A 230,686-nucleotide genomic window follows, 5' to 3' on the forward strand; every position below is an offset into this window, starting at 1 on the left:
GTATCCCTTGTCTGCAATGGCAATATATGACAAAACATCGTAGTGCATCCAGGATTTTATGCATGCTCGTCTCTGGATAAAACAATTCAATGGAGTTAATGTCTGATTGCCTGGAAATAACGACAGGCCCAAAAATGTCAAGACCAGAATAACAAACCGGTTCACAACAAACACCCATATGGCATCCTTCCACGCAACTCTGGTAGGAGCGGTGATTGAAAATCCTTTTCTTTGTAACATTTTTTGTATCCATTCAAAATAAATTTATACATAAGCATATAGTGATGCATAATAAAAATATAGCGCTAATTTTATAAAAAGACGCATACTTGGGAATAAATGACTATTCAAACATTCTTTTGACACCAGGTTTCCAGAGAAATATATTAGAAGATGAAATAGGAATAAGATCTCCACTATCTAGATACAGAGCGGGAATATATACTTGTTCTGAGGAAATTACTACAATAGTAAAGAGGGAGAGTTAAAATGGGTACGATGTTGACCATGCAATCTGAAGATCCAGATAAACATCCGTCGCGTTTAGCCTGGACAATGATGGAGCCCTATCACACTGTGATCTATTTTGCTCCAGAAGCGCGAGCCGCCTACAGTGAAGCAGGCTTAAAGGGATATTGGATGGGCTACTTTGCCTCACGGGCGGCGGCGATGGGGCCGGTCCCTGCTTCAGTGGTGACCGCTACGTTCTATAACTTCCATCCCAATATGGTCGCGCGTGCGATTCCTGACGCCTGGCGCTTCTCCACACCAGAGAAGATCCTATCCGCACGCCAGCATGCGGCGGATGTCATCCTGCGCCGTTTGCTGGGAGACAACATTATCGCTTCAGCAGAGCTCGCGGAAGCGGCTGAACTGGCAAAGATAGCAGCGGGCGCCTGCTCAGTTGCCGGTCGTCCGCTGTTCGCGGGACATGCCTCATTGCCATGGCCTGAACAGTCGCACCTGGCCCTCTGGCATGCTACCACCCTCTTACGGGAATTTCGTGGTGATGGACATATTGCGGCGCTGTTGGCCGAGAACGTCGATGGCTGCGAGGCTCACCTCACTATGGTGGGCAAAGGCACCCTGACACGTGAGGCGATTCAGCCCAATCGAGGCTGGAGCGACGAGGATTGGCGGGCCGCGCAGGAGCGGCTCATACAGCGCGGCTGGCTAGATCAGACGGGAACGCTAACCACTGAAGGGCAGAACAGGCGTCGCCACATTGAACAGGTCACGGACGAACTGGCTCTGCCTCCCTGGCAAGCCCTGGGAGAAAACAAATTTGAGCGGCTGCTGTCACTCATGAAAAAGTTCAGCATACAAATCCTTGAACAAGGTGGCGTGCCAATGCCAAATCCAGTGGGAGTGCCCGATCCGCGTAATTTAGCATAGGAATAGGAGGGAATCCTGCCCTCAACAGTTCAGTGTGCTAAAAGCAGGATTTCCTCCTAATACACTTCTTAGAAGAGCAGAGCTAAGTGTTGGGGCGCATCCAGGAACGAGCGAATTTCGGGATGGCTGACCAGACCGCCCAGGTATCCTACATATATCAGTACAGCTGTATTAATAATCAGGATAGCCATCACTATCACCTGGAGATAACGGGGAAGCGCCGGCTTGCGTGTGTAGAATACGATTCCAAAGAGCGCAATAATACCGGTGAAAAACATGATGATCAGGCTGATACGCGCCATCGATTCGTGATCATGTATCAAAATGGGAGACGCATGGTTAAGGCTCTCTACAATATGAGTTGCACCATCACCAGTTAAGTAGGCGGCCGCGGTAGACAGAGCGGCAAGCGCCAGAAACCAGAGAGAAAGCTTCTGGAGAAAAACATTTCTAAAAATCAAAGCAATTAAAAATGCGAGGGCAACAAACGCAGTACCAAGGATCGGAATATGGTTCAATATAATATGGATATGTGCCATGTTCATATTCATGCAATAGGACTCTTTCTACGGTTGGATTTCAATGCGGATGGATGTGTTGTTCCATCCCGTGCCTGGCTCTAGTATGAAGGTATATGATTAAGTGCAGATGAAAATATAGACGCTTGCTTCAAAGGTCCTGGATACGCCAGAGATATGAACACAGGGTACGACAATGGTCCTCCAGCCTTGCCAGAGCTGGAACAAGTGGAAAGAATAGAAGAGTAGAAGCATTAAAAAATTATCCATGGAAGGATTGTACATATTTCATCATGACATCCCACATCCCTTTCACTACGCTGCTCACTGAGTTAACGGATCCAGATAGCCAGGTACGCCTGCAGGCCATCAAAAGCATTGTACGCCGTCGTAGTGAGCGGGCCCAGGCGTATACCGCATTATTGCCGCTGCTCAATGATTCCGAGTACCAGGTATGCAGAGCCACTATCAAAGCGCTGGGCACACTCAAAGATCCGCGAGCGTTTGCGGCACTCGCTCCACTGGTAACGAACAGCAGCGCACGTCTCCGCTTGCTCACCCTCCAAACACTGGATAAGCTAGATCAGACACGCGCTATCCCCTATTTAATCACTGCCCTACTGGATCCAAGCATACTTGTTCGTCAGGGAGTGGTTGATGTCCTGAGTTTCTCAAGGGATGCGCGGATCGTTGAGCCTCTTATTGCTGCTCTCAGCGATACAAATACCGACGTTCTTATAAGAGTGATCTCGGTTCTAGGTTTTTTGAGAGATGCGCGGGTCATCGCTCCTCTCATCGCCCTATATAACAATGCGGATTCATATGCACATATGGAAATATACATGCGCACGCGTATAATCTCTGCACTGGGTCGTCTGGGTGATCTCCGGTCTTTTGATTTTCTGATTACGGCCCTGCGTGATCCGGATCGTCATATCCGCTCATATGCCATTGATGCCCTGGTCATGCTGAATGATACGCGAGCGGTTGATCCTCTCATTGCTGCGCTGAGCGATCCAGATAATATAAATCGCATGAAGGTAACCTATGCTCTGGCTGATTTTGGTGATGCGCGAGCGATCGATCCTCTCATTGCTCTCCGGAACGATTCAAACGCAGACGTGCGCCGGGGAGTTGTCCGGGCGCTGGATGTGCTCGGTCATGCATGAGCGATAAGCATATTAATCATTTTGTGGTCAAATCAGCTAAAAGAGCATCGATATTTTGCTATATCGATGCTCTTTTAGTTCTATTTTCGTCTCAGGAAACTGAGACGCCCAGGATTGCATTTATTTGCTCTTGCAATTTTTGCGTATTAGCAAAACCGTAATTGACGGCATGCGCATTACCTTCAGTATCAAGTACGACTGTCGTGGGCACGGTCAACACTTTGTAACGCTCCGTCAGATCGTGTTGGGTAACCGCATCCACATGCACCGCCTCTATTCTGTCACCACCACTCTGCTTTAGCAGGCGTTCAAGGGCTGGCTGCTGTAGTGTATGGCATTGGCGACAATCTTCACTACTAAAGGCCAGGATACGCACCAGGGGCTCATCTCCGTCCTTGCCAGATGAATCAATGGACAGAGGCTCAGCCGCCAACGCTTGCTGACGACGCCGGGCAACCAGTATGCGTCCGGAAACTACAATAATAGCAACCAGCACACACACCAACAATAATATTATCAGCCGCAGTGAAAAATCAGCCATGGCTTAGACGCCTCTCCAACGGAAACCACCATCATACCGTACGCGTGGCATTAATCCCCAGCGCCCAAGATAATAGTAGACCAAACAACCAGCACAAAAGCCAACGAATACATTGATCGCGGCCAGTACAAACACGATGATTGTGAGAATCCAACCCGCTAGTGTAGCTGACGTCAGGAAAAAAAGAATGCTGGCTGCCAGTAGAAATGTAGCACCAACTCCCTGGGCGAAACGATGTGGCGCTGGATCATCTTCAACCAGGCGCGGTTTTAGCCAGCCTGCACGTACAATCACCTGACGATAAACAAATTTAAATGGACTGGCTGCGGGAAAGATAGCACTGAGAGCGAGAGCCAGACCAGTGATAAGTACAAGGATAGGTAGATTTAAAAGAAAACTCAGTCCAACCAGTACAAGAACACACGATTGCGAAAACTTAAGCATGTGGGCATCCACACGAGGAATAGATAACATGATACTAACACTCTCCCTTGATATATTCCATCTATGTTTGTTTGCCTATATAGGTGAAAACTACATCAACGATTAAAATATTCCGGGCTAGTTTTTTTGACAAAAAAAGAGATAAGTGAACCTATCAGGCTACTTACCTCTTTTGGTGGTGGAGACAAGGAGATTCGAACTCCTGACCTTCGCCGTGCAAAGGCGACGCTCTACCAACTAAGCTATGTCCCCATAAAACAACTGGAAATGGTATTCCCTCAATTTTGCCGAGCGCGCTGCCATCCAAAGCGTGAAGCAGAGGGCTCGCATTCTTGAGCCACGATGAAGATACAATGGTGAAACAAGCCGTACGATCATTAGGGCGACTTCGCTCCGCCTGTTACCAGGTGTCCACGTGTCGTCTATTTACCAGGTCGTCTTCCTGGGATCTTGATTCTCCGCAGAGAATGGGAGAACTCGTCTTGGGTGCGGCTTCGCGCTTAGATGCTTTCAGCGCTTATCCCTTCTCGACATAGCTATCCAGCTCTGGCCCGGGCAGGCCAACTGGCACACCAGCGGTCGAGCCATCTCGGTCCTCTCGTACTGGAGATGACGCCCCTCAATTCTCCTTCGCCCACGACGGATAGAGACCGAACTGTCTCGCGACGTTCTGAACCCAGCTCGCGTGCCGCTTTCATGGGCGAACAGCCCAACCCTTGGGACCTACTCCAGCCCCAGGATGCGACGAGCCGACATCGAGGTGCCAAACCTTGCCGTCGATGTGAACTCTTGGGCAAGATAAGCCTGTTATCCCCGGGGTAGCTTTTATCCGTTGAGCCACACTCCTTCCACTCGGGAATGTGGGATCACTAAGCCCGACTTTCGTCCCTGCTCGACCTGTCCGTCTTGCAGTCAAGCTCCCTTGTGCCTTTACACTCTCATGGGTGATGTCCATCCACCCTGAGGGAACCTTTGGGCGCCTCCGTTACTCTTTGGGAGGCGACCGCCCCAGTCAAACTACCCGCCTGATCCTGTCCACGTCCCGGCTCACGGTGACGTGTGAGAAACAAAACACACCGAGAGTGGTATTTCACTGCTGTCTCCCCTACCCCCACAAGGATAGGTTCTCCGACTCCCACCTATGCTACGCACGCTCTGCCTCGTTTCCGGGTCAAGGTGTAGTAAAGCTCCACGGGGTCTTTTTGTCCTGTCGTGGGTAACCCGTATCTTCACGGGTACTTCAATTTCGCCGAGTCCTCTGTCGAGACAGTGCTCAACTCGTTACTCCTTTCGTGCGGGTCGGAACTTACCCGACAAGGAATTTCGCTACCTTAGGACCGTTATAGTTACGGCCGCCGTTCACCGGGGCTTAGATTCGCAGCTACGCACACCGCTCCTCGTAACCTTCCGGCACTGGGCAGGAGTCAGCCCCTATACTTCCGCTTGCGCGTTCGCAGAGACCTGTGTTTTTGGTAAACAGTCGGTTGAGCCAATTTCTTGCAACCCCCTCACCCCCAGGCAAACCTGAAAGCTACTAGGGCACCCCTTCTTCCGAAGGTACGGGGTCAATTTGCCGAGTTCCTTAACAGAGGGTCGCTCGATCACCTGGGGAGTGTTCCCCCTGCCTACCTGTGTCGGTGTGCGGTACGGGCGGAGACGACTCTGGCGAGAGGCTTTTCTTGGCGGCCTAGGGGCCGATGACTTCCGCGGACTTGTCGTCCGCTCGCTGCACGTGTCATGCACAGGAAACCGGGATTTGCCTCGGCTTCGCACTTCAGCGCACAGACCCATCCTGTCCAATCGATGGGCTCACCTTCCTTACCGCGTCCCCCCATTGCTCCTAACGAGCATCTCCGGTGCAGGAATCTCTGACCTGCTTTCCATCGCCTACGACTGTGACGTCCTCGGCTTAGGACCCGACTCACCCTGGGACGATTGACGGTGCCCAGGAACCCTCAGGCATTCGGTGTGTCTGGTTATCACAGACATGACGCTACTCATTCCGGCATTCTCACTTCTGTTCGCTCCACCAGTCCTCGCGGTCTGGCTTCTCTGCCCAACAGAACGCTCCCCTACCAATCCACCTTGCGATGGATTCCATGGCTTCGGTACCATACTTGAGCCTCGATACGTTGTCGGTGCCACGACACTCGACCAGTGAGCTATTACGCACTCTTTAAATGGTGGCTGCTTCTAAGCCAACATCCTGGCTGTTTGGGCGTTGTGACCCCCTTTAACACTAAGCATGGATTTGGAGACCTTAGCCGATGGTCTGGGCTGTTTCCCTTTTGACGACGAAGCTTAGCCCCCGCCGTCTCACTTGCATGCATGCTGTCCTGGCATTCGCAGTTTGCTTGGGTTTGGTAACCTGCACGAGGCCCCTAGCCCATTCAGAGCTCTACCTCCAGGATAGTGTAACATACAGCTGTACCTCAATACATTTCGGGGAGAACCAGCTATCTCCGTGTTCGATTGGAATTTCTCCCCTATCCACAAGTCATCCCCCAGTTTTGCAACACTGGTGGGTGCGAGCCTCGACGGACTGTCACATCCGCTTCACTCTGCTCATGGATAGCTCACACGGTTTCGGGTCGCATCGCCACAACATCCGCCCTCTTCAGACTCGGTTGCCCTGGGGCTCCCCAGCTTTAACGCTGGTTAACCAGGCTACGACGATGCACTCGCCGGATCATTCTACAAAAGGCACGCCATCAGCCCTTAGTAGCTCGTGCTACAGTGGCCTCTGACTGCTGGTGAGTACGTGGTTTCAGGGTCTCTTTCATCCCCCTCTCGGGGTGCTTTTCACCTTTCCCTCACGGTACTTGTTCGCTATCGGTCGCTAAAGATGTGTAGCCTTGGAGGGTGGTCCCCCCAGCTTCCCACAAGATTGCACGTGTCTCGTGGTACTCAGGATCCCGACCCAGTCCCCCCGCTCGTCCTCTACGAGACTCTCACTCGCTCTGGTCACGCTTTCCAGCGTGTTCAAGTAAGCCAGGGTCCTTTGTTGTCGGTCCTACAACCCCACTGGTTCCGAAGAACCACTGGTTTGGGCTCTTCCCGGTTCGCTCGCCACTACTACGGGAATCTCGGTTGATTTCTGTTCGTCGAGTTACTGAGATGTTTCAGTTCACCCACTGCCCCCCGTCACTGCCTATGTGTTCAGCAGGCGGTCTCCAGACATCACTCTGGAGGAGTTGCCTCATTCGGATTCTCGGGGTTCATCGCTTGTATGCAGCTCCCCCCGAACGTTTCGCCGGTCTCCGCGTCCTTCTTCGGTCTTTAGCGCCAAGGCATCCACCTCGTACTCTGTGTAGCTTGTTCTCTTCGTTCAGATCTACATCATGTCTCTGAATGCTTTGACTTGTTCTAAATCGAACAAATCGATCCTCTGCTTCAACTCTGGCTGGCATTGATCGCTCAGCAAAATTGAAGGAATACTATCTTCAGTTGTTCAGGTGCACTGTTGGTCATCATACTCCCCTGAGAGCAGACGCTGTACCCCAACAGCTCAAGAGTGGAAACCAGCTTCGCTTCTGGCAACACAGCGACCGTGTCCTGTTCGACCTGGAAGTGGAACAACCTCGTGTGTTTATGGCTTCCATAAACGGTTGTTCAAGCTCCCTAGAAAGGAGGTGATCCAGCCGCACCTTCCGGTACGGCTACCTTGTTACGACTTCACCCCAATCACTGACCCCACCCTCGACGCTTGCCTCCCCGAAGGGTTAGCCCAGCGGCTTCAGGTGTTGCCAACTTTCGTGGTGTGACGGGCGGTGTGTACAAGACCCGGGAACGTATTCACCGTAGTGTGCTGACCTACGGTTACTAGCAACTCCAACTTCATGGAGGCGGGTTGCAGCCTCCAATCTGAACTGAGGCCAGGTTTGACGAGATTAGCTCCCCCTCGCGGGTTGGCAACTCTTTGTCCTGACCATTGTAGCGTGTGTGTCGCCCAAGGCGTAAGGGCCGTGCTGACTTGACGTCATCCCCGCCTTCCTCCATTTTGAAATGGCAGTTTCGTTAGAGAAGTTCAACTAACGACAGGGGTTGCGCTCGTTGCGGGACTTAACCCAACATCTCACGACACGAGCTGACGACAGCCATGCAGCACCTGTGAACCCGCTCCGAAGAGACAGCCCGTTACGGCTGGTGCAGGTCCATGTCAAGCCTTGGTAAGGTTCTTCGCGTTGCATCGAATTAAACCACACGCTCCGCTGCTTGTGCGGGTCCCCGTCAATTCCTTTGAGTTTTAATCTTGCGACCGTACTCCCCAGGCGGACCACTTACTGTGTTAACTGCGACACTGAAGGGGTCGATACCCCCAACGTCTAGTGGTCATCGTTTACGGCTAGGACTACCAGGGTATCTAATCCTGTTCGCTCCCCTAGCTTTCGCACCTGAGCGTCAGGTGCTTCCCAGGACACTGCCTTCGCCATTGGTGTTCCTCCGGATATCTACGCATTTCACCACTCCACCCGGAATTCCGTGTCCCTCTGAAGCCCTCAAGTCAGACAGTTTCCATCGTCCTTCGTCAGTTGAGCCGACGACTGTCACCACAGACTTATCTGACCGCCTGCGTGCGCTTTACGCCCAGTAACTCCGGACAACGCTCGCCTCCTACGTATTACCGCGGCTGCTGGCACGTAGTTAGCCGAGGCTGATTCCTCTGGTACCGTCCGTTCTCGTCCCAGAGAAAAGCAGTTTACAACCCGAAGGCCGTCATCCTGCACGCGGCGTTGCTCGTTCAGGGTTGCCCCCATTGACGAAAATTCCTCACTGCTGCCCCCCGTAGGAGTCTGGGCCGTTCTCAATCCCAGTGTGGCTGATCGTCCTCTCAGACCAGCTATCGATCGTCGCCTTGGTAGGCCATTACCCCACCAACCAACTAATCGAGCGCAGGCTCATCTCCGGGCGCTCTTGCGAGCTTTGCTCGTTGCCGAGCGTATGCGGTATTGTCGGCGATTTCTCGCCGGTATTCCTCACCCGGAGGCAGATAACCCACGTGTTGCTCACCCGTCCGCCACTCCCTTATTGCTAAGGGCGTTCGACTTGCATGTGTTAGGCACGCCGCCAGCGTTTATCCTGAGCCAGGATCAAACTCGCCATCCAGTTGTTTTTATAAACACATATCTCTGCAAGATATGTGAAACAGCATGGTAAGTTGCGATCATGGCCAAGTTACATAACATTGGCATGTTTCGCAGATTCTATGGTCACCATCGCAGGGGAACTGCGCTGGGACCGAATTGACAGGAACTGGTGCATTGTATTGTTGTTCCAGTTGCTGTTCTGCTTTCCACTCTTCAGTTGTCAAGGTACCCGGCTGATAAAACCGTTGTTTCACCAGTGGACAAGCGTTTGTTCTTTTTTCGTTCGCTTGTCTCGTGTGCTGTAGTATCGCATATCCGTTGTAGTTTGTCAAGCGGTTTTCCAGAGGAAATTTGCTTGCTTCTGAAATTCGTGATCCGAGTTGCTTTGAGTATATTCACAGCAACCTGCCCAAAGAGTTTTGTAATTTTCATTAAGATAAAAATCAAGCTACTCAACGGGAGTTATTCACATTCCAGAGGAGCCACTTTAATGTGGCACGGACAGTACGAAGGGACAGGAGCACTTATCTTTTGGAGATCAGGTGATTGTCTCATTTCGACAGCCCAATGATTATGCCATAAGGGACAAAGTTTTGTCAAGCAATTTTTGGCCTGTTTTTCAGGGCAACAAAAATTTGCTTCAGGGCCTTCGAACCTTGAATCTTTGGCGTTACAGAAAAATATAAAAACCAGATATATTCTTGATTTCTAAATTATTTGGAGGTTGACAAAAGCGCAAAGGTATTATATTATTCATTTCGTCAAGAACACCTGTATGTGCAGGTGAGCTGGTGACTGTAGAGAAGAGGGCACACCCGTTCCCATCCCGAACACGGAAGTTAAGCTCTTCATCCCCGATGATACTGCGTGGGCAACTGCGTGGGAAAATAGGAAGTCGCCGTCTCACCTGCCCACACGGGTGTTTTTTATTGCCAGTAACTTTATTGTATAAAAACTTCTATGTTTAGATCTTGAATAAGAACGTGAGACGTGTTATTCTATACTGACAAACGAAACAATGGGAATGCAACCTGATTGGGTTCCCACAAATACTATCCATCTGTTTGGTTATAGTTAACCCAACATCGAACAATCAACGAAGAACAGCCAGCCATTTGTTAATAATGTGCCAGGTAGCACAGTAGTCTTTGATCATACTCTCCGGCATAGGTGCCTCTTCTATCAAGAAGCGAGTGTAATAAAGCCGCCCACAGACGGGAGGCTCCCGCGATTTCTTTCAGCCTTTTTTGTGCATAGAGTGAGGTTTGCAACACTAAGACTTAGCCGAGAGGAATACAGATCTGGTTATGGTAACTACTTTTGCGCCTGAGCGCCTCGCCATAGTGAATCTGAATAGATGGCTAACTGCCTGTTACCCCCTCTGTCTATCTCCTCTCCTTCCATTTATCTATGTCATTTACAAATTGCTGGCGATTAATGCCTTGCCGATTGCTACTCATGGCAAACCTGAGTAGTACCTACTCACTGGTGTCAGACCACTTCACACTATTTGTAGGCATCACAGCCAGCATGTAATCTATTTGGCTGCTAAGCTAGAGGAGAACATATACCCATGACACACTATCAAATGCAGTTGATTGTTCCTATGGATACTTCGAACACACGCAAAGTTCATAAAGAAATAGAATATTTGGAACAGTGTTTCAAAGACATTATTGGTAGCTTCACATCCTACGCGGATCAGCTTTATCGTGTTTATAGCTTAATCTGTACCGAAGAGCAGTCAGATATGCTTTCAACGAAAATGCGAGGGCGCTGCGCACTATTGGAAGTGGTTCCTGTCGCTTCCGTCTCTACTATAGCTCCCGCTACATCCGTCTCTCCAGTGGCGTAAGCGCTTTTTGATCCCCATCGGGTGTCACTAAATTATTTTTATTTAATAGATAGGCGTTCTATACAGCGTGAATATATAGAACGTCTGCTATGACTTATTGACTTCGTTTACCTCAACCTCTATTGCCCCATTTCTCTGCTTAATAGTTTTTCCAGGCTCCAACATTACTTACTTTTTCGGGTACAAATCTGCACTATAGTACGTCTATATATTGTGGCTACTATTATTTTTGTCTGCTAATGGATTGCGTTAATAGCTAGAATTTAGCTTTAGCAAGGATGTGAGGATGGATTCTACACAACTTTATTGTTCGCAGTGCGGAGCAGCCAATGATGCTAGTTCCAGGTATTGTTTTGCGTGCAATTATGAGTTAAATCAGTCAGAACCGCTGGTTGGGGCTGAAAAGTTGCTGCACGCTCGCTATCAGTTGCTCCATAAATCTGGAATTGGTGGCTTTGGAGCGGTCTATAAAGCTCGGGATACGCATACCCACAACCAATATGTTGCTTTCAAACAGATTACGCTCCGGGGCTTGACTGCCCAGGAAATCATTGAGGCTACGGATGGTTTCAATCGCGAGGTGCAAATTCTGTCACGTCTGTCTCATCCGCATTTACCTCGTATTCTAGATTATTTTACTGATCAGGAAAACTGGTATCTGGTAATGGATTTTATTGAGGGCGAAACGCTGGAAATCTATTTACACCATCCAGATAATCCTGAGATGATACGCACACTACCACTTTCTGAGGTACTTGATATTGCTATGCAGCTTTGCTCAGTACTGGATTACCTGCATACACTTCAGCCGCCAGTTATTTTTCGTGATCTTAAACCGGGCAACATTATGCGTACGCCCACAGGTAAGCTCTATGTCATTGATTTTGGTATCGCCCGCCATTTTAAACCTGGTCAATCTAAGGATACGATGCTCTTTGGCTCTCCAGGTTATGCCGCTCCAGAACAATATGGTAAAGCACAGACGACGCCGGCCGCCGATATCTATAGCCTGGGTGCTTTGCTGCATCAGATGCTAACAGGCATTGATCCCTCTGAACATCCTTTCCGTTTTACTCCGTTACAACTCTATGGCGCTGGTGGTTTGGAGCAGCTGAATACTCTGCTCCAGCTCATGGTTGCTATGGATGCGGAAAAAACGACCTGCCAGCATAAAAGCCGTTCAGGCCGAGCTACAAACCATTGTTAATCAACAGCAACCTGCAACACATCTCCAACAACACGCTCAAAAAATCAGTGGCCCTGCCTACTATGATCAAAACTCTGCTGGCATGGGGAGTGTGGGTGGTACTAGTGGTCAACGACAACAACAGAGACAAATATCTGTGCCAGTTTCCAATACTAGCCGCCGTACTGTGTTGAAAGGATTGCTGTTATTAGGGATAGTGGGTGCAACTGCTACAGGTATCGGAAGCTACATAGTAGGCTATCCACCTCCACCTCATGATCAGCATACGGCGAACACATCGGTAGCAACACATCATCAGCAAGATCAGGGAGAGGTCAATGCTGTTCGTTATGCGCCCAACGGTCACTTTTTCGCTTCGGGCAACATCCATGGTGTGGTACGGCTGCTGGATGCCACCAATGCCTCAGTTCTGGCTAGCATACCAGTCTCTTCCGATACTATTATGATGCTGGCCTGGTCTTTTGATGGGAAATATCTGGCTTGTAGCACAAAAAAAGCAATTTACATTGTAGAAATCATGACTGGGACAGGTGCTACTACACCTCAAGTAACCTTGTCCAGTCCAATATTGGTTTATAGTAACAATACATCACCACAGCCAGGCCCAAAAACATTGCTTTATACCCTGGCCTGGTCACCGAAAGAATACCTCCTGGCAGTGAGCAATTATACCGGCACGACTCATGTATTTCAATTTGAGCAAGAGCAGCTACAAGTTTTAGATATAGGTCATTATCCTCCTAAACCTGTAAACACAAATTTAGAATTTACATCTAATCAATTGGCCTGGTCGCCAGATGGTGAGCAGATTATTTCTGTTACCAAATCTGCTGGCTATAGCGTCTGGCAAGCCAGAGATCAGCAGGTCGTCGCAGATGTATCTTTTGCTAGATCTGTTCCGATCCTGTTGGGTTGGCAAGCAGACAGCTCCGATCCAATTATCCTGATTACGCGCAATACAATTCATTTTGGAGATATTAAAGGGCACACGCGCTATGATTATCTGCTCCCAGACAGAGTGGTTGATATTGCTTATGGAAAACAAACATTCGATGTCTTTATCGCTCTGGCTAATGGAGATATTTACCATTGGCTGCCTCAAGCAGGCGAACCTTACCTGATCAAAAATGGCGACGATACCCTGGCATCTTTAAATTCTATTGCTACAACACAGGCAGGCAGCAATAGCTCATTGGTGGCGGCTTTTTCAGATGGCGCGATAATATCTTATAAACTGGTGTAATTGCATTACAACCAGTCTATCATGCTTTGTGTTCTACTATGTCTATATTTATCCGTTTGCTAATAGCTATAAAGAGGGCTCTGTATAGAGAGGTTTCTGTTTGAGGCGGGTGCGAGCCCTGACAATGGCCATAATTAAAAATGGTAGTCCCCACACCCAGAGGCTGGTTAGATAGGCAAGTTGTAGCTTCGGCAACAGATTATAAAGAATCCATAGACAATATAAGCCTACCATGCTGCTCGATAGCGCTCTTCCCAATAAGGCTACGTCCAGCGAGCCAAAGACAAAGTGCACCGGTGTGCGGCCAGCGGGCAGTTCTTGCTGCGTCATTTCTAGCAGGGCAAACAAACCAAAGAGGATAATGGCGTACCATGGCCAGTACCAGGGTGATCCTACTACACAATAGAGTAACCACGCGCCGGCTAACCATGCCACCAATGCTGGCCAGGTGTTGATATATTGGGGTCGCCGAAATGAGCGAATGCATAGTGCTGCATACATTAATGTGAAGAGGACTGCACTCAACATATGCGATAAAACTTCAAGGTGTGAGCCGCGATCAATGCTGTGTGTCAGTTGTATGCCTCTAAACTGGGCATAGCCATTCACAAGCAATTCATAAATACTGTTGATATTGCGTGAGGCCGATGGCGTCATGGTAACGACATCGAGCAGGGCTCCATTGGCCCAGAAAGGCGCGTGAATGGCGATAATCAGCCCCACATATATCAGCGTCGCCAGTCCAACATCTCGTAGACGCCTACGTATACTGCTGATCGCTGTACCTTGCAATAGAAGGAACAATAAAATGCCAGGCATCAATACGATATAAGAGATTTTGAGACAGGCGATCAAGGCGAGCAGGACGATAGCTACCAGAAATGGTGGTCTGCTATTCTCGGTCTGGGGAAAGAGAAACCAGAGTGAGAGTAACAGTAAAAAGAGAATTGTGCCGTCGTTATGCGCATTAACACAGGCCTCTAGCAACAGGAATGGGTTCCAGGCAAAAGCCAGTGTGACGCCCAGTTTCCGTGTTTGCCAGTTAGCCTCATCTTGACCTGATTTTAGCCCCTCAAAACGTTCGCTCAACAGCCAGACAAGCTGGGTAGAGCCCAGATGCATCAGTAAGCCGAATATACGTAGCAGCATTTCCATTGAGAGCACGTATTTAAAGCCAATGGCAGTGGCCAATAACTGTAGACCGGCAGTAATGGCTAACCACGTTGGTCCATAGACGGATGGTTGATGCACCCAGTAAAGAAATCCATAGACAAAGTCAGGCTCTATGGCCGTAGGAGGCACAACCATGGGGTTAAGATGATAAAACACAGCCATGCGCGCGTAGGCGATATACGAGAAAACATCCTGCGAAGTCACCAGCGGCAACAATAAATAGGCAATCCCCATTGCTATAGTAGATCGGATAATAAAGCGATGCGTTATTTTGCCTGGTAAGTGACGTAGTGCGAAGAAGTAAAGGGTAAACAGAATAATAAACAGGCCCATAAATGCTAGCGCGAGCGGTAGAGATTGGATCTGGTTGAGCGGCATTGCTTCACCTACATCACCAGGAATGATTGCACGATGAGTGGGATGCAGATGCGTGTAGAAGACGGTGTATAGCCAGAAATGGCGATCGCTAAATGTAAAATCGGCAATGAATATGACTAGCAGGGTTGTCAGCAACAGGAGAAGTGGTAGATGATCTGCTTGACGCGCTAAAGATCTGTGCTGTATGGATTTGTGCACGGAAATGTCGAGCTTGTTTTGAGCCATGATCAGCATTCCCCATGTTGAGTATATGCTTCCATGCTCTACATCTAGACAAAAATAAGCTCTTGCACTAATTGAGCCTGTTATCGGGACGCATGTAACATTGCTATCACGTCAAGAATTCATAATCAGTAACAGTTTTTTTCCTTCAATTGCGGACGCCGTGTTTCAGCTCAATGCGCTACTTTTTTATTATGTGTTGCAGAAAATAATCAAAATCACATTTTCTGCAACACATAATGTATTAATACTTCATAACATCAACCCATTGCCGGCTCTCGGCAGCTGTTACGACTGCATCGATAACAGCCTGGCAGCGCATGCCGTCATAAAAAGTTGGGATGTCCTCGCTGTTGTTTTTTAATATCGCCTGTATAAACGCAAAATCTTGATCGTAGCGAAAAGTGGTGGTGGGCTCTCCTTCAAAGGGTTGGCGGGACGAGCCAGGATAGGTCAGAAATTCATCAGGTACTCGGACGGTCTCTAGTTTGCCACCTAGACGACCGACTAAGATCTCATGGGGATGATGGAGATGGTAAACCAGGGTTCCGTCGGTGCCATAGACTTCGAACTCGTCCAGTCCCTGGCCTCCAACACCGCGGCCTTTCGCTACTTTGCTTAGATCAAAGGAGGCGATCGTTCCTTGCTCTCCCCCAAATTCTGCGATAAAGACAACACAGTCTTCAACGTCTGCCGCGATGGGTTGACCATCAGCTCCACTACGTTGGGGAACAAAGGTGCGCTTTAAACCAGCTACACGCTCAATGGGACCAATCAGGTCCAGGCAGAAATCAATTCGATGGGCTCCCATGTCTCCGATTTCGCCTGAGCCAGCTAGCTCACGTTTCTGCCGCCAACCCAGACTTGTATCTTTGAACTCTTGTAGACGGGCCACGCGTACGTGCCTTGGTGTGCCAATGTCACCGCGCCGTAGCAGATGCTTGAGGTAACGCATCCCTGGTACAAAACGATAGGTGAAGGCTGTCATTGTCTGTACGCCAGCTTTCCTGGCCTCCTCATACATCTGAATGGCCTCGGCATAATTCATGGCTAACTGCTTTTCAACCAGTACATGCTTACCAGCTGCGATTGCTGCTAACGCAATCGATGCATGCATGAACGTTGGTGTGGCAATTACCACTGCGTCAACATCAGACCGGTCGAGCAATTCCTGGTATCGCGTATAGATGTGCTCAACACCATATTCATTTGCCCGTTGCTTCAATAAAGCTTCATTTATATCACAAAGCGCCACAATTTTAGCCTGCGAACATGCTTTTAGTCCCGGTAGATGCACATAACCACTGACTCCTCCTACTCCGATTACACCAACACCAACGACTGACTTCTGCATAGCATACCGCCTTTCTAAAAAATACGTGCTCGAGCAACATGGTTGCTATCAATCAGCGAAACCATTTGAAACTCTTCTTTTGTATCATACCTTATATGCTGGCTTTGCTTGCATGGTTAAAAAAACCATAGATTTTTTCGCACATGTTACTTTTGTGTTAATAATCAGTGAAATTATTGATTAACTTATTAAAAACAATAAAAAGTGCAGATCAGCTACACTTTAATTGTTTCCTGCTACATGTCTAGCAGGCAATTCATTTATTGTTCGCTTCACTGGCACGAGCCAGGATAAAGCCGCCTATCAGGATGATGGCACCACCCACTATTTGTAGCCAGCTAATGGTGTCGTGTAGCAACAATATAGCAAAGATGGTTGAAAAAATTGGCATGGTCTGCATTATTGCTGCAGATTCCCAGGCTTTCAAAAACCGTAGTCCCTCTTGTAGCGTAATATAGCCAATACAAAAGTTGGTGATGATGTAAACGGGCAGGGCCCATAATAAGGTAGAGGTAAGAGTAAAAGTGAATGTGTGAGGCTGTATGAAGAGAAAGGGCAAAAGTACGATGGCTCCCAACAGGAGTCGCCAGACGTTCAGCGGCAGACTATGGATCCTGATTGAAAGTTTTTTGGCCGGGATCATGCTATAACCGAGTCCTGCCGCCCCCGCGACAATTAGTAGGTCACCCCGGCTAAATGCTTCCCACAACGATGCGTCTAAATTTTTAATTATCACCAGCAGGCTGCCAAACAACAGGCAGGCAATGCCTCCGAAATGTTTCCAGGCCATTCTTTCGCGCAAAAAAATGATGGCGCAGATAACAGTAATTAGCCCCTGCATCTGGAGCAAAAAGCCGCCTTTAATGGCGCTGGTTTGGGCCAGACCTGTCACAATACAAACAAGTGGTAACGCGGTACCAATGACAGCCAGCAACCATAAATTTACCCAGTCTGTCTTCTGCAACTGTGGCCAGAGTGGTATTTTAGCTATTAGTAAAATAATACCTAAAAGTATGCCACCAACAAATAGATCCAAAAACGAAACTAGCATCGGCTGCATATCAGCAGCTACTATTTTCCCCAGTACAGCGCCCAGGCCAAACATACAAGTGGTCAAAAGAGTTAAAATAAATCCTCGGGCTTTCACATTTATTCCTTTCAATGTATCTTGGACTTTCTCTGCGCGTTCATACAATTGGATAGTCTTTTTATCTGTTTCAGGCGAGCATCAGCAATCAGGCAGTCAAAATACTATAACAACAGATCAGATTATAACATGTGCAAGTCTGTGACTGTGCCTTTAAGCTTGAGGTATTAGATAGGATAAAAGGCAATGTCTACTGTCCAAAAGAACAGTCGACATCACCATCTATAATATGCACAGAACCATGTAAGGTAACGCAACAAAAAAAAATAACAAACCTGGAGCATACTAATGTGTAGATTGAATGTTTGCTGTGTCATTTAAAGTGCGAAGTAACAGAAAGGATGATGTGATATGCTACACATGTATCTGGCCATGGAAAAAGAATTGCTGGTGGTGAGAGGGCAGCAGAATAAGTGGCAGACTGAAGCAAAATTAACTGGCATGCAAACTACATGTCTGGCAGCTGATCCATTTCAACCTGAGCGGCTCTATTGCGGTACATTTGGTCGCGGCCTTTGGAGGAGCCTGGATGCCGGGAACTCCTGGCATCCCATTGGAGACCCTGGCAGGGCACTGGATGTTCACCACGATAATGGTATTCCTCACGCGCAAATTACGTCCGTGGCGGTCAGTGCAGCTGAAAAGGCTGGATCCTATGGGGTAGTTTATGCTGGCACCGAACCAACTTCGCTGTATCGTTCTGAGGATGGTGGGGAGAGCTGGCTGGATCTTAAAGCGCTCCGTGATCTTCCTTCCGCCCCAAGCTGGAGTTTTCCACCACGTCCTTATACAAATCATGTACGTTGGATTACTCCTGATCCATTAGTCGCTGGTCGCCTTTTTGTGGCAGTTGAAGCTGGCGCGCTTATCCGTAGTTTTGATGGCGGTCAGACCTGGGATGATCGTCAGCCAGGCGGGCCGTTAGATACGCATACACTGGTGATACATCCTCAGGTCCCCGATCGCCTTTATTCAGCTGCTGGCGATGGCTTTGGCAGGATGCAAGGCAGTAATGGCCATGGCTATAATGAAAGCTTGGATGCTGGTACAACCTGGCGCTATCCCGATACAGGGCTGCAGCATCACTATCTCTGGAGCGTAGCCGTAGATATGGCGGACCCTGATACCATTCTCATTTCGGCCTCACCAGGGCCAGGAGAAGCTCATCATGGATACTCACAGGCGCTCTCGTTTGTGTACCGCAAACAGGGTGAAGCTCCCTGGCAGGCTGTGACTGAGGGATTACCTGATGCACACGGTACGATCATTCCTGTGCTGGTTAGTCATCCCAACCAGGCCGGCCATTTCTATACTTTGACCAACAAGGGGCTTTTCTTTTCAACTGATACCGGATTAAGCTGGCAACCGCTTGATATTCCCTGGCCCCCAATCTATCAGCAACAGCATCAGCAAGCGCTGGTCGTTAGCGAGCTCTCGTAGGTGCGCCCCTTGCTTGCTTCCCGCTCGAAAACGCTCTCGTAGGTGCGCCCCTTGCGGGCGCTTTAATTTGATACATATCATTATTATTGTTCCTTTTTCGAGCATGGAGGGCAAAATCCCGCAAGGGGTGCACCTACCGGCCACCCAGATAGGTATTAAACCATTCCAGGGTTCTTTCCCAGGCTAGATAATACTGGCCTGGCTTTTCAGCTCCTGCATGCCAGCTGGCGGGCAGGCGCATAAATTCGACCGGCGCTTTCCCAATCGTCTTGAGCGCCACATAAAACTGCTCAGACTGCCCGATGGGACAACGCAGGTCGTCTTCACCATGGACAATCAGTGTCGGTGTGGTGACTTTAATGGCCGAGGAAATGGGTGAGCGCTCGCGATAATAATCCTGGTACTCAGTATCCCATGGATAGCCTTTGGATTGCCAGGCCAACCAGAAACCTATATCAGATGATCCAACAAAGCTCTGCAGGTTAGAGACGCTGGCCGTTGGTACGGCTGCTTTGAAGCGATCTGTATGGCCAACAATAAACATGGTCATATAACCACCATAACTGGCCCCCATGACGCCCAGCCGTTCAGGATCGATCCCGCCACGCTTGATACACTCATCAACACCCAGCATGATATCCTGGAAGTCTTTTCCTCCCCAGTCCCCTAAGCTCCCGTTCAAAAATTCTTCGCCATAGCTGGTGCTCCCGTGTGGATTGCAGTAGAAGATGGCGTACCCACGAGCGGCCAGACACTGGTTCAAAGGCTCCATAACGTCGCCGATGCCGAAAGCCCCGTTGGGTCCTCCATGGACGCGTACAATCATAGGATAGCTCTCTCCAGCATGTGCATCCAGGGGTCGTATCAGCCATCCCTCAATCTCATCGCCCTGCGAACCCGCATACGTTACATGCTCAACCAGTGCCCAGCGTCTTTCGGCAAGCCATTGATCGTACAGCCGGGTTAAACGCCTGGCTTCCTCACTCTTCTCGGATGAGAGTGGCAGGCAATAAAGTTCCCACGGCTGCTCGGCCATCTCTTTCGCATACAGCATCTTCTGTTCATCGGGGAGCAGCGCCAGGTAGCGGATAATCTCTGTACCTTGCGTGATCTGTGTCATTGAGCGCCAGACAACATCAAGTTGGTAGATATGCGCGCAGCCAGATGCTGAGGCCAGGAAATAGATGCTCTGTCCATCACTGCTCCATTGAGGACGATAGGGGCCAGGAGTGCCGAAGGTACTCCTCACGGTAATGTCGGCATCATAGGCAAAATCTGGATTGATACATAAGGTGCGATCACCAATATTCCCCTGCCGTGTCACCAGGTAGAGGCGTGATAGCTTCAGACTGCTGAAGGCCCATAATTCCGCCGCTACGACAACCGCGGACTTACCATCGGGCGCCCAGGCGTAGCTTGAGATTTCCAGATTGCTTTCCGTCAGGCGACGACCTTCGGCCGTCTCAACGTTGATCGTCCACAGATCGGTGCCAAAGAATTCCTCCTGTTCACCTAACTGGCGCAGGACGCCGATCTCCTGGCCATCGGGTGTCCACTGCGGTTGGGCATATGTGTGATCGCCTGAAGTCAGGCGGCGTATGCTTGCTGGATCGATGCTAGAGACGCTGGTTTCGGGGGCAGGCATGACAAATAAGTGGCTGACGCGATCAAACAGCCCGACTCCATCCAGCCTATACCAGAGCCTGGTAATCGTACGTGGACGTAAGCGCTGTTGTTCGGCTTGCTTCTTTTTACTTTCTTCGTCCAGCGATTTGCGACCCAGTAATATATCATCCTCGACATCGGGGGCCGTGGGAGCCGTGAATGCAATCTGCTTCCCATCCGGCGACCAGGCGGCTTCACCTACACCATATAGTAGATTGGTCAGCTTGTGGGCCTCACCCCCATCAGTATCAATTAGCCACAGTTGACTACCATTCTCACGGTTAGATTTAAAGAGCAGGCGTTGGCTATCTGGCGACCAGACAGGATGGCTATCGTTCTTGAGGCCGCTGGTCAATTGCCGTGGTGCACCTAGCGCCTCTCCATTCTCGTCCAGTAATAGCAGAAAAATGGTGCTGTTGCTGTCGTTTTTCTCTTTTTGCTGGCTATTCATAACAAAAGCTACGCGCCTGCCATCAGGCGAGAGCGCGATCTCACCCATATTTTTCGCGGACCACACATCGTCCATCGTCCACTTATGTGGCGTCGTCATTAGCATTGCCTTTCATTTAGAGATCAACACATATAACACATGAAAAAAGCTGGTTTTTCCTCGTTTATGACGCTTGCATCCAACATTAAGTGCAGATGAAGCAAAGCATTGTCAAGGGACAGAAAAGTTGATATAAGCGGAACACCACACTGCCTGGTTTTCCGCTTATATCAGCCATTTACCCTATGCACTTTCACTATGCCAGCATTAGCGTACCCGGCTCTCGTTATCGGCTCTGGTTTCTACGCCGACTCTTTCTACCAGGTTTTCAGGTTCAGGGATCTGTTCGATCCGACCGAGAAGGAACAGGAAGGAGAGAATACCCAGGATCAGGATGGCTCCGGCAACCAGGAAATTGGCGGCGAAGGATTTGGTGTATTGCAGGATATAACCGGCCACAATTGGGGCGGCGATGCCCGCCAGGTTTCCCAGCAAGTTCATAATACCACCTACAGAACCAACCGTTCCTTTAGGCGCGATCAGGGAAGGGATACTCCAGGCAACGGGGGCGGCAAAGGCCAGCCCTCCCAGGGCGATACTAATCCAGATGGTGGCGACGATGGCATTCGTGGTAAAAGCTGCCCCAATCACGGCCAAGCCTAGCAACATACCAATCGTGACTACGGTGCGCCTCACTCTGGTATTGTCGTGGCCTTGCGCAATCAACCTATCTACCAGTACTCCGCCGATAAAAATGTCGGTTAAAGTGGCAATGAACCAGGGAATTACAGTATACCAGCCACTGGTCAAAACCGACATGTGTAGCGTTTTCTGTAAATAGCCAGGCAACCAGGTCAGGAATAAATAGAAAGAATAATTATAGGCGGCAAAGCCTAGCGCTAATCCCCACACTTTTTTCTGTGCAAGGAGAAACCAGACAGTGGCCCAGCCACCCGCTGCGGGTACGACCTTCTCTTCTTGCGCTCCGCCCTCCTTAATATAGCTGGCTTCTTCTGCTGATAATTGTCCAGACTCACTGGGATCCCGGTAAAGCAGCCAGAAGGCAATGCCATATACTAAACTGATCAGGGCTGTAACATAAAAAGCTGCTCGCCAGCCATAGACGCTAACCACAAACGCGATCAATGGGGCGCCGATTACTGATGAGAATTTGGCTGCGGCGTCAAAAGCTGAGGTAGCCAGGCCGCGTTCCTTGACTGGAAACCAGTATCCAGTGGCTTTAGATGAGCCTGGAAAGGCAGGCGCTTCACCGATACCGAGCAATAAACGACAGAGTAAAATCAGTCCAAATCCGCTTACCAGTGCGGTTAAAAATGTGGCGATGGTCCAGATGATCGTGCCAATACGGATTAACCATTTGACTCCGAAGCGATCTAGCCATGCTCCAACTGGCAACTGTAACACAGCATAAGAGATCAAAAAGGAAGATAGAATATAACCGATCTGTGGGTCAGTGAGGCGAAACTCTTTTTGCAAACTTACAGTGGTTACTGAAAGGTTGACGCGATCTAAATAATTAACTACGATTCCAATACCGAGCAGAATCGCCACCCACCAGCGTACATTGCCAACGCGCTTCTGCATGATAGACCTCCATTGTACTATCGTATCTACCTTAGATACACAGGCTACACGTTTTTGATAGAACTGTTCGATGTGAGATAAAGGCGTCTTTTAGTATAGTAACATATTTCGTTCCTATATTATTGCTACTATTGCTGCTATATTGGTAGGCTCTGCTATTCCACTTGCACTTTTCGGGTCTGGTATGTGATATACTACACTTACAGAGCTTCAATATCTTGCTTTTTGTCAAGCAAATACAATATATTATTATATATCTCTCTCAAAAATCATACCACCCCTGTACATTCTTCTTGTAGATGTCGCACACGTAACGGTCGTTTTCTGACCAACATGGGAACTCCAAACGTCGGCCTGCTAGCATAACATCGAGAAGGAACGAATTTAATGCATGACTTGCCAATCCTGGTGAATATTACGGTTGCTTTGATTGCGGCTTTTGCTGGTGGTATAGTTGCTCGCGTTTTAAAACTGCCACCGACGGTTGGTTATTTGTTAGGGGGTGTAGCGATCAGCCCTTTCACACCAGGCTACATAGGTGATACAAATACAATCCAGCAGTTAGCTGAAATGGGTATTGCCTTTTTGATGTTTGGCGTTGGTCTGCATTTTTCACTCCAAGATCTATGGGAGGTGCGTCGGATAGCGTTTCCTGGTGCCTTGTTCCAACTGCTCATCCTTACTCCCCTGGTGGTACTTGTGACCTCATTATGGGGCTGGTCTTTCCCCAGCGCCCTCATCGTCGGTCTGGCGGTCCCGATCGCTACCAGCACCGTGGTGATGCTGCGCAATTTGATGGATCAAGGACTACTTAATACTTCGCCTGGTAAAGCAGCTATTGGTTGGTTAGTATTGGAAGACTTGATTACGGTCCTGATTCTGGTGCTCATCCCTACTCTATCATATCATGCCTCCGGGCCTATCTGGCAGACCGTTGCTATAGCGCTATTGAAAGCCGCCGCTTTTGCTACGATTATGTTGATTGCGGGCACGCGCGTGATTCCTGTTCTGCTAAGTCGGATCTCGCTGACTGCTTCACGGGAACTCTTTATTGTTGCGATTGTGTTGGTTGCGTTGGGGACAGCTATCGCGGCCTCGGCCTTCTTTGGGATTTCGCTGGCGCTGGGCGCCTTTCTGGCTGGCGCGGTCATTAATGAGTCTATTCTAACTCAGCAGGTAGAGAGTGAGATTCTGCCGTTCCGTGAAACCTTTACAGTGCTTTTCTTTGTTTCAATCGGTATGCTGGTCAATCCAATACATTTGCTAGGGCATTTACGCGAGATCGCGCTCCTTGCTGTGATTATTATTGTGGGCAAATACTTACTGACCTTGCTTATGGGTATTGCCTTTAGGTGGCCTGAGCGCACTACCCTGGTTCTGGCGGCGGGACGCGGGCAAATCGGTGAGTTCGCTTTTATTTTAGGTGAGACAGGAGTGGCAGTAGGTTTGTTGGCCGAGGAGCAGTATTCTATCCTGCTGGTTGGCGCGATCGTGTCGATTATTATTAACCCTTTTATATTCCGTACATTACCTGTGACTGAACAGTTGCTGCGCAAGGCACCTTTACTCTGGGCGCGCATACAGCAACTGCCGGATCAACAGGCTGCTGGCGATGTTGCCTATCATGATCATGTGGTGATCGTTGGCTTTGGACGTGTAGGCGAGCATATTATTAAAGTATTGGGTCTGCTACATATACCACGCCTGGTAGTTGAGCTCAATGTGCAACGCATCCATAAATTGAATCAAAAGCAAATTCCAACTCTCTATGGCGATGTAGCTAATTCTGATATTCTGGTCCATGCTCAGGTAGATAAAGCACGTGCAGTGGTGGTGACGATTCCAGATGAGACGGCGGCTGAGATCGCGGTTATGAATGCTCGTCGTCTATCACCTGCTGTGCCTATTATCGTTCGTGCAACTACTCAGGCAGGATTACACAGACTTTTCGCTCGCGGCGCGACGGCTGTGATTCAACCAGAATTGGAGGGTGGCCTGGAAATCGTGAGTCTGACTTTGTCCGCATTAGATTTTCCGAAGGAACAGATTATCGAGTATATCGACAGCGTGCGTAGTGATCTGTACGATACATCCAAATTGACGCCAGCGGAACAACATGCCCTTGAGCAGATAGCGGCGCACCGGGCAAGTCAGACTTGATCGTCTTGCCGTTTCATCCAGTAATCGCCTCTATACAATTGTTGGACAAGCTACTCATTTGCCGATCATAGTTTCTTTATGAGATAAGAAGGACTATGATCGGTAGGATGTGCGCCTTGACAATAATTGGATTACAATCATAATATGAAGTACTGCACCTTCTTTCATATCATCAGCATCCACATAGTAGCCCATTCTTCAGTATAAAGGACAAATAGATAGATGGTAATGAAAATCTATAATACGCTGACCAGACAAGTTGAAGAAATAATTCCCCTCGAACCGGGCATAATAAAAATGTATTCCTGCGGTCCAACCGTCTATCGCAATATCCACATTGGCAATCTGCGTACCTTTACGATGGCCGATTGGCTGCGCCGTGCGTTCGAGTATCGCGGCTACCAGGTGCTACATGTGAAGAATATCACTGATGTCGGACATATGCGCCAGGAAATGCTAGATCGGGGCGAGGATAAGGTCATTGCGCAGGCTCGTAAGGAAGGGAAGACCTCGGCCCAGATCGCGCAATTCTATACGCAGTCTTTTCTGGAGGATGAGGCCAGCTTGCATATTTTGCCCGCCCATATCTTTCCACGCGCCACTCAGCATGTGCCAGAGATGATTGCGATCGTTCAACGTCTGCTTGAAAAAGGACTGGCCTATGAGGCGGGGAACAATGTCTACTACGATACGCAGAAGTTCACGGAATATGGCAAGCTCTCGGGCAATGAGGTGGAAAATATGGTAACGGCCAATAGCGAGGCGATAGATCCTAATCGCCGCCATCAGGAGGATTTTGCGCTCTGGAAACTGGCTGAGGAGGGGCGCGAAATGGCCTGGGAGAGTCCCTGGGGACGTGGTTTTCCCGGCTGGCATATCGAGTGTAGCGCTATGTCGATGAAGTATCTGGGCGAGCATTTTGATATTCATACCGGTGGCGTGGATAATATTTTCCCCCACCATGAGGATGAGATTGCGCAGAGCGAGGGCTACACTGGTGGCTCCTTCGTTAATTATTGGATTCATGCCCAGCATTTGCTGGCCGATGGGCAAAAGATGGCTAAATCGACTGGCAATGCCTATATCCGTACAGAGATTGAACAGCGGGGATTTGATCCGCTGGCTCTGCGTATGTTCTATACGACGGCGATCTATCGGAGTCGCTTGAACTTTACGTTCCGTGCACTACAGGCTTCACAGACTGCTTTGACGCGCTTGCGCAATCTGGCCTATCAACTCTTCTTGCAAGCCGATCAAGGCCTGTTGCGCGATCATGGTCGTCCCGCCCACACTCATTGGGATGATGAGTTTTTGCAGGCGGTTGAGGATGATCTGAATATGCCCCGCGCGATGTCTATCATCTGGCAGTTGCTGCGCTCCACAACGGATGATCCGACCACAAAAATTGGTCTGCTGTTGGACTTTGATCGCATTTTGGGCTTTGATCTCTATACCTATTTATTTAGCGAGGCGCCTCGCCAGGCTCACGATCCAGGCTTCTCTCTTTCCATCCTGCCAGGCAGTGTGAAAGCTACGGTTTTACAGCGCGAGCAGTTACGACAGCACAACGATTATGCTCGGGCCGATCAACTACGTCAGCAAGTTAATCAGGCTGGCTATGCGATCCGCGATACGCGCGCGGGTACGCAGATCTTGTTGCGCCGCCTCGAAGATGAGTTTCACGTCCTCTCCAGTGCACGCGACGTGCCCGACGATAGCCTCAAACCAGATCTCTATGATTTTTCCATCAATCTAGTGGCCCATAACAATCGGGCAGATCTGGAGCGCTGCATTCAAAGCATCTGCCAGCATGCAGGCGATCAGAAACTTGAGATTCTGATTGTCGAGAATGGCTCGACCGATGATACACTGTCCTATCTACAACAGCTGGCACGCCAGCAGAGTTTAACGGATAGCCAGGATCAATCCGTTACGATCAAGGTGCTTTTTATCGATCATAATATGGGCTTTGGCGCAGGCAGAAATGCAACGCTGCGGGCCAGCCGTGGAAAATATGTCATCTTATTGGATACCTCCATTGAGCTTAAAGCAGCGATCTGGCCGCTCCTACGCCATATACTGGACGATCTAGATGTAGGCCTGGCCGGCCCTTACGGACTGGTAACGACCGATTTACGCGAGTTTGAAGAAGCGGCCGGACCCTATGTAGATGCTATTGAGGGTTATTTAATGGCTTTCCGCCGCTCTTTGCTACCTGAGGTGGGCTGGTTCAATGAGAAGTTCCGCTTCTATCGCCTGGCCGATGTCTACTATAGCTTTATGTTTAAAACCTCTGGCTACCAGGTTGTCACTATTCCGCAGTTGCAGGAGCGAATCATCAAACATCCACATCGCGAATGGTACAGCCTCAATGAAGAAGAGCAACGCACAAAAAGTAAAAAGAATTATGATATTTTCCGTGCGCGCTGGCACCACGGTCAGAGCTTGCTGACGGCTAATTATCAACCTGAGCAGCGCTGGTTTGGCCATGACCATCCCTATCACCTGGAAGGCTCCCATACCCATCCAGCCGAGGAACTGCCAGCCCCAGGTATGATGCATAGCCATAAACACCAGCACTGGCCCGACCATGACCACGAGCATCCCCACTATCATAGCAAGAGATAGTATTTATCTACCGTCCACTGGTCTATAAGCGCAGGGAGAAGCCAGATTCATCTCTGGCTTTGCTGAAGATGGCTTCGTCCAGGGACAGCCCAAATCCTGGTGTGGCGGGTACATGGACCTGGCCTTCTTGAAGACTATAACCGGGGGCGCTCAGGCCAGGGGTGGTGGCTTCATCCCATTCGAGATAGAGGAAGTTCTGAATGGCTCCGGCCAGGTGAGCGCCGACATAGTTTCCGTAATGGGTTCCATAGTGGTGTGGCGCTACCCGCGCTCCCCAGCGATCTAACTGGCTACCAGTGGAGAGCCAGGAAGTAAATCCATGACTGAAGAGGTCATACTGCACTACATCGACCAGTCCGATGCGCGCCCATTCCAGCAAGTGTGGGTCGGCAACACCTTCTCCGTCGCTGATCAAGATTGAGAGTTGCCGGGCTTCCAGCCATTCACGCAGGTCTTCATATAAAATGGCGTCTTCGTGGAAGGGCTCTTCGATCCAGAAGACGGTGTCCTGCGCCGTCTCCTGCAAAATGTGCTTGATGATATTCAGATTGTAGCCGTTGTTGGCATCCAGCATTATCGGCAGATCCGGTCCGATCTCTTTACGCACCGCATGCACAACGGCGATGTCGCGCTGGATACCTTGCTCCAGCGGCATATGCCGTGATCCACGTCCAATTTTGATTTTGAAGGCGCGATGCCCACGTTCATAACCTTCGCGCGCCTCGCTAGCGATCAATCGCGCAGCCTCGGCATCGTCAACAATTTGTAGATCATCCATATACAGTGAGGTATCGTAACAGGGAACGCGTAGAGGTTCAGTGGCCTTTATGCCTGTCATGGCTGCGGCCAGGACATAAACCGGTTGCTTCTGGCGTTGTCCCGCCAGATCCCATAGCGCATAGTCAAATGTTTGCCAGGAAATGGCTGTTCCATGCTGGGCATCAAATACGTCATTTATGCGGCGCCCCAGTAAGGTCGCTGCCTGCTCCTCCACTGCATGGCACAGACCGAAACCACGGATGCCATCTTCAGTGGTTAGGCGTACTAATGGTACACGCACGCGGCTCCCGTGGGCTCCCAGACGTGCATTACTTCCAACCATCCTGGGACGTTCTCCCTCCAATAGTCCCCATTCAATCGCTGCAATACGTGGATTTTCCATGCTTATGTCCTCCCCAGACTTCAAATAAACTTTTACAGTACTAACTCATGATGAGATACAGCCACAATCACAGCTTACCATATCCAACCATTGCTCGCTTCTTGCCGTATTATGAATCATGATCAAGCCATGATCGCACACTCTGCAATTAAATGTTGCAATAAAATCCATACAACTAATAGCAAAATGGCTGGTAAAACAGCACTACACTGGCTCTTGCCTCGCTTCACTATAACACGTATACTTGTAACTTTGCCTCAGTTTAAGCGATATAGCTTCAGATCTCAACGCACACTCAGTTATATGCAGCGAGGCAAGGCCGTAAGTCGCGATCTGCAAAAGATATATGGGCAGGCTGCCTTTGCGCTTGGGTAAGCGTTGTCCATTGCACAGGTTGCACTATTCAACTATAATATGATAGCTCCCGATAATGCTTTGGTTGTAGCCGTATGTGACGATAGTAGATAGGTATGATGTCAGGTTGTCGAATATTTGGTAGATTCACACGTGATATATCGTCAGGCTAGCTCATTGGAGTTCAGAGGCTATGAAAAAGCTGGGACACTATTTCGCTCTTTCTTCGTTGTGTTTATGCGCCCTGGCTACTAATCTGACCGCCTGTGACCCACCTTCCGTCCACCATGCCTCGGCGCAGGTGTCTGTCAACACCCACCATGCGGTCACGGCTATAGATGGTTTTAGCACACATAGTGGAGATGGCTATACAATCAGCTATCCCAATGGTTGGCAGTTCAGCACCAATACTACCAATACCGGTGGTTATGTGGGGGATTTTTTTACGGCACCTGCAGGTAACTATGTCTTCCATGTCTATCCCAGCCAGGATCAGACTTCGGCCGCGACGATCTTGAATCAGTTTTTGACCGGTGATATGCGTAGCCGCTTGCTTCCGATCGCTGCGACGATTACGGTTAATGGCGTTGTCTGGCAGCAGGGGAAAGCTTTAACGACCGATCAGGTTACTGGCAAGCCGGTGGAGAAAATTGGGTGGGTGGCGAAAAATGCGGTAGCCCCACAGCGTATCCCTTACTTTGTGCTGCACGCCGATGGCGATCCCGCTGCTTTCGACCAGTATACCAATACCTATTTCCTTCCCATGTTGCGTTCTTTCCAGTTCACTAAGTAGCGTATAGCTCTGGCTCCTGGAAAGGAAATCCATCCCGGTATTCCATCCTTTGGAGGAAGATAATTGATGCCGCGTTCATGATACTGTCTAGGGTGCTTCTCTCGTTGGTAGCCCATACATCATAGCAAGGAGAAAGAAATTTATGGTCACGACAGCGAAAACTGACATTGATCAGTTGTGCATCAATACTATTCGCACCCTTTCTATGGATGCGGTCCAGGCGGCCAAATCAGGTCATCCTGGTACGCCAATGGCATTAGCTCCGGTAGCTTATTGCCTCTGGCAAAAATATTTACACTTTTCGCCAGAGGATCCGATCTGGCCGAATCGGGATCGTTTTGTGCTTTCCAATGGCCATGCTTCGATGCTGCTTTACAGTCTGCTGCATCTGACGGGCGTAAAGGCGGTTAATCCACGCTATGAGCGGCTCGGGGTGCCTTCGGTGACACTGGATGATATTAAGCATTTCCGTGAGTTGAATAGTAAGTGCCCTGGCCATCCTGAATATCGCTGGACTTCGGGAGTAGAGACAACAACGGGTCCGCTGGGTCAGGGGGTATCAAATAGCGTGGGAATGGCCATTGCCAGTAAGTGGCAGGCACAATACTTTAATCGTCCAGGCTTTGAGCTGTTCAATTTTGATGTCTATGCTATCTGTGGCGATGGGTGCCTGATGGAGGGCATCAGTAACGAGGCGGCCTCACTGGCGGGACATTTGAAGCTTTCTAATCTGTGCTGGATTTATGATAATAATCATATTACGATCGAAGGCAATACTGCGCTGGCTTTTAGCGATGATGTGGCCACCCGTTTCCTTTCCTATGGTTGGAATGTGACCCGCGTCGGAGATGCCAACGACCTGGAGATGCTTTCGCGAGCCTTTGATGTCTTCAAAGCTACCGATGATCGTCCGACGATGATTATTGTGGATAGCCACATTGGCTATGGGGCTCCCAATAAACAGGATACCAGCGCAGCCCATGGAGAACCACTTGGCGAAGAGGAAGTTCGCTTGACCAAGCAGCGCTATGGCTGGCCGCCAGATGCTAAATTTTTGGTGCCAGAGGGGGTCTATGAGCATTTCCAGGCAGAGATGGGGAAGCGTGGCAATCAGTTGGAGCAGGCCTGGTATCAGTTGTTTGATGATTATAAGAAGGACTACCCGGAACTGGCTGATAATCTGGATAAGATGCAGCATCGTCAGTTGCCTGAGGGCTGGGATCAAGGTCTTCCTACATTTCCACCTGATCCAGTGGGGATTGCTTCGCGTAAGTCTTCAGGGCAGGTGCTGAATGCGGTCGCTAAAAATGTGCCCTGGCTGCTTGGTGGAGCAGCCGATCTGGCCCCTTCTACCAATACACGTCTGACCTTTAAGGGTGCGGACGATTTTGAGGCGGATAATTATGGAGGGCGCAATTTCCACTTTGGGGTCCGCGAGCATGCGATGTGTGCCATCGTCAATGGTATGTCGCTCTCTAAATTACGTCCCTATGCCGCTGGCTTCTTCATCTTTACCGATTATTGTCGCGCGGCAATTCGTTTGAGCGCGATCATGGAAATTCCTGTAATCTATATCTTTACCCACGACTCTATTAGCGTGGGTCAGGATGGACCTACACACCAGCCCATTGAGCAGCTGGCTTCTTTGCGTGCGATGCCTGGCATCATTACTATCCGCCCGGCCGATGCTAATGAGGTGGTTGAGGCCTGGAAAGTGATTATGCCTCTGCATCATGAGCCGGTTGTGCTGATACTTTCACGTCAAGAATTGCCTACCTTGGATCGCACTAAGTATGGATCTGCGGCGGGCGTGGCTAAAGGAGCTTATGTGCTGGCTGATGCTCCCGGTGGCAAACCAGAGGTGCTCTTGCTGGCAACAGGTAGTGAAGTTCAGCTCTGCATCAAGGCTTATGAGCAATTGATCGCTGAAGGTATTAAGGCTCGCGTTGTGAGTATGCCGTCCTGGGAACTCTATGAGCAGCAAAGCCAGGAGTATAAGGATAGTGTTTTGCCTCCCAATGTGACTGCACGCGTTTCGGTTGAGGCCGGATCTACTATTGGCTGGGCCCACTATATCGGTATGAATGGAACCGTCCTCGGCATGAAGTCCTTCGGTGCCTCCGCTCCTTTAGATATGGTGCTGCAGCACTTCGCGTTTACACCTGACCATATTATTAAGGCCGCCAAAGAGCAATTGGCACGTGTCAAAACTCCTCCGAAGGACGCCCAAAAAGAATAAGCGGCGAGGTAAACATACAAGGAGCGCCTCTTTCCCGTGGACGCGTTCGCAGCTTCTCCTTTCCAGCATTGGTGCCGCCATTGGGCGGCACCAATGCTGCCAGGAAATATCAAATATTTTCAGTGGGCGTATCACTTTCGACAATCAGGGCGATCCAATCGATAAAGCCCTTGTTCTACACAACATTCAACTTGCCTCAGATAGCTTCAATCATACTCATCCTGATCATGTAATTGGTGCTTTTCGCTAAAAAAAGGCTTTTATCCTTAGCAGTTTATCAGTTGCTAGCTCAACAAGATTAGAAATCTTAAAGCTTTTTTAGGAAATGATTAATATCCCGCTATACTCCAAAAATGTGTATCTCTTTTTCTTTACGCAACCGTATAATACTCAGAACGGAGAAACAAAAATAACTTCTCCAGATTGAATAATCTTTTAATAACTGCTAACGAAACATTTGTAAGTTAGAGAAGGAGAAACAATATATGTTTGCTGCTACAACTCTTACACTTGCTGCTATTGATCTTGGTGGCATTGTCTGGTGGTTGCTGGTCGGTCTGATCGCTGGCGCCCTGGCTAGCCTGGTCATGCGCGGCGGTGGTTATGGTATCGTTGGCGACATCGTCGTTGGTCTCGTAGGAGCATTGATTGGTGGTTTCCTGGCTAGCCTGGTCGGCCTGGGTGGCTATGGTTTCATTGGTACAACCATCGTTGCTTTCATCGGTGCTTGTATCCTCATCGCTATCCTGCGTGCCGTTAGTGGTAGCACCCGCCGCGTATAACTTCTATACGTATGCTGCGCAAAGAACATACTACACTTGTTCACTTCCCTTTCAAGAGTTAACATAAATAAAGGGCCCCTCTTCTGACGAGGAGGGCCCCTTTATTTATACTCATATCTCACTGCACAGAGGCGGCCTGATGCCCCATCACGGGGCATCAGGCCGCCTCTGTGCAGTGAGAAGTTTATTTTTCCCAGTGCAGGGAGCGTTCAACTGCACGTTTCCAGTTATTGTAGTTGTGATCACGCTGATCCTGGCTCATCTGTGGCTCAAAGGTGCGGTCGACAGCCCAGTACCTGGCGACTTCTTGCATGCTGCTCCAGAAGCCAACGGCTAGTCCGGCCAGGTAGGCCGCGCCTAGAGCGGTGGTTTCGACTACCAGGGGCCGCTGTACCGGCACTCCCAGGATATCGGCCTGAAACTGCATAAGTAGATTATTGGCGACCGCGCCGCCGTCTACGCGCAGGGTCTTGAGGTGGGTGCCGCTGTCTGCCACCATAGCTTCCAACACGTCACGAGTTTGATAGCACATTGACTCCAGCGTTGCGCGCGCGATATGTCCAATCGATGAGCCACGTGTCAGGCCAACGATGGTGCCACGGGCGTACTGGTCCCAGTGTGGCGCCCCCAGGCCAACAAAAGCTGGCACCAAATATACTCCACCATTATCCTTTTCAGTCGCAGCCAGGGCTTCCACTTCAACGCTGCTCTGAATGGCACGTAAGCCATCGCGCAACCATTGGACCGCTGCGCCGGTTATAAAGATGCTGCCTTCCAATGCATAGGTGATGTCTGCGCGCTTTGGATCTCCCAGACCCCAGGCAATGGTTGTCAGCAAACCGTTCTTTGATGGTACGTCTTTGGAGCCGGTGTTCATTAACATAAAGCTGCCGGTGCCGTACGTGTTTTTGGCCATACCGACTTCATAGCAGGCCTGGCCAAAAGTTGCGGCCTGCTGGTCTCCGGCGATACCGGCCATTTTGATCGGACCACCAAAGAACTCAGGATCGGTCTCACCGTAGATCGCACTGGATGGCATGACTGTCGGTAGCATCGAACGGGGCACGCCTAGCTCTTTGAGCAGTACGTCATCCCATTCACCAGTATGAATATTGAAAAGTAGTGTTCGGGATGCGTTGGTATAGTCAGTAACGTGGATACGACCTTTGGAGAGGCGCCATAGCAAGAAGGTATCTACAGTACCAAAGAGTAGCTCGCCGCGCTCGGCTTTTTCACGCGCTCCCTCAACATTATCCAGGATCCATTTCACTTTTGTGCCTGAAAAATAAGCATCGGTCACCAGGCCTGTGCGTTCTCGGATCTCTTTGTCGAAGCCTTTGGCTGTGAGTTCGTCACAAATCTGGGCGGTTAGGCGGCTCTGCCATACAATAGCATTAAATATTGGCTTTCCAGTGGCTTTTTCCCATACCAGCGCGGTTTCGCGTTGGTTAGTAATACCTAAAGCCGCAATATCAGCCGCTGAGGCGTTGGCTTTCTGCATAACTTCCTGGGCTACCGCCAGCTGGCTGGACCAGATAGCTTCGGGATCGTGCTCTACCAATCCAGGGGCTGGATAGATCTGAGGAAATTCCTGCTGCGCCACGCTTACTATTGATCCATCATGATCGAAAATAATTGCGCGCGAGCTGGTTGTGCCTTGATCTAATGCTAAAATGTACTTTGCCATCATAACTCTCTTTCTCAAGAACGTGTCTTTCAACAACACCGTAGTGATAAGCGCGAACAGCGGCGTCTCCACTTATCCAATAAAAATAACTGTACTTTGGCTCGATTGATAAAAGTCGCCGGCCCATCATCAATCTTCAGGCTAGCATTAATCTCAGACTCTACTATAGGAGAGCAACATTAACCATTATATACTAGATAGGGCTGAAAACTCATTTTGTCCATTATATGCTTGGATTCGCTGCTTATAGAGGCAAGCTAATAAAAATCACGAGATGGGAGGCTTCGTCATCTGACTGCTCTTTACGATACATCCAAGACGACCTTGCCACGATTGTGTCGTCCCTCAATACGCTGATGGGCTTGCTGGACCTCTGCTATAAGTAGGTGTCAGAGGTAGTATAGCGCCCATACACGAATGCTGTCATGATCCAAAAGAGACATTGTGTGCCATTTAATGGCCCTTCGATCGTGGTGCCCCCTGACGGCGGCGCCACGAAGGAAAACCCTGGGGTCGTGCCATTAATCTCAGGAGATTATTATAGGACAGCTTGTGCGGCAGACTGAGGAAGATTTTTATCTTGTAGAATGCTTCAACGCCGAAAAAAACCACTGCTTCATCACACCTCAATGCCAGCTGCGTTCGGTCTTCGCGGAAGCGACGCAGGCCTTTCTGCAGGTCCTCGATAGCTATACTCTGGCAGATATCGCACACAACCCGTTGCTGGCACAACACATTATCCAGATAGAGCCGTCAAGGAGCAAAACGGTCCCCACCCAGACAGAATCGGCATGAGTGTAACCATGAATGCTTCAACAACAGGCTAGCAGCCAGGAAATCATATGATCAAACATGCCAGACAGCTCACTAAAAACTACAGCACCGCTTCACTGTTTGGCCAGGTTGAAACATATTTTACAACTCTTTTACAAACAACTTAATCATTTCTGATAGAAGCCCCCTATACTCCTATTTAGGAACACAAAAGGCTCTCTTTTATTCCTAGCCGTAAAGGCTTATTTTGAGTTCCAACAATCAGCAGAAGGAAGTAAGGGACATGGATATCGTTATACGTGGCATGAGGAATGTGCTACGTAACCCGCTACGATTGTTGCTAGTGGTGCTCCTGTTAGGCGCAAGCTTGATGCTTGTGGCTGCGATGGTTAGCCTTAATAGCAGCGCGCAGCAACAATTAACAAATGTACATAAAGAGGTGGGAACAGCTATCACAGTCAACTACGCGACTAACGATAGTCAGAGTGACGCGCCAGGCACAGGCGGCACAGGATCAACCAATAGAGGTGGCAATGGCGATGGTTTCTTCAACCGGCAGCCCTCTACTCCTATTCCCAATAGCATCATTACAACAGTGTCGCATCTACCCGGCGTCAGCAGCGTTGAGGCAAATTTGAGGCGCACAGATACGAATAGCACACTCAAAACCAGTACAATTCAAACGCCTGGTGGCAGGTCTATCTCGATTCCTCCAACGGTAAACGGGATTTCTACAGGCGCGACACACTTTACCTTAACAGGTGGAAGCACACCCACTCTAGTGTCGGGACGCAGTTTCCAGGCTAGCGATGCTAACACTAATGTGGCTATGATGAGCCAGACACTGGCCAGCAGCAATAGCCTGTCGGTCGGCTCTACCTTTACCCTGCAAGGCAAGACCTTTACCATCATTGGCCTCTTCAGCACCGATCAACAATTCGCCAACAGCGCACTGGTGATCCCAATGGCAACTATGCAGAGCATCTTTTCAGTAAATGGCGTGGACTCGATTACAGTTTACGCACAAACTTATGAGCAGGCGGATACGCTGGCGGCCAAAATACGTACCACTCTGGGTAAATCTTATGATGTTGTCACCGAGGCTTCAACCTACGCCAGTACCATTAGCGCGCTTAATGCTGCTCAAAACAGTAGCAAGCTGGCGCTCATTGTAGCGATTGTTACCGCCACCCTGGTCATTATCTTTGCCGTATTTATTACCGTCCACGAGAGAACAGTAGAAATTGGCACCCTCAAAGCGATCGGGGCCTCGCACTGGCAAGTGATTCGCCAGTTCTGGGGCGAAGTGCTGGCGCTGAGCGTTGTGGCAGCGCTGATAGCAGTGGTCCTGCTTGCAACCCTGGGATCAGTCATCACCAGGGCTTTCGATGTCTCTACGCCAACCACAACGGCACCAACACCTGGTGGCTTTGGCAGAGGCGGATTCGGCGCTGGCCGCGCCTTGTTCGCGCAGCAGGCCGCCAATCTCAATGTCCATCTGTCTTCCGCCACATTAAATGCGCAAACACTACTGATCATCGTGGGACTTGGCATGGGACTGGCAGTGCTGACAAGCATTATCCCCGCCTGGTATGTGGCGCGTATCAAGCCAGCTGAAGTGTTGCGCAGAATATAGTGGAGCCAAAGAAAGGCAAAGGGGAATACGCATGGATACAGACTTGACCCCTATAGATGAGCAGGAAAACGAGGAATTAGAGGAGGCGCTAACGCCACTGCAATCGGAGGCGCAAGACGGGAGGCGCATCACCATTACCGCCAGCGGATTAAGTAAATCCTTCATGCATAAAGGGGAAGAGATCAAAGCGGTCGATGATGCTAACTTTACCTTTACTGAGCGGCAGTTCATCACCATCATGGGTCCCAGTGGATCGGGCAAATCGACGCTTCTGTATCTACTGGGTGGAATGGACCAGGCCACAAGTGGCGAACTGCAGATTGATGGCGTGGACGTGGGGCACCTCTCAGAGCAGCAGGAACATAAATTCAGGCGCGAGAAACTGGGGTTCGTCTTTCAATCCTTCCATCTGCTATCTAATATGACGGCGCTGGAGAATGTCATGCTACCTATGCAGCTAGCGGGAGGACAAACACCAGCGTATATGCGTGAGCGGGCACGCTCTCTACTGAGAGAAGTGGGAATGAACGAAGATCGCCATAACCACCTGCCCGGCAAATTGTCTGGCGGACAGCAACAGCGCGTGGCGATCGCGCGAGCGTTGGCCAACGATCCCAGCGTAATCCTGGCCGATGAGCCAACGGGCAACCTGGATGCGCGCACCGGGACGCGCATCATTGAGCTGCTGAAAAAGCTAGCCGAGCAGGGCAAGACTGTGATTGTGGTGACGCACGATCGCGGTATTGCTCGCCTGGCAGATGTGCGCCTGGAAATGGAAAATGGCAAGCTTAAACCTATGCCCAAATATATCGGCGCTCAAGATGCCAGCACCAGAACAGTGGCTGTGAAATCATGGGACGAGATACCAGTGACGATTGTCGCCGAGGGCTTGAGCAAATATTTCAAGTATCGAGGCCAGACCATCAAGGCGGTAGATAAAGTAAACTTTTCGTTTAAGGAGCAGCAATTTGTCACCATCACTGGCCCCAGCGGCTCCGGGAAATCGACGCTACTGTATATAATGAGTGGGTTAGATCAGGCTACAAGTGGAGATTTACTCGTCGATGGGGTAGATGTCAGGCGCCTCGCTGGCCGGAAAGAGAATCATTTCAGACGTGAGAAGATCGGCTTTGTCTTTCAATCTTATCACCTGATTTCCAATCTGACAGCACTGGAGAACGTCATGCTGCCTATGCAGATGGTGCTCGGTAAGTCAGCAGAAGAAATACGCGAGCGAGCACGCAACCTGCTGTTCCTGGTGGGACTAAACGAGGACCGTCATAGCCACCTGCCCGGCAAACTATCCGGAGGGCAACAGCAGCGCGTAGCGATCGCGCGAGCGCTGGCCAACGATCCCAGGGTGATCCTGGCCGATGAGCCGACGGGCAACCTGGATGCCTATAATAGCAAGAGAATTATCGAATTACTCAAAAAGCTGGCCGAGCAGGGCAAGACCGTGGTTGTGGTGACGCATGACCGCAGCATCGCACGTGTGGCAGATGTGCGCCTGGAAATGGAAGATGGCAGGCTCACAGGGATGGGCAATCAAATTGCTCCAGCCCGCCCTATTACGACCGTGCGCAAGAAAAAAGGCAAAAAGAAGTAGCGATCAGTGCCCTCAAAAAATAGCCCCGAGAGCCAGACGAATAGATGAGCAATGCTTACGTAAGCATTGCCCATCTATTCGTCTGGCTCTCGGGCAACATTATGTGGTTGGCTTGATATTTTGATTTACGTGGAACAAGTTATCCGGATCATACGTTGCTTTGATCTCGCCCAGTCGGGCATAGTTGTCGCGATAGGCTGCCTGCACGTAGTCGGCGCCTTCATCCATCATCATGTTGACATAGCCCCCGCCTGATGAATAGGGATGGAGCGCCATCCAATAGTCTTTAGCCCACTGGATCATGCGCTCGTTGTTCGCCGGGTCGGGATCAACGCCAACGATTACCTCGGCGAAGTTGGCGTCACGGAAACTGAACGCGGTATCGCTCGCATCAGCGCGATGGGCCGCTCCGTTGATCGGGTAGAGGTGCGCCGTCGAATGCATCGTCGGCAGTTGCGCGCTATACTTCAGATGCAGATCAATCGCCTTGTCACTCAGGTCGGTAAAGAAGTCGGTCTTCCAATACCACTGCAAGCCCTTCGGGTAGAGTGCGTCGAAGAGACTTTGGAGCATCGGCCACGGAATCGGTCCGGCGAAATCCACCGCCGGCGGGATGTGCGCGCGAATTGGTTGGAACAGTGTGTCGGCTTGCTCCAGCGCTCCACTGTAGCACCACACGATGGCACACATCTTCTGGAGATGAAATTGCTCTGGAAACGGTGGGGCCGGTGGCACCGTGATAAACCCGAACCAGCCATTAATCTCTTCGGGAGCGTTCAAGATGAAGTCGCGCCAGAATTTCATTACGTCTGCTGCCTGGTCGAGCGGCCAGAGCATCGGACCGCCGTAAACCGTGCTGATAGGATGCAGTTGGAACAGAAACGAGGTGACGACCCCGAAGTTGCCACCACCACCGCGGACCGCCCAGAACAGGTCGGCATGCTCGTCGGCGCTGGCCATGACGAAGCTGCCGTCGGCGAGCACTATGTCAACACCCAATAGGTTGTCGATCGTCAGGCCGAATGTACGTGCGAGGTAGCCAATGCCGCCGCCCAACGTCAGCCCACCAACGCCAGTAGTTGAAATGAAGCCGCTCGGCGTCGCCAATCCGAAGGGATGAGTGGCATGGTCCACTTCTCCCCACGTGCAGCCGCCTGCAACGCGAACCGTGCGTGCTTCTGGATCAACGCGAATACCCTTCATCTCAGAGAGGTCGATTACCAGACCGTCGTCACAGGTGCTCAGTCCGGGACCATTGTGCCCGCCACCCCGGACAGCCAATGTCAGTTGGTGGTCGCGCGCAAAGTTGATGGCCGCGATCACATCGGCCACATCCACGCAGCGAGCAATGAGCGCAGGGTGCTTGTTAATCATGCCGTTGTAGACCTGGCGAGCCTGCTCGTAGTCCGCGTCGCCGGGTCGAAGCAGCGCACCACGCAGGCGAGATGCCAGATCCTGGACCATCGTCTCATCCAAAGTGACTGTAGCGTATTGTTGTTCCATTATACCTTTCTCCTTGTTTGCGCTGTTTCAAACAAAGTTGCGAACTACTATGCTATCTTTATGTGACTTAGGATAGCATGGGCAGCGTTAGGACAACGTTTGGTAATGCCGGATGTGGAAGCTTTTTCAAGATGGATGACGATGTTCACCAACAGGTTCGCGTTAGCAAAGCGTTATTATTGCATAACCACCGCAGGCACAGGCCGGTTATAGGTGCGCGAGAAGCATGCGAGCAGTCTGTAAGTCTGGAGTCTCAAACCCTTCTGTAAACCAGCTGTACACGCCCTTAAGCTGACGTTTCGCGTCATCTGATCGATTCTGTGTAATCCACAACCGCGCCAGGCTCATCGTCGCACGAAGCTCCAACGACCTGGCTTGCTGTGATCGCGCAATCTCGATCGCTCTAAGAAATGACGTTTCAACTTCAGATGCGTCTATACCATGCATGAGTAGCAACTCACCTCGCAGCCGGTGTAACTCCGCATTCCACCAACGCTCATTATGTGTACGGGCTTCCGCCAGCGCCTCATCTATGAATGCTAGCCCTTCCTCAACACGCCCGACTTTCCCGCAGACCTGTGCGAGCAGTGAGAGATAATACGGTAAGCGCAATCTGGCGCCCGATGCTTTGAATTCAGTGATCGAGCCATACAGATGTCCAATGCGTTCTTCATTGGGTTGCTCCAGGGCTAGCGCATAGCTAACTAAGATGTCTGACCACGCCCGATAGTAGGAGGCCTGGCACTTGCTCGCAAGCGCGAGTGCTTGCTCGGCGTGCTCTCGAGCGACTGCCTCGTCGGCGCGCAACTGCTGTAGCAAGGCCAGGTAGGCAGACGCCAACGCATGGTTGAAAGGTTGACTCGGACCCTGGGCCAGTTTGATCGCGTCAAGCCCACAACCGAGCGCTTGCTGTGGATAGCCCAGGCACCAAAGCACGTGTGATTTCCATGCCCGCGCATGTGCTGCATAGTTCGATCCCTGTGACTCTTGAAGATGGAGGAGTTGATCAGGATCATGCACAGCGATAATCTCTGCAAATTGAGCGTTTGCTTCACTGATTTTCCCCTGGTGCAGTTGTGCCCCCGCCAATACCATATCGACAAACTGCGGCGGCACGGTGCCAAAAGAATCTTGATACAGGGTATGCAGCTCATCGGAGACCATTTGCACACATTCGAGTCTGGCCTGTACAACGTAGAGGGACTGTAATCCATAGAGCACCTGCCCTCGCTGCTCGGCGTTACCAACCGTGTCACACAACTCGATGGCACGATCGAGTACATGCTCCAGTTCCGGCGCGGCCCAGCCTTTGATCACTCGGTAGATGGGGGCCAGCGCAAGTTGCAAATTGAGCTCCTGTTTGTCACGTTTCGAACCGGCGGGTAGGAGCTTAAGCAACGTTAGGCTCCGCTCAAGAAGGCTGATGGCGTCCTCATTCGCATACAAGCGCTGCGCTACTGCTGCTGCACGCTGATAATACGAGAGCGCCTGCTCGATCATGCCTGCTCGCTCGTAATGCCAGGCAAGCTGACCACTAACCGGGTCGAGATCTTCGGCATGCATGGTTTCCAACGCTTGCGCGACACGACGATGCAGCATACGACGCTGTGGCGCGCTGATCTCTCCATACGCCACCTCGCGCAGCTTATCATGGGTGAAGTCATAGCTGTTCACGCCGTGTTCGCGTACAATCCGTTTATGCCAGAGTTCGTCGAGCGCACGTACGGTGCTCTCGGCATCGGCGTTGCTTACGGTACTCAAGAGGTCAATTGTAAATGCGCGGCCAATGGTCGCAGCCAGTTCAACAAACGCACGGGCAGAGGGAGAGAGTTGCAGGAGGCGACCAGCGAGCACCGCTTGCATACGTGGCGGGAGCGTTCGAACATCATCAAGTTGCGGTTGCTGCTGAGGGCAATCGACCCCTGGTAGGCTTGCAGCGCCTCGTTCCAGATCGGCCCGCATCATTTCAACCACGAACAGGGGATATCCGCCAGTCTCATGATACAAGCGCAACCCCTCGTTTATCTTCAGCTCACGTTTTGCCACCTGCGATGCTAGTTTCGCGGATTCCGCTGCGTCTAACGGCTCGAGCGGGATTTCTGTCACACCCATAGTGCTACGTAGGTGTAGCAGAAAGGTGCGCAACGGATGGTGTGGTGGCAGTTCTTCCTCACGAGCGCATCCGACAATGAGCAGTCGGGCCGCCGGGTCGAAGCGTAACAGCAAATGTAGCCAGGCAAGCGTTTCCTGATCACACCATTGTAAGTCGTCGAGCAATAAAAGTAATGGCTGTGGCGTGAGAAGTATGGCGCGCGCCAGGGCCTCAAAGAAGCGCTGATGCTGGCCATACTCAGTCACTGGCCCATAGTGGGGTAACTCTGGCTGCTCCTCTAGCAGCTCCGGCAGGAGACGTACAACTTCCGTGAGCCAGACCGCATCGAGTTGCCTGAGCGAGGCTCGCAGACCCTCATTCCTGAGCCACTCTGTCACCGGAGCCAGCGAAATTTGACCCTCAGCGGCATAAGAGCGTGCCTTCGCGGTAACGATTCCCTGCTGGCTCGCCCACAGCAAGAATTCCTCGGCCAGCCGTGATTTGCCCACACCCGCTTCTCCGGTCACTAACACAAATTGGGGTCCGCCAAAAAGAGCACGCTGCCAGACATCATGCAGTTGCTTCCACTCACGCTCTCGTCCGATGAGCGTTGGGGAAACAGGCAGCGGCTTCGGGTGCACAATTGGTTGAATGGTCTGTGTCTCTTGCTGCAGAAGGCACTCGTAGGCTTCGCGGGTCGCAGGATCAGGGTCGACGCCCATTTCGCGTTGTAAAGTGGTGACACAAGTATGGTAGACGTGCAACGCGCTGGCGCGATCGTTATTCAAAGCAAACAAGCGCATCAGACGACGATAGAGATCTTCAGAGAGAGGATTGAGTCCGAGCAAACGCTGGGCATAGTGGATGGCGGTAACAGTGTCACCCTGCACTTCAAAAAGGTGGAGCAGTTGCTCTAATGCCTGCAAGTGGCGCAGGCGGAGCCGCTCCCTCTCAGGTAAAAGCCATTCATCATAGCAGCCAGGAAGGAGTTCACCACGATACAGGCTGTCTGCCTGTTTAAGGGCGGCTTGTAATGCGTGCTGATCGTTGCGTCGTGTGGCCGCGTCTGCAAGTGTAAGTGTCTGTTCGAATTCGGCGACATCGAGATAGAAGGGGGTGGTGGAGTGCCAGAGCAATGTGTGCACGTCGGCAGCAAGAAAGTGCTGAGCATCCGGAAGCGCCTGGCGCAGCTGATGGAGCAGTTGGCGCAAGTTATTGCGAGCCTGTGCCTCGGTTGTGTCAGGCCAGAAGAGGAAGGAGAGATGCTGGCGTTGTTGGGGAATATCACGATGCAACACGAGGTAAGCGAGCAATGACTGCAGGCGCATGGTGTTTAAGCTAGTTACTTGTCGATCAGCGTAGATCAGGCTGAAATCACCAAGCAATTGGATATGCAGGGTTGGCTCCATCATGACCTCCTAGGCTGTCGCTTCTCCAAACCAATCACGTTGCTGCACGCGATCAGAAATACATCCAGGAACCATCAACTGATCTGGGATTTCGAACAAAGGTGCGCGTATCATTTTCTCCATACATGAACATACGTTATTTTTGCGCGCTATGCAATGGTCATTACCATTCTCTTCTGTTCGCGTGGTGAAAGGTGTGGCGATACATCTGTGGTGAAATGTGGAGGAGACGTTGAAAGTGCAGACGAAATGTGGCTGCTGAACTGAAACCACAGCAGGTAGCCACGCGCTCAATGGATTCATTGGTCGTTTCCAATTGACGCTGAGCGAGTAAAACGCGTTGCTGGAGCAACCATTGATAGGGAGTTGTCCCGAGGGTTGCCTGGAAGCGGCGTGCAAATGTTCGTGGACTCATCACTGCCCGAGCCGCCATTTGTTCCACAGTGAGATTTTCATGCAGGTGGGCGGTAATCCATTCAAGCGTCACGCCAAACGGTTCGCCCTTCTCTCGTGCAGAGAGCAGCGGTGTCTCAATGTATTGCGCCTGACCGCCATCGCGATGTGGAGGAACAACCATTCGTCTGGCAATGGCCGTCGCGATCTCGGCGCCATAGTCCTGGCGCACTACGTGGAGTGAGAGATCAATCGCGGCCGCTGTTCCGGCAGAGGTAAGTATCTGACCATCATCGGTATATAGTCTCTGTGGATCGACGTGCACCCTGGGATAACGCTCGGCCAGTTCTGCTGCCCATGCCCAATGGGTTGTGACGCAACGACCATCCAATAGCCCTGCGGCAGCCAGGAGAAATGTGGCCGTACAGAGCGTTATGATGCGGGCTCCCCGTTGATAGGACCTGCGGAGGGTATCAAGCAACGTTTCTGGAACAGGAACGTTGCCCGGACGCGAACCTGGAAGAATGATGGTATCAGCCTCTTCGACGTGCTCAAGAGAATACGACGTTGTGAGAAAGATGCCGGCAGAGGTTCGAATAGGTCGTGGTTCAACGGCACAGATCAGGAAGCGATACCACGGCACACCAAGCTCAGGACGTTCAAATCCAAAGACTTCCGTTGCGACAGCCAGTTCAAAAGGGTTGACGGCGTCGTAAATGAGAACTGCAATGGTATGCATGGCAGTTTTTTGATGCTCCTTGTCTTTTCTGCCACTGGCAGAACTGTTCCATTCATGGCAGAATGGTAGCACATGGATTGTTTTCTGCCAAGCAATACACCGAGCCTTTCTTATCTTTGTCTCCGGCCAGATTGCTGCAGTCTCAGGCCGGTTGAGACAGATATAATCGTTTCCGTACTCGTTAAGCTTTTCAGGCTTTGGAAAAGACAAAAGGAGGTTCTCATTGAATACCTGGTTAGAGCACGTACAAGCTGTCCTCTCCACCACCCCGGAGCGCTGGCAACGGCTGGTCAGCACTTTTCCCATTGATCTGCTGACACGTACGCCGGCCACAGGGGAGTGGTCAGCACTCAATTGCTTACAGCATTTATTGGATGCGGAACGCGTACTCTTTCCTGTCCGATTCCGCGCTTTTTTAGCAGGGCAGGCTTTCAGCGATTTCGATCCACATCAGCAACACACTGACCCTGATATACAGACTCCAGAGCAGCTTGCTGCCGCGTTTACACGATACCGTCAGGAAAGCCTTGTCCTGATCAAACAGGTGACGGATGACGACCTGAAGCGGACCACCCAGCATCCTAAACTGGGTACGGTTACCCTGGCCGAGATGCTTCATACATGGGCAGCTCACGATTTGAATCACACTATCCAGGCCGAGCGAGCGCTCATGCAACCCTTCATGCTCGGTTGTGGTCCCTGGCGTGCTTTCTTCCGAGATCATGAGATCGGCGTTTCAAAAGAATAAGCAGTTTTTTCGTGTGAGCGATTCGTGTGTCAACAGGTGGGCGCTCAGATAACGCCCACGCCTGCTTCTTCTGTCTGCTCCTCATGTGCTGGAATGCTTGATGACTTGCGGGAAGCAAACAGAGTGAGAAGAGCTGAGAGCATTCCTGCGAGCCCCACACTCGCTGCGACCCACCAGGAAGCTTTATATGCCTTCTCGATGTGTTCTTGGAACGTAGTATTGATATGTATGCTTAATAAGCGCAACTCCGTTCGGACGGATGCACGAGTTTGGGTGGGCATCGCAGGCGGGAGCTGGTCAGAAAGCTTCGTCAGGTCGTAGTAACTTGTCGTGTTGCCAGACGCTCCTTCTGCATTTGATGCGTTCGCATCTGTGGACGCTGTTTCCCGCAGATGCGTGATGATAGCTATTCGCAGCTGGGCGGGCAGTCGGCTATCATGTTGCACCATGCCAATTACATCATCATGCGCTTGATTGAGATCGGAAGGGATCTGTCCGACAAACACGCTAAGCAAGACAGCCACCCCCAGGGCAAAGCCGATCTGCCTGAAGGTGTTGAAAACACCGCTACCTACTCCAAGTCTGGCGCGCGGAATCTCTGCGAGAGCGATGCCTGGTTGGCTCTGGAAGAGCATTCCTGAACTCACACCTAACAAAACCATCCGCCAGGCAATGTTTGGGTAAGAGGCATCAGATGGGAGGAGACAGAGCAGTACAAAGCCCACTGACAGTCCGAACATCCCAATCACTCCAACCAGGTAGGGATTAACTTTCTGCGACATGCGACCCAGCACCGCCGCGCTTCCCATCTGTGCAAGTGGCATTGGGAGAAGGGCATAGGCTGCTTGCAGTTGCCCATACCCCATCGTGTTCATCAGATAAAGTACCAGGATGAGGAACGCTCCCTGCACGGCCACGCTAAACAGGAACATGGTTACGTTTGCTCCGCTAAAGCTCACTGTCTTGAAGAGGGAGAAATCGACCATCGGATCCTGTTTCCGCTGAAGAAATTCTACGTAGCCAAAAAGAAATGCTCCTAGAAGCGCGCCACCAAAGAGTGCAAGGACCGGTACAGAAACCCATCCCCAGTCGTTGCCCTCCATCATTGCAAGCATAAGACAGCAGAGCCCAATGGTTAATGTGATCACGCCGAGGAGATCGACACGTTTGCTGGTGCGAAGCGCGCGAGTTTCGGGAACGAACAGAAAGACCATCACCAGGCCAATCGCACAGAAGGGCAAATTGACGAAGAAAATCCAACCCCAGCCTAGTTGCTGAACCAGAAAACCACCCAGTACAGGCCCCACAGCGGCTGCCAGTCCTGCAAGGGCCCCCCAGACGCCAATGGCCGCACCACGCTTTTGCGGAGGAAAAATGGCTGTAATGATTGCCAGGCTGACTGGAGTCAGGCCTGCCGCCCCAATTGCTTGTAAAGCCCGCGAGGCAATCAACCAGCCGATAGCTGAGGTACCGGTGATATTCCCGAGCCATTGGGCAGTAGCACAGGCGAGCGACCCAAGGCTAAAGAGAACCATTCCGAGCAGAAAGAACCGCTTTCGCCCGTGCTGGTCGGCAAAACGTCCGATAGTGACCAGGAGGACTGCAAACCCAAGATTATAGGCATTGAGCACCCAGCTGACCGTAGAAAGATCGGTCTGCAGACTATGTTGGATCGTTGGGAGCGCGATGGTGACAATGGTCGCATCAAGCAGCGCCATAAAGAGACCAAAAACGAGCGCGAGCAATGCTAACCAGGGCCGAGCTGGCTTACCGTGTACCATAAATGTTGGAAATTCTTGATTCATCTGTGGAGATGATATCATGCGAGAAGCATCCTTTCTTGTTCGATTATAGCCTTATTTTACCGGACAGTCGTGCGACAATGGGCGCAAAGAAATCCAAAGATTGCTCGGTTACTTGAACATACGTTAACCCGAAGCGGGCACGCCTCTCTAGAAGCTCATCAATAATCTGCTCCTGGGTGCCAATCATGGTATGAAAATTGAGCGGGACATGGACACGTTGATTGGTCACTTGCACAGAAAAGAGCGTGTACCCAAGTTCAAGTTGTTCAAAGCGTTCCCCTGCAGCCTGGCGTATCCAGGTAATTTTCTCTTCGATCTCCTCTGGCGCTGTAGGCAAAAACTTCCCCTGCGCATCGGTAATACTCTGGAACCCGATCCCCAGGCTATTAGCCAGACGGGCGCCGATAGAGAGCAGGCGCTTCCCACTGCCTCCAAGAAAGATGGGAGGATAAGGCTGCTGTGCGGGCCTGGGCGAACAACGCAATCCAGTAATCGTATAATGCCGGCCTGAGAAATTGATCACCTCTTCGGTAAAGAACTGCCGCGTAATCAGCAACGTCTCTTCGAGTCGGCTGACGCGTAGACCAGGTGCGTCAAAGGGAATACCTGTTTGGGTATAATCTTTAAGCTCGTATCCTGCGCCCAAACCCAGTTCAAAGCGTCCCTCCGAAAGCAAATCGAGAGTGGCTGCTTCGCGGGCCAGCAGGGCTGGATGTCTGAAATCATTGCAGAAAACAAAACTTCCAATGCGCAACGTCCTGGTGGCTTCGGCAGCCACTGCAAGAGCCGTGATCGGGGCCAGGTCAGTGGTCACATGGTCAGGCACGAGGAGAATATCATAGCCAAGATCTTCTACTTTGCGCGCTTTGTCTCTCCAGGCCGTTCTCGAATTCCCTCTGCCAGCTGCAAGGCCAAAACGAAATGGTTTCTGGTTCATTATGGAATCTCCTTTCGTCATATAAATGCTCAGCATGTTGATAAGACAACAAGACAACAGGATATAGGAGAGAGCATTCATCGCTTCTGTCCTCACATGCAAACCTTTTTAATACAAAGGAAAAGTAGAGATGTTCCCTGTAATTCAGCCTATGAGCCAGTGCTCAATCTGCTGAATCATCTGCTCTGGATCACCGGGAACAGGCATGAGCAGGGATGTGCCCAGACCTAAAATGAACATCATCAAAATCGAGGCACCGTCCTCTGCATTGAGATCAGCGCGAAATTCTCTCTGCCGGATTCCTTCATCGAGGAGCGTTGCCATGAAGCGATGCCAGGATGGGTGAAACGTCTGACGCTGAAAGATTTCACGTATGGCTGGACACTGGCGTGTGTAACGCGCCAGTTCATAAAGGACAAGAAAGTGAGTTGGCTCTTCTCGTATGTTGTGCTGTAAGGTGATTAGAAACTGATGCAAGCGTTCTCTTGGAGAACCCTCTTGATTATCATATGGAACATCCACGAGCAATTTCTGAAAGACAGCATAATCTGCGACTGCCTCGATCAATGCTTCTTTGGTGGGAAAGTAGTAGTGCAGCGTTGCATGCGTCATCCCAACCTGTGCCGCGACGTCTCGTGTACGTAGTCCTTTGAGACCCTCTTGCGCAATGCTTTGATATGCCGCCTCTATGAGCGATTGACGTCGCTGGCCTGCGTGTGTTGTTGATCCGTTTACCGTTCGGGTCATCTTTGCTTTGTATATCCCTTTCCGTGAAATCTTCTACCATTTGGTAGAAAGATAACATAGAAAAGGACGGCTGTCAACCATTTGGTAGAAGAATGAGTGACACGTAACTGATCCAGGATATCATCTCAGTGAAGTGCTCAGTACTTCACATGGAAAGCCAGAAAAATGAGGGATGACTCATATCATCCATTATTCTCTGCAAGATATGGCAACTCCCTGAAGGATATAATAAGGTGATTGTCGTTTCCCGGAGCGTGGGTTCTACATCATGAGTTCGCATCATCTTCAACACGATTCGTCATCCAAATAGGGAGGAGCAGCAAAATGAAACCCCACATTGATCAGACAACCTTTGGTTCTATTACCATTGAAGGAACCATCTTTGAACATGATGTGATTATCAGGCTGAATGGCCAGGTGGAAAAGCGGAAGAAAAAGTTATCGAAGGCGATCTATGGCACATCGCACATCTTATCACTCGACGAAGCCAAACACGTTTATGAACCAGAGGTAAAACGGCTTATCATCGGTACCGGACAGGTTGGAAACGTGCGACTTTCAGAGGAAGCAGCTGATTACTTCAAGCGAAAACAGTGTCAGGTGGATCTTCTTCCAACGCCTGAAGCAATCCATACCTGGAATAAGGCCACGGGCCCCATTATGAGCTTGTTCCATGTTACCTGTTAAGGAAGATCACCAGGGTACACACCTGGTTGTTCCCGGTTCATCCCGGCGCGCCTTTCTTCTATAGAAAATATATTTTTGTTCACACATTAATAGTAGATAAGGGAATACAAATAATTGACAAAGTACTGAGGACAGCATATACTTTGTAGGTTGTAATAAACGCATTGTCATCTTGTAGCGGGTCTCTTAGCGCAGCTTCAGCACCAATTTGCTGGTGTATTCTGTTGTCCCAACTGGTCTCTACAGGAATAGCACATTTGATGTAGTATGCCTCTAGCCTGTAGATGTTTCACAGTTTCGTTACTACTGTACAATAAATCAAGAACGTGGCACGACTACCCACATCAGTAACTCCAAAGCATTACTCACTTTTCCACAGGATACCGAGGAATGTCAGGAAACAACAGATAACAAAGCATACTCAAAACAAGGAGGCATAAATCTATGATTACTCGTCACGATCCCTTCCGCGAAGCCCTCAGTCTGCGCCGTGTGATGGATCAACTGCTTGAACAGAGCTTTGTGCAGCCCAGTTTAATACCCAGCGCACCCACTGCTCTAGCACCAATGGACATCTGCGAGACGCAAAATGGCTATGAAGTGGATGTTGCGCTCCCAGGGGTGCGGCCAGAAGATATCGAGCTCATGGTTGATCAAAACACTCTGACAATTCGAGGACGCTATAGCCATCAGAACGAGCATCAGAACCAACCCCAGGGCCAGACTCAAAGCCAGCAACAAGCGCAAGCAGGCCAGGTACAGGGTGAAGCACCTCAACAGCAAAGCCAGCCACAGGTGCAGCAGACCGGCGGGCAACAGGTGCAGCAAGCTCGACGGGGCGCGATAGAACGTCATCGACAAGGACATAACTGGCTCTCGCGAGAAATCGTCTCCGGCTCGTTTGAACGAACAATTACCTTCCCCAGACCTATAGATACTAATAATATTCAAACACGCCTCCAGAATGGAATTCTCACGATTCTGGTTCCAATCAGTGAAGCAAGCCGTCCGAAGCGGATCACTATCGCCGGCAGCGAGAGTCAACCGCAGCAGGTGACCGTCGAAGCAGAGCAGCAAAGATAATTCTGTTGTATTGGCGCGGAGGCCCTTCGACCGGATGTAGGGCTCTTGTCCTGGGTGTGGTTGATGGGGGTTTATGCTATAGCCTTCGGAGTACTCCTTATGGTCCGTGCTTTTCTGAACTGAAAAGCACGGACCATATAAACAAGTGAGGATAATGATAAGGTCCTCATCCCTGATAAGGAAGGCATAAGCCAACAACGCTAGGACTCAGCCAGGTTAGTATGAGTCTCAACGTCAAGATGAGGAAGGATACCTATGTCTTTTTTGTTAGAACCAGACAACTATACCAGAGTACATTCCCTGTTTGAGGAAATGACATGTCATCTTGCAGTGCTGACCGTCCTTGCTGGAATATTGCCAGGAAGGATCTATGTCGATGATCCTGCAAGCCCAGGAACTGCAATCTTGATTCCGTCCAACCAGCATCGAATCTATGTGAGCGGATTGCCGGAGCAAAGCGTGCTCGGAGACGTCATACACATGCTCTTCAAACAGTCTCGTGCGGAGAGCTACGGATTTGTGCTGTACTACGCATCAAACACATGGAAACAATCCATTGAGCAATTGCTTCAAAAGCAAGAAACCTTTTCTGGCTGGCGACAGTTTTACCGCCTGAGAGAACCATCCTCGTCATGGAGCAAGCCTCTTCCAGAAAATATAACACCAGGTCGCATTGATGAGGCCATGGTAGGAGACTCTCCACTTGTGAACAGGCAACTTCTGCTTGAAGAGATACTTTCAGAGAGTCCTTCGCTTGAGCACTTTTTCCGTCAGAATTTCGGCTTCTCGGCACAAGATGGTCACAAGCTCGTTGCCTGGTGCCTGGCCGAATATCACTACCAGGGCCGCTATGAGCTGGGTATTGAGACAATCGAAGCATACCAACGCAAAGGAATTGCCACATATCTCGCATCAGCAGTGATCAGGCACGCATTTGCCGAGGGAGCAACGGAAATCGGCTGGCATTGTTGGGCCACAAACACGCCATCCATAGCAACTGCCTTGAAGTTAGGTTTCGAGAAGGTGCTTGATTATCCCGTTTATTCCTGCCAATATAGATAAGTGTCAACATAACTCATGCATTTAGCGTATACTTCAGAAAATGATATTTATCAGAATACCTGGGTCTACCGGGCCGCGCTGGCGATTCAGGCTAGCGGCGCGCTGAGAATGGTGTCGTAAAACATGAGCTCATATTCGTGGCTGAGGCGGATCGCGCGCGTGATTTTGATGCGTTCCGTGGGCTCACTATACCGTTGCAACAACTGTTGATCGATAGGGGCGACCTTTTCTTCTACATCTTTATGTCCCCAGAAAAATTCGATCTGTGCTTCTGTGAGGCCATAGTGCTTGATTAGCGCCGGTGCGATCCGCAGGCAAATCTGGATAAAAATATCTTCACTGGCACTGACGGCGGCCAGCCGTTCGCCGGGTGATCCATACGCGAGCATCCAATAGAAATAGTTCGTCAAGGCCATGCAGCCAGCCAGAGGTTCAACCTGCTCGAAATCCGAGCGCTGCAGGCCGACTGCCTCACCGAAGCGGATCAAGAGCTCATGCCCACCGACCTTCGGGATCAACTTGTTGATCAGCAACACCTGAGCGGCTATATCAGTCTCGCCAGCGATCGCGAGCGCATCCAAACGATACATTTGCATGACGACCAGAGCATCCTGGAGGGCGAACAGGCGCAGGCGCTCAATTGGGAGTGTCCCCTGCTCAATTGCGGTCCATAATGGATGGTCTAACAATTTCTGACGCAGTGTTGCCAGATGTTCTGTGAGGAAAGTATCCGCGAAACTCATAATAGATTCATCGATCCTTCTCTAATGACCTTGCTCCGGTTTGGTGGAGTGTTCAGTTGTGAAAGCCAGGTGCCATGAGCAGGGCATCGGTGACAAGCCAGCAACGCCCCGCGCTTTTCTTGTGTTTTCTTTATAGAAATAAGAATACAACATTTTTGTTGTATTTGCACTTATAATGTAGAGCTTTCGCTTATTTTCGATGACAGGGGGAATAATTTTCGGCAAACATAGTCTGAGTAGGTAAGGGAAAACATACAGGGAGATGTGTCTGGACAATCAGATCATGAAACCATTGAGTTTCAAAGCATTTCTTAACCGTACTATGGACAATAGCTGTCCAGTCAGGCGAAGGAGAATTTCGATGGATAAGACGCTCTCAATTGCTGAAGTAAAAGATGCGCCTGCTCACCTTCCAATGAATAACGTTGTCAAAGGGTATAGTCTGGTAAGCGCGTGTGCGTTTACTATTCTTGGCGTCGTCATGCTCGCCCTGGCCCTCCTTACTCCGACGAGCATAATCTTCAATGGGAGTGCTGTTGTTGTCGGCCTGGACATGTTTTTCAAGGTGGCTGAGATTGTTTTCAGCCTGGGCATGCTCCATGCTGCTATTATGCTCTGGCGTATGATATTGGATAAGAAACACATGCATAGTAGTATAGGGATACTTCCTGGTGACGGGGCTCTGGCCAACGCGTTTTTGTACTTTGGTTTTGCTATGACAGCTTTTCACCTGGGTTATGCTTCTGCGGCAATTGCTCTGGCTCAGTTCATCACTGTCCTGGTGGGTCTGTTCTTTGGTGCCGGTGGGTTGGTCTTATCGGGAGTCTCCAAGCCTGCTCGCCCATTAGGGCACATCACGTTTTCTCTTATGCTCCGTGATGGTGTCATCCTGATTGTTGGAACCATTCTGATGGCGATTGCGTTTGGACAACTAGCGGGAGCGGCACTGAAACCTCCTCAGTGGAATTGGATTAGCTTTTTAGGGATTACCGTTCCTGGCATGTTTCTTCTCATAGGTCGTGAGGGTATCAAAGCACGGTTAGAGACCTGGCGGGGTCCTGCTACATTTCCTCGCCTGCTGCTAACTGACGCTCTTCTCGTCCTTGGTCTGGCGATCATGCTGTATGGGAGCTACTCTAACTTGACGCTGGGAGTAAACGGTTTTCAGGTGGGACCAAAGGGGAATACGGTGGGACTGATCGTCTGGATCGCGGCAGTGCTCTTGCTTCTGGTGATACGTGGAGCTTTCAGGATAGCGGCTGCGCACAAGTACAATCACGTTGGCTATCGCATGGGCAGTAAACTCTTTTACGTCATAGCGATTGTGATCTTCATCTTTGGTGAACGCTCCTTCCTTTCAGGCCACGCCCCGCTTTTCGCTGTTGGGGGGGCCGCTCCGGCATCTGCGCTCATCCTGCTTGGAGCAATCCTGTTACTTGTTGTAGGCAGATCTGTTAGTCAAAAGGTGCGTGCGTGACATCGCAGGTTCAGGCAAAGAGCCCTATAGTGTAAAGAAAGAAGTGGTACAAAATGGTTAGGGCGAACGAGCGTCACCGAACATATCCACCGATCAACTCATATGGCATCATCGGCGATTGCCATTCAGTGGTTCTGATATCACCAAATGGGTCTGTAGATTGGGGATGCCTACCGGACTTCGATAGCCCGGCCATCTTTTGTCGCTTGCTCGATGCAGAGCGCGGCGGCTACTTCCAGATTGCTCCGACAGATAGCTCGCTTGTTGGATCACAGCACTATCTGCGCAAGAGTAATGTTCTGCAAACCCGCTTCGCTAGCAATGCCGGCGAAGCGGTGCTTACCGATTTTATGCCGGTAGAAACATTGAGCGCCTGGCCGTACAGAGGAATGGATTTACGCACAAGCTCTAAACGAGGTGAAGAGCCTGGGTCAAAACAGCAGCAAGACACGGACAGCCGACCAGACTATGGTCGCAAAGTTCTGGGCGGGGCCGATCTGGAACACGTGGAATGAGGTTGCCGAGAACGCCGCCCTCGCTCACCAGACGAATCTGGAGAGCACCGCGCGCCTGTTCGCGGTTCTCAACCTATCCTTCGCCGACAACACAATCGCCTTCTATGACGCTAAATACCACTACCAGCTGTGGAGACCCATCACAGCAATCCGCGAAGCCAACACGGTTGGGAATCCGCTCACAATCGGCGACCCGACTTGGACTCCACTCGCCATCACCGCACCTGATCCCTCTTATCCGGGTGCTCACAGCACAATAAGCGCGGCTGCAGCAACCGTGCTGTCTGACTTCTTCGGGAACCAGGATCACGTCCGAGTAACCTCTGACGCCCTACCAGGCACCGTTCGAACCTTTGCCAGCTACACGGACGTTGCGACGGAGGCAGGCCTGAGCCGGATCTTTGCGGGACAGCACACTCGGCTTGATCACGATTCGGGCATAGAGCTCGGGCACAACATTGCGCAATTTGTGCTCTCTCACTTCTCGGTAAGCGCGCCTAAATGATAGAGTTTTAAAAGGAGCGGCTTTGCTTCCTCCCCAGGGGGTCTCCGCAAAGCCGAAATTTAAGATGGTTAGCTTCCTAGGTAATACTGTTTGTACAGAGCAGGTGCGTTCTCAGGAGTCACCTCCGTTATCCCCAGGGTCAGTCGGTGTTGCACTGACTGATGATGCACAATATTCTCTGCGTATTCGGCAGCCTGCTGTGCGCAAGTGGGATAGATATTGGTGAAGGCTAATTGCCCCTGCTGAACAGCCCGAATCCCACCATCAGGGATTGCCAGGCCGTCAGTGCCAATGAATTTCATCCGACTTGCCTTGCCAACGCCAGAAGCTGCGAGATACGCGCCCAGGGCCATGGGATCATTTTGCCCATAAACCAGGTCAATTTTGGGGTACTGACTCAGCCATTGTTGCATGATCGTGGTTGCATTGGGCTTGAGCCACTTGGCCTCGCGGCTAGCAATGATTTTGATCTTGGGATTAGCCGCGATAGCCGCGCGGAAACCTTTGTCACGATCAATCTGTGGCTGATCACTCAGAATACCCTGCAGTTCGACCACATTGCCACCATTCGGGAGCAATTGAAGCGCTTCTTGTCCAGCTTTCTCGCCAGCAAGCACATTATCGCCGCCGATAAATGAGGTGTAGCAGTCAGTATTCACCGAGCGATCCAGAATAATCACCGGGATGTGGGCGGCGCAAGCCTGCTCAATCGGGGCAGTCAATGGCGCTGGCTCATTGGGAGATACAATCAACACATCAACATGTTGAGCAATGAAGCTTTGAACATGACCTACCTGAGTAGTGCTATCCTGATGCGCATCAGTGATCGGCAGCAGCTTGAGATCTGGATACTTCTTCATGAAATATTCGAGCTGCAGGTTAAGCTGAGCGCGGTAAGGCTCGGCGTTGTTGGACTGCGAATAGCCCACTACAAATACCTTTTTTGATGTCGTGGTCGCGGTTGTCGATGGACCCTGGCCGCAGGAGACTAGAGCAATGAGTACGGTGATGAAAACACCGAAGGTGAGCATTCTCACGAGAAGTCTTTTCACAAGAGATACCCTTTCTTTGGAATGGTACATGACATCGTTATCAGTTCACTCAGACTCTGGGCTTTCCCTCCTTTCGGAGCGAATTCTGGTGACGATAGGACGAATATACACAAGGACAGATGTGAAAACACCAGGGCGTTGCAGGACAACCGCTACGATCACGATCAATCCTTTGATCACGAGTTGCCAGTTGTCACTCACTGCATTCAGACCCATCACATTGTCCAGAAGTGTTAGGATCAGTGCCCCAACCAATGTTCCGATGATTGTGCCTTTGCCTCCAACCAGGCTGGCCCCACCAATGACGGCGGCAGCGATGGCGTCCAGTTCAAAAGATTGACCGGCCAGAGGATCTGCAGAGGCGCTATAAGCCGCGTCGATTGGACCGGCAAAGCCTGCCAGCATACCAGAGAGCGTGAAAACCGCAATTGTGATGAGCGTAACGTTTACCCCGGAGAGCCGAGCCGCTGTTGGATTGCCGCCCACCGCGTAAATATGCCGTCCAAAACGGGTTCTTGAGAGGATAAATTGGAAAATAATGCAAACGACGAGAAAAGCCAACACCGGATAATAAATGCCAACCTGGCCTACAAATGGCAGGGTGAATGTGAAAAGATTGTGTCCCGGCGTTCCCAAGAGTTGAAAAGCGCTTGAATTGGGAGTCAACTGGCCATTTGCCATCACCGTCTGGGTACCCACGCTGACATTATTGCTCAATTGCCGATCAAGACCACGCGCGATACTGAGCATAGCCAGGGTGACAATAAAGGATTGGATACGCAGCCACGAAGTGGCAAAGCCATTCAAAAAGCCAAAAGTAGCTCCAACGATCATCGAGATCAGGATAATCTCTATGGGATTTAGTCCTCGCGTTGTCAAGAGCAGGGCCGCTGTCATTGAACAGAAACCCAACAGTGAGCCAACGGAAAGATCGATTCCGGCAATCAAAATCACCAGCGTCTCACCCACCGCCAGAATGCCGCGCGAGGAAAAGTCACCAATGGCATTCGTCAAATTGACCCCATCCCAAAATATACTTCCTTTGGAAAGAATGCCAAAGCCCACGATCAAAATAAGCCCGATATATCCCTGCAGCGAACCAAGTATTGCCAGGATACGCTTCAGTCTTTCTCGCCGCGATGGAGGAATACTTGTCTCTTGTACCGCAGGATTTCCAAGATCAGCCTTCATATGTTCTTCACCTTTCCCTGTGATCTTTCAGATTGAATGCTTGCTCGCATTCACTCGCACCTGCTGGGTAGTAGCAGCTTCCAGGATCATCTCTTGCGTCACTTCACCTCGTCGGAACTCTCCAGTCAGCGATCCTTCGCAAAGCACCAGAATACGATCGCACATGCCTAACAGTTCAAGTAATTCCGAAGAAACCAGAATGATACCGATGCCACTCCTGGCCAGACGACTCATTAGCTCATAAATCTCAGCCTTGGCCCCGACATCGATGCCCCGCGTTGGCTCATCGAGCAAGATAACCTGGGGCTGGGTCAACAGACATTTTGCCAGCACGACCTTTTGCTGATTGCCGCCAGAGAGGGTATCCACAACGGTGCTCGCCTGCGAGGTCTTAATACGTAGACGATGAATCGATTCAATAACTGCAACATCTTCTTTTTTTCGGTTAATAAACGTGGTAGATGTAAAAAGTTTGAGTGCAGCTAACGTAATATTAAAAGCAACGGAGAGCCGCGTAATCAAACTCTGACTCTTGCGATCTTCTGTAGCGAAGGCCAATCCATGGCGGATTGCCTGACGCGGTGAGCGGGCATTGAGCAGCTTCCCTTTGAGATACACATTACCGCTGACTCGATGACGTGGGTAGACGCCGAAAATCGTTTCCAGTACCTCGGTTCGCCCCGCGCCCATGAGACCGGCAAGGCCAATAATTTCTCCGGCGCACAAGCGAAACGATATATCGTACAAAGGGCGATGGCTCTCACCCTCGCGACGGTTCAGACTCAGATGCTCGACCCGTAAAAGCTCTTGTTCTGGTAACGAAGTCTCCTCAGTTTTAGGAAAGACCTCGTGCAGTGGGCGACCAACCATCATACGGATCAAGTCACTGCGCGTCACGCTTGTCAATTGATGGGTCCCTATCAACTCACCGTCACGCAAAACAGTCACCGTATGAGCAAGTCCCAGCAATTCTTCAAGGCGATGAGAAATATAGAAAATCGCCACACCAGACGCGCTCAACCGATGGATTATGCGAAATAGGCGCGCAACCTCTGCATCGGCCAGGGCGGATGTTGGCTCATCCATAATCAGGATCCGCGCCTTGAGGGAAAGAGCCTTGGCTACCTCGATTAACTGCTGCTCCGCGAGACGCAGGAGACGCACAGGACGATCTGGCGGAATGACTATATCCAATTCAGCTAGTAGGGCAGCCGTTTCCTGTCGCATACGTTTGCGGTCAAGCGTTCCCCAGTTGGTGCGCAGTTCGCGACCCAGGAAGATGTTATCGGCAATGGAGAGTTCAGGCACGAGGTTCAGTTCCTGGTGGATCATAGCAATCCCTAACTTCTGGGCATCTCGGGGGGTGTGGATCGAAACGGTCCGACCATCAATCAGAATCTCACCACCGTACTCAGAGAAGACGCCATCCAAAATATTCATGAGCGTCGATTTTCCAGCCCCGTTTTCGCCTAAGAGGGCGCGGACCTCCCCGGCCTGGATACTGAGTGACACCTCATTGAGAGCCTGCACCCCAGGAAATCTTTTGGTGATCTTCACCATCTCGAGCAGGGGAATTTTCCCATCTTCTCTGGAAACAGGCAGCACTTCGTTGTTTCCTGCACCTGCTATGGTATTCATTGCTCGCTGTGCCTCCTTTGCACCTGAAACCACATCACTGGAAATCCTTCAGCATGATTATTGTGAAAACCTTTTCACGTCAGATCCTCATGCACCAGAGCTTTACACAGATGATACCGGCTCAAACGGCGTTTTGTCAAGGGGCACAGCACCGCATATTTTGCCTTTAAAGAGCATATGAGGCTTGACAGGCTGATTACCTTTACTCTATACTCCCTGTAGAGGTAAATCACCAGCTTTGAAAAGGTTTTCTCCATCTTCGCGTATGAAAGAGATGTGCCAAAGAAATTATGGCAAATATTCAAGCTGTGGCTATGACTACTGCAAAAACAAGAAACCCGAAGAGCATATCATCGAGAGCCCTCGTCATTATCACAAAGCAGCACAACGCTGCAGTGAGCATTTCACAAAAAGCTCTCAGTATCCGTAGGGCATATGGGAACGGATGCACCCGTGAGTGTATGAAACGCTTCTGGACATTCGACTTCTCCTTCTTGCCAATAACGGCAGTGAGCAAACCAGATGGAGGAAAGAAGAAGCCTCGACCATTTATGGCGGGGAGTGTCAATTCAAATGAAAGAAGGTTAGTCATGACATAACGAGGTCACTTCCCAGGCGTCACGAGGTATTTCAAGGATTGAAATCGAATGTTGTTTCAGTGAAGAAAGGAATCTCTTCATGTCTACACAACGGCGTCTTCGCTTTTTCCAATGCCTTCTTGCTCTGAGCGCCAGTTTGTTGTTCGGCTTTTCGTTTTTCTCCGCGCAGTCTTTAGTTGCTCACGCTGCTACGACCGGACCTCAGGGGCTGAGCGCGCTTACTTCTCTTGATCGCTTACCCTATCTGAAGACTGACACCGCCGCCGCAGGGCAGTCTAGCTTTGATCGGACCGGCGGTAATGGTGACTGGGGTAACTTCCTCTATACCGATAGTCACGGCGATCACGTCCTCCTCGATCTCACAGGACCGGGCACGGTATATCGTATGTGGTTCACAGGCTTTGATCAGGCCAACACGATCATCAAGGTTTACTTCGATGGTTCCTCAACTCCGAAGATCGATATGCCTCTGATCCATCTTTTCGATGGAAGTACCCCGCCCTTTCTCTCACCTCTCGTCGCTACCGATGCGGCGTCTAGTGGCGGCTTCGTTTCCTATGTTCCGCTATCTTTCCACAGTGCAATCAAGATTACCACAAACACTGGTGGCTACTACTACAATCTCGGCTACCATGTTTATAGTTCTGATACGAACGTTATGACGTGGACCGGTGCGGAAGACAGTACTGCTGCGCGAAATGAGTGGATGAATGCCGGGAATGATCCGATCTCCACTGCTGGCAATACGGTCACTTCTGGTACATTCAATCTAGCTGCTGGCGCAACCCAACCTTTGCTCGATATCAATGGTCATCGGGAAATCCAATCAATCAAATTGCACATTCCCGATGTGGCTCAAACGCGTACGGCGCCAGCTGTGAAAGCGACCGATGATGGACGCGCCTTCACTGGCAGTAGTAGCTTCACAATGGCTCTCAATCCAAACAATACCGGGGTCAACCTGACGCGACGGTTGGATTATGGCATCGGCAATCAAAAAGCAACCGTCTCGGTCGATGGCCAGTTAGTTGGTACCTGGTTCGATAGTGGCTCGGATCAGGCGAACAGGTGGCTCGATAGCACCTTCTCTATCCCTCAATCTTTCACCGCAGGCAAAAGTTCGATTACCATTAAGGTCACATTTGTCTCCTCAGATATCGATTGGAACGAATTTACCTATTGGGCCTACTCGATCGTCGGCAACCAAAAGGTGCTCACGGATACCCTCAATGTAGGTAACACTGCCTCAGAGACAGCCCACAGTTATACGATCGTTAATCAAACCTGGACGGGCACACGCACGTTTACTTATCCTCCTGCAGTTCTTCCAGCCAATCCAACCGATGATGGACGCGCCTTTACTGGTAGTAGCAGCTTCACGATGGCTCTCAATCCGAACAATACCGGGGTCAACCTGACGCGGCGGTTGGATTATGGCATCGGCAATCAAAAAGCAACCGTCTCGGTCGATGGCCAGTTAGTTGGCACCTGGTTCAATAGCGAGTCGGATGCGGTGAACAGGTGGCGCGATAGTTCGTTCTTCATTCCTTCGTCATTTACCGCAGGCAAAAGTTCGATTACCATTAAGGTTACATCTGTCTCTTCAGATACTGATTGGACCGAATTTACCTACTGGGCCTATTCGATCATCGGCGACAACCAAAAGACGCTCACGGACACCCTCGATGTGGGTAACACTGCCTCGGAGACAGCCCACAGTTATACGATCGTCAATCAAACCTGGACGGGCACACGCACGTTTACCTATCCGACTACTGATAGCGCAACCGTTGACACGCTGAACAACACCTGGCTGAGAATCACCTGGGATAATCAAGTCACCCCCAGCGTCTACGCCCCCATCGGTTCTCTCTTTGGTCTGGGTCAATTCGGCGTTGGTTCAACACAGGCTTTGATGATGGGGTTGGACCAGAGCGATTGGCTCTATCTGTACTTCCCCATGCCTTTCGCCAATCACGCGCATATCGACCTGGTCAGTCAACGCAGCTCGACAACCAGCAACATCTCTTATGAGATCCAGTACAAACCCTTTACCGGCTCTCTCCATGATGTGGGTTACTTCTCAACCCAGTTCAACTCAGAGACGCCCACAACGACCGGCACCGATGCGTTAATCCTGAATACACAGGGCGCCGGGCAATTTCTCGGCGTCGTACAGTCGATGAGTGGTCCACTAAACCGTTCTTTCCTGGAAGGTGACGAGAGGATCTTCGTCGATGGCAGTGGCAGTCCCTCGATCCAGGGCACAGGCACCGAAGATTTCTTCAATGGGGGCTGGTACTTCCTAAATGGCCCCTATTCGAATCAAATGTCTGGGAATCCAGTTGGTCTCTCTACCAGTACAAGCAACGAGACGACCGCATATCGTCTGTTCTTGCAAGATGCCGTGCCGTTCCATACCTCCATCCATGTCTCGATCGAACATGGAGGTGTTGACGACGTGAACGCGAACTATTGGGATCTGGCATATTACTATCTCCAACCGGCACATGCAACCCTGACTGATACGCTTGATGTGGGGAATGTCGCCAGTGAACAGGCCCATCACTACCAGATCAAGGGTCAGACCTGGACAGGCACGCCGTCATTCCAATTTGAGGGTAGCGACAGTCCGACTACCATAGCCGACGATGGACGCGCTTTCACCGGCAGTAGCACCTTTACCATGGCTATTAATCCGAACAACACTGGAGTGATTCTGCGCCGCCGCTTCGATCAAGGGATCATCAACCAGAAAGCGAATATTCTGGTTGATGGTACCCTGGTTGGTACCTGGTATCAGGCTGGTGGCAACAGTACCTCCCATTGGCGCGAGAATGATTTCCAGATCCCTGCCTCATTCACTAATGACAAGAAGTCGATCACGATTACCATCCAGTTCGTTTCCTCAAGTCTTGATTGGAATGAATTTCACTACTGGGCCTATAGTGAGCAGTAAGGAAAGGGGAATCTTTATCCGTTCTCCCTGACGCTACGCTCCTGTGGCGCTCAATACATCTTTTATATGTTGTTGCAACCTGTGCGCAAAGCGCACAGGTTGCAACAACATATAAAAGATGCTCGGGTGCGTATGCACCCGCCCGTACGGGGGTACCTGGCTTCCCATGGTGATGGCCTTCAGATATATTCTTATTGAAAAGTACAAAATAAGATTTTGTGCCACCAGCATTGCGTTTTCTACCTCATGAGAGATATACTAAACAAGCGAACAAGCAATGTATGAGAGGTAGACGCAAAGATTTATGGAAAAATTCCCAGAGTGGCTTAACGCGACACTTGCATCGGACGCGAGTGAAGGTGAAGGTGTTCTCCCCAGCAATATACTTCCTCTACAAGCAAACTCGTTGGTTGTGGGTCCTGCTTATGGGGTTCTGATGAGTCAGGATGATAATCTGTCTGTCCGCAAGGTGTTAGAGAATCTACCTGCGCCAGGTACGGTCCTGGTCGTAGCTGGTGGTAGCACATCACGTACTGCTACGTTGGGTGGCTTGATGGCACTGGAAATGCAGAATGGTGGCATTGCAGGCCTTGTCACCGATGGGCTCGTACGTGATTCCCGTGAGATCCGTGAAATGAGCTTCGCGGTATGGTGTCGCGGCGTCACACCAATTGCACCAAAGAAAAATGGACCTGCCATCGTTGGTGGTACGGTCTCGATTGGTGGCAAGGTGATACGTGATGGTGATCTGGTCATTGCCGATGATGATGGCGTGGTTATCTGGCCACAGGAGCGAGTTGCGGAGCTACTGGTAAAGGCTGAAACACGACTGAAACAAGATAATGAGCGCCTGGCACGCCTACAAATGAAAAAGCAATAAGAATGCAATCCGTATAATGCACCCTATATTGTATTTCCAGATCTATAAGATGCCTATTGACGAGATAGCCAGGAGGAACGAATGAGACCGAGTCCCCACAAAGACCTTTTTGCTGATCAGATCCTCGCCAACCTCGGTGACGATTTGAACTATGCACACGAACATCGATCATGGAGCCCTTTCTATTCTGATATTGGTCTGGGGTTCAATGAGAATGCGGGAATTGCTCACTTGTTTCTCCACTATAATCGGAAAACAACGACCCTCGGCTCTCCCTTCTTCACCCTTCCGCAAAAACCACGTGCCGTCAAAACAACCGCACTCTCTGTTCTTCAGCTCTTTGATTATGCAAGTGTTGCATATGCATTCTATGATCACAATTCTTGGGTGATAGAATGTACAGGACTGGATGATATCCAGTTCCATCTGGCAACCACAGCTCCGATTTCGGAAGCCCGCAGACACGGTGCGGAGGAACCATCTCTCTACATCTTGGAAGGATACCTACCCACCACAGATCCTCGCGATCCCGATCTCAGTTTTCCGCTCCTGGTCGGTCTACGCCTGGTGTGTGGGAAGCAAATCAGTGGGGATGGGATCACCACACCTCTGCGGTTCGGACCAAACGAGTCTGGCCGACTGGTACTGAGTTTTTCGGTGCAGCTCCTCGATGTTTCTCACGAGATCCTTCGACAGCGTCTCCTTGCAGCACCCTCGACGGTTAAGGAGGCAACAGACCTTTCACGTGAGTGGTTCAGAAGGGCTGCTGGAAACCTTGTTTATCACGCCCATGACCCTCGTGAGGAGAACATTCTTGCGCAAGCGGTGTCTATCCTGGCCTTTAACGCATGCCAGGCCCCAGGATTTCTGGCTGGACGAATCGCGGCTTTCCCTAATCGTGGGAACTATCCAGCGCACTTTCTCTGGGATGCTTGCCTGACCATCCTGGGTTTAGAAGATATGGATCCTCGGCTTGCTGAGGATGCTCTGCTGCTATTGACAGAGGCCCTGCGGCCGGATGGGAAAATGGCCCATTTTCTGTGCTCCACCTGGATGCGCCCCAGGGACACGCAGCCCCCATTGGTAGGCTGGGCTGCCTTACGGCTCGTGAAACAACGAAAAAATAAAGAGTTCGCACGGGCCGTGCTACCAGCACTCCTGAAGAATATGCGCTGGTGGCAGACCCAACGTATGAGCAGATATGGTCTGTTCTTCTGTCCTACGCCTCTAGAGACCGGTTGGGATGACACACCTCGCATGGACAAAGGGCCGATTCTCGCTGTTGATATGAACAGTTATCTGCTCTTACACATGCGTGCCTGTGCTGAGCTTGCGCATATCGTTGGAGACACCAGGATTGCAAATGACCTCGAGGAGCAGGCTGAAAGGTTTGCGACCAGGTTGGTCGAGATGCTCTACGACCCGGTGGAAAATCTCTTTCAGGATGTTCTGGTGGAAACAGGAGAGAAGCTTACAATCAAAACACCAGCCTGTTTTCTGCCGCTTCTTGTCGGTGTACCCATCGATGAGAAAAAAGCTCGAAGGATGATTGAGCAGACATTGCTAGACCCGCAACGCTTCGTTGGCGCTGTTCCGTTCCCAAGCGTCTCCTATGATGAGGAGACGTACCACCCTGATAAATGGTGGCGAGGACCGATGTGGCCGCCAGTAGCTTATTTTATGCTTGAGGTCCTCAGGAAATATGGATATGATCATGAGTATCGGGACATAGCTGGGCGCTTGTATACGGTCATACTACAAGATGGTCATTTTTGTGAGTGTTTCAATTCCCAAACTGGCGCAGGGATGGGATGCAGTCAGCAGAGCTGGACGGCGGCACTGCTGCTCCATTTGAACAAGCATCTCCAGGGCATGGGGAGCCCATTTGAAACCCCTTTGCGATAGCATCACATCCCTTGTGACTTGGGAGATGCCACCACGAGCCGAATGTTGTGGCTACTACACCATTTCTGAAGGTAGAGGTTTTCCTGGTCTGTCACCACCACATCAATCTCATCTATTTCACTCACTCGCGCAAAGTCAACGGTGCCGATTTTCGTGTGATCGATGGGGACGATCACTCGCTGTGCCCGTGCAATGACCGCCGCTTTCAGTTGCGCCTCATTGAGGTCAGAGACCGTGATGCCACTCTCGGAGAGACCACTGACTCCAATAAAGGCGGTGTTGATGGTGAAACGGGCCAGATTTTCCAGCGCGAGTGGCCCAACCAGAGACCCACTGATACGACGAAAGTGTCCGCCGAGTAGCACATGGGTCACAGTTGGGAGATCTGCAATGATTTCCACTACTGCCGGCGCATTCGTCAATACGGTCACATAGCGGCCACTTCGCCCCAGGTTCCGGGCAATCTGGGAAACTGTTGTTCCACTATCCAGGAAAATGGCATCTCTATCGCTGATCTCTTGTACACATGCCAATGCAATCGCTTGCTTTGCCTCAGCATTATGGGCGGCACGATTGGCTACTTCCTGTTCTAGTGGAGGACGAACAGCAATAGCTCCTCCATGGGTCCGTTTCAACAAACCGCGCTCCTCCAACACACTGAGATCCTTGCGTAAGGTTGGTTCAGTCACGCCGAAAAGCGTGGTTAGCTGAGCAGTACGAACCTTGCCATGCGCAACGATGAGATCGATGATCTGTTGCTGGCGCTCATCTGCAAAGACAGGTTCTTCATGCGGTCGATGCTTCATATTCATGGCTTCAGTATAGCAGATAGGTTCGAATAGGCGCAAGTATTTTCTATTTGACTTTCTTTTTATTATGTGTTACTTTCTATTTTAGAAACGAAAACAAATCAAAATGTAAGTAACCATTAGAAAAACGAATGTTCATCAGTCAGGTTTGAGACGTGATTCACACCCATTGATTGCGACTCATCCGAGTGAAGGAGAAAGCATATGAGTCTCTGGCAAGTGTTTCCAGACAACCGTCTCCTGGCAGAGCTCTCGCTCTGGTCCGCCGATCTTGCTCATCTAGGCGACGAAATAGGAAGAACGCAACGCTATGCAGACCTCTATCATATCGATGCCTCAGACGGTCATTTTGCACCGCTACTCTTATTTTTTCCTGATCTGGTTGCCAGGTTACGTCCACTTACCAGGACGCTCTTTCACGTCCATTTGATGGCAGAAGGAGCCGCCCTTTTTCAGCAGATTGCAGACTTTAGCCGGGCTGGTGCTGATCTCATTACGATCCATGCTGAGAACGGGGCTACAGTACCAGAGGCGCTGGATGCGATTCAACAAGAGCACGTCGAAGCTGGCCTTGCACTCGGATTAGATACTCCTATCGAAGCCGTGGTTCCCTATCTTGATCGCATCGTTCTCGTCACGATGATGGGAACCGTCATCGGGCTGAAAGGACAGAATCTCGCAGCACAAGCATGCCCACGTATTCGTGCCATGCAACGCTTGTTGAACGCTACTGGGTATGCTGACACGATCAAGATTGCCGCTGATGGTGGCATTCGTGAGCAGACGGTTTCCGCTTTACGCGCAGCCGGAGCCGATACGGTCGTAATGGGGTCACTGGCCTATAACAGTGTGGACCTCGACCAGACCTTTCAATGGCTCTGGTCGTTACCAGAACCGACGCGGGAATGAAGCCTTTGCATTTCACACGGATCTTCCTGGAGAGCAACAACAGCCTCAAGGAGATAGAGGACGCGGACCAGGAAAACAGGGAAAGAAGATGATCGAGAAAGAAGCACGATTACTCAGAATAGGGGTGGTAGGAGCAGGCCCAATTGCACAGGCAGCTCATTTTGAAGCCTGTCGCAAGGCACGTAACGCTGAATTGTACGCCATCTGTGATCTGGCAGACGACCTGGTCACCCAGATGGCTGCGATCCACCATCCACACGTCACCTATCTGGACTACGACGAGATGCTCGCAGATCCGCACGTCGAAGCGATCATTGTGGCGACAGCCGACCAGTTTCACACCTCCATGGCTTCCAGGGCACTTGCTGCTGGCAAGCATGTGCTGGTAGAAAAACCGCTTGGCGTGAGCGTTGAGGAGTGTGAAGCGCTGCGCAAGGATGTTCAGGCATCTGGGCGCCTGCTCCAGGTCGGAACAATGAAGCGCTTTGATCCGGGCATTGCCTTCGCCCATCAGTTCATTCAAGAAGAGATCGGACAACTCCTTGCCCTCAAAGCCTGGTATTGCGACTCCACCTACCGCTACGTCGAGACTGACAATCTCCAACCCATTCCCGTGATGAGTACTCATGCTAGACGACCAGCAGGCAACCCGAAAGCCGACAAACAACGTTACTATTTATTGGGGCACGCCAGTCACCTCGTCGATACGGCCCGCTTTCTGGGTGGCGAGATTGTCCGTGTCCAGGCCAGGCTTGTCGAGAAGTTTGGGGCCTATTGCTGGTTTGTTGCGGCGGAATTCGCCGATGGCAGCGTTGGGCATCTTGACCTGACGATGGCGGTGCGGATGGACTGGCATGAGGGCTTTCAGGTGTACGGGGAATACGGCAGTGTCGTTGGCAAGACCTTCAATCCCTGGTATCTGCGCTCCAGTGAGGTGGAATGTTTCAGCGTGCATGATGGACAGTATCACCGCGTCCTGGGTGCCGATGCCCATGTCTACAAGCGACAAATCGAGGGATTTGCAGAGGCAATTCTGCACGGAGTGCCTCAGCATGGAGCAAGTATCGAAGACGGGATCGCAGTCGTACGCACCCTCGTGGCTATCTCGCGTTCTGTCGAAACGGGCGCATGGGTCTCCGTGGCCGATGTGACAGGAGGCGTGTGATGCACCTGGGTATTTTTGCCAGGACGTTTGCTCGTCCGACCATAGAAGACGTGTTCGATGCGGTAAGAGCGCATGGCTTGAGGTGTGTTCAGTTTAATCTGTCCTGCGCGGGTGTGCCATCTCTCCCAGATGAGATCGCCCCTGCCCTCATCACTCATATTCGCGAGGCAGCGCAGAGCAGGGACATCGAGATCGCTGCTGTTTCTGGCACCTACAACATGATCCATCCCGATCAAGAGGTGCAACAGAGGGGCCTGCGCCGATTACGGACGTTGGCCGCTGCCTGTCAGGGTCTGGGAACGGCCATCATTACGCTTTGTACAGGGACACGCGATCCCGTAGATATGTGGCAGTGGCATCCAGAGAACTCTTCTCCTCAGTCCTGGTCTGATCTCTTACGCGCGATGGAGGCTGCCCTGCGAATCGCTGAGGAAGAGCAGGTGACGCTGGCCTTTGAGCCGGAGCGGGCTAATGTGGTGAGTACCGCCGCGCACGGTCACGCGTTGCTCGCCGCGATGCAGTCCCAACGACTGAAGGTGGTGATCGATCCTGCGAACCTGGTCGTGCCAGGCGATGAACGACCGATGAGCCAGGTCCTCGATGAGGCCTTTGACCTACTGGGAGAGCATATCGTCATCGCCCACGCCAAAGATCGAGGGGCAGATGATACCTTCCGGGCTGCCGGAGAGGGGATCCTTGACTTTGATCACTATCTGCGTCTCCTTCAGGCAAGCAGTTTCCCTGGCCCCTTGATCATCCATGGTCTGGCTGAAGCGCAGGTGGACACAGCCCTTCAGTTCATCTATGACAAGCTCCAGAGGAGGTAAACACCACATGCCATTCTTGCTCATGCCATTGCAGGTGCCACGCTGAAACAGATCACATCAAAGTCCATCGATGCTCAGCAGCACGCAAGAGATATTCAGCACGCTATTGAGCACTTCTTGCTGGGTCTGATGTGAAGATGGACACAGTATGGAGAAGAATTTACCTTCTGCGAGCGTAGTCTTGAGGGGAGATGAAGAACTGCATATTTCCACAGCGAGTACAGACCAGAGCTTGTATAGGAACTCCGTGTGGAAAAGAATAAGTATGCCGGATTTGTCGTATAGATGAAGTGTAACAATAATAGTTCAATTGATTATTCAGCCCATCCCATTGGCCAGATATTGCCAGGATTTATATTCTAGTAGTACTAAATGCCACAGAAAAGTATATACTATAACAAGTTAAAAACACGTAGTTGCAGTCAAAAATGGCTAATATATCTTGCGTAGAATGGACGGTACTCATAATGAATAGTCAGCAACAATCTATAGAAGGAACGCAAACCGCCTTTGCGGCTCCATCCTGGCGTAAGGAGCCAGAGATCGAAAGTACACGGCAGGATTTTTTGCGTCAATGCTTAGCAATTGTCCCTGATGTTCAACAAAATATCTATCCATTTAAAAGTATAAAACTCACAAGGGCTGATATAGAATGGCTGCTGATAAACTATGAGCAAGGCCGCGGCCCTATCGATTGGAGTGATCCGACCCAGCGAGAGCGACAAGGACTTGACCTTCGTGGAGCAGATCTGCGACGCGTCAACTTGCGTGGCCTACCACTTGCCTGCCTGCGTGGTGGCCTGACCCAAAAAGAGTGGATCGCAGCCACACTTGAGCAGCGAGAACAGGCAGCCATACACCTGGAACAGGCAGATTTGAGCGAGGCCCATTTGGAAGGGGCGATCCTACGCGGCGCGTTCCTGCAACATGCCTCGCTTCGCTACACATATATGCAGAAAGCGACGCTCTTTCAAGCCCACTTAGAGCAGGCTTATCTGCGCAGGGCGCATCTCGAAGGAGCCAATATGATGTATGCACACATGGAAGGGGCTTATCTGCGCAAAGCCTGTCTCACAGGAGCTGACCTGCGTAATGCTCATTTCGATAGTGCCACTGCCCTCGAAAAAGTTACGCTGTATGATAAACAATGGGGCTGTGTGCTGCTTGCTGATATCCACTGGAACGATTGTAGCCTCTCGCTTATCAACTGGAAGCGCATGGTACCGTTGGGCGATGAGGCACAGGTCCGCGCTTTATCAATACGCGAAGACAGTAAGAAATCAGTCAAAGAAAAACAGCGGCATATGGATAGGTATCATGGCGCTGCTCGCGCCAACCGTCAACTCGCCAATGCCATGCGCTCACAAGGTATGAGTGAAGAAGCCGTTCCTTTTGCCTATCGCGGTCTGGTCTTACAGCGCGCTATCCTCTGGCTCTATCTCATCTGGGGAACCGACATCTTCTTTGAAAATGAAGGAGAACATACAGGCTTCCATCGGCGGTTACATGCTCTGTGGGGGAGAATACATGCGGGCGCCTCTTATCTCTTCTCCTGGTTTCTCGATATTCTGGCTGGCTATGGCTACAAACCCGAAAGAAGCCTGGGTATTTATCTCTTCACAGTAATAGCTTTTGCTGGCAGCTACCACTTCACGGGCGGACTTTCATGGAACGAAGCGCTGATCTTCAGCATCACCTCGTTTCATGGGCGTGGCTTTCTCCCGGGAACCTACTCGCTCGCCAACCCTGAAACAGCGCTCGCGGCCTATGAAGGGATCATCGGACTTTTTATCGAGGTCAGCTTTGTCGCGACATTCACCCAACGCTTCTTTGGGAGATAACATGCAGCGAAAATTCACATAGCATTTGACACGACCTGGGCGCACCCCATACCCATCGCGGTCTTGTAGCCGATACCACGATAAGTCGCCAACGAAGCGCAGGCGAGAGAAATCGTCGCACACGATCCCTTTGTGCTGGCGCGAGTTGTTGAACCGCACCTGCATCCCTGGCATGCCTACTTCAATCAGTATCAAGTTCGAAGCTCTCAATCAGGAAGCTAACGCGGCAGCCATCTACGCTTGAGATTCAGACATGTTCTTTCTCCTCATTATCAGGTTCTGGGGACGTGCCCTGGTGCCTGCTCTCCGCAAGGCCATGTTCGCGTGGGCGAAGACCGGGTGCTGAACGGGTGACAATCCGCTGGGACCCGAACGGCTTCGCCCTGGCCTCCATCATTGGGACCACCCCAGAACCCCACATGCACGCATGAGCTTTGCAAGCCCGCACGACAGAATTCGCAGGTGCCATCCGATGTCACGAAAGGTGAGATCACGCGATCCCCTTTTTTGATGGTGCGCACCTCCGCCCCGGCCTCCTCGACAATCCCCATCCACTCGTGCCCCATGCGATCTCCCGGCTTACGTGGATCGATACCGCGATAGGATCACAGATCCGAGCCACAAATACACGCATGCGTCACACGGGCCACCACATCGGTTGGTGCCTGAATGATGGGATCGGGGACCTGGTCGATGCGCATATCTCTGGGTCCATGATAAACGGTTGCTCTCATATTTTCTCCTTTGGGATCTGCTTCTTCTGACAGAGCTAGCGGAATGCTATATCTTTGTCGCGCTCACGGGGGAGCTGATACCAGATATCATCACAGGCTGCCAGCAGCTGCTCATCGAGGGTAAGATCAGCGGCGGGGAGCGTTTGATCAAGTTGCTCAGCTTTGCTCGCCCCCACAATGGCAGAGGTAATTGCCGATTGAGCCAACACCCAGGCCAGAGCCACCTGCGCCACCTGCACATGGCGCTCATCACACAACTGCTTGAGCTGGTTCACGGCACGCATCTGCGCCTCCTGCCAGTAGCGAGCACGATAAAGCTGTCCGGCATGATCAAGTGTAAAGCGTGTTCCCTCCTGAGGAGCTTGTCCGGGCTGATAGCGTCCGGTGAGCACACCGCCTGCCAGCGGATTGTAGCTAATCACACCGATCCCCTGATCCTGAGCCAGCGGGAACAGCTCCGCTTCAATGTGACGGAACAACAGATTGTAGCGCGGCTGCACCGAATCGAAGCGCGCCAGTCCCAGTATATCGCTAGTCCACAACGCTTTGGCTAGCAACCAGGCGGGATAGTTGGAGCAGCCGATATAGCGCACTTTGCCACTATGAACCAGGTCATTCAGCGCTCCGAGCGTCTCATCGAGTGGCGTTTCATAATCGGGAAAATGCATCTGATACAGATCGATATAGTCGGTCTGCAAACGGCGTAGGCTGGCCTCAACCGCCTGGAAGATATGCTTGCGCGACCCACCACGATCATTGGGACCAGTACCCATCGGGAAAAAGAACTTGGTAGCCAGCACAATCTGTTCGCGTCGCCCTTTGAGCCAGTTGCCGATATATTCTTCGGTGCGGCCCTGGGTCTCCAGAGCACCGCCAATTGGATAGGCATCAGCGGTATCAAAGAAGGTAACACCAGAGTCGAACGCTTTGTCCATAATGGCGCGTGACGTCGGTTCATCGCACTGGTTTCCAAAAGTCATCGTCCCAAGACAGATTTCCGAAACCTTTAAGCCCGTGCGTCCTAAACGGTTGATTTTCATACTGTTCTCCTCACATTCTGATGAGTTATCCTCTTTACTTCTTGTTGTCTATCTGGCAGGTCTCATGCCCTCTCGAAGCCGGTTCTTCCTTTGAAGAAAAGTCCAGCTTGCCTACAAAAGCAGAGGGGCATGTTCTCTGTCTGGTAGTCATTATAGACGCCCTGGAGCACAGGATGGTAGAATGATTGTCGAAAATGATTGTCTGATTCTGCAAATCTTCCAGACGAACGATGGAGAAACAAGAGAAGGGGTTCCGATTAGTTATATCTCCTTCATGCTTAGATAACAATGGTCTCTTGCTGCGCCTGATAACAAAGCACATCCTACTCGATATCATTTGATGGCTATGTTCTGCTACACGGATAGGCGCAGTTTGTCAGCTAGCAGACTGGCGCAGAGCAGTGCGTGCTCGCGCTGCACCACTGATAGATCGTAAAAGCGCAGGGTGTTGAGCGCGTGATAGAGCAGGGCCGCATAATACTCGTTCATATGGTCATATGGTTTATGCCCTAAGATGTTCCATGCCAGATCTCGCACATGCAGAACTGTCGCATAAGCTTTATCAAGGGCAGCATTATTCGTCGAGAAGCGCGATTCCAGGTCCTTGAGTTGCTGAAAATACTCAATACTACAAAGTGCCTCCTCCATACGAAGTCGCTCATCCAGAGTCGCTTCGTGTCCCGCAAGTAGTTCGAAGCGTACCACGGAGTCGAGTTGGGAGAGATCGCGTAAAACATGTCCCTGGCCGGTTCGCAGGAAATCAATGAGCCAGGTGTTGTCGTTTTTATCGAGGAGGATGTTATGTGAGTTCAAGTCGCCGTGTGTGATGCAGGTATAGGTAGAGTAAATAAGAGGCCGTCGACTTGTGGTGACACGTACAGGATCAGTAAATGTACGCTCTTCATGCAAGTCCTGAAAATGGAGCCGCTGTCCTCTCTGCACCAACGGACTGAGAGCCTGTAACCCCTGCTCTAAGCGTTCGGGCGTAAAACGAAGGAGTCGCTGATAATCATCTGTCAGGTTAAGAGGCTGCAGGTGATTTTTGTCGCCGTACCAGTTACCACATGTCTCATGGAAGAGATTGTCAATCGCCTTCTTAATAGTGGTGCGTTCGGCGTGGTGATAAAATTGCTCAAAGTCTTCCGGGCTCGTATTAGCAGCCCCCACGAATGAATAGATAATTCCTCCCAGATGCTGTGTCTGGCGCAGATCATGGACAATCGTGCTGCGACCGCCACCTATCCTGTGCTCAATGTATTCTTTGAAGTTCGCCTGTTCTTGCTTGATCTTATCAATGCTTCCAAATTTCACAATCACGGTGTTTTTCGCCCCAGCCTTAGTAAATGGCTGCACTGAGAGCACACCGGTGGCACTTTGACCGGGAGTAACAGGATGGATCAGAACTCTTTCGGCGTCGTAGAAAAGGCGACAGAGGAGATCGTCTAGCTCCCGCCACATTAACTGCTGCAGATCTGTGCCTTTCGCAACCCTCGTTCCATTCATGGCCAGATTGACAACGACATTCTCCTCATCATCGTTGCCCTGCCAGATTGTATCAAGCGCCAGATTGATCTTCAATTTTTCGGTAAAGACCTCCTCCAGGCTCTCTAACAACGTTTTTTTATTAAAGTTACTCTTAGAAAGGAAGTCCGCTACTCCATAATTCCTGAACGCCGTGCGCATATACTCTGGTCTATCGTTATTTGAGAGCATGATGATTTTCACCGCCTTACTGAGGTTGCGGTTCTGGAGTTCTTGCAGGAGTTTTAAACCGTCTTCATTCTCTGGATCATTATCTTCCAGGCGAATATCGAGTATAAGAATGTGATAAAGATCTTTTGTTAGCAGTTCAAGAGCCTCGTCCGCTGAGGCAGCAGCCTGGGCGAAATAACCGTTGCGCAGCAGCGTTACGACTGGTTCACTCCGCCAATTTTCTTCATCATCGACGATCAGGACGCGTCCTTGTCTTGACATACTCAGTGTTTATCCTTCTACTATTTAAAAACGAAGCTTTCACGCCGGGCAACCAGTATTTCTGTCCGCCCTGGGCAGGAGCAAGGTAAAAGTAGCTCCCTGCCCTGGTTGGCTCTCAACTTTCAATTCGCCGTTATTTCTATAGGCGTTACGTTGTGCGCTCCACAGGCCAAAACCAGAACTTCCCTTTGTTGAATAGAAAGGGTTAAATATATATTTTTGTATATGTAAGGGAATACCGACGCCGCTATCAATCACTTTTAAGGCCACATAGCGTCCTTCATTAAGGGCAGTCAGGGTAATAGTTCCTCCCCGAGGCATTGCTGTGATAGCATTGTCGATGAGATTGCGTAGGATATCGAGTACCAGTCCATGTATTGCAAGGACGGCCCCAACATCCTTAGCGCTCTCCACACGTAGTTGGATCGGCGGTGAAGATGGAAGTGGCACAAGCGATTGCGCTTCTTCGAGGAAGATCCTGGCGTCAGTAACGACAGGTTCATCCATTTTCTCTAGCGTGCTCGTCTGTACCCTGCTCTTCAAATCTTTACTCCAACCCAGTGTGGTTCGTGCAATCTGTACAATTTTTTCCAGTCTTTCCGCGATGAACGCGTTCATGTGGTTATGTTCTTCGAGTTCATCACGTATATTATCGATACTTAGCTCAATATGTCCCCATTCATTCCCGAGTCGATGTATTAACTCAAAGGCAGACTGACCAATATTAGTCATGAGGTCTGCAGCTAAGGCTCGCTGCTCGAGTTCCTGGCTTTCTTGCTCAGTTTCCAGGCGATAAATTGTACTGGCGAGTTGTTGTGCTAATCCCTCGAAAAAAAGGATGTCGCCTTCCTTAAAGTGGCCTACCTCCTTATGACTTACCCCTAAAGTGCCATAGAGATGTTCGTGAAAGATGACGGGTATCACAGCCAACGAACGGGTTTCAGGATCTGATAATTTCGCAGGTCCTATTCCCTTCGGCAGCTTGTGTGCATCAACAATGGAGATTGTGTGCCGCTCACGCGCAACCTGTCCATTAATACCTTCGTCGATCTTCATCGTTTGAAAGGGAGGAATATGTTCTGGATGAGAGGAACGAACTGCCACTAATTCCTGTATTTCTTCGTTGTAGCGACGCAGCGCGATTTGTCCATTGCAATGTTGTTTAGCGATGCGTAGTATGGTATCATAGGCCTGCTCAAGCTGGTCTAATGTAGTAACAATGCCAAGTTCCTTCCCTGCTTCGTACAACGAACGGAAGCGACTGGCCTCCAGTTTCTCCGCCTCATACTGTTCGGCATTGCGCAGGGCAATAACAGCAAGATCTGCCAATCCTTGCAGCAGTTCCTCATCCATTGGACTGAAGTTCTTCGCGATGGGGCTCTCGATATTCAATACGCCCCGCAATTCACCTCCCTGCAACATCGGTACCGCCAGTTCAGACTTCGCGCCTGGAAAATATTCTAGATAGATATCTTTATCGGGAGAACGGGTGAGATTGGCGTTGATAAGTTTTTTCGTGCGGGCAACGCGGCCGACAATGCCTTCGTCTAATCTCTGGCGGCGATTTTTTTTATCTTCCGCAATGTTGCGTTCTTCCGCGACCCATAAATCTTGCTGAAGCGGGTCATATAACATCAGGTTGCCCAGGTTAGAATGTGTCAGTTCTAATGCCTTATCCAGAATGAGATTAAAGATGCGGCGCTGATCAAATTGCGCCACAATTTCCTTGCTGATCTCATTTAGCGCGCGGTGGTCAGCGGCAAGACGTTTTTCTCGCTCATATGCCTGTGCTGTTTTGACTGCCAGCACGACCTGTCCTGCCAGCGTTTCGAGAAAATTCTGATCTTCCTCGCTGAATGCTGCCTCCACCTCGCTTTCAAAATTGAGAACGCCAACCACTTCCTCGCCATCAAGCAGTGGCACATCTAGTTCTGACACGGTGCGCGTATTGTCGCCAGCGGGAATGTACTGATCTCGCCATCTCTCCTCTGTCTGCACATTCATCACCCGAGCGGTTTCTTTATGTTCTAATACCCAGCGAGTAATGCCCGTTGTTCCCTCAAAGGGAATGTTCACCCGGCGTCGCGCTTCGCTGTTGCGACCAATGGCAGCCCTTGTTTCCAAAAATTCGGTTTGCAGATTATAGATTAAAATCCCTGCTCCGTCCGCTGGTACAATTTTTCTGTCGCTCACTTCGTACAAAAGCGTATCAAGGACGCTTTGCAACTCCAGATGACGATTGAGTGCCTGATCGACTTTTTGCAGAATCTCTAATTCATGGATACGCCGCTGGGACATCTTATCCAGCGTGCGCGCATTGTTCATGGCGATAGCCGCAAAGTGGCTCAAGCCCTCAATCAGCAGTGATTGAGGACTGTCAAAAGACTGCGGCTGGCGGAAATTGACGAACAAGACCCCAACTATCTCATTGCCCACCACCAGGCGTGCGGCAGTCGCAGAACGAATACCTTCACGGTGTTGAAAATTTCCCTGCGGAGAGGTGATATTGCTGGCTAGCAAGGTGTAGAGCTTACTTGCTTCATCCGCGAAAAGTGGTTTTTCACGGTTGAGCATCAATCTGGCAATATCATCCATACGACGGGGGATCATCAGTTCTCTTGAATTCGGATCTTGCAGTGTGCCTGCTATATAGGGCTTAATGAAATCTCGCTTGAGGTGAAAATATGGGTAGAGGACAACTACGTCAGCCTTTGTGGTGTCAAGAATCTGCTTTGCCGTTGCTTCCAACGTGCGTTTTGAGTCTGTTTGTCTCGTAAGTAATTGACCAGTCTCGTTGAGCAAGCTCAGACTGCTATATAAACGGATATTCCATAGAGCCAGGGCAATATGATTGGCTAACATTTGTAGAATAAACACATCTTCTTGATCATATGTATAAGGGAGTGGATGCTGGATAGAGAGAACGCCAAGGGATGTATTATGCAGGAGTAACGGGATATAGATCAGCGATTCTTCAACTTCTGTATCGGGGATGTGGCTGACCAGAAATGGCTGGTTCTTTTTCTCTTCACTGAGATGCTGGATAAATTGTTTTTCCTGTGTTTCGAGCACATAGAGACAGGCACCTTCAGGAACTCTGAGTTCGCGCCTGAATGGGCGGCCTTTTTCTTGTAAATAGATATCAAAGATGTTGGTTTGTGGCTCATAGACAACTAATAATAAGGAAGCACTCATATCCAGGATACCCGCGACATGCTTCCGCAATTTCTTAAATAAGGTCTCGATGTCTGACAAATCCTGATTGATTTCCTGACCAATACGCGCAACTTCCTGGTGGCGCCGAAGCAGCCATGTCTGCTGAAGAAGAAATGAGGCTTGCGTAAGAAAGACATGAAATGTTTTTTGTGTTATTTCGTCCTCATCGATGTAAGCTTGCAGCCTCTTGAAATAGAGGCAGAGAATGCCCAGTGGCTTCTGATTGTGTTGTATGCGCAAAGGATAGGCTACCAGGGAGCGGATATCGTGCGCCTGAGTAAATAGATTCTGATACTCAGGTCTCTTGTCCAGATCGTCAATCTGTATGCTTCCTCGTTCCAGGGTCTGCCGTACAAGTAGCTCCGGATAGGGCTGATTGAGCGTATCCTCGCTTTCATCTGTGCGCTCGGTTACTGTTTGTGATGCTGTAAAGTGACGTGTAATGGGATTAATTGCGAAAATGCTGCAACAGGAAGCTTCAAAAAATACATGCGCTGTCTGTGTGATATGATGCAGTGTACTAACAAGATCAGCGGGATCCCCTTTCCTTTGCATCAATGTATCTAACACGTCGTTTATTAGATAAGGTATTTCCATGTATAAAGCCTCCAGCTATAAATCAGCTCCTAAACTCTTTTCATGAATTTTTATTCATCACATTCATTTTACTATATTTTCTTCTTATTTTGCATATCTTTATGAGCTTTAATAACGTCTTTAATCCGGTTTTTTTAGATAAGGAGCACTCATACTTATCCTTTCGCTGGTTGGTTTTTCTTGGAGAGATGGGATAACTGTTTGCCACGTGGAGCTGTATTCTGCGAGGAATGAACTCCTTCTGCAACTCATTGCTAAGAATAATGTAGAACGTGTTCTTCAAATATATCTCATCCTCTCAATAGATAACAAATCGAGTTGGACGAAACACGAGGTACAGAACCTTTCAAAGAACTCTATTAAATTAGATACGCACTGCTAACATATTCGAAAAGCTGACAGCAAAAAAAGATGCACGTATGAATCAAACAAGAGTTGCAGCCTTGCTTGATTCTTCAATTGGTAGTGCGTGAAGAGTACGCACCGGAGAAAACCAAAGCCATGGTTGAGCTAAAAGAAGGCCAATCACGACAACAAACAAGGTTGAGCGTACACCAATACTTTCCCCAAGCCATCCTCCCAAAAGCGCTCCAAGAGGGGTTGTTGCCCAACTCATCACTTGCATCGTTGCGTTGACTCGTCCTTGCAAGTAATTCGGTGTAATTGCCTGACGGAGACTCACTTCATGAATGTGATAGATGATAAGTGGACAAACAGTAAGAAATTGTGCGCTTGCCAGCAGGAAAGCCACTTCAAGAAGCGAACCATGAGCCAGAGGAACCAGGAGTGCGCCAATGATGCTCAACAAAGAAGCTCCGATGAGTGACAATCCCAATCCGCACCGCTGCATCATCCGTTTCGCCAGCAATGTTCCTGCCAAAAATCCTACGTTGCCACACGCATAGATTATCCCAATCCACACGGAATTGATCTTGAGTACACCGGACATATAAACGAGCAAAATGGAGAGTTGTGCGCCCCAAAAGATATTTGCTACTCCATTAGCAGTAGCAAGAGCACGCAAAATTGGGTTCCCTACCACGCTACGCAATCCTACACCAATTTCTACCCAGAGATTTTGACGAGATGGAGGGGAACCTCCTGCCGTTTCTCCTCCACGAATGCGCCAGATAAAGAGGGCAGAGAGAAAAAAGGAGAGGCTATCACCAATCACTGCCACGGGAGCTGTTACCAATTGAATGAGAATACCTGCGAGATTGGGACCGACGATTTGCGCGGCTGATTGACTTACCTGAAGAGCAGTGTTAGCCTCAACCATATGCTCGCGCTCAACAAGCGAAGGAAGCAATGACGTTGAAGCAATGGTAAAGATCACCGTCAGTAATCCCGTGGAAAAGCTCACCAGGTAGAGCACTTCAATTCCCAAAAGATGCAGGAGACTCAACAGAGGGATAAGACCAAGGAGCAGTGCTCGTCCAAGATCAGCAACCAGAAGTAAGGGACGACGACGCAAACGATCAACCCATGCACCAACAACAAAGCCGAAGAGGAGTTGGGGCATTTGGCCCAGTGCGAGGAGCAATCCCATCTGAAAAGCAGTTGCATGCAGCATAGTAATTGCTGTCAGTGGAAGCGCGAGGGTAGTAATCGCAGATCCAAAGAGGGAAATGGTCCGACCTGTCCAGAGTTTGAGAAAATTGCTCTGCAACCAAAGGCTCATCCCTTTTCGCGAAAAACCCATAAATATGCTCATCCTTTGCGTTTGCTTGCGATAGTGGGAACTCTTCTCGAAAATGGCATGCTGCGAATGGATAATACCACGATGAGAATCCTTTCTATCGTTGTACGTATGGTGTTGAGGCATCTCATCAGAGTATATCTCTTCTCCCCCAGCATCACAAGGGGAGATTTCGATTAGAGCACGCCTCACTACACAAATACTCCATGAACGTCTTTGTGGTGTTGCTAAACATTGCTTACTATCTTTTGTGAATAAACAGTTCCTACTGGGCCAGCGTAGCTGTCGCCAAGGGCAAAGTGTATGGATAAAAATGTAAGAACCATCCAAGTCTGGAGAGTTCTTTTTATGAGTAATAAATGTACCAACGTCAGCCTGCGTCGTGAAGCTCTCGTATCCTTTACGCAAGTAGATTTTGCATGAGATTGATAGTAATATGTCAGGCCTCGCATATTCGCGAGACCTGAGCTTTAAGCTGAGTTGATGTAGTTTTTGCGCTGGATGAGTGCCCGCTCCAGCGCTCCACTTGCTTCATGAGCTTAAATCACCCTCCCCACACTTTTGATTGTCATGAGTAGTGACCTTCAACCTCAAATCAGTTGTTGAAGTAGTGCTGTTCGAGGTCTGGGATCAGTGCGGGGTGCACAGGTCGCCATCCCAGGAGTTCCTGGGTCGATGCACTCGACCTCGGAACGTCAAGCGCCGCTACAGTGCCGAGAAGAGAGCCGAAGTGGGCGTCTGCCTCTTCACGGGAAATGCTGACCACCGGCAGGTTCAGGTGGCGACCGATGACGCTGGCGATGTCGCGGAATGGCACACCCTCGTCGCCGACCCCGTTAAGCCGTGACCCCGCCGGGGCGACTTCCAGTGCCAGGCGGTACAGGCGCGCCGCATCGAGGCGATGGACGGCTGGCCAGCGGTTGGACCCGTCGCCGATGTAGGCAGAGACGCCCTTCGCGCGGGCGATGGTGATCAGTCTCGGCACGAAGCCGCCCTTGTCGCCCTCGTCATGCACGGACGGACAGAGAGCGACGACCGATGATCGCACTCCAACTAGTGCGAGCGCCGCGTTCTCCGATGCCTCCCCGTTTATGTGGGCGGTGGTCACGAACGGCTTGCCGGAGTCTTCTAGCGCCGCCCCCATCGTCTCGACGGCGCGCAGATCGGTGGTAAGCGCGGCTGCGAAGTCCGAGAGGTCGTGATTAAACGCCAGGTGAATGACGCCATCCACTGCCGCCGCAGCGGCGCGAAGGCTGTCGAGGTCGTCAAGGGTACCGCGATGCACCTCGGCCCCAGCTTCCTTCAGTACCGCGGCACCATTGTCTGAGCGGGTAAGGCCGACGACCTGATGCCCTACTTCGAGGAGTTCGTGGACAACCGCTGAGCCGATGAATCCTGTCGCGCCGGTAACGAAAACTCTCATGGGAAATTCCTCCATTAAACGTAGCATTAGACTTAGGGTTGGGATGCGCGGTTGTGTGGCCACACCATGCGTGCGCCGGTCCGGAAAGCCTCGGCCAGAGCCGTAGACACTTCTGTGATGGGTCCACTCACCTCATCCGTCACTAGTGTATAATGAGAGACAGGTTTTAACGAGAGAAGCGTTTATCCTAGCACTGGCAGTGCTCGTTTCCGGTCACATCACTGAGGGAGAAGGTCGCGTGCCCATGAATCAATTGGAGTTGGATCGTCATCACGAATTAGCCGCGTTCTTACGGAGCCGCCGCGCTCGCTTATCGCCAGAACAGGTGGGATTACCGAGAGGGCAGCGGCGGCGGACACCGGGCTTACGGAGGGCAGAAGTGGCACTGCTTTCCGGAGTCAGCCCGGAGTGGTATACCCGGCTTGAGCAGGGACGGGATATTCACGTCTCCGTGCACGTGTTGGAAAGTCTGGCGAGAGTCCTGCTGCTGGACGCCAACGAACGCGCCCATTTATTTTTCCTTGCACTCCGACAACCTCCTCCCGTCGAGACGTTTTCGCCAACTCCGATCAGCCCGACCTTCCAACAGTTTCTCACGCAACTTGGGACCATCCCGGCGTGCGTCGTTGATCCTCGTTCGACGGTCGTGGCGTGGAATACCGCCTTTTGCGTCGTTTTTGGCGACTATGCCACGCTATCTGAACGCGAGCGAAACTCGCTCTGGAGAGTATTCACTCTCCCGACGCCGCAAAGAAGCGAAGAGTGGAAAGAACTGACACGAGTGGTTCTGGCGCAATTTCGTGCTGAATATGGTCGTTTCATCGACGATCCCTGGTGGGCCAAACAGATCGCTGAACTCTCCCGGATCAGTCCGGAGTTTCGGGAATTATGGGCCCGTCACGATCTGCGGGGTGTGCCAGAAGGACGGAAATCGATGCATCATCCGCTTGTCGGAGAACTGATCTTTGATTTTCGCTTGCTCCAGACAGCCGATTCGGAGCATTTGCGACTGATGATGTACACGCCGCGTAGCAACTCTGGGACCGCCGAGAAAATCGAGCGGCTTCTGGCCTTTGAGTCTGACATGCCAACGGTTCGTCGATCTCTCGGTGAGGAACGCAATTTACATGTTTAGAAAATAGGAGGCAAGATGGGGAGCGGTTTTTCCAGGAAATCTTGTCTCAGTGCTCATGTTTGAGGGCAATTTCTCACGTTTGAGGGCCAAACCTGCTCACTTGGTAGGACATTTACCAATTCCCATCACCAGGCGTACAAATAGCCGTGTCTCTCACTATTGATCAGCGACCACATGGAAGAGTCAATTCGTAACCCATCATGTGTGTAATTTGACAGTAAAAACATAAAAGATAAAGCAGGAATGTATCACAATAGAAATAAATAACTAGTAGATGGCAATAGAGACGATCTGTCATGTCAAACTCCCAAGTGCCTTTAGAGACTTCTTTCAATGGGTACCCTTCTTTCTACCACATTGAACAAGCATATTGAGCCTGAATAGGGATCTGGTGTATTCATACGCAAGCTCTGCATGCTGCATCACCCTCCAGTTGGGCATCGGTGTTGTACAGTAGAGATGTGATCCAGAAAAAGCCTGGCCAGCGCGGGATCAAAACGTATGTATACACCTGAATGGGAATGCTGCCTCAAATGGTGCAACAGATGACATACTGTTGCCGACATTCGAGATAGCCATGAAACGAATGATGGAGGGAACTCACATGCCTGAAGCGACATTACATGACGGCAGTACCATCGAGATCGAGATCCACGGCGCAGGACCGACCCTGCTGCTGCCAGTCAATCCACAGCCGGTGATTGGGCCGCAGGCCGAGCAAATGCGCAAATATGGCGCTGATCCGGCTCTGGGCCAATCGTTGATCAAAGGACTGAGCGACGCCTTTCGCGTGGTGGCTTTCGACTATGAAGGACAGTGCCTTCGTACGCCGAAACCGGACACGCTGACGCCGGCCAACACCGCGAGCGATCTGCTTGCGGTAGCTGATGCCGCAGGGGCGGATCGGTTCGCCTACTATGGCTACTCCTGGCTGGCAATGATTGGGCTTCAACTCGCCATCCGCACCGACCGCCTCTGGGCACTCATCATGGGGGGCTTTCCGCCACTCAACGGGCCATATGAAGAGATGCTCCGCGTCACGACCGCAACCTACGAGATGGCGAGCGGCGCACGGGCGATGCCGTCAGCGGATGAATCCGAGTGGTCTGGCGTTTCTCTGTCAAGGGATCAGACACGGCAATTTGTCACTCTGTACCAGGCATTGCAGGGGTTCGATGACCGGGCTGCCCAGGCGCGGCTCACCTGTCCTCGCCTCTGCTTTGTTGGTTCGAAGGACAAGATCCAGTACACCAAAAGCTGGGGGAACGTGACTGTGAGTTTAGCGGGTCCAATCGTGCAGGGACAGGCACAGCTCTCTGATCTCGGTTGGGATGTGCAAGTGCTCGATGGGCTTGATCACATCCAGGCCATGCAGGCAAAGCAGGTGGTGCCAATCCTGCGCTCGTGGTTGATGTTCCAGCTTCGGTCATAACCTGTTTTTCCGTGCAAGAATCCTTTCTCCGCTCGGTGAAGCCCAGATTCTTGCACGGTTCCTCGATATCAGGGCAAAGGCGTTTCACCGGAGCCTCCAGAAGCAAAACAGAGGGTACAGTATCGGGGTCCGCAAGTCGCAGCAACTCATAGCCAATACCGGCCAGGCCAGTCATGAGCCCTGGGGTTTCTACCGCTATGGGAACACCTGCCACCCAATCCTGCGTTTTCTGCTCATCCAGCAGGGCGCCAGCAAGACGATAGACTCTTCCATGAAGTTCAGGGACACCGAGTGTTCGCGCTGCTACCAACAACGTTTCGAGGTTGCCCATATCACCATGGCAGAGAGAATGGTTGATGCCAAAACCAGAGCCCGCTGTTGTCTGGCAGGCCGTGATGATCTCCTCGCGGATGATAGCATCATCCAGATATGGCAGGGATGCGAGCCGGGCCAATCCAATACCAGGCGCACCATGACACCATGCGAGCATGAACGTTTGCCGCTCACTATCCGCAGGTTTTTTTTCCTCATCCCCCTCGCGCAGATCAAGCCAGTTTCGGACCTCTGGAACGTAAAGCGTCCGTTCATAGGCCAGAGCATCCAGGGCTATCTGCTTGAAACGCTCAATTCCGGTGAGCGCGAACAGCGCGAGCAGACTATAGGCAATCCCGGCACACCCATGCGAAAAGCCTGCCAGGGGAGTCTCCTGATGTGGGGCTTTCCAACCCCTGCCTACCGTCATTGTGCAGGAGTGTTGACACAAATGTTCCCCACACTGAATAGCGGCAGCCAGAGCAGGCTGAGAAGAGGTGACGCGATGAACAGCCAGCAGAGCCAGAATACATCCAGCCGCACCGCTGATAATGTCAAAGGTGGTGTCTTTTGCAATCAAAGGCGGCAAGAGGGCAATCAGTTCCTCGCACGCATCTAGAAGTGCAGGCTCATCCCAGAGGCTTCCCAGGTGGCAGAAGAGATAGATCAAGGAACTCAACCCCTGAAAAGCTCCAGGGCCCCGATTCTGCTTCGACTCATCCAGCGTCTCTTGCAGGGTTTTCAGCGCGGCTTTGGCGAGCATGGTGCTGTGTTCCTCGCCCGTTACTTTCCCAAGGTAGGCCAGAAAGAGGATGATCCCGCTAGCTCCATCATACAGGTCTGACCCGGCGAGTTGTACACTCCACTCATGTTTATGGATATGCGCCACGGTCAGCCAGCCTGCTCCCATCTCTTTCTCATCCCAAAAAGCCAGTTGACTGAGCCGCCTGCCGATCTGAGAAGCCTGGGCGAGAAGGCAATCCCGTGTGGCAGGGATAAAGGTGGTTGGCAGTTCCTGTGGCTGGCGGCGCGCGCGATGGGCTTCGACGAATAAACTGGTAAGCGACGCTTCGATGAACCAGCACTGCCGCAATAAATCTTCCTCACTCAGTTGTTGGACAAGTGTCTGTACGGAGAGGGCCCCTGACTGTTGAAAGAAATCAGGGAGACGCTCTCCTCGGCAGGTCCAGAGATCGCGAGAGTTCGCACGCGTTGTAAAAAAAGGAATATCTCCTCCCAGCAAGGCCGCCCGTTCCGCCGCGACGATACGAGCGGGATAAGGCCATTTCTGACAGTCAAAAAACAGGCGGTCAAGGTAGCGATCGCGATCAAGCCCATCACGAACGTTGTTGGGATGCAGGCTGCCTCGCAAGAGCAACATATAGAGATAGGTTGGGCGAAGAATCACGCGTGTCTCATCATCCAAAAAACGCGGCAGGTAGTCTGTGATGAAGGTCTCCTTCTGTTTCATCAAAAGGCGATACATGGTGGTAAAGCCGGTCAGCAGAGCCTCTTTATAGTCTAAAAGCGCAATGTCCTGCCCGTTTAGCCGGGGAAGATTCTGATGGGCTTTCAATTCCATCTGCTTCCTGGTCAGATGCATCCTATCAGTTCCGCTCTCTTCCCACACGGAAACGGGGAGAGGAGAGAGCTGTTTGCCCCACCCACCCAGTCCGCTGATGTCGATCCCTTCATCCGTATCGCTGGCATGGATGCGGTAAGGCAACAGGCCAACGCGTAAGACGGAATGGCGAAGCACGCTGGCTGCCGGGTGCTCGGCGTGCTGCGGCACGATGTCATTCGGGTGGAAAAGGGCCTCCAGATCAATCAGGAAAGGATGTTCGCCAGCGGCAATCACATTCTCCGCGTGAAAGTCCAGGGCTTGCAGCGCATAGAGCAGTGCGAGATACGCTCCCTGTCGTTGATAGAACCGCTGCACTTCAGCCTCTGAGGAACAATCATGGGGGGCAGCATATTCAGCCCACCCATAGCTGCCCCTGTCCACTATTTTCATCGTTGCCAATGGCGGAGAGTATCCACAGGCGTTGAGCCAGGTCAGAAGCTCTTGAAAGTGGACATCTGTTGTGAGCGGCTTGGGTTTATAAACAAGCTGAAGCCCATTACGGAATTGCAGCAGCAAAACAGTGCGGCCTTCACGATGAGCATCTCCCGCGCCCACATGTATATTCATCAATGGGCTGGGATCTGTTTCAGGACTAAACCTTGCGCGGAGGTCTGCCCAATCCGCACAGAGATGGTCGAGAAATTCCAATCCATATGTTACCCAGTGTTCGACAGTGGTAACAAGCTGACGAGCAAGAACAGGATATTCTTCGAGAAGAGTGGAGATCTGACCCTGGCAAAGGAGATCCACAAAAGATGCAAAGCGTTGCTCCGGTGTCTCCCCCTGCAGGCGCTGTTGAACGCCGTAAATGTGCATCTCAAGCACCAGGGTTCTGGTGAGGAGATTTCTAAACTGGACTGAGAGAGAGACAAAGAGCGAGGAGAGCACAGCAGGTGTATGGAAAGGGCAGATTGTATACCGGCTTTCCAGGCGCTCAATGCCCGAGTGCAGGCGAGCACGAGCCCGGCGCAAAAGTGGCTCGACAGGCTTGAGAAATGAGGACATTGAGCGCTTTTCCTTGCCTGGTTCAGGCAGCAAGGCTTCATCCTGAGGCGTGAGAGGCGCCGCAAAGGCTTGAAGCAGTTCTGTCGTCCAATCAGCAGAGGTGAGGAGAGGAATGACAACAGATGGTTCCAGGAGTGTGAGTAGGTCTTCCTCTGTTATGCCGTCCAGTTCCAGCCGTTCCAGAAACGCGAGGCCTTCTTTGAAAACAAACTGTTCTTGCCAACGCTGCAAGCGTTTTCTTGCCTGTTCTCCCTGGGGAAAAGGAACTGTGGTTCGCTGTGTCTTCAGAGCTGCCAGGCGCTCAGCCAGAGTAGAGGCGCGATACCAACTGCTCTGTTCCTGAGGAAGCGTGTTCTGCTGAGTTATTCCCACATTAACTTCATCCATGCTTCTGTCTTTTTTTTCTTGTTGTGATCTAATTTTATGAAAAACATGACTGATTGTACTTTGCTTCGTTTTACTCTGAATATTCGCGTTTCTTCACCATTCAAAGGTGTAGAGTATTATGCAAAAAATGATATTATAGCATTTTTTGCATAATACTCTACAAAAAGCGAGCTCCGCAGGCGCGAGCACGAGATGGTGGCAGAAATCAGACCCACTCTCAAAGAGTAAGCGTTGCTAACACCAATTCCCTATCAGATCTTTTGTGCCGCAAACCTCCCATCCCATGCCGGTCTGCGCGCATGAATCCTCATACTGTGGTTGGGGACCATGAGATCGATAAATGCCGCCAGCTATCTTTGCGAGTTCCGCATCGTTCAATTCCTCAGCTCCGGCAGGGCTTTCATGAATGCTGTAACCCTGATCAATGAGACTGGCGCGATACTCCTCGTCTTTCCAGACGCGCACCACATCAATGCCTGCCGTTTCGAGACTGCTGCGATAGGCCTGGTCTTGCCCGGCCCGCACAAGATCAATCTCACGTTTCTGATTCGCCATACATGGGTCCTTTCTTTGCGCTTCGGTCTAGTGACAGAGGCCATACAATGCCGCAATAGTATGAACAGAGAGCTATAGCCCATACCGGCCACCTAGTTCCAGTTCATTGCTGTAGCTATATGTAAAACGATAGTGAACGAGATTTTTGAGCATTGATTTCTCCAGAGAGATTGGAATGCTACTGCGTTGGCAAGGCTTGTTTTTCCTTGAAGCCGCTGTTTATGGGATCAGCATATCAAAACCAAAACGATACATTCAGCATTGGATGTGCTGATCCCGAGAGCGCTCTCGTGAACTGTCAGAGCTTTCCTTCCTTTGCCTTCAACGATGGTCTTGCTGACGAACGAAGTTGCTTGATAGTAGACCCAAACACACCAGGAAGCCCCACCAGGACTGCCGAGAGCCCGATCATTGCTGGTATCCCTAAAACCAGAAGCAGCGCTCCGGCTCCCCCGCTTGCCAGCGGACCGGTGCTTTGCATCAATGTGCGTAAGAGTGCGAAGGCACGTCCGCGTAGCCGCTCAGGAATGATCTGCATACGCAGAGTCTGTGCCCAAATGGTGAGCGGTGCGCTAAAGAGACCAAGCAGTGTCAGCCCGGTCATGGCCCACCAGATGCCTGGTATGAAGAGCAAGAGAACGAGAGACACGCCTGAGAGGACTTGTGCCAGGCAAATCAGCAGGCCCAGAGAGAGAGGAAAAACGAGACTGCCTGCGAGAATGGAACCAATGACCTCACCGCCTGCCAGCGCACCGAGTAACAGGCCGTACAAGTCAGGACCACCTCGGAGCGTCTGAACCGAAAAGAGTGGAAGCCACACCGAGAGAAAGCCTTCTCCGACATTAAACAACATAAACATCAGCGTTGTAGAGAGAAGTACCTGGTTTTGCAGTAGGAGAGAGATCGCGTCACGGAAACGGTAGGGCGTGTCAACCACCTGCGCTCGTGTCTTGTCCTCGACTTGAACACGCACGCTCGCCAAAGCCAGAGCAAAGGCAGCATATGAGAGCGCATCGATGATGATCACTGAGGGCGCACCAAATCTGGCGATCAGCAAACCTGCGACCGGCGGACCAATCACCCCGCTGAACGTGTAGCTCAGCGTTTCCAAGGCGTTTGCGGTCGCTAACTGAGACGGAGGGACGAGACCAGGAATGAGAGAAGGTCCGCCAGCCAATGAGATCATCATGAAACATCCGTATATACCTGCAACCAGGTAGAGATGCCAGAGAGCAAGATGACCGGAAAAGTACAAAACGGGGATTAAGGCAACAACAGTCCCTCGAAACACATTATCGATCAGCATAACCATCCGCCGGTCAAAGCGGTCTAAAAGCGCACCGGCAAAGAATCCACCAACTATCACCGGACCGGTATAACAGAGGAGCAAGATGCCAATTGCCTGAGGGGAGCCAGTCGATTGGTACACAAACCAGATCAGCGCGATCCGAGTCATTGCATCCCCAACCGCCGAGAATGTGAAACCCAACCAGAACCTGCGGAATGATGTGTCTTGGAAAAGAGTGCGATAGTTTTTCGCTTGCCATTGCGACATAGAAGGACCTCCTGAGTGGTGTTATGGGTGATCCTGTGGCCTTGGGCAGACTTCCTTGGAGCACCATTGGCCGATCAGCCTGAGTTTACACGGCGTACCAGAAAATAACTGGCAACTTTCAGCCATGTTCCTGGCTTGTCTGAAAGCGTTTCTCTATTAGATCTCAGGAGTTCTTTACAAGAGACTACTTTTTCTCAATGGATTGAAGGAAACATGTCCGAAACATGCTAGCTTCCTCGCTGTCCCTGATGTACCATACCGGTATGGAAACACAACACATCACCGCTGATTTCGATTTGTGCTATAAAGCTACGCGCAGTCGTGATGCGCGCTTCGATGGGCAGTTTTTCGTAGCAGTGGTCACGACCGGAATCTATTGTCGGCCCATTTGCCCGGCACCGATGCCCTCTGCGCAGCATATCCGCTTCTATTCGTGCGCAGCAGCAGCGGAGGCCGCCGGGTTTCGAGCATGTCGTCGGTGTCATCCTGAAGCCAGCCCAGGCTCTCCAGAGTGGAACATCCGGGCTGACCTTGTTGCGCGGGCGTTACGTCTGATCGCTGATGGAGTGGTGGATGTGGAAGGAGTTTCCGGACTGGCTCAGCGCCTTGTTGTAAGCGAGCGCCATCTCCATCGAGAACTTCTCACAGCAGTCGGTGTTGGTCCACTCGCTTTGGCGCGGACACGCCGTGCTCAGACCGCACGCCTGTTGATCGATCAAACTGATCTGTCGCTGACAACCATCGCCTTTACTGCCGGGTTCTCTAGTATCCGACAATTTAACGAGACCATGCACGCTACGTTTGGATGCGCCCCCTCATCCTTTCGTCGCAACGTTTCTCCTCCTCAGGGAGGCGAAGGAAAGCTGATCTTGCGTTTGTCGTATCGCCCACCTTTTGAGAGCGCGACATTGCTGACTTATCTGGGGCGCAGAGCGTTGCCAGGAGTCGAGGAAGTTACCAACAGATGCTACCGACGAACCATTTCACTTCCACAGTCCAAGGGGATTATTGAATTGGAGCCAAAAGAATCAGCCAATGTGGTATTGCTCCGCCTCCAACTCTCCGATTTGAGCGATCTGAGTCTCCTTGTGCAACGATGTCGGCAGCTCTTTGATTTGGATGCAGACCCCGCGATGATCGCTGAGGTTTTAGGAGCAGATTCCCTCCTGGCCCCGCTAGTCAAAGCTCGCCCCGGATTGCGCATTCCAGGAACAATGGACGGATTTGAACTTGCTGTCCGCGCGATTGCCGATCAGTGGATGTCGGTCGCAGATGCACAAACAGTGCTAGGGCGGCTGGCAAGGGAGCTTGGAGAGGCTCTAGACAAGTCAGTAGGAACGCTTTCTCACTTCTTTCCATCTCCACAGCTGGTGTTAACAGCAAGCTTGCGAGAGATCGGGGTCACAGGAAAGCTGGCGAATGCCCTGCAAACGCTTGCTCGCGTAGTCATTGAGGAGAAGTTGGTCCTGTCCCGAGATGCGGACCGCGAGCAAACTATTGCCCGGCTGCTGCGTCTTCCAGAGATGAGACCCTGGACAGTCTCCTCCATTGCCACACGAGCCCTTGGCGATCCCGATGCGTATCCACTGGGTGATCCTGGTCTCCAGCGTGCATTCGCGCATCACGGGCTAGCTATGGACACACATGCCATCAAGAAACATGCTGAGGCATGGCGTCCATGGCGTGCATATGCACTTCACCACTTGTGGGCAAGCCTTCCACCTTGTCAACCAGACGCGAACGTCACTTACCCTTGCTTCAAGCATTTCTGAAAAGTGATTTGCTGATATCCAAATGAAGCCTTCCTGCTTACTTCATTCCTTCTTTATGTCATGCTGATTACCGATCAATGGTGAAGCAGATTTGTTTCACTGGGATCGAGAGACTCGGCAGAATATCCGGGAAAACAAACGGCTCTGAACTCTGAAAGCAAAACTCTGGTCCGGGTCCCAAGTTCATTTGCCGTGTCCAGAGCATTCCTTTGACCTCTTGCAAGAGGGGCTGTAATACCTCATAGAGCGCTCCATAGGTCATTCCAGCTGGCTTATGAAACCGATAGGCGAAACGGACGACAGAGAGATCAGGGTCGCCAAAAACCAGGTGGTACAGTCCACCTGCACTGCCCTGGGTCCAACGAGCAATCTGGCGATGTGGTTCCTGACATGGCCCGCTGACCGCACGTTCATTGAGTGGGTCTAAGGCTGCCGAGTTCTCAACCAGGTGCCAATCCTCATAGGTAACCTCGTTTCTCTTCAACCAGGACGCTTGCTTCATCTGCAAGACTCTGGTATGGTGAAACCCGCTCGGTCTGTGTGCAGCGAGTGTTTGATGGTACGTGATTAAGTCATGTTGGTAAGTAGGTGCTTCGATGTCTGGAACAGGCCAGTGCCAGAAAACATATGCAAGCATGTGGAACTCCTCCTCTGTTCGGTTTTGCCTGGTTGCTTCTTGTCGAAAATGATCACTTGACGGTATACTACAGGACAAGTGGATCTGAGGAAAGGGCCACTTGGCGCAAAAAGAAGGGAACCACTAGAAGGAGCGAGAGAACAGAAGTGAGAGCTTCTCTCGACCTGCCAATCACATTAGATCGGGAGCATGGCCAGTCACTCCATGTTCAGTTAGCGCAACATGTGCGCAAAGCTATTGTGGATGGACTGCTGCCAGCCGGGACACAATTACCATCCACTCGAGCACTTGCGGCAGCATTGACCGTTTCGCGCAATGTCGTTGTCGCTGCCTATGATGAACTTTTTGCTGAGGGGTATCTTGAGGGGCGACGTGGATCAGGCACCTATGTCAGCCAGGATCTTCCGTCACGCCCTCGTTCTTCTCGCCCTTCTCCATCTACACCGCCCCGATGGGTCCGTCCCACAATGCTCCCTGAGAGCCATCCGCCCTCTTCAGAACCAAACATGATTGAATTTCGGCTAGGCACCCCAACAGTGGCGCCACTTTCGACACGTGTCTGGCACGAGATCTGGCGCAAGGCTCTTGCGCACTTGCCACCAAATATGTGTGGATCACCAAATGGAGATCCACGCCTTCGAACGGCCCTGGCCGAGTATCTCGGACGAGCGAGAGGCATTATGTGTCACGCGGACGATCTTATTGTGACCTCTGGTGCGACCCAGGCGCTCGATCTGCTGGGGCGAGCGATCCTTGGGCCAAACGATCTGGTGGGCTTCGAGGAGCCGGGCTACCCGACGGCTCGTCATATTCTGGCAGCATGTGGGGCAAAGATTCTGCCGCTCTCTGTTGATGATGATGGCGTTCGCGTGGATCAACTTCCGCATGGCCCATGCGCTCCCGTGCTCGTCCATGTCACTCCCTCTCATCAGTATCCCCTCACTACGAGGCTCTCGGTTGCTCGCCGCCTGTCATTGCTGGACTGGGCTCAAACCAATGATAGCTTGATCATCGAGGATGACTATGACAGTGAATTTCGCTTCCATGCTCCTCCACTGCCAGCACTTGCCAGTCTTGATACGTCCGGGCATGTCGCCTACATCGGAACCTTTTCGAAAGTCCTGACACCTGCTTTGCGCATTGGGTATGTGCTCGTTCCACCACCACTGCGGGAGCCAATTGAGCGCTTGAAACGTTTTTCAGACTATCACACCTCCTGGCCAACGCAGCGAGCACTGGCAATTTTGCTCTCAGAAGGGCATCTAGATAGACACATTCGACGGATGCGACTCCATTACGCACACAAGCGTCAGGTGTTAAAGGATATTCTTGCTCCCATTGCTCATCTGGCTCAATTACGTGGCCTCGATGCTGGTTTACATGCGTATCTCGAACTGCGTGCTGACCTGGATTCCTCTCGCGTTGCTCAGAATGCAAAGGCGCGTGGCATTCTGATCTCGACGGTAGATTCGTGTTATGCTGGAACGCCTGATCGCAATGGACTTCTTCTTGGATATGGGGGACTTCCATTAGAGGATGTCGTGCGAGGGGCACAGATCCTGCGAGAGGTGATTGAACAACTTGTAGTCGAGATAACAAACACATCTAAGAAAGAATGCATTCCTTGAGGAGACCTCGCCACGGAGGGTTGCAGTGACGATGACCAATGCGTCTCTGAAGCCCATAGAGGGGAAATGTTGACAGGGATCTTCCAGAAACTGGCGGGCATCATCTATTGGAAAGCTGTGTTGGTTGGCAAGAGCAGCAACAGGGAGCAAAGCATGAAGGGTTTGTGTGCCTTCTCCAGCGCCAGGATTTCACCTCTTCCTCTCAGAAAGCTGAGTGCTCCACTTTTGTGCTCAGCTGGGCACGCTTTTCGTCTTCCCGTCCAGGCCGCGTATGGTTGGAGAGAGCAATCCTCCAACCCCGGCGAAGACACATGCGATACCAGAAAGGCCAATGACCACGTCAGGCGCGAGATATTGGAGAAGGAGTCCGCCCACCAATGCTCCAAGTGGAGCCGCTGCAGTTGTCAAGGCAAGACGTGTCCCAAAAACCTGTCCTTGCATGGAGGGCTCGATCAGCCGCTGCAACAGCGAAGCTTCTATCGGGACATACGGCGCCCAGGAACACGCGCCCAGAGCAAGACACAGGAGCGCAAGGGGCAGCGAATGAACCAGCATCAGCGGACAAAGGAATCCTCCCCACAGGATGGCAATCAGCGGTTGCGTGATTCCTGGCCGGACTTGTGTGGCAACCACACCAGTGCACAACGCTCCGACCAGTGCTCCCACGCCGAAACCTGTCCAGAGCAGGCCATATCCCTGGGCACCCGCATGGAGAATCCGGTCACTGTAGAGAGGCAACGCTGCTTCCAGAGGGCCATAAGAGAAAAAGAACACCACTGATAAGCTCGTGAGCAAACGCAGCTCCCTGATACGAAGGAGGAGAGCAAAGCCACCCAACCAGTTCGTTTTCATTGCTGGCGCTTCTTTGTGCCCAGAACGCGAGACGGAAGGGAGAGAAAAAACGAGCAGTCCCATGAGCAGGAAACTTCCCGCGTCCATCATCAAGGCGTATGCCCCTCCGACGTGTGTGACCAGGATACCTGCCAGCACAGGTCCAACCAGAAACGCAAACTGCAAACTCGTTGAAGCCAGGGCATTCGCTCGCGGAAGTGCGTCCTCCTGAACGAGATGTGGCAAAAGAACACGCATGCCCACACCAGTAGCGGGAGAGAGCATACCCGCCACCAATGCCAGGACAGCGATCTGCCAGAGCTGCAACATTCCTGACCATGAGAGCACCGGAATAGTGCCAATCAGTAGGGCACGTGCGCAGTTGTCAATCCCCATCACCACACGAGGCTGCCAGCGATCCAGGATCACTCCAAGCAGCGGGCCTGTGACCATGCTCGGAAGTTGAAAACACAGCAGGACCAGGCTGATCGCTACCCCGGACCCGGTGAGCTGCAAGACGAACCAGAGCAAGGCAATGGTGGTAAACTGATCTCCGACATACGAGATGCTTAATCCCAACCATAATCGCAGAAAGGCACTGGAACGCAATGGGCTACGAGCGACCGTCAATTTGAGGGATTTGAACACGAACAGGCTCCTTGTCTGTTACAAATACTTACTCGTCAGCGAATGCTTGGCGCCGAGTAGTTCTCGCGGTGTCCCCTCGAAGATGACCATACCGCCTTTATTGCCGCCTTCTGGACCCATATCAATGATCCAGTCTGCGTTGCGAATCACATCGAGATGGTGCTCAATCACAATCACTGTGTTCCCGCCATCTACCAGTCGGTTCATGATGGTGAGCAGGCGACCGATGTCCGACAGGTGCAGGCCGGTGGTGGGCTCGTCCATGACGTAGATGCTGCCCCGCTTGTGGAGTTCGCTGGCGAGTTTGATGCGCTGGCACTCGCCGCCTGAGAGGGTGCTCAGGGGCTGGCCGAGGGTCAGGTAGTCCAGACCCACGTCGCTCAAAGCCTGGAGCTTTGACTGCACTTCTTTCATCTTCAAAAACGCCAGTGCCTGGTGAACGGTCATGTTCAAAACATCAGCAATGGATTTCCCGTTCAATGTGTAGGCCAATACCTCGTCCTTAAAGCGTTTCCCGCCGCACGCTTCGCAAGGAAGCTTGACCCCCTCAAGGAAGCCGAGGTCAGTGTAGGTCACTCCAAGCCCCTGACAGTTAGGACAGGCACCTTTTGAGTTAAAACTAAACAAACCGGCATCGGCATTGTTGGCTGCTGCAAAAGCCTTGCGCACGTCATCCATGATGCCGGTATAGGTCGCAGGATTGGAGCGACTGGAAGTGCTCAGGGATGATTGATCAATCACCACTGCTTCCTGGTGCTGACTGAGAAAGGCTTCATTGATTAACGAGCTTTTGCCTGAACCAGCCACGCCAGTGATGACTGTCAGCACGCCAGTGGGAATATTCACGCTGACATCCTGCAAATTATTCACCGTAGCGTGGACGATTGGCAGATCCCCGGTCGCCTGGCGAAAGCTCTCCTTAAGCGGCCTCTTACGCAGCAAATGGTTGCCGGTCAGCGTATCGGTTTGGAGCAGACCGGTAAAATCGCCTTCATAGACAATCTTGCCTCCTTCGCTCCCGGCATATGGTCCCATATCGACGATGTAATCGGCCCTCTTAATCACATCAGGATCGTGCTCTACTACAATGACTGTGTTCCCTTTGTCGCGCAATTTTTCCAGGAGTTCGTTCAGACGATGGACATCGCGCGGGTGAAGTCCGATGCTTGGCTCGTCAAAGATGTACATGACATCTACCAGGCTGCCGTTAAGATGCTTGACCATTTTGACCCGCTGCGATTCACCTCCAGACAGTGTATCGGTGGGTCGATCCAGGCTGAGATACTCCAGGCCAATCTCCACCAGATGTTGCAGCCGTTCGGTCAACGTGCGAACGATTGGCGCCGCCTCCGGTTCTGTGATACCCTTGACTACCTCTAAAAGCTCATCAACCTCCATCGCTGCCATGTCGGCAATAGTGTACCCCTTGACCTTACAGCTTAAGGCGGCCTGGTTGAGCCGGGCACCCTTGCAGTGCGGACAGGGGCCGAGCTTCAAAAACGGCTCGACCTGTTGCCGTATGCGAGGCGAGAGCGTCTGGATGTCCCGCGCAACGAACTTGCGATTGAACTTATACACCAGACCCTCATAGGTGTTGTACGGCAGACCCGTATGTTTGCGTGGTTCGCTGTAGAGAAGCAGGTCTAGTTCCTCTGTTGTATAATCGGCGATCTTCTTGTCGTTGTCGAAGAAGCCAGAATGCGCATAAATATCGCGCTCCAGGTTGGCCAGCCCTGGGGCGATGACTGCTCCCTCGTTTAGCGATTTTGTTGTATCAATCAGCGCCTCGAGGCCAATGCCGATCTTGCGGCCAAGCCCATTACACTCCGGACACATGCCGGCGGGATCGTTGAAGGAAAACGCATTTGCATAGCCCACGTAGGGTTGACCGATCCTCGAAAAGAGCAGGCGCAACACAGACGCGATGTCAGTAACCGTGCCCACCGTCGATTGCGATCCCCCACCCAGGCGTTTCTGATCAACAAGCACCGCCATGCTCAGGTTCTCAATCGCATCGGCGTCTGGTTGAGGATAGCGTGGCAGGAAGCTGCGAATGAACATGCTAAAATTCTCGAACAACAGCCGTTGTGCTTCGTTTGCTATGGTATCAAATACCACCGATGACTTCCCCGAACCAGACACGCCGGTAAAAATGGTGATTTTGCGCTTGGGCAGCCTCAGCGAGACATCCTTGAGGTTGTTCTCGCGGGCGCCACGAATCTCGATATATTCTTGAACCATGCTGATATAGGTTCCCTCCAGATCTTTTAATCAGGCTTTCCCTAGCTTCCGCTGTCGGAACGCCTTTGTTCAGGCCCTTCGTGTCTCCGCAGATGCCTGGGTGACAAGTCAATCGGCGCGACGCTGGATCATGCGAGGCGTCTCGCTGATGTGCCCGTCTATACACAATGGCGGGCAGCCTCAGGATTGGGCGACTTTGGGTGGCTAGTTCGGACCTTTGATACCGAATTGCTGAGCGTACTCTGAATTGAGCCGAGGCCAACCGAACTTCATTGCCTCGCCAGCAACGATGCGGCCGATGGAAGTTCCGCTGAGAAGGTGATCCAGAACATCGAAACAAATGTGCCACCCGGCAGCACCCATTGAGATGAAGCGGCGATCGATGTCGTGCCACAGCGTCAGGCGCGTGCCGCCACCAAAGGCTTCGAGTTCCCACCGGATATCGTTGCCACCCCAGTTGTACTCAAGCACATTGGGAGCGTCGGCTCGCGTCACTCTTGTTTCGGAAACCTGCGACGTGGGCGCTCCTACCGTGGTGAGCTTCACCGTGGTTCCAACCGTACCCAGGCTCCCATCGGCTTCAAAGGGAGCCCACTCGCGCAGATGCGCCGGGTCGGTAAGCGCCTGCCAGACTTTTTCCGGCGAGTGGCGCAGTTCTCTGATGAGAATGAGCGTCCACTTCTCTCCGTCCTTTCGTACCTGCGCCCCGCTGGCCGGACCCGGTGTGTACTGCTCGCGATCGGTCATCTTCTTCTCCTTGTCTTCCTTTTCGTTGGTGTTGATTAATCCATGTGGTCGAGGTGGCGTTCGAGAGCGTCCACGTGAGCGGACCAGAACCGACGAAACGGAGCCAGCCAGGCATCCACCTCCTGAAGCGGTTCAGGTTTCAGCCGGTAGAGACGGCGCTGTGCGTCCACCGTGGATTCCACGAAACCGGCCTCGCGCAGCACTCGCAGGTGCTTTGACACGGTCGGCTGCGGCATACGAAGCTGACGCGCGATCTCTCCAACCGACTGTGGTGACGAGACCAGGAGGCTCAATATCGCGCGGCGGTTCGGCTCCGCAATAATTTCGAACACAGTTTCCACCTGAACGGCCGCCCTTAATAGCGTGCCAGTTGGGTGAGCTGAATGAGGTTGCCGCAGGTGTCGTTCAGCATCGCAATGGTCGAGCCAGTCACGTCGGTGGGCGGCATCGTGAACTCGGCGCCGCGGGCCTTGATCCGCTCGTAGTCGCCCTTGACGTCGTCGGTGAAGAACATGGCCGCGGGCTGGCCCTGTTGAAAGATCGCCTGCTGATACGCTTTGGCCGCGGGGTTGTCGTTCAGCGCCAGCTGCAGCTCAGTGCCGTCCGGATCCTCGGGCGAGGCCACGGTCAGCCAGCGATATGGGCCCTGACTGAAATCGGTCTTCTTGGCAAAGCCCAGTACCTCCGTATAGAAGCGCAGGGCCTTGTCCTGGTCGTCCACGTATACGCTGGTCAATTTGATTTTCATTTCGTTCTCCTTTGTCACGTTAGCGGTTTGGGCCGCGTCGTCTTCTCCTTGTCTTCCTTTTCGTTGGTGTTGATTAATCCATGTGGTCGAGGTGGCGTTCGAGAGCGTCCACGTGAGCGAACCAGAACCGGCGGAACGGAGCCAGCCAAGCATCCACCTCCTGAAGTGGTTCAGGTTTCAGTCGGTAGAGACGGCGCTGTGCGTCCACCGTGGATTCCACGAAACCGGCCTCGCGCAGCACTCGCAGGTGCTTTGACACGGTCGGCTGCGGCATACGAAGCTGACGCGCGATCTCTCCAACCGACTGTGGTGACGAGACCAGGAGGCTCAATATCGCGCGGCGGTTCGGCTCCGCAATGATTTCGAACACAAGTTCCACTCTCTTAGTATACCCCACAGGGTATATACGTGTCAAGGTATATAAAGGAAGGGGGCCCAGGCAACGGTTTCAGACGGCGTGCGGGATGCACCGTCCGATGCGTTTTTGGCGGGTGCGATTCAGAGCGCTGCCCGCTCCGGCCGCTTCAGCGTTAAGGCGGGGACACGGGTTGCCGCCCCTTTCCCCTGCACCCCTTTCTCCAGTAGCGGCATCCTTCCTCCGCTGCGCTCCGGACAGGTTTCACTTGACGAAGCCGAACACTTTCCAGCACATAAGTAGCTTCGCCTCATCTATCCAAGAACAAGTTCAGCCTTAAAGTAATGTATAATTCAACGAAGCAAGCAAGGCAGGGAGGCAGACCTCGCCAGAAAGATCACACAGGATCATTGGAAAGGTATGCGGGAAAGATATCAAGCAACTCCCTATCATGTATAGTTATGACGTTGTCAGGTTCTTGTTGCACTAGCGAGATGAAGATGATCTTCTTGTAAAGGGCCCTCCAGAGCGAAGAAACTCACAACGTCATAGTTGTTAACGTATAAATTATTTTAAACTAGAGAGAAGAGAGCTTTGTTTATGATACAGAAATTGGAGCATATCGGCTTAAGAGTTAAAAACATTGAGGTATCAATCCGCTTTTATACGGAAGTTCTGGGCATGCATCTGGTTGGCAGGGCAGTATTGGACGATGGGCTGGAACTTGCGTTCCTCAGCTATCCAGATGGCGACACGATGCAGGTAGAATTAATCGGTAACGGCAATGACGATGTTCCGGCGTTGGGTAAGGTAGATCACTTTGCCTTTACCGTGAACAATATCGAAGCGGAACTGGAACGGATTCGCACACTTGGTGTCCCTCTGATCGACGAGTCGCCACAAACGATCCTGGGTGGTATAAAGATCGCCTTTTTCTACGGTCCCGACGGGGAAAGGCTGGAATTCTTCCAGGCAAAATAGCAGTATCCAGACAAACTGGATGAAAGAAGAATCCCCTCGGATGGAACTGGGGGGATTGTCAAAGCATCTATGAGAGGAAGGCACAGAGATGATTCACGATGGTCTGGTGCTTGACATCGATACTGGCACAGGCAGCTTACGCGTGGGTTTATTCAATCTGCAAAGCCAAACTCTCGGTTTCGCGGAATGCTCCTATGAATACCATCCCAGCCTGGGGCGGGCTGAACAGCATCCCGCAAGTTGGTGGGAGGCGCTCGTTGGAACTGTGCAGGAGTGCCTGGCGCACAGTGGCATAAATCGATTTCAGCGTGTGAAAGCACATTAAGATGTGTGGATCTAAAATAGAGGGCCTTTTGAACTCGCACTATGATAGGCATGCATGAAAACTTATCACGATGAATCTTGCTGCTCCCTAAAACCACTGGAGAGACTCCCATCTGATAATGACCAATCAAGTCAAGATTGATGAGGGTCCACACCAATCTTGACTTCTCGAACTAGAAGTCAGAACTGGTGACGTGTGTGGCTGAAGTTGCCCTTGGCGAACGCGAGGATCTTGGTAGGAGTTACTGAGAACACGAGAGCCATCCCACCATTTTTGTGGTGAAAGCCGCCGTTGCGCGCCTCGAATTGCCATTGCCTGTCCCATTTTGTGGCCCACGCTTGGGCGAGGCGTTCAAGCACGTCATCGTCGGTGATTTGGACGGCGTCTCCCTCGACCACGACATCCAGGCCTCTTTCCCAGTGGTTGCAGCCGGTCGTCAGAATCACGTGCGGGTTCCCATGCAGATTCATGGCCTTCTGTTCGGTGGCGCCGGTGGCGAAGTGTATAGCTCCATCAAGCCACACGGCAACAAGCGGAGTGACGTGGGGGCGACCGTCGGCCCGGACCGTCGAGATCCAGAACAGCTCGGCCGTTTCAAGCACTCGACGTGTCTCATCCCATGGCGTGGCAACTGCATCCGGGTCACTGAATCGCGGGTCGATGTTCGTAACTGGTTCGTTCATCAAAAAAATTCCTCTCTACCATTCAGTAATAATGGGGAAAGATGGTACCACCGAACCTTTCCCACGGGTCTCTTACTTCATTTGTGAGGACAAAGATCGGCGCGTTCCAGACGAGGCTCGTCGGCGAAGCTGCGATAGTCGCCATTGGCCCAATCCCGTGAAGATGCTTGAGCTGGATCTCGCTCGGGCTCCGCGAACAGTTTTCGTCTCCTGTAGCCCGCCCCGAGCAACGCCTCTTGGGAGAGCATATCATGAGGATCCGAAAAAACTTCTTCTCTCTTGCTCATCTTTGATTGATCTGCTTGTTCAAAAGCAAATAGACGCATAAAATGCTGAAAAGTATAGGCATACGTTGCGCTCTCTTATCTCTCATGCGACTCAAAATTGGCGCGAGTACACTCCTGCTAGGATACACTGGTTCTCGATCCTGGTCGGCTGGCCCGGTGAGATGACATCGACGCATCAGGAGCTTTGACGCTTCTCCTGTATATGCTGGACTGCTATTTCAACCAGTTCATGTGCTGGTCTTGTGCTATCGAGAATGAGGTCACTATGCTTGAATACACGCTCGTTAATAGCAAGGTAAAGTTCTCTATATCCTCCAGAGAGATAGGTCCGAAGCCATTCAATAAGGTATATATATCGATCATCTGGCTGTTGCATGACATAAGGAGGGTCGGTGAGACCTAAGAGGCGACGTGCTAATGCAATATCAAGTGGGATATCAAGAGCGATCACGAAATCGATGAGATGTTTCATGCTCTCTCTTTCGCGGCCAAAAGGTTCCTCAATCACAATAAATGTTGCAGGCTCCAGCCTTTCTCCACTCCAATGAATGGTGATTGCTTCTCTCCTACGGAGAGCTGCTAGATCCTGAACGAGTTGAGGCGTTTCCCACAGATTAGGATCCGCCCCATCTCTCACCCATTTGATGAGATTATCGGGATACCGTGTGGATGCTACAACGTGTGGTTTGTAATCATCAAAAAACAGAGCGGCTGCATCATGTAATGTGCGAGCTAATGCTTTTACCAGCGTTGTTTTTCCCGCACCAGATGCTCCACTGATCGCGATAACAAAACAAGGTGATGCCGCATCTGCATCATGGTATTTCATTGTTTCTTTCACCTCGCCCCCTTCCCCAAAGCAACAGCCTGGTTGCGGGAAAAGTGCATAAACTGAGATCCAGATTATTCCACCGCTTCGTTCCCGCCGAGGATGTGGTACGTGAAAAGCTGAGTTTGCCCCACTTTCTGTTCCTTCCCCATTCCGGCCAGAAGTATGTTATGATCTTCTCGCTGGACACGATATCTCGTGCTGCAATGCGCTGGTGAGGAAGAGACCAATTTTTACTGAAGTATGGAAAACGGAGACTAATGATGGCTTTTCAACAATTCTTTCGTGACCCCCCATAGCTTATCGCCTGGTGCCTTTCTGGTTCTGGAACGACGCCATGGAGACAGAAGAGATTATCCAGCAGATCAGAGAAATGGCGGAGAAAGGTGTGGGTGGTTTTTTCATCTGTGCACGTCAGGGGCTGGAGGTTGCGTATTTATCTGAACAGTGGTTTCAACGGGTCGCCGTAGCGGTGGAAACGGCCCGGCAGTATGGGCTGCATACCTGGCTCTACGATGAATATCCCTATCCCAGCGGCATGAGTGGCGGCGAAGTCACCCTTCAGCATCCCGAGGCCAGGCATCGCCAGTTACTGCATCAGTCCCTCGTCACCGACGGACCGCAAACGCTTTCCTATGCGCTGCCCTGGGCAAAGGTACTCTTCGCCAAAGCGCTCCCCCTAAGAGAGCCTGCGGGAGCGCTCGACTGGTCGCGCGCGCACGATTTGATGCCTCATATTGGGAGTGTTCCGGCAGCGTCCATCTTTCAGTCCACTGGACTCACTGCCTACACCAGGAAACGCTTCTTCACCGCTTTTCCTCAGAAACAGCTTACCTGGAGTGTCCCACCTGGCCGTTGGCAGCTCGTCTTTTTTCTCGAAGAGGAGATCCATGATTTTAAATATTTCGGGACGTACGTGGACCCCTGCCACAAAGAGGCCGTTCAGACCTTTCTTCGGACCACTCATGAGCGCTACGCCAGTCATTTTCATGAGCACTTTGGGCGAGCAATCAAAGGCTTTTTTACTGATGAAGTTGGCTTACTTGGTCATATCCCCTGGTCGGCACGTCTCCCTGATGTTGTGCGTGAGCAGGATGGCGACTCGCTGATCGAGAGTCTTCCGGAGGTCTTTTATCCACCAGACGAGCAAAGCAAGCAGGCCCGCTATCGCTTTTTTCAACGTCTGCACCTGCTGCTCAGGGAAAGCTATCACCAGCAAATGAGCAAGTGGTGCGAGCAGCACCATTTACAGTATGTGACTGAAGTGCCATCTATGCGTATGACAACACAGCTTGCCAGCCACATTCCTGGTGGCGATAGCGCCCATGAAAAAATCGGACGCTCGTTGGAGTGGATTCTTGACGAGAATGCCGCCAATCTGCGCGCTGACCCGAAAGTTGTTAGTTCCCTGGCCAATCAGCTCGGGACTGAGCGGGCGATGATTGAGTGCTTTCATAGCCTGGGCTGGTCTATGACCTTACAGGACGCAAAATGGATGCTGGACCGGCTCGCCGCTCTGGGGATCAATTTTTATGTCTTTCATGCCTTTTTCTCCTCGATCGATGGTTTGCGTAAACATGACGCGCCCCCATCACAGTTCCTGCAAAATCCCTACTGGTCGCATTTCCGGCAGCTTGCCGATTATGCGGGACGGCTTGGCTACGTCATGAGCCAGGGACGGGCATGTGTCTCTGTCGCAGTTGTGCATCCCGCTACCAGCTTCTGGACCCATCTGGGCAATCCATTCCACCATTTTCGCTACTGTGGCCATGATCCAGCGGAAGAGCAAGCCCTGGAACGCCTGAAACGGGATTGGACCTTTCTCTGCAAACAATTGTCGCTTCACCAGATCGACTATGACCATCTGGATCCGGAATTGCTGGCACGTGCGACGATCGAAGATGGGCATCTGGTTATCGGCCACGCTCGTTATGAGACGCTCATTTTGCCTCCTTTGACCAATCTCGAGGCCGCCGCCTGGTCGCAGGTGAAAGCCTTTTTACAGGCTGGCGGCAAAGTGATCGGCGTAGGATTATTGCCGTATGAACGGATTGAGCCGGGATGGGATATTGAAGAAGAGGTACTGCAATGGTTTGGCCTGACAGCTTCGCCACGCCAGAGCTATTGGCGAGATGCTCCTGAGAGGCAAGAGGAAAAGCCAAAAACGACACAGAGAGAGAGCTTGCCCTGGACGAAAGGAGCCTGCGCGGCCTATTTTCTCTCCAGTGCTGGCAACTTTCAGCAAACACAGGTAATTGAACGCTTGCTTGCTCTTGTGCGACAAAGTACCTCCTCACTGATGGATCTGGAGCCAGTAATAGGAGACCGTGGGTCGTTTCTGGTGCGGCAGAGAAGCCTGCCTGATGGAACACAGCTTGTCTTTATTACCCATCAGGAAAGGATGGAGAAAGTGCTGCGTCTGCACCTGTTGCGCCGTCCCGCCGGGCAAGCCGTAGAATGCCTGGATCTCACCTCAGGACAAACAACCCTTCTGCCCGTAGAGCAGACGGCTCGCGGCTGGACTATCTCCCTGTCCTTTGCCCCCTATGAATCTCATCTCCTCCGCTACCTGGCTCAGGAGGAAACTCAGCCAACGAAAGAGACGCCGGCCGCGATGCCCATCCATCAGCCCTGGACATGGACGCTCGATATTCGGCAGCCATGGAAATTGAGGGCACAACAGGACAATATTCTGCGTTTGGGGCAGTTTCACTTTCTGCTTGACCGGAATCACGTGAGCTCAGTGCAGCACTGGAATGAAGGACTGGAAGAACAAACGTGGCCATTGGTGGATGCCAAACCGCTGATCAACCAGTGCGCTGATGTCACAGCAACCCAAACAATACCTGTACAATTCACGCAGTCCTTTGGCCTGCCTGTACAAAGTTCCCTGGCCTATCCACTCCACTGTTGGTATCAAACCACCTTCGTGGTCGAACAGGTACCGCCAGCGTGCAAGCTCATGATGGATAAGAGCGCGATTGGTGGAGAGTACACCTGTTACCTGAATGGCCATCCAATCACTGCGCAGGACTTTGCGGCTCTCTCCCTCCATGGGTTCCCACAGCAAGGATGCGAAGTGAGACCATGGCTTCAGCCAGGCATCAATCGCCTGGTCGTTCACGTTGAGGCGCAGCGCGATGAAGATGGTCTGTGTGATCCGCTCTATCTCAGCGGTCGCTTTGGGGTTACGTTTGATACCACTGGCACGCCAACGATCGGTCCACTCCCCGAAACCGGGGAACTCAAAAGCGGCATCCAGGTAGGCTATCCCTATTTCGCGGGCACCCTCTGTTTTACACGCGAAATTGTTCTCGATGCACTACCTCGCGAGCAAACATTTGTCCTCGCTTTCAATGGATGGGATCAGCACCTGCATGATTGTGTTGAGGTTCTGGTAAATGGGCACTCTCTCGGCGTGTGTTGCTGGTCGCCCTATCGTTGGGGGGGAGAATCTGCCATCTTGTGCCAGGGAAGGAATGAAGTTGAGATCCGCGTAACGAATACCTTGAGCGGCATGCTGGAAGGCACGTATTTTGACCCGCACACTCATCAAATAGTTGCGATATAAGGGGATAAGAGGTGATGAATATGATTAGAAAATGTCAGGTGCAAGAGGTAGGCAAAGGAGATAGCCTCACACTCTGCGCAATTAGCCAAACTTTTCGCCTGGCGCCTGGCTCATCAAGCAACGCTTGGAAATTCCGATCCTCTTGCAAATGAAATGGCTCTACGAGAAAAATCGAGAGCTTCTCAAAACAAGGCTTACTTTAACCATAGACAAGCGTTTCCTGCTGCCTACACAGCATTCATGGCTACACCCTGATCCATCAACCGCTGTAGCTTTTCCAGCGTATCTGTTTCGGGTAGTGGTGTATAGATCATGATTTTGAGTTCGGGCATGGTAGGCACCTGCAAGGTTGTATGCTCGAACATCAGGCACCCCACCAACGGATGCTCTATGTCTTTCTGTGCATCGGCTCTACCGCGTACATCGTGACGGGGCCACCATGCGCGAAACTCAGGACTTACGCGCTGCAAATCAGCTATCAAGCGCTTGAACCATTCTTCATCGGCATAATACGCACTATCAGCGCGGAATTCCGCGAGCACTTTCTGCGCTACCTGCTCCCACTTCGGGTTGTATAAATGACGACTCATCGGATCAGCAAACATACGCCAGACCGCATTGTATTCATATGGTGGCACCGACTTCGACAGCAACAAGACATGCTCAGCAGCGGTGTTCCAGGCGAGATAATTCCAACGACGACCAATGACGTAGGCCGGAATGGGATTGAGCGCGTCAAGCACACGGCGTAACGCAGAGCTTACCTGTTCATGAGATGCGTGTGTATCGACGAGGTGTTGCTGATCGGCAAGTAAGAAAAGATGTTGCCGTTCGTCGGGCGTAAGTTGTAACGCATCAGCAATGCTCTGGAGCACCTCGCTTGAAGGGTGAATAGCGCGTCCTTGCTCCAAAAGGGTATACCAGGAAACGCCCACATTCGCTAGCTGCGCCACCTCTTCGCGTCGCAATCCTGGGGTGCGCCGCCTCCCACCACGTATCAACCCGACCTGTTCAGGAGAGAGGCGCATACGTCGAGTGCGTAGAAAATCCGCAAGGTCCTGTCTGCGTTGTTCGTCGTTCATCGTCCTCTTTGCTCCTTTTCCTGCGAGTCTCAATCATATGATAGAGGGACTCTGGTTATACGATAGCCCTCGTGCCATACTCTCAAGTGTATCACACATCGTGATTATCGTCGTTTCAACGAGAGAAAGAGGACATTTTCTATGGTATCGCATTCAGCAAATGAACAGAGTAATCTGCCAGCCACAGCCGCAGGAACGTTCACCATAGCCGAGGATCTGACGGTCACTCGCATAGGGTACGGCGCGATGCAGTTGGCTGGCCCGCACGTGTTCGGCCCACCTGCCGACCGCGACGCTGCCGTGGCCGTACTGCGTGAGGCAGTGGCGCTGGGTATCACGCACATCGACACCAGCGACTTCTATGGCCCATACGTCACCAACCAGATCATCAAAGAAGCCCTGCACCCCTACCCCGACTCGTTGCACATCGTGACCAAGGTCGGAGCTTTACGAGACGCCGAGGGGAACTGGCCGCAGGCGCTAGCCCCCGAGCAGTTGCGCCAGGCCGTATTCGACAATCTAGATCACCTCGGACTAGACGCACTCGACGTCGTCAACCTGCGCGTCGGGGGGTTCGACAGCCCCACTCCTGGCTCGATCGCCGAACCGTTCACGGTACTTGCGCAACTGCAGCAAGAAGGACTGATCAAGCACCTCGGTCTGAGCACCGTGACCGCCGAGCAGATCGTGGAGGCACAGTCCATCGCGCCAATTGTGTGCGTGCAGAATTTCTACAACCTCGCCCACCGGGTCGACGACGACCTGATCGACTCCCTCGCCGCACAGGGCATCGCCTACGTGCCCTACTTCCCGCTCGGTGGCTTCTCCCCTCTTCAGTCCGACAAGCTGGAATCAGTCGCCACCCGTCTCGACACCACACCGATGGTCGTCGCTCTGGCGTGGTTGCTCCAGCGCTCACCGAACATTCTGCTTATCCCAGGTACCTCATCCGTCGCGCATCTGCGCGATAACGTCACCGCTGCTGCGCTGACCCTTTCCGAGGACGATCTGACCGAGCTGAACGGTGTTGCCGCATAAGCACGACCACCGCGCGACCTACGATCGGGTTCATCGGCCTGGGCGACCAGGGACTACTTATGGCGACCGCCATCGCCGAAGTAGGCCCCCTCCCCCTTGCATGTGTGGGCCCGCCGACCCGGCTTGCTCGATGCGCTGGGCTCGCGTCGCGCACGTCCACCACGACGCGAGCCCAGACCTGGCCGCCTCGTGCGACATCGTCGCGTTGTGCGTCAGCACCGATGAAGATGTCATGCAAATCGTGACCGGTGGGCTGCTCAACGGAATCCGTCCGGGGTCTGTCATCGTCAATCACGGCACTGGCACACCCCACAACGCCGTCCGGCTCACCGAGACGTGCGCACGAGCCGGCGTCGACGTCCTCGACGCCTCCGTCAGCGGAGGACAGCCCGCTGCCCAAACGCGGACGTTGACCACGATGGTCGGCGGACCACAGCCTGTCTCGCAACGCTGCGAATCGCTCTTCGGCTCGTTCCCCCGGCATGTCGTCTAGTCTACCTGGGCAGCCCGAGATCTCTACTAAGCAATCTCTCACATCATCTTTGTCGATCAACAGCCAACGAAAATGTTTACTCACGGCGCGGCTCAGCGTGCTTTTCCACTTCCCGGCAACCCCTTCATGACAATGAACCACACACAAATGCTCCTTGTGTCGATTGTTCCACAGAGAGAAATATAAAGCTGGATGTCCTCATTCCATATGCACCAAAGATTTCTCATCTTTAGATCGTCACATAGTACACGCTAGGGCTCTGCTACCTTTCTCATACTCAAACGTGTGCAAGACGCGCGTGAGCAGTCAGTTGTTCCTGCTTCACAGCCAGTTGCCATGGCACGAGGACCTTTGGATCAGCCCCCTCGTTTCGGTCTCACATTGGCTCCACAGGCGCTTTTACGTCATCGGTCGTAGCCACTACCCAGGACGGCCAACTTTAGGCGTGAAGTTGGCGAAGCATGTCTGTCGCGAACCAGGCCAGGTTGAAAGAGGCGTTCACATCCCGGTCGATCGCCAGCTCACAGATCTGGCACTGATAGGTTCGGTGCTTGAGGGGCATGCGCTTTTTCACATGCCCACAGCAGCAACAGCGTTTGGTCGAGGGAAACCAGCGTGAGGCGATGAACAGATCTCCTCCAGCGTTGGCCACTTTCGTCTTCAAGAACTGCAAGAGTTGCCCCATGGCCACATCCGCCACGGCACGCGACAGCTTCCGGTTGGCCATCATCCCCAACAGATTGAGGTCTTCGATGCCGATAGCTCTACAGGTTCGCGCCAATTCGGTGGTGAACTTGTGCTGCACATCCCGGCGGATGTTGGCGATCTCCTGGTGCTCGCGTGCCACTTTGAGCCGCTGCTTCTCATAGTTCTTGCTGAAAACGGTTCGCCTGGTTTCCGGGTCTTTCGTCTTCTGTTTCTTGGAGAGCCGACGTTGCAGTGTGCCGAGTTTCTTGAGATGGGATGCCAACGGCCTTTGGTTCTGGAGCCGTCTCCCATCGGAAACCACCGCAGCTTGCTTGATGCCCACATCGACCCCAACGACTGGCAAGGGCGCGGGAGGGTGCTCTTTCTTGATGTCTAGCTGGATTGACACATACCACTGACCTGCTTCACACGAGACGGTTGCCCCCAGGATCTTCAGGGATTCACAGAGGACTTGTTTGCGTTGGTTTCGCTTTTTCGTAGGCCTGGTTGCTTTCCTCTCTTCGACAAAGCGCAGCTTTTCTGCCAGATTGACCGTCCCGAGTGGGCGCAGGAGCTTGCCTCGATCCTTCTTGGTTTGGCGTTGGTCCAGAATGAAGCGCCCCAACCCTGGGATCGAGATCCAGTGACTGCCAACAGTGAATTTGTCGTTGGAGAGATAAAAGGATTCGTGCGATGTTCCCTTTTTCTTGAATCGGGGATACTCCGCCCGGCCAGCAAAGAAGTTCGCATAGGCTTTGCCCAGATCATCGAAGGCCCCTTCCACCACGCACTTGGTGACCTCACCGGTCCAGGGATAGGCTTCATGCCGCATCGCATTGAACTGCTTCTTGAGGGCGAAGGCATTGGGTGTTTTGAGCACGCGCTGCGCTTCGGGAACCGCTTCCTGCTCCTGTTTATACGCCTGATACTGCTTCTCCCACTGTTCGCGTCCCCAGTTGTAAATGAAACGTCTGGTGCCACAAGCGCGTTTGAGATATGCCACTTGTTCAGGCGTGGGGTTCATTCTGATCCGGTGCGCGGTTTTCATCTGTGAGGGCCTTCTCTAATACGTTGCGATAGGTGCGTAGTCCATACAATCGTGAGCTAAAACAATGGGTAATGGTGATCAAATCCTGAACTAATTCTTGTTCAGGAGAAAGCTGCTCGGTGTTCATGACCAGCAGACGGCAATCGTGGGTTTCGCACAGATGCGCCAATAAGCTATATCCAAAGCGTGCCAGCCGATCCTTGTGGGCAATGAGCAGGACGGCCACCTCTCCTGCAATAATGGCATCCACCAGCTTGAGAAACTGCTTCCGTTTGAAATTGAGTCCCCCACCAATTTCGACGATCCATTCATCGACCACATAGTTGGTCGCTTCACAAAACGTGGCGAGCATCCTTCTCTGGTTCTCCAGGTCCGGCTTTTGCGCCACGCTCGATACGCGGCAATAGGCAAGGATCCGTCGTCTCACTCCTGCTTCCTGGGGGAGAATCGAGAGGAGGTCATCTTGCGTGTAGTATCGCCGGTTCGTCGCGGTACGGTGGGCTTTGAGCACCCCTTGCCGATCCCATCGTTGCAGCGTCTTCACGGAAACGTGAATTCTCTTGCCAAATTCACTCGGTGTATACATATACCTATCTTACACACCTTTGCGTACTTTGTCAAGAGCTAGCTTTGATCTCCCTCTTTCTTCGGTCTGGGTCTCGTTAGAAGTATAATAAACATATTTTTCAGCCAACGGACAGTACGATATTGTAAGGAGACACCAATGGAGACAAATCACATCGATCAATCAACCATACAAGAAACCAATCGCGCAGGCTGGAACAAAGCAGCACAGCAGTTTTATGGAAGCACGGCACTCCCGATTTATGGTCCTTTGGCACCAACTGAGAGCGATCTGAGATTACTTGATCAAATTCGTAATGCTCGTATTCTTGAAATTGGATGTGGCAGTGGACATTCTCTCTTCTACCTGGGTGAGCATGATGCCGCCGAACTCTGGGGCTTGGATCTCTCAGAAACACAGATTGGCTATGCTTCCGCATTGCTCCAGGAAAAAGGCTATGCAGCTCATCTCTTCTCATCTCCTATGGAGGAAAATCCCGGCATCCCAGAAAACTATTTTGATATGGTGCTCTCGATCTACGCTATCGGCTGGACCTATGACCTGGCCCACACGCTCTCTCTTATTGCTTCATATCTGAAACCAGGCGGAAGCTTCATCTTTAGCTGGGAACACCCCATCTATGGGTGTCTAAAAAGTCAGGATGGACAGATGGTTCTCAAGCGCTCTTATAGCGATGAGAGGCCGCTTACACGCTCCTCGTGGGTGAACAATGCATCCGTCATTCAGTATCCCAGGAAATTGAGCACCTATCTGAATAGCCTCATCGATGCTGGATTGATTGTGGAGCGTGTCATTGAAGGCGATATGAACCCTTCGCTTGCCAGGGAGGACGACCATCTATTCGAGAGATGGTATTCTCTCGCGCGAGCACAAATGATGCCTACAACATTCATTGTGAAGGCACGCAAGCCTGGCATTGTACAGGGATGACTCTTGTGCTCAGTTGGCAACTTCCCTTACTGTATTGAGGACGGACACCGTCAAAAATAGCGGATACAAGAGCATCACTTATAAAAATAGATAATTATGCAGAATTTGGACAATAAAGAAAGAGTTCTCAAATGCTTCAATCAAAGTAAAGCATTTGAGAACTCTTTTAGAATTTTCAAGCCAGACACTCGTTATTTGACTCTTTGAAATGCAACGAGTCGCCTCTTCTATCTGCCACGGCTCAGTTTCTGCTTCCTTGTTGATGCGTCGCCTGAGAGCCTACCCTCGTCAAAACCGCCTTGCAACAGCTTTAACGGAGTGGGGAAAGCTTGAACGCACGTCCTTCCTGCTGGACTATTGGACCGGTCTTTCTCATCGGCCTGCGCTTTGTAAAGCCTCTCCCCGTAGGCGTTGCACATCGCGCATTGGTGGGACGCCGAAGAGGCTTTTGTACTCCCGATTGAAGTGGGAGGCGTCCTGGTACCCCACGCGAAAGGCGGCACTCGTTGCATCGAGGTCTTCGCTCAGCATCAGACGGCGGGCCTCCTGGAGTCGCAGCCGTTTCTGGAATTGCAAGGGACTCATCGCCGTGACGGCCTTGAAGTGGTGCTGCAAACTCGAGACGCTCATGCCCAGTTCTCGCGCCAGGGTCTCAATGCGCAGGGGCTGATCGAAGCTGTGACGCAGTTGCTTGACCGCTGTCGCGATGTGGGGAGTGTAGCCTCCTTCCATCGCCAGGTGACGGAGCCGAGCACCTTGCTCTCCTATCAGGAGCCGATAGATAATTTCCCGTGTAATCAGCGGCATCAAAACTGGCGCTTCGTCAGGGGAATCCAGGAGACGGACAAGGCGCACGAGGGCGTCGAGCAGGTTGCCATCTACCGGGCTGACATCAATGGCCCTTACCTCAGCACGCTCTCTGGGTAAGGAGTGAGCGGCATCAACGATGACCGAGTTGACGAGAGTGGGGGCGAGTTCCAGGCGCACAGCAAGGTAGGGCCGCTCCTTGGATGCATCGAGGACCTGACTGATGCGGGGCAAATCGACCGTGGTGAGTAGGTAGCGTGAGGGATCGTAGTAGTAGCGGCTCTCACCCAGCAGAACCTCTTTGCTGCCCTGGACAATCACGGCCACGGATGGCTCGACCACGCTGTGAACTCGCTGGCGAGGCACCGAGGTGCGGGAAAGATGAAGCCCTTTGAGCGGCTGAAGGGTCCCATCTTCGTGAATAGCCTGTGCAACGCGCCAGGCCAGTTCCTCGCGATTCGCGTGTATGCGTTGTGCCTCGTATTGTACTTTCTGATCGTTGATCATCTCCAAGGGACCTCTTCTTTCGTCATCGCGCATCGTGAAGATTTGCAGAATTTGCCAATCATTTTCAGCAATTATTCTATCACCTGGTGCTTCAGGGCGTCTATAATCCCCTCTAGAAAGAGCACGAACTTCCAGGCATGTGCCACAGAATTTGGCAAATTCTTCAATAACAGACAACGCTGGACAGAGGTGTTGGTCTCTCCAACCCTCACCTGATAACCCGAATGGTGAGCAGTACTTTACCATTACTCATCCGTTTCATCCTCCCTTTCGGCAATCCTTTCCCTTGCTGGCGCAACGATTTGCCTGGGGGAGCTGCGCATCTTCTTTCTCGATCCGCAGACTCATATGGAAAGGTCCACATTCAGGAACTGCCTCGCTCAGAATGGGATACCCTTGTGAAGCATGCCCATGTGGGATACATTACCTGGGAGGAGTTTGAGCACAATGAGGTACAGTTAGCCATGAATAGTCAAGCCTATGCATTTGCTGTGTTTTGAAGTGCTTGTCGTCTTTTTGACATGATTGAAAAGGAAGCCTCTAGCAAATGATACCATAAAATTTGCAAAAATGACTCTTGAAGGGGCTCTCTTCCTAGATTATGCTTCCTGCGAAGGTCAGCGCTAGTGCAGGTTCCAGAGACCTGTAGTGCAATAGAGCCAGCGTTCCTGTGTTCAACGAAGATGAGGGACGCTCTCTCTTACACATTAGGTCTCCTGAGATTACACTAGACACAAACAGGTATTTCTCATACGGGAAAAAGGGTTTTAAGGAAAATCACAATCTTGGAGGTAGTTTTCATGATCGTCGTCACCGCACCTACAGGCCAGTTCGGCCATCAAGTTCTGAACAACCTGCTCAATAGTAACGAGCCGATCCGCGTGATCGTACGCGATCCCTCTCGCCTTCCCGCGCACACACGTGAGCGCGTCGAGGTCGTGCAAGGATCGCATGGCGACCTCGACGTCGTCAACCGGGCGTTCGCAGGTGCCGACTCTGTATTCTGGGTGGTACCCCCGGACCCCCACGCCGCGAGCGTCGAGGCCGCCTACGTGGACTTCAGCAGGCCAGCGTGCGAGGCCTTCAAGAGTCAGAGGGTTAAGCGAGTGGTTGGGATCTCGGCCCTCGGTCGCGGCACGGCGATGGAAAAAAACTCCGGGCTGGTGGCGGGGTTGCTGGCCAAGGACGACCTGATCGCAAGCACGGGGGTCAGTTACCGGGCACTGACGATAGCCTCCTACATGGATAACCTGCTCCGTCAGGTCGGGTCGATCAAGAGCCAGGGTATGTTCTTCGACGTGGTATCCGGGGAGCGCAAGGTCCCAACCTGCGCCACCCGCGACATCGCCTCCGTCGCCACCAGACTGCTACTCGATCACTCCTGGAGTGGACAGCGCAGCGTCCCGGTGCTTGGCCCTGAGGACCTGTCCTTCAACGACATGGCGCAGATCATGTCGGAGGTGCTAGGCAGGCCAGTGCGCTACCAGCAGATCCCTGGCGAGGCCCTGAAGGCCAGGCTGACCGGATCCGGGATGTCCGACGCTATGGCACAGGGCATGGTCGATATGATGGTGGCCAAGGATAACGGTATCGACAACGCCGAGCCACGCACCCCCGAGTTCACCGCCCCTACCAGCTTTCGCCAGTGGTGTGAGGAAGTGCTCAAGCCAGCCGTCTTGGCCTGAGCACCACGGCGACGGAGCAGGCGATTATTCTGGGGCTGATGTGCGAAATTAAGAAGCCGCTGCCTGTCGAGGCGTTGATGGCGATTCTTGAGGATGTTGAAACCTCAAGCATCTTTTTGCGTATGGATGTGGCCCATACACTGGCAGCGACGCGCGCGGAAGAAGCATGTGATCTCTGCATTCGTTTGGCTTTGGATCCAGAAGAGCACCTCTGGTTACGCGAAATACTGATAGGTGATTTCCCGAGTTGGAAAGAGCGAGTTTCTGATAAATTGCTGCTCACGCTGATGACTGATCCAATACCGGCGGTTTGTACTGCGGTCATGGAGGTGTGGTGCTACCGGTCCTCGCAGACTATTCGATTTTGCCCTATTTGCGTCACGAGGGGAAAATATGTACGCGAAACAGCGATTAAAACGTTGATGGCCGCCAAGCAACGTGTTCCCATTGAGCCTATTCTTCGAGGTATTGATGGAGCAAGGCATGTCAAGCGAGTGGGGCAAGGGCGCCCCAAGCTCCGAACCAGGCGGGTTCTGGGAGATAAGGCGTACAGCAGTCGCAAGATTCGCCGCTTGAGATAGCGGCGGGGAATTGGGTACACGATTGCCCGCAGCTGCGATGAGACGCGCACCGGGCCCTTTAACCGAGCCCTCTATAAAGAGCGCAATGTGGTCGAACGCACGATTAATCGACTCAAGCATTTTCGGCGCGTGGCCACTCGCTACGAGAAGCGTGCGGTCAATTTCCTGGCTATGGTCACGCTTGCCTGTATTCTGCTTTGGTTATGACTTGCAAACAGGCCCTGGTCCATTTAACTGAACGCGATTTCATAGGCTCGTTTGATGCATTCGCCTTTCTCCATACACCTTTTTCTGGTAATAACGTGTTACGTCTGTGAACGATCACTTTGGCCATTCTCAATCATCCAACGTTTGGCGAAAACGATACAAATAATGGCACAAAATTTTATGAGTCAGGAGATTTTCGCGGTATCCTGTCATCAATCTGTATCCAGAACGTTTTTAGGGGATTCATTAGAAATTATATGAGACCGGGAAAACGAAAATTTATTCTACGAACAATATAAATGGCGCCTATTGTATAGATAGACGACCAACTATTTTAGAATTGAGGTAAAGTATATGTTGAGAAAATCAGGCGTCATCCTGGCCCTATGTAGCGTTATCGTCCTTCTCCTAGCAGCCTGTGGCACTGCTAGCAATGCTAATCCGGCTTCTCACTCTACAGACAACATTGTCCACATGAGCAGTATGCAGTTTGTCCAGTCGTCCATCACTATTAAAAAGGGAGAAAGCGTCACATTGGTTTCTGATACGATGACACTGCACATTATCGCTAATGGAACCTGGGAGCAGGGTGAGGCACATCCAGGCGCTGAGCCGGGTGCGCCGCAGGTCAAGGATTTGCAAGTTGCAGGCAATAGTTCGCAGATGATTGGTCCGTTCACTACGGCAGGAACGTTCAAGCTCTATTGTACGATCCATTCCGGTATGAACCTGACTGTCCAGGTAGTGTAGGAGTACCGAACCGTCAAGCAGGAATGAATGAAATACATACCATCCCTTCCTAAATAAACAAAAAGACACAAAAGATAAGAGCGCACCAGCCGCACATTTTCAGGCGCGTGGTGGGCTAATAAAGGTGAAAGCAATGATTAATCCTCGTATTGAAACTCGACCACTACTAGAAGAATCTGTAAAGCCGCAATCTGACAGACAGTCTCAAGAACGCGTAATTCCGACCACGAATCTGGCGCTGATCGGCCTGCAACTCATCGTTGGCTATGCCTGGTTGCTAGCTGGTGTCGATAAGATCCTGCTGGGAACCTTCCCTGATCAGCTCAGTAAGCTTCTTCGCACCACTACCAGCAGCGGGCGCTTGCCGGGCCTCTTCGTGGCTCTGCTGCAGGGACTGGTTGTGCCTAACGCTACACTCTTCGGCTTCCTCATCGAGTGGGGTGAGACACTCGCCGGTCTGGGACTCATTACCGCTGGTCTGGTAACGTTGCTGCGCCCGTTTGCCAAGCGCGCTCTCAGAGGAAGAAGTGCGATCCTGTTCGCCTATGGCGATCGGCTGCTGGTGATCCTGGCGCTGCTTGCCGCCATCGGTGCAGGACTGCTCGGTCTGAGCTACTTCATGCTGGATGGTATGCCTGCCCCCTGGTTCACTCCCGGCGTCGCCTACGGTGGTGCAATGGACACCGGACTCTTCCTTGCCGCTGCAAGCGTCGTTATCATTACAGGCCAGCTCACACAGGGCGGCAAAACCAAGCATATAGCTTGAACATAAGATAACAGATGCTCCTATTACCCCAAGATGTGCGGCAACGTACTTGGCGTATCTGCAAGGAGAGAGAATGAGCCGTGAACAGCGAGCAGGGGCCGTCGAAAAAGAGACCGGTCGCCTCGAATCCTTCAGCGATGGTGTCTTTGCCGTCGCCATTACGTTGCTGGTGTTCAATTTGCAGGTGCCACACCTGCCGGGAGCGATCTCCGTGCCCGCGCTGGGCAGCGCGCTGCTTGCGCGGTGGCCGTCTTACCTCACGTTCATGACGAGTAAAGTAGCGAGCATGGGGGGCATAGGATCGTTTAACATGTTTATTTTGCACGTCGGAGGGCGCGTAAGCCCTCCGATGGCACCAGGAATCGCGTCGTTACAGCAAGCTCACACCAGCACCCAGCAGAGCGGAAAGGACCACCACTACCCAGGGTGGCACCTTCCAGATCACCAACAGCCCAAACGCCAAGAGGCCCAAGGCAAAATCCACTGGAGCGTGAATCGCACTCGTCCAAATAGGTTGATAGAGGGCTGCCAGCAAAATACCCACCACAGCGGCATTAATACCACGCAACGCGGATTGGAAGGCTTCGATGGAGCGAAGATGATTCCAGAACGGCAAGATACCAATCACGAAGAAGAACGAAGGGAGAAACATCGCGACGAGGGCAATCAACGCTCCAAGCCATCCGTTGGGAGCAGGTGAGCTTACCGCTCCCAGGTAGGCAGAGAAGGTGAAAAGGGGGCCAGGAACCGCCTGCGCCGCTCCATAGCCTGCCAAAAACTGGTCGTTATTCACCCAGTCAGCGGGCACCACCTCCCGTTGCAAGAGCGGCAACACTACATGTCCGCCACCAAAGACGAGGGAACCGACCCGAAAAAACGTATCAAAGAGGGCGAGGCCCTGCACGTGGATCACCAGACGAAGCACTGGTAGCCCGACCAGGAGGACAACAAAAAGCCCCCAGCAGAACATAGCCAATCGTCGTGACACCTTGAGCGGGAGCGCAGCAGGTTTCGTGCTCTCTGTTGTCCGAAGAAACCGCCATCCGAGAAGTCCCCCCACGGCAAGGATCACGATTTGTCCAATGGCAACAGGCCACAGGAGGATGACGATGGCTGCCAGAATCGCTATCGTTGCTCGTGAACGATCAGGGCAGAGCGTCTTTGCCATGCCCCACACAGCTTGCGCCACCACGGCGACAGCAACCACCAGCAGTCCATGGAGCCATCCTGCCTGCGTGATTCCGTGGAGACCTCTGGTGACATAGGCAAAGATGGTCAATGCAATGGCGGAAGGGAGAGTAAAGCCAAGCCAGGCTGCGAGTCCTCCCCATACCCCTGCACGTGTCATTCCCAGCGCAATCCCCATCTGACTGCTGGAAGGGCCAGGCAAGAACTGGCACAGCGCCAGCAGATCCGCGTAGTTTTGCTCATCGAGCCACTTGCGGCGCACGACGATCTCCTCGCGGAAATAGCCCAGATGAGCGATAGGGCCGCCAAAGGAGGTCAGGCCCAGCCGTGTAAAGGTGGCGAGCACTTCCAGAAATGCGCCTGCAGCAGGACGAGGAGCATCGTCCTGCTGGGATACTTCCTGATCGCCTGGGATATTCCCTGGCCTCTCGCTGATCTGCTTGTTCTGCTCCTGTTGTTTCATACGCTCTGTCTCTTTCATCGAATTATGGTGTGTTCGTGCCTCATCCATCCATCCATCCATACATACATACAGCAGAGCTACCAACTGACTATCTGTATGGCTCAAAAAGTTCAACGGGATTGCCGGAAGAGCCGTCCAGCAGAATCTGCTTGCCACCGTTACCACTCACGATGTCGTTGCGAAACTGGGTTCCGCTCGAGCACAAAGCCTCGATCAGACTGGCAAGGTCTTTGACCTCGATTTGGATGCGATTCCAGCCTCTAGGCTCCGGGTGTTTACCATCCGGCATGAACTGGACCGAGCCACCCGATCCACCTGCAGCCGAAAGAAGGGCTTTCTTCTTGGAGACCCTTGCCTCGTATGCATGAATCATTTTATTCCAATCTTATTTGAAGCAAACATATTTAATAGGACTATAGCACGTCTCTTCAATAAAGGCAAGATCAGTGGGCCACCCAGTGACTGCCCCGTGTGTTGCGGGCTGCGTATGAGTTCTCACGAGATCTGATTCCTCCCCTCGCCGTCAGCCGCGAGATCATCAGTGGTTACAAGCAAGGGCTGTGGCTCACGCGAGCCCCCACCATGATGCCGTCTTCTCCAGAACCACAGCCCTTCACTCTTGACTTTTCAACTCCAATTGGGCATAATACTCTTAAATTGAATTGCTTCAAATAAGATTGGAATAAAACGATGCAGACGATAGTACCGCCAGCGCCATCGGTGCTCAAACTGCTGGCGCATGATTTGCGGTGGACGTTACTCCAACAGCTCACACAGAGTGATTACCGTGTGGCCGAACTCGTTGCGCAGGTGAAGCAGCCACTCAATCTGGTGTCCTACCACTTACGCCAGCTCCGCCAGGCGGGTCTTGTGTATGAGCGACGCAGTACTGCTGATGAGCGTTCGTTTTACTACAGCCTGGACCTGCAACGCCTGCACATGCTCTACCTGGAAGCGTCGTCAAGCCTCCATCCGAGCCTTGGGGAAACGATTCCCCCAGGGAGCCGCACGCAATGGCACTTTGACGGTCCCCCACCACGTCTTCTGTTTCTCTGTACGAGCAACAGCGCACGCTCTCAAATGGCTGAGGCGCTTGTGCATCACCTGGGCCAGGGACAGGCCCAGGCGGTGAGTGCTGGGAGTCATCCTGCCCAGGCGGTCCATCCGTTGGCGATCCGCACGCTTGCCCGATGGGGCATCCAGATGAGCCAGTCCGTGCCCAAATCCTTGGAGATGTTTGTGGGTCAGTCGTTTGATCGCGTGATCACGCTCTGTGATCGGGTTCGCGAGCGGTGTCCCACCTGGCTAGACTCGTCGCCGATTCACTGGAGTTTGCCCGATCCTAGCACGGCAGAAGGATCGGAAGCGGAGCGACAACAGGTCTTCGATCAGTTGGCAATTCAGTTGGACATGCGTATTCGGCTCCTGCTCACGTTGCTGGAGCAAGAGCGCCGGGAGACGATTTCGGGACAGAAGACCGGAAGCTGAGCGTCTCTCAGCCCGGTTCCGGGCTGGAAACGAGAAGGACTTTTGCGACACCAAGTCAAGGAAAGGATCCCTGTAAAGGACTCATCGAAGGAACATGGTTCTTGAAGAAAAGGAGAAAGATATGGCACGCATTCGCTATATTATTGAGGATGTCGATCAAGCGATCACCTTCTACACGCGCCATTTGGGATTTACGCTGGAATTCAACGCGAGTCCGGCGATGGCCTTAGTGACGCGAGGAGATCTCCATCTCCTGCTCAGCGGCCCGCAAAGCTCTGGGGCGCGCCCTCTGCCTGACGGGCAGCGCCCCTCCCCTGGCGGCTGGAATCGCCTGGTCATTGAGGTGGAACATCTGCCAGCCGTGATGGAGACGCTCAAACAGGCAGGAGTGCCTTTCCGTCGAGATGGCATCGTCAGTGGGCCAGGAGGCCAGCAAATCTGGATTGAAGATCCCTCAGGCAATCTCATTGAACTGTTTGAGCCAGCGGGACCCCCATCTCGCCCCTAACGATCTGCTGACTCTGAAAGATCCGGGAGCCTTGCTCGCCCACAGGGTGCGCCATGAATTTCATGGCGCACCCGAAAAGGGCCTTGTTGGGGTATCACTCTGGAAGCTGGAACCTTCCGCTTGGCCTCGCGGGCGATACGTGTAGAATCTGGCTGTAAATCCCACAATGAAACTGGTGGGATTTACAATTCACAGAGAAAGAGAGATCCTAATGGCTATGCAATTTGATGCCGACATGACGGCGACCTCATCTTCCAACGTCTTGGGTGACCAGCTTCTGAAAGACCCGTTCTCTCTCTTCGCGCAGATGCGCGTGATGGGAGCCGTTCTGCCAGCCCCCTTCCCTACGAGCACTCAACAAAAGGCCTGGATGGTCATCCGCATGCAAGAGGCTCTCCAGGTCCTCAAAGATAGCCAACGTTTCACGCTCGATTACGCTGCCGCCCAGGACAATGCACTGGTCCAGCGTATGCAATCATCTCAAGGCTTCCCTCTGTTGGGCCGATCCATGCTCGATGTCGATGGCTTGGCTCATCGACGCTTGCGTGGATTGGTCTCCGAGGTCTTTACCCCCAAATACATTGGGGGCCTGCGTCCCAGCATTGAGCAGATTGCCAACCGGTTGCTCGACCAGGTTGCCGAAGAGGGCTGCATGGATCTGGTCGAAGACTATGCCTATCCCCTGCCCATCAATGTCATTTCCGACATGCTGGGTGTTCCTCACAACCACTGGGATTTGGTCCGAGAAGGGTCCAAAGCGATTGTGGCTGGGGCTGGGGGACGACCGATTACGCTGGATGACCGAAACGCTGATGTACGTGCGCAAAAGATAGACGCCTTCGGCAACTATATCGCGCAGCTCGTGGCTGAAAAACGGCACCATCCGCAAAGCGACCTGATTAGTCAGTTGGTCCAGATCGAAGAAGATGGGGATCGTCTGAGTGAACCAGAGCTGTTGTCGATGGTAGGCTTGCTCCTGGTGGCTGGGCATGAGACCACGTCCAATCTCATCGGAAGCGGGATGCTCGCGCTCCTCGATCATGCAGACCAGTTGGAAAGGCTCAAAGCGGATCTGAGCCTTGTTCCACGAGCCATCGAAGAACTGTTGCGCTTTATCGGGCCAGTCCTGACTTCCGTGCCGCGTCTAGCCACCGAAGAGGTCGACCTCGGAGGGCAACATATCTCGCGAGGAGACATCGTGATCGCAGCGATAACCTCAGCCAACCATGATGAGAGCCACTTCACGCATGCAGCCGAATTGGATCTGCTGCGTTCCATCGATCGTCATCTGGCCTTTGGATATGGCATCCACACCTGTCTGGGCGCTCCCCTGGCTCGCCTAGAAGGTGAGATTGCGTTTACCACACTCCTGCGACGCATGCCAAATCTGCGCCTCAATGCGCCTCGCGAAGCTCTTACCTGGCATGGCTCTCTCAACGTCCGTGGGCTCACTCATCTGCCGGTTGCCTTTTAACCTCTCATGTAGAGGTCCCGACATTTTTTCCCGGTGTTTTTCCGGTTTGCGCAAGAGAAGAAAGAGAGAAGAGAAGAAGTATTTTCTGGGGGAAGGGGGTCATTGAAAGCCTCTTGAGACTCCAGAGGAGATTCCCAAGCCAGAGGAGCGTCGTCACGCGGTGATTCGCTTACATGCTCAGGGCTGGAGTATTTCGACGATTGCTCGCTATCTGGACGTGTCGCGCCCAACTATCTATGGGATTCTCAAGCGCTGGGTGGAAAAAGGGATACGAGGTCTTTCTGATAAATCCCATGCAAATACTAGTAAGCCATGCGTTGATTTACCAACGCGCAATCTGATTCGCAAAAAGCAGGAAGAGAATCCTCTGCTTGGTAAGTGGAGAATGTATGCTGCCCTCAAACAGCAAGAAGGGTGACATGTCGTCTGTCTCACGTCCGAGAGAGCAAGGAACGGCATGGTTTCCGAAGCTCAAAAACGAGCCCGTCTATTCCCATTTTTATTGTATCACCTCCTGTCTACTAGCACACTGCCTTTTTGGACGATTTTTTTTGGCGTTCTTTCCCCTATACTCAGGTAGAAGCGACGCCACTCTGGCGCACCCGCGGTGAAAGCTCTCCTTTGAGCAAAGATACCTCTCGTGTGTGTGCTGAAACCAGCACATGCTTCATCAGGCGTGTGCCAGACCCTCGTCGTGTGCGAAAGGGGGCCTTACGTGCCGTCACCGCTTAATGGGGCTGTACCAGGCTAGTACAATACTCCGGTAAATCGTTTTAGCCCGAAGGATGTCATCAAAATTATCAAAGTAAGGAATGGCCAAAGGAGGTAAACATATGAGTCCATATGTGCTTGGTTTTCAGGACATTGACAAAACAAAACTCATGGTTGTTGGGGGCAAAGGCGCGAACCTGGGGGAACTATCCAAGATTGAAGGAATACGCGTACCAGATGGCTTTTGTATTTCTACTGAAGCCTTTAAAAGAATCATTGGGGAAACGTCGTCGATTCACGAATTGCTTGATCAGTTATCGCTTCTAAAGGTGGAAGACCGGGATAAAATCGGTGAACTTAGCGGTGAGATTCGCAGGGTCATCGAAGGGATAGCCATCCCTCAAGACATTCATGAAGAGATCGCCCGCTTCCTCTCCAGGCTTGATGAAAAAAATGCCTATGCAGTGCGATCCAGCGCAACTGCAGAGGATTTACCGGCGGCTTCCTTTGCAGGCCAGCAGGATACGTATTTGAACATTATTGGAAAGGAAGCAATCCTAAAGCATATCAGCAAGTGCTGGGCATCGCTATTTACCGAGAGGGCAGTAACTTACCGCCTTCAAAACGGCTTCGACCACCGTACTGTCCGTCTGTCTGTGGTTGTTCAGAAGATGATCATCCCACAGGTGGCTGGAATTGTGTTTACTGCCGATCCCGTCACTTCTAATAGGAAGGTGTTATCCATTGATGCCAGCTTCGGACTTGGTGAGGCTTTGGTCTCCGGTCTGGTGAATGCTGATAGCTATAAAGTGCGTAACGGCACGGTTATCGATAAGAAGATATCCACCAAGAAGCTGGCTATGTATGCCTTAAAAGATGGCGGTACGAAAGAACAGGAGATTGAGCCTGAGAGGCAGAATAGGCAAGCGCTGACGGATGAGCAGATTTTGCAGCTCGAGCGCATGGGCAGAAAGATCGAAGCACATTTCGGTTGCCCCCAGGACATCGAATGGTGTCTGGTTGATGATACATTTTATATTGTCCAAAGTCGGCCAATCACGACGTTATACCCCATCCCTGAAGCGAATGATCAAGAAAATCACATCTATATATCTGTCGGCCATCAACAAATGATGACCGACCCCATGAAACCATTGGGATTGTCTTTACACCAGTTAATAGCTGCTCGACCCATGTTTCAAGCTGGTGGAAGGTTGTTTGTCGATGTCGCACAACAACTGGCTTCACCTATCAGCAGAGAAATGATATTAACTGGCATGGGACAACACGATCCGCTCATAAAAGATGCACTTATGACCATCATAGAGCGAGGAGATTTCATACAATCGTTCCCAAATGATAAAAAAGAAATGAGTCCCACTCAAAGCAATAAAGGTATGTCGTCTGCAGATTTTCAAGTACCATTCGAAAACAATCCGGCAATCGTTTCCGATTTGATGAAGCGTAGTGAAACATCGGTAGACGAGTTAAAACACAACATCCAGACGAAATCAGGATCGGATCTATTTGATTTTATCCTGGAAGATATCCAGGAATTAAAAAAGATCTTATTTGACCCACAAAGTTCGGCTGTGTTTATGGCTGCGATTAATGCTTCCGCATGGATCAATGAACACATGAACAAGTGGTTAGGTGAAAAAAACGTAGCAGATACGCTTTCTCAATCGGTCCCAAACAATATTACCTCGGAAATGGGGCTGGCGCTATTGGATGTCGCAGATGCGATTCGCCCGTATCCAGAAGTAATTGAGTATTTACACCAGGTAAAAGATGATACTTTTTTGGATGAACTGGTGAAGTTTCATGGTGGACAGAAAACCCAAGAGGCTATCTCTGCTTTTCTTACCAAATACGGAATGCGCTGTGCCGGAGAAATCGATATTACGAAAACTCGTTGGAGCGAAAAACCAACGACACTTATCCCCATGATTCTCAGTAACATCAAAAACTTTGAGCCTCATGCCAGCAATCGAAAATTTGAGCAAGGGCGACAGGAAGCATTGAAAAAAGAACAAGAGTTATTAGATCGATTGAAGCAATTACCGGATGGTGAACAAAAAGCCAAAGAGACGCAACGAATGATCAGCCTCATCCGGAACTTCATCGGTTATCGTGAATATCCAAAATACGGCATAGTTAATCGCAACTTCGTTTATAAGCAGGCTTTACTGAAAGAAGCCGAACGACTCGTACAGGCCAACGTTATTCATGAAAAAGAAGATATATACTATCTCACTTTTCAAGAACTTCGCGAAGTCGTACGCACAAATAAACTGGATTACCTGATCATCAGCAAACGAAAAGATGAGTACAAATTCTATGAAAAACTCACTTCTCCACGTGTTATCACGTCTGATGGTGAAATCATTGCAGGTGAGTACAAACGGGAAAATCTCCCAGCCGAAGCAATTGTAGGTCTACCTGTTTCTTCCGGAGTTATAGAGGGACGAGCACGTGTCATCTTAAACATGGAAGATGCTGATCTAGAAGAGGGAGATATATTAGTCACCTCCTTTACTGACCCTAGCTGGACACCATTGTTTGTATCCATAAAAGGCCTCGTCACCGAAGTTGGTGGACTGATGACCCATGGAGCAGTTATCGCACGTGAATATGGCTTACCAGCAGTTATCGGAGTGGAAAGTGCTACCAAACTGATAAAAGATGGGGAACGAATTCGCGTGAATGGAACAGAAGGCTATGTAGAAATCTTATAATGGGGAAGATGTTGTTTTCCCGCCTTTGGAGCTAAATAAAAGGTCAGGAACCTCATCCCCTAAAAGGGGATGGGCTTGTGTGAGCAAGCTCATACCTGACCAGTCTCAGTTTTGAAAGAGAAACTACGTTCGGGAAGAAATTAGGTACGGCAGGGTGCATGCCAGCCCTGCCCTCTATGGTCAATCATTAAACAGGCTTATAGGGTTAAACCAGTGTGGTTGACGATAAACCTTTCACGAACATTGACGAGGCAAACCTTACCCTAGCAATAGGAGGCTCATCTTGAGCAAAGTTTTCGTAGTAGATAGTTCTGGTAAGCCATTAGACCCGGTGCATCCCGGGTATGCACGTCTCTTGTTAAAACAAGGCAAGGCAGCAGTGTATAGGAGATATCCATTTACACTTATTCTCAAGAAAACCATAGAACAGACACACGTAAAGCCACTTCGGATCAAGCTTGATCCTGGCAGCAAAACAACTGGTATTGCGATAGTAGACGATACATCAGGTGAGGTGGTTTTTGCGGCGGAGCTTTCTCATCGTGGACATGTTATCAAAGATGCTCTTGACTCAAGACGTGCGATCCGACGTTCACGCCGACAACGAAAAAACCGCTATAGAAAAGCTCGCTGGCAAAATCGCAAAAACAAAAAGAATGGCTGGCTTCCACCTTCCCTAGAGAGCCGGATTGCTAATATATTGACCTGGGTTCGTCGCCTTTCTCGTTTTTGCCCTATTCAAGCTATCAGTCAGGAACTCGTAAGATTTGATACACAGTTGATGGAGAATCCAGAAGTGAAAGGAGTGGAGTATCAGCAAGGCACTCTAGCAGGATATGAGGTGAGAGAATATTTGCTCGAAAAATGGAACCGTCACTGTGCCTATTGCGGAAAAACAGATGTGCCTTTACAGATAGAGCATATTCACCCCCGCGCTAACGGTGGCACGAATCGCATAAGCAATCTCACTCTGGCCTGTGAGAAGTGCAACACGGCCAAAGGAACCAAAGATATCAAAGACTTCCTCAAGAAGAAACCTGAGGTGTTGAAGCGTATCGAGGCTCAGGCAAAGAAACCGCTCAAGGACGCGGCGGCAGTCAACGCGACACGCTGGGCGCTCTTTGAACGCTTGAAAGCAACAGGCTTGCCTGTTGAAGTAGGCACTGGTGGATTGACGAAGTTTAATCGAACAAGCAGAGAGCTTCCTAAGACGCATTGGCTTGATGCTGCATGTGTTGGCAAGTCTACACCTGAACGGATCATTGCGAAAGATATTGTACCCTTGCTGATCAAAGCAACGGGACACGGCAATAGGCAAATGTGCTTGCCAGACAAGTATGGGTTTCCGCGCACTTCCGCCAAAGGAGCCAAGAAGGTCAAAGGGTTTCAAACAGGCGATATCGTCAAAGCCGTTGTGACCAAGGGCAAAAAAGTGGGCACCTATGTCGGACGTGTCGCGGTTCGGGTGAGTGGATCATTCAACGTGACAACCAGCACCGGGATCATTCAAGGTATTAGCTATCACTACTGCCAGATGCTTCATCAATGCGATGGCTATAGTTATCAGAAAGGAGAGGTGGCGTTTCCTCCCACCGCCTGAAGGCAGGTGGGTCTCCACGCCGCTACGAACGATGAAAGCTAGGAAGGCGACCCAATCCAGGGTCGCTTTCTCAGATGGAATGTCACTGAAGCTCCAGGGGCGACCTTGGAGCTTCAGCGACTGCATCATGCGCAACCTATCCACCCATGAGAGAGGGGAACTGAAGACGTTCCTGTTCTTAATCCAACTCGACTACTGGCAGGCCGTGGACGCCGAGAGTGGTGGAGATTTCGCTACCGTGATGAATGTCATGTTCGAGCACCCCCCAGATGATCCACTGGCGCGAATGTGCAGGTTTCACTTCTCCCGCCAGACGCTCCCTCTCCAACCACATCTGGGCGAATGGCTGGAGCGAAGGCTCTACAAGTTTCGCGTGACGCACGCGTTCCGCCTCATCCAGAGGCGGGAAGACCTGCTCAAGATCAGCAGGGGTCAGGCGGGCAAGCGTCTTCTCGATCAGCTGCCAGGTCTTCTCAAGTCCGGCAACCAGTTCTGCCGCCGGATGTAATGGATCCACGTCCCCCTCACAGACTCCCAGAGCCCATAAGTCGAGGGAAGTAAGATCGGCGCTCCCCTCGCCCATCCGTGCGTGGAACCACCAGGCGCGATTGGCGACAATATGCGTCGCGTACATGCCAATTGACCAGTGTTGCGGCGTGGTGCGCAAGGCAAGCTGCTCTCCGGTAAGGGGCGCGATGGCCGCGACCAGACGCTGCTGGTAGATACCCCAACCCGCGTAGAAGGGGAGGAGCGAAAGCTGATGTTCTGTCATGATAAGTATTCCTTGCTTTTTGTCTTCGAGAAAAAACAGTACGATCGTATCAACACGCGCAAGGACACGATGGGGCAGAAAAAGGGAGGAGAGAGAAAAGGCTCATCGCTTACACGATGATCGAAGAGGCGGATGCCGCGACAGGGGAAAAGATGGCATCCATCTGCGGGTGCGTATGGTGGATGGGGAACATCAGCGATGCGTTCGCCAGAGTTCCATGCCTGACACCTCTTTGCTGCACGCTTCTCCATATCTCTGAGCACCATCACATGCTTGCGTTATCACTATCCGCCGTCTCGGCTCCGGCTTCGCCAGAAGGGCCGTCGAGCAGCAATCATGCCCTGCGGCATTCCAGGCGTAGAATGGCTGAGCGCTCATGCCTGATGAGAGACACGCGATAGATGGAAGCAAGAATGGTCACGTCTGTTTCACTGTTTGAACAGGAACCAGGATGGAGTTAGCAGCACACTGGCATAGATGTCAAAACCTCCCCAAAAAACGAGTGAATACTTTACTACTATACAGGCAGAGAGATGATCCTGTCAAGGATGGGTTGGCGAACTGCAGGGCTATTTAATTCTGTCAGAGAGAGAAGAAAGAACAAACAAAAGGGATCATTGACTGCTACAATGAGTTCACCAAAAAAACGCTCAGAAAGCAGGAATGATCCACAATGACGCCTATTATACCGCAAGAAAGCATCCCATTGGCTAGATGGAAGACCCAAAAAGAGATTCTCTCGATCTATGAAGCCATGCAACAGCTCACCGATAGACGCCGCGAGCAGGGAAAAAGGTATCCGCTCTCACTCGTGTTGACCTATGTGCTCTTGGCAAAGGCAGCAGGAGAAACAACATTACAAGCCATAACAGAATGGATACGATTGCGGGCAGATTGGTTGCAAGAGATGCTCCCTGGGGTGAGAGCGAGCTTTCCCTGTGCCGCCACCTACAGTAACGTCTTGCGAGCCGTCGATGCTGAACAAGTCAATGCGGTTTTGATGGCCCTGCTCACGCGTGTGCAGGCTCCTCACCGAGAGCCAGGTCAACAGCAACATATCGCATTGGATGGCAAAACGTTGCGAGGAACCCAGCAGCATCTGGCAGAAGATCAAAAGAAGGTCCATCAAGTCAATGTCTATGAAACCCACACTGGCGTGATTCTCAAAGAGCAAGTGGTGCAGGAAAAAGAGGGGGAGCAAAGTCGGGTGGGCGAGGTGCTGATCCCGCAGTTCGTCAAAGGGCGCATTGTGAGTGCTGATGCCTTGCATACCCATGCCTCTGTGTGCGCCAGCATTCTGGCCTCTGGTGGGGACTATGTGCTTTTCGCCAAAGGCAATCAACCCACCTTACAAGAAGATTTGCAGCTCTTTTTCAGCGAACCACCGTTGGACTGTCGAGATTGGCGAGAAGGAGAGACCGTGGACAAAGGACATGGACGACTGGAAGTGCGAACGCTGGTAGCTAGCACCGAACTCAACGACTTTCTGGGCCATGAGTGGCCAGGCATTGCACAGGTCTTTCGCCTCAGACGCCGCGTGAGCAAAGCGCTCTCTTGCACGCAGGAGTGGGTCTATGGCATCACGAGCCTGACCCCCTCCCAAGCCAATCCGCAGCGGTTGCTTCAGTTGATCAGGGATCACTGGGCCATTGAAATAGTCTAATCGCAAATGACAAAAACGAGTCGTTTCGCCCTTGGAAGAGGTTGGGATCACATAGCGGATCTCAACCTCTTCGTTCGTGACGATGACACGATCAACAAGCAATTCGATGAGCTGCCGCTTCTGTTCAAAGGTGGCGGCACTGAGCCCTTGCTGAACGCGCTGGCAGAATATTTCAATCGATTGCACCATTCCAGCAAGCTGATCATGGCATCCCACAGTAGCTTCCAATTGCCGCTTTTGTTCGGCAATAACAGACAGGCGCTGTTCCAATTCAATCTTGCGTCTCTTGTACTCTTCGAGTTGAAGCACATTCGCCAGATAGGCATCCGTTAGCCGTTCCATCTGCTGTTCCAAACTAACTCTCGCCTTGCGCAGATTCTCCCGACGAGCTTGCAGTTCTTGAGGAAGCCACAGCCCACCTTGAGCACGAGCGAGCGCAGTGGTAATGGCGTTGGGATGCGTGAGTATCTCACAGACATCTTGCCAGACCAGTTCATCGAGTTGCTCAACAGGAATCGAACGTGCTGGACATTTTTCATCTCGGTGCGAGATAGTTCCATGGCTTTTGCCCACACAGACATAGTACGCATAGCCTCCGCGGCTACTGCGACCAATACAGCCAAGCCGACATGTCCCACAACTGACCATGGCACGTAGCAGGTAGGGATAGGCGGTATTGTTGCGACGGGCAAATTGCTGATTGTGTACCAGTTTTTGTTGCACCAAATCAAATTGCTCCTGGTTGATCACTGCTGGAACTTGAGTGATGGCAGTCCATTCCTCCTGGTTCGTCTGGACATGTCCTCCTCGACCTCGGCCAATAGGGACCAGGGCTGAGTGTCGTCCACGAGCCTCAGTAGGACGACTGCGTCCAATGTAGACAGTTCCCGTGTAGACAGGGTTGGTAAGAATGCCTCGGAGGGTGGCCTGATTCCATCGGGTTTTCCCGGCAGGACTGGCCACACCCAGGTTTGTTAAGCGTTGGATTTCCGCCTTTAAGCTCTTGCCTTCTTGCAGGTAGCTTGAGAACAGTTCTGCCACGACCGCGGCTTCTGCCAGGTCAAGACGGACCCCTGCCGGATCACGGGGATGGGCAGGATCAACCCGATATCCATAGGGTGCGCGGGTCCAAGGAAGCAACCCACCTGCCAGGTACTTCTGACGTCGTCCCCGCCTCATACGCTCGGCAATCAAACTGCGTTCGTACTCGGAAACGGCTCCGCGAATTTGGAGCAGAAGTTGATCGTGGGGATCATGGCTCATGGGACGATCCACAAACTCCACCTGACATCCACCTTGTTCAAATTCTTCAATGAGCAGCATCTGATGCACGTAGTTACGAGCCAGTCGATCAGGGGCCGTGATCACTACGCGATCAAAGATGGCCCGTCCGATTTGCTCTCGTAACCGATCTAGCCCCGGACGACGCAGTTTGGCCCCGCTGTAGCCATCATCACGAAAGATGTGTTCCTCTTGCCACGGCCAGCCTTGTGCTTCATGATAGTTGTGCAAACTGTCGAGTTGTTGTTCGATCGTTTGTGTCTGTGTTTGTCGTTGCGTTGAAACGCGGACGTAGACTGCGATGTTCATTGTCATCCTCCCGGTGTCCTGACTCCTGGAAGGTGGAAGGCGAAGATGGCCTGCTCCATTGGAGAAGCAGCTGATAGGCTTGATCCCATCGACGCTCAGCACCAGGAGCCTCAATCGTGGAATGATGGATGCTCCATTGTCGTTTGTTCATAGACTTCTACCTTCGGGCAATCTATGATCTTGATGGTCTCTGAAGCGTATTGTCTCTCATGTGGGAAGCCTTTTCGTGCTGACCTTTTGGGAAGATATCTCAGCCGACTCAAGCAAAATTTGTCATTTGTGATTGTACCATTGAAAATCGGCTTCATTGGAGGCGTGATATGACGTTGCGTGAGGACCACTCTCAGGTCCGCAAAGGCATTGCTCCTCGCATCATGGCCATTCTCAATAGCTTTCTGTTGGCCCTGTTTGATTGGCTAGGCGTCACCAACGTGGCGAGCCAGATGCGCGTCTTCGATGCGCATCCCATCCTAGCCCTTCGCCTCTTTTTTCTCTCTTTGCTGAGAATTAAATAGCCCTGGGCGAACTGGCGAACCCGATCCGGGACGCTTGGATCGGTAGAGGAGAGATACAGTACTTCCGGCGCGGCCATGGACATCCTCGCCTGATATATGCGTCCGTCTTTCGCAGACCAACAGTTCGTCAATCCAAAGATAGAGGAACGCCATTTACAGGTTTTGGAAAAAGTAGACCTGATGGGATGCAGCTTTTCCAGGAAATTTTGCCCTAGTGCTCAAGATTGGGAGCAATGTTTCACGTTTGCGGGCCAGACTTGCTCACTTAGTAGAGCATTTACCAGTTCTGACCACTTTGATTCTCGGTATCGCAACCATGTCTTCATTGTTGTGATACCACAAGCATCCAGAGAAACATATTGATGAATTTAGAAGAGCTAGTGAAATGCGTCGGATCAGCGTTTCATCTGCTCTCGTACCTGCACGACCATCTGCCGGACAAGATCAACGATCAATGTCGGTTCATCTTCATGGATCAAGTGTCCGCTCTTGCTGGCAATGAGATGGCAGCTTTGAGAAGAAAGTTGCGCCAATTCTCGTTGCATCTGGAGCCAGAGCCGTTCCATTGCTTCGATCAAGCCAGAAGGGTACTTCGCCGGGTCCCGCATTGGGCATCCCCGACTCAACACTACCAGGGGAAGATTGCCCAGATTGTGACAAGAACGCAACAGGGCGCTGTTGGCAAGGTTGTCGATCTGTTCGGCATTCTGTCTGGAATCGACCCAACGCGACTCCCAGATATGCCGTAGATGGGCAAGATCAGGGCATGCATTGGGCTGGGGAGGCAGGACCGCGAGATAGCGCTCGCGCTGATCTTCATGCGAGGCATCGATGAGCACGAGCGCAGCAACCTCGTCGGGATAGCGCTCACGATAGAGCCGCACGATGTGCCCTCCCATCGAATGGCCAACGAGCACATAGGGGCTGGGGAGAGTAGCCTTCTGCAACAGCGTGTGCAGATCCAGCACCAGATCTTGAATAGTTCTTGGGATGGGTGCAGGGTCGCTTTGTCCCAGGCCAGCCCGATCGTACCACACGACGCGTGTCAACGCGGCGATCTGCCCGGCAATGGTGTCATAAGTGCTGGCGGCGATTCCCAGGCCCATTTCGAATACAACGGTGGGAACGCCCTCACCCGCAGTTTTCAGAGCAAGTCGGCGCCCACCAATATTCACCAACGTTGGTGTGTATTTCGCTTCCACTATTGTCGCCTTTCCCCTCTCTTGATTTGGGGCCATTCCTCACGTGTGCTATGAGCACAGCAGAACAGCACAAAACAACTTGGCCGCTTGCGCAAAGCATACACCGAGCTGACCCGATGTGTCGAGATCCCTGGGCCAATGGGCGACGGCACGGACTTGTACTTGTTCTCATACCCCAGTGTTCTCCAGTTATTCCATGTTTAAACACTATAGACCGCATTGTGTACAGCACAGGTCGCACTCATCCGTATACCGAATTTTGACAGAGACAGTCCATATGTCATTGACCCACTTATATGGAGACCTGAAAGATAAGGGGTACTCTTTAGAAAAGACATCCTCTGCGCTCCCCACGATGAAGCGAAATTGGTAAGACTGGTATCAAACAGGGGACCGAAAGGCACCCCACATAAATGAGCCTGGGGAGCTGGTTCAGAGGATCTCCTCGAAAGTGCAAAGTACCATTTGACAGCCAATTTGACATCCAATTTCAAAAGCAGCGTTTTGAGGTCTCCAAAGGCCACAAAAATAGCATAGAACGGTACACGGAATGAGCACACAAAATACTTCACGACTGCACGCATTTGCGACCCTGCACTGGTATGATGAGACCATCAAGTTCATCTTCAACTTCGTCACCAAGACCAGCGAGCTCCTGCTGGCCACAGGTATCGTGGTCAGCACCGCCAACTTCCTCACCGATGGCAGCGTCATGCAGGGGCACGTTGCCCTCTCAGATGCCTGGGCATGGGCGCAAGCCATCGCCATCGACTCCAGCCTGGGCATCGTCTTCATCAACGCCTTCCAGGCTCTGCGGGAGCGCGACAAGATACGCGCGGCGATCTTCTTCACGCTCACGGCCCTGCTCGCCACAGTCGCCGGGCTCATCACCCACTTCGACGCCCTCGGACACGCCGCTGGCCTCCCCGTCTCAGACAAAGGCGTCTCCGGCGTCATTCCTCTCTGGATCATGACCGCCCTGCGTGCCGTGGCCGTCATCGGCTTCCTCCTCACCTCCCGACTCAAAAACTTCTCCTTCAACGAGCTTCGCGACGACTGGCACAAAGAAGAAAACAAAAAGCAGGAAAAACAGGAAGCGGTCCCGCAAATTGACTACAACGAACTAGCCAGGCACTGCAAGGCGTTATCCGGAATATCAGCGAAGAAAAGGACCCTGAAACACCCACTAGCGACGAGCCCCCCAAACTCTTCCTGCTCACGACCGCAGAAGAACTCAAACCAGAAACGGAACCAGCGGAACAACGGATCGCGCAAGCCTATGCGGAACTGCTGGAGGAAAGAGCAGAGCAGAGAAACGATAAACCCGTATCAGCACGAGACCTGGCCCAACGCGCCAAAGCACGCCGCGCCACGTGCAGCGCCTGGCTCAAACAACACGAAGAAGATCTACAAACAAATGTAGAGCAGCAAGCAGAACTATAACATGGCTACATCAGGGGCAATGTGCAATCTACATTGTCCCTATCAACCTGTTGAAATAAAAAGGGAGCTTAACATGTCACACACAACGCAAGCAATCATCATCCTGATCGGTACCACCATCTTGGTTGCCATCATGATTATCATCGCCGAAACCTATGGAGTGAAAAGATACTCATGTCCAGCGTGCCACACCAAACAAAAAAGTAGCACAAAAAATTGTACTGCCTGTGGTTACTACATTGATATACAACAAAAGCCCAAATTAGAACCTTTTACAAATATGCCACTCGCTATTGCAGCTCCCCGTCGTGTACAAGCAGCTAAGACACCCTGTATTCCCGCTATCTACCTTGCGACAACAATAGCGGAGAACGAAGAAAATATTCCAACCCAGCTCACAAATAACCACTGCCCAATCTGTAAACAATATATGAATCATGAAGATCTATTTTGCGGATATTGCGGAACTAAAATTACAGCAAAGATTTAATATAAGAAATATAAAGCTGAATGGTTTTCTCCTACCATTCAGACGTTGCGACACGTCATGTTGCCCATCGCATCATAGCTGGCATACTGGTTGGGAACGTTGCCTAGCGTGATCGCGCCGTGCGTTGGGAGGATACCATAGGTTTCGCTGCCAGATGGTCTGTTGGTTAAGCGATCCAGGGCATCATAGCTGTAGGATTGCTGGTAGGTACCCACGGTCGTGCCATTGGGGGCCAGGCCACAATAATTGCCACCGGTTGAGGTCCCTGCATTGCTGGACCACACCAGGCGGTTAAGATCATCGTAACAGAACGATTGACTATCCGTCTTGGTGCTATTGGTGGTGGTCGGAACCGTCGTGTTCAAGTTGATAACGTTGCCCGCATTGTCATACGTTCGCGTCTGGCTCCAGCGGCCGTTATAGGATAAGCTCGTCGAGAACGTTGGGGTCGGCATACTCGTCGTGAGGCCCGTACCACCAAAAGCTATGCCGGAGAGTTGTTCACCGTTCGTGTAGCTGACTTGACTCACCAGGAACGTGGCCGGATCGCTCGTGCCCGCACCGCCAAAGTAGGCCGAACGCAAGTAATCGTTACTGTTATATTGCGAGGTGACCAGTTCACCATCGGGATAGACCAGTGTGGTGAGTTGCCCCATATCGTTGTAGGAGGCATTGACGGTCTGGGTCGTGATGGTACCATCGGCCGTCACCGAGAGGCTATTTTGATCGGGACGTCCCCTCTCATCGTAGCCCGAACAGCGCCACCCGCTGCCAGCGGTCGAGCGGAACGTGTCGGCCGTCTCGTTTCCAATGGGATCAGAAGCAAACGAACCAGTCGGTGCCGTACACCCCGATGGGAAAGCCACGCCGGTGTTGCTGCTATTTGTCATAGCTATCATAGAAGAAGGTCGCATACGCGCTACTACTACACGGATTGACCGCTGCCGATGTCGTGCCTTTACAGAGCGGACGATCAAGCAGATCATAGCTGACATAGGTACTCTGGCCGCGTGGGTCCGTCTGACTGAACAGATTGCCATAGCCATCATAGTTGTAAACCCAGTTATTACCGGAGTCACTATCGTTCATCCCCACCTTGCAGCCTACCCCGTCATAGGTGGTCTGCTGGGAAGCAACGATGGTGGAGGTGGCATCAATGGTGTTGGTCGACACCAGGTTGCCCACAGTGTCCCGGTTGTACTGGATCGTGCGCACCACCGTATAGGGGTTGGTCCCGGTAAAGACCTGATCGTAGCGATGCCGTCCCAGCGCGTCAGCATAGCTGATTTGCTGGTGATGGTACGCATCCACGGTGATGGTGCGCTCAAAGGGGGTCGTCGACTGCTCCTTGTTGAAGCTGGGCAAGGCGTTGGCGACCTGATAGGAGATGCTGGTCGAGAGCATAATGGTCGAGGCATCCTGATAGGTCGCTGTTCCTAACGAGCGCCCCAGGCCATCGTAGTTGGTGACGGTACGAGCTTGCGCCAGATTGGGCGCGATGTAGCCGGTACCCGACAGCAACGAAATGGCATAAGGCAGGCTCTTGGTGGTAGCGCGCCCCATGTTATCGTAGATCGTGTAGGTAATGAGCGTTGAAGGGATCTTGGGCACTTTTGACCACAGATTGGGTCCGGGCGTTTTGGTCTCGATCAGCCGTCCCTGCCCATCGTACCACTGCTGGGTAGTCACGGTTTGCGTGCCGTCGCTCACAATGCGCGTGGTCGTATCCAGTTCCAGGCATGGGGCCGTCGAACCCTGGGTACAGGTGTTCTTGTAGGTATAGGTAATTGTCGGACTGGTCAGCGTGTCACCGGGAGCCGCCACCGCAGTCAGTCGTCCCAGAGTATCATACTGGTAGGCGGTCGTCTGGCCGTTGGCGTCCTTGGTGGCCATCACCCACTGCCCGTACCCGCCAGTTGCCGTGCCGTTGTAATCGGTCTGCACCATCTGATTTTTGGCATTGTAGGCTTTGGTTACGTGGGCATCAAAACCATCATAGGAGGCACAGGCGGTATATTTCGTGGATCCGCCGGTACATCCCTGATGACTATCAGGATCCAGCGTCGCGACCGGCACGCCCGAGCTATCAAAACTCGCTTGATTGACAATCAAGGAACCAGGTGCCAGACAGCCATTGCTCGGGTCGCTATACCCCGTGTGGTCTTCCGAACGCGTCACATCCGGCAAGGTCGGAGCGGTATTAAATGCACTGTTGACGCCATAGAAATTCGCGTGGCACCCATATCGCGTCCCAGACGCATCTTGCGTTGTGGTCAGAGCCGCGAGGTTGGTCAGGTAGACCGATCCCGACACGTTATCATTGGGGTAATCGGATTTTAGATTTTTTCATGAATTTTTGTTCATCGCACTCATTTTACTATATTTTATTCTGATTTTGCATATTGTTCTGCGCTTTAATAACATTTTTAACCTGGACTTTTTTTAGAGAAAGACAAGCACCGCCCTATCCAACAAAGCAGCGTTGGAGAATCAGGTACCGAAATCGACACTAGGACACCGGTATATTCAACCTAGATTCAGCTCGTGTATACGATGACTTCCTGGGGACGAATCAACTGATCGTGAAAGAGATAACCAGGACGCACAGTACTATGCACATAATCGTTGCGTGTCGGATCATCTGTCGACTCTGTGCCTACGATCATCTGTCGCTCATAGTCACAGGGACCTTCTGCATTGAGGAGCATCACGCCCTCTGTCTCCAGAGCATGCGTCAACCGACGATAGATTTCCTCCAATACCTGCGGCTGAACGGAGGTGCCTCCCGCCTTTGCCAGCAGTACCCAATCGCTCAATTTGATCAGCTCTTTTGCTGTGGTCGATAGCGTTGCATCTTTATTGGAAATAGATGGTGAAGCAGTTGCTGCTTGCTTATTCTGGGCAACAGGTGGCTGGCTAGAATCCTGTTTATCTTTGGCTGGAGACGGTGCCAACAAGGTCGCTTGCTGTTCTGTCAGACGTTCTAACAATGTACAGGTCGATTGTAGGATTGCGACGAGATCCTGTGTAGATTCAGGAGAACTAGCCGGTAACTTATTGAGATCGCGGGCCAGTGCTTCCGCACGTATAGCCAGCACTTTCGTCTGACGCATATTTCTGAGCAAGGAAACAATCCATTTCACGTCCATTCTGTTTCTCCCATCTTCGATGAACCATGCCTAAAATCCATATTCCTGTCAGCAGCGGGTAATCTACCATAGGTGGCACTGCCATAAAGTCCTGGCAGGAGGTAAACCTGATAGCGCACAACAGCCACAAATTCTCTTGACCTCATTCTTAGGGCTGTGGGGATCTATCATCTGGCTGCATTCCCCAGATCTTGATCGTCTTATCCAAACTCCCACTTACCAGCGCCTCTCCATCCGGGCTGATGGCTACACTGTACACTACGTCAGTATGGCCGGTGAGAGTACGCAACTGTTGCCCTGTCGCAAGGTCCCATACCTTAATCGTCTCATCATCACTCCCACTCACCAGCGTCTCTCCATCTGGACTGATCGCTATACTGTACACTCCGCGAGTATGGCCGGTGAGAGTACGCAACTGTTGTCCTGTCGCGAGATTCCATACCTTGATCGTCTTATCATCACTCCCACTCACCAGCGTCTCTCCATCTGGACTGATCGCTACACCGCTCACTCCGCGAGTATGGCCGGTAAGGATATGCAGTAGTTGCCCTGTCGCGAGGCGCCACACCTTGATCATCTCATCACACCCACTTACCAGCGTCTCTCCATCTGGACTGATCGCTGCACTGCTCACTATGCCAGTATGGCCGGTAAGGATATGCAGTAGTTGCCCTGTCGCGAGATTCCATACCTTGATCGTCTTATCCAAACTCCCACTCACCAGCGTCTCTCCATCTGGACTGATCGCTACACCGCTCACTACGTGGTCGGTGAGGGTGCGCAGCAATGTTAACTCTTCAGGCTTGAAGATCCGTATAGTTTTTGTTGATAATGGATTTAGTGCCTGGCGGTATGCATCGTAGCGCCCCGCCCCCTGGCATACCACCAGTTCTAAATCCGGCGCACTGATCGATTGTTTCTTAAAGGTTTGCTGGATCATCTGCTGTACATACGGAATACGACAACTACCACCCACTAGCAAGATGTGATTGATCTGCTCCGGCTTGATGTTCGCCTGTTGGAGCATTTGCTGGCAGCAGGTAATCGTCTCTTGTACAGAAGTCGCGATCATCTGGTTAAATTCCGTACGGGTGAGATGATATTCAATAAAGTCACCAGTACCGGGCACAACAAACGATATCTCGGCCTCGTCTACCTCGCGGAGCTGATGCTTCAGGTCAATACATTGTTCTCCCAGAGAAGCTCGCGCAATCAGAGATGGTTTACTATCGCACTGGAGAGCATTCCGTAGTTCAGGATGTTTATTGACAAGATCTTGATAGATGGCTCGATCAAAATCTGCCCCTCCACAGCGTGAGAGGCCGCTCGGTGTTGCCAGATATTGAAAACTCCCTCCCACCTTCTGCATAAGAGCTGTATCAAAGGTGCCACCACCCAGGTCGTAGACCAGCAAAATATCGCCATTCTTCACCTGGTTCAAACCTGTATAGCACAAACCCGCTGCTACCGGCTCTTCCAACAATGTAATCTCTTTCTCTACAAAGCCAGCTGCTATAGCGGCCTGGAGCATCAGATCGCGTTTATGCGGATGATAGGTAGCGGGAATGGTGATGACAGCCCCCGTAAAGGTGGGACGTCCTGAATTGGTCATGAAGGTATCGGCATCCTGCTTGATCTTGCTCAAGATATGCATGACCAGTTGCTCTGGTAGCCAGGCTTGTTCACCCAACAACACAGGGCGAGAGTTGCCCAGGTCACGCTTGATCTCGCGTCGATGGCGGAGCGGATCACGCAATCGCTGGTTGTTGGCGGCTTTGCCTACCAGTATCTGCCCCTGTGGTGTTAGAAAGACGCTGGAGGGAACAGAAAAGCCCAGCGAGGCAGGATCTTTGACCAGCGTAATGCTCTCCCCATCGAGGAAGGCAGCACTGGAAAAACAGGTCCCGAAGTCGATGCCTAAGCGCATTGTGGGATCTCCTTACACTGTAAATCCATGCAGTTTCATCGTCTCCAGCAGTTGATAACTAATGCGATCATAGGCATCACCTAACACCCCGGAAGCGTTCTCAACTTCACGGCTCGCCCCCGGATCAATTGCTCGCCGCCGCCAGTAGCCAGCATATTCGCGCGCCCTTGCAAGCATTTCCCTCAAGTCAGATTCCGTGAGTTCTCCTTCGATCTCAGGCAATCCTAAACGCTGACGATCAGAGAGGCCGTGTTCTCCTGTGACCTGTAGCAGGTGTTGCACTTCGTTTTCTGTCAATGGCAATTTTCCCTGGTAGTAATCGCGCAGGACGCTCAATTCATAAAAGCCCTGTTCCTGATCGCGTAATTGTCCAAATCCAGTCTCAACTCTTTTCAGAATCTCTCGATCCTGACCCTGAATGCTCTCACGTTGTCTGGCCCAAAAGCAAGCTATCTCAATCTGGCGCAAGGCCGTGTCGAGCTTGATGAGAAAGGCTCGATTGCCGAAGTGAGAAAGAATCAAATCCTTGAGCATTGGTAAGCCGCTAGTACGGAGTAAAGCCTGGGTAAGTGTCTCTTGATCGTTTACCCCCGACTGAAGAATACGATACGCCTGCCATATACCGTATTGTCCCAAACGATCCAGCACTGCTTCACGTAGGATGGGAGAGATTGGAACATCGTCATATTCTCGTGTCGTAAACATGGCAGCATCTCTGAGAATCCGCCTAAAGCGCCCCTCGGAGATTTGCGCCAGTTCAAGTAGTATAGTGAACTCCTCGTTCGTGAGCGTTTGAGCGCCCCAGGCCAGCAGACCACACATGGGCAGAATCGAGTAGAACAAACGACGCAGATGGGGATGATCGTTTTGGAGGCTTGCTATGATCTCTTGTCCACCATCAAGTGCATCATCACATTGTGGCCAGAAAGCATCGACTCTCGTCAGTACACCAATGGAATTGATAGGGTTAACATGGCCCATTTTAGGTCCCTGGAACATTTCCAGCATCAGCGTATCCTCTGCTGCAATGCTATGACTGAACAAATAAAGTACAGCATCAGCGTTTGCAGCTTCTTGATGCGTTGTCGCTGTCAAATCCTCCCCATAGAGTTCAAGAAATTTCCTCGTATTGTCTGAATCGGCTCCATAAAAAGATGCAAGACCAGGGGTATCGATCAGATTCATGGTATGCAGTATCTTATTTGGATAGAAGACTTCGATATACTTGATTGCCAGCAAGTACTCGCGATATGCATCCGAACGACGCGTCAATTGTTCAAGATCATCCAAAGACTTTGGCTCTGGAGGACGATCATCCTTAAAATGCACTACCAGTGAGGGGTTCTGTCCGTATTTGAGCCAGTTGACATTAAATGTCGCCTCCACTGTGCCAGTTGCAACAACTGTTTCTCCCAATAGCGCATTCATTAATGTAGACTTTCCAGCCTTAATCAATCCAACAATGGCTACACGCATAGGTTGTTTGATGCGCTCGTGTGCCAACCTCAATTCACGATTCATGCTCTTAAGAGCATGACTCTGGCCCGTTTCCTCTATGGCGGACTCGAAGAGCCTATCAACACGTTGCTGTAATGCTGTTTCACTCATCTGAATCGGCCCACCTGTTCTGGCTACTCTTATTACCTGGCTCAGACGGATCAGGCTTATTGGCTGGACCATTTTGTGTCGCAGGTAGATCATCGTCATGCGATGTGATCGACTGAGCAAGCATTTCGATGTTACGCTGCAGTTGATCAAGCTGTTGCAACGGCCCTTTGAGGAGGGCGATACGAGCAGCAGATTGTGACGCAGTTAGATTTCGTGCTTCCTGGAAGGATTTCAGGGCTTGCTCCCGGCTCCGCTTCTCGCGTTTGATCTTATCCAAAAGATCACTACGCATAGCTTGTTCCAATCCTCTGAGAGTCTTAAACAAATTGTGATTATGTTCTCTTTGCACATCGATGAGCATTTCGTGCAAATATTTGTTCAGATGTTGTCTCCCTATCTCACGCATTCTCCGTTTTCGTTCACTTGAATTGATAAACAAACTGGCTCCTGTAGCAACCAGGCCAGCACCTATTCCTATAGATCCCATCCCCAGAAATTTGCCAAGGAAACCTACTACAGTTTTTACTGCTGATGTTAAGAAACTCGTATTGCGCGCAACGTTTATTACATCACGGACCGCAGAGTCATTTTGTGGAACGGGTGGCATCCCGCTAATTGTAAGTGCTTTCGAATGTTGAGCCAGTGCATCAGGCTCGAATGGGTTTAACGAGAGACCAGTCATAAACTCAAGACGAGCCTGAAGATCAGATGCTAATTGATTTATGGTACGGTCCAGACCATAGAGCAGATCATTGATATCAGTCTGCAAAGGACCGAGCACTAGCGCGGGGTTGTCTATGATCTGGTCGTTGAGAGCGTAGCCGTCCACATTATGACGAATGCTTGCAAATCCACGATCGAATTGAAGTTGTACATCTCTCTGAATACTTTCCATTCCGTAATGCAGTTGGGTCTGCCACTCAGCTCGGTCTTCCTGTAATCGCTGTAAATATAGCCGGACTTCTTCTAAATTCTCTCCAATCTCATCAAGTTTCTGCTGATTCTGCTCCTGGCACGTGCCATATTCTACCTGCAATGGGCGGCGCAGATCGCCCACAACTCGGCTCAATGTCGTCAATGCCTTCGCAAGCATGATGCGTCCACGATTCGCACCGACAAATTGCCAGAGTGCGCTTTCAAGTAACGGGAAGTTGCTCTCTGCTAAATCTTCAGGGAAGCGTGACTTCAAATAGTCGCGTTTAGCCAGGCTGGAGACCGGAATAATCATGATCTGATCGATCGGCCGATCGAGCGTGAATGCCAGTTTCTGGCGGTTTTCTTCCAGCATTACCTGATAATCTTTCACGAAATCTTTCTTTGTTAAAACAAAGATAATATCCTGCGTGTAGGGGAGAATACGCTCTTTAATAAATTCCAGATCGACCTCAGAGAGAGGCTTGATCGTGTCGCTAACGAAAAGAATCGCATCTGCATTGGGAATGAACGAATAGGTAATATCTGAATGTTGAGTATAAAGCGCACCTATTCCCGGCGTATCTACCAGCGTGAGCCCTCGCTTCAACAGGGAATTGGGCGTTTCAATGTCTATCAGCCGTGCTTCAAGCTTGTTGCGCGGATTATCTTTTTCTGTCACATACTTGCGAATTTCTGCTCGCGTGATGCTCTTCGTCGTCTCCTTATCTGAGTTAGCTTCGCCAATCACGGCGGTGATTTTTTCTTTTGGACCATACGTAATAGTTGTCACGAGATTAGTCGTTACATTAAGATCGACGGGAAAGAAATCGACCATCTCATCTAAGAGTGCATTTAAGAGGCTTGATTTCCCGCGCCTGAACTCGCCACACACCACCACCATAAATTTTCCATCATCCAGGCGTCGTGCAGCATCTTCCAGCAAGCTGACAGACTCTTTCTGTTTTGTCTGCTGGGCAAATGAGATAGCAGTCCGAATTAACTGCAATGCGCTCTGTTTCTTGTGTTCGTATGTAGCCATCGTGAGATCTCCATTCTCTACGTATCAGGTGATGATCTATGAATTACCGTAAGCGGCGCAATGTTTGTCTCACAGAAGGATAGTCTTCTTTGCTGGAATCATTTTTGATGTAACAGGTCAAAATTGTTGGGTCTGCTCCTACTCCGACAAATAGATCATCGTCTCCATTGTTGTACATTTGACAGTGATCAAATGTCGGTTCGGTTCCATACTCTCTAATATGTACCCCATATTCCGTATTATCATAAATGTCACAGCCTTTGATGAGGCCTCCAGCATTATTGGAGAGATAGATCCCGTCGTCATGGTTATCGTGGATATAACATGTTTTTATTATCGGATAGCTCTCCTCGCCCACGATGATAATCCCTTCCGTATAATTGCCAGAGATATTGCAACCTTCAATCTGGCCTCGTGCCCCTTGTCCAATCTCAATTCCTGCATCTTTGCCATCATGGATCTTGCATTGCAGGATTGTAGGATTACTCTCCTCATCAGTAATGGAGATGCCCGCTCCCTCATTCCCGAAGATGTTACACTCTTGAATGGTCCCTTGCGCTCCCTGTTTGACCTTAATCCCTGCACCGTTGCCATCATGGATCTTGCATTGCAGGATTGTAGGATTACTCTCCTCATCGGCAATGGAGATACCCGCTTTCTCGTTCCCGAAGATATCGCACTCCTGGATAGTTCCTTGCGCGCCGTCTCTGACTTTTACACCAACACCAGTATTGTTATGAATAGGGCAGTGTATGATCCTGGGATGCGTTCCAGCATCAGCTATGAGTATGGCAGCATCGGCGTTTTGAAAGATGTCGCAGTCTTCAATAGTTCCCACTGCCTCGTCATCTACACGGATTCCTTCTTTATTGCTATCATGAATTTTGCAACGCCTGATAGTAGGAGTTGCATTAGAACCTGTGATATGTATACTTGCCCGATTATTGGCATAAATATGGCAATCTTCAATAAGTCCTTGCGCTACATCCTCTATATAGATTCCGTTGTCATTGTTGTTATGAATCTGACATGACTTAAGAACAGGAGTGCTTTCACCGTTCACAACGGCAATGCCTTCAGCTAAATTATCAAAGATATCACTGTCCTCAATAAGTCCTTTCGCTCCACCATGGATGAGAATACCAGTGGATGCACTATCATGAATGAGACAAGAATGTAGCTCTGCACTTGTGCCTCGCCCTGTCATCTCAATGCTTACACCACTTCCTGAAGTAATGTCGCAGTCTTCCAAGCAAAGATTCCCCTGTGGAATGTAGACTGCACTTGCATGCTCATCACTATCTTCATCACTCCAGGAAATATTTTCATCCTCCAGTCGCTGTAGCGTTATACCACGGATCAGGGCATTTTCTGTCCACATCGTGATACATGGCTCGCCGATGGACTCTATGATAATCTCCTCCCGTGAACCAATGCCGATAATCTCGATGTCTTTCTCCAGTATCAGGTGCTCCTGGTAGGTTCCAGGATGGACAAGAATCCGCGTCTTTGGTTTAGCTTTGTGTAGAGCAGTATTGATTGATGTATAGCCAGATCTATCAGCCGCAGGCGAAACTTCGTAGTTTTTTTGTGGTGTGTAAAGCGCCGCCCCCATGCACACGACCAGTTCGAGGTCGTGTGCTACGATAGGGCAAGGGAACCCTTTTTGGAGCATCTGCTGCACATAGGGGATACGACAACTGCCGCCAACAAGTAGAATATGGTTGATCTGCTCTGGTTTGATGTTCGCCTGTTGGAGCATCTGCTGGCAGCACGTCATCGTTTCCTGCACAGCTGTGGCTATCATCTGGTTGAATTCTGTACGCGTGAGACGATAGTCGATGAAATCACCAGTGCCAGGCACAACAAATGAGATCTCGGCTACCTCAGACTCGCTGAGCTGATGCTTGAGATCGATGCACTGTTCTCCCAGCGTGGCACGTGCCATCAAGGCTGGTCTACTCGCACCCTGAAGAGCACTCCGTAGTTCAGGATGTTTGTTAACAAGATCCTGATAGATGGCCCGGTCGAAGTCTGCTCCTCCACAGCGCGGGAGACCACTTGGCGTTGCTAGATATGTAAAGCTCTCTCCCGCCTTTTGCATCAGAGCCGTATCAAACGTACCACCACCCAGGTCGTAGACCAGCAAAATATCGCCGTTCTTCACCTGGTTCAAGCGCGTATAGTACAACCCTGCCGCCACAGGCTCTTCCAGCAATGTGATCTCTTGCTCGACAAAACCAGCCTCGGTTGCCGCCTGGAGCATGAGATCGCGTTTGTGCTGCTGATAAGTGGCGGGAATAGTGATAACAGCTCCCGTGAAGGGGGATTTGGTCATGAAGGCATCGGCATCCTGCTTGATCTTGCGCAAGATATGCATGACCAGTTGATCTGGGAGCCACGCTTGTTCACCCAACAACACAGGGCGAGCGTTGCCCAGGTCACGTTTGATCTCGCGTCGATAGCGGAGCGGATCACGCAATCGCTGGTTGTTGGCGGCTTTGCCTACCAGCATCTGTCCCTGTGGTGTGAGAAAGACGCTGGAGGGAACAGAATAGCCCAGCGAGGTAGGATCTTTGATCAGCGTAATACTCTCCCCATCGAGGAAAGCGGCACTGGAAAAACAGGTCCCGAAGTCGATGCCTAAGCGCATGGTGGGTGTCTCCTTTTGAAGCATTTACCCGGACTACCATCATCTTGAAAGCAGAAAGAAGATTTTTCATTGGGATGGAAGTGTCGCTGACACACTGGGAAGGAAGCGATCAAAGAACTTCGGACCTAGTGCTCGGTAGTAGGGTTCAAGCAATGGCTCCATGAGCAGACGTAAGAGCGAACAAAATGAAGCCTCCCATTCCGGTGCAAGTGCGTTGTCATGGACCAGAGCTTCCATAAGTGCATCATACATAACAAGCAGTTCGTTCCTTCGCTCACGGTATTGACCGACTGAGAGACTGGCTATAGCCGCATGTGGGAATGTGCCAACTTGCGCCTCCCAATCGCCTTGAGGCAGGGGATTACGGAAACGCAGGTTGATGTATTCGACTGGTACCCAGTTGACCCAATTCACGGTCAATGTTGCGAAAGGCGGATAAAGTACTGTCTGGCTTTCAGCCTTGGAATGTGCCAGACCAAAGAACGGCAATATGACGTATACGTTACCTGCTTTACGCAACGGGATCGGCCAACCAATCCCAGCTTCCTGTGGCACGAGTTGCCGGAAAATTGGCATCTTACGAATCTCGTGCATCAGGTTTTCCATATGAGGGCTATTTTTCATAATCTTCACCTCTCTTGCTGGCTAGCCTCTTAGATATCATTCTTCGCATGCCATTCAGCCCAATCAGCTCTATCTGCTTCCATTTTGGCGTTCCAGTCTGCCCAGTCTGCTTTATCTGCTTCCATTTTGGCATTCCACTCTTCCCAATCCTTATCAGATTGGGCATCACCTAAAAGTGGAGTAGGCCGACCGCTATCCCCCACAGAGGCAGCCGCAGATGTAGTTGTATCTGTGGTACTTACCATAAAATGATCGCTAATTGCCCATGACGCTTCAAACACTGCCTCCGGAACTTCGATGCCCTGGCCATCAGGAATTCCAGGATCATTGATGATAACAGATGGATTCAATGGATCGGTATAATCAATGCCAATTACTTCAACCGCGTGATCGACGTTCTGGCCGGGCATACCAGGATAATGGGTGAGCAAACTGTCGGGCGAGTCACAATACCAGATATCTTCTCCGTTTACTCCCACGATTACCTTTTGTCCCTGATTGAGCACTTGCGACAATTCTGTCATCGTTGCCCCTTCATGACGCTCTATGGGAATACCGTAATACGCAAGGAGATCACCAACGTGATCAAGTGGCGTCCCTCCGTGAGGAATATACCATCCGTGTTCTAAGGCGTCATGCATCAGACTATCTTCAGACACATGTTCTCCAGTTAAACTCTCAATGATAAATTCTTGCGATACAATAGCACACGTATCTTTATGTTCCTGTTGATGCCACTGTGCCATATCGTGTCCAGGATCGCCGATAATCATTGAACCTGTATAGTTGGGGTTGAAATGTGGGTAGTGAATTTCTACTGGGTTACCCAATTCTAAATCACCGATGATACTCTCAGATGGCGCATGAGAATCCAGCACATGATGTCCATCATCATGATGTACTGGATCGAATGATTGATGCGCAGCATCGAGATCGAGAGATTGCGGGAAATCGTCAGAATGTATATCGTCGTGATACGCCTGATCGCCGTGATGATGGTCGAAGAGATAATCCATACATCCTCCTGATGTAGAAATAATGTAAATTTATCTGTCTTCTCACCCTAAACCTGATTACATTCTTATTCATACAATGTTTCAATTACGTCACCCACTCTAAATGTGAAGTAATTTTTTAAGCTGAGACCACATCTATCTCCCTTAGAAACGTACACAACACTACGTCTATTGATCTGTAATGATTCAACTCTGTCTTCGCGTACCATCACACCATGACGCCAGATACCGATTCGGGCGGATAACATAATGATGCCTTCTGTGACAAGACATCCAGCAATTGTATCTGAATAATAGGTTTCGAAAACGGTCACATGGCCCTTCATCCCCAGAGGAACGCCTACGTTATCTCTATCTCTTTGTAAAGAAAAGGTCTCCGCGACATCGCCCACTCTAAATGTAAAAAAGTAGTCGCCCAGACCAATACCACATTCATCACCGCTCTTCACAGAAGATACCTCGTAATACCCCTGTCGCAATGAAGCAATTCTACCTTCGTACACCTTCTCCCCACGGCGAAAAATACGTACCCGTGAAAATTGCGTAATAGCGCCGTCTCTGACCCTGCATCCTGCAATTCTGCTAGAGTAAAATGTTTTTAGAACAACAGCGTGGCCTTTGATTACTTCCCCAACGTCCTCATTGCCCCAGTCTTCCTCCTCTTCTTCGTCTATCCAGTTCTCATTCTCATCAGAATCAGTACGTGTGTACTCCGTCGTATCTCGTGCCTCTTGACTTATGTCTCGTATCCCAGCCTCGAATGTAGCAATTTCTATCTCGTTTATCGTATTTCGTGCCTCATATTCGAATGCGGCTTGCAATGTGTCATAGAGAGCTACGCCCTGGCATATCGCTAGCTCAAGATCAGATGCAATACTGACAGGGCGCAGAAACTCTTGCTGAATCGTCTGCTGGACGTAGGGGATACGGCAACTTCCTCCAACAAGTAGAATATGGTTGATCTGCTCTGGTTTGATGTTCGCCTGTTGGAGCATCTGCTGGCAGCACGTCATCGTTTCCTGCACAGCTGTGGCTATCATCTGGTTGAATTCTGTATGGGTGAGACGATAGTCGATGAAATCACCAGTGCCAGGCACAACAAATGAGATCTCGGCTACCTCAGACTCGCTGAGCTGATGCTTGAGATCGATGCACTGTTCTCCCAGTGTGGCACGTGCCATCAAGGCTGGTCTACTCGCACCCTGAAGAGCACTCCGTAGTTCAGGATGTTTGTTAACAAGATCCTGATAGATGGCCCGGTCGAAGTCTGCGCCTCCACAGCGCGAGAGACCACTCGGCGTTGCCAGGTATTGAAATCTCTCTCCCGCCTTTTGCATCAGAGCCGTATCAAACGTACCACCACCCAGGTCGTAGACCAGCAAAATATCACCATTCTTCACCTGGTTCAAGCGCGTATAGTACAACCCTGCCGCCACAGGCTCTTCCAGCAATGTGATCTCTTGCTCGACAAAACCAGCCTCGGTTGCCGCCTGGAGCATGAGATCGCGTTTGTGCTGCTGATAAGTGGCGGGAATAGTGATGACAGCTCCCGTGAAGGGGGGACGTCCAGAATTGGTCATGAAGGCATCGGCATCCTGCTTGATCTTGCGCAAGACATGCATGACCAGTTGCTCTGGGAGCCACGCTTGTTCGCCTAACAACACAGGGCGAGCGTTGCCCAGGTCACGTTTGATCTCGCGTCGATAGCGGAGCGGATCACGCAATCGCTGGTTGTTGGCGGCTTTGCCTACCAGTATCTGCCCCTGTGGTGTGAGAAAGACGCTGGAGGGAACAGAATAGCCCAGCGAGGCACAGTCTTTGATCAGCGTAATACTCTCCCCATCGAGGAAGGCGGCACTGGAAAAACAGGTCCCGAAGTCGATGCCTAAGCGCATGGTGGATATCTCCTTACCACGTATCTTTACCTGTTAAAATTTTTTGCCTGAAACTCTGAAACTATACGCTTTACTTTTCAAATTTCAGATATATAATCCCGTTGCCCACTCACCTTCTCTTCAGCTCTACTCTGTCTGTCTTTTATCTGTATCAGTGGATGGGTATCACAATGAACGGTCAGTTGGAAAATATCCGGGCGGGCATCTTGTCCTGTGACATCAAGCATCCACTTTGATCCGTGCATCTGGCGCGCATCGATCTCCGCATACAGAAGGGCCTCCTGCTCCAGCAGTGGTCCGGCGATGATCTCCCCTTCGGGATTGATAATCACGCTCCCACCAGGATGAAGCCATTCTTCTTTGTCGGAAAAAGGAAACTGCTTGAAAAGTGCTCGTTCAGAAAGAGCTGCCGCTGGTAGCACTGCATTGCAACCGATGATAAAGACTCGTCCTTCACGCGCAATATGACGGAGAGTAGCTAGCCAGAGCTCACCATGCTCCCATGAGGTGGCAATGTAGAATTGCGTTCCCCAGGTATAGAGCGTATGACGCGCCAGGGGCAAATAATGCTCTCCTCCAATCAGCCCTCCGATGGTACCGAAAGGCAGGCGATAGACCTGAAAGGTGCTGCCATCGCCCGGTGTCCATATCAGTCGTTCCGCACCCTTGAGTACCAGTGAACGATGTTTGCCAATGATCTGACCTAACGCATCTATATAGAGTTGCGTATTATAACAGCATCTGTCTCCCGCTTCGACGGCGCATTCTGTCATCCCCATAACCACATTCATACGTGCGCGTTGAGCCATACGACAAAGCCGGTCGGTGACGTCTCCAGGAATACTTACTGCATTCGCACGAAATGTCGCGTACAATTCATTCAAGAGGACCTGCTCTCCTGGTGGAATACTCCAAACCCAGACTGGATAGCCGGAGAGGAATGCTTCAGGAAAGACAATCAGGTTCGCTCCCGCTTGGCCAGCATCAACAATGCATTCACAGGCTTTCTCTACTGTGGCGCTACAGTCAAGATAGACGGGCGCTACTTGAGCTATCGCGACCGTGAATGGAGCAGTACGCATATGAGACTCTCATCTCCCAGTTCAATCTGCATTCTGTTCTAGAAAATTAGCTATACAATGTAAGGCATGATTCAAATTAGCGTACCCAATGAAACGTGAATAAGAAATACGACAGGTAGGTTCGACCCTGCGGTCGATTGCTTCGCACTTCATCTTATGTCAGCAGTATAGATGAGGAACATCGCATTTCACATCGGGGAAAATACGACATATTCTGGAACGAGTACGTAGAAATAGCGCGAGCAGTACGTAGAAAAGGGACGTTGCTATCTGTGCTAGTCCGGTAGGCCTTTTTCACTGGCCCATACGGCGATCTGGGTGCGCGACGTAAAGTTCAGCTTTAGCATGATGCGTTCGATATGCTTCTCGACGGTCCGTTCACTCAGACTTAAGAGACTAGCGAGGTCATGATTAGATGTGCCCTGGGCAATCAAGGTGGCAACCTGACGCTCACGGGCGGTCAGTCCCCCATATGTCTGTTTTGCGAGCTGCCGTGGGGATGGCGTTGGCAAAGGGGGAAGCTGTGCTCTGGCCTGACTCAGAAAGTGCGCTCGCAATGAGGTATCAGAAATATTCATAGCCAGTTCCTCAATGGTCCGGTGCGCCTCGGCAAATACCTGAGTAGCCTGTTGCCTCCGGCCCTGCGAACGCAAGAGGATGCCATACGAGATGCTGATACGCCAATAGAGTGGCCGCAAGCATTGAGTACGCGCGGCCTCCAGCGCTGCTTCCAGCATCGCCAGAGCCTCCTCTACGCTCCCAAGCGCGGCAAGCGCCTCGGCCCGCACATGCCAGAGGAGCGGAGAAACACCGGGCTCTTGTCCTTCAGATGTAATAGAAGCTATTGTGTCTTCGATAATAACAAGAGCCTCAGCGGGTTTATGGCACGCCAACTCTAGCTTAGCTCTCGCATACCAGATGAGACGTTGCATCTGTGTATGCATCGGCAAGTTAGTGCCACAAAGAGGATCAAGAAACGTTGCAGCCTGGGACAGGGATCGCTGCTCGATATACGTCGAGGCCAGAAAACCAGCGACGACATCGAGGAGGAGAGATGCTCCAAGCTCCTTCCCCACCTTCAATGCATGTTCCAGATGATGTTGTGCCTCACTCAAGGCCAGACAATCAAGGAAGAGAACCCCCAGTAGCAAGTGTGCGAAAACAATCCAGGCATGATGTTCCAATTCAACAGCAATGGCCAGTCCTGTCCGAGCCAGTTCCAACGCACGATCAAATTCGCCCAGCGGCCCCAGGCTCAATCCAAGGTACATCAGGGCGTTGGCTTCACCAATCCTCCAATCGATCGGACGTGCAATTATAAGCGCTTCTTCCCCATAACGAATAAACTCAGACCCTTGTGCTGAGGAGAAAAGGGGAGGGTACAAGAGATAACTGGCTCCACTCATCCCTCGCGTTGCTAAACAGGAAATCAGCCCTGGCTGATTTTCGCTTTGGCGGAAGAGCGCAGTAGCTTGCTCACATGCTTGTGCACCTTCTTGCATGTGACCACTTATAAGCTGGGTGATGCCCAACAGGTCCCAGGTTTCAGCAAGGCGTCGGACGTTGTTCTTCTCTTGAAAAAGGGTCAGGGCCGCTTGATGATAACGTAATGCCGTCAGTGGCTCTTCCATATTCATATGCCAGTTGCCCAACCGATTCAGACTCCGGCCCAATAGAGAAGGGGCATCCATTGCGCGAGCCAGTTCTAAGGCTTGCTGGAAGAAATTACCAGCCTGCGGATAGTGGTATCCGGCCCAGAGGACCCCCTGCGAGTAGAGGCAGTGCCATTCCATCGTACGATCATTGAGGGCTCGTGCTGCTATTAGCGTCTGCTCGTAATCGCGGCATGCCAGTTCGAATTCACCAAGCATGCCGTATGCCTGTGCCCGGGCACGATAGATACTGAGAGGGGGAGGGACAGCCAGGTGATGAGCTGCTTCCAGGGCATGCGAAAAATGCTCGCAGGCGGCTCGCAATGAGTAGAACTGTTGCGCCTGCACGCCGGCTCGCGGCGCATACTCCAGCACACTGGCCCACTCACGCGCTATGTAGAAGTGATACGCAAGGTCAGCAAGATGGGCATCAGAAACATCGGGAGATACCCTTGCAAGCGTTTGGGCAATAGCGAGATGGTGGGCTCTACGTTCTCGCGCCAGCAATTCCTTATACATGGCTTGCCGTGTCAGGGCGTGGCGGAACAGAAAGATGTCCTCCGATTCTTCAACTATGAGTTGCGCTTTGATCAGCTCTTTGATGAGATCAAGCATCTTACTTTCATCTTGCCGGGTTAATTGCTGCAACAAGGGAAAGGGAAAACGTTGCCCGATCACCGCAGCAACAGCAAGCAGCTCTCTGGCGGCAGGAGTCACATGATCAAGGCGCCGCTGAACAGCAATCTGCACGCTTCTGGGAATATGCAACGCGTTCAAAGGCTTGCGCTTCCATCGGCCATTCGCATAAAAGACGTCACCGTCCATCTCGAGGGATTTCAAAACCTCTTCGATAAAAAAAGGATTGCCTTCCGTCAATGCAAAGATCATGTTGAGAAAGTCGGTATGAACTGGATGGGGAAGTGCGAAGATTTCCCGAATCATCATCCCCACATCAGCAATGCTCAGGCGCGTCAACGGCACCTCTATTGCAAGGCGAGAGCTGTCCAATTGGGCAAGAAAGCGTGTTAACTCCGGACGTACTTCCTCATTCCGATAGGTGAGAAGGAGGAGAAAAGGGTGAGATGTGAGACGATGGGCCAGGTAGAGCAGAAACTCCAGGCTCGTCTCATCACTCCAATGGATATCTTCGATGATGAGGATCAGGGGCTTGTTAGCAGTCAGGCGTGTCAAGAAATGGGTAAGTGCCTGAAAGAGACGACGTTTCTCCTGTTCTGCATCAAGAGCAGAGGCAGGTGTACATGTTGGCCAGAGGGAAGAGAAGGCAGGATAGAGTTGTATCAGTTCGGGGCATGCTGGTCCCACAAACGTCGCAAGCGCCTCTGGGGAGTGGGAAGCGAACACGGTATCCAACGCATCCAATACAGGTGCATAGGGATAGGCATGATCCGGTTCAAAACAGCGCCCTTTCACAATCGTCACAGCGGAGTATTCTGATTGCTGCTGCAATAACGGAAGCCTAGCAATAGCTTCGGTAACGAGCCGTGATTTGCCAATGCCGGCCTCACCCGCGAGAAGCACGGTCTGACCTTGACCACTGCACGTCTGCTTGATGAGATGAATAAGAGCTTCGAGTTGCTGTTGGCGACCTATGAGGATAGGGCAGGCAATAGGTGTATGAAAAGACAGTCCCATATGCTTTTACTTCTCTCTTGCAAAATACCGCTTCTAAATACCACACCTCATACCACTGATGACAACAGAGAGCACCGAAGGAATCATATATTCCCGCAGAGCTTATGCAAACAAAACTCTTATAGAGTATTTAATGAAAAGGAAGGGCACAGCGCGCTGTTCTTCGATCATGTATTGCTTCTCTATCCCGTTATACAAAAAAATTATACCATAACTTTCTTTATATTTAAATCTACAATTGCCAGCCATCATGGCGATTTCAAGGTTCCAAGGAGAAGAAAAAAGCCTCAACCTGGTAGAATGGTTCATTCTTAAAGAAGGTAACTTTTATACTTTTATAATATTTCTTACAATTTATGCGATTAGCCAGTCGGGTTTTCAAAAACCCATTCTTTTGTAAAGAGTCAAGCTCCAGTGGTTCAAAAGGTTTTTTCGGCACCTAAATGGGAGATAGCTACCTACCCATACTTCTCCAATTTCTACTGTACTGCACTTTTAGCTTGTTATCGAACGGCATGAATCGATGAATGTTTCCGTCTAAGTGGTTCAAGCTCAAAAACAAGAAATGCTTCCTACTGGGTAGGACTGCTATCAAACAGAGGGTCGAAAGGCGCCCAGAATAAAGGGGCTTGAAGAGGGGTTTTAGGGGATGATCTCGAAAGTGCAGCGTACCGTATGACAGCCAATTGACAGCCAAATTCCAAAACGGTGTTTTGGTGGCCTTTGAGGTCCCCAAAACACCATAAATATAGAATAGAATGGTACATGGAATGAGCGCACAAAATGCATCTGGCTCCCCCTTCGTGATCCCGCTTGCTTACTGATACTCTTACGCTAAGAGTTCGTTCTCAATAACGAGAATAATAAGAAAGCAATTTTCAGCGAGATATCCTCTCAAAAGGTCGTTTATGCTGTTTTCACCTCTCAAGTCAAAGGAAACTGGTTGCTTTTTTGGTTATTCCGACTTTTGGTTCCGACTGTGCTCAAAACCCACATACATCAATATCTTGTTTTTTTGTGCATACATGGGATATGCTGTGAAGCAAAGCTGTCACTACCCGCATAGACTCATCTGGGGGTATCGCTAAAGAGGTCGTTCTGGGAAGTGGCTCTTCCTCAAGAAGATTTGCTCACTCACTCAGAGCATTTTCTAAAGAAGACAGTTGTTCAACGTGTTGCAAGTAATCGATCGGAAGCCACAACAGTCCTTTGACATCATCGCCAGGATGTTCGATTGCCTCCTCTACTTCAGCTGAGCACAAAAGTTGCAAAAAAAACCATTTTTTCGAGTCCATTCCACAGACAGAAAGGGAACAGACCAAGATGCCAAAGACAACTCTTCCCCCACGTAGCGCGCAACGCCAGGAGGATACCTGGGACATTGCCAGTGTATTTCCCAATATTGCGGCCTGGGAAACTGAATATCAGTTGGTGCAAGCGGAATTACCAGCCTTTGAAAAGTATCATGAGAAGCTGACTGGTCCCGCGATACTGGCCGAGGCGCTGGATGCATCCTTTCAGGTCATCGTGCGTGTCCATAAGTTGTCTATGTATGCCAGGCTTGTAGCGAGCGTTGATGCCAGCAATGAAGAGGCGGCAGCCCTAAACAGCCGGGCAGCGACGCTCGATGGACAGGTAAGTGCGGCCCTGGCCTTTATCAAACCAGAACTTCTGGCGAATGGCGCGGAAAAGCTCTCGCAGTGGGCTGGCTCAGACTCGCGCCTGGCTGCGTACGCTCATTATTTTGAGGATCTTTTGCGCGTGCAGGCCCATGTGCGTTCACCTGAAGTTGAGGAGCTATTGGGTGCACTTAACGATCCTTTTGCGACAGCGCACGGCGTAGTGGGATCTCTCACCGGCGCTGAGATGCGCTTTCAGCCAGCAAAATCGAGTACTGGCGAGGAGTATCCGGTCGCTCAGAGCACGACTGTCCCACTCTGGTCCAGCACTGACCGCGAGACGCGCCGCACGGCCTGGGAACATTACCATAATGGCTATCTCGCCTTCAAAAAGACACTGACGAATAATCTGGAGGGCCAGATTAAGCAGAATATCTTTTTCGCGCGCGCGCATGGCTATCGCTCTGCCCTGGAAGCACGGCTCGCGGTAGACAATATCCCCGTTGAGGTGTATCACAATGTGATTCAAACCTTTCGTCGGAACCTACCCACCTGGCATCGCTACTGGGCGCTACGGCGGCGCATATTGGGATATAAAACCCTGCATACCTATGATCTCTATTCGCCGTTAACCACGAAGCTGCCTCCTCTGCCCTATACACAGGCGGTAGATTGGATTGCTGAAGGACTGCAGCCGCTCGGCGATGAGTATGTGCAGATTCTGCGCCGGGGCTGTCTGCAAGAACGCTGGGTGGATATCTATCCCAATCAGGGCAAACGCCTTGGGGCATTCTCCTCCGGCAGTCCGGGGACGCATCCTTTTATCTTCATGAGTTATGACGACTCACTAAAAGGCATGAGCACCCTGGCGCACGAACTTGGACACTCGATGCATTCCTATCTGACCTGGCAGACGCAGCCGCTGGTATACAGCGAGTATTCGATGTTTGTAGCTGAGACTGCGTCAAACTTTCACCAGGCCATGGTACGGGCCCATCTGTTGCGCACGCGCCCGGAGCGCGATTTCCAGATCGGGCTGCTGGATGAGGCCATGAACAATTTCCACCGGTATTACTTCATCATGCCCCTGCTGGCCCGCCTTGAGCTGGAAATGTATGAGCGTGTGGAGCGCGGCGAGGCCCTGACCGCCGATGTCCTCAATGGCCTTTTTGCTGACTTCCTGGCGGAGGGCTACGGTAGTGAGGTCGAAGTGGATGCCGCACGCGATGGCATTACCTGGGCAACCTTTAGCCATCTCTATGCGAACTTCTACGTCTTCCAGTACACAACAGGTATCGCTGCTGCGAACACCCTGGCGCGCTCAATTCTCGCCTCCCAGCCTCAAGCGGTTGAACGCTACCTTGCATTTTTGCGCACCGGCAACGCGCGTTATCCGCTCGATGTCCTTCAGCAGGCAGGCGTCGATTTGAGCACATCTGAGCCAATAGAGGCCACCTTTGCTGTGCTGGCTGACTATGTTGAGCGACTCGAACACCTGACGAGCACTATGGCGTAACGCTCAAGAAGAAAAATAAAAGCATGTCAACGTAGGTGCCTGGCTTGCCCAATCTTGCCGCGAAGCGGCCCGCATCCGGGCACCCTCGTTCCCCAAACACGTTTCCATGATAAGCAGAATGCAACACCATAGGATTTTGCGCGCGCACCAATCTCTACCGAGATGCCACATCTGATCCCAACCGACCGAGGTGGCGAGAAAACTTCCCACAAAGTCATTTGGCGCGCATCCAATTTTTCATGTTGCCCACCATAATTGTAGAAAAAGCTTTATTTTACTGTATCTATGAGTTAAAATGCTAATACTTAGTTTTACACATATATAAACATACATGAACTTAAATCTATCACCTCCGCTGAGGAGCTCAATATGGCACAACTCTTATTTCGCAGCATCTCTGATGCCTGTGCAGAGAGAGATCATCCACATTGTTGGAAGTCAGAAGTCACAAGTACACTTTTGTTCACATATCGTCTAGATTGGAAGGAACCACCATATGATCACACAAACCCTCGCAGAGATCACCCACCGATTCCTGAATGATCATGCCAATATGGAAAAACTGGAGCAAAGCGCGGCCAGGCGCGCACAAACAATACCAAACATTCAGCCCGCGCTCCATGAGTTTATTCAAGGTTACAGTACCTTTGCACAAATGAGCGCGGTGTTAACCATGCCGCAGAACGGCTGGTATATAGGGGAAAATAATTCGGGTTATTTCAACATCAGTCTTTGGAAGTTTGCCAAAAATTATATAGGGAACAATAACGAGACCAGTGAACAATTTCGCACCCTCCTTCAGGATCTCAATGTACGCACCCTGGGGCAAAAAATCGAACAGTGTTACACGTTCCTGCTTCAGGAGAAAAACCGCCTGCAGGACACAGGACTCCGTGTCCATTCCACGATCAGCCCCATAAGCAGCGCATTTATCATGTCTCAATTCGCCCATTGGCTTGATCCTCAGGGTGAGCTTCTCATCAGCACCCAATATGTCCGCAAAAGCACAGTCACCCTGGTACGGGGAAACTTGCTCCCCAACCACACAGAACTCAAGCCAAGAGGATCTGACTTTATCATTCGCACCAGTGCACAATACGACGCCTTTTTATCGCTCTTCGACGCCGTGAGAGACGCGGCACCACAGATCACGTCCCTCCTTCCTCTCCCCTATTGGCGAGAATACTTTATCTGGTGGGCGATGGACCATCGCAAGGAACTGATCATATCCAGATGAAAGAGAACGATGATGCGGAACTGCTTTCCAGCACACCGACACAACGCCTCCACATGGAAGAGCAGGACAGTCTCTCAATCGTAGATCAAGAGCAGGAGGACGACGAGTTGGCGCAACACCGCTCACTGCTCATTGAACACGGACCACTTCTGCCTATTCCAGATCCATGGCTATCAGAAAACATTCGTGAGATCCAGCGCCATATTCTGGTCGATGAACAGGTGATCCGGCTCATCTACCATGCGCTCTTATCCAGGCATGTCATTCTGACGGTGCCATTACCATCAATTGCATTATAGAATTGGATATACAGCACCTTGTGATACTGAAAATGAAGAAGTAGATACGATGAATTACATGAGCTTAACATGGGCCAATCTGGAATGGGGCCCCTGGATTTCATTCACGGACAACGAGGCATGGAAAACACTTCCTACGACCGCAGGCATCTATCGTGTCCGCGCAACTACGAGAGATGAACTTTTCTATATCGGAGAAACTGCTCGAAACCTGCGCGAACGTATAGGAAGCTTGCGCACAAATAGCCAGAAAGAAACAATGCCATTTAACGACCCACATACAGCTGCCCCGGCGTTATGGGCGTGGAACAATTCGGACCAGCTAGACTATGAATGTTCAGCAACAGTTCTCCATAACATAGAGCACATCCAGGACTCCACAAAAACGCTGAGAGGATTAAAGTGCTATCTGCTCTGGCGCTATCGATTAGAGCGAGGCGAATCAGTGCGGTGCAACCATGGTCATTTCCCTGCACGGTATACGAAATCAAAAAACAAAAGCGATGGATACCAGGGGGAACGTCTCCCCGATGATGCGCCAGATAATCCCGCGGGCGGACCCAGTTATCCTCCGCTCAAACTCATTGGAAATCCCTTTGATGAAAAAGAATGGATGAGTGGCTTAGACTGGAGCGCGTTTCTTCCATTACATGCACAGATCACAAAAACGCTCCAGCCAACGCCAGGGGTCTATCGCATTCTCACTTTAGAGAATCATGATGTCTTTGAAATAGGCAAGACAACAAATGTGCAGCGGATTCCAACGCATTCCCAGAAAAATTGGGGCCATCTACAGCCCCTTTTTTCATATGCTCCGCTCGAATACAAAACACCATTATTTCAACTTCTAGAAATAGAAAATGACCTGCTTGGTGGGTTTTATGCCCTCACGAAGCATCTACCAACAATGGTATCTGCCTTTTAAACCGAGGTCATCCACACACTAAGGCTATCACAGGCCTAAACACAGGCTGCTAACCATTGCATTGTTCCTGGGATATCAAGAACGTCATTTACGTAAGCTTTCTCCAATAAAACGCGAGGAGCCAGGTAATCGTATTTTCCACGCCATAGAAGCATGTCTTTTAGATTCGATATCATGGCATTCACGAGATCAGGTACCCGAGGACTCAGTGCGCGCAACTCAGCCAGAACATCGGCGATATTGCCTTTGTGAGATATTTCCAGATAATAGTCGCAGTCAGAGCTGTAACTACACCAACCCATACGCATCAAGATGAAAAAAAGCGTTTTATAGATACGCCATCCAGTCCAGGGAAACAAGAGAAAACGTCCAGGTTCCAGAGAGACAACACAACTGGAAAGCCAATCAGATCGCCTGGCAAAATCGCGGATTAAAGATAAGCGTTGCTGCGCAAGAGGAGATAGATATGAATACATTATTTCCTCCTGTAAAATCCGGCGCAGACGTAGCATCACATGTTTATGAAATTGGAGGTCTCCATGAGTCTTCCAGTTTTGCTCAACAACCCCTTTAGCTCGTTCTACATGCACAATTCTCTTACGGTCATCGACCGAGATAACTCGCCAGGCATATCCGGCCAAGCCGATGATGCCCCCTACCTCTGGCACGCTTTGAATCGTACCAACTTCCTGTGCACCTGCCAGCACACGGAACTCCTGCTCGTTGGCAAAAATAGCATAAAAATGATAATGATTGGTGAGTTGTGCGCCTTTCATACCCACAATGAGCGTTCCCTCGTCCATTCGCGCAAGCTGATCAAGAGATAGCAGGTGTTGAAGAAAAAGACGGTATTCATCTAATGTCACCGCCTGGAAAGGCGCCAGTTTCAGGATAGACTGGGCTAATTGAGCTGGTATCAATTCTGTTCGTGCTCGCATAACGCTCATCGTCTGCTGATACAACAGACTCAACGGCATGGTGGGGATATCTGGGGGTTCAATCCATCTTTCCTCAAGATAAAGCTGAATTATAGCAATTGTCTGGAGAAACTCCCAGGGTATTTGCTCCCATTCAGAGGATGTGTCTGCTTTATTATCCAGGTACTCGAAGGTATAAAGACACATGCGAGATGGTGCTCCGCGACGACCGGAACGGCCCAATCTTTGAACAAAACTGGATACAGAATGCGGTGCATTGACTTGAATAGTAAGATCAAGGTGCCCAATATCAATACCCAATTCCAGGGAAGCTGTCGCGATGACACTTGACTGTTGAGCCTGTTCGCGCATCCGAATCTCAGCGACTTCCCGCAAACTGGCGGCAATACTACTATGATGAACAAAATACCAATCCATACCAGGTCGTTGTTGACTCAGACGGTGGCGGAGCTCGGCTGCAATACGTTCAGCCTTATTTCGACGGTTAGTAAAAACCAGCGTTTTCTGGTAACGCATCGTAATGGTAAAGAGATCATCATAATAATCTTTGATATTTTGCTGCAACTCCCAACGCACATCAGAAGGTTCAGTGGATAAAGCTTCTTCTGGTATCTCTTGTAGTGAACCTGGGCTTATCGGTAAAGAAGCCGTGCGGCGAGAGCGCAAACCTATCTCCTCGGGAGCTATATCTGCATGGAATGCATTTTCCTCTGGCGCCAACACGAAATGATTGACACGCAGTTCAATTCGTCGTCCCTGTGTTGATTCCGTCACAAGGCGAGCATGTATTTGAAATTGAGAACTACTTTGAAGCCACTGCAAAGCCACATTAACATCACCAATGGTTGCCGACAATCCAATGCGTCGGATGGGGCGGCGAATAGCACGTTCCAGGCGTTGAAGATGGCAAAGTACTTGCTGGCCGCGTTCAGTGCCAATGAAGGCATGAATCTCATCAATAATAATAAAACGTAGATCACCGAAAATGATACCCAGTTCCCCGGCGCGATTCATAAACATCGCTTCCATCGATTCGGGTGTGATCTGTAAAATACCGCGGGGCTGTTTTAAAAAGCGCTTTTTTTGATGATACGCAATGTCTCCATGCCAACCTTGAATGGGAATATCTGATCGCCCAAATAATAAGCCCTCAATGCGTTCAAACTGATCATTGATCAGTGCTTTCAGTGGTCCTATATAAAGGACGCCTACGGACTGTGCTGGTGATTGTTCCAGCAAGGTTAAGACTGGAAGCATGGCTGCTTCAGTTTTGCCACTTGCAGTGCCACTCATAATCAGCACATGATCGTTTGTGTCCAGGATAGCGGGAATAGCAGCTTTTTGAATACTACGCAGATCTGCCCAGCCGTTCTGATAAATATATGCTTGAATGAACGGCGCTAGCTGTGCAAAGGGATCGCCTGCATTCATAGGGTAAATCCGGAAAAGTAAGAGTCGCTATCGACAATTTCGTTCTGTGGCGTCAACTCATCCGGATTTGATTGCTCGTGGGAAGCAACAAAATCACGCCCGTGAATAATATCAGAGAACGTAAGTGCGTTATCTTGTCTCATCATTTCCAATACAGCGATTAAATCACGTGTTATCTCACGCGGAGTAAGGAATTGATTTGATCCTATCTGTGCTGTTACAACTTCCATAAACTCCTTGATATCGCTGTCAGTAATCGTAGATGTGTAACGATAGTGAAAAGCATGGATACTGCATAGCTTTTGGAGGAGGACAAAAAGCTCCTCATTGGTAAGTGTATCTAAGCGGATAATAGGCCCTGCAAACGAGCGTCGGCTATTTTGAGCAAAGCGGCTCTCCTGCAAACGAGAGCGAAGTGCTTCATAGCTATACAAGCCACGTTTGGGATCTTCAACAAGCTGAGGGGTACCACTAAAAATCAAGCCGATATGTTGGGCAACACCTTGATTGACATCGTTAAATAGCGTTAATAACTGCTCGTAGTTATTGTTACGTGAAACGGTATTGCTAATTTTGTAGAGATTAACGGCCTCATCAAAAAAGATGACCAGACCTTTATAGCCAATCAACTGGAAGAAAGAAGCAAAAAGCTTGAGGTAGTTATACCAGTTTTTATCTGTAACCATCGAGTTCACTTGCAGATCTGTACGAACCTCGGTAAGTAACCGATATTCACCGCGCAACCAACGTATAGCACGCTCCCTCTTCACTTCATCGCCATCCTGGTAAGCACGCCAATACAAGGAAAGGATATGCGCGAAATCAAAACTATTTGATAAAGCACTGATCGAACGGAGCGTCTCCGATACTTTTTGTTCAACCAAAAGATAAAACTTTGGATTATCAGGTAACAAGTTTGAGGATTGCATTACCTGTTCCTGGATAGCGTTCATCCAATGTTCAAGCAGAGGAGCGAAAGCTTCACCTGCAGGACGTGTACGAATAGCCATGTTCTTCAGTAATTCGCGGTAGAGGCCGAGACCCTGGCCAGTTGTTCCGGTCAAACGACGTTCAGCGCTTAAATCGGCATCTGCGACTACAAAATTGCGCTGGAGGGCATAGTTGCGGATAACCTGAAGCATAAAACTCTTACCCGAACCATAAGGACCAACCACCAGGCGGAAACTCGCTCCTTCTTGGGCAACCCTGTAGTCCAGATCATCAAGCATTGCCTCAATTTCTGCACTGCGACCAACTACCACATGTTCAAGGCCAATACGTGGTGTGACGCCGTTACTAAATGCTTGCAGAATAGCGTTACTATGACGTGGTGAAATTTTACGTTCGCTCATGAGAATGCTTACCTACCTTTAGAAGAAATATACCAGTTAACCAGGCTCCCGGCTGTTGTGTAAAGGTGATCAAAAATAGTTCGTGTATCAGGGTCAATTAACAAATCTCCAAGTTGTTCGTCAACTGGAGAATTGACCTCATCAATCAGCTTAGAAATAGGGCGACGGGCTTTGTGCTCAACCGTAGGTAATTGTACCTGTTGTCCTTGATAAAGTAATGTAATTATTTCCCAATGTACGGGTTGCCATTGTTGAAGAATTGCTCTCCAATCCTCATCCACATCTGCAACAGTATCAATGACATTGCTTGTCACGGGAGTAATAACAACAAGATCTGGCATGGATGTAATGTATGATTGCTCTTGTTTCTCTTCTCCCTCAATAACCAGGCGTCCCTGTAATTGTTCAGATTCTTCTCGCAACTTCGAGATAGCCTCCGAGTTCAGTTGAACAATAGAATTGATCATTTGCGGGGCAGATCTTGTACTATCAGACACAGTTTGTGCAGGTTCTCGTACTATCTCTGACTCTGGTTGAATTGGCTCAATAGATATCTGAATATTAATATCAGGTTGTATTGATGCATTTTCAACTTCTTGTTTGGCCTCCATTTCAGGTTGGGATCCAGGAGAGGCTGGAGTTGAGATACCCTGAAGTTGCTCTTCGTCCACAATAAACAAGCGCTCTTGTAATTTTTCTGCTTCCTGATGCAGTTGAACAATAAACTTCTGATTTAGTTCAATAATAGGACGTTTAGATGGCAATTTTGGATTGCGTCTTGTGCTTTCAGGAACTTTTTCTTCAAGCTCTTTGCGCTGAACACGCACATTTCCTGGAACAATATCTGGCAAGGCTAAAAGAGATGATGCAGGCTTAACTGAGATCTGCTCAATGAGTGATTGAGCATCAGTGCTATGCATAATATGTAGTTGTTTCAACTCCCGAGAGGTTTTCTTATTGAGGAGATACAAAAGTAGAGAACGCGATTCTTGAAGCATTGAAGTTGACGATTGCTGTTCTATTAAGCCCATAGAACTTCTCAACCGGGCTAACGATTTGCTGATCAACATTGACTCAATCGCTGCTTGCCAAATCACAGCAATTGTAGGGGTGAAAGGTTCTGTGATACTTTGATATAATTTTTGTTGGAGATAATCTGCATATTTAAGAATACCTGATAGTGCACGATGAAATTCTATATTATTGAATGCCGCATTTATTTCAAGAACAGTGATCGAAGAATATGTGTGTTCAGTTAATGCCCCCTTAAAAGGCTCCCTTTTCACAGCATGAGTCGACCCACGATCATATAAGGATATGATTCCTGGTATATTCTTTTGACGACGAAGGTAATCATCAACTCCAACAATCGAAGTGCGATGTATGTCTTCTAATATATGATTACTCTTATTTCTCCGGTAAAATAGCGATTGTCTATCTAATCCAGCTAACTTATAGAGCACCGCCAACGGCATTTGCGCCCAGTCACCACCCTGGCGTAACCATGCTTCTGCAATTAGCTGCTCATCAACAGCACATTGAGGAACCGTTAACAGGAATGCATACCAATGCATTGCAGTAAAGGATAGCTTATAAACAACACAGAAATCAGCGATCCAAGGAATCAGATAATTATCCAATTGCGGAAATTTATCTCGATAATGCGTCCATAACGCCCTGAGACGTGTACATGCCATTGCAGGGGTTGTGAAACCGATACATGCAAGAGTTTCATAGACATGCATTAAAATATAGCCAATATCCGTTGGTGGATAGCGATCATTACGTACTTCATTCCGCCAATAGAAATACCACTGAAGTTCCTTCTCATCCATATCGGTGTAAATAGGATAACTGCTCTGATGTGGTACCAGGGAGACACGGCTATATGACATATCTTTCCATTTCCGTGCTTGTTCCCAAAAGGATATCAGTCGTGAAGGGACCAGTTTCATCAATGCATCCGATTTTGGCGTTCCCTTACTGGGCATATCAGTCCCTTTAACTTCTGGCTGATCAGAAACAGGTGGAAGGGAAGTGGCAGGATATAATTTCTCATTTTTTTTATGTGCGCTTGGAGATGCTGATTTAGGCATAGTCGGAGAAACTCGTTGAGCAGTATTTAAGATAGAAACACTTTCGCCCATTGCTGCGCTATTGTAGTTTCCCGATAGACTGAAAAGATAACGAGCACAGAATTGCTCGTAGTATTTTTCAGGTAAATGCAACGTGTGCATAATTAGTGGGCTTAATGCGGACTTCGAAGTCACTGAAGTGAGTGCCCAGTCCCATTTCAATAGGGATAATGGCCTGGATAGAAATCGCTCATCCAATAATTGATCTAATGCTTGAAAAATAACTAATGTCCATGAATGTAGCATAAGGACAGGTTCATCGCGCAGCGTCACAAGTGATGCTACTGTTATATAACTACGTACAGTAGAATCATTAATAGCACGTGTCACTGACCCTTTCTTGTTTGACGGAACCAGCCAGAGGATGCGCGCCCGCTGATTTTCGCGCAACAAATTCTCGCAGGAATTGATAAACATTGTCACGGATCCTAATGATTCATCAACAATGCCGCCAGGTATTCCATGATACTGTAATTGCCCAAAAACATCTTGACCACGTTCAACAGGTGTCATTCCATTTAGTTGAATAGTATGAGCAATAGGTTTCTTATTCAAAAGAGCAATCCGCTGTGTATCAAAACCCATCACCTCTTCTGGATATAACACTTTTGTAGCCCGCTGCTGTTGAATAGTGTTAAAAATATTATATGAATTATGCGGCCACTCAAACCAAATACCATATTGCTGAATAAAACGTTGATTTCTTTGGTATGCTGCTAAAAGAGCATTCATATCAAGAATATGTTGTTGATACTGATACGTTGTAGTAATAATATATTTACCAACGCCATTTTCATAGGTGCGGATAAAAGAAAGGATAGCCCTCAAAGTAGCAATAGATACAATGGGATTCGCTTGAATGATTTTTTCCGCCATATCATCACTTATCAGATGATACAGACGAAGGATTGGCAATTGTTCATTGATAAAAACAGGTACATTAGTTCCGTAGAAGACAGCTAAAGGTTCTTGTAATAGTAATCCATACATCACAGGCGTTAATGCCTGATGCGGAAACTGAATGACAGCCCGATTTGCCAACAAAACATTCATCGGCTGCAGAGGGATTTGACTGATAGGTAGAAGTTGGGGATAATTACATTGTAATGCGAGTGCAAACTTTCCATTTCTAGCATCTGTAACGGTCACTTGCAGTACAAAATCGGTGATGTACTGAAAATCAACGCGAATGGGCAGATAAGGTTGCAAAGAAGGATTAATCATGTTCAACAAGAAATTAGTCTGCTGCACAGGCACAATTAGATTTTTAAGTTGTGAATCTACAGCACTTGATGGATGAGTGCTCAACGACCAAATTTTTTCCCCTTTTTGGAACCATCCCATCCCTAAATAATGATCTGCGCCTTCAAAATGACCTTCGATACAAACCAAAGAACTATTAAGAGTCCAGACTAGCGTGACATCCTGTGGCTGATTTACTTCTTCTAACCCGGTCAAAGCAGACGCGTCGACAATAAAATTTTCAGATACCAGAGGCATAAGATTTTGCCACAGCTGCTTGACCAGTGGATAAGGTTGAGGACCCATGGATATATGATGATCATCAATCCATCTGTTAAGTAGCTCTGGCAATGCATAACGTAGACTTGGAGAATGCCAGTCTTGTAGCAATCGATTGCCCCTATAGAATTGGACTTCAATGCCACCATCTACGACTGCAAATTTAATCACTACAGGAGAAAGCCAAGGAAATAAATTTGATAGAAAAGATGGACGAATATTTTCCATGAGTATCATCACCTATGAGAGAGCTTTATACGAACACCTGAAGATTGTCTCTCTCAGTTCTATCTAAAGAAGTTCAGCGTTCGGCGCTTCCGTAGTCCCTATATCTCGTGACAGAAACCGCGTTTGTAGAGTAAATATCCAAGATAGTCGCTATTACATCTTAGCCGTTAGTGCTACAAGAATGGCCATTGAATCAATAGCATTTTCAAACTCGCCTATTCATCCTAAAGATGAACTCCAACGATGTAATAAATATTAATAGACGCTTACCGAATTCATTGCACACTTTTGACTATACAAATTATTTTAACCATTAATCTTTAACTTTTCCATAAGACGTCATAAATAATCCCATGAAGCACTAAAAATGTCAAGTATATATTCTCTTAGGCATATTACTTATCACTACTTCTACAATTGCCAATAGTATGTTGCCCACTAGAAAACAGTATTAATCCTTACTCCTTCCGCCATTGACAGTCTGATATAGTTAATATCAGACTTTATTTATTATGTAATAGATACTTTTGGTCCATCAGATTCTACAGCCGTTGATACTTGTATGCACTTTGCAAATATGCTATATTCTTTACACTACAAATATGTATTCTCATCATGAATTCAAAAAATCATGTCCTTCCTCTTTAAAGATAGCGTATCACTATTGTGAAATACTATAGCTCACGCTGAAAACTGAAAACACAAAGGAGCATTCAACGTGGCCGAATTAATAAGTGCGGGCCCATCTTCTTTTGCAACAGAAGGGGAACGCCAGGCTGCAACAGTGTTACAGCAACAACTTCCTGCTGATTGGATCATTATCTGTAATAAAATTCTTCCTACCAATGATGATCGCTCTTTTGAAATTGACTTTATCATTATTGGTAAAAACTGGGTTTTTCTATTGGATGAGAAGTCGTGGCATGGGCGTATTCGTGGCGACGACGAACAGTGGATACGGGCCAATGGCTCCTCGGAAAGAAGTCCTCTCGCAAAAATTGATTACACCGCGAAGATATTTGCAGGCCAACTTGGCTATAAGGTGACACCGCTCAAACAGGGTGCACATTATGTTCGTGGGGGAGTTCTTTTATCGGTACAAGAAGTCTATCCGCAAATTCATGATAATCGCGCAACTCATGGTGTGTTTCTCCTCTCTGATGCCTGCCAACGTCTGCAAAAATTAGATCAACAAGGGGGAAACCCTGCCGTTGGACAGTGGAGTGCGAAAATCAAAGAAGCGTTGCTCCATTTAAATAATCGTCCCGAGGTGCCAAAGAGCATTAATTTCTTGAAGATTGATGATGCAGTCTCGCTCAGACCTAATGTCCGCCTCTTCTACGCTTCGGTGGAAGATGATCCAACTGACGTTCGGCATTTACTGGTTTATAATCTTGGCAAAAATCCGCTACAAGCCAAAGAGTTAGCCGATTTCTATAAGCAAGAATATAAGACGATCAAAAAGCTCCAATCCACTGGACTGGTTCCAGATGTGCAGGATCCATTTATCTGGTCCGAAGATTATTTAATCGTTACTATCACTCCTCCAAAAGGCAAATCGTTAAAAGCAACACCGCTTCCAGAGACGCGCGAAGAATTCGTACAGGAGTTGCAACTTGCAGCAGCCTGCTTTAAGGGTCTGGATCAAATTCATGCACAAGGTGTGCTTCATCGAGCACTGGGTCCAGAAACGATTTATGTGCAGAGCAAGCAACCGGCCAAAATCACATTTACGAACTTCTATGCTGCTCGTATGGGCACCAATACAATTGCGCCCTCTCTGGATGCGCTTTCATTCGAAGATCCCTATGCCTCAATAGATGTTGCGATTGGCTATGAATATGCCACCATACAAACAGATACCTTTAGTATGGCGCTCATTCTATTGGAGCGCCTCTCAGGCACAGCAATTACCAAACTGCGTACAAACGTAGAAGGTGCAATCCTCTTTCCAGACCAGCCTCGCTGGTCGTCCTTCCTGGTAAAGGAGCAGGCAGACCAGTTACATGAGCTCTTTAAAGAGCTGTTGCAGCCACCGGATAACACACAGATCACAGCAAAAGCGGCGGGTACCCGACTGGCGGAGTTGGCTCACAATGTCAGCAATGCCACCAAAGGCGAAGAGGGACGCATACTCTGCAAAGACTTCCGCATCCAACGTGTGCTGGGACAGGGAATGATGGCACGCACCTATCTGGTAAGCAATATAAATTACCAGGAACTTGGCTCCTACGTCCTGAAACAATTTCTCCGCACAGAAGAAGTGAATAACCAGGCAGTTGCAGAATATAAAGCATTAAAAGGTATTTCTAGTATCTATCTACCACGTATTGACTTCATCTTCGCGCCAGATGATGACGCGCACATTTTGATGGAGCATATCCCTGGACCCACGCTGCAGCAAGTTGAAAGTGAGTTTCCCTGGCCTCTAGACCGCTGGTGGTCTTTTGCTCAACATTTACTGAATGCGGTAGAGATACTAGAACAAAAAGCTCTGCTACATAGGGATATCAAACCAGCCAACATTATGCTTCATGAAAGCAATAATCATCCAGTCTTGATTGACTTTGGCTTTGCGATGCAGATTGGCGAGAACAAGCATATCGCAGGGACACCACTGTATTTGCCACCGGAGGCAAAATATGGTGAACCAACGCCTGCATCAACCGATCGTTATGCGGCAGCTATTGTGCTTTTCCAGACATTAACGGGTCTACTCCCCTTTACAAAGGCTCCCAATGGACAACGCGATCCTATTTCACTCGACCAGTTTGTAGAAACCCGCATACGTCGCATCGCAACCGTGCTCCAGCGAGCCACGGCCAACGATCCAGATCAGCGTCCAACCACAATTGGTCAGTTACGGGACGACCTTCAGCTTGCTTTTATGGCACTGGAAGAACCTGTCACCACCCACGAACTCGAGAAGCAGATTAACCCCTGGGTTGATAATATTCGTAGCCTCTATCGCAATAGCGACAGCGGCAATATGAATAATCGTGGTCTGGATAGCGAGTTTGTACGCGAGACCTATATAGCAACAGCATTAGATAAAGAGCTCTTGCCAGCCATCTTTGAGCAGTTGCCGCATGTGCTGTTTCTCTCTGGCAATCCTGGCGATGGCAAGACAGCCTTCCTGGAAAAGGTATTTGAGGAACTGAAGCAGCGCGGTGGGCAAATCATCGATAAAAATCCGAGTGGCTGGTCGATAAGCTATAAGGAGCACACGTTCCGCAGTTGCTATGATGCTTCAGAATCACACGAACACCTCAGTGCGGATGAGCAGTTGAGTGAAAAATTGCAGGGATTGGAAGGTTCTACGCCTCCTACGGATAAGGTGACTGTTCTGGTAGCAATCAATGATGGTCGCCTCTTTGACTTCTTCCAGCGCAGACGCGAGCAATTTTTCTGGATGGGCAGCCAGATTGATCAATTGACGGACCGGCAAGCTATGACGAGTCAGGATGTGTGGTTGGTCGATATGAAGCAGCGCGCCTTTGTCAGTTTGCCAGGAGAAGACGAACACTCGATTTTCCAGCCCATGTTGGCACGGTTTGTACAACCCCAGCACTGGACGATCTGTGAGAGCTGCTCGGCACAGGATATCTGCCCTATTCGCAAGAACGCATTGGCGCTTAAGAAGAAGGCGGTAGCCAGTCGCTTAGAATACCTCTTCTTACTCATTCATCTACGCAGACAACGACATATTACGATGCGTGACTTGCGCTCGGCGGTCTCCTATATACTGACAGGCAACAAAAGTTGTCAAGATATCCATGATCTCAATGAAGGAACTGAGATAGGTACCTCCTTGACCAATCTTGCCTACTGGCAAAATATATTCATGAGCAATAATACACATGATGAGCTCTTGGAAGACATTGCCAGCCTTGATCCCGCGCGCTTTGCACGGCCTCACCTGGATCGTTTTCTACACTTTCATCAGTTGGAGAGCGATGCGCTCGTACGCCGACAGATCTTCCGAGACAAGCAAGATATAGCACCACAACGTTTCAAGAGTACCACTGATTGGATGGCTGCGGCAAAACGCCGTCTCTACTTTGAGGCAGCCCCATCAAAACCAGAGGCAGGCTTACCAGAAATAAAATGGAAAAATCTGCTGCCGTATCGCTATGCAGCGAGGTTCATAGATTTGCTCAATGATCGTATCGATCCCGAGGCGGTCCTCAAAAATCTTGCACTTGGCTTGCTGCGCTCGGATGAAGTGTTCGAAGATGTCCCAGACGATAAGTTGAGCGTCAAGGTTAGCGCATCCGCTGCACAACAACTGGTTGTCCTGAAACAGCTTCCCCTAGACGATTTCGAGCTGATTGTTTCGGCACCACAACATACACAGCTAATCGAAACTCTACCGGAGATGGTGGTGCTCCAGCATAAAAGTGGTACACCACGCATGGAAATCACATTGGATCTTTTTGAGCTGCTCATTCAGCTAGCCAGCGGACTACAACCCAACGCTCGTGAGTACGCCTCTTTACTTGAGGATCTTAAGCCATTCAAGAACGCCCTCTTGCTACGTGAGACACAGGAACTCATTCTCATCGAGAGTGAATTTCGCACCCATCATATCGCGCAACGAGATGGAAAAATCATTCGCGAACAGATTGTGGGATAGGAAAAAATATCATGAAGATAAAATTACCAAAGGATCTAAAAGGAGTGGTTTTTCCACGCATCCTCATTGTCGAATTAAACGACTTTGATATAGATATCTTTCTACCATCATTATTCTTTACTATCCTGGCGCAAGGTAAAGGCAAAGCTAAAATAACCAATGATCCAAAAGAGATTACACGCTATATTGATCAACTGGCTAATCATCCCGATGTAGAAGGCTTTCAAAACGCAGAAGGGCGACGCGTGTTAGAACGTCTCATACGTACATCTCTGATTATTACTGGTAATGCTGGTCAAGGAGGAACAAAAGGAGAACAAATTGTCTCACTTGTACCTTACACTATTTTAACCCATAAGACTGGGCTCCCAGTATCCCGCCGACATCGGCAGGCTGATGTGTTTGTTTACCAAACACTGCGTGATTATTTGAAAGGAGATCAGCCATTACGCGACTTCGTTAAACTTGTGTTCGGAAAAGGTATAGAAATTGGACAACTTCCTGAGCTGGGAGGAACCTATGATGGTCATGCACAATTAGATATACTTACCCGACTATCCATTGCCTTTATCGACGGCTTTAAGAATACACGGCCACAACTTAATCGTGAAAAAAGATTACCCAATGCTTTTCCTGGTCTGGTCAATGAATTGGCCAAGGACTTACTGCGCTACCTCTTTGAATTTCACAGTAAGATGCCAACGCAAGCATTTACGTATAACTTATTGGCACTGATCAATTTTGAGCTCTTCAATTATACGCTACATGTAGTGCATGCTATTAATGAACTAGTCGCCAGCCCTGAAGTATTACCTGCCGCGATGCAAGATGATAAACACCTCTCGGCCTTACAGATGTATGTAGATTTTACTAATGGGTCCACTCCGCGCAGTCTTGAGATGTCCAAAGCTTGCGTGCGCCGGGATATTGAAACGTATCAACAATTCTTGTACTCAAACTTACTTTTGCGGCAACTTGATATCTACATAAGTAAACTACGCAATAATCCTCGCAGAAAAGTAGAAGTTGAGAAAATCATCCCCCCTGACTCTTCCGGAGCTCAATATCTCCAAGGATTATTACTGCTACAGGAAGATCCCAGGATTAATGTTCATTTGGAAGCTGCTGCTCAGCTAGATGAAGAACGTATTCGCACCGAAAATATGGAAAAAGAAGAAGGCGAAAATTCAGAATCCCTACAAGTACTGGATAGCATCGCAAACACTGGTGAGACCGATCTAGAACGTATCATCAACTTACTTGCTGAGGCACAACGTGGTGATGCCCTTGCTCACTTTATTCAATGGTTCTATGGATCTGGTGGCCTAAAAAAGCCACATGGTGTCTTGCGTGGCCTGACGACACACCGCCAGACATGGCGCTATGCTCCTGAAAATGACCTTTTAGCAGCGTTAGTACAGGTGGCAACAGCACGTCTATCTGGCCCTAACCAGTTACGACCTATCAAACTGCGAGAATTCCTGGATTTCTTGAAAGAGCGCTATGGCATCCTGGTAGATACGCCACCAGCACCGTTTGAGGGGGCAGAGTATGCGGCGGCGGCGCGCGATAATCTGCGTGCTATGCTTGGGCGTTTACGGCAGATGGGAATTTTCCGTGATCTTTCAGATGATTTTACAGTACAACGCCTGCATGCGCCCTATGCTGGTACTGAGCACGTGAAGGTTGAGGCATAAGCATAATGATTAGTAGCAATATAAATACAAAAAATACGAAACGTGTCTCACTTCTAGCTGAAGATATTCTATCTCATTTTAAAGGCACACAGCTAGGACATTGTGCTCGCGTCAATTATCTTTCTAATGCAGAGGCAAATGCCCTTTGTCAATACATCAATACCGCATCACGTAAGAACATTTCCGCCTATGTCCTGACAAAACAAAATACACAGCTTGCTTCATCCTCAACATATATTACTGTTGATAAAGCCATTGAGCTACGCAATCGCAAAGAAGAGACTCTCTGTCTCTTCGTGCCAGCGGATCTGATCGACGCAGCATATAGCTCATTAGGCAACTCCTTTGCGATCATCAATGGGCAGGAACTACACACGCATGCGCTAAAGCGCGTGATGAGTCAATTGCCGGTCAAGGCGGCTCGGTTCGTGCGGGCCACATTTTCACAACTACGCGGTTCGTTAAATGTCAGTGATAATCAAAAGCTTGATTTTGCCATGGCGGTTCTCAAAAGGGCAGAGGAGCTTGAGTTGCAACAGGCTGGACTGGAGCTCTGGCGGGTCGGATTGATCAGTGACGCGACGGTTGGGGAACTGGTCAACGCAGCGATCCCTTCGGAACTTGATATCAAGTTAGAGCAGAATCGCCGCAGTACCCTGGCCCTGGCACGACCTACGAAAATTGATGCGACAACCCGGGACCGCATTCAAAATTTAAAAGTAGATGGGCAGACCGCACTCAAGCTTAATCTGTTCTTCAAAGGACGCTCCCTCAATGATGTGCAATCATGGTCGCGCGCTCTGGCTGAGAAGCAGGAGCTGACGTTCGATACCTGGGTGTTTCCAGCCTCTGAAAAAAGCGATATTCGCGAGATTAAAATCAAGCCGTTTGTGAATGCCAAAGGAGAGGTTGAAAAAGCATGCAAGCTCATTCAGCCGGATGGAGCCAGAGGAAGCTTGATCGCAAAATGCGCGCCAAAAGAAAAGCTAGCGGTAAGCTGGATTAGCGACCCTGTACAACCAGAAAATCTCGGGGGATGGCGCGTGGCGATTGTTCCAGCTGACAGCGATTTTGAAGTCGATAACAGTATCGATCTACCAGAGCGAGACTTACCAGCCTCGCGACGTACAATTACTATTAACATGGATATTGCTTTTGAAGAGCCACCTGACTTTGCTGTCTGTGTACGCGTTATGCCCATCAATAAAGATGGAACAGTGATCGTCAATGAGGATGGGGATGAAATCTATAAAGACAGTGGTGAATTTTATCTCTCTAAAGATATTACCAAGCCAGAGACCGGCCCTGCTGTGCGCGATAGTAAGTTTGTGGTTCCTAATCTCGCCTATGGACGGCTCTCATATTGTGCTGAAGTCAAAGATAAAGATCTGACTGAGGCTGAGCCACAATGGAGTAATAAGGATCTGGCCTATTTCAACCTCAGGCTGAATGAGCGCCATATGTTACAGGTTGGCATTAGTCAACCTTTATTGGACTTAGAGCGCCGAAGCCTGGCAGAGCCACGCAAACATGCCAGTTTTGTGCTTGATATCAATGACATACATACAATCAGTGCAGACGATATCGTTTCTAAAACATTATCAACCAGTGAAAATGAGATATGGTCAGCATTCTGGAAGACGCGTGATAATTTCTTCACGCGCCTGAGAAAGACCTCTCATCGCGATGTTGTTGAAGTAGCTGAATGGACAACTGAACTGGTAAACGCGGGCCTGCGCTATGCCCAGGCATATAAAGAATTGCTTGAGGATTTGTTAGAACGCGAGGAAAGCCGCCAGGAACTTCTGGAAGCGCTCTCCATAGACTCAGTGCTTGTCCGTATCGCTGGTCGCCAGGATAATATTGAGGAAGCCGTCGTAACGCTGCCAATTCATCCACTGCGCGTTGCCTGGATGGTCAGCTATACACAGTTGCTACAGACCTGGGAAACTAAAGTGTTGGCAATTACAACACAACGAGAGCGTAAGTATAACCTCGATCTTCAGGCCTTAAGCCTGCTGACACCGATCAATGTGCCACCATTTGCCTATCATGTGGACACGGCAACAACCTTCACTTTTTTCCAGAATCTGCGCTTCTTTCACGGTGTCTCGCTACCCGCTGGCGTCCCTGATCCTCATCGCCGCTATGGTGATGTTGGGCTCATCTTTGGGATGGCAGTGGATCAGAGCGAGTTCGGCAATACTCATCCCGAGCAACTGGCCGAACATCTTCGAGGCTTCCTCGACCTTCATGATTATACAAATACGCTGGTTACCACCCTGGTCAATCCTGATCGCGGCGACTTCTTTGCTGAAGCCCTTAAACAACTGCTTCCTACCCATAAGCTCAATGAGGATGATGAGACACAGCATCACCAGGTGCGCACCTTTCAAATTACCGCCTATACAGATAGTCGCCATAAAAGTACACTCCAGGCAATTGAGCAGGTGCGCCAGCTACAAATAGACCAACAACAATATCGACAGAAAACAGATCACTTTCTCCCTGGCATTACAACGACCTCGCGCAAAATGGAGCAGCTTGGCAAGTCCATTCCCGAGGCCCATATTGCAGTCGTGACAGATATTACCAGACCAGCGATGAGAACGTTCCAGGCTTCCGACCAGAATACGGCAACCACCACCAGCTTTTCGCTCTATGGCCTGGTGGTGCGCTTCGTTTCGCGCTTCTCGGTGGCGCAAGATGCGCTACGCTGGCAACATCGCGTCGTTACAGAGGGTGTGCGCAAGCCAGAGACACATCCTGCAGGCATTCGCTATAGCGAGCTCCTCATTGAGTTGCAGACAGCAATGCTCGATGCTGGAGGATGTGTGCTCAGCAATACCATCAGCACCCATCCTGCGTTAGAGGTAACCCTGGGTAGCGAACAACGCCAGCTTTTGGAACGGCTGCACGAAAGTACAAACTGGGTCGTCACTCTGGATCGCTTCTTTACGCTGGATTACTATGATTCACCCAATGAACCAGAGCTAAATAATCTAGCTCGGAAGTATGTCCTGGACTACTCACCCGAGTTTACCGACGGCCTGGGTCATCGCATGATGGTCACCACTGCCTGGCACGAAGAGATCCAATCGCTGCTGAGCCAGGCGATGAATGATCTCGGGTTCACTCATGTCGATCAGAGTGTCAGCCATCTGCTCCATCATTTAAAGACCATCTCGGGTCGGCTGGCGCTGCAGGCACTTGAGTCATCTACCACGGCAGCGGCAGCGGTGGGGCTGGGAGTTGTCACAGCCTGGCTACAACAAAAAGGCCGCTTGAAGCAAGCCGTCCTTATACCAGTTGATACTTATCCACGCCTTTTTTCACTGGATAGCTCAGGCAAATCCATTGCAGGCGAACGGCGCTGTGACCTCGTTTTGATCTCGCTGAAGCGAAACATTGTCGACGCTACCTTCATAGAGGTCAAATGGAGGCGAGGACGCGTCCCATTCGAAGATCTCTCGCGCGATATGGTGTTACAGATGAAAAGCTCGGCCACCATCATGCGCAATCGCTTTTTCAATGATGGTCGTGTGGATGGTGCGCTACAGCGCTCGTACCTCGCCAATGTGCTGCGCTTCTACTTTGAACGCTCACGCCGCTACCAGTTGTTCGACCCAGAGGCCGAGCACTCCTTTCTGGAACACGTCTCTCGACTTGAGAAAACAGGACTCGACTTCCGCCCCAGTTATGAAGGCTACATTGTCAGCCTCGAAGGCGAGGAACGCAAACCGTTCCCCATGGATGAGGCACGCATTACCGTGTTGACGGCCAAAGATTTTGAGCAATCAACCGAATTCTCATCTCAAATCTACACTCCAGTTGACTATACCGACGAAGTAGTCGAAGACCTGGTAGTGCAAGCTGAGGATGAGAATGACGAAGATCATGACGCACCTCCACCGCGACCAGTTAGCACAAGTGAGCAAGATCATCAATCAGTTGTCGTTCAAGAAAACGAGCCTTCCGATCCAACTAATACTGGCATCGCAGCCAATCAGCCAGACAATGAGCAGTTAGAGGCCGAAAACGACACTGACTTCTCAGCAGAAGAGCATACAAACGATAAAACTCAAAAGTTAAGCGCCATCGATATGTCATCGATGCATGCACCTAGGCAATCGCCCATTCCAGAACCGGTGCAGACACAGCCAGAGGCAAAATCAGAGCCAGCACCGGAGAGCATCAATAATCAAGCACCCGTGCAGGTTTCTCTGGGAGAGGCCGTTGGCGCGAACCTTGACGTTGACTGGCAACCAGCCGTAAGCGGAAGTCCACACCTGTTCGTCCTGGGCATTCCAGGTCAGGGAAAATCGTGGACGGTCACGCGATTGTTGACCGAGTTGGGTAGACAACAGGTGCCCGCATTGGTGCTGGACTTCCATGGGCAGTTTGCCGATCCCAGCGAACCATTTGTACAGGCCATCAATCCAACCGTGCTTGACGCTGCCCGTGGTCTTCCCTTCTCTCCATTTGAATGCTCGCTGGAGGGTGGAAGCAACGGCTGGCAAGCCAACAGCTATGCCGTCGCGGAAATCTTCGGGCATGTGGTGGATCTGGGCAATATGCAGCGCGACGTTGTCTTTTCAGCCATTCGCGATGCGTATAAAGATCATGGCTTCAGCGATGATCCTGATCAGATCATCAAGGGGCTCACATACCCGACGCTGGCGGAGGTGCTTCAAAACATTGAAACCCTGGCCCAGGCGCGCAGGGTCTCCAATGTCGCCGCACGCTGCCGTCCACTGCTTGAAATGAACCTGTTCCGCCCTCAGGAACAGGCTCCAGATCTGCTCACACTGGTCCGTTCTGGCCTGGTCGTAGACCTCCACAACTTATATGTGGAGACCCTGCAACAGGCCGCCGGAGCGTTTGTGCTCAGAAAGATCTATAAAGATATGTTCAGTTGGGGATACGCCAAGCGGCTCCGCCTGGCCATCGTCCTTGACGAGGCGCACCGCCTGGCTAAAGATGTCACCTTGCCCAAGATCATGCGCGAAGGTCGCAAGTTCGGAATCGCCGTCATCGTCGCCAGCCAAGGCATGGCCGACTTCCATCCCGACGTCCTTGGCACCGCCGGCACCAAAGTTATATTCCGCATGAACTTCCCGGACTCCAAAAAGGTCGCCGGCTTCATCCGTGGCCTCCCTGGTCAAGATCTACCAGCCCGCATCGAACAGCTCGGAGTCGGTACCGCCTACGTCCAGACACCAGAGATGAGCGTCGGCTCAGTCGTCAAAATGCACCCACTGAAGTAATGTATTGCCAACATAGAGTTGATCTGAATCTCTTTGTTAAGTAGAGGTTCAGATCAATTAAAAAGGTGTGGTGCCATGAGTAACATTAGTACTAAAAATGGAAAAAACTTGCGCAGCCATGATTATTTGGAAATCCAATAAATATTGGCCTAAAATTTTGCTTTACTATAGTGATTTATGGAATTTTTCATGGTATACTAATAGAGCACAACTCTACAAGTTTTATACATTAATATATCAACCATCGTGCTTCAAGAACAACCTCTTCTCTAGATTATGCTACATAAACAAACTATCTAAATGGCTTTTAACAATCAAATAGAGGATTATTAATATCTTCTCTACTTGGTACACCTACATTAAATTATTCGGTACTGCTTGTTACGCTAAGTGTAAAAAAATATTTGTATTTTAACATTTACTGTCTTGTATTAAGATGAATGAATCAATCAGAAAGGGCAAAAAAATGAATCTGCATAAGATAAAGCAGATGGTGGTTGATGGAGATATGTCTAAGGTGGCACTACGTTATCTTATCGAATGTCGAGGAGAGTGTGAGTATTTAGATTATAAAGAAGAATTGCATTTACAAAATGATCATAACAAGGCGGATTTTGCTAGAGACGTTTTAGCAATGAAAAATGTGGGTGGCGGATACCTTGTAGTAGGAGTGCGAGATAAGACTTGGGATCCTGTAGGATTAAAGAACCCTTTCACTCATGATTCAAAACAATTACGTGATGTTGTACGAAAAGCCTCTGGTCTAGACCTAGCTATTGATGTTGTTACGCATAATATTTTTATAAATGATATATATAAAGATTTTGCACTTATACATATTAGAGGCTCATCAAAAACCAGTAAACTACGTAATAATCCATCTATATGCAAAGGAGGTTTTAGACAGAATGAACACTGGGGCATAAAAGATGGTGAAATATATTTTAGAAGAAATGATGAAACAGTAAGGATTAGTTCCAGCGAATTACAAAATCTTATTCTAGAATTAATAGAACAGGAAGATAAATCTGAAATTGAGCAGCAAAAAAGTGAACCATCTCCATTTATGATAGAAGATGGACTATATCGTATTCTTCCAACAGAATATGAGAATTTCGTCGAAAGAGCAGATTTACAAGAAAATTTAAAAAGTCTTATTGAGGGTGATGCTAGAATTTGGATAATTAATGTATATGGTCCAGGGGGTGTGGGGAAATCCACTCTAGTTAGTTGGTTGGCCAATCATTATTACAATACAAGATTTGATGATAAAGTTTTTGATGGCATACTACATTTATCAGCTAAAGATACTCAATTGACTGATCGGGGCATAAAACAACTACGACCAACTTTATATTCTCTTGACAATCTAATAGACAATCTTCTATTTTTATTTGATTGTGCCGACCTTGTAAATGAACCATTAGATAGTCGAAAAGATCTCGTCCAAGCATTTCTTAGTGAATACAAACTTTTGCTTATATTAGACAATATGGAAACAGTAAAAGATGGAAGAATTATGCAATTCGTTAGTAGCTTACCCCCATCAAACAAATCCAAAGTACTTTTAACAAGCCGTCTACGTACTAGTGGATGGGAAAAACCACTACAAGTTAGCGAATTAAGCTCTGCGGAAGTAAAGAAGTTTTTAAGAATCAAAATCAAAGAAAAAAAGCTTTCTTTGCCCGAAAATGAAGATACGATAAACAAAATCTTTAAATTTTCTGGAGGTTTGCCATTGGCGATTGAATGGATGGTTGGACAGTTTGCATTAACGGGAAATCTTAACGATGTTTTAAATCAGGTTCCTAGTCAAGATTCACCGTTACTAGATTTCAGTTTTAATAGTTCTTGGAAAGTATTAAGTAAACTAGCCCAAAAAGCTCTAGCTGTGCTTTCGATCTTTGACGATGCTCCCACTATGCATTTGTGGTCTATTGCGCTCGAACTTCCTCTCGAAAAAGTTGAGGAAGCAGCAGCACAATTAATAGAAGCTACATTTATATCGGAGAAAACAGATAAGAAAACAAATGAAAAAACTTATCACGCTCTGCCTATAACTAAAGTATTTGCAAGTAATAAATTGAAGGAAATGCCAGAAGCAGAGTTGACTGCAACGATAGCATATAAACGTTATCTTCAACAAATGGAATTAGTTGCAGCTGAGATGCAACCATTCAGTCACTTATTTGAGAATTTTGGAGTTACACGTGATACAGAAAAACAAGCAATAATTTTAGCACGTAGAGCCACATCACGAGCAGCAGAGTTTGATGATAACGGCGCGGAACACCTATTTAAAGACGCCTTAGATACTGATCCTCGTTCCACATACGTTCTAGTTCAATATGGCTTGTTTAAGAAAAGTCTTGGGCAGATAGGAGAGGCGATCAAATTATTTGAGAAAGCAGTTTCATATGTTAATAAAAGTAGTGGATTTTATGTATATTACAATTTTAGCCAAGTGTATGATAAAGTCAAAGATTATCGACTTGTAGAATTCTATCTTGAAAAAGCCTTAGAATATCATAATGATTATCTAATAGCCAGGCACCAACTTGGAGTAGTAAAGAGTAGGCTAGGTAAATATGATGAATCAATCAAAATATTTGACGACCTCATTAAAATTGAACTTACAAGAATCCCAGGACCTACAGATACATTAGCATACGCATACAAATCAAAAGTTATGACTTTATTAATTTGTAAAAAACATGAAGAGGCAGAATTTATCAGAAAAGAGGCTATTAATAGAATGAAAGAATGGCCGCGTTTTGAGCAAAAAATAATAGAGATACAAAACCTGTAAACCATTTTTTAGATAAAAGTAAATTTCTGAAGGCTACCAAAAAGAACATTTGGCACACAAAGAATATAGTATGGTGGCTGAAACAGTTACAAGGCAATAAAAATGCAAATTGAGATCTCAATTTGCATTTTTATTGCCTTTCTTACTCTAAGCTATTGTTCGTAGAATTCACAGTTGTCGAAGTGGAGGGTGCCGCCGTTTTCTTTGATGGTGCTCACTGTTTTTTCAGGAACGCCATCGGGAATTTCGGCGGAGATGTCGATGGTAACGGTGACTTTTGAGCCGTTGAGGGCAGTCAGGTGACGGACAATTTCGTCCATGATGCGACTAGCCTCTGAACCCATCATGCGCTCATTAATCCGTACGGAACCGTCAAAGCGTCGCAGTTTTTTTTCTGCTGGTCGCCCAGGATTGTATGCCGCACCAGGATCTCTAATGATGGTTGTTCCGGTGCCTCCATGTCCATTTCCTCCACCAGTATATCCGCCACCGCGATATCCGCCACCAGTTGTTCCAGTACTTCCTGTACCGACATTGGTATTTTCAGCCTCGCGACGGCGCTTTTCTTCTTCGTCATGCTGCCACTGGGCATAGGCGGCTTCTGATTTGACTACGAGTGTCTGGCTATTGACGATCACGGTCAGGGACCCACCCATCGTTAGACTCAGATAGCGCTGCTTTTCCGGATCCCAGTTCATGGCGTAGGCGAAGGTCTCTTTTTGCCAGTTAGGAGACTGGGCGCCCTGCTGGATGGCGTCGATGAGTACGTCGCGGCTCTTTAAGCGTGGAAGATAGATGTAACGAGCAAAGATTTCGGTGAGCTCTTTGACGGTGACAAAGTCTCCACGCCAGAGCGGGATACGGTCGAGCTCTTGTCGCAGACGGATGCCAGAGAATTCGGTGATGAGTAACTCTTCGTCACGCAGCCATTTGCTGATGCGACTGGCCAGCATGCCAAGTCCTCGTTGCGCCTGTAGCCGATGGTCATTGATCACATCAGGCTTGCGCGGATTCAGTTGCTCTGGAAACAGGATCATCGAGTAGGTTTCAGGGATTAAGGCATGGATGCGCTCTTCGGCGTCAACACGGCGCGTTGTGGCCTGCTTGCGCAGAAAGGCATCCAGGTTTAGTACTTCGTGATCGCTTTCAATGGATTCCCAGGCCATAAACAGGCGGGTGGCCCGCTTGAGTTCATCGATGCGGGTGCGGTCAGCGGTCAGGAAGATGAGGGTATTGCGATTAATACGTGGAGCATTGCCACGCGAATTTAAGATCGTTTTGACCTCTTCCATTGCCGTGGATTTGGAATCACGTGTGACATGGGTATAGTGTGGTTTGAGAATGACCAGGCGCACACCATTATTTTCGTCCAGAACGTCTGCTCCGCTATCGGGACAGACATGCACACTGGCAAAATCGCCCTTCTGGCGCTGCTCGGCCCGCAAGTAGGTTTTGATGCGCTCGTAGACCAACTCTTCATCATACTGTTCAGCGCGATCCTGGGCCAACCTCGTTACGCTGGGCTGGGTCCCAAACCAGTAGCGCTGGTCATTCTGATACAGATAGGTGGCCTGGTCGATCAGGCGATGCAGGACATCACCAAAGGTGGGTACCGTTTCACCGGGCTGCGCACAGCCAAGCTTGATATTGGCCTCTTGAATGCCTTTATTGGTGCTGCCCAATGTAGGAGTGGCGCTGAAGAAAATGGTGCGCGCCACTTTGCGGGCAGCAGAGTAGCGGCCAAAGTTAGGGTTGCTGCCATCGATACGGCGTGGTAACGCATTGCTGCCATCAACATCTTTCTCGATGATCGGAACCCAGTTATCATCCAGATATTGGGTAAAGATGGATTGGACTGCCGCCGCATGCAGAGGTATGTTGGCTGGCATGATGAGCAAGCTATGATCCTGTTGGGTCCACAGCTCATGCACAACGGAGGCCATCAGGCGCAGCACGCCGCGCGTGCGCTGGAACTTTTCGATGCTGGACCAATCGCCGAACAAGCGGTCAAAGAGTTCGGGATGAATAGGATAACATTCCCTGATGCGCCGCTCGTAATCGGCTTCGCTACACTGCGAGGGGAAATCCTGGCGCTGACTACGATAGAACTCAGAGAAGGAACGCGCCACAGCATCACGCGAGGAATAATGTTCGGGCGGGATTGGCTCAAAGAGGCGTCGCCGCACGATTTCGAAGCCTTCTTCTGGATCGGCAGGTCGCCAGGGAGACTCGATACGCCCGAAGATCTGGCGCAGACGAATCGCGGCCTCTTGTCCACCGGTGCCACCCAGTTCGGTATTGGAAGCAGGAATACTGGCAACAACCAGGGTTTTAGGAGCAGCTTTGGCTGCCTCGGTGAGATTTTGCGCAAAGCTCAGGTTGGCTTCAAACGATCCTGCCGGCAAATTGTTTTTCTCGTAGAGCTGGCGTACAAAGACGACCCATTCATCAATCAAGATCAATACAGGTCCGGCGGCGACAAAGAGTTGGCGTAGCACTTCGGCGCCGGGACTCACGCCATGTCGGTCATCCTCCTCAACCATGGAATAACCTTGTCTGCCAAGGAGCTGCCAGGCCATCTCACCCCAAATGGTATGCACGACACAGCCATCTGGTTTCTGTTCAGCTCTCGCTGGGGAGAGGTCGTAACCAACCAATACAGCGCGCCTTGCCGCTGGTGCCGTTTGCAGTCCAAGCTCATGCAGAATGGGCTCGATGCCAGCCAGCTCAGTAGCTGGAATGCCAGAGAACAGGTGATAAAGCGCTAAGAGGGAGTGCGTTTTACCACCACCAAAGTTCGTTTGCAGTTCGACGACAGGATCTCCTCCCTGTCCACTTAAGCGCTTGAGCGAGCCACGGAGCAGCTCCCGCAAACCATTGGTCAGATAGGTGCGTGTGAAGAAGGAGGCAGGATCGCCATACTCACTGGATGCTACTCTGCGACGTACCTGGGAGAGATCAGCGGCGAACTCAGCCATCTGAAAGTTGCCAGAGGCCACATCAGGATGCGGCGTGATCACCTCCCGCCAGGGCAGCAAACCATGCGGGAACTGACTCCCATTCAGGGGGCCAGACTTGCGGCGTGTGATGGTGCGTGCCTGCTCCTCAAAGCTGATACGGAAAAGATCCATCCGCTGTCGCTCGGCCTCATTGGCTTGCTCATGGGCAGAAATAGCTTTTAAGAGCAAGCTCACGTTTTCTAAAATGCGGCCAGCAGCTTGAGTGGTAAAAGGCTGCTGGTGAGCCCACTGGTTGCGCGCTATGCGTAGCTCACTGATATAATTGCGCTCCGCATGCCCCAACGTCTTTTTAAAGACTTGATTCCATTGATCCCACATCACCAGGAGCAGCGCCTGGACATCCAGGTTCAGATCCTGACCATCATCGGTGATATGGTGATCGCGCAATGCATTGACGGCTTCATATCTCCAGCGCGGGCCATAGGCCGACTCTAGCTCGCGCACCACAAATGGCCTCAAACCACTATTGAGAAGTTCCAGCCCCCGCCCCACCCGATCACTATTACTGATTGACATCGATTGTGCTCCAATCCATCGGATACCGTGTATGCATCATTGCCAGAGCGCTCTTCCCTGAGCAAAAGCAACCGGTAGAAGAAAGTTATGATAAAGGCTAGACAGAAACAATTAAGCATCAAAGGATAATGCAGCCTGGTGGGGACTGCGCGCGATTGTCCGAGCTTGCGCCTCAATATCCGACCAGGACGAAACCAGCATATTGTAATAGAGGCCCTCGCCAGACCAGCCCTTGCGCTCACAAATGTTATACAGCCGATACGCCAGGTCGCGCGCGGCTTCACCATATGCAGGTAGATTCGCTAGAATGGCTCCAGCGCCAGCCGCTCCTTGCTTATCCAGCGCATGGATTAAGCGCTGCATGACCGACCATGTCGTCACTTTTCGGTGCACTGAAGTCTCAGGGTTCCAGATAGCAGCCACTTCATCACGTTTCAACAAACGCACCTTCCCCGCTCTAGATTCCAGCACGCCAGCTTCGACAAGAGTTTGCAGCGAGGCATTCTTTGCTTTTGACAATGTCTCTGCACGTCCATACGGGCCAGCTTCCATCGTATACTCTTCAAACCACGCCAGCGTCCAGCGCGTCTCAGTATCGTACTCGCTCTCCTGAGCCGCTAGAACACTATCCAACTCACGATTGATCAACTGCAACGCTGTACGCACTGATAAAGGCGCACCATTTGATTCCAACACCTGGCTATACTGCGAATACACCTTCATCCCTGGTCCAATGCTAGCCTGAGCCAGGTCCACTGGAGCAATGCCATCATGCTGCATTGTCTTTAACGCCTCTTCCAACTCATCACGCAATTCATTGATAAACTGGCGGCGTGGGGCAGAAGGTGCATCCACAGGACGGGGACGACAGACCAGCACAATGGAGGAAGCCAGGGCATTGGTATTCTGACCCACACTACGATTCATCATCTCGGTACGCATTGGCCATGTACCCGTAATCATAAAACCAGCATTGATCAAGCCAGCCAGCATCGTTTCCCAACCCGTTGAGGCTACACCTGCTTGACCATTCAAGTACGCCTCAGCACCATCTTTATCTACTTCTGCTTCAGATTGTTTAAAGGCATAATAGACAGTCAGAGGATAATCAGGGTGCTGAACAGCCCTCATGCGTTCAAATGTCTGGTACAAACCATCTTCAAAAAACTGTTGAGCCTTCTGCTTGCTCCCGCCAAAGCGATAAGGAGTAGCCACTAACTCCTGAGCTTTCGGCACCAACATCGTATTAAATAGATCAGGATAAATAGAAGACAGAGAACGACGTAGCCAGACATAGAAGAAGTCGGATAGATCAGCATAACCAATATTGTCATAATAAGGAGGATCTGTCGAAATAAGTGGCTGCACCAACCCATTCACTGAGGCAGTAGCATCACGTTGGACGACCTTACCAGAAGCAGCACAAGCAGAAAGTTCAATAACTTCAGCAACCCAATCTGCTGCTCCTAAGAAATTTCCAGTTGAGTCACTAAAAGGATTCGCCTCGGCAAAGTCCCACGCCATAGGGATAGCCTGACGAGCAAAAGTGTTACGAACTTTTACATAACCAGCATCCCATGAACAAATAGTGGAACTTCTATCGGCTAGACGATCAATAGCTAAAGCCAAATATGTTACAATTGCATTAGCATAATGATTTCTATCCAAAGATTCTTTTTTATTCTTTCTTTGACCGTAGTCTATATCCGAGAAAATATGCTCTTTTACTTCCTGAGCAAGATCGCTAAAGGTGGTAATCCCCGTCAGTTGGCGCGGAGTAAAAAGCTTATCAAATGTATCTATGCCATAAATAGGGGTATTAAAATTGCGTGGATTGTGAGGTAAAGGAAAATTTGGGGTCCAATAATGATTCGCTCTATTTGCTGCTTTAACATGCATTTCATCAGGGGAGATATAAATACGTTCCCTTTTACCTTCAGCAACAATAGCCATCATTTGCTTGCCTATACGACCAGCCTTTCCCTCAGCACGGATATATCCAAATGGCACATTTTCTCCGCAAGCAATACATTTTGCTCCTTGCCGATTAACTGTGCCATCATTAGGCATCCCTTTACCTGATTTAACAAAATAAGAAATAGTTGCAGGGGTTATTGCGCGATCTATTTGTGGCTCAACCCAGGTTTCTTTTCCCTTTTTCTTTGACAACCACCATTTACTAGTTAATGGCATTTGTACTCCACAAGCTGGATTTGGGCAACTTACAATACGTATCCACAGCCACGCAATCACTGTCGCTTCGCTACCACCATATTCTTTGGGCAACTCTGCTTTAGGGTAGAGATGTCCAATACGGCGTTCGGCTTCATCGCGCATCCATTTGCTATAGTAACGAATATCATCTGCCAGACCTTGTGCACCTTTCCACTCGTTTTGGACAAGGGTTTTCTGTGCATCTGGATTGACTGGCGAGCAATCAGCAAACTTGGGAGGAATCTCAATTAAGGCTTTATTCAGCAGCACAGCCACAGGATTAAGATCGCTGGCATGAGACTCCAGGCCAAGCCTTTGAGCTTCCAATGGGATAGAGCCACCGCCGGCAAAGGGATCAAGAAATGGTGGCAATTCTCCATCAGGAGCTGATTTCTTGATTTCTTCACGGGCCTGCTGCAGAACTTTCTCGTTGTTTGAATTTTCCCATTTGACCAGGTCGCGCATAATAGCAAATAGCCGCTCGCGCTCGGTTGCCTGCTCTGCTTCAGTTTCAAAAATATCAGGATGTGCGGAAGGATCATCAACCAGAGAGGCAAATAGAACAGCACGGCTGGCAGCCAGGGGTTTGCGCGACCACCAGAGATGCAGTGTGGAAGGATGCCCATGGCGAATAGATTTTTCGCGCACAGACGCTTCGCTGATCGCCTCCAGCGGCAGAGATACTTCAATCAATTTTGTGCGGTATGTCATAATACAGGATTAGCTCCTTTGGCTAGTAGTTGGGAAAGATCGTAGGCTACGCTGGTAGCGGCAAAATCGGGCTCTTTTTGGAATGGTTGGCGGATATAGTGCGTTTCGCTACTATCACCGCCGACGAGGACGACGGCCAGGATAAAATCGTCGGGCTTATTGAGCGCGGTCAAGATCTCGTTGCGGGTGACCATCACGTTGCGGGCATCCTGGCGGCGGCCTTTGACCTCGATAAAGCGCAACTTGCCTGTGTCAGGGACGCGGGATTCGATATCGTAACCACACTTCTCAAGGCTGACATCACGTGGCTCAAAACCCAGCTGTCGCTCAATCGCCATCACGGCCTGCATGGCACGCTGCTCTACCTCAGCGGTATCGAGTGCGAACAGATCAGGAGTAGCTTCGGCTGGAATACTCCCCAGCAAACGGTTGAGCAGGCCTTGCGGGATCACCAGGACGCCACCAACCACGACGGGAGGCAATGGTGAAAGTCGGCTCTCAAGATCGAGCTCCTGCATGCGCCGTTGCAAGCGGGCATAGAGTTCTTGCGCACGCTGATGGGCCTTTTGAGAATTGAGCCGGGCATTCACCTTGCCACTGGCCTCTAACGCTTTCAGCTGCACCGAGCGATTATCCCAATAGCTGATCTCATTGGTCAGGCGCTCATTGACAGCCTCGCGCGTCTTATTGATCTGCCGATCCCGCCGCTGTTTGACTTCCGAGAGGTGACGTGGCACCAGTTGCGTCATGGCATAGCTCCGGGCTCGTTCCTCCAGATTGCCAGCCAGCCAGGGCATCATTGTCAGCTGGCGCACGCTGGCTAGCTCTTTCTCAGTGAGTGGACGGTAATCCAGGAAAGGGGCATAACCCGCGACATGTGGGTGTCCCTGCTCATCCAGTTCAACGAATTGCAACTGGCGCGAGACCGCAGTGCGGCGTCCACTGGCATCGACACGCGCATCTTGAATCGTATGCTCCAGGTAAAAGAGCACGCGTGCCTGCTCACCAGGATCCTTCTCATCGATCAGCATCGTTCCCTGCTTCAGCAACACACGATGCTGCTCTAAGACCACATCAATCGTCGCATCCAGCAAGGGATGTCCAGGACAGACCAAAGCTGCGGGTGGGCGGCCCTGCACATTCACCAACTCTTTCTCAAATGTGATACGCTCATAGCTACCTTGAATAATGGTTCGTGGCCCCAACCGTGAGGCGCGATTACGAATCACAGGCGGCACAAATCTGATCTCATAACGATCAGCTTCGCGCTGAACATAGCGTCCCCCCAACCGTCTGAGTGCGGCCAGGAAGAACGAACCAATAAAATGGGGTTGTAGACGCCGAGCCTCGGCACGCTCCATCTCCTCACGGATCTGGCGCACACGCACCACGTCCATCACCTCATGGGTCAACGCCCGTTGATCTAATAAAGCTTGCAGATGCTGATGGTCCAGAGCATCGGCCACCACGCGCTTCAAACGCGACCGCTGCGCGGGCTGATCGCCATAACGAATCGCCTCAATCATCAGATCGCGCAGTGGACGGCTATCAAAGAGCACCTTTCCCAACACGTCGAAAACCTGACCACCCAGAGCGTCGCGCTCCTCCTCTAACTTCTTGAGCAGGGTATAAAATACCTCGCCCTCACGCGTATCCAGCGCCACCAGGTTCCACAAATGGCACACCTCGGTCTGGCCGATGCGGTGGATACGGCCAAAGCGCTGCTCTAATCGGTTCGGATTCCAGGGCAGATCATAGTTCACCATCAGATGGGCCCGCTGCAAATTGATACCCTCACCCGCGGCATCCGTCGCCAATAAGATCTGCACATCGCGATCCTGCGTAAACGCCTCCTGGGCGCGCAAACGATCCTCACGCCGCAAGCCGCCGTGAATAGTCACCACTGCTTCCGAGCGACCAAGCAAAGTGCGGATGCGTATTTCCAAATAATTCAATGTATCGCGATGCTCAGTGAAAATAACCAGCTTCCGACGATGTCCTTGCGCATCAAACATCTCGGCATTACTTTGCAGCAGCGAAGCTAGCTCCTCCCACTTGCGATCCTGTCCACTCATACGCACTCGGTACGCCAGCTCCTCCAGCGTACCCAGCAGCGCAATCTCCGTCTTCAACTCAGCAATCGTGCGGGCCGTCGAAGCCTGGTCAACCAGCCGCTCCTCCAGAGCCTCCACCTCAGCAGTCGGCGCGTCCTCCAGATCATCAAGATACTCATCCGAGAGATCCGGCAAGGTATCCTGCCAGGTCGGCGCCTGATCCAACGCATCCTGCTTATCCGTCGGCTTTCCTGCCTGTTCCTCCAGCTTCACCCGCTGCTCCAGACGTTCACGCCGACGCCGCAACGACTGATAAATAGCTTCAGGAGATGAAGCTAGGCGCCGCTGCAACGTCGTCAACGCAAAACCAACGGTTCCCCGGCGTCCATTATTTTGCAGTTGATCGGCTCGATTAAACTCACGCCGCACATACTCAGTCACATCACCATAAAGCTGAGACTCCAAAGGAGAGAGACGATAGTTCACGGTATAGGCCAGGCGCTCGGGAAAAAGTGGCGTACCATCGAAGCGATAGAGCTGCTCCTTGACGAGATGGCGCATCATATCGGAGACATCCACCGTACTCACACCAGTGCGGAAACGACCCTCAAAACGATCCTGATCCAGCAAGGCCAGGAACAACTGGAAATCCTCTTCCTTCCCATTATGAGGAGTCGCCGTCAGCAACAGCAGATGGCGCGTCAATGATCCCAGCAACTGGCCAAGCTGGTAGCGGCGTGTATACTTCACCTCGCCACTAAAAAAGGTGGCTGACATCTTATGAGCTTCGTCAACCACCACCAGATCCCAATCAGTTTGCTGCAAACGTTCGCGCGCTCGTTCATCACGCGACAACTTATCCAAGCGCGCGATACACAGCGGCATCTCCTCAAATGGGTTACCAGCCGCAGCCTCAATCCGATCGTTAGTCAGAATCTCAAACGTCAGATGAAAACGGCGCTGCAGCTCATCCTGCCACTGCTCCACCAGATTACCGGGAGAAACAATCAAGCAGCGCTTCAAATCTCCCCGGATCAACAATTCTTTAATCAATAAACCCGTCATGATCGTCTTGCCCGCGCCAGGATCATCGGCCAAGAGGTAACGGAGAGGCTGCTTTGTCAACATCGCCTCATAGACTGCCGTAATCTGATGTGGAAGAGGCTCAACTTGAGAGGTATGGACAGCGATCAAAGGATCAAATAAATAAGCCAGGCGAATACGATATGCCTCAGACGCCAAACGGAAAAGAGAGCCATCAGCATCGAAACGCCAGGGAAGTTCTTTGGTCGCCACCTGAAGATCAGCGATCTGCTCCAGATACAATAATTCATTCCCGAGATTCCCTTCGACATCCTTATACACCACCTCCACACCAATAGAATCTAAAGGACGAACATTGATGAGGGTCACAGGATTATTTCCCGGGAGCAAGCCAAGGATAAGGGCACCAGCCTGTAAATCAGAAAGCAGCGCCACAGCATTAGCTTCTTTCTAACCTTTTTGTAAAATATAAGGCAATAGTAAACATAACGAAGTTAGTGATGAATGTCAATATTTCTCTGTATATTCAGGAGTAGCAACCAGTTCGCTTATTTCATCAGTATGAGCTCAAATCACCATTTTTGCCGTACAATGGTGAGCATTTTTCCTTTTTGCGCAGGCCCATTCGGCCGAATCGACACAAATCCACTGCTGCGCAAAATCTTGTTGATTTTACTGAAACACCTGGGGCAAGCAGAGAGGCCGATAGGATGCATAGAGATAGTCGTCACCCTACGGAAGCAACGGGGGCACTCACATTCATCAACGGATTCATCAAGCTCAGGACGAAGATAAACACGGCTTATGCCATGTCCAGTCTCACCTTTTTTTCGCGGGCTAATCATACGTGTTCTCCAATAGATTTTTTTTGAACAACACTTGCAATACATAAAGACCATATTATTAATTAATAATTGCTATCATTTCTAGCTACTACTACATACAACGAAGGATGAGTTTAATAGTAATTCGGAGTATTTATATCAGATTCATAAATGCGGCTAGATGAATGTTGATAACCGTTTTTTAGAAATAAAGAAGAAATCAAAAACAAAGGGGGATTTAATTTCATATCGTATTAATAGTTGCCAGACTTCTCTTCAACATAATTTGACCTTCTTCTTCACCTTCGTATACATATTGCTCTAGAAAATACAGATGTTGACGAATATAGATTTTATGTGATTAAATTGATATAGCTCTCCAAATAAATATTATAGCCTACAAACTATATGAAGGTGTATAACAGTGAAGATGTATACATTACTTAATGCTGATGGAAAGCCTTATGAGAGTTCTCAAAAAGGAACATTTGGTGGTCACAAAGGTCATAAAATATATGGACGTCTTGATTGCCCCAGCGCGAATCGGGCCATCGCTAACGGCCACTATGTCAAACATCGCGTCTTTTTTGCTGATGAAGCCACAGCTATCGCGGCAGGCTACCGGCCCTGCGGCAGCTGCATGAAAGAAAAGTATGCGCTTTGGAAACAGGCCCAGGTATCAGGTAACTGAAAATAAAGGTAACGTTTTCCTTCGTTATGCCAGATTTACGTCAACATTATAAAAATTGCCTCGGGAGAAAAAGGGGGCGAAAATCATTTATCTGTAGCTCTTCCTTGTTCAAGAAATTTACGCACTTAATGCTTGACAACGACATAGGGTTCCATTAATATATTGATCAGTTTAGATGGGCTATAAATAGATGGACATTTTCTAAATATACTCAATATAAAAGTCTATCCCATCCCGCGAAAAACTCATAAATGTCAGAAAAATACTGTTCAAGGGCGCAAAATTATAGCTCAATCATTCATTCTCTATCTAACTCTTAATAATGCTGATTTTGGAATCCAAACAAATATCCATTTTATGAATATCACAACATAAAGTGAAAGTGAGATGCAATACTATGACGACACTTCCAGGCGGCGAAATGTCTGGTCGCCCTCTTCATTTTATCTGGATTGTTGACTGTTCAGGCTCTATGCAAGGCGAAAAAATCCAGTCCCTCAATAACGCCATAAAAGACATGATACCTGCGATGCGAAATGTTGCCCATTCTAATCCCCATGCACGTGTACTCATGCGTGCGCTAAAATTCTCTAGTGGTGCGACCTGGCATGTAACCCAGCCTATCCCTGTTGAGCAATTTCAGTGGCCCGATCTTGAGGCTGGCGGTGTAACTGATATGGGACGAGCACTATTGATGGTCGCAGAAGAGTTGAAAATACCACCTATGGATCCACGTGGACTTCCACCTGTTCTGGTACTCATTTCTGACGGCCACCCCACAGATGACGTCAGCAAGGGGATCAGCGCCATTATGGAACAGCCATGGGGAAAAAAAGCGGTGCGCATCGCCATTGGTATTGGACACGATGCCGACCACAATGTCCTGCGACGCTTTATTAATCATCCAGAAATTCAACCATTACAAGCGAACAACGCAGAGCAGCTCGTCCATTACATTAAGTGGGCCTCGACTGCCGTACTCCAATCCAGTTCCTCACCCGCTGTAACTGACACCTCTACTCACAACGGTTCCGGCCTCCACATTCCGGTTCCCGCACCGACAAATACTATGCCGATCGATAGCGATGTTTGGTAAGGACAACAATACCATGCAAGATACGCATGTATCAGAATGGGGCATTATAGAGGCTTCTGTAAAAGGAGCTAATCATGTGCACCTTAACCTGCCCAATCAGGATGCCAAACAAACGCTCCAACAGCCTGACTGCTCTTTAATAGCAGTTGCGGATGGGCATGGAAGCAAGGCTTACTTTCGCAGCGAGCGAGGCGCGCAACTTGCCGTTGAAAGCGCTATCACGGAGATGGAATATCTCCTGAACCAACTGCCTCCCTTAACAGATCTAAGCCAGGCAATGGTTGACCATTTGCTCAAGTCATCACCCATTGCAATTGTTGAACGGTGGCATAAACACGTGGAAGAGGATATAAGAGCCAATCCTCTTCCAGAAGGGAATGATCAGCATAGTTACCCATTCAAACCATATGGAACCACACTTTTGAGCGTCTTAGCTACCCCTTCCCTCATTTTTTATAGCCAGATTGGCGACGGCGATATTCTTGTGGTGACAGAGGATGGACATGTCCGTGAACCCATTCCAGGCGACACGCGTCTTTTCGCAAATGAGACCACATCTCTTAGCACAAAGCACGCCGAACGCGATTTCCGCATGGCCTTGGACGAGGTGGGTAGAGAACAAGGCGGCAAATCTACTCCAGCGCTCATTATACTTGCCACTGATGGCTATCGTAATTCGTTCAATAGCGAAGCAGATTTCTTCAAAGTCGCGACCGATATTCTCAATCTGCTCAGGCGACAAGGGCCAGATTATGTTCAACAACACCTGGAAAGCTGGCTGCAAACAGCAACGGACCAGGGAAGTGGCGATGACATAGCTGCGATATTCCTTTGGAATAAACGCCTGCTTCAGCCAAACAGGCAAGCGACACTGGCCCAGGATTATTGGCAAGCATCTACGGGAGAGAAACCAGTGACTCCAGGTTCAGGAGCAGAAAACACACAGCGACAATCTCAAGAGGAAAACGATAACACCGATGCAAGTACAATGCCTGACAAACTCTTGCTGAGCAATGCCAGCTTTCATCATACGTCAAAGAAAGCAGGTGGCGGTGTCGAGACTCTTTTTACGAGCAACGTTGAACCTCACAGAGCCGATAAGAGAACCACACTATTCGTCTCTCAAGAGCCTGGCACAGGGTACTATGCAAGCATTACAGAGGCGTTAAAATCTGCTTCTGATGGAAGTACAATTATCATTCATCCTGGCGAATATCGGGAACAACTAAGTATTGAGCGCGATGTGTATATTGAGGCAAAAGAACCCGGCCAAGTTGTTATTAAGTCTCCCGTGCCGTGTATAAGTTGTCATGCTCCCAATGTTCATATCACTGGGCTTCGTATCCATGGTCAGAATCAGCAAGATATTCGAGATCAGCCAGCTGTCTCCCTTGGTGATGGCTATTCTGAGTTCATAAAGTGTGATATCAGCTCAGAGTCTCAGCTCATAGTTGGCATTTCTGCTCAGAATACGTCTTCTCTTTTTTCAGAGTGCACAATACATGACAGCAATGCACTCGGTTTTTTGCTTGAAGAATCGGCTCGATGTGAAGTTAAACAGTGTAAGTTTCAAAACAATCGGGAAACACATATCGTTCTGGATGCAGCAAGCGAACTTGCATGTGATGACAGTATATTCTCGACCAGTGGAAAACACGGGATTTATATTGGTAAGGATTGTTGCCTTATACTTACGCATTGCACAATTGAAAAATATGCAGATAGTGGTGTTTGTTTGCGCCAGAACAAGGATGCTCTTCTAGAAGACAGTATTCTACAAGAAGGGCTGAGGATTGGCTTATCTATTATTAAAGGTCACTGTATGGTGCGAGGTGGGGCGATTAAGAATCAGCAAGAGTATGCTATATACGTACAACAAGAAAGTACACTTCGTCTTAACAATGTAAACGTCCAACATCATCATAGCGATATACCAGCTATGACTGCTTTACAGCAAAGCACGATACACATTGAAGCGTGCGATCCTGTGGATGTCAGTGACAACTGGTATTTCAGCGATCCTAGTAGCCAGATTGATGTACAAGTTAATGCAACTCCCTCCCACAATATTGATTAACATTAAAAAAAATCAAAAAATATATTTTATTAAATATAGCATAAGGAAGGTTTTAAATGACAACCCATCATATGTTACAACCTCATCAGAAGCTACAAACAAAGTCTGGTATGACATGTGTGGTACAAGAGTTTCTAGGTGGTGGCGGTCAAGGTGAAGTCTATCGTGTGAGCCTGGCACATACATCTATGGCCCTTAAATGGTACTTCCCACAATTTGCTACAAATGCACAATATCAGGCTTTAGAGCGTCTGGTGCACAAGGGTGCTCCAGATGATCGCTTTCTCTGGCCTCTTGATTTGATTGAGCGTAGCCACGAAAGTGAGCTTGGCTATCTCATGCCCCTACGCGATAAGCGCTATGTTGATATTGTAGATCTGATGAAGCGACGAGTTGCCATCACCTTTCGAGAGCTGGCAACCGCCGGCCTGCAATTAGCGGACAGCTATAATCAACTCCATGCGCGTGGCCTTTGCTATCGCGACATTTCATTTGGGAATGTATTTCTAGATCCACAAACCGGTGAAATCCTCATTTGTGACAATGACAATGTGACAGTAAATGGTGAAACAACAGGAGGCGTGCTAGGCACATCCCGCTTCATGGCACCCGAAATCGTACGCCATGAAGCTCACCCAACGGCTCGTACCGACCTCTATTCTCTCTCGGTCCTTCTTTTCTATCTCTTCATATTTCATCACCCCTTGGAAGGACAACGAGAAGCTGATATCCATGTTCTGGACGTTCATGCCATGGATAAAATCTACGGCACAGAGCCAATCTTTATCTTTGATCCCAACAACACAACCAATCGACCAGTCAAGGGATATCAGGACAATGCCCGTGTCTTCTGGCCGCTCTATCCTCAATTTCTACGAGATATTTTTACGCGTGCGTTCACTGATGGATTGCGCGATCCCGAACATGGGCGAGTACGTGAAACTGAGTGGCGTAACGCCATGGTCCAGTTGCGTGATGCCATATTCTATTGTCCTCATTGCCAATCACAGAATTTCTACGATGTCACGGTTCTTAAGCAGAATAATGGAAAGCCCAAGCCTTGCTGGAATTGTAAGAAAGAGGTTACTCTTCCCTTCCGCCTGCGGTTGGACAACCACATAGTCATGCTCAATCACGATACAGTGCTTTATCCACATCATATTGATCGCAAACGCAAATGGAATTTCTCTCAGCCGGTTGCCCAGGTGAACCAGCATCCATTAAATCCACAGATGTGGGGTCTGAAAAATCTCTCCAATGAGAAGTGGATTCTGACCAAAGTGGACGGCTCCAAACAGGAAGTAGAACAGGGACGTAATGCTCCGCTTATTGCTGGCAGCAAGATCAATTTCGGTGATGGAGAAGGCGAGATACGCTATTAGCCCTCGTCGATTTTCTATTATAGCCAGAGCATGATCATGCCAAAGTACGCAACAAACTAACAATGTAAGGAAATATTCTTTATGAGCTTTCCAGCCAACGTGGTCATCGTAGTCAGTCGATGCGCGCAGCAAAAAAAGGGCTTTTGTATCCGTTTGGAGGAGAAGGTGTTGGGGCAATGGTTCGCTGACTGGGCCTTTACTATTCAGGAGCAGCAGGTCAGGCGTGAAGGCTACGATTCTAATGAAATCAATGGCTCTATTTTACTAGACAAGGACTATCCAGGTTGCCCTTACTGCGAAAGCGTAAGTATTGTCCTCTGTCGAGCCTGTGATAAAGTTGCCTGCTATGATGGCTCTAATTCCAAAGCCATCTGCCCCTGGTGTGGAAATCATGGCGAAATCATTCATGAGCGTATTAATAGTCTGCGCGCAAGAGGTGACATTTGAGCGATATTCCACGCAAGATTCTTTGTCGCATTGTCGCAGAATATTCACGCGAGATGTGGACTGATCCCCAAAGATGTATCGCTCTGTTCATGGACCTGTGCGCCGAACAAGGCGGCTATCAGCAATATCAAAGCCAGTTGATGGTGCTTCAAGAGTCCTTAAAAAGTAAGTTGGTCGACAATCTAGCAAAAGCGGGCGGAACAACAGGTCTACCCGTGGAGGCTGTCATTTCCCAGGCAACAAAACAATTACAAGCCGATAAAGGCTTTGAAGGTCAACTAGCTCTCTGGTGTATGGAAACCTGGGCCATCGCGCTCCACCGACTGTCAGAAGCAACTTCAAAAACATATTCTTCGCCCATTTTAACCGTTTCAGCTCAAGGCGATGGCCACTATCGCACCGTATCCGAAGCACTGTACAATGCAGGCCCGGGGCACACTGTGATTGTAAAACCTGGTGTGTATAGAGAATCACTCGTCCTGGAAAAACCACTTAAGCTTATGGGTAGCGGGCCAGTTGAAACTATCGTGATTGAGAGCCTGGATAAGCCATGTATTACCCAAAAGGATGCCACAGTTTGCATTCAGGGGTTAACACTGCGCAGCCACATTAACACCCAAGGGGAACGCTTTGCCACAATCGAACTGCGTAGAGGGCAATTAGAGCTAGAGAATTGCGATGTCTCTTCTCCCTCTTACGCCTGCATTCATCTTTCTGGTTCTGATGCTCTAGCCACAATAACTAGCAGTCACATTCATGACGGCAAGGAATACGGCATCGTAATTGAGAATAAAAATCAGAGTGTGATTCAGGACTGCCACATCTTTGGTCACGGACAAGCCGGAATAACAATTAGCAAAGATGCAAACCCTTACATCAAGAACTGTACGTTTCATTGTAAACGCGGGATCAATGCCCTCATTAGCAATCAGGGCCAGGGAAAAATTGAGAACTGCGAGTTTATGGAGAGTGGCTCGTTTAGTATCGAGATCAGGCAAGGCGGCAATCCCCACATCCAGAACTGTACCATTCATAACAGCCTCATGAGTGGCATCCGTATCAGGCAAGATGGTCAAGGACTGATAGAGCAATGCGATTTCTCGGAAAACATTCTCACCGGAATTGAGGTACGCAGTGTTGCAATGCCCACGATACGTGATTGCCAGATCCATCACGGCAAAGGAAGTGGCATACTTGTTTGGGACCGTGGCCGCGCCCAGATTCAGGAGTGCAACATCTACGCCAACACTATTGCCGGGATTGAAATCAAGCAAGGTGGTGACCCTCACATCAACCATTGTCAAATCTATCATGAAATGGGAACTGGTATCCTTGTTCATGACCATAGCTATGGTACCATCACGCACTGCACTCTGTATGAAAACAAGCAAGCAGGCATAGAGATTCGTGAGCACAGCAATCCCACAATTCAGGATTGTAGTATCTCACGCATGGGATATGCCGGTGTACTGATTCACAACGAGGGCCGTGGCGTTCTGGAAAACTGTACCCTTTCTGAGAATATCAAGGCCAATGTCTATATCTCACAACAAGGAGCTCCTACGCTGCAAAAATGCTCGATTCATAACGCCAAAGATTATGGTGTACTCATAGAAAATGAGGGGCAGGGCAGGCTCGAAGATTGCGATATCCAGCAAAATTCACTGGCTGAGATCAAGATTGCTGGCCAGAGTAATCCCACTATACATCACTGCCACATTCACGATGGTAAAGGACATGGCATTCTCATTACGCAAAAAGGACGCGGTACGATCGAACATTGTGAAATTAGCAAAAATGCAGCCACTGGGATCGAAATTAAACAATCCAGCACTCCACTTATTCGCCGATGCAAGATCCAGCAACAGGGTCAATATGGAGTAGCTGTATACCAAGAGGGGAAGGGGATACTTGAAGAGTGTAATTTACAGCATAACGCGCATGGACCACTCTTCTGCGCTCTTGACACCCACCTTCAACAATACCAAATAACTGTTTAATCTTTATGTTTCTATACTTTTTACTTAAAAATATTTCCACAAGGTACATAACGGAGACAACATATGGGTATACGTGAGTCGAAACTTGCTCAGAATACACACTATAGTCACATTGCAACAGACCTCGCTAATTTGATGGAAGAAGGCCTAAAATTAGGCGCCTCGGAGAGTGTACAGCGCGTCGAATTAATCTGTGAACAATACAAATCACTTACTCCCCACACCGCCTACTTATGGCTCAATCCTTCAGGTTTTCAACACGAGATTGAAGATGCGCAAACCAATACACGCTGGATGCATATTGTACGAGGCATACGCAATTTTTTTAGCCTGGCTCCACTTATAACAACCTGGCTGGGTTTATATGAAGGAGTAAATGCTTATCAACAATATATTTCAACCCCAGGTAATAATAAACAAGGATCGTTTTTGACGCTCTGGCAAACTGGCTTCGACGGTCGCGTCTTACCTTTCACGGCGACAGCGCTCCTGGATGTCATCTTCTTAATTGGCTACCTCCTTCTTATTTTATGCGAACAATACCTGGATAGCCAAGTAATTAATAAAGCAACGCAATATACAAAGGACTTACAAGGCAAAGTTGATGAACTGGTCAAATGTGTCGCTGAGGATGGTTATCCTCTGATCACTGATCAGTCTGATATGGATCGAGCTGTTAATGGAATTAAAAGTGTCGTTGATAGTACGACAGAGGCACTTAAACAAATTGTAGATCATACAGTAACCTCTCTCAACACGATGATGGAGCAAAATTTTAAAGACTTTAAGCAGTGCTTGAGCGATAACACCGCGCTTGTAAAAACGAGTATCGATGGTGCAGCACAAACCAACGCCACTGCGCTGGAGAAAGTAGAACAATCACTCAATTTACTATTAAGCAATACCCATACCACAATCAAACAATATACTGATCACGCCACAGATACCCAGAACCAGAGTTTGACACGCTTTGAGCAAACGCTACAAACAACGCTGAAAGACACCGGATCTAATATAAAAGATATGGTGAATACAGCGACACAATCCATCGCAACCACTCATACGAACGTAGAACAACTCATGACACACACGATAGTACCTATGATGGAGGGCTTCCACCAGGATATGACGTCGCTGCACACTGAGCTGGCAAATTATCAGGGACGCCTCAATGATCTCTCACATGTCAGCCAGGAGCTAGCAACCGCCAGCCAGGGACTTTCAAATGTCTCTCAAAGTCTGCTTGATAACGCAGATCAGTACATCGAAGTTGGCCAGAATATCAGTGGCCAGATTGCCGCTCTCAATGCTACCCAAAAAGAGGTGTTGCATGAAATTGAAGGAGTAGCTGGAGGTGTTACAACCGCAGCAGGCCATATGAACATAGCCAGTACCAATATGATTAATGCTACCCAGCAAGTCGAACGCCTTGCAACGCGCTTAGAAACAAACCTAGATCACACTATCGAACAAATGTCGCATAATCTTACATATGCTCAAACCCAGACAAACCATGCGGTTAAACAGCTTGAAGGTGAAGTCAACACAACTATCGAGTTAACATCTAAAGATCTTCAAAAAACCAGCCATGTACTATCTCAGGTTGGTCCCGAACTCGTACAATCAGTCAAACATTTCAAACAGGCTAGCCAGGATTTATCTGAAATCGAGGTGCGCTGGCCATTCAAAAAGCGTCGCTCCAAAAGTGTTGCCGCGGCGGGAGGACGTGCATGAGCAGACGTTCCATCCGGAATGCGCCAGTCTCTGTTGGCTGGCTCTTTGCTGATCTATTGCTGGCGCTCGCGATGATTTTTCTCATCGCGAACACCACCATTACACCGATCAAAGCGAGTATCCATCCCAAGCCTATGGCAACGCCGACAGCCACTCCATCCCCAACGCCACTACCGATTCCAAGGCTTGAGTTACAGCCGCATCGTTTTACGATCAATATCGATACAACTGGTTATCTCAATAATGCTCCTGATGCCATTAATAGCGCCAAAGAGCAAATTCGCAATCAGAGCTTTCTTAAAGGTCGCAGCGTGGGGCTTGTAATCGCCTATGGAGGGGCGCCAACAACCGATGATATTCCTGCTGCCCTTGATATTGCCGCCAAAACATATGATGTATGCAAAATTATAGGAAAAGATCACTTTGCATTCGAAAACGCATCCTATTACACCGAAAAACTTTATCGCCTGGGAGACTCACCTAACACAGTAACAATTGACGTCTTCCTTTTTAAGGCATCGTAGGAACCTTACACCTGGCCAAAAGATAATCAATTAAATAACACTTGAGAAAAATGAAAGATTCTAAAGACATATGAAGATGTATACATTGATCGGCATTGATGGGAAGCCATATCAGAGTGAGCAGAAGGGGACGTTTGGTGGTTATAAACCAGACAGGATATATGGCCGCTTCGATTGTCCGAGCGAGAATAATGCCATCGTCAAGGGTCAGTATTCCAGCATCGCGTCTTTTTCGCCGACGAGCTCACGGCCATCACGGCAGGCTATCGGCCCTGTGCCCGGTGCATGAAAGATCGCTACCCCCTCTGGAAGCAGGCTGAAGGCCAGGCGGCAGGAGATAAGAAACGAGCACTGGAAATCTCCGTCCGCTCTGTGGATATTGATGCGCGGGCGGCAGCTATTTATCCGCACATCAAATATCCCAGATGATGCGGTTTGCCAGATTTTTGCCGGAAATTGAAGGAGGCGCACATCAAAAACATAAGCAAAACATACGCCTTTAGAAATTTGATTCCGCAAACACTTTCCCCTTTTTATGCAAGGCATTGCTACCAACTTAAATATAGAAAATGCAGGCAATCTAGTATTTTCAAATCATTGGATTTATTCTAGCTTTTTTCAGTTATGCTCTTATTAAGCTCCAAATGTATAGACAGATTAAATTTAATCGGCTAGAATAAGCTCCAAAAGCTTTGCTTAACATAAAAAGCAATTAAAAGTATGGAGGAGAGATGGATTTCACATGGACCAATGATAAGAAACCTACTTATGCAGCAGGAAAAGTATGGCAAGAGTTAAAAACTGCTCTTCAGGACGAAGAAGGTGTATGTTATCATGGCCATCCTATATTTTCTGCCGAAAATACGCAACTAGCCCCTGATATTATGTGTTTTCACAAACAATGGGGATTATATGTTATTGAATGTAAACCCTGGCGCTTAACGGATATTCAAAATATTCAAAATGACGTGTGGTTTATAAACCAACTTCAAGAAAGTCCTTACTCAACATTAGAAGATCAACTTTATAATGCCTTGAGCCACTTTACTCGTGAAAAACGCCTGAGAAATGGAAAAAATAACTTAATTGAGGGGCATTTATTTTTAGCTTTACCAAATATATATAGATCAGAGTGGGAAAAGAGAGGCCTAAGTCATAATTTAGATAAAAGCCATCATATCATTTTTGCTGAGGATTTGAAACCTGCTTTGCTCAAGGCATGTTTACAAAAACTTCCTGAAGAGGAACAACAGATGCCTTTAACGGAGGAAAGTTGGAAGATTGCATTGAGTATTCTCAAAGGCTCAAATATTTTAAAAAGAGAGCAAAGATCATTTGCTCAAAAGCCAGACACAAAAGCAGCTTATCTTCAGAATGTTGAGGAACAAATACAATTAATTGATAGTGAACAAGAAAGCATAGCTCTAAAAATTCCAGAAGGTCCACAACGTATCAGAGGCATTGCAGGTTCTGGCAAAACTGTTGTTATGTGTATGAAAGTTGCAGCAATGCATATTGAACATCCTGAATGGGAGATTGCTTATACATTCTATACGCGCAATCTATTTGGGCAAGTAAAAAATCTCATAACACGTTTTTACAAAAACTGGTCACATCTATCAGACAGAAAAGAACCAGATTGGACTAAAATTCATATTCTTCATGGATGGGGAGGGAAAGATGCTCCTGGACTTTATAGCCTCATTGCTAAAAATCTGGATGTAGAGCCACTCACCTTTTCTGAAGCGAAAAATTCATTTAAGTTCAAGGAGCAAAGCGAACTATTAGGACGATGTTGTAAACAACTGCTAGATAACAAAAAAAAGATACCACCTATTTATGACGCAATTCTTATCGATGAAGCACAAGACTTTCACTTCGACTTTTACAAACTTTGTTATGTAACATTAAAGTCTCCTAAACGGCTTATTTGGGCATATGATGAGGTTCAAAGCTTAGAAAGTCTTTCTATACCAACAACCATAGAAATATTCGGTACAAATAAAGATGGATCTCCAATTGTCGACCTTGAGGGAACTTACAAAATTGGAGAAAACGAAGAAGTTGAAAAAGACCTGGTTTTATATCGATGCTATCGTAATCCACGACCTGTTTTAGTAGCAGCCCACATATTTGGTATGGGACTAAAAAGAGCGCAAGGAGCAGTGCAATTTATACCCACTCAAGGAGGTTGGGAAGATATTGGATATAGGATCGTTGAGGGAAAATTTGAACCGGGACAAAAAGTCACAATACAAAGGCCAGAAGACAATTCGCCTCACCGTTTGGAAACACTTGTTGGATATGAAAATTTAGTTAAGTGGCAGGCATTTAACGACAGGAATGAGGAATTAGATTGGATAGCTCGACAAATAGCAACGAACATAAAAGTTGATGGTCTACGACCAGAAGAAATAGCTGTCGTTTGTCTGGATTGGAGACAGATGCACGAAAGTTTCAATAAACTCGACTTTAAATTAAGCCAAAGGGGAATCCAAGTTATTATCGCAGGCAAAAAAGGAAATAAAGAAATCTTTCACGAGGAAGGCAAAGTAACATTAGCAGGTATCTTCAGAGCCAAAGGAAATGAGGCATCTGTTGTATATGTTATGGGTTTTGATCAGGTAGATACCAACCCCAAACTAATAGTTCAAGACAGAAATCAGGCATTCACAGCCATGACAAGAACGAGAGGGTGGTGCATATTAACGGGCACTGGTGGAAAAGCTAAAGCATTATTTAAAGAAATTGATGAAATCATATCTAGCGGTCCTGATAAAATTACCTTTACAGTTCCTGATCCCAAAACAATACAGCGTAACCTTGACAGCTTGGAATACGAGAGAAGGCGCAACAGGATCAAAAAAGTAAAGGATCTTAGCAGTAAGTTGGAAGGAGAACTTGCTGAGCTAAAGGATACGGGACTACTCCAAGAAATTATCGGAAGATTACAAGTTATGCAAGACAAGCAGAACAAAAATCAATGACCACATTACCGCGTTCTCGTAAAGACCCAATACCAATAGAAAGAGATTTCAAAGCATGAGTTATCAAACTGAAACCATCGCAAATATTCTGCCACGCCTTAACACCAACTACTTCCTTCCAGCCATTCAGCGGGAATATGTCTGGCATCCTGATCAGATAATACAACTCTTTGATTCTCTTATGCGCGAATATCCCATTGGTTCTTTTTTATTTTGGCAAATAAAGCCAGAGAATCTAGATAAGTGGGACGTATACCATTTTATTCAGCACTATAAACAGGGTGGCACTCATAATGAGCTAGCCAATACAGCAAGTATTGATCCATTGACACTGATCCTTGACGGGCAACAACGCCTGACATCCCTTTACATAGGCTTAAAAGGATCCTACACGATCAAGAAACAGTATTTACAATGGAACAATCCTAAAGCATGGGTTAAACAAAGCCTTTATCTCGATCTTTTAAAGGATCCCCAAATTGGACCCGAAGATACAGAGGAAGGTATCCGTTTTGGGTTCCGCTTCCTAGAGAATGCTCCAGAGCCAGATGGGACTTCATACTGGTTTAAAGTGGGAAAGATTTTGAGTGGTATCAATTTCAATCAGTTTCATCAACTCCGCGAGCAAGAGATGGAAAAACTACCGGATACTACGACGAAAAATCAGATAAAATTATTCCAGCAAAATCTAGATTACCTCCACTATGCAATCTGGACTAAACATAACATAGCCTACTATACTGAGCAGGATCAAGACTACGATCGTGTATTGACCATCTTCGTCAGAGCGAATCAAGGCGGCACAAAGCTTAGCAAATCGGATCTCTTACTTTCTATGGTCACAGCAAAATGGGGAAATATGAATGCCCGTGATGAGATATATGCCTTTGTAGATAGACTTAACAACCAGTTGAGCAGAAAGAACGACTTTGAGAAAGACTTTGTTATGAAGACTTGCCTTGTGCTATCTGATTTACCAGTCTACTACAAAGTTGCAAACTTTAATAATCATAACCTTGCACGCATTCATCAAAATTGGAATAAAATTTGTATTTCAATCGAAGCGGCGGTTAACCTAATTAACTCATTCGGTATTGACCGTGAAACGTTAACCAGCGCAAACGCTATTATTCCCATTATTTACTATATCTATATGCATCCAAACGCCAACTTTCTAGGAAGCTCATCTTTCGAAGTAAAGAATGCGTCTATTATACGCAAATGGTTACTTACAGTACTGCTTTCTAATACATTCAGTGGACAATCGGACAGAGCATTGACAGCGGCTCGACGCGTAATTATTGAACAAGCACAACATAGTGATGATTTCCCAGCAAGAGCACTGAACGGTGAATTAAGACGCGCAGGAAGGAAAGTTTCATTAGACGAAGAGGGGATCAATGATATATTGAACCTTTCATACGGGAAGCCATTAACATTTCTAGCACTGTCTCTACTGTATGACATTACTAATTGGAGCACGATCTCCTATCAGCAGGATCATATCTTCCCGAAATCATTATTCCAGCCAGCTAAACTCAATAATACCTACCTCGGTAAAAATCAACGCGAGGAATATCTTGAAAAATTTAATCGAATCGGCAATCTGCAATTACTATTATCGAATGAAAACCAGGAGAAAGCCAACAAGCCCTTTGAAGATTGGATTAAGTCTCGAGATGAAAGTTACAAAAAATGCCATCTCATACCCGAAGATAATCAGCTGCTGAGCTTTGAATACTTTGGAGAGTTCATTGCTGCACGCGAAGAGCTGATACGTAAGCGCCTCCAACAAATTATTATGGAATAATAAATAGCCTTGAAAAAAGTAGTACACTCCAGGCTATCGCAATAGTAGTGTGTATAGCTATCTGATCTTCCTTTTTTAGGCAAAGCCAAAAGTTTAAGAGCATAGCCGATAGCTATTCTACCTTTACATACGAAGGGATACGACATGAATTATTACCTTTTTTCGGTTGAAAATAGGGCCATTACTTCTCGCCATCTTTATCCTTTGAATGAAGAACTTACATTAAGTTTTCCTGGGGATCTATTCTTCCCCTTTGAAATTGATGATCATATATTTCTTTTACATAAGATGGAGAAATGCATTCTTCCTTACGAATTTATAGTGGTAAAAATGAATAGGGACCATGGAACATTTGTAGTAAAAGTATCAGTAATTTACCAACAAGCTATTCCACTTCCAGCAATCAACCTGCTTCTATCTGAGGACCAAACAAAAGGAGATTTTACACAAATCTCAAAGCGAGAAGTTAAAGCTATGACTAGCCTGATGAGGATCCTCTCAAGCACAACAATTCTTTCTCCAGAACAAGCGGCATCAACATCTACTGCATCAAGGCAAATTGATCAAGCAGAGGAAGAGGACATTATATTTGATGAGAGGGAAGTGTTGGATTATGTTAAAGACTATATTCGTAACAAAGGTTACTATTTTGAAGATGAGGCACTTTATAACTATCATATCTGTCTAAAAACACGACCATTTGTCATTCTAGCAGGCCTCTCTGGAACAGGCAAATCAAAATTAGCTCAACTCTACACCGAAGCATTGGGACAACAACAACACTTTAAACGTTTATCAGTACGGCCTAACTGGAACGACGATCGTTATCTCTTAGGCTATCTCAACACGGTAACTGGAGAATACATTACAGAACCTGCGGTTGAGTTCATCATGGACGCGATGAAAGACCAAAGGAATCTTTATAGTCTTTGTCTCGATGAAATGAATCTAGCGCATGTAGAATATTATTTTTCGCAATTTCTCAGCGCCATGGAAGAAGATCAGCCAAAAGATAGGTGCATATCGCTACTTAGCAAACGGGCCCAGGCTCAATTAGAGCGAGAGAAAAAAGAAAATATCTTCACTGAAATCTATTTGCCGGAGAACCTTCTTTTCACTGGCACAATTAACATTGATGAGACCACCCAACCAATCAGTGATAAGGTAATCGATCGCGCTAATACTATTGAATTCTTCAATGTCGACCTTGAAAAAATCCCAGAGCCCCGGGAAACAAGCGATCCACTGAGGGTTTCAGCAAAAGCCTGGCAAAGTTATCAAGTAAAAAAACCAGACACAAGTTATCAATCAACGATTATTGAGATCAATAAAATACTCAAACAAGCTGACATTGGCATTGGCTATCGTATTCTGCATGAAATAGGGCTCTACATGGCCAATAACAATGGCCTGCTCGATACTCAAGTTGCCTTTGACCTTCAGGTTAAACAACGCATACTCCCCCGAGTTCGAGGCACAGAAAATATCGAGAAAATGCTCAATGAACTACTAGCTTTTAGCAAGAGTAACAAATTGACACGTACGGAACGAAGATTAACTGAAATGAAGAATAGGCTTAAACGTGATGGATACACAAGTTTCTGGCGTTAATAACTGGCTGACAATCAATGGAAACCCCTTAAACTTTGAACAAGGGACAGAGAATCAAGCACTCGAGATTGGAGAATATCGAGAAAATACAATCAGGCTCACCTCTCACGGGCCTGATGATACCGTCATATTTATTGACGATCAGAAGTTAGAGACAGCCATCCGCGGAGTCTGGACATGGAATACTAAACATTATGCAGGACTCTACCAAATCTCCGTAAAAGCTTCGAATCATCCAGAGCACATTACTTTTATTAGAGTTTATCCTCACAAGTTTACTCAGCACATCTATGAAAAAATGAAAAGTGATTTAAGTAAGATAGCTATTGACTTACTTTTTGAACTAAACTCACCCGCATTAGAAAAGGTGGATTATTCTCTACGTAGCGAAGAAACATCAGCGTTTCATGACTATAAGCAAATAAAATTAATTATCGAGCGTATGAAGGACATACTTTCTTGTATCCGTCGAAAGCCCTATGCTACATTGCAAAGCCATAGCATACCACAACAATTGCAAGAAATATCTCATTTCTCAAGCGATGTAATGCCTCTGCCAGGAGCAAAAATAAACTTGCGACCAAATCAGACGGGACAAATACATCTACCACAACACTGGATGGTGCCAGTGAGCAATTTGAGTTATGATAATCATGAAAACCGCCTATTGAAGCTTTTTTTGCGCGATCAACTGGTGACTAAGCTTAACAATATACAAGAACGTGCCGAAAAAGAGCAAAAAAGAGCTGAAGATGTTTTTGCTCGCTATCATAATAAGGAAGACGAGGGGAAAGTTCAGAAGCTCAAACATGTCATCAGAGATTGCCAGACTATGAAGCAACGCTGTATTAGCTGGAGCAACGAGCGTTTTCTCGAGAAGGTTCAGGTTACAACTTTGGCGAGTCACGCAACGCAACCGCTACTCAAAAATCCACATTATAACCGTTTCTATCAGCTTTATTTGCAGTTCCAACAGCGCCTACAGACGACCATCAACACAGATAAATACATAACGGCCCTTGCTTTACATAGAGTCAGCACACTTTATGAAATGTGGAGTGTTTTTAACATTACCCAAATAATTATTGCTGAGCTACTAAAAGTCGGTTATCGAATGATCTCAAACACCACTTTTTATCAGGTTGAAAGAACATACTTTCAATTTGATGTACATCGAAACGAAGCAAGTATCATTCTAGCAAAAGAAGACAATCGCGTTGAATTCAAATACGAGCCGATCTACCCCAATCAATCAACTGTTATTAATCGTTCCGCGTTGGTAAACACAAACTATGGCAACAATCCTTTGACACCAGATATGGCAATCGAAGTCTACAAAAACGAAGTGCCTTTATATATACTAATTTTTGACGCGAAATATCGCTGGAAAAAAGAGGCAAACGGAATTTACCCGAAGCAAGAAGATATGAACAAGATGAATACCTACTATAATAGTATTCAATATAAAAAGTATAACACTACCTTGAGAAAATCTAGCCTAGAAGACGTTGTGAGTAGCGCATATATTTTTTTCCCAGGAAGCAAAATCCATACACAAAATAAAGGGAAAATTGGTGCTCTTCCTTTTACACCCAACATGGCAGAAAATCATTTAAAGGAAGTGAAAGAAAAATTAAAGGACCTACTTTATTATGCATACCTTCTCGACGAATAACATCAGCAGGTGCGTCTTTTTGTTAATTATTTAGCCACTATTATTTGCCTTAGCCTTTTCCTGCCATTCGCGTTGAATGAAGACCGTGGTTGCAGCCAGGAGCATCCCCCCACCAACGACCAGTAAGAGGAACAATCCAGGGATGGTGTAGTCACTGAAAGGCGTACCTTGCAACCAGGCAACCGGCAGCCATCTATCAAAGTGAAACGCGTCAGTCAGAAGAGCGATACCACCATCAACGGCAGCCGATCCAATCAATACTTCTATGACGGAAAGTGTGATACGTATACCTCTGTATTTCAAAGTGGTTCTCCTTTCTGCTTGAGGATTATGGCTCCATACATATGGCCCAGAATACGGTTCCATGGTGAAGTGTAGTGCTTACCTCTCACTATACCCGCACAATGGATCAGTCAATTCTCACGGAAGGATCACATCCTAGGCTCGTTTGAAAATAGAGAGCGATGAGATTACAAGCCGTACTTTACCTTCATAGTAGGTGAAGCAAAAACCTTCCTCAACTCATTCTTCAGGATGGTTCAATTGAGCAGCATGCATAATGGCCTTGCGCTAATCGCGATGCGACCAGTTCCCTGACATGGGAAGCAGAGCCAACTGTGAGATAACGCGGTCCCTTCGGGGAGCGCATCCAGAGCGCCCAAGGCACCCGCAAGGATGTTTTGGGCGCTCGATCAAACGGCATTCGCGTCCTTCCGTGAACGTAAGGGGCAAATACAAGGCAGCGCCTGAGGTCAGCTTAACCGCCGAGACATATTGCCCAGATCAAAGCGACAGTTCGCACAAACCACTAAGCTCATCAGTAAAAGGGCAAAATTTTTTTGCATGGTACAGGTACAAAGAAAGCAAGAAACGTGACCTGTAGCTGCTAGCCTCCCGGTCGTGGTAGAATGTCCTATGTTTACACTTGAACAACTTAATGAGATACATGATCGCCTTGGCGCCATGGAGAGCTTCTCTCAGTACGTGCAAGCGCTTCAGGCGTTAGGTGTAGAAAAATATGATTCCTACCTCACTGACGGCCATTCCGAATTTTTCGGCAGGGATGGGCATAAGGTTGCCTCTCCTTCGGTCCACGACACGCTTTCCATTTGTAATAAAAGCGATAGTGAAAAAGTGCAAGCGCACCTCGACCTGCATAACCAGGGAAAGACAAGCTATCTGGAAATGTCTCAAGGACTAGCGGACAGCGGCATCGAAAAATGGACCGTGGATACGCATCGTATGACGTTTGCCTGTTACGATAAACAAGGGCGTCAATTGCTGATAGAAAACATAGACAGCAACTAACCTGTCCGATGCTGCCAGATGAAAAGCGGTTACACGAAAGCTGTCAGAAGATGACTTGATGCCTGGGATACCTGCTCTCCTCAATTCCTACCATACCATTCTTTTTTCTAAGATGCCAACTGGCGCATCGTAGAGAAAGAACGACCCTGTGTGGGAGCAGTTCTTTCTCTATTCAAACAGCAAAAGACTCATCTCCCCCTAATGTCGTCCACTCGTGCTCATAGCCACCACATCGTCAATTAGAGCGATCGCGCTGTGTAGTAATCGCATCGAACACACAGGAGGCCTGAGCCTTTGTGAGCAGGTCTTCAGGAAGTGGAAACTCCTGATGGATATGTAACACTTGCAGATGAAAGCGTCCGTAACTAAAAGGTGCCATGGCTTGCGCTCGTAACGCATCATGCAACGTTTTCCCAAAATGTGGAGGAAGCCGGAGTCCGCGCCGCGCCACAATGCGATCACTCGTCCCATCTACCAGTACCACAAGAAGGGGGATATATTCACCAGGAGCAACCTCAGGAGGAACGACATGCATATATGCATTCCCAAACAGGTGCCAGTTATATGGGATATCTCCCCACGATGAGAAACCATGAAAGTGGTAGCATAGAAACAGGATATGCTCTTGCACGAAAAGGGCCAGCTCTACCCGATTGTTCTGCACAGCGCTGATACGACTCTGTGAAATCTGCGATTCAGATAACACGAGTAGATGGTTTCCTTCTATATAGCTATAGAAATGGCCTTCCTTATCCTTCTGAATAAATGCAGGCCACGGAGCTCCAATCTGAAAAGGGTCATGATACGTCATTTTGCTTTTCCTCCTCAGGTTCCTCAGAACCTGTATCATTTCTATACACAAAAAGGGTCTGCAAGGAGGAATATCCTTGCAGACCCTTTTTGTTCAGCTCTGTGACAACCGCTAGCGGGGGTCTTTGGAGCGGGGACGATAGATGTTCACGCCAGCTTTGATTTGCTCATGTCCTGGTATGGAAACATTCCCATCTGTGCTAGCGATGGTGATTGATTTGCCACTTGCTGAGAAGCCGTATTCCTGGGTCAAATCAACGGTAATGATCAGTTTGTCGCCTTCAACATTCATGTCAATATTCTTCACTTTGTTCTCCTTTTTAACGTGATAGCAACTATAGCTCGTCAATATACCGCTCACTGGCCAAACAATTACTCTGATGCATTCTGCGTATCCTGGCCTGGTTGTGTTTCAGTAGACAGGAGCTCTTCTCGGACAATCGAGACGTCGGGTGGCGCACTAATGCCAAGTTTGACTCGCTCCCCTTCGACACCAAGCACTGCTATCTTAATGAAGCCAGCAATCACCAGGATTTCGCCAACTTTTCGCCGCAACACCAACATTTTTCTTCACTTCCTTCTTGTATGGCCACAGGCCACGCTCATTGGTGACAACATCCAGGATGACCCTCCAAACCGCGGCAATACATACTGCCTGCTTTCAATGGGCCTGTATAATCTCATGAACTTGATTGCTCCTCACCGCTCCGTCCTTTCTCTTTACCGTTCCTCCTGAACGATAAAGAGGCGCACCTGTAGCCCCATAGCTTCCTGGGGCTCCTCAAGATCCTGAGCGGTTAAAAACGTCATGCGTTTTGGTAGCTTGCTGGCATGAGCAAGTGCCAACGCTTTTTTCCTGGCAGCCTCGTACGCCGCGGCATAATCAGGATGACCCAATCCATCATCTCCATAGGTTCCGACACATCGGATATAGGGGAACCAGGCCTCTTTTTGCTGGAGAATCGTTTTCACCTCCTGGTAGGTACGCTCGACACCTGCAAAGTAGTAGACTGGCCGCTCGGGAGGAACAAGAATCACAACCGTTGGATCAAGGATCCGACCATCAGGCAGTGTATACCACCCATGCTCGTTAAGCACCACCTCGTCCTCAAGATCAACGACATACCAGCCCTCGACCAGTTTCCCGGCCGCCGAAAACGCCTCAGGCAAGTAGTGCACCATCATATCAATCACATTATCAAAACAGGTATTGGGATTCGCCCGCATGGCACGCGCGAATAAAAGCGAGAGATCAACGACCAGATCGTCTTGTCTGCGTTTTTCCTGGACACCCTTGCGGGCATCCTCTGAACGTAGATCGTTCATGATAGATCTCCTTTCATACAAAAAGGACCCACCACGTTCTATGCAGAACATGGCAGGCCTTCTGACATGGATATATATAAAGTTCTAGAAAAAGCATCCCATGCTGAATGCAGAGCAGAACAACAGGCCTACAGCAATGCGTCATCCTCACGATCATGCTGTTTGAGATGTCTTACACATACCGTCCCACTGGAGATGCTCCAGGAAAAAGAAGACGATATATCAACAGGTTGAGAGCATGCGTTTCTGCCATGAAGAGGGATAGAGCAATCGTGTAGGGAGGATGGGAGCCATTTCTCAGTGCAGTGGGGTGAAGCGTTAGCACTGCTGGCTGCGCAGGAGGTATTCCATCGATCGCAAGATGACCCCTGCGACAACATCGGGCAGACGAAACAGGAGGCCGGGTAAGAGCACTTCATTCATATTAAAGGCATTTCTAATGCCCAGGCAAAAGTAGCCAGGATAGAGACGAGCCCGCCCCGCAACCCCTGGCGCTCGCTGGACTTCAGAGTCATAGTCAAGGTCAACGGCTCCCAGATAGGGATGGTTAACACTCAACCCCATTTCCCGCAGCATATCAGCTTTGGGAGCATAACCAATCAGTGTGTAGAGCTCCTCATAGGGAAACCGCTGCACGACCCCATCTTCCTGTATCGCCACGGCCTGCCGTTGCTCACCATGCTCCAGGGACCAGTGCATGACATGCGAGACAATATGGCCGGTATCACGTGCTTCTTCAAATGCCGCGGCAACCTCTGGCAGATCTCCAGCCAGACGAAGCAACTGCATTTTCTCGGGGCTACGATACAGGCGCATCTTATGGCCATGATGCATCACTACCCTCCCAGGCTCAGCTAACGCTTCGTCAGGGTAATGGGTGAGAATCCGATAATCGATGTGCAATCCAGTACGGTTGAAGTGCTGAATCAGTTTGACCATTTCCAGCGTTGAGTTGGACAGACTGACAAAGAGCACCGTGCGTCCGTGATAGCGCCGCGCTTGCTCCCGCGTCCAGACCTGCTGCCAGCGGATGCCTGTTTCATGCGGCGCCACATCCGTGGTCATCACACCTGGCCGTGAGGGAGAAAGCGGTTCACCAACCCCAAGCGCATTGATCACAATGGGCGCCATGATCTCGTGGTGACGGCCAGCTACATCTTCATAGCAGATGCGGTGCCCGACATCCCCTGGTTGCACCGCAAGAACGCGCGCTTTGATAACCGTCGGTAGTTTCTCACTACTTCCACGCGCAATCATGTGCAACCATTCCATCACAGCATGACCCGCGCCCGGAGCAGCATCGAGTTGGTATTCCTCAAAGCGCAGCGGGAACGGGTTCGCTCTGGATGCTCCTCGCAGAAAATCCTGATTCCACACGCCACCACACTGGCCCGATTGATCGAGAAGCACGACATTGACGAATCCCACATCGAGCAGGGCTCGAGCTGCAAGAAGCCCGGCCGCACCGGCGCCAATAATCACAATGCGGGTTGTTAGTCCAACCTGGGCCGGAACCCTGAGACCCGCACGCGTGTAAGCCCCGGCCGCACCACGCCAGGTGACGCCACGTAATCCACATGCCTCACGATTGTTCTCCCAGCTTGCATCCACCTGGATATTCTCACGCCGGGTTCCCTGGTACTCAGGTTGAGGAACAGACAGGTGCGCGAGACTCTGACGCAAGAGCTGGCCCTGCGCCTGGAGCGAGGGAGAACGCAGGATCACATGCCCAAACAGCGTCCCAAGAAAATGAGAAGACTGATGCGCCAGGTAGCGCATGGTTGCGGTGCTGATCCCTTTATCAGCCAGCATCTGGGCAAGCAGATGTTCAAACAATGGTCCAATGTGCGCATGATCGCGTTTTAAGATCGCTACAGCTGGAATATTCTCATTCATAAGATCCATCCTTTCTCCGCCAGAAGGCGGTACGAGACTCCGATGCGATAGCAACAGGAAATTTCTCTTCAAGTGGAAAGAAAAAAAGACAGCCCTGGAAGGCTGTCTGCTCACATTGGGAACATAGTTGATTATCTTGAGAGAAATGAAATGGGTCTGGACGCAGAGGGATGCGTGCAGCATGCCACAGATGGGTTGCTCCTGGTGAAACGATCTCCGGCATGCTACCTGAGATCGTTCCCATACATGAGATCAGGCAGAAACCGTCTCCCCTCGGTTGTGTGTGAACATGGCATGGCTAGGCTGTACGGTGGGTTCGTGGCGTCTCGTCCTCAATCGTGCTCCAGAGGGATTGCATGCCGTATTCTCCGATTTCTGCTCGCCTGGCACGCGTTTCTGCTCGGACCTGTGCCGCAAGAGTAAACTGTGTCGCATCCAGTTCCAGGCCGAGTTCCGCCCGCGCCTGACGGACAGCAGTCTCAGTCGGCACATCAGGAATCGCAATCTCACGGGCCAGCCTCGGCTCCTCTTCCAGATCGAGCAAGGTGGATCGTGTGACCGTCGCGATCGCACGCAATGTGCGCTCAATATCTGCAAGGCTGTACTGACGCTCCGCCGGGGTTTCCTCGACGATCTCTTGAATCTGATCCATGATGCGATCAATCTCGGCATCCCCATAAAAGTTCAAGGCCCGTACCTGCGTGAGCAGATTATCCAGTTGTCTGACCGATTGATAGGCAAAGCTTTCTCCCGAGCGCCGTTGGAGCGTGGCGAGCACATCACAGGCAACCGTGTAGGTAAGATGACGCAACTGGCTGACAACCGATGAAAGAAAACTATCGAGGGCGGAATCAACACGTTCCTGCGCATGCATGCGCAGATCATGCTCAAGCACAGAACGCTGCCATTCTCGCCCTTGGGCCTGCGATCGGGCAAGATCCACAGAGAACGAATCCCCATCATCCTCACGTTCATGGTCATCTGAAACGTCATGGTTCACCCCCGTAGGCCCAAGCTGTGAGAAGCTATCGATCAGCACGTATCGAAAATCGAAGGTTTCGCGAATGTGCTCTGGGGACGGAATCTGAGCACTAATTCGATTACAGTAGGTGGCGACAAACCGTTCTTGCGTTTCTGTGATCAGTTCCGGGTGGGTTCCGCGCAAACGCCGATAGGTGTCAGCCGCAATCACTTCATATTCAGCCAGCACCTGACGGGTGAGAATGCGATGATTGGCGACAATATCATCACGCAACGCGTCATACTGCACTTTCAACGACTCCGTTGCATCCCGCCAGGCGACATAGGCCGACGAGGGAACAAATGCTCCGAGCTCGGTTCGGAATGATCGCTCCTTCAGGGCATGCCTGGCACCGCTTTCTATGCGCGCGAGGGCCTTCATATACGCGATCGGTAGTAAGCGCTTCTCGCCGAGAACAAGCCACCTGGACAGTTTTTCCCTCACCGTCTCATCTTCAACCCGTACCCCAATGTCTTCGAGCACCAGGCGCGTCGAAAATCGACAACGTCGAATATGCAATCGCACGAGCACACCATCCTGAAGAAGGCGCCGCCAATCAATCAACTCAAACGAGCGTGCACCAAAAAGCGTAGCAATCGTCTGTCTTCGCTGTGATTCGGGATGGGACCCTCCTTGCTCGGATTGGAGAGGCTGGTTGTTGTTTGTCATAAAAAACCTCGGATATCATCTGGAAACACGCATTTAGCAGAGACGCCATTTCCAGGCACTGCCTACGCATCTCGCTCCTCATAGGAAAAACGAGACAACAACAAACCACAACAATACATGTACATTGTTCAATTATGGAAAAGCACTACATGCGACGCGACGAACGCGCTTCTGAAAGGGAGGTGACAGGTCCTGCAGCCTGCTCATTTCCCGAGACGCCAGCACGTCGGCGTTCCCGTTCCTGAGCAGCCATGCCAGGAGGTAAAAAGCGGAGATTATTGCAAGCCTCGCGTGCCCGACGGGTGAAGGATTCAACAAGCGTCAACGTGACAGGTCGAACGTTTTCCAGCGCATCTTGAGCATCTTGCACGCTGATAGTCGAGCGCCCATTCCAACGAGCAAGTAAACGCGCCTCTTTCACCAGTGCCTCCAGATCTGCAGCGCTATAATTGTGCGTTTGCCCGGCAAGCAGCTCAATGGCCTCCGGCTCGAAGGTCGCCTCTTGCAGGCGAGCCTGTACCATCAGCATGCTTCGGCGCGCGTCCGGGTCAGGACATAGCACCGGAAACACGACATCAAAACGACCCGGTCGAAGCAGTGCCGCATCCAGCAACTCGGGATGATTGGTCGCACCCACCACGATGACCCGACCGCGTAAGGACTCATCTCCCATAAATTGCAGGAGCGCCCCAAACAGATTGGCAGCCACCGGGCTCCCCGAGGTATTGCCGCGCTGGGAGACCAGCGTTTGATCAATTTCATCGATAAAAAGGATGGTTGGGGCAAGGCTCCGTGCCACATCAAACAGCTCCTGCAGATTGCGTTCAGAGGTGCCAACGATCCCTCCCAGAATATTGGCCATGCGCAGAGCAAGCGCGTTATACCCAAGTTCCTTCGCCGCAGCCTCCACATAGCGCGTTTTTCCATTCCCAGGAGGACCTACCAGCAAAATGCCTTTCGGCACATCCCGACGCCATCCCTGCCGCAGGGGAGCCATCACTTCCGCGCGGGTAAACTCGATCAACTGCTCCATGCCTCCAAGGCCTGCGAACCCTTCGGGCAAGGGATCGAGCATCACAATGGCCTCGCTATACTGCTGGCGAATAATCGCATCTTTGCGCGTCTTGACGAGCAGACGCGTGACTCCTGCTGTCTCGCCGTCACGTCCACTGGTCGCCCCTAACAGCAAGATATCTTCGACCTGTCGCAGGTCCAGCCCCGCCGTATTACGAGCAAGATCCTCCATTGTCAGGTCAACCAGCGCAATCGGATCCTCTCGGCGGTGCTCTTCAAGGTACCAGCGGATATAGGACAGGCGCGTCTGCTCATCGGGCAACGACTCTTCGATCACTTTATAGCCACTGCTACTCGTGCGTAAGTCGGGATGCAGATCGCTCAGTCGAGGCGTCAGTAGAAACACCGGGTTATCCTGCTTCCCCAGGCTACTATCCAATCCCCAGTACTGAAGTGTGGCCAGAACCGACAGTTGATCATCTCTCATCACTGCCTTACTGGTTGCTGGACAGATGAGATCGGCGCCATCTAGAATGACGGCCACACGCCCTCTCATTTCCGGCCCCCCGGCGCGAAGCAGCGCTTCTAAAATGGCCAGAGCTTCCCGTGGCCGACGCGCACCACTGAAGACATCACTTGCTAGCGCCGTGCGACTAGAAAGGCCAGCGGCATCTAACGCCGCCGAAAGATCATCGTCAGAGGTGGGCACCGTCCAGTCAGGGCCCAGGAGTGCCAGAGCCTCGGTACGCATCGAGGGCAGCGGGAATGTGATCCCGATGGCACGGTGATAATACGCGATGATAGTCCGGCGCTCGGTATGCAGGATACCCTGCATGAAGCGCAATTGTGATGCCCCCCGCAAAGAGGTGACCCCATGGACATCGCCATAGAGAATGAAGCAGTGGCCTGCGCCTGCGCCAAAGAGCGTACTAAATTCACGATACCAGGCGGGCAGTGCCTCCTGCATCTGCTGATCCATCATGATTCTCTCCTTCAACACAAAAATGGGAAGATGGCTTGTGGCCATCTTCCCGCTACACGCATAGTTCTCTATACCCTGTCAGGGACAAACGTAGGCCTGACACTCAGTCATGACGATACCCAGTGCTTCGAGCAGAGCAAAGTATCGATCACGATCAAAATCAAGATCCTTGTCGCCATCGGCGTCCCATGCTCGATCAGGGCGCCCCTGTTCCCACAGCACACAGTGTTCACAGGTGCCAATTTTGTAGGAGGCATCGGCGTCGATCGAGACATGAAGCACTGGGGCTCGTACCGCCTCCCTTAGCGTGTCATCTCCACCGATAATGCCCGACCATTCCGATGGCAGGTGGAGAGAAAATTCTGGTGCGGTCATCGCTTATCCCTCCACGTGTGCTTCTTGATCGGTCTCAAATGCAGCATTGAGTTCCTGCAGTAAGCCCTCTGCGCCCAGCAGTTCTGGCTTGGGAGTCATGGCCGTTTGCTCAGGTTGCACGCCAAACTGAGCCAGCAGGGTATGCATCTGTTTCCCTGCAGCCAGACAGTCGGCGCCAGAAAAGTTGCTGAAATCGGTGGTGTACGACCCATCCTCCTTTACGGTGATATGAATTGTTTTAGGCTGCATAGATTCCTCCTGTAATCGTAATCTGATCATCCATCTGCTGGGTGCTCACCTGGTAGTTCATCTGCTTGAGTACCGCCATGTGGGCAAGAGCCGTGTATTTTTGGACAATCACCTGCTGCACCTGCTGATAGAAGTGCTCATCCACAGCCCAGGGATCCCCCAGGAACTTCAGCGCGCCCGTTTCATCGATGACCAACCCGATGCCACGCGGCAACGCTTCTCCTCTCGGCTTCCCAGGCCGTATCGGAATATGGAGGGCCAGCCCGGTATTTGCCGGTTGTTCTACTCCATAATAGGTGTAGTAGGAGGACCGGACCTCGCCATCGTACTGCTTCGCGGTCAACACCACTGCCTGGTGAAGAAGCTTCATACAGGGATGCTGTGCCGCAGCAGACACATCGCCTTGCTGGAGCAATGGCGGCAGTCCATTGAATACGAGATGTGTTTTTCCTTCTTCAATATGGCTCATGATTCTTTCACTCCTTGTGTGTGAATGCGATGCACACATGTCTCACCAATACAAAAAGCGCAGCATGAGCTGCGCCAAGAAAAAGCAACGAGCACGATGTGGAGGGGCACGAGGCCACGCCAGAAACTGACCAAAAACCTTCATCATGAGAGAACCTCACTCATAGGAGTCAGAGGAATACAATCGTGGAGAGAACAGCGCTGCGACCAGACGGTTCGACAGACGAACCGGGCATTGCATGGCTGAGGACAAACAGTTCAACTCTTGAGAAGAGAAATGGGAGCGTCTGGCTATTTATTGAAGGGGAGTTCCTGACGCTAGCAATGCATTGAGTGTTGACTGCTTGATTCGATACGCCTGCCGTTTCCCTACATGTGGGAGGGAAACCGCTTCCAGAGTACCGAACTTAATCCAACGCCGCACCGTCGTGTCGTCGACGCGTAGTTGGGCCGCAACTTCCTGAACAGTTAATAATGTATCTTCATGAGGATTCGACATGGGTTCCTTCTCCTTTTTTCCGTAAAAACAGTGTGTGACGAACCATCTTTATCATGGGACAGCGTAGAATGAATGAACAGTGAGTTGCCCGACCGTTTCTCACACAAAAACAGGCAAGGGAATATGTAAGTGTGTGTGGGAGGGCTCCGAATCAACGGCAGGAAATGCTTTCCATGCATCGTGGCTGACCTTTCAAAGGCAAAAATGGGCTTGCTGTACGATGAAGAGTTGCGCGTGGGATTGAGAGATCAGGGCAAGCGAAAGGCATGCATATAGGGGGTCGAAAAAAGGGATCATCTATGAGGAACTTTTCGCTGCTTCAATGTTGGGCGTATACGAGCATACCAACAATGCAGACAGATGCCTACCAGTGCTATGACCAGAAAAAGCACCGCCAGAGCAATCTCTACTGCATTGTTGAGCACCTCGTCGGTAAGGGACGGCAACGTGATGAAATGCCAGGTGAACAGCGTCTCGAGCACCACGCGAAACACGTCGATGAGATGAGGGCGCATACCTTGCAGGGAAAGGAGGCGAAGCACCTCAGTTCCCCATTCTTTTCCAGTATCTGCAAGGCGTCCCTGTTTGCCTTTCTGGCGTATCAACGCCTCTGTGATACTGCTTGCGGCACCAACACCCAAGACATCCAGAATCTCTTGCAAATGAAGGAGCGTGGCCGGTTTGAGTTCCAGTTGTCTCCACATTTCCTGAAGTTCTTTTTTTGCCTCACTCTTATGCTGAGGAAACCCACGCATCTGGCTGGTTGATTTTCGAGACATGTGATCCTCCTAGTCCTGGCGTTTGAGAAAGACAGCACATGAAAAACGCAGAAGAACAGCAGTGCGATGAGGGAAAGGTCTATTTATGGGGCGGCACGTTCACACTCTGTCCATACTTTGATGCCTGATGATGGTGATAGGCCAGCAGCAAACAACAAAACACGAGCAAGACACTGAGCGCCAGCACACAGGCAGCCATAGAGTTCAGCAAGAACGGCCCCTGCACAAAGGACCAGGTCAGACAAGCATCGATCAGAAGCCGACCCGTCTCAAGAATATGCTGGCATCCCTCTTCTAAAAATGTCAGCCGGAGTTCCTCGCTGATCCACCCCCAGACAGATCGGATCACCTTTTGCTCCTCATGTTGCAGTTCTAAGTCTAGAGCCGTCGTCGCAGCCAGAGCAAGTCCCACTCCTTCAGCCTGCAGCAGATGCTCAAGATGATCTCTAGTCTGTGGGAGCAGTTTCAAGGAATGCCACCGGGCTTCTAGATCCTGCGCCGAAATGGCCGGATCACGTTTCGTAGGATGGGAACGACGATGATGCGAAGCATGGGTTGAATGCTTTCGAGACATATGGATCCTCCATATTCTGCTTGCTTGACTAGTGCAAGCGTCCTTTTCGAATACTGGATATGTAGGGGAACAACCTGAAAAACAGGTGAAAAAAAAGCGTAGAGACTGGAAGCGTTGCGGCACATGGCATAGGGAAGAGGAATGGTAGGCAGTGAGAGTTAGCGAAGTGAGCCCAGATAGTGATGAATCAACGACACAGCAACCGCGCCATCACCGGTAGCGCTGGCAACGCGCTTTATGGACGCTGCCCGCACGTCTCCAACGGCAAAGATGCCAGGAATGCTAGTTTCCAGGAGGAGCGGATCGCGATCAAGCGACCATTGATCCCCTTTGGCCTGCGGGCCTGTCAACACAAAACCAGCCTGATCCCTTAGAAATGCATCAGGCAGCCAAGATGTGGAGGGGGTGGCTCCAATAAAAATGAACAGAGCGGCAGCCTCAACGAGCCGTTCGGTCCCTGTAGTATTCTCACGCAAACGGAGGTGCTCGAGGTGCTCCTCGCCGAAACAACTGGCAACTTCCGTATGTGTTTCAACTGTAATATTGTCCCTGAGCGCAATTTCCTGCAGCAAGTAGGACGACATACTCTCTTCCAGCGATGCCCCGCGCACAAGTAGGGTGACGTGCTGCGCATAATCGGCAAAGTAGAGTGCTGCCTGCCCCGCCGAATTGGCCCCACCGACAACGAAGACCTGTCGGCCCTGACAGGCAGCAGCCTCGGTCATCGCAGCGCCATAATACACGCCACTGCCCGTCAATCGATCCAGGTCAGGCACCGCAAGCGTGCGATAGGACACACCGGTTGCCAGGACAAGCGCATAGCATCCAAGCTCACTGCCATCAGCAAGCGTGACATAGCGATAGGGGTCGGCCACCCGCATCCCAACGACCTCTTGCGGAGAAAGCATATGCGCTCCCAGACGCGCCGCCTGGGCACTTCCACGTATGGCAAGCTCGGCTCCCGGTAGACCAATCGGAAATCCCAGGTAATTTTCAATACGAGAGCTCATGCCAGCCTGACCACCCGGCACATCCCGTTCGATCACCGCGGTACGCAATCCTTCCGATGCACCGTACACAGCCGACGCAAGACCAGCGGGGCCGGCGCCAATGATGATCAAATCGTAAAATGGGATCTCGCTGTGCATTGTCAATCCCAGTTTCTCCGCAAGCTGGGCCAGCGTCGGTTGAGAGAGCACCGATCCATCAGAAAATTGGAGTATGGGAAATTGGAGAGGCGCACCACCATGCTCTACCATTTGCCGCGCTTCTGAATGTGTTTCAAGATCGACCCATTGAAAAGGGATCGCATGGCGAGCAAGGAAGTCTTTGACCTGATGAGAGGCCGCCGACCAGCGATGGCCGGTGACGCGAATCCCATGAAAAAGTGGCGAGCAGGCCACGTCACGCTCCTGGCTAAGCAGCGCATCAAGGACAGGGAAGAAAAAATCTTCTGGCGGCACACAGGTGCTCAGAAGAGCATCAACTTTCACGTGCAGGACACCCAACGATTCCGGCGCCTGTTGATCTGTGACCAGCAGACATTTTGCGGTTGGCACATGGTGTTTGGCCTGTTCTAAGAAGGTGACGCCAGCCATATCTGGCAGATGTTGATCCACCATCAAGAGAACAACGGGAACCTGCAATTGCCTCAGGGACAGAAGCATGTCTAGCGCCTGGTCGCCGCGCTGGCATTGAATCACCTGATACTCGCGATAGCGTGAAGCAAGGTCGAGTGGAGAGAACGTCTTTCCAACGGTAAAGAAAACCTGTTGCATTAGAGCCTCCTTGAAGTGGTATGGAACTACCTATCGTTTTTTCAATAAAAAGGCTGCTTACACCACTGCGCCAGGCACAGAGGACGCAAGCAGCTTAAAAAATGAAACAGCAGCATACGAGAAACAGAACAACGAAGCGAGAATAAAGGAGGATGCTGGGAAAGTAGGAACCATCGCAGTGCTTGAAGAAGAGAACCATGCGGCAGAGGGAAAACGAAGAAGGGGGAGAGAAAACACGCTGATTGACGTTCACCTTGTGAACAGAAAGCGCATGCTCATGCTGTCATTTTTGATAAGCGATTAGGCGCTTTCTTCTGATACAAGCGAGCGAACCTGCAGCATGCGAACATCTAGGATCGTGAAAATCTCAACGATTTGATGCCACACAGGGCCATGAACGGTTGAGGGACCATCGCAGAGGATGATGGCATCAAAGCGGGTAAAGAACGGCTGCGTCATATCAACACCAATCTGCGTCTGAATATCAAACACGCTGGCGATACAGATCCGGGTCTCCTGAGCACACTGGGGCAACGATGTGGCGGGAAACTGCTCTGAAAGCGTGTGACCATCGAGCGATTGGTGTTCCCACGCTTCCAGTACCCTGGCTTTGAGTTTTGGATCGACCAGCAACAAGACGTGGTCGTAGTGTTCATCGCGCAGGATCTGCACGATTGACATTATGGTTTCCATGAATCTGGCTTCTTTCTGTGAAGAGAGGGATAACAATGGACACAACAGCTGCTGGCTGCAGCATCCATTGGCATCCACTACAACATGTAACTACTAGAAGGAAGGAGTGTCAAAAGGGGAGAGAGATGGTTCCTCTTCGATATATCCTTGTGCCGCGAGCGCTCTGGTTGCTATCGAAAAGTTCCCACCATGTTCCAGAAAGGTATAGGCAGCAAATTTACTGATGCCAACGCGTGGTTCAAAGAGCGTTGAGGTAGAGAAGACATAAAGGTACCCACTACCCTGATAGTTGGTGGTGGCACTGATCCCACTGGTTTTCCCCGGCCGGCGCCAGAAATCCTCTTTCCCAATGGTGCGCACCCATGTCCAACCGTGCGGCACTAAAATGTCTGACCATCTCGCCTGTTCATTGAAGATGGTACCAGGCTGACGCCTCTTGGTACGTTGTCTGGATTGCTTCTGTGGTCGCGGTCCTTTTTGGGAAGAGTTTCTGTGAGACGGTAGCATCTCGTCAAGGGTGCGAGCAACAGCGAGCAACAACGTACGATCATCAGGGTCAATGGTTTGAATAGTGGTCAGATGTCCACGCTGGACAACATACGGCAGACCGCTGGGGTGCACGTCTCCATGAGAGGGGGCACCAATACTATAGCCACCTTCCCCTCTCGTTTCAATCAAGCTGACAACATAGGGAGGCTCGTTAATTGGGCGCTGAGCCACCTTTATATTGCCCTCAATCAGCAATGGAGAACGATAGTAGAGGTGAATGCCTTTTGGGGACCGTTCTGTGTATCCCCGTTCGATCCGCTCCAGGAGCCCATCCAATCCTTCTATCCGCATCCGCTCAGCAAATCGCTGATAGATGAGATAATCATCAAAATCGAGCATCTCCAGACCGCCGCTCACCTGCCCGGTGATAAACGCAATACCATGATCGTGGTCATAAAACCACTGCCGTGCATGGCTACGGGTGGGCCGCTCTTGTTGAAATGCTTTCCACCTGACTGCCGGGCTTTTGGTTCCATCGGCCATGATGGGAATACAACTGATGCCCGTACGGAGCGCGACCAACGCCGTCTGGTACACGCTCAGAGATGAAAAGGACGGTGATGATGCACGCGTCATCAATGCCGCTGCTCCCTTGAAACGTTGCATGCAGGCACAGCGAAATGCGCCCAATTGAGAACATCCATCCGCATATGCCGATAAAAATTCCGCCTCTTTTAAACCATTCGAAAAAAGAGCGCGGGAGAAACAATCATAAGGATCATACTTCTGCATTATACGTGACTGGCCACTAGAGCTTCAAGAGAAGATACTATGGCCATCCTTTCTCACACTCCAGCTGGTTGAGTGCCGTCACAGATAGGCTCAAGCCGTGTTGTGTCCATTGCACTGATATCGGTGTGTGGGCGTAATTGCACAACAACACAGGCGATGTTATCTGTCCCACCGCCCTCGTTAGCTATTTGCACAAGCCAGCTCGTCATAACAGAGGCACGAGCCCAGGACGTAGCCAGAACCGCTTCAATTCTGTCATCGCGAGTCATCTCCCACAACCCATCACTGCAGAGCAAGAAGGTTTCGTCATCATGGAGGGAAAGCACAAACGTATCAACGTCGACCCGGGGCCTGATACCGAGAGAGCGCGTGATCTGGTTACGCTGCGGATGCGTGTAGATCTCCTCTGCTCGAAGAACGCCTTCGGAAACCAGGTGGGCAACAAGAGAATGGTCATGAGTAATCTTCTGAAGTGAGTGATGATAGAGGTATGTGCGACTATCACCAACGTTGGCGATGTAGGCCACATGATCCAGGAGCAAAAGCGCGGTCACCGTGGTGCCCATATGCCGCATTTGCGAGGTACTGACGGCAACGCCATCGGCAATTCGTTCTTGATCCAGACACAGATTGCGAAGGTAAATGGATCGATTTGCCTGCTGAATACTCTCAACAAGCACCCGTTCCCAGGAAGGAGGAACCGCATCGCTTTCCAGGTGCGCAAGCAGGTCTTCGAGCATCGTTTGAAGGGCAAGGTGAGCTGCTTCCTGTCCACGAGCGTGACCACCCATACCATCACAAACCACAAACAGGCCAAAGGACTCCTGAGACGGTCGGACGCCCTGCACCACAAGCACGCAATCCTCATTCCGGTCGCGTACACGGCCAGGATGCAATCCAATACTGACATCACACCGGGATCCATCTGTTGGAGCACATGCTCCACGCTGCGCGCGATTGATCGCGTAGTCAACCAGAAATTGGGCATGCTGATATTGTCGATTTGCAAGTGCAGCATGAATGGTGTGGAGAAACAACCGCATATCGACGGCCATACCACGTCCTTTCTGCGATACCCCCGAGTCAGAGTATCACTGGACATCAACAAGAAACGCCTCCTATCGTGCTGAAAAAAGCACAAAAAGCCCTCCTGGGTAAGCTCGCTTTCATACAAACGGCGCATTGTCGTGCAGAACGGCTGATGACTTTTTCTACCATCGTGAGTACGCTCACATCAGCACAACACGAATCGCCACCAGCAAAAGAGCTTTTTTTCTGTATCCAGAAGGCGCATCGAAGACACAAACAGTGAAACGATAGGCGTAAGCAACAACATCCAGAGAAGAGCTTTAACACGACGATATACAATACGTAGCGAGACTTTACGCCACCTATAATGAAACATCCTACTGAGATTGCGCCCTACTCTTTTTGCCTACAAGGTGAAAGCGCTACGAGAAACACTAAGTTTTTGCTGACCGTCAGGAGAGTTCTTCCATCGCAATGATGAAGGCCCTGCAATCCGTCTTTCAGCTCATGATCAACGAACAGAACTCTGTTGCTGTGATCATGGGTGTATAGTTGACATCCTCGTGTGAACGTATCAAAGCGAGGGAAAACAACTATACGAGGTGGCAGTGCTGCCAGGTGCAGATGGTGTATCTGCTTTTCTTTTTTCTATTCACTTCAATCATACAAAACAGCCCCATAGAGAAGAGGGGCAGCACAGGAGTAGGGGATAGTAGGATAGGTCCAAAACGGCAAATAACCGCTCACCGCTCATCGACAACCACATATATCGCACCTCATTGGCCCTGACGCTCTCCTGAAACGACCCTGCCTTCTTTTCTGCGCTCTATGATCCTCTACAAGCCTGCAAAGCTTGTTGATCCATGGAGCATTGTTCGGCAGATCACCAGTTCACCATCACTTTTCTTTCTCCAGAGACTGTCATACAAAGAGCGCCAGGCTTCTTGGTGAGGAGGTTTAAAACAGAGTACGTGTAGAAACAGTCATACGCGAGGCGTTTGAAATACGGTTTTACAAGAGAGACGAGGGGCATAGCCCGTCAACTCTCTTGTAAGATGTTGAGTACAGGGAGTTCCCCAGGAACAGAGTCACGAATATGAGTAGAGCCACAAACCATGAACAAGCTCGACCAGAACGGGAGCGAACATGATCGACTAACCCATACCGACATCCCTGAGAGGAGAGAAATAGCACACGAGCAAGCTCAACCAGAGGGGGAGCGAACGTGCACATTCTCTCTCCTCTCTATGGATCCGAACTCCATAGAGGCGCCAGATCCACTTCTTCGCATCCGCGAAGCCTGGCCTGGATGCATAGGGCAGGATTAAAAAAGGGACAAGGGAAGAAAACAGCACTACTGCCTCTTCGTGGCCAATACTACAAGAAAGACATACGTATCATCGTGAGATTAGTGATGAGGAAACGCGAAGTAGATCGCGACCAGAATACTAGCAACGAGCAAGAACCAGAGGAACAGGCACCCGATGGTGTTTTTTCCTGTGCTCACAATGGTGTTGGCAAAGGAAGCACGGTCATCCCATCTGGCAAGGGAACGCAGGGCAAGCTGGTGTTCCCTGGTTTCGCGCTCCTGCTGGCTAATGAGCTTTTCACGCTCTTCAAGCTGCCGCTCACGTGTCTTCACGCTCTCCTCATAGTTGTTCGCCCAGTCGCGAGCCATCTGTTGACCTGATTCAAAGATAGCACGGCGCTCTCGCTCACCATCCAACACCGCATCATTCAGGCCACGAACGACCGGGTATGCTGCGTCGAATGCTTGCTCAGCCTCTTTCCGCTTCGCGACAGCTCGCCGCTCATCTTCCTGTTCCCAGAACAGTTGGAGATCAAGAATCATCGTCGAGATCTCTTGCTGCAAATCATATTGAAACGGCTGGTAGAAGTCTTGCCGAATTTGCTTGCCTGCTCCTTTCTCGCGAAGGATAGCAATGGCTTGCTTACGCGACCAGTTTCGTACCGCGGACAAGAGATGTGATCCTGAATTCGCGCGATCACGCCTGGCTGCGTCAAAAGCCTGCGCGAGACGCTGATCTGCCTGCTTCTCATCCGCTTGCAACTGAGCCTCATCAATCGTAGAAGACGCACTACTGATCATTTTCAAAAAGGCCTGTCCACCTTCAAACATGGCAGTCGCAATGAAACTGGTCCAGTCAGGATGTGCACTACGTGCCTGTGCATTGTTGGTGGATGTCGAATGCTGGGTCATGGAAGGTCCCTCTTCTTTCTTCCACACACCGCGCTGCATCTGTTCGACAGGATGTCCATGACGAGGTTCTCACCATCGTCAGAGAAGCAATCCTCCAGATGTCTCTGCGATGGTGAACATACAAACAACAACAAATTCCTTACCCTCTGCAGAAGGGTCACTCGTACTGTACGCAACGCCTGAAGGGAACGCCGGGGAAGGGAACCGAGAAGAGAGGGAGAGGAGAGGCATAAAGAAATAGGCAAAAGTAGTGACATGAAATGGCAATCTGCCGAATCTTGAGGATCGTATCAACACATGTGTGAAGCCGTTCGAGAGAGTATCCCCTTCATTTTTTAGGGAGGCGTATATACTTCTGCCTACGCCACTAAAAACAGCACAATTTCTCCATTCACCAATGATACGCTACATGAAAGAATGTGCACATGCATGGCAGAGAGAAAAGCATGCTCCTCTTGTCATCTCTCCATGAAAATAGGGCAAATTCAGTGTTTTTCTTTTACTGGATACTTTACAAGATTTATGCTACACTCGTCACAGAAAAGTCGAAACAGAGCAACCCTTCTTTAACAAGTTGATGGAAGGAGCGATGGTTTGGCGTTTGCCGCTAGCTTATTGATGAAACTGGTCTGCTCAAAGGCCATCCTCCTCTGACGTAAAAATCCTACTCCAGTACGTTTATCCAGTTAAGTCGAGAGCAAAGCAAGGAAAAGCTGAAACGGATGGCAGGATAGCAAAGGAGCATAATTTGGATCAGCAAACGTACATCATCAATTTTGATAACATCTCGGGTGCAGAAGCAAATATTTATGCCAGCGAATTACGAGACGTTCTCCTCGATACTTCCTCTGATATCGAGGTAGAGAGCAGACGAGATAATCCTCACACACAAGATTTTGGAGCAACATTGGTGCTTATCCTGGGCACACCTGCCATACTCGCGACGGCCAAAGCAGTAGGGGATTGGCTCACACTTCGTCGGAAAACCGGCATTATTATCAAGACAGCCGACGGGGAAATCGTTGCCACAAACCTCACCAGTAAAGATGCGCTAAAATTAGCTGAACTGCTGGTCGCTAAAAAGTGAGATGGAGATAGCATGCTGCAGATAAGTCCATCTCCACAAACAACCCTGGTTATCCTGCTTGGAGCAAGCCAGTGGCCACGCTTTCCTGAACTTCAAAGTTCAAAAGCATTCACAAACTCGGCCAGCCAATTGAAAAAGTATCTACTCAACCCGCGCCAATTCGGGCTTTCACCGGAGAACTTATTAGATCTCTTTGATGTAGACCAGAGTGCGGATGATATTGATAGCGCTATTGGTGACTTCCTTGATCAAAGGATAAAAGCGCTGAAAAGCTCGGGAAGTGCGGCCAGGGACTTGCTCGTGTACTATGTTGGTCATGGGGGATTTGTTGGCTTTCAAGCTGAATACTACCTGGCAATTCGCCGTACTCGCAGCGATAGCCCACGAGCATCCAGTATCGGCATAGCGTCGCTAGCCGATACGCTAAAAG

General features: G+C 50.0%; 162 protein-coding genes, 1 tRNA gene, 3 rRNA genes and 6 pseudogenes (2 of these 172 cut by a window edge). 81 read left to right on the forward strand and 91 right to left on the reverse strand.

Annotated elements, in window-relative coordinates; all coding sequences use genetic code 11:
• A protein-coding gene (locus JMI88_RS00725) for a mannosyltransferase family protein (protein ID WP_201359843.1) crosses the window boundary here: on the reverse strand, nucleotides 1-174 show its 5' end (the start). Its footprint begins 975 nt before the window's first position; the window shows 174 of its 1,149 coding nt (coding positions 1-174); it begins with the start codon at nucleotides 172-174; its stop codon lies off the left edge, out of view.
• Between the two features lie 324 nt (nucleotides 175-498).
• On the opposite strand from JMI88_RS00725, the gene JMI88_RS00730 reads away from it, so the two are divergent.
• The gene (locus JMI88_RS00730) at nucleotides 499-1,395 is read left to right on the forward strand and encodes an SCO6745 family protein (RefSeq protein WP_444542376.1); all 897 of its coding nucleotides are present in this window, start codon (nucleotides 499-501) and stop codon (nucleotides 1,393-1,395) included.
• Nucleotides 1,396-1,463: 68 nt separating this feature from the next.
• On the opposite strand, the gene JMI88_RS00735 is transcribed toward JMI88_RS00730, so the two are convergent.
• Nucleotides 1,464-1,946 carry a hypothetical protein gene (locus JMI88_RS00735; RefSeq protein WP_201359845.1) on the reverse strand — a complete coding sequence of 161 codons (483 nt, stop codon included), beginning with the start codon at nucleotides 1,944-1,946 and terminating at the stop codon, nucleotides 1,464-1,466.
• A 260-nt stretch (nucleotides 1,947-2,206) separates the two neighbouring features.
• Here JMI88_RS00735 and JMI88_RS00740 point away from each other — a divergent pair, with 260 nt between their 5' ends.
• Complete coding sequence (locus tag JMI88_RS00740; protein WP_201359846.1) at nucleotides 2,207-3,082, forward strand: HEAT repeat domain-containing protein; 876 nt, start codon at nucleotides 2,207-2,209, stop codon at nucleotides 3,080-3,082.
• 91 nt (nucleotides 3,083-3,173) lie between these two features.
• Here JMI88_RS00740 and JMI88_RS00745 read toward each other — a convergent pair whose 3' ends face one another.
• The 5 genes from JMI88_RS00745 to JMI88_RS00765 all read right to left on the reverse strand — a co-directional run bounded on the left by JMI88_RS00745 (nucleotide 3,174) and on the right by JMI88_RS00765 (nucleotide 9,173).
• Nucleotides 3,174-3,623, reverse strand: coding sequence for a thioredoxin family protein (locus JMI88_RS00745; protein ID WP_201359847.1), 450 nt, complete (start codon nucleotides 3,621-3,623; stop codon nucleotides 3,174-3,176).
• 3 nt (nucleotides 3,624-3,626) lie between these two features.
• Nucleotides 3,627-4,097 carry a DUF4395 domain-containing protein gene (locus JMI88_RS00750; protein ID WP_201359848.1) on the reverse strand — a complete coding sequence of 157 codons (471 nt, stop codon included), beginning with the start codon at nucleotides 4,095-4,097 and terminating at the stop codon, nucleotides 3,627-3,629.
• Between the two features lie 146 nt (nucleotides 4,098-4,243).
• Nucleotides 4,244-4,319, reverse strand: a tRNA-Ala gene (locus JMI88_RS00755).
• Between the two features lie 105 nt (nucleotides 4,320-4,424).
• A 23S ribosomal RNA gene (locus tag JMI88_RS00760) occupies nucleotides 4,425-7,388 on the reverse strand.
• Between the two features lie 304 nt (nucleotides 7,389-7,692).
• Nucleotides 7,693-9,173, reverse strand: a 16S ribosomal RNA gene (locus tag JMI88_RS00765).
• A gap of 768 nt (nucleotides 9,174-9,941) precedes the next feature.
• Here JMI88_RS00765 and rrf point away from each other — a divergent pair.
• The 5 genes from rrf to JMI88_RS00790 all read left to right on the forward strand — a co-directional run bounded on the left by rrf (nucleotide 9,942) and on the right by JMI88_RS00790 (nucleotide 13,459).
• Nucleotides 9,942-10,058, forward strand: a 5S ribosomal RNA gene (rrf, locus tag JMI88_RS00770).
• 403 nt (nucleotides 10,059-10,461) lie between these two features.
• Entirely contained in the window at nucleotides 10,462-10,629 is a 168-nt protein-coding gene (locus tag JMI88_RS00775; RefSeq protein WP_201359849.1) for a hypothetical protein, read from the forward strand.
• A gap of 98 nt (nucleotides 10,630-10,727) precedes the next feature.
• Nucleotides 10,728-11,009, forward strand: a complete 282-nt coding sequence (locus tag JMI88_RS00780; protein WP_201359850.1) for a hypothetical protein — start codon at nucleotides 10,728-10,730, stop codon at nucleotides 11,007-11,009.
• Between the two features lie 286 nt (nucleotides 11,010-11,295).
• A complete protein-coding gene (locus JMI88_RS00785; protein WP_201359851.1) occupies nucleotides 11,296-12,216 on the forward strand; it encodes a serine/threonine-protein kinase in 921 nt (306 codons plus the stop codon).
• Entirely contained in the window at nucleotides 12,155-13,459 is a 1,305-nt protein-coding gene (locus JMI88_RS00790) for a WD40 repeat domain-containing protein (protein WP_201359852.1), read from the forward strand. The genes JMI88_RS00785 and JMI88_RS00790 overlap by 62 nt, the downstream gene beginning before the upstream one ends.
• Nucleotides 13,460-13,525: 66 nt before the next feature.
• Here JMI88_RS00790 and JMI88_RS00795 read toward each other — a convergent pair whose 3' ends face one another.
• The 3 genes from JMI88_RS00795 to JMI88_RS00805 form a co-directional block, all read right to left on the reverse strand.
• Nucleotides 13,526-15,235, reverse strand: a complete 1,710-nt coding sequence (locus tag JMI88_RS00795) for a hypothetical protein (RefSeq protein ID WP_201359853.1) — start codon at nucleotides 15,233-15,235, stop codon at nucleotides 13,526-13,528.
• 241 nt (nucleotides 15,236-15,476) lie between these two features.
• Nucleotides 15,477-16,586, reverse strand: coding sequence for a Gfo/Idh/MocA family protein (locus tag JMI88_RS00800; RefSeq protein ID WP_201359854.1), 1,110 nt, complete (start codon nucleotides 16,584-16,586; stop codon nucleotides 15,477-15,479).
• 256 nt (nucleotides 16,587-16,842) lie between these two features.
• On the reverse strand, nucleotides 16,843-17,781 hold the full coding sequence (locus JMI88_RS00805) for a DMT family transporter (RefSeq protein WP_201359855.1): 939 nt from the start codon (nucleotides 17,779-17,781) through the stop codon (nucleotides 16,843-16,845).
• Between the two features lie 303 nt (nucleotides 17,782-18,084).
• Between JMI88_RS00805 and JMI88_RS00810 the strand changes: the two genes are divergently transcribed.
• Complete coding sequence (locus tag JMI88_RS00810) at nucleotides 18,085-19,173, forward strand: WD40/YVTN/BNR-like repeat-containing protein (RefSeq protein WP_201359856.1); 1,089 nt, start codon at nucleotides 18,085-18,087, stop codon at nucleotides 19,171-19,173.
• 133 nt (nucleotides 19,174-19,306) lie between these two features.
• On the opposite strand, the gene JMI88_RS00815 is transcribed toward JMI88_RS00810, so the two are convergent.
• Together JMI88_RS00815 and JMI88_RS00820 are read right to left on the reverse strand one after the other, a co-directional pair.
• The gene (locus JMI88_RS00815; RefSeq protein WP_201359857.1) at nucleotides 19,307-21,388 is read right to left on the reverse strand and encodes a S9 family peptidase; all 2,082 of its coding nucleotides are present in this window, start codon (nucleotides 21,386-21,388) and stop codon (nucleotides 19,307-19,309) included.
• Nucleotides 21,389-21,595: 207 nt separating this feature from the next.
• Nucleotides 21,596-22,933: an MFS transporter gene (locus JMI88_RS00820; RefSeq protein WP_201359858.1), complete on the reverse strand. Its 1,338-nt coding sequence runs from the start codon at nucleotides 22,931-22,933 to the stop codon at nucleotides 21,596-21,598.
• Between the two features lie 387 nt (nucleotides 22,934-23,320).
• Between JMI88_RS00820 and JMI88_RS00825 the strand changes: the two genes are divergently transcribed.
• Together JMI88_RS00825 and cysS are read left to right on the forward strand one after the other, a co-directional pair.
• Nucleotides 23,321-25,093, forward strand: coding sequence for a cation:proton antiporter (locus JMI88_RS00825; RefSeq protein ID WP_201359859.1), 1,773 nt, complete (start codon nucleotides 23,321-23,323; stop codon nucleotides 25,091-25,093).
• 222 nt (nucleotides 25,094-25,315) lie between these two features.
• Nucleotides 25,316-27,721 carry a cysteine--tRNA ligase gene (cysS, locus tag JMI88_RS00830; protein WP_201359860.1) on the forward strand — a complete coding sequence of 802 codons (2,406 nt, stop codon included), beginning with the start codon at nucleotides 25,316-25,318 and terminating at the stop codon, nucleotides 27,719-27,721.
• Between the two features lie 22 nt (nucleotides 27,722-27,743).
• Here the strand turns inward: cysS and JMI88_RS00835 are convergent, their stop codons facing one another.
• Entirely contained in the window at nucleotides 27,744-28,883 is a 1,140-nt protein-coding gene (locus JMI88_RS00835) for an enolase C-terminal domain-like protein (protein WP_201359861.1), read from the reverse strand.
• Between the two features lie 547 nt (nucleotides 28,884-29,430).
• On the opposite strand from JMI88_RS00835, the gene JMI88_RS00840 reads away from it, so the two are divergent.
• The 3 genes from JMI88_RS00840 (at nucleotide 29,431) to JMI88_RS00850 (ending at nucleotide 33,051) form a co-directional block, all read left to right on the forward strand.
• Nucleotides 29,431-30,030, forward strand: a complete 600-nt coding sequence (locus JMI88_RS00840; protein ID WP_201359862.1) for a hypothetical protein — start codon at nucleotides 29,431-29,433, stop codon at nucleotides 30,028-30,030.
• Between the two features lie 142 nt (nucleotides 30,031-30,172).
• Nucleotides 30,173-32,269 carry a transketolase gene (tkt, locus tag JMI88_RS00845; RefSeq protein ID WP_201359863.1) on the forward strand — a complete coding sequence of 699 codons (2,097 nt, stop codon included), beginning with the start codon at nucleotides 30,173-30,175 and terminating at the stop codon, nucleotides 32,267-32,269.
• 485 nt (nucleotides 32,270-32,754) lie between these two features.
• Nucleotides 32,755-33,051, forward strand: a complete 297-nt coding sequence (locus JMI88_RS00850; protein ID WP_201359864.1) for a GlsB/YeaQ/YmgE family stress response membrane protein — start codon at nucleotides 32,755-32,757, stop codon at nucleotides 33,049-33,051.
• Between the two features lie 184 nt (nucleotides 33,052-33,235).
• Here the strand turns inward: JMI88_RS00850 and glpK are convergent, their stop codons facing one another.
• A complete protein-coding gene (gene glpK / locus JMI88_RS00855; protein ID WP_373323724.1) occupies nucleotides 33,236-34,738 on the reverse strand; it encodes a glycerol kinase GlpK in 1,503 nt (500 codons plus the stop codon).
• Between the two features lie 540 nt (nucleotides 34,739-35,278).
• Between glpK and JMI88_RS00860 the strand changes: the two genes are divergently transcribed.
• From JMI88_RS00860 to JMI88_RS39190, 3 genes are all read left to right on the forward strand, one after another.
• Complete coding sequence (locus JMI88_RS00860) at nucleotides 35,279-35,533, forward strand: RrF2 family transcriptional regulator (RefSeq protein WP_268905953.1); 255 nt, start codon at nucleotides 35,279-35,281, stop codon at nucleotides 35,531-35,533.
• Between the two features lie 262 nt (nucleotides 35,534-35,795).
• A complete protein-coding gene (locus JMI88_RS00865) occupies nucleotides 35,796-37,148 on the forward strand; it encodes an ABC transporter permease (RefSeq protein ID WP_201359867.1) in 1,353 nt (450 codons plus the stop codon).
• Between the two features lie 31 nt (nucleotides 37,149-37,179).
• The gene (locus tag JMI88_RS39190; protein WP_236022757.1) at nucleotides 37,180-38,754 is read left to right on the forward strand and encodes an ABC transporter ATP-binding protein; all 1,575 of its coding nucleotides are present in this window, start codon (nucleotides 37,180-37,182) and stop codon (nucleotides 38,752-38,754) included.
• A gap of 99 nt (nucleotides 38,755-38,853) precedes the next feature.
• Here the strand turns inward: JMI88_RS39190 and JMI88_RS00880 are convergent, their stop codons facing one another.
• The 3 genes from JMI88_RS00880 to JMI88_RS00890 all read right to left on the reverse strand — a co-directional run bounded on the left by JMI88_RS00880 (nucleotide 38,854) and on the right by JMI88_RS00890 (nucleotide 44,890).
• Nucleotides 38,854-40,218: an FAD-binding oxidoreductase gene (locus JMI88_RS00880; protein ID WP_373323725.1), complete on the reverse strand. Its 1,365-nt coding sequence runs from the start codon at nucleotides 40,216-40,218 to the stop codon at nucleotides 38,854-38,856.
• 246 nt (nucleotides 40,219-40,464) lie between these two features.
• A complete protein-coding gene (locus JMI88_RS00885) occupies nucleotides 40,465-43,761 on the reverse strand; it encodes an ATP-binding protein (RefSeq protein WP_201359869.1) in 3,297 nt (1,098 codons plus the stop codon).
• Nucleotides 43,762-43,921: 160 nt separating this feature from the next.
• The gene (locus JMI88_RS00890) at nucleotides 43,922-44,890 is read right to left on the reverse strand and encodes a helix-turn-helix domain-containing protein (RefSeq protein ID WP_201359870.1); all 969 of its coding nucleotides are present in this window, start codon (nucleotides 44,888-44,890) and stop codon (nucleotides 43,922-43,924) included.
• Nucleotides 44,891-45,113: 223 nt separating this feature from the next.
• Between JMI88_RS00890 and JMI88_RS00895 the strand changes: the two genes are divergently transcribed.
• Nucleotides 45,114-45,638 (forward strand): DinB family protein, encoded by a 525-nt coding sequence (locus JMI88_RS00895; RefSeq protein WP_201359871.1) that lies wholly within the window; start codon nucleotides 45,114-45,116, stop codon nucleotides 45,636-45,638.
• Between the two features lie 44 nt (nucleotides 45,639-45,682).
• Here JMI88_RS00895 and JMI88_RS00900 read toward each other — a convergent pair whose 3' ends face one another.
• The 3 genes from JMI88_RS00900 to JMI88_RS00910 all read right to left on the reverse strand — a co-directional run bounded on the left by JMI88_RS00900 (nucleotide 45,683) and on the right by JMI88_RS00910 (nucleotide 49,127).
• The gene (locus JMI88_RS00900; RefSeq protein WP_201359872.1) at nucleotides 45,683-47,461 is read right to left on the reverse strand and encodes an MFS transporter; all 1,779 of its coding nucleotides are present in this window, start codon (nucleotides 47,459-47,461) and stop codon (nucleotides 45,683-45,685) included.
• A 25-nt stretch (nucleotides 47,462-47,486) separates the two neighbouring features.
• Nucleotides 47,487-48,380: a TIGR03621 family F420-dependent LLM class oxidoreductase gene (locus tag JMI88_RS00905; RefSeq protein ID WP_201359873.1), complete on the reverse strand. Its 894-nt coding sequence runs from the start codon at nucleotides 48,378-48,380 to the stop codon at nucleotides 47,487-47,489.
• Nucleotides 48,381-48,524: 144 nt separating this feature from the next.
• Complete coding sequence (locus tag JMI88_RS00910; RefSeq protein ID WP_201359874.1) at nucleotides 48,525-49,127, reverse strand: TetR/AcrR family transcriptional regulator; 603 nt, start codon at nucleotides 49,125-49,127, stop codon at nucleotides 48,525-48,527.
• Between the two features lie 324 nt (nucleotides 49,128-49,451).
• On the opposite strand from JMI88_RS00910, the gene JMI88_RS00915 reads away from it, so the two are divergent.
• From JMI88_RS00915 to JMI88_RS00925, 3 genes are all read left to right on the forward strand, one after another.
• Nucleotides 49,452-49,814 carry an Mth938-like domain-containing protein gene (locus JMI88_RS00915; protein WP_201359875.1) on the forward strand — a complete coding sequence of 121 codons (363 nt, stop codon included), beginning with the start codon at nucleotides 49,452-49,454 and terminating at the stop codon, nucleotides 49,812-49,814.
• A gap of 444 nt (nucleotides 49,815-50,258) precedes the next feature.
• Nucleotides 50,259-50,897, forward strand: a complete 639-nt coding sequence (locus JMI88_RS00920; RefSeq protein WP_201359876.1) for an Hsp20/alpha crystallin family protein — start codon at nucleotides 50,259-50,261, stop codon at nucleotides 50,895-50,897.
• 255 nt (nucleotides 50,898-51,152) lie between these two features.
• On the forward strand, nucleotides 51,153-51,959 hold the full coding sequence (locus tag JMI88_RS00925; protein ID WP_201359877.1) for a GNAT family N-acetyltransferase: 807 nt from the start codon (nucleotides 51,153-51,155) through the stop codon (nucleotides 51,957-51,959).
• 86 nt (nucleotides 51,960-52,045) lie between these two features.
• On the opposite strand, the gene JMI88_RS00930 is transcribed toward JMI88_RS00925, so the two are convergent.
• Nucleotides 52,046-52,702 carry a thiaminase II/PqqC family protein gene (locus JMI88_RS00930; RefSeq protein WP_201359878.1) on the reverse strand — a complete coding sequence of 219 codons (657 nt, stop codon included), beginning with the start codon at nucleotides 52,700-52,702 and terminating at the stop codon, nucleotides 52,046-52,048.
• A gap of 361 nt (nucleotides 52,703-53,063) precedes the next feature.
• On the opposite strand from JMI88_RS00930, the gene JMI88_RS00935 reads away from it, so the two are divergent.
• Genes JMI88_RS00935 through JMI88_RS00945 form a run of 3 tightly spaced genes read left to right on the forward strand, consistent with a single transcriptional unit; the run spans nucleotide 53,064 to nucleotide 55,199 of the window.
• On the forward strand, nucleotides 53,064-54,179 hold the full coding sequence (locus JMI88_RS00935; protein WP_201359879.1) for a hypothetical protein: 1,116 nt from the start codon (nucleotides 53,064-53,066) through the stop codon (nucleotides 54,177-54,179).
• 53 nt (nucleotides 54,180-54,232) lie between these two features.
• Nucleotides 54,233-54,694, forward strand: coding sequence for a trehalase-like domain-containing protein (locus JMI88_RS00940; RefSeq protein WP_236022758.1), 462 nt, complete (start codon nucleotides 54,233-54,235; stop codon nucleotides 54,692-54,694).
• On the forward strand, nucleotides 54,648-55,199 hold the full coding sequence (locus JMI88_RS00945; RefSeq protein WP_236022759.1) for a vanadium-dependent haloperoxidase: 552 nt from the start codon (nucleotides 54,648-54,650) through the stop codon (nucleotides 55,197-55,199). The genes JMI88_RS00940 and JMI88_RS00945 overlap by 47 nt, the downstream gene beginning before the upstream one ends.
• A gap of 68 nt (nucleotides 55,200-55,267) precedes the next feature.
• On the opposite strand, the gene JMI88_RS00950 is transcribed toward JMI88_RS00945, so the two are convergent.
• From JMI88_RS00950 to JMI88_RS00960, 3 genes are read right to left on the reverse strand one after another with little or no spacing between them, the layout of a single operon-like run.
• On the reverse strand, nucleotides 55,268-56,251 hold the full coding sequence (locus JMI88_RS00950; RefSeq protein WP_201359880.1) for a substrate-binding domain-containing protein: 984 nt from the start codon (nucleotides 56,249-56,251) through the stop codon (nucleotides 55,268-55,270).
• A 45-nt stretch (nucleotides 56,252-56,296) separates the two neighbouring features.
• On the reverse strand, nucleotides 56,297-57,442 hold the full coding sequence (locus tag JMI88_RS00955) for an ABC transporter permease (protein WP_201359881.1): 1,146 nt from the start codon (nucleotides 57,440-57,442) through the stop codon (nucleotides 56,297-56,299).
• Nucleotides 57,443-57,469: 27 nt separating this feature from the next.
• Nucleotides 57,470-59,002, reverse strand: a complete 1,533-nt coding sequence (locus tag JMI88_RS00960; RefSeq protein ID WP_373323726.1) for a sugar ABC transporter ATP-binding protein — start codon at nucleotides 59,000-59,002, stop codon at nucleotides 57,470-57,472.
• Between the two features lie 756 nt (nucleotides 59,003-59,758).
• On the opposite strand from JMI88_RS00960, the gene JMI88_RS00965 reads away from it, so the two are divergent.
• The 3 genes from JMI88_RS00965 to JMI88_RS00975 all read left to right on the forward strand — a co-directional run bounded on the left by JMI88_RS00965 (nucleotide 59,759) and on the right by JMI88_RS00975 (nucleotide 65,423).
• Nucleotides 59,759-62,638: a glycoside hydrolase family 172 protein gene (locus JMI88_RS00965; protein WP_201359883.1), complete on the forward strand. Its 2,880-nt coding sequence runs from the start codon at nucleotides 59,759-59,761 to the stop codon at nucleotides 62,636-62,638.
• A 304-nt stretch (nucleotides 62,639-62,942) separates the two neighbouring features.
• Nucleotides 62,943-63,518 carry an RraA family protein gene (locus tag JMI88_RS00970; RefSeq protein WP_201359884.1) on the forward strand — a complete coding sequence of 192 codons (576 nt, stop codon included), beginning with the start codon at nucleotides 62,943-62,945 and terminating at the stop codon, nucleotides 63,516-63,518.
• A gap of 81 nt (nucleotides 63,519-63,599) precedes the next feature.
• The gene (locus JMI88_RS00975; protein WP_201359885.1) at nucleotides 63,600-65,423 is read left to right on the forward strand and encodes an amylo-alpha-1,6-glucosidase; all 1,824 of its coding nucleotides are present in this window, start codon (nucleotides 63,600-63,602) and stop codon (nucleotides 65,421-65,423) included.
• A gap of 2 nt (nucleotides 65,424-65,425) precedes the next feature.
• On the opposite strand, the gene JMI88_RS00980 is transcribed toward JMI88_RS00975, so the two are convergent.
• Nucleotides 65,426-66,229: a DeoR/GlpR family DNA-binding transcription regulator gene (locus JMI88_RS00980; RefSeq protein WP_201359886.1), complete on the reverse strand. Its 804-nt coding sequence runs from the start codon at nucleotides 66,227-66,229 to the stop codon at nucleotides 65,426-65,428.
• Nucleotides 66,230-66,436: 207 nt separating this feature from the next.
• Here JMI88_RS00980 and JMI88_RS00985 point away from each other — a divergent pair, with 207 nt between their 5' ends.
• From JMI88_RS00985 to JMI88_RS01000, 4 genes are all read left to right on the forward strand, one after another.
• Nucleotides 66,437-67,141, forward strand: a complete 705-nt coding sequence (locus JMI88_RS00985) for a ribulose-phosphate 3-epimerase (RefSeq protein ID WP_201359887.1) — start codon at nucleotides 66,437-66,439, stop codon at nucleotides 67,139-67,141.
• A gap of 88 nt (nucleotides 67,142-67,229) precedes the next feature.
• Entirely contained in the window at nucleotides 67,230-68,306 is a 1,077-nt protein-coding gene (locus JMI88_RS00990) for a Gfo/Idh/MocA family protein (RefSeq protein WP_201359888.1), read from the forward strand.
• Nucleotides 68,306-69,133 carry a sugar phosphate isomerase/epimerase family protein gene (locus JMI88_RS00995; RefSeq protein WP_201359889.1) on the forward strand — a complete coding sequence of 276 codons (828 nt, stop codon included), beginning with the start codon at nucleotides 68,306-68,308 and terminating at the stop codon, nucleotides 69,131-69,133. The genes JMI88_RS00990 and JMI88_RS00995 overlap by 1 nt, the downstream gene beginning before the upstream one ends.
• 467 nt (nucleotides 69,134-69,600) lie before the next feature.
• Nucleotides 69,601-70,974: a pentapeptide repeat-containing protein gene (locus JMI88_RS01000; RefSeq protein WP_201359890.1), complete on the forward strand. Its 1,374-nt coding sequence runs from the start codon at nucleotides 69,601-69,603 to the stop codon at nucleotides 70,972-70,974.
• A 362-nt stretch (nucleotides 70,975-71,336) separates the two neighbouring features.
• On the opposite strand, the pseudogene JMI88_RS40460 reads toward JMI88_RS01000, so the two are convergent.
• The 6 genes and pseudogenes from JMI88_RS40460 to JMI88_RS01035 all read right to left on the reverse strand — a co-directional run.
• Nucleotides 71,337-71,708: pseudogene (locus JMI88_RS40460) on the reverse strand (alcohol dehydrogenase catalytic domain-containing protein); the annotation flags it as partial.
• 35 nt (nucleotides 71,709-71,743) lie between these two features.
• Nucleotides 71,744-72,748, reverse strand: a complete 1,005-nt coding sequence (locus tag JMI88_RS01015; protein WP_201359893.1) for an aldo/keto reductase — start codon at nucleotides 72,746-72,748, stop codon at nucleotides 71,744-71,746.
• A gap of 354 nt (nucleotides 72,749-73,102) precedes the next feature.
• The gene (locus JMI88_RS01020; protein ID WP_201359894.1) at nucleotides 73,103-74,722 is read right to left on the reverse strand and encodes a response regulator; all 1,620 of its coding nucleotides are present in this window, start codon (nucleotides 74,720-74,722) and stop codon (nucleotides 73,103-73,105) included.
• A gap of 39 nt (nucleotides 74,723-74,761) precedes the next feature.
• On the reverse strand, nucleotides 74,762-78,535 hold the full coding sequence (locus JMI88_RS01025) for a GAF domain-containing protein (RefSeq protein WP_201359895.1): 3,774 nt from the start codon (nucleotides 78,533-78,535) through the stop codon (nucleotides 74,762-74,764).
• A 424-nt stretch (nucleotides 78,536-78,959) separates the two neighbouring features.
• On the reverse strand, nucleotides 78,960-80,237 hold the full coding sequence (locus JMI88_RS01030) for an MFS transporter (protein WP_201359896.1): 1,278 nt from the start codon (nucleotides 80,235-80,237) through the stop codon (nucleotides 78,960-78,962).
• Between the two features lie 592 nt (nucleotides 80,238-80,829).
• The gene (locus JMI88_RS01035; RefSeq protein ID WP_201359897.1) at nucleotides 80,830-81,657 is read right to left on the reverse strand and encodes an SDR family oxidoreductase; all 828 of its coding nucleotides are present in this window, start codon (nucleotides 81,655-81,657) and stop codon (nucleotides 80,830-80,832) included.
• Nucleotides 81,658-81,901: 244 nt separating this feature from the next.
• On the opposite strand from JMI88_RS01035, the gene JMI88_RS01040 reads away from it, so the two are divergent.
• Complete coding sequence (locus JMI88_RS01040) at nucleotides 81,902-82,792, forward strand: helix-turn-helix transcriptional regulator (protein WP_201360142.1); 891 nt, start codon at nucleotides 81,902-81,904, stop codon at nucleotides 82,790-82,792.
• Nucleotides 82,793-83,396: 604 nt separating this feature from the next.
• A complete protein-coding gene (locus JMI88_RS40350) occupies nucleotides 83,397-84,224 on the forward strand; it encodes an alpha/beta fold hydrolase (RefSeq protein WP_308438766.1) in 828 nt (275 codons plus the stop codon).
• Between the two features lie 112 nt (nucleotides 84,225-84,336).
• On the opposite strand, the pseudogene JMI88_RS01045 reads toward JMI88_RS40350, so the two are convergent.
• From JMI88_RS01045 to JMI88_RS01055, 3 genes and pseudogenes are all read right to left on the reverse strand, one after another.
• Nucleotides 84,337-87,552: pseudogene (locus JMI88_RS01045) on the reverse strand (type 2 lanthipeptide synthetase LanM family protein); the annotation flags it as partial.
• 234 nt (nucleotides 87,553-87,786) lie between these two features.
• Nucleotides 87,787-88,107, reverse strand: coding sequence for a mersacidin/lichenicidin family type 2 lantibiotic (locus tag JMI88_RS01050; RefSeq protein WP_201359899.1), 321 nt, complete (start codon nucleotides 88,105-88,107; stop codon nucleotides 87,787-87,789).
• Nucleotides 88,108-88,405: 298 nt separating this feature from the next.
• Nucleotides 88,406-89,662 (reverse strand): MFS transporter, encoded by a 1,257-nt coding sequence (locus JMI88_RS01055; protein ID WP_201359900.1) that lies wholly within the window; start codon nucleotides 89,660-89,662, stop codon nucleotides 88,406-88,408.
• A gap of 224 nt (nucleotides 89,663-89,886) precedes the next feature.
• Between JMI88_RS01055 and JMI88_RS01060 the strand changes: the two genes are divergently transcribed.
• On the forward strand, nucleotides 89,887-91,434 hold the full coding sequence (locus tag JMI88_RS01060; RefSeq protein WP_236022760.1) for an AlkA N-terminal domain-containing protein: 1,548 nt from the start codon (nucleotides 89,887-89,889) through the stop codon (nucleotides 91,432-91,434).
• A gap of 67 nt (nucleotides 91,435-91,501) precedes the next feature.
• Here JMI88_RS01060 and JMI88_RS01065 read toward each other — a convergent pair whose 3' ends face one another.
• Entirely contained in the window at nucleotides 91,502-92,071 is a 570-nt protein-coding gene (locus tag JMI88_RS01065) for a hypothetical protein (protein ID WP_201359901.1), read from the reverse strand.
• Between the two features lie 146 nt (nucleotides 92,072-92,217).
• On the opposite strand from JMI88_RS01065, the gene pdxR reads away from it, so the two are divergent.
• Nucleotides 92,218-93,699 carry a MocR-like pyridoxine biosynthesis transcription factor PdxR gene (gene pdxR / locus JMI88_RS01070; RefSeq protein WP_201359902.1) on the forward strand — a complete coding sequence of 494 codons (1,482 nt, stop codon included), beginning with the start codon at nucleotides 92,218-92,220 and terminating at the stop codon, nucleotides 93,697-93,699.
• 231 nt (nucleotides 93,700-93,930) lie between these two features.
• Here the strand turns inward: pdxR and JMI88_RS01075 are convergent, their stop codons facing one another.
• The 6 genes from JMI88_RS01075 to JMI88_RS01100 form a co-directional block, all read right to left on the reverse strand.
• A complete protein-coding gene (locus JMI88_RS01075) occupies nucleotides 93,931-95,178 on the reverse strand; it encodes an MFS transporter (protein WP_201359903.1) in 1,248 nt (415 codons plus the stop codon).
• An 18-nt stretch (nucleotides 95,179-95,196) separates the two neighbouring features.
• Nucleotides 95,197-97,419, reverse strand: coding sequence for an ATP-binding cassette domain-containing protein (locus tag JMI88_RS01080; RefSeq protein WP_201359904.1), 2,223 nt, complete (start codon nucleotides 97,417-97,419; stop codon nucleotides 95,197-95,199).
• Between the two features lie 204 nt (nucleotides 97,420-97,623).
• Nucleotides 97,624-98,166 carry an SRPBCC family protein gene (locus JMI88_RS01085; protein WP_201359905.1) on the reverse strand — a complete coding sequence of 181 codons (543 nt, stop codon included), beginning with the start codon at nucleotides 98,164-98,166 and terminating at the stop codon, nucleotides 97,624-97,626.
• 35 nt (nucleotides 98,167-98,201) lie between these two features.
• Entirely contained in the window at nucleotides 98,202-98,507 is a 306-nt protein-coding gene (locus JMI88_RS01090; RefSeq protein WP_373323714.1) for an ArsR/SmtB family transcription factor, read from the reverse strand.
• A gap of 14 nt (nucleotides 98,508-98,521) precedes the next feature.
• Complete coding sequence (locus JMI88_RS01095; protein ID WP_201359907.1) at nucleotides 98,522-98,914, reverse strand: VOC family protein; 393 nt, start codon at nucleotides 98,912-98,914, stop codon at nucleotides 98,522-98,524.
• Between the two features lie 73 nt (nucleotides 98,915-98,987).
• On the reverse strand, nucleotides 98,988-99,293 hold the full coding sequence (locus tag JMI88_RS01100) for an ArsR/SmtB family transcription factor (protein WP_373323715.1): 306 nt from the start codon (nucleotides 99,291-99,293) through the stop codon (nucleotides 98,988-98,990).
• 576 nt (nucleotides 99,294-99,869) lie between these two features.
• Between JMI88_RS01100 and JMI88_RS01105 the strand changes: the two genes are divergently transcribed.
• Entirely contained in the window at nucleotides 99,870-100,250 is a 381-nt protein-coding gene (locus tag JMI88_RS01105; protein WP_201359909.1) for a VOC family protein, read from the forward strand.
• An 88-nt stretch (nucleotides 100,251-100,338) separates the two neighbouring features.
• The gene (locus tag JMI88_RS01110) at nucleotides 100,339-100,575 is read left to right on the forward strand and encodes an FGGY family carbohydrate kinase (protein WP_201359910.1); all 237 of its coding nucleotides are present in this window, start codon (nucleotides 100,339-100,341) and stop codon (nucleotides 100,573-100,575) included.
• Between the two features lie 179 nt (nucleotides 100,576-100,754).
• Here the strand turns inward: JMI88_RS01110 and JMI88_RS01115 are convergent, their stop codons facing one another.
• The 3 genes from JMI88_RS01115 to JMI88_RS01125 all read right to left on the reverse strand — a co-directional run bounded on the left by JMI88_RS01115 (nucleotide 100,755) and on the right by JMI88_RS01125 (nucleotide 102,386).
• Entirely contained in the window at nucleotides 100,755-101,258 is a 504-nt protein-coding gene (locus JMI88_RS01115) for a pyridoxamine 5'-phosphate oxidase family protein (protein ID WP_201359911.1), read from the reverse strand.
• Nucleotides 101,259-101,335: 77 nt separating this feature from the next.
• Entirely contained in the window at nucleotides 101,336-101,545 is a 210-nt protein-coding gene (locus JMI88_RS01120; protein WP_201359912.1) for a hypothetical protein, read from the reverse strand.
• A gap of 175 nt (nucleotides 101,546-101,720) precedes the next feature.
• Complete coding sequence (locus JMI88_RS01125) at nucleotides 101,721-102,386, reverse strand: nucleoside/nucleotide kinase family protein (protein WP_201359913.1); 666 nt, start codon at nucleotides 102,384-102,386, stop codon at nucleotides 101,721-101,723.
• Between the two features lie 325 nt (nucleotides 102,387-102,711).
• Between JMI88_RS01125 and JMI88_RS01130 the strand changes: the two genes are divergently transcribed.
• On the forward strand, nucleotides 102,712-105,945 hold the full coding sequence (locus JMI88_RS01130) for a glycosyl hydrolase (RefSeq protein ID WP_201359914.1): 3,234 nt from the start codon (nucleotides 102,712-102,714) through the stop codon (nucleotides 105,943-105,945).
• A gap of 227 nt (nucleotides 105,946-106,172) precedes the next feature.
• Here the strand turns inward: JMI88_RS01130 and JMI88_RS01135 are convergent, their stop codons facing one another.
• Nucleotides 106,173-107,027: a helix-turn-helix transcriptional regulator gene (locus JMI88_RS01135; RefSeq protein ID WP_201359915.1), complete on the reverse strand. Its 855-nt coding sequence runs from the start codon at nucleotides 107,025-107,027 to the stop codon at nucleotides 106,173-106,175.
• 141 nt (nucleotides 107,028-107,168) lie between these two features.
• On the opposite strand from JMI88_RS01135, the gene JMI88_RS01140 reads away from it, so the two are divergent.
• Entirely contained in the window at nucleotides 107,169-108,065 is an 897-nt protein-coding gene (locus JMI88_RS01140) for an aldo/keto reductase family oxidoreductase (protein ID WP_201359916.1), read from the forward strand.
• A 130-nt stretch (nucleotides 108,066-108,195) separates the two neighbouring features.
• Nucleotides 108,196-108,558 carry an NAD(P)-binding domain-containing protein gene (locus JMI88_RS40465; protein ID WP_201359917.1) on the forward strand — a complete coding sequence of 121 codons (363 nt, stop codon included), beginning with the start codon at nucleotides 108,196-108,198 and terminating at the stop codon, nucleotides 108,556-108,558.
• Between the two features lie 439 nt (nucleotides 108,559-108,997).
• Here JMI88_RS40465 and JMI88_RS01150 read toward each other — a convergent pair whose 3' ends face one another.
• A complete protein-coding gene (locus JMI88_RS01150; protein ID WP_201359918.1) occupies nucleotides 108,998-110,293 on the reverse strand; it encodes an RNA-guided endonuclease InsQ/TnpB family protein in 1,296 nt (431 codons plus the stop codon).
• Nucleotides 110,253-110,879 carry an IS607 family transposase gene (locus JMI88_RS01155; protein ID WP_201359919.1) on the reverse strand — a complete coding sequence of 209 codons (627 nt, stop codon included), beginning with the start codon at nucleotides 110,877-110,879 and terminating at the stop codon, nucleotides 110,253-110,255. The genes JMI88_RS01150 and JMI88_RS01155 overlap by 41 nt, the downstream gene beginning before the upstream one ends.
• A gap of 138 nt (nucleotides 110,880-111,017) precedes the next feature.
• Between JMI88_RS01155 and JMI88_RS01160 the strand changes: the two genes are divergently transcribed.
• Both JMI88_RS01160 and JMI88_RS01165 read left to right on the forward strand, forming a co-directional pair.
• A complete protein-coding gene (locus tag JMI88_RS01160) occupies nucleotides 111,018-111,809 on the forward strand; it encodes a class I SAM-dependent methyltransferase (RefSeq protein ID WP_201359920.1) in 792 nt (263 codons plus the stop codon).
• Between the two features lie 205 nt (nucleotides 111,810-112,014).
• Nucleotides 112,015-112,167 (forward strand): annotated as a pseudogene (locus tag JMI88_RS01165) (Tn3 family transposase); the annotation flags it as partial.
• Between the two features lie 14 nt (nucleotides 112,168-112,181).
• Here JMI88_RS01165 and JMI88_RS01170 read toward each other — a convergent pair.
• A complete protein-coding gene (locus JMI88_RS01170) occupies nucleotides 112,182-113,123 on the reverse strand; it encodes an AraC family transcriptional regulator (protein WP_236022761.1) in 942 nt (313 codons plus the stop codon).
• An 800-nt stretch (nucleotides 113,124-113,923) separates the two neighbouring features.
• Between JMI88_RS01170 and JMI88_RS01175 the strand changes: the two genes are divergently transcribed.
• From JMI88_RS01175 to JMI88_RS01200, 6 genes and pseudogenes are all read left to right on the forward strand, one after another.
• Nucleotides 113,924-114,808 carry an NmrA family NAD(P)-binding protein gene (locus JMI88_RS01175; RefSeq protein ID WP_201359922.1) on the forward strand — a complete coding sequence of 295 codons (885 nt, stop codon included), beginning with the start codon at nucleotides 113,924-113,926 and terminating at the stop codon, nucleotides 114,806-114,808.
• 38 nt (nucleotides 114,809-114,846) lie between these two features.
• Entirely contained in the window at nucleotides 114,847-115,389 is a 543-nt protein-coding gene (locus JMI88_RS01180; protein ID WP_201359923.1) for a hypothetical protein, read from the forward strand.
• Between the two features lie 63 nt (nucleotides 115,390-115,452).
• A pseudogene (locus JMI88_RS01185) lies at nucleotides 115,453-115,596 on the forward strand (transposase); the annotation flags it as partial.
• 354 nt (nucleotides 115,597-115,950) lie between these two features.
• Entirely contained in the window at nucleotides 115,951-116,346 is a 396-nt protein-coding gene (locus JMI88_RS01190; RefSeq protein WP_201359924.1) for a cupredoxin domain-containing protein, read from the forward strand.
• Between the two features lie 133 nt (nucleotides 116,347-116,479).
• A complete protein-coding gene (locus JMI88_RS01195; RefSeq protein WP_201359925.1) occupies nucleotides 116,480-117,112 on the forward strand; it encodes a hypothetical protein in 633 nt (210 codons plus the stop codon).
• A 73-nt stretch (nucleotides 117,113-117,185) separates the two neighbouring features.
• Nucleotides 117,186-117,374, forward strand: a pseudogene (locus tag JMI88_RS01200) (TMEM175 family protein); the annotation flags it as partial.
• A gap of 108 nt (nucleotides 117,375-117,482) precedes the next feature.
• On the opposite strand, the gene chrA reads toward JMI88_RS01200, so the two are convergent.
• Nucleotides 117,483-118,763, reverse strand: a complete 1,281-nt coding sequence (gene chrA, locus JMI88_RS01205) for a chromate efflux transporter (protein ID WP_201359926.1) — start codon at nucleotides 118,761-118,763, stop codon at nucleotides 117,483-117,485.
• An 88-nt stretch (nucleotides 118,764-118,851) separates the two neighbouring features.
• The gene (locus JMI88_RS01210) at nucleotides 118,852-119,136 is read right to left on the reverse strand and encodes a hypothetical protein (protein ID WP_201359927.1); all 285 of its coding nucleotides are present in this window, start codon (nucleotides 119,134-119,136) and stop codon (nucleotides 118,852-118,854) included.
• Nucleotides 119,137-119,453: 317 nt separating this feature from the next.
• Here JMI88_RS01210 and JMI88_RS01215 point away from each other — a divergent pair, with 317 nt between their 5' ends.
• The 6 genes from JMI88_RS01215 to iscB all read left to right on the forward strand — a co-directional run bounded on the left by JMI88_RS01215 (nucleotide 119,454) and on the right by iscB (nucleotide 127,282).
• Nucleotides 119,454-120,251 (forward strand): arsenate reductase/protein-tyrosine-phosphatase family protein, encoded by a 798-nt coding sequence (locus JMI88_RS01215; protein WP_201359928.1) that lies wholly within the window; start codon nucleotides 119,454-119,456, stop codon nucleotides 120,249-120,251.
• A gap of 121 nt (nucleotides 120,252-120,372) precedes the next feature.
• Nucleotides 120,373-120,759 carry a VOC family protein gene (locus tag JMI88_RS01220; RefSeq protein WP_201359929.1) on the forward strand — a complete coding sequence of 129 codons (387 nt, stop codon included), beginning with the start codon at nucleotides 120,373-120,375 and terminating at the stop codon, nucleotides 120,757-120,759.
• 211 nt (nucleotides 120,760-120,970) lie between these two features.
• On the forward strand, nucleotides 120,971-122,233 hold the full coding sequence (locus tag JMI88_RS01225; protein WP_201359930.1) for a cytochrome P450 family protein: 1,263 nt from the start codon (nucleotides 120,971-120,973) through the stop codon (nucleotides 122,231-122,233).
• 130 nt (nucleotides 122,234-122,363) lie between these two features.
• Nucleotides 122,364-122,651 carry a helix-turn-helix domain-containing protein gene (locus JMI88_RS01230; protein ID WP_268905955.1) on the forward strand — a complete coding sequence of 96 codons (288 nt, stop codon included), beginning with the start codon at nucleotides 122,364-122,366 and terminating at the stop codon, nucleotides 122,649-122,651.
• Nucleotides 122,652-123,066: 415 nt separating this feature from the next.
• A complete protein-coding gene (gene ppsA / locus JMI88_RS01235) occupies nucleotides 123,067-125,682 on the forward strand; it encodes a phosphoenolpyruvate synthase (RefSeq protein ID WP_201359932.1) in 2,616 nt (871 codons plus the stop codon).
• A gap of 283 nt (nucleotides 125,683-125,965) precedes the next feature.
• On the forward strand, nucleotides 125,966-127,282 hold the full coding sequence (iscB, locus tag JMI88_RS01240; protein WP_201359933.1) for an RNA-guided endonuclease IscB: 1,317 nt from the start codon (nucleotides 125,966-125,968) through the stop codon (nucleotides 127,280-127,282).
• A gap of 178 nt (nucleotides 127,283-127,460) precedes the next feature.
• Here the strand turns inward: iscB and JMI88_RS01245 are convergent, their stop codons facing one another.
• Complete coding sequence (locus tag JMI88_RS01245) at nucleotides 127,461-128,054, reverse strand: DinB family protein (RefSeq protein ID WP_201359934.1); 594 nt, start codon at nucleotides 128,052-128,054, stop codon at nucleotides 127,461-127,463.
• Nucleotides 128,055-128,808: 754 nt separating this feature from the next.
• Here JMI88_RS01245 and JMI88_RS40470 point away from each other — a divergent pair.
• Nucleotides 128,809-129,717: an ISAs1 family transposase gene (locus JMI88_RS40470; protein ID WP_373323727.1), complete on the forward strand. Its 909-nt coding sequence runs from the start codon at nucleotides 128,809-128,811 to the stop codon at nucleotides 129,715-129,717.
• Between the two features lie 486 nt (nucleotides 129,718-130,203).
• Here the strand turns inward: JMI88_RS40470 and JMI88_RS40475 are convergent.
• Nucleotides 130,204-131,313, reverse strand: a pseudogene (locus JMI88_RS40475) (recombinase family protein); the annotation flags it as partial.
• Nucleotides 131,314-131,627: 314 nt separating this feature from the next.
• Between JMI88_RS40475 and JMI88_RS01260 the strand changes: the two are divergent.
• Entirely contained in the window at nucleotides 131,628-131,822 is a 195-nt protein-coding gene (locus tag JMI88_RS01260; protein WP_201359936.1) for a hypothetical protein, read from the forward strand.
• A gap of 395 nt (nucleotides 131,823-132,217) precedes the next feature.
• On the opposite strand, the gene JMI88_RS01265 is transcribed toward JMI88_RS01260, so the two are convergent.
• Complete coding sequence (locus JMI88_RS01265; protein ID WP_201359937.1) at nucleotides 132,218-133,024, reverse strand: alpha/beta fold hydrolase; 807 nt, start codon at nucleotides 133,022-133,024, stop codon at nucleotides 132,218-132,220.
• 550 nt (nucleotides 133,025-133,574) lie between these two features.
• Here JMI88_RS01265 and JMI88_RS01270 point away from each other — a divergent pair.
• Nucleotides 133,575-134,447, forward strand: coding sequence for a hypothetical protein (locus tag JMI88_RS01270; RefSeq protein WP_201359938.1), 873 nt, complete (start codon nucleotides 133,575-133,577; stop codon nucleotides 134,445-134,447).
• Between the two features lie 93 nt (nucleotides 134,448-134,540).
• The gene (locus JMI88_RS01275) at nucleotides 134,541-134,957 is read left to right on the forward strand and encodes a hypothetical protein (protein WP_201359939.1); all 417 of its coding nucleotides are present in this window, start codon (nucleotides 134,541-134,543) and stop codon (nucleotides 134,955-134,957) included.
• Between the two features lie 38 nt (nucleotides 134,958-134,995).
• On the opposite strand, the gene JMI88_RS01280 is transcribed toward JMI88_RS01275, so the two are convergent.
• The 12 genes from JMI88_RS01280 to JMI88_RS01335 form a co-directional block, all read right to left on the reverse strand.
• Entirely contained in the window at nucleotides 134,996-135,856 is an 861-nt protein-coding gene (locus JMI88_RS01280; protein WP_201359940.1) for a hypothetical protein, read from the reverse strand.
• Entirely contained in the window at nucleotides 135,837-137,270 is a 1,434-nt protein-coding gene (locus JMI88_RS01285; RefSeq protein ID WP_201359941.1) for an RHS repeat domain-containing protein, read from the reverse strand. The genes JMI88_RS01280 and JMI88_RS01285 overlap by 20 nt, the downstream gene beginning before the upstream one ends.
• Nucleotides 137,271-137,494: 224 nt before the next feature.
• Nucleotides 137,495-138,106: a nucleotide exchange factor GrpE gene (grpE, locus tag JMI88_RS01290; RefSeq protein ID WP_201359942.1), complete on the reverse strand. Its 612-nt coding sequence runs from the start codon at nucleotides 138,104-138,106 to the stop codon at nucleotides 137,495-137,497.
• 148 nt (nucleotides 138,107-138,254) lie between these two features.
• Complete coding sequence (locus JMI88_RS01295; RefSeq protein ID WP_201359943.1) at nucleotides 138,255-140,033, reverse strand: Hsp70 family protein; 1,779 nt, start codon at nucleotides 140,031-140,033, stop codon at nucleotides 138,255-138,257.
• Nucleotides 140,034-140,045: 12 nt separating this feature from the next.
• Nucleotides 140,046-141,641: a dynamin family protein gene (locus JMI88_RS01300; protein WP_201359944.1), complete on the reverse strand. Its 1,596-nt coding sequence runs from the start codon at nucleotides 141,639-141,641 to the stop codon at nucleotides 140,046-140,048.
• Nucleotides 141,634-143,595 (reverse strand): dynamin family protein, encoded by a 1,962-nt coding sequence (locus JMI88_RS01305; protein WP_201359945.1) that lies wholly within the window; start codon nucleotides 143,593-143,595, stop codon nucleotides 141,634-141,636. Before JMI88_RS01305 ends, JMI88_RS01300 begins: the two co-directional genes overlap by 8 nt.
• Before the next feature lie 43 nt (nucleotides 143,596-143,638).
• On the reverse strand, nucleotides 143,639-146,248 hold the full coding sequence (locus tag JMI88_RS01310; RefSeq protein WP_201359946.1) for a right-handed parallel beta-helix repeat-containing protein: 2,610 nt from the start codon (nucleotides 146,246-146,248) through the stop codon (nucleotides 143,639-143,641).
• 66 nt (nucleotides 146,249-146,314) lie between these two features.
• Nucleotides 146,315-146,872, reverse strand: a complete 558-nt coding sequence (locus JMI88_RS01315) for a hypothetical protein (RefSeq protein ID WP_201359947.1) — start codon at nucleotides 146,870-146,872, stop codon at nucleotides 146,315-146,317.
• Nucleotides 146,873-146,901: 29 nt separating this feature from the next.
• On the reverse strand, nucleotides 146,902-147,888 hold the full coding sequence (locus tag JMI88_RS01320; protein WP_201359948.1) for a hypothetical protein: 987 nt from the start codon (nucleotides 147,886-147,888) through the stop codon (nucleotides 146,902-146,904).
• A gap of 65 nt (nucleotides 147,889-147,953) precedes the next feature.
• The gene (locus JMI88_RS01325) at nucleotides 147,954-149,783 is read right to left on the reverse strand and encodes an Hsp70 family protein (protein WP_201359949.1); all 1,830 of its coding nucleotides are present in this window, start codon (nucleotides 149,781-149,783) and stop codon (nucleotides 147,954-147,956) included.
• Nucleotides 149,784-149,860: 77 nt separating this feature from the next.
• Complete coding sequence (locus JMI88_RS01330) at nucleotides 149,861-150,865, reverse strand: carbon-nitrogen hydrolase family protein (protein WP_201359950.1); 1,005 nt, start codon at nucleotides 150,863-150,865, stop codon at nucleotides 149,861-149,863.
• Nucleotides 150,866-151,140: 275 nt separating this feature from the next.
• A complete protein-coding gene (locus JMI88_RS01335) occupies nucleotides 151,141-154,170 on the reverse strand; it encodes a helix-turn-helix transcriptional regulator (protein ID WP_201359951.1) in 3,030 nt (1,009 codons plus the stop codon).
• A 1,323-nt stretch (nucleotides 154,171-155,493) separates the two neighbouring features.
• Here JMI88_RS01335 and pepF point away from each other — a divergent pair.
• The 4 genes from pepF to JMI88_RS01355 all read left to right on the forward strand — a co-directional run bounded on the left by pepF (nucleotide 155,494) and on the right by JMI88_RS01355 (nucleotide 159,766).
• Nucleotides 155,494-157,305, forward strand: a complete 1,812-nt coding sequence (pepF, locus tag JMI88_RS01340; RefSeq protein ID WP_201359952.1) for an oligoendopeptidase F — start codon at nucleotides 155,494-155,496, stop codon at nucleotides 157,303-157,305.
• Nucleotides 157,306-157,801: 496 nt separating this feature from the next.
• Nucleotides 157,802-158,542 carry a hypothetical protein gene (locus JMI88_RS01345; RefSeq protein ID WP_201359953.1) on the forward strand — a complete coding sequence of 247 codons (741 nt, stop codon included), beginning with the start codon at nucleotides 157,802-157,804 and terminating at the stop codon, nucleotides 158,540-158,542.
• Nucleotides 158,539-158,841, forward strand: a complete 303-nt coding sequence (locus JMI88_RS01350; RefSeq protein ID WP_201359954.1) for a hypothetical protein — start codon at nucleotides 158,539-158,541, stop codon at nucleotides 158,839-158,841. The genes JMI88_RS01345 and JMI88_RS01350 overlap by 4 nt, the downstream gene beginning before the upstream one ends.
• A 49-nt stretch (nucleotides 158,842-158,890) precedes the next feature.
• On the forward strand, nucleotides 158,891-159,766 hold the full coding sequence (locus JMI88_RS01355) for a hypothetical protein (protein ID WP_201359955.1): 876 nt from the start codon (nucleotides 158,891-158,893) through the stop codon (nucleotides 159,764-159,766).
• 35 nt (nucleotides 159,767-159,801) lie between these two features.
• Here the strand turns inward: JMI88_RS01355 and JMI88_RS01360 are convergent, their stop codons facing one another.
• Genes JMI88_RS01360 through JMI88_RS01370 form a run of 3 tightly spaced genes read right to left on the reverse strand, consistent with a single transcriptional unit; the run spans nucleotide 159,802 to nucleotide 167,371 of the window.
• Nucleotides 159,802-162,135, reverse strand: a complete 2,334-nt coding sequence (locus tag JMI88_RS01360) for a DEAD/DEAH box helicase (RefSeq protein ID WP_201359956.1) — start codon at nucleotides 162,133-162,135, stop codon at nucleotides 159,802-159,804.
• Nucleotides 162,132-163,487 (reverse strand): ATP-binding protein, encoded by a 1,356-nt coding sequence (locus JMI88_RS01365; protein ID WP_201359957.1) that lies wholly within the window; start codon nucleotides 163,485-163,487, stop codon nucleotides 162,132-162,134. The genes JMI88_RS01360 and JMI88_RS01365 overlap by 4 nt, the downstream gene beginning before the upstream one ends.
• A gap of 8 nt (nucleotides 163,488-163,495) precedes the next feature.
• Nucleotides 163,496-167,371, reverse strand: a complete 3,876-nt coding sequence (locus JMI88_RS01370; RefSeq protein ID WP_201359958.1) for a TerB N-terminal domain-containing protein — start codon at nucleotides 167,369-167,371, stop codon at nucleotides 163,496-163,498.
• A gap of 718 nt (nucleotides 167,372-168,089) precedes the next feature.
• Here JMI88_RS01370 and JMI88_RS01375 point away from each other — a divergent pair.
• The 4 genes from JMI88_RS01375 (at nucleotide 168,090) to JMI88_RS01390 (ending at nucleotide 181,780) form a co-directional block, all read left to right on the forward strand.
• Nucleotides 168,090-172,007, forward strand: coding sequence for a protein kinase domain-containing protein (locus JMI88_RS01375; RefSeq protein ID WP_201359959.1), 3,918 nt, complete (start codon nucleotides 168,090-168,092; stop codon nucleotides 172,005-172,007).
• Between the two features lie 11 nt (nucleotides 172,008-172,018).
• Nucleotides 172,019-173,704, forward strand: a complete 1,686-nt coding sequence (gene mads7, locus JMI88_RS01380) for a methylation-associated defense system protein MAD7 (protein WP_201359960.1) — start codon at nucleotides 172,019-172,021, stop codon at nucleotides 173,702-173,704.
• A 5-nt stretch (nucleotides 173,705-173,709) separates the two neighbouring features.
• A complete protein-coding gene (locus tag JMI88_RS01385; RefSeq protein WP_201359961.1) occupies nucleotides 173,710-178,971 on the forward strand; it encodes an ATP-binding protein in 5,262 nt (1,753 codons plus the stop codon).
• Nucleotides 178,972-179,437: 466 nt separating this feature from the next.
• Nucleotides 179,438-181,780, forward strand: a complete 2,343-nt coding sequence (locus JMI88_RS01390) for a tetratricopeptide repeat protein (RefSeq protein WP_201359962.1) — start codon at nucleotides 179,438-179,440, stop codon at nucleotides 181,778-181,780.
• 152 nt (nucleotides 181,781-181,932) lie between these two features.
• Here JMI88_RS01390 and JMI88_RS01395 read toward each other — a convergent pair whose 3' ends face one another.
• From JMI88_RS01395 to JMI88_RS01405, 3 genes are all read right to left on the reverse strand, one after another.
• Entirely contained in the window at nucleotides 181,933-185,316 is a 3,384-nt protein-coding gene (locus JMI88_RS01395) for a Swt1 family HEPN domain-containing protein (RefSeq protein ID WP_201359963.1), read from the reverse strand.
• Nucleotides 185,317-185,427: 111 nt separating this feature from the next.
• On the reverse strand, nucleotides 185,428-188,241 hold the full coding sequence (locus JMI88_RS01400) for a DUF1156 domain-containing protein (protein ID WP_201359964.1): 2,814 nt from the start codon (nucleotides 188,239-188,241) through the stop codon (nucleotides 185,428-185,430).
• Nucleotides 188,238-191,774 carry a protein NO VEIN domain-containing protein gene (locus tag JMI88_RS01405; protein WP_201359965.1) on the reverse strand — a complete coding sequence of 1,179 codons (3,537 nt, stop codon included), beginning with the start codon at nucleotides 191,772-191,774 and terminating at the stop codon, nucleotides 188,238-188,240. The genes JMI88_RS01400 and JMI88_RS01405 overlap by 4 nt, the downstream gene beginning before the upstream one ends.
• A gap of 819 nt (nucleotides 191,775-192,593) precedes the next feature.
• Here JMI88_RS01405 and JMI88_RS01410 point away from each other — a divergent pair.
• The 8 genes from JMI88_RS01410 to JMI88_RS01445 all read left to right on the forward strand — a co-directional run bounded on the left by JMI88_RS01410 (nucleotide 192,594) and on the right by JMI88_RS01445 (nucleotide 202,114).
• Nucleotides 192,594-192,854, forward strand: a complete 261-nt coding sequence (locus JMI88_RS01410) for an Ada metal-binding domain-containing protein (RefSeq protein ID WP_201360145.1) — start codon at nucleotides 192,594-192,596, stop codon at nucleotides 192,852-192,854.
• Between the two features lie 397 nt (nucleotides 192,855-193,251).
• Nucleotides 193,252-193,950 (forward strand): vWA domain-containing protein, encoded by a 699-nt coding sequence (locus tag JMI88_RS01415; protein ID WP_236022764.1) that lies wholly within the window; start codon nucleotides 193,252-193,254, stop codon nucleotides 193,948-193,950.
• Between the two features lie 13 nt (nucleotides 193,951-193,963).
• Nucleotides 193,964-196,027 carry a protein phosphatase 2C domain-containing protein gene (locus JMI88_RS01420; protein WP_201359966.1) on the forward strand — a complete coding sequence of 688 codons (2,064 nt, stop codon included), beginning with the start codon at nucleotides 193,964-193,966 and terminating at the stop codon, nucleotides 196,025-196,027.
• A 56-nt stretch (nucleotides 196,028-196,083) separates the two neighbouring features.
• Complete coding sequence (locus tag JMI88_RS01425; RefSeq protein ID WP_201359967.1) at nucleotides 196,084-197,409, forward strand: protein kinase domain-containing protein; 1,326 nt, start codon at nucleotides 196,084-196,086, stop codon at nucleotides 197,407-197,409.
• A gap of 81 nt (nucleotides 197,410-197,490) precedes the next feature.
• A complete protein-coding gene (locus tag JMI88_RS01430; RefSeq protein WP_201359968.1) occupies nucleotides 197,491-197,856 on the forward strand; it encodes a TerY-C metal binding domain-containing protein in 366 nt (121 codons plus the stop codon).
• Entirely contained in the window at nucleotides 197,853-199,856 is a 2,004-nt protein-coding gene (locus JMI88_RS01435; protein ID WP_201359969.1) for a right-handed parallel beta-helix repeat-containing protein, read from the forward strand. The genes JMI88_RS01430 and JMI88_RS01435 overlap by 4 nt, the downstream gene beginning before the upstream one ends.
• Nucleotides 199,857-199,919: 63 nt before the next feature.
• A complete protein-coding gene (locus JMI88_RS01440; protein WP_201359970.1) occupies nucleotides 199,920-201,590 on the forward strand; it encodes a hypothetical protein in 1,671 nt (556 codons plus the stop codon).
• Complete coding sequence (locus JMI88_RS01445; protein ID WP_201359971.1) at nucleotides 201,587-202,114, forward strand: hypothetical protein; 528 nt, start codon at nucleotides 201,587-201,589, stop codon at nucleotides 202,112-202,114. The genes JMI88_RS01440 and JMI88_RS01445 overlap by 4 nt, the downstream gene beginning before the upstream one ends.
• Before the next feature lie 207 nt (nucleotides 202,115-202,321).
• On the opposite strand, the gene JMI88_RS01450 is transcribed toward JMI88_RS01445, so the two are convergent.
• Nucleotides 202,322-202,633, reverse strand: coding sequence for a hypothetical protein (locus JMI88_RS01450; protein WP_201359972.1), 312 nt, complete (start codon nucleotides 202,631-202,633; stop codon nucleotides 202,322-202,324).
• A gap of 212 nt (nucleotides 202,634-202,845) precedes the next feature.
• On the opposite strand from JMI88_RS01450, the gene JMI88_RS01455 reads away from it, so the two are divergent.
• The 4 genes from JMI88_RS01455 (at nucleotide 202,846) to JMI88_RS01470 (ending at nucleotide 210,197) form a co-directional block, all read left to right on the forward strand.
• Nucleotides 202,846-205,101, forward strand: a complete 2,256-nt coding sequence (locus tag JMI88_RS01455; protein ID WP_201359973.1) for a DEAD/DEAH box helicase — start codon at nucleotides 202,846-202,848, stop codon at nucleotides 205,099-205,101.
• A 55-nt stretch (nucleotides 205,102-205,156) separates the two neighbouring features.
• Nucleotides 205,157-206,911, forward strand: a complete 1,755-nt coding sequence (locus JMI88_RS01460) for a DUF262 domain-containing protein (RefSeq protein ID WP_201359974.1) — start codon at nucleotides 205,157-205,159, stop codon at nucleotides 206,909-206,911.
• A gap of 144 nt (nucleotides 206,912-207,055) precedes the next feature.
• Nucleotides 207,056-208,522 carry an McrB family protein gene (locus tag JMI88_RS01465; protein WP_201359975.1) on the forward strand — a complete coding sequence of 489 codons (1,467 nt, stop codon included), beginning with the start codon at nucleotides 207,056-207,058 and terminating at the stop codon, nucleotides 208,520-208,522.
• Nucleotides 208,497-210,197, forward strand: coding sequence for a DUF2357 domain-containing protein (locus tag JMI88_RS01470; RefSeq protein WP_236022781.1), 1,701 nt, complete (start codon nucleotides 208,497-208,499; stop codon nucleotides 210,195-210,197). The genes JMI88_RS01465 and JMI88_RS01470 overlap by 26 nt, the downstream gene beginning before the upstream one ends.
• 30 nt (nucleotides 210,198-210,227) lie before the next feature.
• On the opposite strand, the gene JMI88_RS01475 is transcribed toward JMI88_RS01470, so the two are convergent.
• The gene (locus JMI88_RS01475; RefSeq protein WP_201359977.1) at nucleotides 210,228-210,500 is read right to left on the reverse strand and encodes a hypothetical protein; all 273 of its coding nucleotides are present in this window, start codon (nucleotides 210,498-210,500) and stop codon (nucleotides 210,228-210,230) included.
• 612 nt (nucleotides 210,501-211,112) lie between these two features.
• On the opposite strand from JMI88_RS01475, the gene JMI88_RS01480 reads away from it, so the two are divergent.
• Nucleotides 211,113-211,505: a DUF1398 domain-containing protein gene (locus tag JMI88_RS01480; protein ID WP_201359978.1), complete on the forward strand. Its 393-nt coding sequence runs from the start codon at nucleotides 211,113-211,115 to the stop codon at nucleotides 211,503-211,505.
• Nucleotides 211,506-211,740: 235 nt separating this feature from the next.
• Here the strand turns inward: JMI88_RS01480 and JMI88_RS01485 are convergent, their stop codons facing one another.
• The 14 genes from JMI88_RS01485 to JMI88_RS01550 form a co-directional block, all read right to left on the reverse strand.
• On the reverse strand, nucleotides 211,741-212,316 hold the full coding sequence (locus tag JMI88_RS01485) for a hypothetical protein (protein ID WP_201359979.1): 576 nt from the start codon (nucleotides 212,314-212,316) through the stop codon (nucleotides 211,741-211,743).
• A 111-nt stretch (nucleotides 212,317-212,427) separates the two neighbouring features.
• Entirely contained in the window at nucleotides 212,428-212,622 is a 195-nt protein-coding gene (locus tag JMI88_RS01490) for a hypothetical protein (protein WP_201359980.1), read from the reverse strand.
• Between the two features lie 65 nt (nucleotides 212,623-212,687).
• Nucleotides 212,688-212,879 carry a carbon storage regulator gene (locus JMI88_RS01495; RefSeq protein WP_201359981.1) on the reverse strand — a complete coding sequence of 64 codons (192 nt, stop codon included), beginning with the start codon at nucleotides 212,877-212,879 and terminating at the stop codon, nucleotides 212,688-212,690.
• Nucleotides 212,880-213,035: 156 nt separating this feature from the next.
• Nucleotides 213,036-213,641 (reverse strand): hypothetical protein, encoded by a 606-nt coding sequence (locus tag JMI88_RS01500; RefSeq protein ID WP_201359982.1) that lies wholly within the window; start codon nucleotides 213,639-213,641, stop codon nucleotides 213,036-213,038.
• A 318-nt stretch (nucleotides 213,642-213,959) separates the two neighbouring features.
• Entirely contained in the window at nucleotides 213,960-215,537 is a 1,578-nt protein-coding gene (locus JMI88_RS01505) for an NAD(P)-binding protein (protein ID WP_201359983.1), read from the reverse strand.
• Nucleotides 215,538-215,835: 298 nt separating this feature from the next.
• Nucleotides 215,836-217,227, reverse strand: coding sequence for a hypothetical protein (locus tag JMI88_RS01510; RefSeq protein WP_201359984.1), 1,392 nt, complete (start codon nucleotides 217,225-217,227; stop codon nucleotides 215,836-215,838).
• A gap of 145 nt (nucleotides 217,228-217,372) precedes the next feature.
• Nucleotides 217,373-219,223 (reverse strand): AAA family ATPase, encoded by a 1,851-nt coding sequence (locus tag JMI88_RS01515; RefSeq protein WP_201359985.1) that lies wholly within the window; start codon nucleotides 219,221-219,223, stop codon nucleotides 217,373-217,375.
• 78 nt (nucleotides 219,224-219,301) lie between these two features.
• Complete coding sequence (locus JMI88_RS01520; RefSeq protein WP_201359986.1) at nucleotides 219,302-219,598, reverse strand: hypothetical protein; 297 nt, start codon at nucleotides 219,596-219,598, stop codon at nucleotides 219,302-219,304.
• A gap of 3 nt (nucleotides 219,599-219,601) precedes the next feature.
• Complete coding sequence (locus JMI88_RS01525; RefSeq protein ID WP_201359987.1) at nucleotides 219,602-219,847, reverse strand: hypothetical protein; 246 nt, start codon at nucleotides 219,845-219,847, stop codon at nucleotides 219,602-219,604.
• The gene (locus JMI88_RS01530; RefSeq protein WP_201359988.1) at nucleotides 219,837-220,316 is read right to left on the reverse strand and encodes a hypothetical protein; all 480 of its coding nucleotides are present in this window, start codon (nucleotides 220,314-220,316) and stop codon (nucleotides 219,837-219,839) included. The genes JMI88_RS01525 and JMI88_RS01530 overlap by 11 nt, the downstream gene beginning before the upstream one ends.
• 294 nt (nucleotides 220,317-220,610) lie before the next feature.
• On the reverse strand, nucleotides 220,611-220,814 hold the full coding sequence (locus JMI88_RS01535; RefSeq protein WP_201359989.1) for a helix-turn-helix domain-containing protein: 204 nt from the start codon (nucleotides 220,812-220,814) through the stop codon (nucleotides 220,611-220,613).
• A 293-nt stretch (nucleotides 220,815-221,107) separates the two neighbouring features.
• A complete protein-coding gene (locus JMI88_RS01540) occupies nucleotides 221,108-221,593 on the reverse strand; it encodes a hypothetical protein (RefSeq protein WP_201359990.1) in 486 nt (161 codons plus the stop codon).
• Nucleotides 221,594-221,672: 79 nt separating this feature from the next.
• Entirely contained in the window at nucleotides 221,673-222,167 is a 495-nt protein-coding gene (locus JMI88_RS01545) for a hypothetical protein (protein WP_201359991.1), read from the reverse strand.
• A gap of 158 nt (nucleotides 222,168-222,325) precedes the next feature.
• Entirely contained in the window at nucleotides 222,326-223,945 is a 1,620-nt protein-coding gene (locus tag JMI88_RS01550) for an FAD-dependent oxidoreductase (RefSeq protein ID WP_201359992.1), read from the reverse strand.
• Nucleotides 223,946-223,955: 10 nt separating this feature from the next.
• On the opposite strand from JMI88_RS01550, the gene JMI88_RS01555 reads away from it, so the two are divergent.
• Nucleotides 223,956-224,249 carry a hypothetical protein gene (locus JMI88_RS01555; RefSeq protein ID WP_201359993.1) on the forward strand — a complete coding sequence of 98 codons (294 nt, stop codon included), beginning with the start codon at nucleotides 223,956-223,958 and terminating at the stop codon, nucleotides 224,247-224,249.
• Here the strand turns inward: JMI88_RS01555 and JMI88_RS01560 are convergent.
• From JMI88_RS01560 to JMI88_RS01575, 4 genes are all read right to left on the reverse strand, one after another.
• Nucleotides 224,246-224,638, reverse strand: a complete 393-nt coding sequence (locus JMI88_RS01560) for a hypothetical protein (RefSeq protein WP_201359994.1) — start codon at nucleotides 224,636-224,638, stop codon at nucleotides 224,246-224,248. The genes JMI88_RS01555 and JMI88_RS01560 overlap by 4 nt on opposite strands.
• A 93-nt stretch (nucleotides 224,639-224,731) precedes the next feature.
• Entirely contained in the window at nucleotides 224,732-225,763 is a 1,032-nt protein-coding gene (locus JMI88_RS01565) for a bifunctional DNA primase/polymerase (protein ID WP_201359995.1), read from the reverse strand.
• Between the two features lie 209 nt (nucleotides 225,764-225,972).
• The gene (locus tag JMI88_RS01570) at nucleotides 225,973-226,974 is read right to left on the reverse strand and encodes a PP2C family protein-serine/threonine phosphatase (RefSeq protein ID WP_201359996.1); all 1,002 of its coding nucleotides are present in this window, start codon (nucleotides 226,972-226,974) and stop codon (nucleotides 225,973-225,975) included.
• 1,382 nt (nucleotides 226,975-228,356) lie between these two features.
• Entirely contained in the window at nucleotides 228,357-229,169 is an 813-nt protein-coding gene (locus JMI88_RS01575) for a hypothetical protein (protein WP_201359997.1), read from the reverse strand.
• A gap of 748 nt (nucleotides 229,170-229,917) precedes the next feature.
• Between JMI88_RS01575 and JMI88_RS01580 the strand changes: the two genes are divergently transcribed.
• Both JMI88_RS01580 and JMI88_RS01585 read left to right on the forward strand, forming a co-directional pair.
• Nucleotides 229,918-230,256, forward strand: a complete 339-nt coding sequence (locus JMI88_RS01580; protein WP_201359998.1) for a hypothetical protein — start codon at nucleotides 229,918-229,920, stop codon at nucleotides 230,254-230,256.
• Nucleotides 230,257-230,268: 12 nt separating this feature from the next.
• Nucleotides 230,269-230,686, forward strand: the beginning of a protein-coding gene (locus JMI88_RS01585) for a VWA domain-containing protein (RefSeq protein ID WP_201359999.1). 2,723 nt of this gene lie beyond the right edge of the window; 418 of the gene's 3,141 nt are visible here — the first part of the coding sequence; the start codon lies at nucleotides 230,269-230,271; its stop codon lies beyond the right edge, outside the window.

This window comes from Dictyobacter formicarum, from assembly GCF_016587435.1.

Excerpts from the sequence above, each read along its gene's own strand:
- JMI88_RS00730 (WP_444542376.1), top strand. The coding sequence starts at position 499 with ATGTTGACCATGCAATCTGAAGATCCAGATAAACATCCGTCGCGTTTA.
- JMI88_RS00735 (WP_201359845.1), bottom strand. The coding sequence starts at position 1,946 with ATGAATATGAACATGGCACATATCCATATTATATTGAACCATATTCCG.
- JMI88_RS00740 (WP_201359846.1), top strand. The coding sequence starts at position 2,207 with ATGACATCCCACATCCCTTTCACTACGCTGCTCACTGAGTTAACGGAT.
- JMI88_RS00745 (WP_201359847.1), bottom strand. The coding sequence starts at position 3,623 with ATGGCTGATTTTTCACTGCGGCTGATAATATTATTGTTGGTGTGTGTG.
- JMI88_RS00750 (WP_201359848.1), bottom strand. The coding sequence starts at position 4,097 with ATGTTATCTATTCCTCGTGTGGATGCCCACATGCTTAAGTTTTCGCAA.
- JMI88_RS00775 (WP_201359849.1), top strand. The coding sequence starts at position 10,462 with ATGGTAACTACTTTTGCGCCTGAGCGCCTCGCCATAGTGAATCTGAAT.
- JMI88_RS00780 (WP_201359850.1), top strand. The coding sequence starts at position 10,728 with ATGACACACTATCAAATGCAGTTGATTGTTCCTATGGATACTTCGAAC.
- JMI88_RS00785 (WP_201359851.1), top strand. The coding sequence starts at position 11,296 with ATGGATTCTACACAACTTTATTGTTCGCAGTGCGGAGCAGCCAATGAT.
- JMI88_RS00790 (WP_201359852.1), top strand. The coding sequence starts at position 12,155 with ATGCGGAAAAAACGACCTGCCAGCATAAAAGCCGTTCAGGCCGAGCTA.
- JMI88_RS00795 (WP_201359853.1), bottom strand. The coding sequence starts at position 15,235 with ATGGCTCAAAACAAGCTCGACATTTCCGTGCACAAATCCATACAGCAC.
- JMI88_RS00800 (WP_201359854.1), bottom strand. The coding sequence starts at position 16,586 with ATGCAGAAGTCAGTCGTTGGTGTTGGTGTAATCGGAGTAGGAGGAGTC.
- JMI88_RS00810 (WP_201359856.1), top strand. The coding sequence starts at position 18,085 with ATGCTACACATGTATCTGGCCATGGAAAAAGAATTGCTGGTGGTGAGA.
- JMI88_RS00815 (WP_201359857.1), bottom strand. The coding sequence starts at position 21,388 with ATGACGACGCCACATAAGTGGACGATGGACGATGTGTGGTCCGCGAAA.
- JMI88_RS00820 (WP_201359858.1), bottom strand. The coding sequence starts at position 22,933 with ATGCAGAAGCGCGTTGGCAATGTACGCTGGTGGGTGGCGATTCTGCTC.
- JMI88_RS00825 (WP_201359859.1), top strand. The coding sequence starts at position 23,321 with ATGCATGACTTGCCAATCCTGGTGAATATTACGGTTGCTTTGATTGCG.
- cysS (WP_201359860.1), top strand. The coding sequence starts at position 25,316 with ATGGTAATGAAAATCTATAATACGCTGACCAGACAAGTTGAAGAAATA.
- JMI88_RS00835 (WP_201359861.1), bottom strand. The coding sequence starts at position 28,883 with ATGGAAAATCCACGTATTGCAGCGATTGAATGGGGACTATTGGAGGGA.
- JMI88_RS00840 (WP_201359862.1), top strand. The coding sequence starts at position 29,431 with ATGAAAAAGCTGGGACACTATTTCGCTCTTTCTTCGTTGTGTTTATGC.
- tkt (WP_201359863.1), top strand. The coding sequence starts at position 30,173 with ATGGTCACGACAGCGAAAACTGACATTGATCAGTTGTGCATCAATACT.
- JMI88_RS00850 (WP_201359864.1), top strand. The coding sequence starts at position 32,755 with ATGTTTGCTGCTACAACTCTTACACTTGCTGCTATTGATCTTGGTGGC.
- glpK (WP_373323724.1), bottom strand. The coding sequence starts at position 34,738 with ATGGCAAAGTACATTTTAGCATTAGATCAAGGCACAACCAGCTCGCGC.
- JMI88_RS00865 (WP_201359867.1), top strand. The coding sequence starts at position 35,796 with ATGGATATCGTTATACGTGGCATGAGGAATGTGCTACGTAACCCGCTA.
- JMI88_RS39190 (WP_236022757.1), top strand. The coding sequence starts at position 37,180 with ATGGATACAGACTTGACCCCTATAGATGAGCAGGAAAACGAGGAATTA.
- JMI88_RS00880 (WP_373323725.1), bottom strand. The coding sequence starts at position 40,218 with ATGGTCCAGGATCTGGCATCTCGCCTGCGTGGTGCGCTGCTTCGACCC.
- JMI88_RS00885 (WP_201359869.1), bottom strand. The coding sequence starts at position 43,761 with ATGATGGAGCCAACCCTGCATATCCAATTGCTTGGTGATTTCAGCCTG.
- JMI88_RS00890 (WP_201359870.1), bottom strand. The coding sequence starts at position 44,890 with ATGCATACCATTGCAGTTCTCATTTACGACGCCGTCAACCCTTTTGAA.
- JMI88_RS00900 (WP_201359872.1), bottom strand. The coding sequence starts at position 47,461 with ATGATATCATCTCCACAGATGAATCAAGAATTTCCAACATTTATGGTA.
- JMI88_RS00905 (WP_201359873.1), bottom strand. The coding sequence starts at position 48,380 with ATGAACCAGAAACCATTTCGTTTTGGCCTTGCAGCTGGCAGAGGGAAT.
- JMI88_RS00910 (WP_201359874.1), bottom strand. The coding sequence starts at position 49,127 with ATGACCCGAACGGTAAACGGATCAACAACACACGCAGGCCAGCGACGT.
- JMI88_RS00915 (WP_201359875.1), top strand. The coding sequence starts at position 49,452 with ATGAAACCCCACATTGATCAGACAACCTTTGGTTCTATTACCATTGAA.
- JMI88_RS00920 (WP_201359876.1), top strand. The coding sequence starts at position 50,259 with ATGATTACTCGTCACGATCCCTTCCGCGAAGCCCTCAGTCTGCGCCGT.
- JMI88_RS00925 (WP_201359877.1), top strand. The coding sequence starts at position 51,153 with ATGTCTTTTTTGTTAGAACCAGACAACTATACCAGAGTACATTCCCTG.
- JMI88_RS00930 (WP_201359878.1), bottom strand. The coding sequence starts at position 52,702 with ATGAGTTTCGCGGATACTTTCCTCACAGAACATCTGGCAACACTGCGT.
- JMI88_RS00935 (WP_201359879.1), top strand. The coding sequence starts at position 53,064 with ATGGATAAGACGCTCTCAATTGCTGAAGTAAAAGATGCGCCTGCTCAC.
- JMI88_RS00940 (WP_236022758.1), top strand. The coding sequence starts at position 54,233 with ATGGTTAGGGCGAACGAGCGTCACCGAACATATCCACCGATCAACTCA.
- JMI88_RS00945 (WP_236022759.1), top strand. The coding sequence starts at position 54,648 with ATGGTCGCAAAGTTCTGGGCGGGGCCGATCTGGAACACGTGGAATGAG.
- JMI88_RS00955 (WP_201359881.1), bottom strand. The coding sequence starts at position 57,442 with ATGAAGGCTGATCTTGGAAATCCTGCGGTACAAGAGACAAGTATTCCT.
- JMI88_RS00960 (WP_373323726.1), bottom strand. The coding sequence starts at position 59,002 with ATGGTGAAGATCACCAAAAGATTTCCTGGGGTGCAGGCTCTCAATGAG.
- JMI88_RS00965 (WP_201359883.1), top strand. The coding sequence starts at position 59,759 with ATGTCTACACAACGGCGTCTTCGCTTTTTCCAATGCCTTCTTGCTCTG.
- JMI88_RS00970 (WP_201359884.1), top strand. The coding sequence starts at position 62,943 with ATGGAAAAATTCCCAGAGTGGCTTAACGCGACACTTGCATCGGACGCG.
- JMI88_RS00975 (WP_201359885.1), top strand. The coding sequence starts at position 63,600 with ATGAGACCGAGTCCCCACAAAGACCTTTTTGCTGATCAGATCCTCGCC.
- JMI88_RS00980 (WP_201359886.1), bottom strand. The coding sequence starts at position 66,229 with ATGAAGCATCGACCGCATGAAGAACCTGTCTTTGCAGATGAGCGCCAG.
- JMI88_RS00985 (WP_201359887.1), top strand. The coding sequence starts at position 66,437 with ATGAGTCTCTGGCAAGTGTTTCCAGACAACCGTCTCCTGGCAGAGCTC.
- JMI88_RS00990 (WP_201359888.1), top strand. The coding sequence starts at position 67,230 with ATGATCGAGAAAGAAGCACGATTACTCAGAATAGGGGTGGTAGGAGCA.
- JMI88_RS00995 (WP_201359889.1), top strand. The coding sequence starts at position 68,306 with ATGCACCTGGGTATTTTTGCCAGGACGTTTGCTCGTCCGACCATAGAA.
- JMI88_RS01000 (WP_201359890.1), top strand. The coding sequence starts at position 69,601 with ATGAATAGTCAGCAACAATCTATAGAAGGAACGCAAACCGCCTTTGCG.
- JMI88_RS01015 (WP_201359893.1), bottom strand. The coding sequence starts at position 72,748 with ATGAAAATCAACCGTTTAGGACGCACGGGCTTAAAGGTTTCGGAAATC.
- JMI88_RS01020 (WP_201359894.1), bottom strand. The coding sequence starts at position 74,722 with ATGTCAAGACAAGGACGCGTCCTGATCGTCGATGATGAAGAAAATTGG.
- JMI88_RS01025 (WP_201359895.1), bottom strand. The coding sequence starts at position 78,535 with ATGGAAATACCTTATCTAATAAACGACGTGTTAGATACATTGATGCAA.
- JMI88_RS01030 (WP_201359896.1), bottom strand. The coding sequence starts at position 80,237 with ATGGGTTTTTCGCGAAAAGGGATGAGCCTTTGGTTGCAGAGCAATTTT.
- JMI88_RS01035 (WP_201359897.1), bottom strand. The coding sequence starts at position 81,657 with ATGAGAGTTTTCGTTACCGGCGCGACAGGATTCATCGGCTCAGCGGTT.
- JMI88_RS01040 (WP_201360142.1), top strand. The coding sequence starts at position 81,902 with ATGAATCAATTGGAGTTGGATCGTCATCACGAATTAGCCGCGTTCTTA.
- JMI88_RS40350 (WP_308438766.1), top strand. The coding sequence starts at position 83,397 with ATGCCTGAAGCGACATTACATGACGGCAGTACCATCGAGATCGAGATC.
- JMI88_RS01050 (WP_201359899.1), bottom strand. The coding sequence starts at position 88,107 with ATGGCGAATCAGAAACGTGAGATTGATCTTGTGCGGGCCGGGCAAGAC.
- JMI88_RS01055 (WP_201359900.1), bottom strand. The coding sequence starts at position 89,662 with ATGTCGCAATGGCAAGCGAAAAACTATCGCACTCTTTTCCAAGACACA.
- JMI88_RS01060 (WP_236022760.1), top strand. The coding sequence starts at position 89,887 with ATGCTAGCTTCCTCGCTGTCCCTGATGTACCATACCGGTATGGAAACA.
- JMI88_RS01065 (WP_201359901.1), bottom strand. The coding sequence starts at position 92,071 with ATGCTTGCATATGTTTTCTGGCACTGGCCTGTTCCAGACATCGAAGCA.
- JMI88_RS01080 (WP_201359904.1), bottom strand. The coding sequence starts at position 97,419 with ATGGTTCAAGAATATATCGAGATTCGTGGCGCCCGCGAGAACAACCTC.
- JMI88_RS01085 (WP_201359905.1), bottom strand. The coding sequence starts at position 98,166 with ATGACCGATCGCGAGCAGTACACACCGGGTCCGGCCAGCGGGGCGCAG.
- JMI88_RS01095 (WP_201359907.1), bottom strand. The coding sequence starts at position 98,914 with ATGAAAATCAAATTGACCAGCGTATACGTGGACGACCAGGACAAGGCC.
- JMI88_RS01105 (WP_201359909.1), top strand. The coding sequence starts at position 99,870 with ATGATACAGAAATTGGAGCATATCGGCTTAAGAGTTAAAAACATTGAG.
- JMI88_RS01110 (WP_201359910.1), top strand. The coding sequence starts at position 100,339 with ATGATTCACGATGGTCTGGTGCTTGACATCGATACTGGCACAGGCAGC.
- JMI88_RS01115 (WP_201359911.1), bottom strand. The coding sequence starts at position 101,258 with ATGAACGAACCAGTTACGAACATCGACCCGCGATTCAGTGACCCGGAT.
- JMI88_RS01120 (WP_201359912.1), bottom strand. The coding sequence starts at position 101,545 with ATGAGCAAGAGAGAAGAAGTTTTTTCGGATCCTCATGATATGCTCTCC.
- JMI88_RS01130 (WP_201359914.1), top strand. The coding sequence starts at position 102,712 with ATGGAGACAGAAGAGATTATCCAGCAGATCAGAGAAATGGCGGAGAAA.
- JMI88_RS01135 (WP_201359915.1), bottom strand. The coding sequence starts at position 107,027 with ATGAACGACGAACAACGCAGACAGGACCTTGCGGATTTTCTACGCACT.
- JMI88_RS01140 (WP_201359916.1), top strand. The coding sequence starts at position 107,169 with ATGGTATCGCATTCAGCAAATGAACAGAGTAATCTGCCAGCCACAGCC.
- JMI88_RS40465 (WP_201359917.1), top strand. The coding sequence starts at position 108,196 with ATGCGCTGGGCTCGCGTCGCGCACGTCCACCACGACGCGAGCCCAGAC.
- JMI88_RS01150 (WP_201359918.1), bottom strand. The coding sequence starts at position 110,293 with ATGAAAACCGCGCACCGGATCAGAATGAACCCCACGCCTGAACAAGTG.
- JMI88_RS01155 (WP_201359919.1), bottom strand. The coding sequence starts at position 110,879 with ATGTATACACCGAGTGAATTTGGCAAGAGAATTCACGTTTCCGTGAAG.
- JMI88_RS01160 (WP_201359920.1), top strand. The coding sequence starts at position 111,018 with ATGGAGACAAATCACATCGATCAATCAACCATACAAGAAACCAATCGC.
- JMI88_RS01170 (WP_236022761.1), bottom strand. The coding sequence starts at position 113,123 with ATGATCAACGATCAGAAAGTACAATACGAGGCACAACGCATACACGCG.
- JMI88_RS01175 (WP_201359922.1), top strand. The coding sequence starts at position 113,924 with ATGATCGTCGTCACCGCACCTACAGGCCAGTTCGGCCATCAAGTTCTG.
- JMI88_RS01180 (WP_201359923.1), top strand. The coding sequence starts at position 114,847 with ATGTGCGAAATTAAGAAGCCGCTGCCTGTCGAGGCGTTGATGGCGATT.
- JMI88_RS01190 (WP_201359924.1), top strand. The coding sequence starts at position 115,951 with ATGTTGAGAAAATCAGGCGTCATCCTGGCCCTATGTAGCGTTATCGTC.
- JMI88_RS01195 (WP_201359925.1), top strand. The coding sequence starts at position 116,480 with ATGATTAATCCTCGTATTGAAACTCGACCACTACTAGAAGAATCTGTA.
- chrA (WP_201359926.1), bottom strand. The coding sequence starts at position 118,763 with ATGAAACAACAGGAGCAGAACAAGCAGATCAGCGAGAGGCCAGGGAAT.
- JMI88_RS01210 (WP_201359927.1), bottom strand. The coding sequence starts at position 119,136 with ATGATTCATGCATACGAGGCAAGGGTCTCCAAGAAGAAAGCCCTTCTT.
- JMI88_RS01215 (WP_201359928.1), top strand. The coding sequence starts at position 119,454 with ATGCAGACGATAGTACCGCCAGCGCCATCGGTGCTCAAACTGCTGGCG.
- JMI88_RS01220 (WP_201359929.1), top strand. The coding sequence starts at position 120,373 with ATGGCACGCATTCGCTATATTATTGAGGATGTCGATCAAGCGATCACC.
- JMI88_RS01225 (WP_201359930.1), top strand. The coding sequence starts at position 120,971 with ATGGCTATGCAATTTGATGCCGACATGACGGCGACCTCATCTTCCAAC.
- ppsA (WP_201359932.1), top strand. The coding sequence starts at position 123,067 with ATGAGTCCATATGTGCTTGGTTTTCAGGACATTGACAAAACAAAACTC.
- JMI88_RS01245 (WP_201359934.1), bottom strand. The coding sequence starts at position 128,054 with ATGACAGAACATCAGCTTTCGCTCCTCCCCTTCTACGCGGGTTGGGGT.
- JMI88_RS40470 (WP_373323727.1), top strand. The coding sequence starts at position 128,809 with ATGCAACAGCTCACCGATAGACGCCGCGAGCAGGGAAAAAGGTATCCG.
- JMI88_RS01260 (WP_201359936.1), top strand. The coding sequence starts at position 131,628 with ATGACGTTGCGTGAGGACCACTCTCAGGTCCGCAAAGGCATTGCTCCT.
- JMI88_RS01270 (WP_201359938.1), top strand. The coding sequence starts at position 133,575 with ATGAGCACACAAAATACTTCACGACTGCACGCATTTGCGACCCTGCAC.
- JMI88_RS01275 (WP_201359939.1), top strand. The coding sequence starts at position 134,541 with ATGTCACACACAACGCAAGCAATCATCATCCTGATCGGTACCACCATC.
- JMI88_RS01280 (WP_201359940.1), bottom strand. The coding sequence starts at position 135,856 with ATGATAGCTATGACAAATAGCAGCAACACCGGCGTGGCTTTCCCATCG.
- grpE (WP_201359942.1), bottom strand. The coding sequence starts at position 138,106 with ATGGACGTGAAATGGATTGTTTCCTTGCTCAGAAATATGCGTCAGACG.
- JMI88_RS01295 (WP_201359943.1), bottom strand. The coding sequence starts at position 140,033 with ATGCGCTTAGGCATCGACTTCGGGACCTGTTTTTCCAGTGCTGCCTTC.
- JMI88_RS01300 (WP_201359944.1), bottom strand. The coding sequence starts at position 141,641 with ATGAGTGAAACAGCATTACAGCAACGTGTTGATAGGCTCTTCGAGTCC.
- JMI88_RS01305 (WP_201359945.1), bottom strand. The coding sequence starts at position 143,595 with ATGGCTACATACGAACACAAGAAACAGAGCGCATTGCAGTTAATTCGG.
- JMI88_RS01310 (WP_201359946.1), bottom strand. The coding sequence starts at position 146,248 with ATGCGCTTAGGCATCGACTTCGGGACCTGTTTTTCCAGTGCCGCTTTC.
- JMI88_RS01315 (WP_201359947.1), bottom strand. The coding sequence starts at position 146,872 with ATGAAAAATAGCCCTCATATGGAAAACCTGATGCACGAGATTCGTAAG.
- JMI88_RS01320 (WP_201359948.1), bottom strand. The coding sequence starts at position 147,888 with ATGGATTATCTCTTCGACCATCATCACGGCGATCAGGCGTATCACGAC.
- JMI88_RS01325 (WP_201359949.1), bottom strand. The coding sequence starts at position 149,783 with ATGCGCTTAGGCATCGACTTCGGGACCTGTTTTTCCAGTGCCGCCTTC.
- JMI88_RS01330 (WP_201359950.1), bottom strand. The coding sequence starts at position 150,865 with ATGCGTACTGCTCCATTCACGGTCGCGATAGCTCAAGTAGCGCCCGTC.
- JMI88_RS01335 (WP_201359951.1), bottom strand. The coding sequence starts at position 154,170 with ATGGGACTGTCTTTTCATACACCTATTGCCTGCCCTATCCTCATAGGT.
- pepF (WP_201359952.1), top strand. The coding sequence starts at position 155,494 with ATGCCAAAGACAACTCTTCCCCCACGTAGCGCGCAACGCCAGGAGGAT.
- JMI88_RS01345 (WP_201359953.1), top strand. The coding sequence starts at position 157,802 with ATGATCACACAAACCCTCGCAGAGATCACCCACCGATTCCTGAATGAT.
- JMI88_RS01350 (WP_201359954.1), top strand. The coding sequence starts at position 158,539 with ATGAAAGAGAACGATGATGCGGAACTGCTTTCCAGCACACCGACACAA.
- JMI88_RS01355 (WP_201359955.1), top strand. The coding sequence starts at position 158,891 with ATGAATTACATGAGCTTAACATGGGCCAATCTGGAATGGGGCCCCTGG.
- JMI88_RS01360 (WP_201359956.1), bottom strand. The coding sequence starts at position 162,135 with ATGAATGCAGGCGATCCCTTTGCACAGCTAGCGCCGTTCATTCAAGCA.
- JMI88_RS01365 (WP_201359957.1), bottom strand. The coding sequence starts at position 163,487 with ATGAGCGAACGTAAAATTTCACCACGTCATAGTAACGCTATTCTGCAA.
- JMI88_RS01370 (WP_201359958.1), bottom strand. The coding sequence starts at position 167,371 with ATGGAAAATATTCGTCCATCTTTTCTATCAAATTTATTTCCTTGGCTT.
- mads7 (WP_201359960.1), top strand. The coding sequence starts at position 172,019 with ATGAAGATAAAATTACCAAAGGATCTAAAAGGAGTGGTTTTTCCACGC.
- JMI88_RS01385 (WP_201359961.1), top strand. The coding sequence starts at position 173,710 with ATGATTAGTAGCAATATAAATACAAAAAATACGAAACGTGTCTCACTT.
- JMI88_RS01390 (WP_201359962.1), top strand. The coding sequence starts at position 179,438 with ATGAATCTGCATAAGATAAAGCAGATGGTGGTTGATGGAGATATGTCT.
- JMI88_RS01395 (WP_201359963.1), bottom strand. The coding sequence starts at position 185,316 with ATGTCAATCAGTAATAGTGATCGGGTGGGGCGGGGGCTGGAACTTCTC.
- JMI88_RS01400 (WP_201359964.1), bottom strand. The coding sequence starts at position 188,241 with ATGACATACCGCACAAAATTGATTGAAGTATCTCTGCCGCTGGAGGCG.
- JMI88_RS01410 (WP_201360145.1), top strand. The coding sequence starts at position 192,594 with ATGTATACATTACTTAATGCTGATGGAAAGCCTTATGAGAGTTCTCAA.
- JMI88_RS01415 (WP_236022764.1), top strand. The coding sequence starts at position 193,252 with ATGACGACACTTCCAGGCGGCGAAATGTCTGGTCGCCCTCTTCATTTT.
- JMI88_RS01420 (WP_201359966.1), top strand. The coding sequence starts at position 193,964 with ATGCAAGATACGCATGTATCAGAATGGGGCATTATAGAGGCTTCTGTA.
- JMI88_RS01425 (WP_201359967.1), top strand. The coding sequence starts at position 196,084 with ATGACAACCCATCATATGTTACAACCTCATCAGAAGCTACAAACAAAG.
- JMI88_RS01430 (WP_201359968.1), top strand. The coding sequence starts at position 197,491 with ATGAGCTTTCCAGCCAACGTGGTCATCGTAGTCAGTCGATGCGCGCAG.
- JMI88_RS01440 (WP_201359970.1), top strand. The coding sequence starts at position 199,920 with ATGGGTATACGTGAGTCGAAACTTGCTCAGAATACACACTATAGTCAC.
- JMI88_RS01445 (WP_201359971.1), top strand. The coding sequence starts at position 201,587 with ATGAGCAGACGTTCCATCCGGAATGCGCCAGTCTCTGTTGGCTGGCTC.
- JMI88_RS01455 (WP_201359973.1), top strand. The coding sequence starts at position 202,846 with ATGGATTTCACATGGACCAATGATAAGAAACCTACTTATGCAGCAGGA.
- JMI88_RS01460 (WP_201359974.1), top strand. The coding sequence starts at position 205,157 with ATGAGTTATCAAACTGAAACCATCGCAAATATTCTGCCACGCCTTAAC.
- JMI88_RS01465 (WP_201359975.1), top strand. The coding sequence starts at position 207,056 with ATGAATTATTACCTTTTTTCGGTTGAAAATAGGGCCATTACTTCTCGC.
- JMI88_RS01470 (WP_236022781.1), top strand. The coding sequence starts at position 208,497 with ATGGATACACAAGTTTCTGGCGTTAATAACTGGCTGACAATCAATGGA.
- JMI88_RS01480 (WP_201359978.1), top strand. The coding sequence starts at position 211,113 with ATGTTTACACTTGAACAACTTAATGAGATACATGATCGCCTTGGCGCC.
- JMI88_RS01485 (WP_201359979.1), bottom strand. The coding sequence starts at position 212,316 with ATGACGTATCATGACCCTTTTCAGATTGGAGCTCCGTGGCCTGCATTT.
- JMI88_RS01495 (WP_201359981.1), bottom strand. The coding sequence starts at position 212,879 with ATGTTGGTGTTGCGGCGAAAAGTTGGCGAAATCCTGGTGATTGCTGGC.
- JMI88_RS01500 (WP_201359982.1), bottom strand. The coding sequence starts at position 213,641 with ATGAACGATCTACGTTCAGAGGATGCCCGCAAGGGTGTCCAGGAAAAA.
- JMI88_RS01505 (WP_201359983.1), bottom strand. The coding sequence starts at position 215,537 with ATGAATGAGAATATTCCAGCTGTAGCGATCTTAAAACGCGATCATGCG.
- JMI88_RS01510 (WP_201359984.1), bottom strand. The coding sequence starts at position 217,227 with ATGACAAACAACAACCAGCCTCTCCAATCCGAGCAAGGAGGGTCCCAT.
- JMI88_RS01515 (WP_201359985.1), bottom strand. The coding sequence starts at position 219,223 with ATGATGGATCAGCAGATGCAGGAGGCACTGCCCGCCTGGTATCGTGAA.
- JMI88_RS01520 (WP_201359986.1), bottom strand. The coding sequence starts at position 219,598 with ATGACCGCACCAGAATTTTCTCTCCACCTGCCATCGGAATGGTCGGGC.
- JMI88_RS01525 (WP_201359987.1), bottom strand. The coding sequence starts at position 219,847 with ATGCAGCCTAAAACAATTCATATCACCGTAAAGGAGGATGGGTCGTAC.
- JMI88_RS01530 (WP_201359988.1), bottom strand. The coding sequence starts at position 220,316 with ATGAGCCATATTGAAGAAGGAAAAACACATCTCGTATTCAATGGACTG.
- JMI88_RS01535 (WP_201359989.1), bottom strand. The coding sequence starts at position 220,814 with ATGTCGAATCCTCATGAAGATACATTATTAACTGTTCAGGAAGTTGCG.
- JMI88_RS01540 (WP_201359990.1), bottom strand. The coding sequence starts at position 221,593 with ATGTCTCGAAAATCAACCAGCCAGATGCGTGGGTTTCCTCAGCATAAG.
- JMI88_RS01545 (WP_201359991.1), bottom strand. The coding sequence starts at position 222,167 with ATGTCTCGAAAGCATTCAACCCATGCTTCGCATCATCGTCGTTCCCAT.
- JMI88_RS01550 (WP_201359992.1), bottom strand. The coding sequence starts at position 223,945 with ATGCAACAGGTTTTCTTTACCGTTGGAAAGACGTTCTCTCCACTCGAC.
- JMI88_RS01560 (WP_201359994.1), bottom strand. The coding sequence starts at position 224,638 with ATGGAAACCATAATGTCAATCGTGCAGATCCTGCGCGATGAACACTAC.
- JMI88_RS01565 (WP_201359995.1), bottom strand. The coding sequence starts at position 225,763 with ATGACGCGTGCATCATCACCGTCCTTTTCATCTCTGAGCGTGTACCAG.
- JMI88_RS01570 (WP_201359996.1), bottom strand. The coding sequence starts at position 226,974 with ATGGCCGTCGATATGCGGTTGTTTCTCCACACCATTCATGCTGCACTT.
- JMI88_RS01575 (WP_201359997.1), bottom strand. The coding sequence starts at position 229,169 with ATGACCCAGCATTCGACATCCACCAACAATGCACAGGCACGTAGTGCA.